This window comes from Denitrobacterium detoxificans (genome assembly GCF_015062615.1).
In the GTDB taxonomy this organism is placed as follows: Bacteria; Actinomycetota; Coriobacteriia; order Coriobacteriales; family Eggerthellaceae; genus Denitrobacterium; species Denitrobacterium detoxificans_A.
In genome coordinates this window covers 57672-288357 of record NZ_SUUH01000002.1, presented here as the reverse complement: position 1 = coordinate 288357, position 230686 = coordinate 57672, and the positions used below count along the sequence as shown (strand labels likewise).

The 230686-nt window shown below is 58.6% G+C and carries 152 protein-coding genes, 5 tRNA genes and 1 other RNA gene (2 of these 158 only partly in view); 49 read left to right on the top strand and 109 right to left on the bottom strand.

Going from position 1 to position 230686, the window contains the following annotated elements; translation table 11 throughout:
• On the top strand, nt 1–136 hold the 3' end of the coding sequence (locus tag E7002_RS03980) for an FAD-binding protein (RefSeq protein ID WP_303727585.1). It extends 1589 nt beyond the left edge of the window; the window shows 136 of its 1725 coding nt (coding positions 1590–1725); the start codon falls outside the window, past its left edge; the stop codon is at nt 134–136.
• 118 nt (nt 137–254) lie between these two features.
• Here E7002_RS03980 and E7002_RS03975 read toward each other — a convergent pair whose 3' ends face one another.
• The 4 genes from E7002_RS03975 to E7002_RS03960 form a co-directional block, all read right to left on the bottom strand.
• The gene (locus E7002_RS03975) at nt 255–914 is read right to left on the bottom strand and encodes a flavin reductase (protein ID WP_303727584.1); all 660 of its coding nucleotides are present in this window, start codon (nt 912–914) and stop codon (nt 255–257) included.
• 334 nt (nt 915–1248) lie between these two features.
• Nucleotides 1249–2121, bottom strand: coding sequence for a DmsC/YnfH family molybdoenzyme membrane anchor subunit (locus E7002_RS03970; RefSeq protein WP_303727583.1), 873 nt, complete (start codon nt 2119–2121; stop codon nt 1249–1251).
• A gap of 3 nt (nt 2122–2124) precedes the next feature.
• On the bottom strand, nt 2125–2787 hold the full coding sequence (locus E7002_RS03965) for a 4Fe-4S dicluster domain-containing protein (RefSeq protein WP_066663032.1): 663 nt from the start codon (nt 2785–2787) through the stop codon (nt 2125–2127).
• Nucleotides 2788–6357, bottom strand: a complete 3570-nt coding sequence (locus tag E7002_RS03960; RefSeq protein ID WP_303727582.1) for a molybdopterin dinucleotide binding domain-containing protein — start codon at nt 6355–6357, stop codon at nt 2788–2790.
• A gap of 372 nt (nt 6358–6729) precedes the next feature.
• On the opposite strand from E7002_RS03960, the gene E7002_RS03955 reads away from it, so the two are divergent.
• A complete protein-coding gene (locus E7002_RS03955; protein ID WP_303727581.1) occupies nt 6730–8394 on the top strand; it encodes a response regulator transcription factor in 1665 nt (554 codons plus the stop codon).
• 489 nt (nt 8395–8883) lie between these two features.
• Here the strand turns inward: E7002_RS03955 and E7002_RS03950 are convergent, their stop codons facing one another.
• Nucleotides 8884–9282, bottom strand: coding sequence for a DUF3592 domain-containing protein (locus E7002_RS03950; protein WP_066663041.1), 399 nt, complete (start codon nt 9280–9282; stop codon nt 8884–8886).
• Nucleotides 9283–9856: 574 nt separating this feature from the next.
• Entirely contained in the window at nt 9857–11047 is a 1191-nt protein-coding gene (locus tag E7002_RS03945) for a 4Fe-4S binding protein (protein WP_303727580.1), read from the bottom strand.
• 210 nt (nt 11048–11257) lie between these two features.
• On the opposite strand from E7002_RS03945, the gene E7002_RS03940 reads away from it, so the two are divergent.
• From E7002_RS03940 to E7002_RS03900, 9 genes are all read left to right on the top strand, one after another.
• Nucleotides 11258–12106, top strand: coding sequence for a hypothetical protein (locus tag E7002_RS03940; RefSeq protein ID WP_303727579.1), 849 nt, complete (start codon nt 11258–11260; stop codon nt 12104–12106).
• 9 nt (nt 12107–12115) lie between these two features.
• The gene (locus E7002_RS03935) at nt 12116–12712 is read left to right on the top strand and encodes a hypothetical protein (RefSeq protein WP_303727578.1); all 597 of its coding nucleotides are present in this window, start codon (nt 12116–12118) and stop codon (nt 12710–12712) included.
• Between the two features lie 21 nt (nt 12713–12733).
• Entirely contained in the window at nt 12734–13657 is a 924-nt protein-coding gene (locus tag E7002_RS03930; protein WP_303727577.1) for a hypothetical protein, read from the top strand.
• A 15-nt stretch (nt 13658–13672) separates the two neighbouring features.
• Nucleotides 13673–14365 (top strand): molecular chaperone, encoded by a 693-nt coding sequence (locus tag E7002_RS03925; protein ID WP_303727576.1) that lies wholly within the window; start codon nt 13673–13675, stop codon nt 14363–14365.
• Between the two features lie 38 nt (nt 14366–14403).
• Complete coding sequence (locus E7002_RS03920; protein ID WP_303727575.1) at nt 14404–15048, top strand: 4Fe-4S dicluster domain-containing protein; 645 nt, start codon at nt 14404–14406, stop codon at nt 15046–15048.
• 10 nt (nt 15049–15058) lie between these two features.
• Nucleotides 15059–15991: a 4Fe-4S binding protein gene (locus tag E7002_RS03915; protein ID WP_303727574.1), complete on the top strand. Its 933-nt coding sequence runs from the start codon at nt 15059–15061 to the stop codon at nt 15989–15991.
• Nucleotides 15992–16207: 216 nt separating this feature from the next.
• A complete protein-coding gene (locus E7002_RS03910; RefSeq protein ID WP_303727573.1) occupies nt 16208–17932 on the top strand; it encodes a hypothetical protein in 1725 nt (574 codons plus the stop codon).
• Between the two features lie 139 nt (nt 17933–18071).
• Nucleotides 18072–22853 carry a hypothetical protein gene (locus E7002_RS03905; RefSeq protein WP_303727572.1) on the top strand — a complete coding sequence of 1594 codons (4782 nt, stop codon included), beginning with the start codon at nt 18072–18074 and terminating at the stop codon, nt 22851–22853.
• 1563 nt (nt 22854–24416) lie between these two features.
• Nucleotides 24417–27857 carry a hypothetical protein gene (locus E7002_RS03900; protein WP_303727571.1) on the top strand — a complete coding sequence of 1147 codons (3441 nt, stop codon included), beginning with the start codon at nt 24417–24419 and terminating at the stop codon, nt 27855–27857.
• Between the two features lie 944 nt (nt 27858–28801).
• On the opposite strand, the gene rpmE is transcribed toward E7002_RS03900, so the two are convergent.
• The gene (gene rpmE / locus E7002_RS03895) at nt 28802–29236 is read right to left on the bottom strand and encodes a 50S ribosomal protein L31 (protein WP_066663066.1); all 435 of its coding nucleotides are present in this window, start codon (nt 29234–29236) and stop codon (nt 28802–28804) included.
• A 610-nt stretch (nt 29237–29846) separates the two neighbouring features.
• Here rpmE and E7002_RS03890 point away from each other — a divergent pair.
• Nucleotides 29847–31325, top strand: a complete 1479-nt coding sequence (locus E7002_RS03890; protein WP_303727570.1) for an FAD-dependent oxidoreductase — start codon at nt 29847–29849, stop codon at nt 31323–31325.
• Nucleotides 31326–31530: 205 nt separating this feature from the next.
• Here E7002_RS03890 and E7002_RS03885 read toward each other — a convergent pair whose 3' ends face one another.
• From E7002_RS03885 to E7002_RS03845, 9 genes are all read right to left on the bottom strand, one after another.
• A complete protein-coding gene (locus E7002_RS03885) occupies nt 31531–33072 on the bottom strand; it encodes a LuxR family transcriptional regulator (protein WP_303727569.1) in 1542 nt (513 codons plus the stop codon).
• A 26-nt stretch (nt 33073–33098) separates the two neighbouring features.
• On the bottom strand, nt 33099–35120 hold the full coding sequence (locus tag E7002_RS03880) for a class I tRNA ligase family protein (RefSeq protein ID WP_303727568.1): 2022 nt from the start codon (nt 35118–35120) through the stop codon (nt 33099–33101).
• Nucleotides 35101–36141 carry a signal peptide peptidase SppA gene (gene sppA, locus E7002_RS03875; RefSeq protein WP_303727567.1) on the bottom strand — a complete coding sequence of 347 codons (1041 nt, stop codon included), beginning with the start codon at nt 36139–36141 and terminating at the stop codon, nt 35101–35103. The genes E7002_RS03880 and sppA overlap by 20 nt, the downstream gene beginning before the upstream one ends.
• A 54-nt stretch (nt 36142–36195) precedes the next feature.
• Nucleotides 36196–37917, bottom strand: coding sequence for a transcription termination factor Rho (rho, locus tag E7002_RS03870; RefSeq protein WP_303727566.1), 1722 nt, complete (start codon nt 37915–37917; stop codon nt 36196–36198).
• Nucleotides 37914–38594 carry a fructose-6-phosphate aldolase gene (fsa, locus tag E7002_RS03865; RefSeq protein ID WP_066665088.1) on the bottom strand — a complete coding sequence of 227 codons (681 nt, stop codon included), beginning with the start codon at nt 38592–38594 and terminating at the stop codon, nt 37914–37916. Before fsa ends, rho begins: the two co-directional genes overlap by 4 nt.
• A gap of 315 nt (nt 38595–38909) precedes the next feature.
• Nucleotides 38910–40493 carry an FAD-dependent oxidoreductase gene (locus E7002_RS03860; RefSeq protein ID WP_303727565.1) on the bottom strand — a complete coding sequence of 528 codons (1584 nt, stop codon included), beginning with the start codon at nt 40491–40493 and terminating at the stop codon, nt 38910–38912.
• A gap of 144 nt (nt 40494–40637) precedes the next feature.
• Complete coding sequence (locus tag E7002_RS03855) at nt 40638–41582, bottom strand: MarR family winged helix-turn-helix transcriptional regulator (RefSeq protein WP_303727564.1); 945 nt, start codon at nt 41580–41582, stop codon at nt 40638–40640.
• 12 nt (nt 41583–41594) lie between these two features.
• Entirely contained in the window at nt 41595–41957 is a 363-nt protein-coding gene (locus E7002_RS03850) for an arsenate reductase family protein (RefSeq protein ID WP_303727563.1), read from the bottom strand.
• A gap of 23 nt (nt 41958–41980) precedes the next feature.
• Nucleotides 41981–42802, bottom strand: a complete 822-nt coding sequence (locus E7002_RS03845; protein WP_303727782.1) for an SDR family oxidoreductase — start codon at nt 42800–42802, stop codon at nt 41981–41983.
• Nucleotides 42803–42991: 189 nt separating this feature from the next.
• Between E7002_RS03845 and E7002_RS03840 the strand changes: the two genes are divergently transcribed.
• Nucleotides 42992–44563, top strand: coding sequence for a response regulator transcription factor (locus tag E7002_RS03840; protein WP_303727562.1), 1572 nt, complete (start codon nt 42992–42994; stop codon nt 44561–44563).
• A gap of 218 nt (nt 44564–44781) precedes the next feature.
• The gene (locus tag E7002_RS03835) at nt 44782–46470 is read left to right on the top strand and encodes an FAD-binding protein (protein ID WP_303727561.1); all 1689 of its coding nucleotides are present in this window, start codon (nt 44782–44784) and stop codon (nt 46468–46470) included.
• Nucleotides 46471–47052: 582 nt separating this feature from the next.
• On the opposite strand, the gene E7002_RS03830 is transcribed toward E7002_RS03835, so the two are convergent.
• On the bottom strand, nt 47053–49845 hold the full coding sequence (locus E7002_RS03830; RefSeq protein WP_303727560.1) for a DNA methyltransferase: 2793 nt from the start codon (nt 49843–49845) through the stop codon (nt 47053–47055).
• Nucleotides 49846–50032: 187 nt separating this feature from the next.
• Between E7002_RS03830 and E7002_RS03825 the strand changes: the two genes are divergently transcribed.
• Nucleotides 50033–51664 (top strand): amidohydrolase, encoded by a 1632-nt coding sequence (locus E7002_RS03825; RefSeq protein ID WP_303727559.1) that lies wholly within the window; start codon nt 50033–50035, stop codon nt 51662–51664.
• A 173-nt stretch (nt 51665–51837) separates the two neighbouring features.
• Here the strand turns inward: E7002_RS03825 and E7002_RS03820 are convergent, their stop codons facing one another.
• The 3 genes from E7002_RS03820 to rnpB all read right to left on the bottom strand — a co-directional run bounded on the left by E7002_RS03820 (nt 51838) and on the right by rnpB (nt 54860).
• Nucleotides 51838–53472, bottom strand: coding sequence for a class I adenylate-forming enzyme family protein (locus E7002_RS03820; RefSeq protein WP_303727558.1), 1635 nt, complete (start codon nt 53470–53472; stop codon nt 51838–51840).
• 103 nt (nt 53473–53575) lie between these two features.
• Nucleotides 53576–54370 (bottom strand): bifunctional hydroxymethylpyrimidine kinase/phosphomethylpyrimidine kinase, encoded by a 795-nt coding sequence (thiD, locus tag E7002_RS03815; RefSeq protein WP_369692493.1) that lies wholly within the window; start codon nt 54368–54370, stop codon nt 53576–53578.
• Nucleotides 54371–54517: 147 nt separating this feature from the next.
• Nucleotides 54518–54860, bottom strand: an RNA gene (gene rnpB / locus E7002_RS03810) — RNase P RNA component class A.
• Nucleotides 54861–54921: 61 nt separating this feature from the next.
• Between rnpB and E7002_RS03805 the strand changes: the two genes are divergently transcribed.
• The gene (locus tag E7002_RS03805) at nt 54922–55593 is read left to right on the top strand and encodes a thiamine diphosphokinase (RefSeq protein ID WP_303727556.1); all 672 of its coding nucleotides are present in this window, start codon (nt 54922–54924) and stop codon (nt 55591–55593) included.
• A 185-nt stretch (nt 55594–55778) separates the two neighbouring features.
• Here E7002_RS03805 and E7002_RS03800 read toward each other — a convergent pair whose 3' ends face one another.
• From E7002_RS03800 to murJ, 24 genes are all read right to left on the bottom strand, one after another.
• Nucleotides 55779–56585, bottom strand: coding sequence for a DivIVA domain-containing protein (locus E7002_RS03800; RefSeq protein WP_066663112.1), 807 nt, complete (start codon nt 56583–56585; stop codon nt 55779–55781).
• A gap of 36 nt (nt 56586–56621) precedes the next feature.
• Entirely contained in the window at nt 56622–56879 is a 258-nt protein-coding gene (locus E7002_RS03795; RefSeq protein ID WP_303727555.1) for a YggT family protein, read from the bottom strand.
• Nucleotides 56879–57835: a cell division protein SepF gene (locus tag E7002_RS03790; protein ID WP_303727554.1), complete on the bottom strand. Its 957-nt coding sequence runs from the start codon at nt 57833–57835 to the stop codon at nt 56879–56881. The genes E7002_RS03795 and E7002_RS03790 overlap by 1 nt, the downstream gene beginning before the upstream one ends.
• Before the next feature lie 79 nt (nt 57836–57914).
• Nucleotides 57915–58604 (bottom strand): YggS family pyridoxal phosphate-dependent enzyme, encoded by a 690-nt coding sequence (locus tag E7002_RS03785; RefSeq protein WP_303727553.1) that lies wholly within the window; start codon nt 58602–58604, stop codon nt 57915–57917.
• Between the two features lie 57 nt (nt 58605–58661).
• The gene (locus E7002_RS03780) at nt 58662–59504 is read right to left on the bottom strand and encodes a polyphenol oxidase family protein (protein WP_303727552.1); all 843 of its coding nucleotides are present in this window, start codon (nt 59502–59504) and stop codon (nt 58662–58664) included.
• Nucleotides 59505–59519: 15 nt separating this feature from the next.
• Nucleotides 59520–60641 carry a cell division protein FtsZ gene (ftsZ, locus tag E7002_RS03775; protein ID WP_066665098.1) on the bottom strand — a complete coding sequence of 374 codons (1122 nt, stop codon included), beginning with the start codon at nt 60639–60641 and terminating at the stop codon, nt 59520–59522.
• 247 nt (nt 60642–60888) lie between these two features.
• A complete protein-coding gene (locus E7002_RS03770) occupies nt 60889–61737 on the bottom strand; it encodes a cell division protein FtsQ/DivIB (RefSeq protein ID WP_303727781.1) in 849 nt (282 codons plus the stop codon).
• Nucleotides 61738–61888: 151 nt separating this feature from the next.
• On the bottom strand, nt 61889–62806 hold the full coding sequence (murB, locus tag E7002_RS03765; protein WP_303727551.1) for a UDP-N-acetylmuramate dehydrogenase: 918 nt from the start codon (nt 62804–62806) through the stop codon (nt 61889–61891).
• 4 nt (nt 62807–62810) lie between these two features.
• Nucleotides 62811–64223, bottom strand: coding sequence for a UDP-N-acetylmuramate--L-alanine ligase (gene murC / locus E7002_RS03760; RefSeq protein WP_303727550.1), 1413 nt, complete (start codon nt 64221–64223; stop codon nt 62811–62813).
• Nucleotides 64224–64284: 61 nt separating this feature from the next.
• A complete protein-coding gene (gene murG, locus E7002_RS03755; RefSeq protein WP_303727549.1) occupies nt 64285–65379 on the bottom strand; it encodes an undecaprenyldiphospho-muramoylpentapeptide beta-N-acetylglucosaminyltransferase in 1095 nt (364 codons plus the stop codon).
• 3 nt (nt 65380–65382) lie between these two features.
• Nucleotides 65383–66741, bottom strand: a complete 1359-nt coding sequence (locus tag E7002_RS03750; RefSeq protein ID WP_303727548.1) for an FtsW/RodA/SpoVE family cell cycle protein — start codon at nt 66739–66741, stop codon at nt 65383–65385.
• Nucleotides 66742–66775: 34 nt separating this feature from the next.
• Complete coding sequence (murD, locus tag E7002_RS03745; RefSeq protein WP_303727547.1) at nt 66776–68242, bottom strand: UDP-N-acetylmuramoyl-L-alanine--D-glutamate ligase; 1467 nt, start codon at nt 68240–68242, stop codon at nt 66776–66778.
• Nucleotides 68243–68246: 4 nt separating this feature from the next.
• Nucleotides 68247–69296: a phospho-N-acetylmuramoyl-pentapeptide-transferase gene (gene mraY, locus E7002_RS03740; protein ID WP_303727546.1), complete on the bottom strand. Its 1050-nt coding sequence runs from the start codon at nt 69294–69296 to the stop codon at nt 68247–68249.
• Between the two features lies 1 nt (nt 69297).
• Nucleotides 69298–70740 carry a UDP-N-acetylmuramoyl-tripeptide--D-alanyl-D-alanine ligase gene (gene murF, locus E7002_RS03735; protein WP_303727545.1) on the bottom strand — a complete coding sequence of 481 codons (1443 nt, stop codon included), beginning with the start codon at nt 70738–70740 and terminating at the stop codon, nt 69298–69300.
• A gap of 6 nt (nt 70741–70746) precedes the next feature.
• Entirely contained in the window at nt 70747–72231 is a 1485-nt protein-coding gene (locus E7002_RS03730) for a UDP-N-acetylmuramoyl-L-alanyl-D-glutamate--2,6-diaminopimelate ligase (protein WP_303727544.1), read from the bottom strand.
• Between the two features lie 13 nt (nt 72232–72244).
• The gene (locus E7002_RS03725; RefSeq protein ID WP_303727543.1) at nt 72245–73873 is read right to left on the bottom strand and encodes a penicillin-binding protein 2; all 1629 of its coding nucleotides are present in this window, start codon (nt 73871–73873) and stop codon (nt 72245–72247) included.
• Nucleotides 73874–73987: 114 nt separating this feature from the next.
• Nucleotides 73988–74443 (bottom strand): hypothetical protein, encoded by a 456-nt coding sequence (locus E7002_RS03720; protein ID WP_303727542.1) that lies wholly within the window; start codon nt 74441–74443, stop codon nt 73988–73990.
• 51 nt (nt 74444–74494) lie between these two features.
• The gene (gene rsmH, locus E7002_RS03715; RefSeq protein WP_303727780.1) at nt 74495–75460 is read right to left on the bottom strand and encodes a 16S rRNA (cytosine(1402)-N(4))-methyltransferase RsmH; all 966 of its coding nucleotides are present in this window, start codon (nt 75458–75460) and stop codon (nt 74495–74497) included.
• Between the two features lie 18 nt (nt 75461–75478).
• Nucleotides 75479–75907 carry a division/cell wall cluster transcriptional repressor MraZ gene (locus E7002_RS03710; protein WP_303727541.1) on the bottom strand — a complete coding sequence of 143 codons (429 nt, stop codon included), beginning with the start codon at nt 75905–75907 and terminating at the stop codon, nt 75479–75481.
• A gap of 383 nt (nt 75908–76290) precedes the next feature.
• On the bottom strand, nt 76291–77205 hold the full coding sequence (locus E7002_RS03705) for a site-specific tyrosine recombinase (protein WP_303727540.1): 915 nt from the start codon (nt 77203–77205) through the stop codon (nt 76291–76293).
• Between the two features lie 132 nt (nt 77206–77337).
• A complete protein-coding gene (locus E7002_RS03700) occupies nt 77338–78942 on the bottom strand; it encodes a CTP synthase (RefSeq protein ID WP_303727539.1) in 1605 nt (534 codons plus the stop codon).
• Between the two features lie 206 nt (nt 78943–79148).
• Complete coding sequence (locus tag E7002_RS03695; protein ID WP_303727538.1) at nt 79149–79445, bottom strand: hypothetical protein; 297 nt, start codon at nt 79443–79445, stop codon at nt 79149–79151.
• A 132-nt stretch (nt 79446–79577) separates the two neighbouring features.
• Nucleotides 79578–80753 (bottom strand): hypothetical protein, encoded by a 1176-nt coding sequence (locus tag E7002_RS03690; RefSeq protein ID WP_303727537.1) that lies wholly within the window; start codon nt 80751–80753, stop codon nt 79578–79580.
• 107 nt (nt 80754–80860) lie between these two features.
• On the bottom strand, nt 80861–82468 hold the full coding sequence (gene murJ, locus E7002_RS03685) for a murein biosynthesis integral membrane protein MurJ (protein ID WP_303727536.1): 1608 nt from the start codon (nt 82466–82468) through the stop codon (nt 80861–80863).
• Between the two features lie 61 nt (nt 82469–82529).
• Here murJ and E7002_RS03680 point away from each other — a divergent pair, with 61 nt between their 5' ends.
• Nucleotides 82530–83396, top strand: a complete 867-nt coding sequence (locus E7002_RS03680) for an NAD(+)/NADH kinase (protein WP_303727535.1) — start codon at nt 82530–82532, stop codon at nt 83394–83396.
• Nucleotides 83397–83449: 53 nt separating this feature from the next.
• Nucleotides 83450–84583, top strand: coding sequence for an aldo/keto reductase (locus E7002_RS03675; protein ID WP_303727534.1), 1134 nt, complete (start codon nt 83450–83452; stop codon nt 84581–84583).
• Here E7002_RS03675 and map read toward each other — a convergent pair.
• Nucleotides 84580–85362 carry a type I methionyl aminopeptidase gene (gene map / locus E7002_RS03670; RefSeq protein WP_303727533.1) on the bottom strand — a complete coding sequence of 261 codons (783 nt, stop codon included), beginning with the start codon at nt 85360–85362 and terminating at the stop codon, nt 84580–84582. The two genes, E7002_RS03675 and map, sit on opposite strands and share 4 nt — an antisense overlap.
• Nucleotides 85363–85398: 36 nt before the next feature.
• Nucleotides 85399–85881, bottom strand: a complete 483-nt coding sequence (ybaK, locus tag E7002_RS03665; protein ID WP_205630816.1) for a Cys-tRNA(Pro) deacylase — start codon at nt 85879–85881, stop codon at nt 85399–85401.
• 175 nt (nt 85882–86056) lie between these two features.
• Here ybaK and E7002_RS03660 point away from each other — a divergent pair.
• The 6 genes from E7002_RS03660 to E7002_RS03635 all read left to right on the top strand — a co-directional run bounded on the left by E7002_RS03660 (nt 86057) and on the right by E7002_RS03635 (nt 92139).
• Nucleotides 86057–86130, top strand: a tRNA-Gln gene (locus E7002_RS03660).
• Between the two features lie 134 nt (nt 86131–86264).
• Nucleotides 86265–87908 (top strand): hypothetical protein, encoded by a 1644-nt coding sequence (locus E7002_RS03655; RefSeq protein WP_303727532.1) that lies wholly within the window; start codon nt 86265–86267, stop codon nt 87906–87908.
• 207 nt (nt 87909–88115) lie between these two features.
• The gene (locus E7002_RS03650) at nt 88116–89207 is read left to right on the top strand and encodes a methionine ABC transporter ATP-binding protein (protein WP_303727531.1); all 1092 of its coding nucleotides are present in this window, start codon (nt 88116–88118) and stop codon (nt 89205–89207) included.
• Nucleotides 89179–89874, top strand: coding sequence for a methionine ABC transporter permease (locus E7002_RS03645; RefSeq protein WP_066663174.1), 696 nt, complete (start codon nt 89179–89181; stop codon nt 89872–89874). The genes E7002_RS03650 and E7002_RS03645 overlap by 29 nt, the downstream gene beginning before the upstream one ends.
• 69 nt (nt 89875–89943) lie before the next feature.
• Entirely contained in the window at nt 89944–90870 is a 927-nt protein-coding gene (locus tag E7002_RS03640) for a MetQ/NlpA family ABC transporter substrate-binding protein (RefSeq protein ID WP_303727530.1), read from the top strand.
• A 72-nt stretch (nt 90871–90942) separates the two neighbouring features.
• Nucleotides 90943–92139 carry a M20 family metallopeptidase gene (locus tag E7002_RS03635; RefSeq protein ID WP_303727529.1) on the top strand — a complete coding sequence of 399 codons (1197 nt, stop codon included), beginning with the start codon at nt 90943–90945 and terminating at the stop codon, nt 92137–92139.
• Here E7002_RS03635 and uvrB read toward each other — a convergent pair.
• The 4 genes from uvrB to E7002_RS03615 form a co-directional block, all read right to left on the bottom strand.
• The gene (uvrB, locus tag E7002_RS03630) at nt 92136–94259 is read right to left on the bottom strand and encodes an excinuclease ABC subunit UvrB (RefSeq protein ID WP_303727528.1); all 2124 of its coding nucleotides are present in this window, start codon (nt 94257–94259) and stop codon (nt 92136–92138) included. The two genes, E7002_RS03635 and uvrB, sit on opposite strands and share 4 nt — an antisense overlap.
• Nucleotides 94260–94263: 4 nt before the next feature.
• Nucleotides 94264–94869 carry a dephospho-CoA kinase gene (gene coaE / locus E7002_RS03625; RefSeq protein WP_303727527.1) on the bottom strand — a complete coding sequence of 202 codons (606 nt, stop codon included), beginning with the start codon at nt 94867–94869 and terminating at the stop codon, nt 94264–94266.
• A 170-nt stretch (nt 94870–95039) separates the two neighbouring features.
• Nucleotides 95040–96263: a 30S ribosomal protein S1 gene (gene rpsA, locus E7002_RS03620; RefSeq protein WP_303727526.1), complete on the bottom strand. Its 1224-nt coding sequence runs from the start codon at nt 96261–96263 to the stop codon at nt 95040–95042.
• 252 nt (nt 96264–96515) lie between these two features.
• Nucleotides 96516–97718, bottom strand: coding sequence for a nucleoid-associated protein (locus E7002_RS03615; protein WP_303727525.1), 1203 nt, complete (start codon nt 97716–97718; stop codon nt 96516–96518).
• A gap of 206 nt (nt 97719–97924) precedes the next feature.
• Here E7002_RS03615 and E7002_RS03610 point away from each other — a divergent pair, with 206 nt between their 5' ends.
• The gene (locus tag E7002_RS03610; RefSeq protein ID WP_303727524.1) at nt 97925–99304 is read left to right on the top strand and encodes a sodium:proton antiporter; all 1380 of its coding nucleotides are present in this window, start codon (nt 97925–97927) and stop codon (nt 99302–99304) included.
• A gap of 167 nt (nt 99305–99471) precedes the next feature.
• On the opposite strand, the gene E7002_RS03605 is transcribed toward E7002_RS03610, so the two are convergent.
• Both E7002_RS03605 and E7002_RS03600 read right to left on the bottom strand, forming a co-directional pair.
• Nucleotides 99472–99810: a P-II family nitrogen regulator gene (locus E7002_RS03605; protein ID WP_066663192.1), complete on the bottom strand. Its 339-nt coding sequence runs from the start codon at nt 99808–99810 to the stop codon at nt 99472–99474.
• An 18-nt stretch (nt 99811–99828) separates the two neighbouring features.
• Nucleotides 99829–101148: an ammonium transporter gene (locus E7002_RS03600; RefSeq protein WP_303727523.1), complete on the bottom strand. Its 1320-nt coding sequence runs from the start codon at nt 101146–101148 to the stop codon at nt 99829–99831.
• 171 nt (nt 101149–101319) lie between these two features.
• On the opposite strand from E7002_RS03600, the gene E7002_RS03595 reads away from it, so the two are divergent.
• Entirely contained in the window at nt 101320–101895 is a 576-nt protein-coding gene (locus tag E7002_RS03595) for a GNAT family N-acetyltransferase (RefSeq protein ID WP_303727522.1), read from the top strand.
• A gap of 126 nt (nt 101896–102021) precedes the next feature.
• On the opposite strand, the gene rplA is transcribed toward E7002_RS03595, so the two are convergent.
• The 10 genes from rplA to E7002_RS03545 form a co-directional block, all read right to left on the bottom strand.
• Nucleotides 102022–102732: a 50S ribosomal protein L1 gene (rplA, locus tag E7002_RS03590; RefSeq protein WP_303727521.1), complete on the bottom strand. Its 711-nt coding sequence runs from the start codon at nt 102730–102732 to the stop codon at nt 102022–102024.
• An 89-nt stretch (nt 102733–102821) separates the two neighbouring features.
• The gene (gene rplK / locus E7002_RS03585; protein WP_303727520.1) at nt 102822–103313 is read right to left on the bottom strand and encodes a 50S ribosomal protein L11; all 492 of its coding nucleotides are present in this window, start codon (nt 103311–103313) and stop codon (nt 102822–102824) included.
• A gap of 146 nt (nt 103314–103459) precedes the next feature.
• A complete protein-coding gene (nusG, locus tag E7002_RS03580) occupies nt 103460–103990 on the bottom strand; it encodes a transcription termination/antitermination protein NusG (RefSeq protein ID WP_066663207.1) in 531 nt (176 codons plus the stop codon).
• 3 nt (nt 103991–103993) lie between these two features.
• Nucleotides 103994–104416, bottom strand: a complete 423-nt coding sequence (secE, locus tag E7002_RS03575; RefSeq protein WP_066663209.1) for a preprotein translocase subunit SecE — start codon at nt 104414–104416, stop codon at nt 103994–103996.
• A gap of 91 nt (nt 104417–104507) precedes the next feature.
• A tRNA-Trp gene (locus E7002_RS03570) sits at nt 104508–104583 on the bottom strand.
• Between the two features lie 14 nt (nt 104584–104597).
• Complete coding sequence (gene rpmG / locus E7002_RS03565; RefSeq protein ID WP_066663211.1) at nt 104598–104747, bottom strand: 50S ribosomal protein L33; 150 nt, start codon at nt 104745–104747, stop codon at nt 104598–104600.
• 109 nt (nt 104748–104856) lie between these two features.
• Nucleotides 104857–106059, bottom strand: coding sequence for an elongation factor Tu (gene tuf / locus E7002_RS03560; RefSeq protein ID WP_303727519.1), 1203 nt, complete (start codon nt 106057–106059; stop codon nt 104857–104859).
• 83 nt (nt 106060–106142) lie between these two features.
• A tRNA-Met gene (locus E7002_RS03555) sits at nt 106143–106219 on the bottom strand.
• Nucleotides 106220–106258: 39 nt separating this feature from the next.
• Nucleotides 106259–106334 (bottom strand) — tRNA-Thr (locus E7002_RS03550).
• 5 nt (nt 106335–106339) lie between these two features.
• A tRNA-Tyr gene (locus tag E7002_RS03545) sits at nt 106340–106424 on the bottom strand.
• A 271-nt stretch (nt 106425–106695) separates the two neighbouring features.
• Here E7002_RS03545 and E7002_RS03540 point away from each other — a divergent pair.
• Nucleotides 106696–108324, top strand: coding sequence for a sodium/proline symporter (locus E7002_RS03540; protein ID WP_303727518.1), 1629 nt, complete (start codon nt 106696–106698; stop codon nt 108322–108324).
• A gap of 77 nt (nt 108325–108401) precedes the next feature.
• On the top strand, nt 108402–109673 hold the full coding sequence (locus E7002_RS03535) for an aminotransferase class I/II-fold pyridoxal phosphate-dependent enzyme (protein WP_303727517.1): 1272 nt from the start codon (nt 108402–108404) through the stop codon (nt 109671–109673).
• Nucleotides 109674–110260: 587 nt separating this feature from the next.
• Here E7002_RS03535 and nifJ read toward each other — a convergent pair.
• From nifJ to rplB, 21 genes are all read right to left on the bottom strand, one after another.
• A complete protein-coding gene (gene nifJ / locus E7002_RS03530; protein ID WP_303727516.1) occupies nt 110261–113791 on the bottom strand; it encodes a pyruvate:ferredoxin (flavodoxin) oxidoreductase in 3531 nt (1176 codons plus the stop codon).
• A 144-nt stretch (nt 113792–113935) separates the two neighbouring features.
• On the bottom strand, nt 113936–116116 hold the full coding sequence (locus E7002_RS03525; RefSeq protein WP_303727515.1) for a cytochrome C oxidase Cbb3: 2181 nt from the start codon (nt 116114–116116) through the stop codon (nt 113936–113938).
• Between the two features lie 155 nt (nt 116117–116271).
• A complete protein-coding gene (locus E7002_RS03520; RefSeq protein ID WP_303727514.1) occupies nt 116272–116901 on the bottom strand; it encodes an adenylate kinase in 630 nt (209 codons plus the stop codon).
• 15 nt (nt 116902–116916) lie between these two features.
• Entirely contained in the window at nt 116917–118200 is a 1284-nt protein-coding gene (gene secY, locus E7002_RS03515) for a preprotein translocase subunit SecY (RefSeq protein ID WP_303727513.1), read from the bottom strand.
• Complete coding sequence (gene rplO, locus E7002_RS03510; protein ID WP_066663231.1) at nt 118194–118643, bottom strand: 50S ribosomal protein L15; 450 nt, start codon at nt 118641–118643, stop codon at nt 118194–118196. The genes secY and rplO overlap by 7 nt, the downstream gene beginning before the upstream one ends.
• Before the next feature lie 137 nt (nt 118644–118780).
• Complete coding sequence (gene rpmD / locus E7002_RS03505; RefSeq protein WP_066663232.1) at nt 118781–118972, bottom strand: 50S ribosomal protein L30; 192 nt, start codon at nt 118970–118972, stop codon at nt 118781–118783.
• 3 nt (nt 118973–118975) lie between these two features.
• Nucleotides 118976–119503: a 30S ribosomal protein S5 gene (gene rpsE, locus E7002_RS03500; RefSeq protein WP_303727512.1), complete on the bottom strand. Its 528-nt coding sequence runs from the start codon at nt 119501–119503 to the stop codon at nt 118976–118978.
• Between the two features lie 12 nt (nt 119504–119515).
• Nucleotides 119516–119884, bottom strand: a complete 369-nt coding sequence (rplR, locus tag E7002_RS03495) for a 50S ribosomal protein L18 (protein WP_303727511.1) — start codon at nt 119882–119884, stop codon at nt 119516–119518.
• Nucleotides 119885–119901: 17 nt separating this feature from the next.
• On the bottom strand, nt 119902–120444 hold the full coding sequence (rplF, locus tag E7002_RS03490) for a 50S ribosomal protein L6 (protein ID WP_303727510.1): 543 nt from the start codon (nt 120442–120444) through the stop codon (nt 119902–119904).
• A 17-nt stretch (nt 120445–120461) separates the two neighbouring features.
• On the bottom strand, nt 120462–120860 hold the full coding sequence (rpsH, locus tag E7002_RS03485) for a 30S ribosomal protein S8 (protein ID WP_303727509.1): 399 nt from the start codon (nt 120858–120860) through the stop codon (nt 120462–120464).
• A gap of 105 nt (nt 120861–120965) precedes the next feature.
• The gene (locus E7002_RS03480) at nt 120966–121151 is read right to left on the bottom strand and encodes a type Z 30S ribosomal protein S14 (RefSeq protein ID WP_066663243.1); all 186 of its coding nucleotides are present in this window, start codon (nt 121149–121151) and stop codon (nt 120966–120968) included.
• A gap of 47 nt (nt 121152–121198) precedes the next feature.
• Nucleotides 121199–121744 carry a 50S ribosomal protein L5 gene (rplE, locus tag E7002_RS03475; RefSeq protein WP_066663246.1) on the bottom strand — a complete coding sequence of 182 codons (546 nt, stop codon included), beginning with the start codon at nt 121742–121744 and terminating at the stop codon, nt 121199–121201.
• Between the two features lie 117 nt (nt 121745–121861).
• Entirely contained in the window at nt 121862–122170 is a 309-nt protein-coding gene (rplX, locus tag E7002_RS03470) for a 50S ribosomal protein L24 (RefSeq protein WP_066665115.1), read from the bottom strand.
• A gap of 22 nt (nt 122171–122192) precedes the next feature.
• Nucleotides 122193–122561: a 50S ribosomal protein L14 gene (gene rplN / locus E7002_RS03465; protein ID WP_066663250.1), complete on the bottom strand. Its 369-nt coding sequence runs from the start codon at nt 122559–122561 to the stop codon at nt 122193–122195.
• 39 nt (nt 122562–122600) lie between these two features.
• Entirely contained in the window at nt 122601–122861 is a 261-nt protein-coding gene (gene rpsQ / locus E7002_RS03460) for a 30S ribosomal protein S17 (protein WP_066663253.1), read from the bottom strand.
• A gap of 31 nt (nt 122862–122892) precedes the next feature.
• Nucleotides 122893–123087: a 50S ribosomal protein L29 gene (gene rpmC, locus E7002_RS03455; protein ID WP_066663264.1), complete on the bottom strand. Its 195-nt coding sequence runs from the start codon at nt 123085–123087 to the stop codon at nt 122893–122895.
• Nucleotides 123087–123509: a 50S ribosomal protein L16 gene (gene rplP, locus E7002_RS03450; protein ID WP_066663267.1), complete on the bottom strand. Its 423-nt coding sequence runs from the start codon at nt 123507–123509 to the stop codon at nt 123087–123089. Before rplP ends, rpmC begins: the two co-directional genes overlap by 1 nt.
• Nucleotides 123509–124216 carry a 30S ribosomal protein S3 gene (gene rpsC, locus E7002_RS03445; RefSeq protein ID WP_066663271.1) on the bottom strand — a complete coding sequence of 236 codons (708 nt, stop codon included), beginning with the start codon at nt 124214–124216 and terminating at the stop codon, nt 123509–123511. Before rpsC ends, rplP begins: the two co-directional genes overlap by 1 nt.
• Before the next feature lie 5 nt (nt 124217–124221).
• The gene (gene rplV / locus E7002_RS03440; RefSeq protein WP_066663275.1) at nt 124222–124563 is read right to left on the bottom strand and encodes a 50S ribosomal protein L22; all 342 of its coding nucleotides are present in this window, start codon (nt 124561–124563) and stop codon (nt 124222–124224) included.
• A gap of 17 nt (nt 124564–124580) precedes the next feature.
• On the bottom strand, nt 124581–124838 hold the full coding sequence (gene rpsS, locus E7002_RS03435) for a 30S ribosomal protein S19 (protein WP_303727508.1): 258 nt from the start codon (nt 124836–124838) through the stop codon (nt 124581–124583).
• Nucleotides 124839–124860: 22 nt separating this feature from the next.
• Nucleotides 124861–125691, bottom strand: coding sequence for a 50S ribosomal protein L2 (gene rplB / locus E7002_RS03430; RefSeq protein WP_303727507.1), 831 nt, complete (start codon nt 125689–125691; stop codon nt 124861–124863).
• A 462-nt stretch (nt 125692–126153) separates the two neighbouring features.
• Between rplB and E7002_RS03425 the strand changes: the two genes are divergently transcribed.
• Entirely contained in the window at nt 126154–127176 is a 1023-nt protein-coding gene (locus tag E7002_RS03425) for a glycosyltransferase family 2 protein (protein ID WP_303727506.1), read from the top strand.
• Nucleotides 127177–127226: 50 nt separating this feature from the next.
• Nucleotides 127227–128303, top strand: a complete 1077-nt coding sequence (locus E7002_RS03420) for a lysylphosphatidylglycerol synthase transmembrane domain-containing protein (protein WP_303727505.1) — start codon at nt 127227–127229, stop codon at nt 128301–128303.
• Nucleotides 128304–129410: 1107 nt separating this feature from the next.
• On the opposite strand, the gene rplW is transcribed toward E7002_RS03420, so the two are convergent.
• From rplW to rpsL, 7 genes are read right to left on the bottom strand one after another with little or no spacing between them, the layout of a single operon-like run.
• A complete protein-coding gene (rplW, locus tag E7002_RS03415) occupies nt 129411–129695 on the bottom strand; it encodes a 50S ribosomal protein L23 (protein WP_066663288.1) in 285 nt (94 codons plus the stop codon).
• On the bottom strand, nt 129695–130318 hold the full coding sequence (gene rplD / locus E7002_RS03410) for a 50S ribosomal protein L4 (protein ID WP_303727504.1): 624 nt from the start codon (nt 130316–130318) through the stop codon (nt 129695–129697). The genes rplW and rplD overlap by 1 nt, the downstream gene beginning before the upstream one ends.
• 20 nt (nt 130319–130338) lie before the next feature.
• A complete protein-coding gene (gene rplC / locus E7002_RS03405) occupies nt 130339–130959 on the bottom strand; it encodes a 50S ribosomal protein L3 (protein WP_066663294.1) in 621 nt (206 codons plus the stop codon).
• A gap of 14 nt (nt 130960–130973) precedes the next feature.
• A complete protein-coding gene (rpsJ, locus tag E7002_RS03400) occupies nt 130974–131282 on the bottom strand; it encodes a 30S ribosomal protein S10 (protein WP_066663296.1) in 309 nt (102 codons plus the stop codon).
• Nucleotides 131283–131325: 43 nt separating this feature from the next.
• Nucleotides 131326–133428 carry an elongation factor G gene (fusA, locus tag E7002_RS03395; protein WP_303727503.1) on the bottom strand — a complete coding sequence of 701 codons (2103 nt, stop codon included), beginning with the start codon at nt 133426–133428 and terminating at the stop codon, nt 131326–131328.
• An 11-nt stretch (nt 133429–133439) separates the two neighbouring features.
• Nucleotides 133440–133910, bottom strand: coding sequence for a 30S ribosomal protein S7 (gene rpsG / locus E7002_RS03390; protein ID WP_066663301.1), 471 nt, complete (start codon nt 133908–133910; stop codon nt 133440–133442).
• Nucleotides 133911–133952: 42 nt separating this feature from the next.
• Nucleotides 133953–134327 (bottom strand): 30S ribosomal protein S12, encoded by a 375-nt coding sequence (rpsL, locus tag E7002_RS03385; RefSeq protein WP_066663304.1) that lies wholly within the window; start codon nt 134325–134327, stop codon nt 133953–133955.
• 483 nt (nt 134328–134810) lie between these two features.
• On the opposite strand from rpsL, the gene E7002_RS03380 reads away from it, so the two are divergent.
• Nucleotides 134811–135248, top strand: a complete 438-nt coding sequence (locus E7002_RS03380) for a universal stress protein (RefSeq protein ID WP_303727502.1) — start codon at nt 134811–134813, stop codon at nt 135246–135248.
• A gap of 95 nt (nt 135249–135343) precedes the next feature.
• Here the strand turns inward: E7002_RS03380 and E7002_RS03375 are convergent, their stop codons facing one another.
• The 5 genes from E7002_RS03375 to E7002_RS03355 form a co-directional block, all read right to left on the bottom strand.
• Nucleotides 135344–136795: a DHA2 family efflux MFS transporter permease subunit gene (locus tag E7002_RS03375; protein WP_303727501.1), complete on the bottom strand. Its 1452-nt coding sequence runs from the start codon at nt 136793–136795 to the stop codon at nt 135344–135346.
• Between the two features lie 252 nt (nt 136796–137047).
• A complete protein-coding gene (locus E7002_RS03370; protein WP_303727500.1) occupies nt 137048–138721 on the bottom strand; it encodes an AMP-binding protein in 1674 nt (557 codons plus the stop codon).
• A 24-nt stretch (nt 138722–138745) separates the two neighbouring features.
• A complete protein-coding gene (locus E7002_RS03365; protein ID WP_303727499.1) occupies nt 138746–139297 on the bottom strand; it encodes a helix-turn-helix domain-containing protein in 552 nt (183 codons plus the stop codon).
• A gap of 230 nt (nt 139298–139527) precedes the next feature.
• Nucleotides 139528–140463 carry a manganese-dependent inorganic pyrophosphatase gene (locus E7002_RS03360; protein WP_303727498.1) on the bottom strand — a complete coding sequence of 312 codons (936 nt, stop codon included), beginning with the start codon at nt 140461–140463 and terminating at the stop codon, nt 139528–139530.
• A gap of 37 nt (nt 140464–140500) precedes the next feature.
• Nucleotides 140501–142837, bottom strand: a complete 2337-nt coding sequence (locus E7002_RS03355) for an ATP-dependent helicase (protein ID WP_303727497.1) — start codon at nt 142835–142837, stop codon at nt 140501–140503.
• A gap of 305 nt (nt 142838–143142) precedes the next feature.
• On the opposite strand from E7002_RS03355, the gene E7002_RS03350 reads away from it, so the two are divergent.
• The 9 genes from E7002_RS03350 (at nt 143143) to E7002_RS03310 (ending at nt 150464) form a co-directional block, all read left to right on the top strand.
• The gene (locus E7002_RS03350) at nt 143143–144270 is read left to right on the top strand and encodes a 5-methyltetrahydropteroyltriglutamate--homocysteine S-methyltransferase (protein ID WP_303727496.1); all 1128 of its coding nucleotides are present in this window, start codon (nt 143143–143145) and stop codon (nt 144268–144270) included.
• A gap of 229 nt (nt 144271–144499) precedes the next feature.
• Nucleotides 144500–144805: a helix-turn-helix domain-containing protein gene (locus E7002_RS03345; protein WP_303727495.1), complete on the top strand. Its 306-nt coding sequence runs from the start codon at nt 144500–144502 to the stop codon at nt 144803–144805.
• A 9-nt stretch (nt 144806–144814) separates the two neighbouring features.
• The gene (locus tag E7002_RS03340; protein ID WP_303727494.1) at nt 144815–145378 is read left to right on the top strand and encodes an ImmA/IrrE family metallo-endopeptidase; all 564 of its coding nucleotides are present in this window, start codon (nt 144815–144817) and stop codon (nt 145376–145378) included.
• Nucleotides 145379–145549: 171 nt separating this feature from the next.
• Nucleotides 145550–146206, top strand: coding sequence for a DUF4417 domain-containing protein (locus tag E7002_RS03335; protein WP_303727493.1), 657 nt, complete (start codon nt 145550–145552; stop codon nt 146204–146206).
• A complete protein-coding gene (locus E7002_RS03330; RefSeq protein ID WP_303727492.1) occupies nt 146206–146631 on the top strand; it encodes a hypothetical protein in 426 nt (141 codons plus the stop codon). The genes E7002_RS03335 and E7002_RS03330 overlap by 1 nt, the downstream gene beginning before the upstream one ends.
• Nucleotides 146628–146813 (top strand): hypothetical protein, encoded by a 186-nt coding sequence (locus tag E7002_RS03325; protein ID WP_303727491.1) that lies wholly within the window; start codon nt 146628–146630, stop codon nt 146811–146813. Before E7002_RS03330 ends, E7002_RS03325 begins: the two co-directional genes overlap by 4 nt.
• A 486-nt stretch (nt 146814–147299) precedes the next feature.
• Nucleotides 147300–147902, top strand: a complete 603-nt coding sequence (locus E7002_RS03320; RefSeq protein ID WP_303727490.1) for a tryptophan transporter — start codon at nt 147300–147302, stop codon at nt 147900–147902.
• Nucleotides 147903–147939: 37 nt separating this feature from the next.
• Entirely contained in the window at nt 147940–149697 is a 1758-nt protein-coding gene (locus E7002_RS03315; protein ID WP_303727489.1) for an ABC transporter ATP-binding protein, read from the top strand.
• Complete coding sequence (locus E7002_RS03310; protein WP_303727488.1) at nt 149694–150464, top strand: energy-coupling factor transporter transmembrane protein EcfT; 771 nt, start codon at nt 149694–149696, stop codon at nt 150462–150464. Before E7002_RS03315 ends, E7002_RS03310 begins: the two co-directional genes overlap by 4 nt.
• Before the next feature lie 83 nt (nt 150465–150547).
• Here the strand turns inward: E7002_RS03310 and E7002_RS03305 are convergent, their stop codons facing one another.
• The 4 genes from E7002_RS03305 to E7002_RS03290 all read right to left on the bottom strand — a co-directional run bounded on the left by E7002_RS03305 (nt 150548) and on the right by E7002_RS03290 (nt 157943).
• Nucleotides 150548–153019 carry a S8 family serine peptidase gene (locus E7002_RS03305; protein WP_303727487.1) on the bottom strand — a complete coding sequence of 824 codons (2472 nt, stop codon included), beginning with the start codon at nt 153017–153019 and terminating at the stop codon, nt 150548–150550.
• 38 nt (nt 153020–153057) lie between these two features.
• The gene (locus tag E7002_RS03300; RefSeq protein WP_303727486.1) at nt 153058–153648 is read right to left on the bottom strand and encodes a nucleoside-triphosphatase; all 591 of its coding nucleotides are present in this window, start codon (nt 153646–153648) and stop codon (nt 153058–153060) included.
• A 130-nt stretch (nt 153649–153778) separates the two neighbouring features.
• On the bottom strand, nt 153779–156346 hold the full coding sequence (locus E7002_RS03295; RefSeq protein WP_303727485.1) for a hypothetical protein: 2568 nt from the start codon (nt 156344–156346) through the stop codon (nt 153779–153781).
• A 421-nt stretch (nt 156347–156767) separates the two neighbouring features.
• Nucleotides 156768–157943 carry a MalY/PatB family protein gene (locus tag E7002_RS03290; RefSeq protein WP_303727484.1) on the bottom strand — a complete coding sequence of 392 codons (1176 nt, stop codon included), beginning with the start codon at nt 157941–157943 and terminating at the stop codon, nt 156768–156770.
• Between the two features lie 222 nt (nt 157944–158165).
• On the opposite strand from E7002_RS03290, the gene E7002_RS03285 reads away from it, so the two are divergent.
• From E7002_RS03285 to E7002_RS03270, 4 genes are all read left to right on the top strand, one after another.
• A complete protein-coding gene (locus E7002_RS03285) occupies nt 158166–160295 on the top strand; it encodes a hypothetical protein (protein WP_303727483.1) in 2130 nt (709 codons plus the stop codon).
• Nucleotides 160296–160365: 70 nt separating this feature from the next.
• Nucleotides 160366–161241, top strand: a complete 876-nt coding sequence (locus E7002_RS03280) for a LysR family transcriptional regulator (RefSeq protein ID WP_303727482.1) — start codon at nt 160366–160368, stop codon at nt 161239–161241.
• A gap of 141 nt (nt 161242–161382) precedes the next feature.
• The gene (locus tag E7002_RS03275; protein ID WP_303727481.1) at nt 161383–163608 is read left to right on the top strand and encodes an FAD-dependent oxidoreductase; all 2226 of its coding nucleotides are present in this window, start codon (nt 161383–161385) and stop codon (nt 163606–163608) included.
• A 170-nt stretch (nt 163609–163778) separates the two neighbouring features.
• Nucleotides 163779–165491, top strand: coding sequence for a diguanylate cyclase (locus E7002_RS03270; RefSeq protein ID WP_303727480.1), 1713 nt, complete (start codon nt 163779–163781; stop codon nt 165489–165491).
• Between the two features lie 89 nt (nt 165492–165580).
• On the opposite strand, the gene E7002_RS03265 is transcribed toward E7002_RS03270, so the two are convergent.
• From E7002_RS03265 to E7002_RS03245, 5 genes are all read right to left on the bottom strand, one after another.
• The gene (locus E7002_RS03265) at nt 165581–167281 is read right to left on the bottom strand and encodes an acyl-CoA dehydratase activase (protein ID WP_303727479.1); all 1701 of its coding nucleotides are present in this window, start codon (nt 167279–167281) and stop codon (nt 165581–165583) included.
• Nucleotides 167278–168549 (bottom strand): 2-hydroxyacyl-CoA dehydratase subunit D, encoded by a 1272-nt coding sequence (locus E7002_RS03260; protein WP_303727478.1) that lies wholly within the window; start codon nt 168547–168549, stop codon nt 167278–167280. Before E7002_RS03260 ends, E7002_RS03265 begins: the two co-directional genes overlap by 4 nt.
• Before the next feature lie 111 nt (nt 168550–168660).
• Nucleotides 168661–168873, bottom strand: a complete 213-nt coding sequence (locus E7002_RS03255; RefSeq protein ID WP_303727477.1) for a hypothetical protein — start codon at nt 168871–168873, stop codon at nt 168661–168663.
• Complete coding sequence (locus E7002_RS03250; RefSeq protein WP_303727476.1) at nt 168870–170396, bottom strand: DNA repair protein; 1527 nt, start codon at nt 170394–170396, stop codon at nt 168870–168872. Before E7002_RS03250 ends, E7002_RS03255 begins: the two co-directional genes overlap by 4 nt.
• A 15-nt stretch (nt 170397–170411) precedes the next feature.
• Entirely contained in the window at nt 170412–171551 is a 1140-nt protein-coding gene (locus tag E7002_RS03245; RefSeq protein ID WP_303727475.1) for a cation diffusion facilitator family transporter, read from the bottom strand.
• Between the two features lie 177 nt (nt 171552–171728).
• Between E7002_RS03245 and E7002_RS03240 the strand changes: the two genes are divergently transcribed.
• The 4 genes from E7002_RS03240 to E7002_RS03220 all read left to right on the top strand — a co-directional run bounded on the left by E7002_RS03240 (nt 171729) and on the right by E7002_RS03220 (nt 176847).
• Nucleotides 171729–172955 (top strand): cation diffusion facilitator family transporter, encoded by a 1227-nt coding sequence (locus tag E7002_RS03240; protein WP_303727474.1) that lies wholly within the window; start codon nt 171729–171731, stop codon nt 172953–172955.
• Between the two features lie 407 nt (nt 172956–173362).
• A complete protein-coding gene (gene nadE, locus E7002_RS03235; RefSeq protein ID WP_303727473.1) occupies nt 173363–174127 on the top strand; it encodes an NAD(+) synthase in 765 nt (254 codons plus the stop codon).
• A gap of 761 nt (nt 174128–174888) precedes the next feature.
• Entirely contained in the window at nt 174889–176103 is a 1215-nt protein-coding gene (locus E7002_RS03225; RefSeq protein WP_303727779.1) for an aminotransferase class I/II-fold pyridoxal phosphate-dependent enzyme, read from the top strand.
• 96 nt (nt 176104–176199) lie between these two features.
• On the top strand, nt 176200–176847 hold the full coding sequence (locus tag E7002_RS03220) for a class I SAM-dependent methyltransferase (protein ID WP_303727472.1): 648 nt from the start codon (nt 176200–176202) through the stop codon (nt 176845–176847).
• Nucleotides 176848–177056: 209 nt separating this feature from the next.
• Here E7002_RS03220 and dtd read toward each other — a convergent pair whose 3' ends face one another.
• From dtd to E7002_RS03205, 3 genes are all read right to left on the bottom strand, one after another.
• A complete protein-coding gene (gene dtd / locus E7002_RS03215; RefSeq protein WP_303727471.1) occupies nt 177057–177539 on the bottom strand; it encodes a D-aminoacyl-tRNA deacylase in 483 nt (160 codons plus the stop codon).
• A gap of 2 nt (nt 177540–177541) precedes the next feature.
• Nucleotides 177542–178762 (bottom strand): CDP-glycerol glycerophosphotransferase family protein, encoded by a 1221-nt coding sequence (locus tag E7002_RS03210; RefSeq protein WP_303727470.1) that lies wholly within the window; start codon nt 178760–178762, stop codon nt 177542–177544.
• 225 nt (nt 178763–178987) lie between these two features.
• Nucleotides 178988–180067 (bottom strand): acyltransferase family protein, encoded by a 1080-nt coding sequence (locus E7002_RS03205; protein WP_303727469.1) that lies wholly within the window; start codon nt 180065–180067, stop codon nt 178988–178990.
• 698 nt (nt 180068–180765) lie between these two features.
• On the opposite strand from E7002_RS03205, the gene E7002_RS03200 reads away from it, so the two are divergent.
• Nucleotides 180766–181680 (top strand): hypothetical protein, encoded by a 915-nt coding sequence (locus E7002_RS03200; RefSeq protein ID WP_303727468.1) that lies wholly within the window; start codon nt 180766–180768, stop codon nt 181678–181680.
• A 715-nt stretch (nt 181681–182395) separates the two neighbouring features.
• Here E7002_RS03200 and E7002_RS03195 read toward each other — a convergent pair.
• Together E7002_RS03195 and E7002_RS03190 are read right to left on the bottom strand one after the other, a co-directional pair.
• Complete coding sequence (locus E7002_RS03195; protein WP_303727467.1) at nt 182396–214963, bottom strand: BspA family leucine-rich repeat surface protein; 32568 nt, start codon at nt 214961–214963, stop codon at nt 182396–182398.
• A 935-nt stretch (nt 214964–215898) separates the two neighbouring features.
• On the bottom strand, nt 215899–230686 hold the 3' portion of the coding sequence (locus tag E7002_RS03190; RefSeq protein ID WP_303727466.1) for an LPXTG cell wall anchor domain-containing protein. The gene runs 6746 nt beyond the window's last position; 14788 of the gene's 21534 nt are visible here — the last part of the coding sequence; its start codon lies off the right edge, out of view — the gene reads right to left on this strand; the stop codon is at nt 215899–215901.

The following is a 230686-nucleotide window of genomic DNA, read 5'->3' as shown; positions in this document are numbered from 1 at the left end:
GTACGTAAGCGGCAACGACTGCGGCAAGCGCTTCGGCTACGAATACATCACGCCCATCCCCGGCTGCAGCCTGGGCATGGCCATCGTGCTGGGCCGCGAAGCCGGTAAGAGCGTGGGCAAGTTCCTGAAGGCATAGCCCACACCCTCGCATCTTCCGCAAGCGCAGGACCATTCCCTCCCAAGGTCCTGATGCAAGAAATCCCGCCGGATCATCTATCCGGCGGGATTCGTCATTCCAGGGATATAGGCATGCGCTACAGCTCGATGCGTTCGAACATTTCCTTGCCAGCACCGCAGATGGGACATGTGAAATCATCGGGAAGCTCGTCAACGTACTCGATATGGCCGCAGAGCATGCACTTCCACCCCACCTTGGGAGCAGCATCTGCAGGGGCCGGCGCAGGTTCCTCGGCAATGTAGGAGGAGGCCTTCGGAGGCGTCTTGCCGCCCTTCACCTGATGATAATAGGCATAGGTCATGGGAGGCTGTGGCGAGAGCGTTTCTGCTTGCTCGACCAGGCCGATGAAGAGCATATGAGAGCCCAAGTCGAGCGTATGCTGCACCTTCACGGAAAAGCGAGCGCACGCATGTTCCGCAACGTAGGGCATATCCGCCGCATCGAAGCAGGTCTGCGCCTGGGCGAATTTGTCGGTATCGGCAGATGAGTGGAAGCCGAAGGTGCCAATGAGCTCGAGCGGAGCGGTCTCGTCGAGCACGCTCACCGCGAAGCGGCCTGCTTCCAGCACTGCCCCACACGTGGCATTTCCCTTGTTGATAGCCACGCTACACTGTTCGGGTTTGGAAGTTACCTGGGAAAACGTATTCACGACGCACCCAGCGTTCCCCTTCGCCCCCTTCGTGGAGACGATGTAGAGCCCATAGGATAGAGTACGTAGCGCCTTCGCGTCCAACATGACAAACCACCCTTCGCCAGATGACTACATGGTGGCATTGTAACGCCACGGAACACGCCGTGCGCAAACGGTTACCAAGCGAGCGCAGGTGCGTTTTCCATCCTACACGCGCATCAACGCACACCCCCGCATATAGCATGCTGACGCCGCAACGGGAGGGTGCTGCGGCGTCGAAAGGAGGTGGGTTGTGGCGGCTTGGCGCTTGAGGGAGGAGAGGTTGCGCTGCTACCACAACCCAGGGATATGTCGGAGACATGCGCCCAGAGGGGAAGGCGCTTCGCCCCGTGCGGGGCACCGGCTGGAGCACGATAAGCGCGCTCCAGCCGGAAACGTCCTAGTACAGCGGGAACACCGAGGCACCCATCTGGTAGAACACGACACGCAGGCAGAGGGCTGCGACGAATGCGGCAACTACGCCGATTGCGCCCCAGGTCTTCCACTCGCCCTGCTTCTTGCCCATGTAGGCGGCAACCAGGCCAACCAAGGCAGCGATGATGGCGCATGCCGTGAAGGGCAGCACATCGCCGGCGAAGGGAGAAAGACTCGCCGAGCTGGTGACGTCACGCGTAGGAGACGTGGGATCGAACCAGTTCGCCACCGAGAAGAACGCGCTGGTGGAGGCACCCATGACGATCACGTAGATAACCGTGAGCGCGGCATTGAGGCCATGACCGATGAGGTTCACCTTGCCACTGTACTCGGCAGCTTCGCCCTTCAGCTGGGCCAGAAGCGCCATGGTGGATGCACCAAGCGCACAGCCAGCACCCAGGATCGAGACAATCTGCACGATGTTGTTCCAGGCCGGACGCGAAGCCATCATGTAGCTATGTGCGCACACGATGAGCAGCGCAACGGCAACCACGATCGCCAGAATGGCCAGCCAGGAAGGCAGCGCGCCTTCTTCTCCGGCACGGCGCAGGTACACGAAGAACAGCACCATAACAACCACCATCACGACGATTGCGATGAGCTCCTGCGTGATACCCGAGGTGATGTGACCGAAGCCATTGAAGATGCGCTCCCAGTGCTGCAGGTGCATGAATACGGCGATGCCGCCCACGACCAGCAAGACGAACGAAGTGATGAGGGCACTCATCTGAGCCTTCGCTCCCTCACCGCGCAGCGCATACAGCCCCTGCGCGCCGAACAGGCCGGCGGACCATGCCATGAACGTGGTGAAGAGGATAAGAGGCCATTGCAATTCCATGGGTTACTCCTTTCCCTGCCACGTGCGATTGCGCAGGATGTAGGCAATCTGGGGTCCATTACCAACGTCGGTGAGGTGATAGACGTCGCTATCGCTCCACTCTTCCAGCCATTCCTTGGCCGTGGTGCGCGATTCCTGCATGTCCTCGTACGAGGTGGACAGATCGTGCGTAGGTGCGGGTGCCTCGAAGGTGGCGATGCCCTTTTCCACGTCGCCGAAGAAGCGGGCACGCGAACCGCACTGCATGACGCACTGGGGCAGCTCGCCCTGGGAAATACGCTGCTCGCACAGCGTGCACTTCTCGACCACGCGCTCCTCGTCGTTCAGGTAGCGAACGCCGTAGGGGCAGGCCATGACGCAGAACTGGCAGCCAATGCACTTGGACTTGTCGATCTGCACGGTGCCGTCCTCCAACTTGTGGGAGGCCTGCGTGGGGCATACTTTCACGCATTCGGGGTTCTCGCAGTGCTGGCACTGAATGGGAAGGAAGTACATTTCCACATCCGGCCACTGGCCGCTGCCACCCGCCTTGGGCGTGGGGCCAATGCGCAGCGTCTTGATCCAGAAATCGCCCGGACGGACGCCGTTGACCGTCTTGCAAGCCGTCGAGCAGGCCAAACAGCCTACGCAGCGGTTGAGGTCGGTCACGATACCATACTGAGTCATTTACATCACGCTCCCATCCCACTCGGGCTCGCCCTGCACGCGGGAACGAATGCCGGTGCCGGTGGGCAGCCACTGGCGCAGGCGCGGGTCGGATGCATCGTGAATGCACTCGGTGCCGTTGGGATCGCATGGTACGGGGTTGCCGAACGGAGAGTTTTCCGCCGTCGCCTTGTACACAACCGTTGGGGTGGAGCGCATCGTCGCGCAACCGCCAACGCAGCACTGGCCATACGGGTCGTTAACGACGTTGATGCCAACCAGTTCGAAGCCATGGGAGGCGTTATCGAACTCGGGGAACCACCACTGATGGTTCGCGTTGACCACGCCTTCCGAAATGCCGTAATACAGGTCGAGCACTTCGCGAATCTTGCCCCAAGGCGTTTCGATCCATACCCAATCGCCCTGCTTCAGGCCAAGCCTCTCGGCATCCTTCGGATTCATCTCGATACGCGGCGAAGGCCACAGCTCGCGGCACCAGGGCAGCTGCCTGTGCTCGGAGTGGAAGTACACCGGCTGACGGGAACCCGTGGTCATGAGGAAGCTATTGTCGGGATACTTCTTCAGCGTATCGGCATAGCTGTGATTCATGAAGTACGTATCGTCTGCCTGATCGACCTTCGTGGCATCGTAGAGCTCCGGCTTCAAGACCGGCGAGTCGGTAGGCTCGCGATAGAGCGGGAAGCGGTCATCGTCGCCCTGGAAGTACTCCAGGTCGCCCTTCGCCCAGCGCGCATCACTACTGTAGTCGCTCACGAACTGGTCGTTGTCCAGAATGGGCAGCTTCTGTCCCATGTTGCAGATGTAGGCTTCGCAGGTAAGGGACCAGATTTCCACCAGACCCGAAGGCGTCATGAAGCCAGGGTGCGTGTCGACGAGCGGGAACAGGTTGAAGCCACCCTGCTGACGACGCCAGCCCATCTCGTGACGGCGGAAGGTGCCCCAGCGCTCGGGATGCCACTTGCGGCAATCCATCCAGCCATGTTCGGTGAACCATTCCTTGGCCTGGGCCCACGTGGGACCATCGGGGTACATCTCGGTCTTCCACTGGTCGACGTTATCCTTCAGGATGCGGTCGTGGTCGGGCCACAGGTAGCTGACCTTGCCATTGATGGCCTCGGTGTACACATCGCCCAGCTTCTCGGTCCACTTGGCAACGTTGGTGCTGCTTGCGGGCTTCGCGTTCACGATATAGTCCTCGGAGCTACCCGTGGCAGAGGTGTCGCGGGTATTCCAGGGCACGCCCATGGCGCGGTACATGCCGCAGTTCCAGTCGGGGTCGTAAATCGTCTCTCCCGGAGGCTCGATGGCCTGGCAGCCGCAGCCAAACATGCCGCCAGCGCCCTGAGACACACGAGTGGTGTCGATTTCCATCCAGTGGTGGCAGGGGAACACAACGTCGGCATTGCCGTTCGTGGGGCAGAACCACAGGTTGATGTCCACGAAGAAGTCGAGCTGGGTCATGGCGTCCCATGCGCGGGCGATGTTAGCCATGTTCATGATGTCGCCAGACTGGCACACGCCACCATGCAGAGCATACGGCGTGGACTTCACGTTGTAGCCGACTTCCTTGTTCTCGTTCTTCATGCAAAGCGACCAGTCGGGATCCTGCAGGCCGCCATCCCATACGCAGTTGGCGTCGACCCAGCGAGCCCAGTAGCGGTTCAGCGGGAAGCGCTCGGCGTCGATCTCGCCCGCGTTGCGCGTGAAGATCGTCTTGGGGTTCGGCCACACCTGGGAAGACCTCATGGCGCCGCCCATGCGCTTGGCGATGATGATGGCCTCGTCGTAGCTGGGCACCTTGTTACCATAGCGCTCGGCCAGAGGCGACTTCTCATCGATGAGATACTGCACGAAATCCTGCATGTAGGCGGCCATCTCGTCCAGGCTCTTGTCGCGGCCCGTCCACGTCTTGGCGGAATCACCATACGGATCAGAGGCCAGCATGTTGGAACGACCGGGATTGCCGTCGAACTGGCTCTTGCAGGAACCGCGGTTGCCGGCGGGCTCGTCGGCGTTGCCGGTAACGCAGCTCATCATCTGCAGGATGCGGCAGTTCTGAATGGAGTTGCCATTCTGGTCGGTGGCCAGCTGGAAGTGGATGCCGCCATTGCCGTGACGCGCGTCAATACGCGTGGTCCACAGCTTCACGGCCTTCTCGTTCAGTTCACCGGAAACACCCGTAATCTCCTCGACCGTATCCCAGTCGTACTGGCTGGTAAGGTCATGGAAGCCATCCCAAACGGTGCGGCACTTGTAGGTATTGCCGTCACGCAGGGTCACTTCGACCACGCCGGGGAACAGCGCGGGCTTCTTGGGCAGGCCAGCGGGGTTGGTGGTTGCACCCTTCTCGTTGCCAGCATCCCAGTAGGAATCGAACTGGCTGTCGGCAGGGTCGCACCACACGCTGGGATCGGGCAGCCAGCCATCGGCTACCAGGCCCGTAAGAGGATGCGAGATGAAGGAACCCGTGGTTGGAACCTTGTGCGTCTCGCCTTCCCACTTGCCCTCTTCGGCATCCCAGTAGGTAAGGCGATTGTTGTTCTCGTCCCACACCATGAAGCGGGAGTACTTGCCGCCTTCCTTGATGTCGGCTTCGGTGATGAGCTTCGTGCGCATGTCGATGCCGCCGTTGCCTTCCACCAGCCAGCCGTCGGTAAGCCAGGGCTTGTCATCGCAGTACAGGAACGGGGCGTTGCTCCAACGACGCACCATGGTGTCGTCGTATGCCTCGTTTTCGATGATCCAGTTGAACCAGCCCAGGGCCAGTGCGCCGTCGGTGCCGGGACGCAGGGGCAGCCACACATCGGCTTCCTTGCCCAGCGGCGTGACGCGGGGGTCGACGTCGATATGGTACTTCGCGTGAGGCGCGACGTCGGAAATGGTACGGTTCGTAGTGTCGTAGTTGGAGTACTCGACTGCGGTGCCCCACTGCAGGTACACCTTCGGCTCGGCCTCCACTTCCATCCAGGGCGAACCCATTTCGTCGGTCATGATGCCGCCCCAGTGGCGCGGGCCCTTGCACACCTGATATGCCAGATGCGCGTTCGGGGTGCCAAAGAGCTGCTTCATGCCCTGGTAAGGGCCAAGCGACCACACGCGCGACGTGCCGCACATCACGAAGATGCTCTGACCGCCGTACTTGTCGACGCATTCACCCAGACCCGCACCGGCCAGCTCGAACGCTTCGTCGAGCGTGATGCGCACCCAACCGGGATCGTCGGAACCCTTGGGGTTGGTACGCTTGACCGGGTAGCGGAGTCGATCGGGGTGATACGCCGCTTGCATGGAAGACTGCGACTTTGCGCAACAATGACCGCGGCTTTGCGGTGCACTCTCGTCTCCCTCGACCTTTATGGCTTTGCCATCCTGCACGGTAACCCACACACCGCACTCGACCTTACCGCACGCACGGCAGCATGTACGTACATGCTTCAGTTCGCCGGTAGAGGTGTTGGTAGTCTCGGCAAGAGCCTGCATGGGCTCCACAGCCGAAGAACTAAGCGCGGCAGCGGCACCAGTGATTGCCAGCGTCTTCATGAACCCACGACGCGACATGGTGAGCTGTGCCATTAGATCCCCACCTTTCTCTCTCTTCGCTTTCCGTCTGCTTGCTTCCTAAAACGAAGACCGCGCCCGCGTCCAACCACTCCCCTAGTCGGCTTCCCCGAAGGCATGGGCGTTCCCTTTAGGCTGATTCAAACTGTACGAAGATGAGATGGGTGGGCATCGTAGCACCCCCATGATTTAGACCGTTGACGGTATCATATTAGTCATATGATTTATGCGTTTACCCAGGTAAAGACTATATTAGCCATCTGCTGCACCACCTAGACTAATGCTAGAATATCCCAAGGGCGTTTGGGGGCCCATGGCGCAGGGGACGAGGTGCGCCAGCACGCGCAAGGACAACAAGGGGACGCGCGTAGGGAGGAGATGGCAGCTGTGAAGCTACCGAACATTACGGTGGAATTCCGCGAAGAGGAGAGCTGCGCCCTGGGGCGCATTTCCATTACACTCATCTTGGGCATGGCCGCCCACATAGCGTGGATGTACCTCTTCATCTTCAATGGGCCGCGCTTCTTCTTCCCCAATCTGGAAGAACCCGGTCGGCTGTTCTTCATAAGCTCGCTCGTTACGTTTGCGATAGCGCTGCTAAGCTACGGAATCTTCCTGAAGCAAGCGCGCACCCTGTTCGACTCGCTCGAAAAGCGCAGTCGCAATCGCGGAGTCGCTGCTTTCCTGGTGTTCGTATCCATGGTGATCATGCTATTCGCCAACTTCACGGGCATTGCGCCGCACACGTGCTCGCTCGTAGCGGGCGTGACTTCCGGAATTGGATCGGCGGCTCTGCTCATGAGCTATGGCGTATCGTCGTCCGTCTGTGATTTGCCCACCATAACCATCAGCATTTCAGTGGCCCTATTCATTGCCATGGTGGCCTTCGTGCTCGTAACGAAGATAGGCAATACGTATCCAGTAGTATGTATCCTGTTCACGCTTCTACTACCCCTTGCGGAAGTAACATGCCTCAAACGATGCTCGCACAATCTGGTAGATCGGTTGGAATTCAACGGCCTCACCACACCCGTGCACACCATACCCTTTGCAACGCACGTTTGCCTGCCCAGCATCGCATTCGGCATCATTCTGGGAATCACCCGCGCACGCGTGGCGCACGTGCCCCACGACCCCGCCGAATACAACGACATCATCATGTTTGCCCTCATGGCAGCCATATTCGCGCTTGCCATCATGCTGGGGTCCATGCTGTTCCAGCGCAAGAACAACAACTTCTCGTTCCGCACCATGCTGCCCGTAAGCGCCCTTCTGCTGGCGCTGCTGGTCATCCCCGCATGCAACCAGATGCCGTACGCCACGTTCTTCCTGCTCGGGGCATATATCATGATGGAGGGTTGCATGTGGATCTTCTATTCCGACATATCGCAGACCTACCGCGTTAGCGCATTCACCGTTTTCGGGTTTGGACGTGGAAGCCTTGCGCTCGGCGCGCTCACGTCGTACCTGCTCGAGATAAACAACGTGCCCGTATACGATTCCACGAACAACGTAGCCGCATTCATCGCATTCGCATTCATCCTGTTCTCGTTTGGGCGCTCGCTACTGCCCACCAACGCGGAACTACGCGATACGTTGAAGCGCGGGCGCATGTGCCCCGCTCTCATTTCCAACGACGAACTCGCCCTGCGCGATGTAGTGAGCATGAGCAAACAAGCGATGCGCACCATTGACGATGCGCAGGCGAACGTGCTCAAAGCAGGCAAGGCCGAAAGCGGAGAAGAGCATCCGGAGGACAAGACCGGCGCAACCCCGAAACCCTCTACCGCAACCGCGCACGATGGCACCCACAAGCAGGGCATCTTCAAGCGCAAGTGCTCGCTCGTCGCCGAAACGTACCTGCTCTCGCGCAAGGAGACCGAAGTGCTCTTCCTACTGGCCAAGGGACACAATAGCGCAGCCATCCAGGAACGCCTGTACATCAGCGCTGGCACGGCCAACACGCACATGCGCCACATCTACCGCAAGCTCAACGTGCATAGCCAGCAAGAACTCATGACGCTCGTGGAGTCGACCTGGGTGGAGGAATAAACCCGCACCCTGGGCTCTTTCCGCCCTTCCACTTGGGAGTCTTTCCGGGGCGGAGCGGGCACCCCCTCGCGGGACATCGCTTTCGGGTTCTACGTTGCGTAAAGCCCACTGGGCTTTACGCTAACTTGAACCCTTCGCTGCTTCATGTTTTCACTTGGATTTTTCGCATACGGCGAAAAATCTGGCCCAGCTGAGCTGGGCCTTGGTGAATGCTTTCAGAATGTCCCGCGAGGGGGTGCCCGCTCCGCCTTGGCAGGCGGTCGCCGTTGCGGGCTGGGGCTCGCCTGCCCAGGGTGCGTGTTGGAGGGAGCAAGCCATAGGACCGGTCGAAGGGTTTATAGAATCCCGTAGTGGGTGCCCGCTCCGCCTTGGTAGGCGGTCGCCATTGCGGGCTGGGGCTCGCCTGCCCAGGCTGCGGGTTGGGAAAGACAAGCCGTTTGGCCGATTGGGAACGATTGGCGCCTTCGGCGGGACGACAATAGTGATCTATTACATGGTGGCGGAGCCAATGACGAAGAGGACGAAGCCCAGAAGAATCATGGCGATACCGATAATGAGGACGATCGTGTAGGGCTTGTTCGAGCCGTAATGAAATGGCTGAGCATCCTTGGGCTTTTTGGGGTTGTACCAGATGGTGCACGTATCCCCCACGTTATGCGCTTCCTTGCTGATGATCGTCGAGGTAATACGATACTCAACGTCTTGCACCGCATACGAGTAAACATACGAATGGCTCACGTTGCCCTGGGAATTGCGATGCCTACGAATGTCCACCAGCGTACCCTGCACCTGCTCTGAACAGCGCTTATTCTTCCGCTTGTTAATGGGATAGCAAATAACGAAGATGATGCCCAAGAGAAATAGGGCGAACCCAGCCACAAACATCATGTACCCCCCCAAGCCGCAGCCCTGCACTTGCGATTCTATTATACGGCTCGCAACCCAATCAGAACCACACTGCGAAAAGCGCAGCGAATTCGCCCGAAGAGCCACGACCAGTCCCCCAGCCCCGGCCGTAACGGCCGAAGAGCGAAGCGATTTCGGCGCAGGAACTCACGACCCGAACCCAACAAAGGCAGCCCGGCCAGATAGCGAAGCGCATCTGGCCGCCAGGTCGCCCACGGCACCAACTCGCAACAATCGCGCGCACGCACCCAAGGGTCCCGGCCGGTTAGCTATCAGGAGCACTGACCTCCCCGAACGATAGCCAATCGGGGTCGTGGGTCGCGACTTCGGGCCCGCAGGGTGTCCCCTGCGGGGGCATTCTGAAAGCAATCCCCTAGCCCAGCTTAGCTGGGCGCCGATTTTTTCGCCGTAGCGAAAAAATCCAAGTATTCGCATGAAGCAGCGAAGGGTTGGAGCCCCCGACAGCCCAGTGGGCTGTCGGGGGCTCCAACCCGAAATCGATGCCCCGCAGGAGACACCCCGCGGGACCCCAGTAACCTCACATCAGACCAAGCGGTTATCGTTCGTACACCTGGTCGGTGTTCGTGAAGAGCTCGGCCTTATGCCAGATGGTATGCGCCGTCCCCTCCTTCACGGCGCGCGGCGTCATGGTATAGCGATCGGTCATGCCCGCAAGCATGTCACGCGCGAAGACCTCCTCGGAAATGGAAAGCGCGCCCGTGGGACAAATCGCCGAACAGGTACGACACTTCACGCAGTCGCCCGGGTAATGTTCCACGCCGAAGGTGCCATCCTCCTCAACGAAGCGCGCGAGCGCACCCGTAGGGCAAAACGTCGAGCACATCTGGCACGATGAACACGTATCGGTATCGATAATCACATGCCCCCACAAACGCGTATCGATCATCACGTCTTCGGGCTCGCCCAACGTAGCGAGGGAGTTCAGCAAGGACTCACGCCGGTCGGGCAGGAAATGCGGCAACGTGCCATCGTCCATGACCTTCGTGTAGCGCGGCTCTTCCGGCTTAGGCGCATCGTTTTCTCCCAACGCATCACGCACCGCATGATCCACGGCAATCGCGCCCATACGCGCACCCTCGCGCTTCGACGACTCGAAGAACGCGCGCTTGCCCTTGTCGTAGCCATCATCCTTGGCGCGCGTGCATTTCGGCAGCTTATCGGCTAGGCGAATGTCCGCCGACGCACCCCAAGCCTCCAACAGCTGGCGTTCGGTATCGCACACGCGCTGGACCATCTCATACCCCGTGGCATGCGCGCATGACTCGCACGCACCGCGCACAAGCACGATGCTCTTCGCCCCCTGGACAACCAGCTCGGTTAGCGCCGATTCCTCGACGCGCCCCAGGCATTCCACGCGAACGACCGCATCGCGATCGACCAAATCGCCCACGCGATCAAGCAGCGTGCCACACGCCACCGTAACGATGCCCTCGCACGCGCCTGCAACCGCAAGACACTGATTCATGAACTCCGCGTCGTTGGGATGATGCGCCTCCAGCGCGCACGTGGGGCAGATGGTCGCGCACGTGCCGCATCCAATGCAGCGCTCGGGCGAAACCGTAAGCTCTTCCCCATCGAAGTGAATGCACCCCGTGGTGCAAACGCTCGCGCACCGCAAGCAGTCGGCATTGCAATTGCGAACCTGAACGCAACGCTCGCGATGAACGGTAATGTAGGAGCTTTCCAGCTCTTCGATCAGGTTGACCATAGAAGCGATCTTCGGCATATTCCCCACCTGCCATATTCGTGTCACCTTGCAGAATCACTCACGTTTGACCTGCAATTTCTCGTCTAAATGCATTCTATTTCGCTTTTCATATGCCAAATCATAGAGGCCATATTATTTGCCATATGAAAGGGATTCCTATACTTGCCCCCGATGGACGGGCGCAGCGACGAGAGAGCGCCGCGCCATTGGGGAATCAAAGGAGGAGTCATGGTCATGATCCGACCATCCTTGACCCTTGTGCTCGATTTGGACGAGCGAGCAGCGGGCGAGGAAACCATTCTCGAAATCAAGCGGAACTACGCATATGTGTGTACGCCCGTGATTCGAACCCATGCGGCGGAAAGCGAAGAGGAGCCCGTGCGCAACACTGCACGCTTCATCATCAACATGGGCACGTACAAGTACCTGCTTTCCTCCGACGAGGGAGCCGATGACCGCTGGGCCGAAATCGTCGAGCCCTGGATTGGAAACATGCTTCACAAGGTGGGCAATACCATGAAGGTCTTCAACGACCGCCAGCGCAAGATCAAGCTGCCCGAAATCATCTTCGAGCGCATCAACCTGGAAATGCAGGGCGGCGCCTTCAACGTAAGCTTGCACACCGACCCTATCAGCTTCATCAACCCCGAGCTCAACGCCCAGGTGGGATTGGCCCGCACGCTGCTCAATGACGGCACGCTCGCGGGCGCCGTACGCGTTGAGGCTCCATCCGACGCATCCTGGCTCACCCAGAACGAAAGCGCCTGGAACGCATGGGTTGAAGAGCATCCCGAAGCGCTCGAACCCGCGCCCGAGCCGGAACCAGAAATCGAAAGCGAACCGGAAGAGCAGCTCACGCGCGAAGAATGGCTCGAGCGCGACAAGGAAGCGAAAAGCTACGAGAACACCGCCGTTCCCGTAACGGATTCCGACACGCTTCCGCCCATCCCCCACGAGGAGGAAGAGGAAGAGCCCGAGCAATTCGACTTCGACGTGGACTATCACATCTGGAACGTGACGTTCGAAGACGGTACCACGCGCATCTTCGACGCCAACGAGCGATCCTTCGTCGCATAGCAGGGCATCATGTTGGAATCAGCGCAAAGCCAGGTAGCAAACGCACCTGAAATCACCTACGTGAAATGGCGCACTCCAGGCGAGGAGCTCTCGAGCACCGCGCTCATCGTGGCGCACCTTACGCGCGAACGCATCTGCCGCCCCCGGCGCATTTGCGTGGCCGTGCCAAACCGCACGTGGGCAATACGCATGCGCGAAGTGCTCGACGACATGGATCGCAACACGGTGGGACTGCACACCAAGCACGTGAAGATTGCGTACTACGACGCCCTCGAAGACGACTATGACTGGCTGTTCCTCATGGGCTGCGTAGACGGGTTCATCCCACCTGCTCAGGCATCGGAAACAGCCCCATCCAGCGATGAGGCGCGCGCCGCGTGGAGCAACGCCTTCCACCACGCCACCAAGCGCGTCATCGCATCGAGTTTCGTGAAGGCCGACGCCGCATTCGCGAAGGCAGCGGGCATTCAGAGCAACCGCCGAAAGATGGAACATGGCCGCGTCATGGCCATGTGCAAGCCGACGCCCTTCCTTCGCGACAAGGGACAGGCACGCCCCTCCACCGTAGGCGGGCAGGCCCTGCTGCGCAGCTTCAACTTGAACTAGACGCGTAACAAGGAGAGAGACATGAAAGACTTCAGGGATTTCGGGGAGTTCGACTTCACGTTCGACCCCGAACTCGAGGGAATGATGGAAGAGCCAACCAGCATGGACGAGATAGCGGGCGACTTGGGCGTTTTCCTGCCCAACACCGAAGGCCGCACGGAGTTCCTGCCGCCCGACCCCGACAAGGTTCCCAAGATCGAAAACGCCATCGACCAGGCATCGGAAGCCTACGCGCAGCGCTCGCCCGAAGACCGCACGCGCGAGCTCTTCGCCCAGATGCGCCCCCAGCGCGCCATCCTGCGCGCCATCATGAACGCAGCTGGCGAACCCGTTTCCGAAAGCAACCTGGAGGACATCGTCAACGAAGTGCGCACGCGCAAATTCTCGGTGTACTCCACCGCAACCATCTGCCACATGATGGAAACTGCCGGCGCCATCCAGCGCGTTACGGAAGCGGGCGCACCCTACGACTCGGTCGAAGCAGTTCCCGACATCGTGGAAATCGACGGCGTCGAGTACTACGAACCCACTACCCCGCCCGAAGTGCATTGGCTTGCCACGGAGGCAGGCCTGGCCATCATGGCCGAAAACAAGCCCCTGGAGCGCATCGAGGAGCTGTTCGAAAAGGAAGCCGACTACCTGAAGATCTACAAGCGCGTGCTCACCCTGGCTGCGGAGGAAGGTGGCACCACCATGCCGAAGCTCTCCGCCGCCGTAGACAGCGATCCGCTCATCGCCGAACCCACGCGCGTGTACTTCGTGCAGCACTTCACCGACCTGCTGGAAAACCGCGACGCCATCGAATGGCAAGGCTCCGCGTGGGCCACAACCGAAGTAGGACGCGCCGCGCTCGAGAAGCTCGCCGAGGTCGAAGACGACTTCGCAGGCGAAGAACAGGAGCAATCCTTCGCGGTGGCAGCCGAAACCGACGGCATCAAGTGGTAGCAGGAAGTGATGAACATGACGAACGCAACGATGGAAGAAACCCAGGAAACCCGCGAGCAGCTGGCCGAAGCGTGCAGGCAGCGCGCTGCGCAGTACGGCTTCATCTCGCGCCTGTTCCGCAAGGAGATCACGCCCGAACTGCTCGACGAGCTGCATGGGCTGCACTACCGCGTGCACACGGGCAACGACAACATCGACGAAGGCTATCGCCTGATCGCAACGTACCTTTCCGGCATCTGGGACAACACGATCACCGAGCTTGCCGCAGACTACATGCGCACTTTCTTCGGGCACGGCTATAGCGGCCATGCAGCCGCCTATCCGTTCGAGAGCATCTACACCAACGAAAAGAGACTGCTCATGCAAGGGGCACGCGACGAAGTGCTTGCCCTGTATCGCGCAGCGGGCCTCGACAAAAAGGCCGACTGGAAAGAGGGCGAGGACCACATCGCACTCGAGCTGGAATACATGCAGGTGCTTGCGCTGCGCACCGCCAACGCCCTTGAAGCGGGCAACGAGCGCCAGGCCACAACCCTGCTGAAGAGCCAACTGAACTTCCTGAACGACCACCTGTACGCATGGGCGCCGCTTCTGGCAATCGACATGAAGCGTTTCTCGCAGACCGGCTTCTACACCGGACTCGCCTTCCTCATGGAAGGCTTCCTGGAGGAAGACGTGGAGCTTTTGGAGGACATCCTCGAGGAATAACGAGGTTTCCATATACAGACGAGCAAGGAGAGAGGCGTATGGAAGAAACGAAGGAGAAGCAGGCACATGCCGGCATGTCCCGGCGCGCGTTCGCCATTGGCGGAGGCGGCGCAGCGGTGCTGCTCGCCATGGGCGGATTGAAAGCCGTACCAGCGCAAGCCAAGACGCGGCCGCCGGGAGGCCAGGATGAGGACCGCCTGATTTCCGCATGCATCCGCTGCGAGCGTTGCGTTGAGATTTGCCCGCGCAATGCCCTAGCACCCATGCACATCGAAGATGGCATTTTGGGCGTGCGCACGCCGGTGACCAACTTCGACAATGGATACTGCGACTTCTGCCAGGAAGCAAACGGCGGAGACCCGCTGTGCGTCAAATGCTGCCCCACGCAGGCACTCCAGCTAAGCGCATCCGCTACGGCGGAAAGCACCATCATCGGCAAGGCGGTCATCAACGAGAATTGGTGCCTCGCCTGGTCGAAGGCAAACGGATGCCGCTTCTGCTACGACGCCTGCCCCTACGAGGCCATCGAGCTCACCGAAAAGGACAACCGCCCCGTGGTCATTGCCGACCGCTGCAACGGGTGTGGCGCCTGCCAGAGCGTATGCGTCAGCCTGCAGGAGGGCTCCATCACCCTGGGCGCAACCGCGCGCGCTATCGTCGTCGTACCCGAATCGGAACTGTAAGGAGGCCAGAATGAATACGAACAAGCTACGCATCATAATCCCCCTGGCCATCCTGGCCATCGCGGGCATCGCCTTCGCGGCGCACCAGAGCCTCGGCACCCTTTCCGCCCTGGGCTGGCAGGACATCTCGGTCCTGTGCCCCATCGGCGCGCTGGGAACCCTTCTTGCCAGCAGGACCCTCGTTCCGCATGTGCTCATCTCACTCGTGCTTGCCGTCATCGGCATCATAGTGCTCGGCCGCGCCTTCTGCGGATGGGTTTGCCCCGTTCCCGTATGGCGCAAGCTGCGCTACCTGTTCCACAAGCAGGACCCCAGCCTGAAGGGCAAGGCGAAGATCGATCCTGACTCTCCCCTCACGGAAAAGGAGCAGAAGGCCCTCCATGCATCCTGCGGAAACATCTGCCACGCACGCAAGCCTTCCGATTCCCGCCACATCGTGCTGGGAGCTGGATTGCTCTCCGCGGCAATCTTCGGATTCCCGGTATTCTGCCTCATCTGCCCCATCGGCCTTTCCTTCGCGCTGGTATTCACGGTCATCCTGCTGTTCGGCGGAGGCGACGTAACCTGGTCGGTCGTACTCATCCCGGTGCTCCTGCTCGTGGAAGTGGTGTTCTTCCGCAAATGGTGCAGTCACGTCTGCCCCGTAGGAGCGCTCATGAGCCTGGTTTCTCGCGCGAACCGCACCCTGCGAGTGAAAGTGGATCATGCAAAGTGCATCGAGGACACGCGCGGCGTGAAATGCGGACGCTGCTCGCAGGTGTGCAACGTGGGAATCAACCCGCGGCACCCCGAGTTGGGGGCAGGCATGCACGAATGCACGAAGTGCCACGCCTGCGTGGAAAGCTGCCCAGGCAACGCCATTACCATGCCGTTCCTGCCCAAGGGCAATGGGGAATCCCCTGCTGCGGAACCTGTCGTAATCACCGACAACATCGAGAAGTAGCCCTTCCCCGCCGCGCATCAACCCGCGGCGGGGCTCCTCCCAAGATAGCTCTTGCGGGTAATGAGAGCCATCTTGGGAGGAGGGCGGGTCATTCGATTCCCCAATTGTCCTCGAGTGGCCCGCTCCTTCCACATTGCGCATCGTGGTTGGTCGTCGACGCATCCCCTAGCGATACGATGGCCCACCATGATGCGACGACTTCGAAAGGACGCGCGCATGACCCCATGCGAAAATACACAGCCTCACATTACGCTCTTCCTAGGCGGCCCCGCATGCGGGAAAACGACGGCATTGCTCGAGGAATCGCAACGGGCTATCATGGTCAACCATACGCGCGTTCTCTTCGTAACCGCATGCGATAGCGAGGGCCAAACAATTGAAAAGCACATGGGAACCATGGGCAGTTCCCTACAAGTGACGAGCATTCAGAATCTTGCCCGAAACATCCTCAACGAACCAGAAGCTCACGAGATAATAGGTCGGAGCGCACGCACGCTCGATTCTGTAGAAGAAGGCATCCTCTTCGAGGACATGCGATCGCTGGGAATCAAGCAACGACGTTTGCGCGGCCTTTGCGGCTTCATCCAGCGCGGCTGGAGCGACTTGGCAGACGAAGATGAGCGCTGGCTCCAAACGCTCGAAGAAGAGCTCGTAGCGCAGCGCATGCAGGAGAACCTACAACTCATTGACAGCATACTTCCCTGCGAACTCGAAGCATGTGCCCTACGCGTAGTGAACCAATGCGAGCGCATTCGCAATATCTACCAAGCCCCCACGGTACTTGCTGACGACTTCACTTGCATGGGACGCGCTTCGCAGCAACTTATTCGAACGCTTGCCACGCAGGAACTATACGTGGCCGCAAGCGATACACCTAGCATGCCCGTTGCAGACCCCTACCCCTACGAACGAGGAGTGAAGGAACTGCTTGAAGCATGCCCCGACACGCAAACGCATGTGCTGCATACGTGCCACCGACCCGCCACGAGCGTGAACATCATCAACAAACTGCGCACGGAAGCCGGACGAGCACCCCTTACCGCAAACGACGAGTGCAAGGGGACCATCGAGACGCATTACATTGGGGGATTCGCAGAAGAGCAGGAGGCGATCCTCCAGACCGTCAACGTCGCCCATGCGCAGGGAACACCCTTATCGCGCATCGCGATCGTAGGCACAAACGGAATCTGGAGAGCAACAATCGCACGAGTACTGAGAAGCAACGACATCATCGTCACCATTCCGAAATCGACTAAGAGACGTATTCGTGATTATCGCGATAAAGAGGCAAATACATCCATAGAATGCGCGGCCCTCGAACAGCTATCGCGCGACCCCGAAAACGCCCTCGCATGGCGTACCTGGTGTGCACTGGGCGACTATCTAGCCAACAGCGTGGGCATTGACGCCCTGCGCAAGCCAGCCCTAAGGGCAAGACTCACGCTCCCCCAAGCGCTCAACGCCCTTCTCGCAGACAGGCTAGATGGCATCCGCAAAGACGACCCCATGATCGAAGGGCTCCTCGCCCGCTATCGAGCAGGACTGGACGAGCTACACGCTCGAGACGCGGAGGCAGCATGCGACCCCGCAAACCCACCCGCAGAGCGCGAAGGTGTCTTGCTCTGCAATCCCAGTGAGCTGCAGGGGCAGACATTCGACCTGATTATCTTCGGAGGCTTCGTAAACGGCTTCTTCCCTTCGCGCGCCTGGTGCGACAACGAGGTAATCGGCACCGCCCGCACAAGGGAAGCCCAGCTCTACCGAACTCAACTCGCCTCCGTTGCCGCAAGCGCAACGAACCACCTAGTCTTTACCGGATTCACCGCATGTTCCCTGGAAACGGCAGAACGCCTTGATCTCTGCGTGGAACGCATTCGACTCACACGCGGCATTCGCATGGCAACCATATCCCCAAGCAGGTTTCTCTCACTTGTCCATTAGGGACATCCCTGCTATCTCAGCTTGGTAACGGGACGCAAACGCACGTGGTGCCCGCGCGCAATATCACATATATGTTAGTAGAATTGTTCCATATATGTGGGGTCGCAGTATGCCCATTCGGGCAAGGGGGTCGAACGCCATGGGAAAGAACGTCTTTGCGAAGCAGGTGGGAATGCAGCTTGCCGTTATCGCGGCAAGTTTGACATTGGCAATCACCGCGTTCCTCTGCATGGGAGCGCAGCAAGCATGGGCCGATGACAGCATCTCGCTAGGAAAGCCAACGTGGAACGCGAACAACACCGCGTATACGCTGCCTAACCTAACGGTGACCACGAACAACGCCTACACAACGGCCATCGTTTCCGTTGACGCGGGCTACATGACCACCGACAACGTGGATCAGAGCATCGTAGCATCCAAGTTCGAGGACCTTTCGAAGACCACGTACACCATGGTCTTCAATGAAGGAACCACCATTGCCCAAATCCAGGAGGCTCTGCGCAAATTCGAATTCCACCTGCCCTCGAGCGGCGCAGTATCGCAGAAGCCGCAAATAAAGCTCTCCACACGCGACACCGTCCTACCCGACGGTGCAACCGTCACCGCTGGAACGGGCGACCTCGCCGGTCACTATTATATGTATGTACGCGGAAGCCTCAGTTGGACCGACGCATACAAGGCCGCAAAGACGTGGCAGTACATGGGCATGAAGGGCTACCTAGTTACCATCACCAGTTCGGCCGAGGATAAAATCCTAGACAACATCACCGGCGCTGCGGCATGGTCGGGCGGCACGCGCGCGCTCTTCAATGGCAGCAAGGCAAAAGACCAGGATTCGCTTGACGCATACGACTTCAGCTACCCCAGCGACTACTCCAACAACGCCTACTACTGGGCTTGCGGCCCCGAAGCTGGCATCAATTACACCACGATCGGCTATTACAATTGGAATAGCAGCGAACCCAACAACTCCAATGGAGAAGGCTGCATGCAGGTGCATGCAGATGGACGCTGGAATGACCTCTCGATCGGATCGACAGAGACCGCCGGCTACTTCGTGGAATTCGGCGGCTACGGCGAAGAAGACCCGGGGTACGGAACCACGACGTATTCGGAAATCACCTCCGACACGGGCATCGTAGTCGTAACGCCCGTGGCGGTAACGGACCTTACGCCAAGCGAAGGTCACCCGTATTTCGGTGAAGGCGCAAACGAAGTCACGGCTACCGTTGCCCCCAGCAATGCCACGTTCGTAACCTACCAGTGGTATCGCAGCACCACGGCAGGAGCGACTTCGGGCGGCACTGCCATCGAGGGCGCAACCGAGGCAACGTATACGCCGACCTCCGCTGACGAAGGCTATTACCTGTACTGCGTGGCATTGGGCGAGCTCGACTCCTCGGCCACTGCGGCAATCGAAGGCAAGGTACTTCCGCTTACCGCAACCGTTTCGTATGCATGGAACGGCATTGATGCAGTAACCGTGAGCAACGGCACCGCAGCAGCGGGCAGCACATGGGCCGTACCCGCCAAGCAGGGCGCGAACTTTGCAGGCTGGTACCTCGAGGAGAGCCACGAAACGCTCTTCGCTGCCGCCAACGGCAACTACGCGCTCTCGGGTGCCGTAAGCGGCATCGTTGCAACCGACGGAACCTGGGAAGTCCCCTCCGCTGGTATCACCATCTATCCTGCATGGACGCCCATCGGCGGAGCCGAGGCCGTAGCTCAAATGTTCGTAGCCGAACCCACCAATGGATCGGGCGACGATGAGGGCTTCGACAGCGACGAAGTCTCCGTCACCTGGAATGGCGACGAGGGCATTTGGAACGTAACGCTGAAGGAAGACATCGAGAACGCTTCCATCAAGCTTTCCGAGCTCAACGCGGGTTCTGGCATCGATATCGCGCTCGACCTGGGTGGACACGCCATCTACGGCGCATCATCCACCACGGACGCCGGCACGCCGGGCCTGACCCTGAATAACGGCGTCTCCCTTACGGTCACGAATGGCCTCATCCAGGGCGGCGCCGGCACCACGGGCGCCGACGGCATTTCCATCGACGGAACCAATGCTTCGGTATCCGTTGGCACGAACGCAACGATTCGCGGCGGCAAAGCCGTTACGGCCGGAGGCGATTCGGGCGCGGGCATTGGCACCACGAGCGGCGGCTCGGGCACCGTTAGCGTGACGGGCGGAAGCGTCGAAGGCGGCAGCTCTACCGCTCCCGGCACCAACGGTGGCGACGGCATTTCCGGTGACGTAACCGTAAACGTTTCGGGCGGCAGCATTGCCGGCGGCGATGGCGTCGCGGGAGAGAACGGCGCGAGCGGCGGCAATGGTGGCAATGGCATCGCCACCACCTCCACCGACAGTCCTGCCGTACAGGTTGCGGGTGGTAGCATCGCCGGCGGAGATGGCGCTGCAGGCGGTAACGCCACGGGTGACGATAACGGTGGCAACGGAGGCAATGGCGGAAGCGGCATCTCCGCACCGGGCGGCATCGACGTGCAGGGCGGCGAAGTCTCGGGCGGCTCTGGCGGCAACGGCGGCGGAGCCGAGAACGGCGCTGGTGGCGCTGGTGGCGCTGGCGGCTCGTCCATTACCGGCACGGGTGGCGAAGGCGGCGACGGCGGCAGCTCCTCCACCGGCAATGGTGGGGACGGCGGCAACGGCGGCGCTTCCGAATCTGGCGACGGCGGCGCTGGTGGCGCTGGTGGCGCCTCCACCGACGGCAACGGCGGCGCTGGTGGCTCCGGCGGCGCTTCGGCCAAGGGCAATGGCGGCTCGGGCGGCGCCGGCGGCAACTCCACCAACGGCACGGCCGGCTCCGGCGGCGCTGGCGGCACCTCCACAGGCGGCAAAGGCGGCGCAGGCGGTGCAGGCGGCAGTTCCGTAAATGGCACGGCAGGCGCTGGTGGCGAAGGAAGCCCCGCGGGTAATTCGGGCGCCATCGACTACACCCCCGCCCAGGAATTCGTTACCACATACCTCACGGGAAGCGGCTCCATCTTCTCGAATGTCGATGGCACCAACTACACTCAGATCATAGCTGCGTCTGACGCCTGGAATGCACTTTCCGACGTACAGAAGGAGCACGTGAACCAGACGCTCGCGAACAACGGCAACGCAGAAGATGCCAATACGTATCCCGAGCTGTTGGCAACAGCTACGGCAGGAACCAACTTTGTAAGCCTATATCTCACCGACAACGAAGAGATCTACTCCTCCGCGACGGCGGCGAACCACACGAAGATCATCATGGGCTCCGAACCCTGGGATGCGCTTTCCGATGCCTCGAAGGCAGTGGTGAACGCACAGCTCACCGCAAACGGCAACACTGACGACAACAACACCTATCCCGAGCTGCTCGCGCAAGCAAAGGCGCTGCAGAATGAAGCTAATGGCTTCATCGAAGCCTACCTCACAGGAGCAAACGGCATCTACAAAACGCCGACTGCTGCAAACAACGCGCAGGTTATCGAGGGAGCCGTTGCTTGGAACGCGCTTTCCGATGACGTAAAGGTCATCATCAACGAAACGCTAGCCGACAATGGCAATGCTGAGGCATATGACACATACCCCGAGCTGCTCGCTGCAGCGCAAGAGCAAGCCGCACACGCAGACGATTTCATCGATGCCTACTTGGATAATGAGGGCTCGATAATCACCGCACCAAGTGCAGATACCGCTGCCCAGGTCATTGCAGGCGAACCCGCATGGAACGAACTCACCACCGAAGAGCAATTCCTCGTTAACGCGGCGCTCGCGAAGAATGGCAATGCTCAACCCTTCGATACGTACGAGGGACTGTACACCCATTCGCGCGCTATCCTATTCGCCCAGAATTTCCTGACTGACGGCGAAGGTGCGCTCTTCAAGAAGGCGTCCTCAGCAAACGCACTGCAAATCGCAAGTGGCGAGGAAACGTGGAATACGTTCTCGCAACGCGAAAAGGACCTGGTAAACGGCATGCTGTCCAACAACGGCAATCCCGCCGACGCCGACACGTACGAAGAGCTGCTCGAGGCGGCTAGTACCATGTCCGTTCCGGCGCAGGGCTTCATCGATCGCTTCCTTACCGACGTTGAGGGCGTTATCCATTCCGCGGTGAATGCCGATAACTACGAGCAGATCATCTCGGGTGAGGCACAATGGACCGACCTAGGCGAACAGCCCCAGGAGATCGTGAACGGCGTGCTTGCCAACAGTGGCAACGCAGCAGCCAACGACACCTACCCCGAACTGCTGGCGCAGGCCAAGCAGCTGAGCGAAGCGGTGAAGGGATTCCTGGCGGAATTTGCGAGCGACGCAGCTGGCAACCTGTTCAATAAGGCAACCGAAGACAATTATGAGCAAATCCTCTCGGGACAGAACGTATGGGACACGCTCACCGATGACGAACGCGCCGCCATCAACGCGCGCATCGCCCAGAATGCCGAAGAGCATGGTGGCGCCACCTCGTTCACCGAGCTGCTGGCACAGGCCAACGACGTGAAGGACTCGCTTTCCGGCATCGAGGTCTACCGCCTGTACAACCCGGGCTCGGGCGACCACCTGTACACCACGAGCGCCGAGGAGCGCCAGATCGTCATCGAGGCCGGATGGCGCGACGAGGGCGTGGCGTTCGTGGCCCCCTCGCAGAAGGGCGACCCCGTCTACCGCGTGTACAACCCGGTAGTGGGCGGGCACCACTACACCACGAGCGCAGCCGAGCGCGACGCGCTCGTGAAGGGCGGCTGGAACGACGAGGGCGTGGCCTTCCTCTCCGCCGACCCGGCCAACGGCTCGCCGGTGCGCCGCCTGTACAATCCGAACCCGGGCACGGTGTGCCACCTGTTCACGACCAGCCTGACCGAGGCGAGCAACGTCGAGGCTGCAGGCTGGAATGCCGAGGGCATCGCCTTCTACGCCCTTTCCTAAGTTGGAGCTCTCCGGGGGCGGCGCGCCCGCTCCCCTCCGGGGCACCCGCTCCGCTGCTCGCATGGCGCATATAACTGGACGCATGGGGGCACGCACGGTTACGCCGCGCGTGCCCCCTTCCATTCGCAAGGGGAAGCGCCATGCTCGTGCGCTCGCTGGTTCATGCTTTCACTTGCGCTGCTTGGGGTTTGCTCAATGATTAGTCGAAAGCTTCGCTTCCTCCCCCATTGAGCAAACCCCAAGTTCAGCGCTTCTTTTTGCTTTCACAGTGCCCCCTACGGGGAGCGGGCGCGCCGCCCTCGCGAGTCCATACGAGCAGGGGTAGAACGCGCTGCCAGACTCGGAGGTGGACCTTCTTGCGGGCGGCATCGCGTTGCTCGCCGCCCCAGGCTAATCGCAGATGGTGCTCCACGCCCACCCCACGTCTTCGCAGGCTGCGAACCGAGCAACCCGATCGTGCATCGGAGAGGGAGGGCACGCAGGACCTCTGTAAACCGGGGAATCCGATTGAGAACGCAATCCATCCCGATGCAGTATCGGGGCGTTACTTTACGTGTGCATTTCAGCTGGTGATATGGAGTTGCGCCATTTAAGTGAATGCTAGTAAGCTTGTGGCATATGTCTGGGGTCGTTAGGTTGCCCGGGTATCCGGTCGAGGGGGTATTCGCCATGGAAAGGTACACCTGCCGCAAGAATCCTGCGTTCTATCTCATCGCGCTATTTTGCGCATCGTTGCTTGCTGCGGCATGCATGTTCGTGGGAACACAAAGCGCATGGGCCGACGATGGCATCAAGCTAGGAGAGCCATATCGACTTGACAATGGCCAAAGCTATAAGCTGCCTAATCTGACCGTACAGGCCCCCGATAACACCTCATTCAGAACAATTATCATATCGCTAGATAAGGGCAGCCTTGATCTTGGAGATGGATGGAATAGCAATATCGTTCAGGAAATCAACTATGACTCATCGCTCAGAACGATAATAGCCACATTTAAAGAAGGAACGAGCAGCAATCAAATTCAAGCATCTCTTCGGGGGGTCAAATTCGTATTGCCATCTGCAAACGCAACGCAAAAGCCACGCATCACCTTATCGACTCGAAACACATCTTTACCCAGCGGAACCATAATTCAGGCCGTAGGAACGGGTGCTTTCTATGAGCACTTCTACATAAGCATTAACGGCCAAACGGCTAACTGGTTCAATGCATACAACATGGCAAGGAACTATAGCATCATGGGCCGCACGGGCTACCTTGCAACCATAACCAGTGCAGATGAAGATAAAATGATTTTGGACCAAGGTGGGTATGGCCTTGCATGGTTGGGCTGCACAAGAGCCTTGTTTAACGGCACGCGAGCAAACGACAATGTCACCCTAAGCTCAAGCACCGCCTCGCTACCAAATGACCACTCCAACACCGCATACTACTGGGCATGTGGGCCAGAAGCAGGGAAGCCCTGTTCCGAAATCGGTTTCGAAAACTGGAAATCAGGGGAGCCCAGCTACAGTGAAAGCAGTCCATGGGGCTACATATTCACCTACTTTGACAGAACATGGATGGTAACCGAGCCCTGGGACGCGAATAACATATTTATAGAATTCGGCGGATACGGAAACGACGACCCCGGATACGTAGGCGAAGCGGAGGGGCAAGTCGAATTCTCAAACGACCCAAGCGAAATCATCAAGGCACCGGTTCCCGTTACGGGGCTAACACTCAGCAGTGACCAGCCGTATTACGGCTACGGTGCTACGGCCATTACAGCCACAGTCGCCCCGGCGAATGCCAGTTACGTTACTTACCAGTGGTATCGCACGGAAATGGCGGGCGACATCACGAATGGCACGGCCATCGACGGAGCCACCACTTCTAGCTACACTCCCACTGCCGACGACGCTGGGTATTACCTGTATTGCAAGGCCACGGGCGAATCGAGCTCATCGGCCACGGCCATCACGGGTAACGTAGCGCACCCGCATGAGGTGGCGATTACCTACGCCACGCAGGGCATCGGCGACGAAACCATCACCAATGGCGAGGATTCCGCTGGCAGCACGTTCGCCGTGCCCACAGCAAGCGGCGCCACGTTCCAAGGCTGGTACCTCGAAGAGACGTGCGACACGCTCTTCGCAAATGCCGACGGCACGCTAGCCCTAGCCACGCCCACGACGGGATACATCGCCAACGATGGTACGTGGTCCATTTCCACGGCCGCTCTTACGCTCTACCCCAAGTGGGCACGCATCGGAGACGCCGAAAGCGTCGCGCGCATGTTCGTTGCCAATCCGCAGAACGGCACGGGCGATGACGCAGCTTGGGAAAGCAACGAGATCGCCGTCACATGGGACGGCACGGCGGGCACGTGGAGCGTCACGCTCAAGCAGGACATCAATGCAGCCGACATCACGCTCGCCGAGCTGCAGAGCAATGCGGGCATCACCGTTAACGTTGACCTGGACGGCCATTCCATCCTGGGCGCCTCCTCCACCACGGAAAGCGGCACGGCTGGCCTGACCATAGGCGATCGCGTCCTGCTCTCGCTTGAAAATGGCCTGGTTCAAGGCGGCAACGGCACCACGGGCGGCAACGGCATCACCATCGAAGGCACAGGCACGCGCGTAACCGTTGGCGCGGACGCCACGGTACGCGGCGGCAAGTCGATTACGGCTGGCGGAGCGTCGGGCGATGGCATCGCCACCGCCAGTGGTGGCTCGGGCACGGTTAACGTGACGAGCGGATCCGTCGAGGGCGGAACGTCGGAAGTAGCAAGCACCGATGGCGGAGATGGCATCTCCGGCGATACGGTCGTGAACGTAACCGGCGGCTCGGTTGCGGGCGGTGACGGAACCGACGGCGAAAATGGCTCCGACGGTGGCGATGGCGGCGACGGCATCGCGACCACGTCGACCGTAGCCGTCTCCGATGGCGAGATCTCGGGCGGCGCGGGCGGCAATGGCGGCGACGCCACAGGCAGCACCGACGGCGGCGACGGTGGCAACGGTGGCACGGGCATTTCCTCCCTTTGCGACGTTGAAGTCACCGGCGGCGAGGTATCCGGAGGATCCGGCGGCGACGGCGGCTCGGCCGAAAGCGGAGCTGGTGGCGCAGGCGGTGCGGGCGGTAGTTCGCTCACAGCCGCAGGCGGCACGGGTGGCGATGGCGGTAATTCCATTTCTGGCAACGGTGGCGATGGCGGCAATGGCGGCTCGTCCGACACCGGCGATGGTGGCGCGGGCGGCGCTGGCGGCTCCTCAACCGATGGTGATGGCGGCGCAGGCGGTACGGGCGGCACCTCTAACGAGGGCGCCGGCGGCGCCGGTGGCACGGGTGGCAATTCCACTAATGGCTCCGCAGGCGCAGGTGGCGCGGGTGGTCTCTCCACCAAGGGCGACACGGGCGCAGGTGGTGCGGGTGGCTCCTCCGTGAACGGCACCGCAGGCGCAGGTGGCGCGGGAAGCCCTGCGGGCGATTCCGGCACCATCGACTACTCCCCCGCCGATACCTTCGTGAGCACGTATCTGAAGGACGGCGCAAATATCTTCTCCGACGTCAATGGCACCAACTACGAGCAAATCATCTCGGGTTCCGACGCATGGGATGCTCTCTCTGACGTTCAGCAAGAGCACGTGAATCAGATGCTTACCAAGAACGGCAACGCGGAGGGTGCCGACACGTACCCCGAGCTGCTGGCAACGGCAACCGCGGGTACGCTCTTCACGAGCCTGTTCCTCACCGATGACGAGGTTATCTATACATCAGCCACAGCAGCTAACTGCTCGAAGATCATCATGGGCTCCGAACCCTGGGATGCGCTCTCCGACGCCTCGAAGGCAGTGGTGAACGCGCAGCTGACCGCAAACGGAAACAACGCGTACAACGACACCTATCCTGAGCTGCTTACAGCAGCCACCGCAATTCGCGAACCCGCGAACGCCTTCATCGATACCTACCTTACGGGCGACAATGGCATCTTCAAGACGCCTACCGCAGAGAACAACGCGCAAATTGTTTCTGGCGCCGATGCTTGGGACGGCCTGTCCGCTGACACGCAGACCGTCGTGAATGACGCGCTGGCTGCGAACGGCAACTCCGAGGCATACGACACCTACCCCGAGCTGCTGGCAGCAGCACAAGAGCAGGTCGCAAACGCACAGGACTTCGTGGACACGTACCTCGCCAAGAACGACGAGGTCATCTCCGAGCCCAGCGCCGACACGGCCGCGAAGGTAATCAGCGGCAATGCAGCCTGGAACGACCTGACCACCGAAGAGCAGAACCTCGTAAACGCAACCCTTGCCGTCAATGGCAACCAGGACCCGTTCGACACATACGAGGGCCTGTACACGTACTCGCGCGCCATCCTGTTCGCGCAGACGTATCTTACCGAAGACGGCAGCCTGGTCACGGGCGTAACCGACTCCAACAAGCCGAACATTCTGGCAGGCGAAGAAGAATGGACACGCATGTCGCAGGACGAGCGCAACCTGGTAAACGGCATGCTTGCCGAGAATGGCAACAACGCCGCTAACGACACGTACGAGGAATTGCTGGCCCAGGCGAAGGGCGAAGACGAGCCCGAAATTACGGCGGTGAGCGTATGGCGCCTGTACAACCCGGGCTCGGGCGACCACCTATACACCACGAGCGCCGAGGAACGCCAGATCGTCATCGAGGCCGGATGGCGCGACGAGGGCGTGGCGTTCGTGGCCCCCTCGCAGAAGGGCGACCCCGTCTACCGCGTGTACAACCCGGTAGTGGGCGGGCACCACTACACCACGAGCGCAGCCGAGCGCGACGCGCTCGTGAAGGGCGGCTGGAACGACGAGGGCGTGGCCTTCCTCTCCGCCGACCCGGCCAACGGCTCGCCGGTGCGCCGCCTGTACAATCCGAACCCGGGCACGGTGTGCCACCTGTTCACGACCAGCCTGACCGAGGCGAGCAACGTCGAGGCTGCAGGCTGGAATGCCGAGGGCATCGCCTTCTACGCCCTTTCCTAAGTTGGAGCTCTCCGGGGGCGGCGCGCCCGCTCCCCTCCGGGGCACCCGCTCCGCTGCTCGCATGGCGCATATAACTGGACGCATGGGGGCACGCACGGTTACGCCGCGCGTGCCCCCTTCCATTCGCAAGGGGAAGCGCCATGCTCGTGCGCTCGCTGGTTCATGCTTTCACTTGCGCTGCTTGGGGTTTGCTCAATGATTAGTCGAAAGCTTCGCTTCCTCCCCCATTGAGCAAACCCCAAGTTCAGCGCTTCTTTTTGCTTTCACAGTGCCCCCTACGGGGAGCGGGCGCGCCGCCCTCGCGAGTCCATACGAGCAGGGGTAGAACGCGCTGCCAGACTCGGAGGTGGACCTTCTTGCGGGCGGCATCGCGTTGCTCGCCGCCCCAGGCTAATCGCAGATGGTGCTCCACGCCCACCCCACGTCTTCGCAGGCTGCGAACCGAGCAACCCGATCGTGCATCGGAGAGGGAGGGCACGCAGGACCTCTGTAAACCGTTATTTAGGTTGGTGCAGTATTCCATATGAAACCGATCCCCAATCGGAACAACGGTTTATTAGAGGAAGAAGCTTCCCGCTCTTGCGGCTGGTAGGGCGAAGGGTTTCCATCAGCCATCTTATTGAGCGGGAGAAAGCCGGCCCGGGGTTTCCTATCGGGGGCACTGTGAAAGCATTCTCTATACGCGCTACGTTTGGGATGCGGCGTAGGGGGCGGGAAGCGCAGCTTCACGCATATCTACGCCGCATCCCAAACAGCGCAAGTAAAAGCATGAGCCAGCGCAGCGCACGAGCGTAGGCTTAGGCCCGTGCGGGGCCTAAGCCACGCGAGCAGCGGAGCGGTGCCCCCGATAGGAAACCCCGGGCCGGCCTCAACGAGCACCAACAACAAAAAGAGAGCGAAGGATAAACCCTTCGCCCTCGTACAGGTAGATATAAGCGAGAAGCTTATTCAGCGGCTTCTTCAGCGACAGCCTCTTCAGCAGGAGCAGCAGCGGCAGCAGCTTCAGCTTCCTTGGCAGCCTTAGCCTCGGCCTCAGCAGCCTTCTTGGCGAATTCAGCAGCACGCTCGGCCTTCTTGGCAGCCTTTGCCTCGCGCTCGGCCTTCTTGGCGGCCTCGGCAGCGGCGACTTCCTCGGCACGCTTGGCCTTCTTGGCGGCTTCGCGAGCAGCAACGGTTTCGCGAGCGGAACCGAACTTGTCGGTGAAGCGCTGGACGCGACCACCGGTGTCGATCAGCTTCTGCTGACCGGTGAAGAACGGATGGCAAGCGTTGCAGATGTCGATTTTCAGCTCGGGCTTGGTGGAGCGGGTCTGGAACGTGTTACCGCAGGTGCAGGTGACCGTGCAGTCCACGTACTCGGGATGGATACCCTTTTTCATGTTTCTCTCCTTCATGCGCCTTGGTTTCCATACAAGGCTTATGACAACCTGGCCACTATAGCACGATATGCGCAACCATGGGTGAAAAACGCGGCTCCTTCACATGTAGCTTCGCACTGTGCCCCACTCCAGGATGAACAAACCCCGTCCCTTGCCCCCGCACCCCCGACTCGCATTTTCACCCGCAGGGCTCATGCCACCAGGTTGCCATGCTGGCAAGGGGAGGCCCTCTGCGGCACTGTGAAAGCATTCTCTATACGCGCTACATTTGGGATGCGGCGTAGGGGGCGGGAAGCGCAGCTTCACGCATCTCCAGCCCCAACCACAAACGGAGCGAGTAAAAGCATGAGCCAGCGCAGCGCACGAGCGTAGGCTTAGGCCCGTGCGGGGCCTAAGCCACGCGAGCAGCGGAGCGGTGCCGCAGAGGGCCTCCCCTTGCCAGCCCAGTCAACCCAGGCATAAGCCCTGATAAAACCTCCCCACCCGAAAAACCACCCGCCCTATTTCCCCATTCCACCCGCCAACGTGTCTGCATGCCCCACGCGCAAGCGCATAGCGTAAGAGCCACAGAAGGGACACCGCGCACAGCGGGTCAGTGGGAAGGAACAACATGGACAACATTACCTCGCGTCATATTTCGCGACGCTCGTTCGCGGGCCTCATGGGCATGAGCGTTATCTCCGCCGCAGCATTCGCAACGCTTTCGGGCTTTCGCGATGCTGAAAAGATTGCCGCCACGCACGACTATGATGTCGTAATCATCGGCAGCGGTGGCGCCGGCACGTCGGCCGCAGCCTTCGCCGCACAGACGGGCGCCAAGACCATCTGCCTGGAGAAGCTTGCATGGCAGGGCGGCTCGAGCTCGCTGGCGCTGGGTACGTTCTACGGTTCCGGCACGGTACAGCAGAAGGAGCTGGGCATCGAGGACACCCCCGAAGACCTGTACAACTACTTCATGAAGAGCGGCGGCCAGTACGTAAGCGCCGAAATGAATCGCTTCATGGCCGACCACGCCGGCGAGACCATCGACTGGCTACGCGAGGACCTGAAGGTACCGTTCAAGGACACCATCAAGGGCAACGGCACCGACAAGGTGCAGCGTGGCCACATGTGCGCCAACGCCGCAATCGACGCGCTGACCGCCGTCCGCGCACTTGCCGACGGCAATGGCGCCGAATTCCGCTTCAACTGCGCCGCCGAAGCACTCATCAAGGATGAATCCGGCCGCATCGTAAGCGTAAAGACGCGCACCGACAAGGGCGTCGAGATTTACAACGCCAAGACCGTCATCGTGGCCAGCGGCGGCTTCGCGCGCAACGAGCAGATGATCGAGCAATACTGCCCCGACTTCGAGGGCGTCTACACCGAGGTGGGCGTGGGCCTTACCGGCGACGGCGTACGCATGGGCATGGACGCTGGCGCTGCCTACTACGGCAACGGCGGCGTGAACGGTATCCTGGCATGCCAGGTCGACCCGGGCCAGTCCTCCCTCATCAACAAGAACACGCTGTGGGTGAACTCCCAGGGCGAGCGCTTCGCCAACGAAGCCGGCGAATCCCATTTCATCTTCTACACGGTCGCCAAGTACCCCGACCAGCACTTCTATGCCATCTACGACCAGGACATGGTCGACGCGCTGAAGGACGCCCAAAAGGGCAGCTTCCAGCATGGCCTGGAAATGGGCATCTTCGCCCAGGGCGATACCGTTGAGGAAGCGGCCGCCAAGCTGGGCATCGACGCTTCTGCTACGCAGCAGGCGTGGGACGCCTACAACGCCATGGCGGAAGCCGGCGAAGACACCCTGTTCCACAAGAAGGCAGAAATGCTCAGCCCGCACACCAAGGCCCCCTACTACGTGCTCACCATGGGCGTTTGCACGCACGGAACGTTTGGCGGCCTGCAGACCAACACCGACTTCCAGGTGCTCGACAACGACGGCAACGTCATTCCCGGCCTGTACTCCGCGGGCGAAGTGTGCTGCGGCACCTTCATCTACCAGAATTACCAGGCTGGTGGCTGCGGTCTGAACTTCAGCTACACCTCAGGTCGCTTCGCTGGCGCCAACGCCGCAAACGAGGCGCTCGCCTAGAAACGGCATCACGCCGCATCCCCTCCTCTGCGGATTATGCACAACGGCCACGTTCCCCTGCAGCGGAACGTGGCCGTATTTCGTTTTAGATTCTTCGTGCCGCCCGCGGACAAAGCCCGTTTCAAAATCCGACAACGCGTTCTGCCTCTTCCCCGTTAAGGATCGCAACAGCGGCGCGCCATACCCCGTTGGGGGAACCTAGAGACTACGAGCGATAATACTTCTCGCGCAGCTGCTCCTTATTGTGCACATCCATCTTGCTGTAGGCATTCTTCACGTACCCACGCACGGTGTTTTCCGAGATAAAGAGCTCGCGCCCCACCTGGGCCTTGCTCTTGCCCTGCATGAGGCAATCGATTACCTCGGCCTCGCGTTTGGTAAGGCCATATACCTGCACCAAATCGACGCGCTGGGGACCATCGGATACCGAAACCGCAGGGAGCGCGTCGAAAGCAAGAACGAGCTTGCCAGCATCGAAGCGCAAACCCTCGAACATCTCGCGCTTCACGGGGATGCGATCAGTGAACATGACGGCGATGCTCATGGTAAGCGCCAGAATCATGAGCACATCTACAAACGTGACGAAGTCGTCGTGTGGCGGCACCATCATGACGAAAATGCGGCCCGCTTCGCGCGCGAGCAGGAACACCGACCAAACCACGCCCAGAAACACGTACGGAATGACGCTGGCATGACGCGCTATGTCGTAGCAGGTGAACCACAGAACGGAAAGCATGACAGTATTCACGATGGCAATGCTCGTGGAGCCAAGCGAAAGCCCATACCAATTCAACGACGTAAGCAAGATGATGCCCACCGCAACCAGTACAAGCATGAATCGCCACAGGGTGCTATAGCGCATGAAGCGATTGCGCACGAGCACGATATAGAGCCCCGCAAACGAAATGCCAATGACGCCTACCTGGTGCAGCGTTTGGAACACAGGCGCAAGCTCGAATGACGAGCCATGCGGAAAGCCGCGGGCAATGCCCATGGCGAATTCGATGAAGGCCAAACCCAAAAGCAAGCGCACCCACGTAGTCGCGGGTTCGTCATCGTAGCGCGTATCCTTCGGCGCGGGATCGAGCCGACCCGATTCCAAGCGCCCCTGCGTCAGGCGCAACGACCACGCGAGCATGGCAAAGGAAACCGTAGGCATGACAACGCTCACCATGGCTCCCACGCGTTCGGGGAGATAACCCAGCAGCATGCCACCGAGCGAACCCAACGCAAGCGACACCAGCGCATAGAAGAACGATTCGTCGGGCGAAAGTCGCAGATAGAACTCCATCCACTGTCCGCCACCCCACACCAAGCCACAGCCAGCCAGAATGCAGGCAAGCGCATCGAATGTTCCCGGATGCAGCTGGGCATCCACCAGGAACAACACGCTGCCAAGCGTCATCGCGGAAACGGAGAACCACGAAAGGATGCGTCGCGCGTTGCGCGGAAAGCCGCACTTCAAGATGACGGCGACGACAATCGCCGTCAGAATGACGCGCGATGCGTTGATGACGACGCTCGTAAGGCCGGCGTCGGTGAAGGCATAGCGATCGTAGATGGTGCACTGTATCCAAATGCGAACGGCGGCAAGGCCCAAAAACGCCCAGGAGAAATCGCGCAATATGGCGCGTATGCGCGGAGCAGAGCCAAACGAAGCCCCCGCCTTGCCCGCAGGCAACGCACCAGAATCAGCCGAAGAGGCGGAAGCGCGTACGTCTTCCGCCTCGTTAGCCGCAAAACTCATGTCCCCGCGCTCCCCCACAGCAGAAACTACTTCTTGATTTGAGAGGGATGCGGCGCAAAGAAGTCGGTACGGGGAGGAAGCTCGCGCACAAGATGGCGCTTCTCTTCCAGTTCGGCCGTACCGCACAGCTCTTCCATGCTGTCGAAATCGTAGTTCCAGCTGAAGAACTCATCGAAGTCGAAGTTCAGGTAATCGCAGATCTTTTCCGTGCCACGCGGGACCACGGGATGCATAAGCAGCGTGGCAATGCGCAGCAGGTAGAAGCAGTCGATGAGCAGCTGGCGGCGCGCTTCGTCGTCGGCGTTTGCCTCCACCACGCGGATGCCATCGCTCCAGTACTTGTTCGCATAGCGAATGAAATCGTCCATTTGCGAGAGGATGGAATGCAGTTCCACCTTCTTCATGGTTGCGTCGTAGAGCGAAAGCGCCTCGAGCGCACGGTCGCGCACCTCGGGCGTAACCGCACCCAGGGGCATGTAGCACTCGAAGTGGTTCTTCGCCTCGTAGAGGCAGCTGCGCGCCAATCGGTTGAACACGCGCGTAAGCAGAGCGCCTTCCTTCAGCACGGGGTCGGACACGCGCGGGTCGGTGCGCTTGTCGGCATCGGGCTCGAACGCCTTGGGCTTGAAGCCCACGGAACGCTGGTCGAGGCCCAGGGCAAGCCAATGCGCGCGAAGCTGCTCCACCGTGTAATGCTCAAGCAGCTGGTCGGCCGTAGGAGGCTTCACCTTGCTGGAAGAGGAAGCCTTCTTGTCGCCAAGCAGCATGTGGTAGTTAGCGATGAGCTGCGTCTGACGCAGGTCGTCATCTTCGGCGTTCAGCAGTCGCTTGTTCTCCTTCTGAAGGGCCGCGAACAGCGCAGGCTGCGCAACGCCGTAGAAGTAGATGTTGTCCTGGCCGATGAACTGGTACACCTTGGCATCGTCGTCGCACCAGAAGCTGCGCCATTCGTCACGCGGCAAGCCCATCTTGTCGTTCGCCGCAATGGTGAACGAAATGGGAGCCCACAGACTTTCGGGCCAGCACCAAACGGTAAGTCCGTCGGTACCTTCCAGTTCGGGGGCCTTTACACCCCACTCGATGTTACCGGTAATGCGGAACGGCACGAGCGCCTTGCCCGTGCGGAAGCGGATGGACGCGCCAGCCAGCACGTCGCGTGCAGCGTCGCGCGCTTCGATGTCGGCAAATTCCAGCTCGAAGCTCTGCTTGCCGCCCTGGGCCGGACGATACGTATGCGCGGGCAGCTGCGACTGCACTTCCAGATACGCCTCGTAGGCCTCGTTCTTCACGAAGATGATGGGCGGAACCAGGAACTCGCGCACGGTTTCGGTGACAACCGAACGAACGTCGGGGTCGAGCTCTTCCTGATGCACCAGCTCGCGCAGATAATCGGCAAAGCCGGGCAGGTCGAAATACCAGTTGACCACGGGACGCATTTCGGGCACGGCACCCGTGATGGAGGAACGTGGCGCAATGAGGTCGACCGGGGCGTACTGATGGCCCAGATCGCACTCGTCGGCATAGGCGTTTTCGCTCTTACAGCCCTGCACGGGGCAGCGGCCATGCACCTGACGGCCGTTCAGGAACGTACCGGCTTCGGCATCGTAGAACTGCAGCGTTTCCTGCTTGCGCAGGTAGCCGTTCTGGTACAGGCGGTTAATGACGTCATTCGACATTTCCTGGTGCACTTCGCCCGCATGGTCGAGTCCACTGCCCTCGAAGATGTCGAGGCTGATGTCGTAGGCGTCGAGCGTTGCCTTCTGGGCATCGTGATTGCGACGCACGTAGTCGGCGATGGAGCCTTCGAACTCCCCCGCTTCCACGAGTTTGCGATAGCCCTCGTTGATGGGCGAACCGAAGCAGTCGGTGCCCGAGACAAAGCGCACGTTTTCGGCGCCAATGCGATCGCGCAGGAAACGGGCGAAGCAGTCGGCGGGAACGAACACGCCTCCCACATGCCCGAAGTGCAGCGGCTTGTTGCCATAGGGCATGCCCGCGGTAACTACCGCGCGCCGGGGCCACTCCACGCTACTGGGCGATTCCGTCATTATCGTTCAGCTCCTTCAACGCCGCGGCAAGATCCGCAGCGGTAATTGACGTATTACTGCTTGACGATGATAGCAGGTCAAGCAGGCCGGAAAGGCTATCCTGTGAAATCTGCAGGTTCTTAGTGGAATACGAGTCATCCTGAATGCCCGCGAGCATGGCGGCGTAGGCAATGGCGTCTTCGCGTGTGCCCACTTCGTCGGCTAGGCCATTCGAAATAGCCTGCGTGCCCGTGAAGGGCAAACCCGTGGCCAATGCGCGCACCTCTGTTTCGGTCATGCCGCGGCCGTCGACCACGTTCTGCACGAACACGTCGTTGATTTGATTGACCATGTCCTGGTAGTACGCGATTTCCTCGTCGGTAAGCGGACGCGTGCCATACGAGGAATCCTTGCTGTCGGCGCTGGCGATGTTCGTAACGTCCACGCCCAGCAGCTCGAGCAGCTGCGAGTAGTCGATGGACTGCATGATGGTGCCAATGCTGCCGATTTCGGTGGTCTGCGCCACGTAGATGTAGTCCGCCTGCGACGAGATCTCGTAGGCGGCCGAGCAGTTAATCGATGCGCTGGAAATCACCACGGGCTTGCTGAATTCGCGCACGTAGGTGGCCATTTCCTCGCCCGCCGTAGCCGTGCCACCACCCGAATTCACGCGCAGGACGACCGCAACGATGTTTGGGTCGGATTCAGCCTGGTCGAGTAGGTACTTCAGCCCTTCGGGACTGCACGACGTGCCATCGTACTGAATGGTGCCGGACAATTCGATAACGGCAACCGTGTTCGGCTGAGACGACTCGACGGCACCGCCGCCCACCAGGGCATTCGTGCACGATGCGATGGAAAAGACGATAACGGCCACAAGCGCCAGGATAACGACGGGCGCCACCCACCTGCGCTTACGTGGCGGTTCGGCATACGCTACCAAAGGCGGCTCGGGCGCACCCGCAGGCTCGGATATTGGGGGTTCGGGCGAAGCGAATGCCGACGAGGGCGCGACCGGCTTCGCGTGGAATTGATCGGTCACAATGCACTCCTCACACGTATCCCCGCGCCCAGAGAGCGCGGGGATGCCGGTTTGCTACAGTTCGAACTTGTCGTCGGAACGGCGACCTTGCGCCTTCTTGGCGGTGCGCAGCAGGAATTCCTGGTTGGTTTCCGTTTGCTTCAGGGACTTGATGAGCATGTCCATGGCGCGTTCCGTGTTGTTCATGTTCGCAAGGATGCGGCGAACGGCCCAGATGAGCGGCGCCTCCTGCGGATCGAGCAGCAGGTCTTCCTTGCGCGTGCCGCTGGCCACCGGGTCGATAGCCGGGTAAATGCGACGATCGGCCAAGTTGCGGTCGAGCTTGAGCTCCATATTGCCCGTGCCCTTGAACTCCTCGAAGATGACTTCGTCCATCTTCGAACCCGTGTCGATGAGGGCGGAAGCCAGAATGGTAAGGCTGCCACCGTGTTCGATGTTACGGGCAGCACCCAGGAAGCGCTTGGGCGGATACAGAGCCGTGGAGTCGACGCCACCGGAAAGGATGCGACCACTGGCGGGCTGCGCCAGGTTGTAGGCACGCGCCAGACGCGTGATGCTGTCAAGCAGGATGACGACGTCTTCTCCCATTTCCACCAGGCGCTTCGCACGCTCGATGACCATTTCCGCAACCGCGATGTGGTTGTCGGAGGGCATGTCGAACGTGGAGGCAATAACCTCGCCCTTGATGGAGCGCTGCATGTCGGTAACTTCTTCGGGGCGCTCGTCGACCAGCAGGCACATAAGGTGCACTTCGGGGTTGTTCGCCGAAATGGCAGCGGCAATCTGCTTCAGCACGGTAGTCTTGCCAGCCTTCGGAGGCGACACGATCAGGCCACGCTGACCCTTGCCGATGGGAGCGACCAGGTCGATGACGCGCGACGTGATGGTAGTGCGGCCATGTTCCATGTTCAGACGATCGTCGGGATACACGGGCGTAAGGTCCTTGAAATGAGGACGACGGCCCATTTCCTCCAGCGGCACGCCATTCACGGCATGGATATGCTGAATGGCGGCGAACTTCTCGTTCTCACGCGCAGGACGCACCTGGCCACGGACGTAATCGCCCTTGCGCAGATGGTTGCGGCGAATGAGCGAGGTGGCCACGTAGCAATCGTGCTCGCCAGGCAGGTAGCCCTCGGTGCGCAGGAAGCCATAGCCATCGGAGAGGATGTCGAGAACACCTTCGACCTCGACGAAGCCCTCCTTCTTCACGCTGGCATCGTACACGGCCTGAACCAGATCGGCCTTCAGTAAGCCCTTCGGATCGATCTCGAGCTCGACGGCCTTCTCGCGCAGCTCGGCCACCTTCAGCTTCGAAAGTTCCTCGAGGCTGGTCTTGGGCGCGACTTCGCGGCGTTCGTTGCGGTTATTGCGGCCACGACGCTGATGACGGTTGTTGTTCTTGCCGCCATTGTTCTGACCATTGCCGTTGTTCTGGCCATTGCCCTTCTTGCCGTTCTGCTGCTTCTGGGAACGAGAGCCCGTCTGCACGCGAGAATGACGGCGCGGCGTGCGCTCACCCGCGGAAGAGGAATCGCCCTCTGCGGACTTCGCGGCGTCGGAAGACTGCGCGGGGGCATCGTCCTGCTTCTGGGCCTTATCGGCCTTTTCCGCCTTGGCGGCCTTTGCGGTCTTCTTCGGCTTTTCGACCTGGCTCGATGCCTCAGCGCCTTCGGGCGCGGGAGTATCAACCTGCTTGGAAGCACGACGAGCGCGAGGCTTGCGCTTCGGCGCTTCGGCGGCTTCCGCTACCGGCTGCTGTTCGGTTTCACTCATGCGTTCTGCACTTTCTCCCAGTCCTTCATGAAGGAATCGAGGCCACGGTCGGTGAGCGGATGCTGAACCATCTTCTTCAGCACGCCGAACGGAACGGTAGCGATGTCGGCACCCATGAGCGCGCACTGGGTTACGTGATTGGCGCTACGCACGGAAGCGGCGATGATCTCGACCTGCTCGCCGTTGACGGTGCTCGAGGTGAAATCGTAGTTGTTGATGGCCGTTACGATGTTGGCCACCTGCTCCAGGCCATCTTCGGAGATGTCATCGAAGCGGCCGATGAAGGGGCTGATGTAACGAGCGCCAGCGCGAGCGGCCAGAACGGCCTGCGGCACGCTGAAGCACAGCGTCATGTTCACGGGCACGCCATGCTTGGCGAGCTCCTTGGTGGCGGCCAGGCCTTCCACCATGGTGGGAACCTTCACGACCACGTTGTCGGCGATTTCGGCCAGCTGCAGGCCGTCGCGCACGATCTCGTCGCGCGTCATGGCAACGCTCTCGGCCGAAACAGGGCCGTCAACGATGTCGCAGATGCGCTTGATGTGATTGTGGAAGTCGCTCAGCTTGCCGCCGATGCGCGAATACAGCGTAGGATTGGTGGTAACGCCAGCAATGGCACCCCAGCTCGCTGCTTCCTCGATTTCATTCAGGTCGGCAGTGTCCAAGAAAAACTTCACTTGGATTTCCTCCTTAACGTGGGAATAGCTGCGCGAAACGCGCTGATACATCGGAGTGATGTATGTGGAAATGGGAACTGCTCGCGACACATGCGCTGCGCGAACGCTTCAATAGTACCAAACGTAGATGCGGATGCAAGGAAAAACCCACGGAGCCCATATTCGAGACACGCATGAAAAAACGATTGGCGCCCCTACTGGACGCCAATCGCTCGATGCCGGAGGGTGACATCTTATTCCGAAGCCCCTGCATGCAATGCATGCGTCTGCAGAGCGGGGCCTAACGACTCAGTTTCCAACGTGCCGAGTGAACACCTACAGGGAAGCAATGTAGTCACGCGCCGCGTTTGCCGCATTGCGTCCCGTGTTCACCTGATTGCCCACGGCCGTACCGGGCATGTTCTGCGTATACACGTTGCGCCAAAGCATGGCCCCATCCAGCCCCACGGCATACAGGCCGGGAATGGGATTGAGATCCTCGTCAAGCGCCTCGCAGCGAATGTTGGTCGTGATGCCGCCATCTACGACGACAATGTTGTTCACGATCTTGGCAATGTAGAACGGAGGCGTCTGTATGGGGGCCAAGAACGAGGCGTCCTTCCCCAAGTCGGCATCAAACCCTGCGCTGGCCAGCTCGTTATAGCGAGCTACCGATTGCGCAAGCTGCGCTGTATCGAGCCCGAAATGACTGCCAAGCTCTTCGATGCTGTTCGCGCTAAAGACGCTTTCGGGATAGTCTCCCGCCGTAGCCTTGTCCAAGATGGCCTGGTCGTGCTCGTCCAAGCCAAGGCCGTTAACAAACGCCTGGTCGAAGATTGCATAGTTTTCCTTGTTACCCAGGCAAGCGCAAGCGTTGGCCGCCATGTTGTAGACCACTGCAATGGATTCATCGCAAAAGCGATTGGCGTCCTGGTCAACCCACAGCGCAGGCCCCAGGGCAACCAGGCCATTACCACCATTCAACGGGCTGTTGTAGGGAACCGTCTCGTCGCTCCCGAACGCCGTTACGCCTTGGAACGATTGAATGGCAGCATCGGAAAGGAAGCTCTTCGCGCCCATTTCGCTTGCCATGCGATACCCATCGCCCGCTACATTGGGCGAGCAAACGATCATCATCTCATCGACTTTTTCCTGCGTCCAACCCGTTTCCTTCAGGTACTCCGGATTCGCGCCAATACCACCCGAAGCGAGGATGACGGCCTTTGCCTGAATCTGGTACTCGCCATCCTTTCCATCGACCACGACGCCGACGATTTTGCCATCCTCCTCGATGAGCTGCGTCGCAGGGGAATTGAAGCGAAACTCGACGCCATTCGCTTCGGCAGCGGCCTGCATAGGCGGCACGTATCCAACCGCGCCCGCATTGTCTTTCCACCAATGCATGGTGTTATAGAGGCCCACATGATAATTATCGACCACGCCGCTAAACTGCACGCCCTGCTTCTGCAACCATTCGAAGTTGTCAGCCGACTTACTTACCAGGTCGTACCAGAGGGCACCGCTGCTGCGCCATTGCGATTCGCTCAGCTCGGTATGCACGATTTCGCTCGCGGAAATCTCGATTCCCTGCTCTTTCTGAAGCGTGGAACCCACCGCGAAGATTCCCTCGGTTCCCATGCCGTTGCCACCAGCAGCTCCGCCCTTTTCGAGAACGATGACCGATTGGCCGTTTTCGGCCGCCTGCACGCACGCAGCCAAGCCCGATATGCCCGCGCCAACCACGACCACATCCACCGATTCAGCCTGCGGGTCGAGCGAGACGCGTTGCACCTCGGCGCTCGCCTCCTTGGTTTTCGCGCTCTTTGCAGAAGGCGCGCACGAAGCCAAGCCCACGGCAGACACCGCCGCCATTGCGGACCCCGCAAGAAACGCCCTACGATCCATCTTCACCTGCGTCATATGAAACCCTCTCTTGTGTATGCCACCAATGACGCACATGGTAGAAACGAAAAATCGTTATATCAATTTGGATATGTGGCTATAAAGTGCCTGGTAAAAGGGTTGTATAGAAATTGGAGGGCGCAAATAGTTACAGACGTATGCCTATTTTCGGGAAGACAGGCGCAGATTACTGTGCATGCGGGTATACCACGCAGCCAACACGACTTCGCCCGACTCGCTTAACCCACAATGGGCCTTCTGCGTAACGGCATCGAGTTCATCACGCGCGCTCGAAGCCACACGCACCCCCTTCGGCGTACAGCGAAGAACCATACGACGCGCATCGAAGGGGTCAACGCGCTGCATAACGAGACCCAGACGAATAAGATTGTCCTTATACAGGGAAAGGCCGCTCTTCTGCAGACAGAGGTACGCGGCAACATCGCTCAGCATCATGCTTCCCCGACCCGATAGGACATCGAGAATGCGATACTCATCGAAAGACAGCCCGCAACCATCACGCAGAATGCGCTTCCACTGGTCAACGAGAACGCGCCATTCCACGAAGTACCCCGAAGAGAAGAACTCCCTCTCCTCATTCCGGCCAGCCCCATTACGCGCATCCATTCCAAAGCCCGGTACGTCATGCCCTCTCAAATTGACGAGCCCTCTGTCAATCATGGAGAAGAGCTCGAATTCGCTGGCTGGCAAAGCAGACAGAAATGTCTCTTGGAGCATAGTAGAAACGCCACGGCACGCTTCACATACGAAGGCTTCGCCCGAATCGCTAAGAGAACACATCATGTAGCGCGCGTCGGTCTCATCATCCGCTTTAGATACGAAGCCCCGATCTTCAGCGTCCAAAAGCAGCGGCAGAACGGTATTGCGACTCAGCATGAGGTAGTCCACGAGCTCAGCAACAGAAACAGGTCGACCGACTTCCGACATACTCAAGAGCAGGGAGAATGCATTGTAGCGAAGGGAGTACTCGCGCTTAAGAAAACGCGAGATGCGCTTGACGTGCTCGTAGATAACCGTGGATGCTTGCATGCTAAACGGTATGGAAGACCCAGCCGGCACGTTGCCCTTTTCTTGCTTTAGGCTCATGGGCAAGACGCACTACCCCAGCAGGGTGCTTTCCCACTCGGACTCGCGGAAGCCAAGCAGCACGAAATCGGGCCCCACCACGACGGGTCGCTTCACGAGCATGCCATCTTCAGCAAGCAGCTTATAGCATCCTTCGGCATCAAGGCCATCGTCGAGCAGCGCCTTGATATTGCGCTGCCGATAGAGCATGCCGCTCGTATTGAAGAAACGCCTGATGGGAAGACCACTAAGAACATGCCACGCACGAAGTTCGTCGGCCGTGGGATTCTGCTCGACAATATGGCGAGCTTCGAACGCGACGCCATGCTGCTCGAGCCATGCTCGCGCCTTGCGGCACGTGCTGCATTTCGGGTATTCCAAAAATAAGACAGCCATGTTCAGCCCTTTCACGCAGGGGATTACAGTCGACGCAAACCCTCCCAAGCCCACATCTCAAGCGGTGCCGGCAGGATTTTGCCAGCAATACGCATGATAAACCCACTTACGCAACACGTGGCAACGGGATAGTTCACGCGATTCACGAACAGCGACCAGCGCACGACGCGCTCGGGAGAAATGCTGGGAGCAGGGTTCTTCACGGTTGCGCCATTGGCCGTCTGACGTGCTACGTCGATGAATTCGGTACGCACCCAGATGGGGCAAACAGCCGTAACGCGAATGCCGCGCCCACGTAGCTCGAAGCGAAGCGCGCGCGTATACGAAAGCACAAACGCCTTCGTTGCCGCATACACGTCCAAACCTGGTAGCGGCTGAAACGCCGCGCTCGAGGCGATTTGCAGAATGCGACTTCCACGCGTCATGAACGGCAGCACCGCCTGAGTAAGGCAGACAAGCGCGTTGCAGTTCACGGTGATCATACTCGACACTTCGGCAGCGGTGAGGTCGGCGTACGTGCCGAACTTTCCGAAGCCAGCGGCGTTTACGAGCAGGCCCACCGTGGGGCTTTCTCTTTCCAGTAGGGAGGAAAGCTCATCGATGGCGCTCGCTTGGGCCAGGTCGAGCGAAATGGCGCGAACGGGCGTAACGCACGCTTTCGCCAGCTCTTCCAAACGCTCGACACGCCGCGCAATTACCCAGAGTTCGTCGTAGTGGCCGCTTTCGTCGGCGACACGCGCGTACTCGCGGCCAAGGCCGCTGGATGCTCCTGTAATGATTGCAATATTCATGGGGGCAATGGTAGCGCGACGCCCCATGAAGCTCAATGCGAAATCCGAGCACATCACCAATCCGTTTCCTTTTCCGAAAAAGGCACGTCAGCACACACGAAGATTCTCTGCGACCTGGGAAAACGTGCGCGGACCAAATCGAAAGCCGCTCTATCGTTTCCTTTTTCGAAAAAGGAAAGAGCACTATACATTCCCATCGAATACGTGAGAGAATACCCAAATCGCAATGCGAAGGAGGGTCGCATGTCGCACATCGAACGCAAAGGAAACATGCCCTGGTACTGCTACACCGGGTTCAACCTGCTTGTGCTTTGGAACTTCGTTACGTTCTCGCTCGACAGCACCCAAGTTTTCTCTCGCGGCGTCTCGCTCGACGTCACGAGCATCGCCTGGATCGCCTTTGCCATCGCGCAGGCCTTTGGCATGATTGCCCTTGCTGCCCTGTCGCGCATAGCGCGTATGCGAAGCGCCTTCGCCTCTTCGCACGCATCCATTGCCGCCGCCGCATTCCTTACATCTCTGGGAACCATCCTTATGACGTGGAACATCACTGCAGTTGGCATATGCGGCGCCATCGTCTCGGGGCTGAGCGTATCGTGGCTCTGGGCATCGTGGGCCCAGTTCTACGCAGCGCTCGAAACGGGCGAGGCGGAGCGCGCCATCATGCGCTCAATGTTCGTTTCGGTAGCAGGAGCAGCGGTGCTCCTTGCCTTGCCCGCAACACCCCGCTTTCTGTGCGCCCAGGCAATCCCGATGCTATCGGCCGCTTGTTCCATCACTGCCGCAGGCTGGTCGGCGAAGCGCAATGCGTGCCACCCCGAACCACCCGCCGAAGAGAAGCCAAGCAAAGACACGCTTGCCCATTCCGTGCTCAGCCTCATGTATGGGCCCGCTGACCGACCCGAAAGCACGATTCGCATCGCCAAAATGGCGATGGGGCTCACCGCCCCGGCCTTCTGCGCGTTCCTCATCACGCCCTTCGTTGCAAATCCGCTCTCCGAGCTGGGAACGCAGCTCTACCCTCTCGTCGTTCTGTCATCGTTTCTGCTTGCCGCGTTGCTCACTTGGCTTTTCCTGCGCGTTTCGCCAAGCGTTACGCTCGCGTTCATCTTTCGATGGCAGATGCCCCTCATCGCACTTGCATGCTCGCTCATCATCATTGGGGCGCCCATGGCGCTCTCTTCGCTCGCACTCAACGCAGCGCTCATCGTCATTTCCGAATTCACGTGGATTTGCCTCTGCCGCGCTATGCGCGCAAACGCAGCGCAAGCACTTACGGTATTCCTGGGCGGATACGCCTTGTTTGACATAGGATCGGCCCTAGGCTCGCTTGCAGCCGCAGGGTACACACACGCCTTCGGCATCGCCCCCATCCCCACGATTCACATCTCCGGTGCCGCGCTGCTCCTCATCGTCGTCGCACTTGTGGTCATGCTACCGGGCCTTGCAAGCAACAGACAGGCAAAGGGAGCCACAACGACCACGCCCGTGCCGACTCCCACAACAGCCGTCAATTCCACGCCCGAAGCCTCGGTACAACTCGATGCATCCATACCGAACGAGAAAGCCACCCCAGCCGAAAAATCCGACGAGCCCATTGAACCCGACGAGGAGTTCTATCGCTTCTACGGCATCACGCCACGCGAACGCGAAATCATCGCTTACCTCATGCGCGGGCGTTCGGTTCCCTACATTCGCGACGAATTGTTCATTTCGCAAAACACCGTGAAGACGCACATCAAGCACATCTACGCAAAGACGAACGTGGGCAGTCGCCAAGAGCTGCTCGACCTTATCGAGAGCATGCGCCCCTAGCGCGTAAAGCAGCCAACCCACGCTCCATGGCGGCCGTTCCAGGTAACGCCTCGCCATGCCGTAATCACCCACCTACCGTAAATAGCGCATCTCACCTGGGATAACAAATATCACCCTTTTAGCGGTATACGCTCCCCCGCCGAAATTCCTACACTCGCCCCGAAGGCATTCGCCTCGGAAACCCCTGGGCGAATGCGAGGTATCGAATGGAGGAGAATATGAATCATTCCGTATCACGTAGGTCGTTTCTAACGGGAGCCGCAATCGCGGGAGGGTCGCTCGTCACCACGGCTCTCGCGGGATGCGCATCGCCCAAGGCGGCTTCCACGCGCACAGCCGAAGCAAGCACGACTACGACGTCCGAAAACTGGTGGGGCGAACCCGCCGACGAATCGTCATTTACCATCTCGCAGGAAATCGAGACCGAGATCCTCGTTTGCGGCTGCGGTCATGCCGGCATGACAGCGGCACTCGTTGCCTCCGAGCAGGGAGCCGATGTTCTGGTCATCGAAAAGACGGGCACCTATGGCCTCTTCCGCACCTTCCCCGGTGCCGTCGATTCGCAGGTGCAGAAGGACGCAGGCGTGACAATCGACAAGCAAGCACTTGCCAACGACATCATGCGCTACGCAAGCGGTCGCGCCAATCAGTCGCTCATCAACCTGTGGATCAACGAAAGCGGCGAATGGTTCGACTGGTTCTGCGGCGTCATCGAGCCCGAAGGCGTACGCATGACGGCCGAACCCGACGTGGGAAGCGGCTGGCATGGCTGCTATCGTGCATGGCCCACTTCGATGGTCGAGCATATCCCCGAAGAGAAGGCCGACAATTCGGCGGCCACGCCCAGCATGGGCCCCATTCTGGTGGAAATCGCCCAGAAGCAAGGCGCGCAGTTCATGTACAACACCGAGCTCGTGCAGTTCGTAAAGGAAGGCAGCAAGGTCGTAGGCTGCATCGCCAAGACGAAGGATGGCTACGCGCGCATCACCGCCAGCAAGGGCGTGCTGCTCTGCACGGGTGGCTACGAGGGCAGTGCCGAGCTCATGGAAACGCTGAACCCGGCCGCCTCCGCCACTGTTGCCTGCGCGCAGTATATGATGCAGAACGACGGCGCCGGCATGAAAGCGGGCATTTGGGCTGGCGGCGTAAAGGACCCCGACCCCACCGCCATGCTCTTCGACCGTGGCGGCCTGGCACCTGGCGCCGAAACGGGCTTCCCCGTTCAGGGCCAACTCTTTTGGATGGGAAGCCAACCGTTCCTGAAGGTAAACACGCAGGGCAGGCGCATCGGTAACGAAGACGTTCCCTATGACAGCATGATTGCATCGGCGAGCATCCAGAAGGATCACGTATGGTGTTCTATCTGGGACGCCAACTGGAAGGACCATGTAAAGCAATTCCACACGCTGTGCTGCTCGCGCATCGAGCCAAGCCCCACGCCCGACGCCTGGTCGTTCACCTACGAGGCCATCGAGGGCATGAACATGGGCCTGAAGCAGCAGGGCATCATCTTCGAGTGCGATACGCTCGAGGAGCTGGCCCAGAAGCTCGAGATCCCCGTCGATGAGTTCGTGAACACCGTGAACGAGTACAACGCGATGTGCGCAGCAGGCGAAGATACGCAGTTCGGCAAGGACGCGAAGGACATGCTTGCCCTTACCACTCCGCCCTACTGCGGATGCCGCGTGGGCAGCGCGCTGCTCTGCACGCTCGACGGCCTGCGCATCGACACCGACTGCCACCTGCTTACCGAAAACGGCGAGGTCATCGAGGGTCTCTGGGCCGCAGGCAACTGCACGGGCGGCTTCTTCAGCGACAACTACCCCGAGCTCATCCCCGGCATCGCCAGCGGCCGCACCGCCACCGAGGCACGTCACGCAATCCTAAACATGCTCGGTATGAAGTAGCCAATCCCTTTGCACCCCGCTGGTCTCCCCCTACGCCAGCGGGGGTTGCAACAATAGAATGCACGGACAACCCCCTCACCGTGTTTCTCGCGACCCGGCATCGTTTCCCTCCCACGCGATTGCCGGGTCGCACGCTTTGCGCGCGAGGAGTTCCTTTCGTCCCATGGGATTTCCGGATTTCCGACCCTTTTCGAGCCCAGCAAATTTCGCGAACTGGGGAAACGTCTGCGCTAAGAGTTATCCAGGTCGCAAGCCGATGGGATTTCCGGAAATCCCATCGGCGCGAGAACAGTCGCAGCGAGCACAGCCGAACAGCCGCTTGTCTTTTTCCGGAAAAATGTATTGCACTTGGAGTATCTTGCGACATAAGCCCAGGTCGGAAAATTTTCGAGCGCGGAACCAGCTCAAAAACGAGCCCAAAACGTACCTTTTCCGGAAAAATGTAATCGAGGTAGATGGCGTAGCACATGCGGATGATAGTTCCTAGAGATTCTCCAGCTAACTATTCCGAAAAGAAATCGCCCGAACGGCTCATGATGGACCATCCGGGCGCGTCAGCGCTATCGAAGGCAAAGAAAGACACTAATCGCCCTTCGTCTTCTCAGCATACAACTTGAACAGATGTGCAACGATCTTTTCTTCATCGCCGTTAAAGTCAACGCCATACGCAGCCTCGACCGCTCTATCGAGTGCAAGGTGGGCCTCGCGAAGGTCATCGGGCATTTTGTCGGGGTCGTAAAGCTTTGCAAGCGCCACATCCGGATACAAAGCACGCACGTCAAGTACGCTCTGCGCACATCGTTCGATTGCGGCAAGCTGAGACTCATCCGGTCGAGGCCAGACAAAATTGTTATACACTACGCCGCCGGAATACCTATACCGACTTTCCAGCCGTCCCGCCACAACGCGCATCCAGGCATTGTGAAACTGAGAATGAAGCACGCCGAAGTGATAGAGGGTCGCGTCGGGAGCAAGGAACACAAGGTCGGAGCAAAATGTTTCCGGGCCGATAAAGCCAAGGGGGACATAACGACGCCGTTCCGAAGAAACCTTCGGAATGAGGATAGACGTGCCATTTGCTATAATCTCAGTCCCATAGTGCTGAGGAACACTTGCAGCCTTTTTCGTCTGAACCCTATTCGAGCTCTCTCTAAACACACGAACCTTTTCGATTCTCTCTCGACATAAAGGCAAGTCTATAAGGTCCCGCTGCGTCGCCTCCCCAAGCCAAAGCGTATAGCGAGGTTTACCATTAAGAAACTCCGCCGACCCAAGCCATCGATGAAAGTACTTCGAAGCCGCAGGTTCCTTAGAAAGAAACTCTTGCATTTCTTCCTCTTTGAAAAGGTAATTCCCTCCATCGATAGGCTGAGACCCGATGCCAATTTTCGGAACATCGCATAGTGGCTTGCTGCGATTCCACACAAACACGTCAGGAGCGCTCGAGAGGTAAGCGTTGATGTTTTCGGGATGCGAAACGACCGCCTCCGCATCAGGCCCTTCGTGGCTGAAAAGCGTCTTCTCTCCGCCCAGCTTCGAGAAACCAACGATTACGACAAACACGTGCGCTTGACCAGCTGCTTCGTTGCGCCAACGAAAGGTGTTATAGGCAAAGTCGATACGTACGCCCATGTCGTAGATAGGCTTCCATACATTAGCGACCTGCTCACCCTGGCAAATCGAATTGGTCGAAACAAAAGCACATCGAATTGAATATTCTTCAACGAACTCCGATGCCTTCATATACCAACCGGCAACGTAATCGACGTTGCCGCAATTCTTTGCCCCATGGAAAACCGCTTGGATGTCGGCCTTCTGCTCCTTGCTTTGCATACGGGCCCCATAGAACGGCGGGTTGCCAACTATGTAATCGCACTCTTCAGCAGGAAGAACGTCGTTCCAGTCGATGCGCAGGGCATTCCCGCAGGCAATATTGTCGTTGCTCTTCAGGGGTAGCGGATCGATCCAAACGCCCAGGATGTCGCGCGTCTGGTCGAGCATTTGCAAGTCGGCAATCCAGAGCGCCGTCTTGGCTACCTCAACTGCGAAGTCGTTAATCTCGATGCCATAGAACTGGCGGATGCTCACCTGGATCGGATCCAGGTCGCCGCCTAACGCCAGCTGGTCACCATACAAGCCCTCGAGAACGCGATTCTCGAGCTTTCGCAAAGAAAGGTAGCTTTCTGTAAGAAAGTTCCCCGAGCCACATGCCGGATCCAGAATCTTCAAACTGGCCAGCTTCTGGCGAAACGCCTTCAGCTTGAACTTCCGCTCCTTTTCGGTGGCAGAGCCCTCGATGCGCGTAAGCTCCTCTTTCAGGTCGTCCAGGAACAACGGCCCAATGAGCTTGTGAATGTTCTCGATGCTCGTATAGTGCATACCACCCGACCTGCGGGTTTCCGGGTTCAACGTGCTTTCGAACACGGCGCCGAAAATCGTGGGGCTAATGTTGCGCCAATCGAATTCGGCACTCGCCTCTTGCAGCAACAGGAAGCGCGTATCCTCATTGAACTGCGGAATGATGATATCCTCCGCAAACAGGCCGCCATTCACGTACGGGAACGCAGCCAGGTCCGGGTCGAGATATGGGTCGCGCTCCTCCTTCGGCGTCTTCAACACGCCAAACAGGTCGATAAGCGCCTGGCGCATATGGTTCACCTGGAAGTTCTTCAGGTACTTGTAGAACGCATTGCGCTCATGCAGCAAGTCGGCATCTTCCGCATACAGCAGGAACACGATACGTGTGATGAGCATATTCAAGCTGCGCTGCTCGCGCTTATCGTTTTCGATATCCAGATACGCCTTGGAGAACGCATCGTACAAGCGCCCGACCACTTCGCCGGCAGCAACGCTCAGCTCTTTCTCGCGCTCCAGGCGGCTGTTCTCCAACTTGGTGAAAAACTCGAAGCGATGCAGTTGATTCGGCAGGTCTTCCAAGGCGATAGCCTCGTAGTTTGTCTCGGCATTTTCGTCATCCAAATCGTAGATGCGAATCTCGTCGAAGTTGCACGTAAGGATCCATTGCGGCATGACGCTGCGAGGCGTGATGTTATCGGCATACCATTTCGCCTGCTCGAACGGCGTAACCATGCGCGGATTACCACGACGGTCCTTGCCACGTTGCTCGGGTTCATCCAAGCTGACACCACGTGATTTGTTCTCGATGAGAATCGAACGGTCCTCGTAGAACACGTCAATGCGACGGCCCTTTACCTTGCGTTCGAAATCAAGCACGTGCGTCGCGTTGGAAATGCCCAGCACTTCTTGGCATAGCTCAATCCAGAAGCTGTTTGCCTCGCGCTGTTCGTTTCCTTCCGCGGCCAGCCACCGCTCCACGAACTGCGTTGCCGCTTTCTTACGCTCGGTTGGGGTCATACGGTTCCTCCGTTGAATCTAGTGTGCTGGGATATTTTCCCACCGAAGCCCAGCTGGGGCAACGTTAATTCGCCCAGTAAAGGCACGCCCCTCTCGGAAATCCGGGAATCCCACTCGCCAGGAGGAAGGTGAGCGCGAAGACCCTACGAGTGCTACACTCACCCCGTGAGAGTAGAAAGGGCAATACATGTTCGCTGACGCTATCGTTATCTCGAAAAACCTGTTCACGGGCCTGGACGACACGACCCAACCCGGAGCCTTCGCCATTCAGGGCGAACATATCATGGCCGTGGGCAGCGAAGCGGACATGATGACCTACGCGCAATGCTCCACGCGCATCATCGACGCAGGCGAAGCATTCGTCTGCCCTGGGCTACACGATTCGCACCTGCACTTCTTCCATTCCGCGCTCTACGCATCGCCCCTGGCCATGCGCTACTGCGGAACAAGCGAGCAGGATTGCGTCGCCGCGCTTGCGCCCCTGGCCGCACGACGTCCCGAGGGCAGCTGGCTACTCTGCCAAGGCTGGCGCAACGCCCACTGGAACCCCTCGACGCTTCCTACCAAGCACTCGCTCGACGCCGTCTACCCTAACCAGCCCGTTGCCATGTACTCGGGCGATGCCCACACGCTCTGGCTGAACAGCTACGCCTTGCAGCAGCTGGACATCCGTAACGACTCGCCCGACCCCGAAGGCGGCAGCTACGAACGCGACGAAAATGGCGAGCTCACGGGCCTTGTCCACGAAGCAGCCGCCATGGCGCTCATGCCCCGCATCGTGGAATCATTCACGCCCGACGAACTGGCAAGCGCATACCGCGCGCTCATCAATCGCTGCGTGGCGCATGGCATCACAAGCATCTGCGATATGTCGCTCATGGCACTGCCCGGCCTCGACTTCGTACGCGACGACATCTTTGCAGAGCTCGAACGACGCAACGATCTGAACATCCGTGTGCACATGTTCCCCACGCTCCTGGAAGACACGAGCCGCCTTACGCGCATGCAGGAATCCTATACGGAAGGCAAGATGCGCGCCTGCGGGTTCAAGCAGTTCTTCGACGGCGTTTCGAGCCAGCATACCGCCTGGGTGAAGGAGCCCTACACGAACGCGCTCAGCGAGCACGACTGCGGCCGACCCACCATCGACCCCAACAAGATGCGCGAACTGGTAATGAAAGCCCAGCGTATGGGCCAGCCTGTTCGCGTGCATGCAATTGGAGACGAAGCGATTCACGTCATCCTCGACATCTTCGAAGATGCACGCGAGGCAGCAGGGCCACTTCCCCAGGGAAAGCACCACTGCATCGAGCACCTGGAAAACTTCCAGCCCGCCGATATCGCACGGCTAGCGCAGCTCGATGTCGTAGCCGCCGTGCAGCCCATGCACATCACGCTCGACCCCGGCGCCCCCGAAGCCGACTTGGGTCCCAAACGCGTGCCGTACATGTGGCCCTTCCGCACGCTGCTCGACACGGGCGCAACGCTCGCCTTTGGCACCGACAGCCCCGTCGTGGACATCGATCCGCGCCCTGGCCTGTTCACCGCCGTAACGCGCCAGTTCTTGCCCGCGCAGCAACCCGAAGAAGGCTGGCTGCCCACCGAGCGCATTACGCAAGCAGAAGCCCTGCGCGCCTACACGCTTGGCAGCGCACGCGCCTGCAGCCGCGAAAGCGAACTGGGAACCATCGAACCTGGCAAGCTTGCCGACTTCGTCATCTGGGACACGAACCTGGTGTCATGCAATCCCGTCGATATCCTTTCCGCCCAAGTTCAACTAACCTACCTGGGCGGGAAAGAAGTGTTCCAGGCAAATTAACAAAACCCGCAAACCCGCTAAAAGGTGACAGCAGGTACGTCCCCCTGTCACCCGAAAGCGAGCGGGATCGAAAAGCGTGCAGCTGGCGAGCGCAGTAGGCCCGACAAGCGAAGGAGTTGGCTAAGGCCAACGACTAGAGCTTGGAGCGCCTAATGCGCCGCCAGATGTGCGCGCTAGGCTTGGTTCTCCTCTTCAACAAGGTTCTCCACGCCATACATCTGGCGCAAACGCGGCTTTTCGATCTTGCCCGTAGCATTGCGGGGCACGTCGGCGAAGATGACCTTGCGCGGACGCTTGTAGCGCGGCAGCGATAGGCAGAAGTCGTTGAACGCGTCCTCGCTCAGCTGCTCGCCCGGCTTCAGCTCCACCACGGCGCACGTGATCTCGCCTAGGCGTTCGTCGGGCAGGCCAATAACCGCCACGTCCTTGATAGCCGGATGCGCGGAAAGGAAATCCTCGATCTGAACGGGATAGATGTTCTCACCGCCACTGATGACCACGTCCTTCTTGCGGTCAACCAGCCACAGGAAGCCATCGTCGTCCAGACGCGCCATATCGCCCGTGAACAGCCATCCATCGCGGATGGTCTTCGCCGTTTCCTCGGGATCGCCATAATAGCAGCGCATGATGCCCGGGCCCTTCACGGCAAGCTCGCCCACCTGGCCCTGCGGCACCTCGTTGCCCGACTCGTCGACCACGCGCGCTTCCCAGCCATAGCCAGGCACGCCAATGGCGCCCACATGATCGATGTTCTCCACGCCCAAATGCACGCAGCCAGGACCCGTCGATTCGGAAAGACCGTAGTTCGTATCATACTGATGATGCGGGAAAATGCGCTCCCAGCGGCTGATGAGGCTCTTCGGCACCGGCTGCGCGCCAATATGCATAAGGCGCCACTGGTCGAGCTCGAAATCCTCCAGCTTCAGCTGGCCCGACTCTATCGCCACCAAAATATCCTGCGCCCAGGGAACGAGCAACCAGACGATCGTGCAATGCTCTTCGCTGATGGCGTCGAAGATGATATGGGGCTTGATGCCGCGCAAGATGACCGCGGGGCTTCCCGCCACCAGACTGCCAAACCAGTGCATCTTCGCGCCCGTGTGGTACAGCGGAGGAATAAGCAGGAACGTGTCATCGTGCGTCTGGCCATGGTGCTTCTGCTCCATCACAGCAGACTGAGACAGGCTGCGATGCGCATGCAAGATGGCCTTCGGAAAGCCCGTGGTGCCACTGCTGAAGTAGATGGCCGCGTCGTCATCTTCCGTAATGGGAATCATGGGGTCGGAGCTGGGGCAGTTATTGGCCAGCACGCCGTAGTTTTCCGCGAACGTGGGGCAATCGTCGCCCACGTAGAACAGCAGGCGATGCGCAGCGTGACGCGGAACGATCTCTTCCACGCGACCCGTAAACTCGGGCCCGAAGACGAGCACGTCGACGTTCGCCTTGTCCATGCAATAGGCAATCTCGTCGGAGGTGTAGCGGAAGTTGAGCGGAACCACCGTAGCACCGCATTTCAGGACGCCGAAGTAGATGGGAAGCCATTCCAGGCAGTTCATGAGCAAGATGGCCACCTTGTCGCCCTTACCCACGCCACGGGAAAGGAGCAGATTGGCGAAGCGATTCGCCTTCTCGTCGAACACGCCCCACGTAATGGTGCGACGATACGGCTGCGTTTCCGTGGACTGGATGAGGTCGTAATCGCGCCAAGTCACGCGAATGGGTTCCTGAATGGCGGGATTGCGCTCGATGAGGGCAATCTCGTCACGGTACTGCACTGCATTGCGTCGCAGAAGGTCGGTAATGGGCATGTGGGCTTCCTCTCGCTTTATCGCTATGCAGCATAGTAGCGCACGCGGGGCGAAAACGCCCCGCGATATCGATGAACTGCTGGTTTACACAAGGATACGAAGACTAGCGCGTCTCCCACATGTGGTCGATGGGGCCACTTCCCCGCCCCAAACCCGGATCGTGCTCGAGTGCACCCGTGATGTAGGTCTTCGCCTTCGAAACGGCGGACTGCATGTCGAAGTCGCGCGCCAGGCCGCAGGCAATGGCACTGGAAAGCGTGCAACCTGCACCATGCGTATTCGGCGTGTCGATATGCTTGTGGCGCAGCCAGACCTCACGACCATGCTCAGTAAGCAGCAGGTCGTCTGCAGCGTTTTCCAGATGCCCGCCCTTCATGAGCACCCACTTGCCTTCCCCGCCCATGGCCTCCTGAATCTTGCGAGCAGCCGTAGCCATATCCTCCTCGTTGGAAATGGCATGCTGGGCAAGCACGACCGCTTCGGGGATGTTGGGCGTAACGATGTCGGCCAGGGGAAGCAGCTTCTCAACGAGCGCATCGACTGCTTCGTCGGCCATGAGCACCGAACCACTGGAGGCAACCATCACCGGATCGAGCACGATGTTCGTAGCTTGCGCTTCCACGAGCGATTCGGCAATGGCATTCACGATGCCACTCGAGCCCACCATGCCAACCTTCACCGCATTGGGGCGAATGTCGTCGAAGACCGTTTTCACCTGCAACGAAACGAACTTCGGATCGCATTCCACCACGCCGAAGACACCCTGGGTGTTCTGGGCCGTAACGGCGGTAATGGCCGTTTCGGCGTAAAGGCCATGGGCGATAATGGTCTTTATATCGGCCTGGATGCCTGCGCCGCCACTAGAATCGGAACCTGCGATGGATAGCACTGCCGGAATCATGCGCATCCCCTCTTTCCCCCGATGATGCGGCCAATTGCCGCGTTCCTTTGTTCTAGTGTAGCCCATTTTCGAACACAAAACGTCCACATATTCGAGAGCGGCGTTAATTGGAAAAAACGCAGAGCAGGAAACGCGAAAGAAGGAGAATGAAGCGGGTCTATAAGCCGGGTTCTGTCGTTTAAGACAACTATTTATCTAGGACGCACCTTGCGATGCGCCTCGAGCACGCAACCCGAGTGCACGGCGGGCCACCGCATAGCACTCCTATTTGCGCTTGCTTCGGATGGGGTTTACCAAGCTACGCCGTTGCCGACGCACTGGTGCGCTCTTACCGCACCGTTTCAGCTTTTCCAGCCCGAAAGCTGGAGTCTTCTTTTCTGTGGCACTTTCCATCGGGTCGCCCCGCCCAGCCGTTAGCTGGCATCCTGCCCTGTGAAGCCCGGACTTTCCTCATGCCTAAAAGGCCCGCAGTTGTCCGACCCGCTTCAGGTACGGTATTCTAGCAAACATACCAAGGCCATATCCCGAAGTACAGACAAGGAGCACGTATGCGCAGGGCCGCACTGGTGGGTACCGTAGATTTCAACGCCGAACACTACGCCAAGCAGGACATCCACTGCACGATTGCCGTCGATGGCGGATATGCGCAACTTGAACGTGCGGGCATCAAGCCCGATATCGCCCTGGGCGATTTCGACTCGCTGGGATACGTGCCCACGCTTGGCAGCACGCGTGTCTTTCCCCCTATCAAAGACGAAACTGACATGGAGCTCGCCTGCCGCGCCGCGCGCGAGGAAGGCTGCGACGAGCTGCTGCTCTACGGATGCCTGTCGCGACGACTCGATCACACCATCGCGAACCTGCAGCTGCTCGCTGGCCTGGCCAGCTTCGGCGTACGTGCCTTTGGCATTGGCGACGCCTTCGCCATCACGGCGCTATCCGCGCAAGGGGTGCAGCGCATCGACTTCGAGGCATTCGACCCTACCCCGCTCGACGGAGGCAGCTACGGGCGCTGCATTTCCGTCTTTGCCTGCGGCGGACCAGCCGACTGCGTTACCGAACGGGGCCTTGCCTACGCACTCGATCACGAAACGCTTCGCAACGATATCTCACGTGGGGTTTCCAACGAGTTCACCGGCACCAAGGCAAGCGTACTAGTGGAAAGCGGTTCGCTCCTCGTATGCTTCCCCCTGGGCGCCTGGGAGCACATCCAGCGTTAGCTTGCTCCGCATCGAGCCCTAAAGACAACCGCGCAGACGACATGTGCCAATAGGCGCTATTACGCATGCGCGCAAAAGCGAACGGAAGCGCACTGCCCACCCAAACATGCCATAACGCCCGCATGTGGGCACAAAAAAAGCGGGGCTGGTTTCCCAACCCCGCATGCTAGGCAATTGGATTGCGCTTAGTCGACGTCGTCGAATTCGAAGCCGTCGTCGGTATCACCGAAGCCGCTGAAGTCCTTTTCCACGTTCGTGGCCTTGGGCGTAGCGGGCGTAACCACGGCAGCGGAGGAAACCGTAGGCGTGGTGTACGCAGCGGCGGTAGATTCGCCAGCGTAACCGTAGGCATCGGCACCCGAGGAAACCGGCGGCGTAAGGGTGCGGCTGGAAGAGATGATGTGGCTACCGCGAGCGGCGCCAGCCTTGCCAGCCTGCAGGTCGGACAGAATGTCCTGAGAGCTGCCGATGAAATCGGAAAGCATATCGGTGAAGCGGTCGCGCGCGGCCTCGCGGTCGTCTTCGAGCTTCTTGATCTGCTCGAGCACGCGCTGCTTTTCCTCGTTCGCCTTATCCAGAATGCGCTGGGCTTCGTTCTGGGCGTCTTGACGGGTGGTTTCCGCGGCGCCATTGGCATTTGCCAGGATTTCGTCGGCAGAACGCTGAGCGATGATGAGCGCCTGGGCGATGGCGGAGTCTTCGGCCTTGTGGTCGGCGACCTGAGCTTCCAGCTCGCGGATGCGGGCATCGCGCTCGGCAATGTCGGCGCTGGTGGCGCCACCGCCAACGATTTCGGCCTTCACGGGCTCGGCAGCCTTGGCGCTTGCGCGCTTGGCGTCTTCGAGCTCTACCAAAAGCTGTTCGATGCGATGGGCCTGGTCGTCGAGTTCGGCAGCGATGCGCTCCAGGAAGACATCGACCTCGTCGACGTTGTAACCCTTGCGGTCGATGGAGAAGCTCACATTGTTCACGTCAGCAGAAGTGAGTGCCATGGGAAACCCTTTCATTTCTTATGCTGTTCAGAGCGCCTAGAACAGACGAACCAGCAAACCTACGAGTAATTGTAATACAACCAGCGCAATTATGGGCGAGACATCGATTGCGCCGCCAATGGGCGGGATGATCTTCCGGAAGAGATTGAGATACGGATCGCAAATCTTCTGGAAGAACCTGAAGATGTCGGCCATAACGCCATCGCGCCTAATGGGGAACCACGTAAGCACGCAATACACCAAGATGAGAAGCGAATAGACCTGGCCTACCTGGTAGATGACATAGGCGACCACTACATCACGCCCTTCGAACGGAGGTCGCGAATCTCATCTTCCGTAAGCGCGTTGCCGCGCGTGATGGCGAATACCTTCTCGGCGATGGCATCGACGCCCGCATCGAGCGCGGAAGCCACGCCAAACGAGAAGTCGAGGATGCGCTTGGAAAGCTGGTTGGGCGTATCGTGCAGGCTAAGCACCACAGCGTCGCCCGCCTTCAGGTTACGCGCTACGCTTTCTACCTCGGCGTACTCGTGCGGAGCGATGACGATGACCTTGCGCGAGGGAGCATGGGAGGAAACGCCCGTACCCTCGTAGGCCTTGTAGGGATCGTACGAACCGGTAGGACGGTTGTAACGCGCGGTATGCGTGCCCTGCCCCACGGCAGATCCGGGAGCGCTCTTCTCCTTACTGGTGGGCTGAAGGGCCGCACGCGTGGGAGAAGAATCGAAAAGCGAATTGTAACCACCAGAACGCGCCGTGCGCGTGGTGGATGCAATGGGATCTTCCTCGGGGCGCTCCTGCGCGGGAATGCCGTCGATTTCAGCACCCGAAGGGGTGAAGTCGCTGGCACGACCAACGCTTGCACGACCCAAGCTGGAAGAACGACGCGACGTATCGCGCGAAAGAGAACGCGGACGCGGCGTGTTCGCACGCACGTCGTCGATGCTTACCAATGCGGGGTGAGAGGCCGTGGTACGGCGCTCGGTTACATCGCCCGTGGAAGTGCTGCCGTAGGTGCTACGGCGCCGCGAGCCAGCGGAACGCGTGGTAACGGGCTGATACGAATCGTACGCGGAACCCGCAGGGGCATCCTCGTAATCGTCCTCGTACTCCTCGTACTCGTCATATTCATCGTATTCGTCGGCGTACCCATCGTCGTAGGCGCCATTACCGCCCAGGCCGAGCTTGTTCTTGATGCCGTCAAACATGCCCGAGCCCTGCCCCGAACGTCCGAATCCTGACAATGCCATGGCTGCTCCATCCTATCCGAATGCGCGATATGCGCGATTCTCCAACAAATTCCGCCGTGGCGGACTAACTTACCCCTTCTCAGGCGAAATCCTCACTGAAGATAGCGCGTCCAATACGTACTATAGTAGACCCCTCTGAAATGGCACAACGCCAGTCTTCACTCATGCCCATAGAAAGTTCAGACAAGGGCAAACCCTGCGCACCGCGCCATTCGCGGTTGATCTTCTGTTCCAATTCCCGCAGATGAGCGAACGTTTCGCGGGCGATTTCCATGTCGCCGCGGGGCGCCATGGTCATAAGGCCACGCACGCGCACATGTGCCAGACCCTCGGCCACGGAAAGCAATTCGTTAATCTGCGTGGGGGCAATGCCACCCTTGCTCTCCTCACCCGAGACGTTCACTTCAAGCAGGATATCCTGAACCTTTCCCACCTGCTGCGCAGCGGCATCGATCTTGGGGAGATGAGAGGCCTTGTATACCGAATGCATGAGCGTGGCGCAGGGAACGATGTCATGAATGCGCCTCGACTGCAGGTTCCCAATGAAATGCCATTGCTGGTTGGGATACGCGGCATGCTTTTCCATAAGCTGCTCGGGGCGATTCTCGCCGAAGGCGCATGCCCCGGCATCGATGGCCTCCTGCACACGCGGAGCCTGCACCGTCTTGGAAACTGCCAAGAGCGTGACCTGGAAAGGATCGCGTCCGCAATCACGGCACGCCTGGGCCACTTCAGCGGCAACGCGCGTATACTGCTGGGAAATTGTCATTACTCGGTAAGCCTTCTTTCTCGTTTGTAGTTCGTTTCGGCTTAAAGCGTACTTACGCTATTGTCTCACAGCAAGGGCCCCATGTCTTCCGCAAATGCCCTGCTGGGCGCGATACGAATAGAACTTGCTGGTGTTACAGGCAGTGCAAATGTCCACGTCGGCGATGCGCTCGGGAACAATGCCAGCATGCTGCAAGTCAGTGCAAACCACGCGACCCAAGTCGACATGACGCGCATCGGGCGCGCAATCCTCGCCGAAGGCAATGGAAAAACGCTGCATGAGGTCGTTGCTTACCTCGAAGCATTCGGCATGAATGTAAGGGCCAATATAGGCATTGCATTCGCCAGGCTGGCAACAGGAATACTCGCAAAGCGCAAGCAACGCACGCACGGCCACATGCCCATACGCGCCGCGCCACCCTGCATGGGCCACGGCAAACGCGCCATTGGGCGCAACGAGGATAACGGGCATGCAATCGGCGAAGACGAGCAGGGCCGCACATTGGGCGTCCTCCACCACCAGGGCGTCGGCCCCCTGCTGAGCGGTCTGACGAACAAGGTTTGTCTCGTTCATGTAGCGCCAAATAGCCACATCGGTGCCATGCACCTGCTTGGGCGAAATGATCTGCGCGTTCGGGAAGCCAAGCGCCGAGAGCAGTTTTCTGCGGTTCCCCTGCACCACCGCCGGATCGTCGTCGACATATTCGCCCAGGTTGAGCGAATCGAACGGCGAGACGCTAAAGCCACCGGCACGCTCGGTGAAGGCGATGCGCACACCGGAAGCTTCGAAGAGCGCTTCGTCGGTATACGCATAGATTGCCTCTTCGGAGGCAGAGGCATCGGAACGCAGAAAACGGCCCCGGGACAAGCTTGGAAGCGGAAGTCCTTGGGCCGTTTTCATGAGTGCTTCTTTACGTTAGCGCTGACGTTTCAGGAAATCGGGGATGTAATCCTCGTCGGAGAAACGACCGTTGCCGTTACCCGAAGGAGACGAGTACGCCGGCTGGCTGGGCGCCGCTTCTGCAACGGCATTCGCGGTGCTGGCGAACAGGTCGCGCTGGTAGTTCATGGCCGCCTGAGCAGCTTCCATCTTGAAGCCCGTGGCGATGACCGTAATGCGAACCTGATCTTCCAGGGAATCGTCGACGATCTGGCCGTAGATGATGTTGGCGCTTTCGTCGGCGCAACCTTCCACCACGCGAGCGGCTTCGTCGACCTCGGAAAGCGTGAGGTCGGGACCACCGGCGATAGAGAACAGCACGCGGGAAGCACCGGCGATGCCGGCTTCCAGGAGCTTGGAGTTCGTGGCCTGCTGGGCGGCGTCGAGCGCGCGATTTTCACCAGAGCAGATGCCAATGCCCATCATGGCGGTGCCAGCGTCCTTCATGACCGTGCGGATATCGGCGAAGTCGAGGTTGATAAGACCAGGAATGGTGATGAGGTCGGTTACGCCCTGGATGCCCTGACGCAGGGTATCGTCGGCGATGCGGAACGCCTCGAGCATGCTGGTCTTCTTGTCGACCACCTCGAGAAGACGGTCGTTCGGGATGACGATGAGGGTGTCGACCTTCTGAGAGAGCAAATCGATGCCCTGCTCGGCCTGATTGCGACGAAGGCGACCTTCGAAGCTGAACGGCTTGGTGACAATGCCAACGGTAAGAGCGCCGATTTCCTCGCGGGCAATTTCGGCAACTACGGGAGCAGCACCCGTACCGGTGCCACCACCTTCGCCAGCGGTAACGAAGACCATGTCGGCTTCAGCCAGTGCATCGCGGATTTCAGTGCGGCTTTCCTCGGCCGCCTGAGCACCGACTTCCGGGTTCGCACCCGCGCCGAGCCCACGAGTGAGCTCTTCGCCGATGTGAATCGTCTTGTCGGCATCCGACATGAGAAGAGCCTGATGGTCGGTATTGATTGCAATGAATTCAACACCCTTGATTCCGGCTTCCACCATACGGTTTACGGCGTTCGTGCCGCCACCGCCGACACCTACGACTTTAATGACCGCCAGGTTGTCAGGTCCTTTGATATTCGGCATATTTTCCTCCACAGTGCTGCGTTTGCTCTGCTGCGTTTTTCAAATCCTTGGGTGTATCTGCGTGCAAAAACATGCACACTACGGGAATTGTACACGATGAATAGTCGTTTGCAAATGCTTAGGGGCTGCTCACGCTATTAATTGCGTTCGCCGTCCACAATTATGGAGAAAGCGGACCGCGCTTGAAGCAATTCCGGGCCCCGCAACGCCCCGCGAAAGCAGCACAATGCCTACCTGCGCGAAGGCCCTACGAGGAAAGCGCTCGGTACGTGGGGCTGGTAACGACGCGCACGTTGATGTACGAGATAGCATCGGGATGCTGCTCCATGAGCTCCAGGCACACGCGTTCCTTGTCGCGGATGTTCTCGGCCTCGCCAAAGGCAATCTGCACGCCATTGCTGAGCGTGAGCACGGTATTAGCCGAGTCGGTGGCCGACACCGTGGTCACGGAATCGGCGAGCTCGGTGGAAAGCGACGACACGATGGTAAGGGCGTTGAGCACGCTCTCATCGGTGCACACGGAGCCTACCTGCGGGTTTACGCCATACGGCACGTCGGTGATATGCAGCACGCTTTCGGCGTCCTCGTAGATCTGCTGGCTGATGTTGGCCGCTTCGGCACTCCCCTGCTCGGGAATCTTCATGAGCCACGTGCCATCGGACGCGATAGCCCAATCTTCAGATTGCTGATCGGAAACGGAGGTGATCGTGACGACCGCGGCAATGCTGCGTTCAGTGATGACGAGCTCGAGCGTATCGGGGAAGATGCGATTCACAGCGGCATCTTCCACCCATGCGTCGGATTCCAGGCGCTTCTCGATGGCGCCCGCATCGACGCGCAAGAGCGTGGTGCCCGAGGGAACCTGCGCCAACTCGGTCATTTCGCTTGCCGTAAGGTGAGTGCAACCGGAAACGGTCACCTGCGAAACGGTGAACAGGCTCGACCAGTACACGACCGTGCCCGCAATGGCCAATAGAACCAACAGCACGAACACGATGACGATGCGACGAATGCCGCCCGAGGAAACGACAGGAGAAGAGCCCCTGCGCCCCGCCGAGGAGGCTCGGTTCAATTCGCCAATGGAAACCGACGACACGCGCTGCAAAGGGCGACGCGTGGAAGTACGTGAAATGTTCGAAGGACGGTACGCGGCACGCGAACCCGCACTGCGCTGAGGGGCGCGCGTTCGGCTGGAAGCGGAACGCGCAGTAGGGCGGGAACCCGAAGCCGAGGAGCGACGGCGCGCCCTAGAATCCGAGGAACCGTACCTCCGGTTTGAGTTCGATGCCATGTTCCTGCTTCACCTTATGCTGTGCCAACTGGATAAGTTCAATTACGTCATGCGCGGAAGCCTCGCCGGTGTTCACGATGAAGTTGGCGTGCTTACCCGAAATCTGCGCCCCGCCGATGCGCGTGCCCGACAGACCGCAGCCCTCGATGAGGGCGCCAGCATGCTGGCCGCTGGGGTTGCGGAACACGCTACCACACGAAGGGAAATCGAGCGGCTGCGTGCGCTTGCGACGCGCGAGCGACCCTTCCATTTTCGCACGGATGAACGCTTCCTGCCCGGGCTTCACGGACAGAACGCATTCGAGGATAACCTCGTGCGGCGAAAACGAGGTGCTGCGATAGCCCCACCGAATGTCGCTCGCCGCATAGCGCTTCAGCCCGCGGTCGGGATCGTACGTGGTAACCGAGACGACGCGCGTGCTCATGCCCCGCTCGCTCGTGCCCGCGTTCATACGAATGGCGCCGCCCACCGTGCCCGGCGTACCCACGGCGAATTCCATGCCGGAAAGGCCACGACGAAATGCCTCCTGCACGATGCGCGAAAGCGAAACGGCCGCGCCCACCGTGAAGTGAAGCGACTCCTCGTCGTAATTCCACGTGCGAAATTCGCCGCACAAATGCACGACCACACCAGGAAAGCCCTGGTCGGAAACGAGCAGATTGCTTCCACCGCCAATAACCGTCCAGGGAATGCCCGCTTCCGAACACACCCCAAGCACGCGCTTCAAATCGCCGAACGTAGCCACCTGGGCCCAGCATGCGGCAGGGCCGCCCACGCGCAACGTGGTACGGCGCGCCAGGCGCTCGTCGAAACGGAGCTCGCTTTTGGGGGTCAGGCTAAGCTGGCGCAACGCGCCTATCTGCGAGGGCGTCATAAACCTATGCGTTCGCCTTGTCCTGCAGGGCCGCAAGCAAGCTGGGGCCCATAGCAGTAACATCGCCCGCACCCATGGTGATAACCAGGTCGCCGGGCTTCACGCGTTCAACGAGCGAAGGAACGACATCGAGGCGATGGTGAATGTACGTAAGCGAAGGATGGTCGCTGGAATCTTCCAGCACGTCCATGAACGTCTTGCCGTTCACGCCAGGCACGGGCACCTCGCCCGCAGCGTACACGTCCATGAACGTGACGGAATCGGCCTGATCGAAGGCATGCGCGAAATCGGAACGCAGCACTTCGGTGAACAGGGGAAGACGGGAATAGCGATGCGGCTGGAACAGCACGTGCACCGCATTGAAATCGAGCTTGCGAGCCGCCGAGATGGTGGCAGCGATTTCCGTGGGATGATGCGCGTAGTCGTCGACGATGGTAACGCCATTTGCCTCGCCTACCAAGTCGAAGCGACGACGCACGCCCGCGAACTCGGCCAGGGCGTCGGCCGCAGCCTGCACGTCCTCGCCCACGCCCCACAGAAGGGACAAAGCACCCGCGGCATTCAACACGTTATGACGGCCAGGATTCTGCTTCACGCGGCCCTGCACGGTGGTGCCGTCGGGCATCTGCAGCACGAAGATGCTGCCCACGCCCGAAGCGCCCCACGAGAGGATCTTCACGTCGGCGGACTTCGTCTGGCCGTAGGTGATTACGCGACGCCCCGTGCCACGGGCCAGCTCTACGAGCTTGTGCTCCTCATCGCACACCACGACAACGCCCTCTTCGGGAACGGATGCCATAAACTCGGCAAACTTCGCGTAGATCTCGTTCAGGTCGGAATAGTGATCCAGATGGTCGGCTTCCACGTTCGTCACGAGCACGCCCAGCGGATCGAGATACGTGAAGCTCTTGTCGCTTTCGTCGGCCTCTACCACGTAGTACTTACCCGAGCCGGAATGGGCGTTGGTCTGGTAGGCGCGCACGATGCCGCCAATGAGGAACGTGGGGTCGGCGCCCATGCCATCGAGGATGGAAGCGACCATGGAAGACGTAGTGGTCTTGCCATGCGTGCCGGCAACGGCAAGCGTCTTCTTGCCCATGCCCAGCGCAGCGAGCATGCGAGCACGATGCACGACGGGAATGCCCAGGCGCTTGGCTTCAACCAGTTCGGGATTGTTCTCCATGATAGCCGTGGAAACCACGACGACATCGGGCAGCGGATCGGTGGGAATGTTTTCGGCCGCCTGGCCCACGAACACCGTGATACCGGCTTCCTCGAGCTGCTTGGTATAGCGGCTTTCCTTCAGATCGGAACCCGTAACAACCATGCCCTGGTCATGGGCTACGCGAGCGATGCCGCTCATGCCCACGCCACCGACGCCAATGAAATGAACTCTCTCGATTTGATTCTGCGTCATGACGACCCAATGTACCTTTCGCGCTTCTGCTTTTGGAAACACCTATTCTAGACCGCTGCGTCTAGCGTGTAGCGCCTATCACAACATCTGCCAATTTGCCTGCCGCCTCAGTCGTCTGAAACGCAGCAGCCGCCGCATGCATGCCCTCGCGCACCGACGCGTCGTCGACGAGTTTCGCCAGCAACACGGCAAATTCAGAAGACTCCACCTGGTCGTCGGCGATCATATACGCCGCACCAGCGTCGACGTACTCGCGCGCGTTAGTGGTCTGGTGGTCGGCCGTGGCATAAGGGAACGGAACGAGCAGCGCGGGAATGCCCAACGCGGAAATCTCGGCCAGCGACGTAGCACCCGAACGGGAGACCACGCAGTCGCATGCAGCAAGCACGTCGCCCATGTGATCCTCGTAGCCCACAACCGTCCAGCGCGACTTCAGCTCTTCGGGAATATCGAGCTGTTCGCACACGGTGTCGTATTCCTTCGGACCCGTAATGTGACGCACGTAGAGATTGGGGCGCTTCAGCAGTTCGCGAGCCTGCTGACAGAGCGCCGTATTGATATGGCGCGCACCCAGGCTTCCGCCGAATACCACGAGCATAAGGGCGTCCTCGGGCACGCCCGCATACGCACGACCCGCTTCGCGCGTGGCTTCGAACACCGACGAGCGCACAGGATTGCCCGTAACCACGAGCTTGGAAGCGTCCCCTACCGCATTGCCGGCAACGCGGTACGTAAGCGCCACGGCTGCGGCCTTCTTCGACAGGTACTTATTCGCCAGGCCCATGATGGAGTTCTGCTCGTGCACTACCACGGGAATGCCTAGCTGCTCTGCAGCACGGCCCACGGGAATGCACACGTAGCCGCCAAAGCACACCACGCAATCGGGCTTCACCTCGGTAAACCAAGCGCGAGCCTTCTTCGTGGAGGAATTCATGAGGCGCAGGGCCTTCACGATGGTGGCAGGATGGTTGCGGTTGAACCCCGTGGCGGGAAACGCCGTGAACGGAATACCAGCCTGGGGAACCAAGCGGGACTCCACGCCTTGGGGCGTACCCGCGAAATACACGGTATGGCCACGACGCTGCAGCTCGTCGGCGAGGGCAAGCGCGGGATTGATATGGCCGGCGGTACCACCGCCGGAAACGACGATGTTCATTGTCTATCTCCTTCTACGGGACCGCTGCGTTGAACGTGAGGAGCGCGAGCTACTCGTATTGCGCGGCCTTGTCGATGAGGAACGCGGACGTTCGGAAGAACGGCGGGGACGCTGCGAGGAGCGGGAAGACGTGCCACGCGACGAAGACGTCGGGGATTCCGCGCGCACAACGCGCAGGTTCTCGCGACGCTTCTGGTACAGCCCCGATTCGCTGCCCGACGCGAACGATACGGAAAGAATCATGCCCACAAGCAGATACGAGCCAATCATGGACGAGCCACCCGAGGAAATGAACGGCAACGGCTTGCCCGTAGTGGGCAGAAGGCCGATGACGCAGCCAATATTCAGGAACGCCTGGAATACGAGCATGATGGTACAACCGCCGGCAATCATGGTGCCGAACAAATCGGGGGCATTACGTGCAATGCGCAGGCCCGCCCACAGCACGCAAATGAACAGCGCCACGATGACCACGGCACCCACCAAGCCAAACTCCTCGCCAATGATGGCGAAAATGAAGTCGGTCTCGGCTTCAGGCAAATACAGGTACTTTTCCGCGGAATTGCCCAAGCCCACGCCGAACAAGCCGCCTTCGCCAAACGCATAGAACGCGCGAATGAGCTGGTAGCCAGATCCGTACGGGTCGGCCCACGGGTCCAGGAACGCAAAGCGGCTGGAGCGATAGGCCGCCGAGGCGATGCCGAAAATGGCAACGAGCGCAATGAGGATGAGGAAAACCACGAAGTAGCGAATCGGCACCTCGCCCAGCCACAAAACGGCGACGATACCGACCAAGCAGATCATGGTGGTACCAAGGTCGGACTGCGTAACGAACAGAAGCCCCAAGGGCAGGACCACGAGCAAGCCAGCGCGAATGAGCGCCTGGCCCAGGTCTATTTCACCCTCAACGAGTTCGGCGTACACGCGAGCCGCCATGGCCAGGAAGGCAACCTTGGCGAATTCCGACGGCTGGAAGCTGATGGGGCCAAGGGAAAGCCAACGCTGTGCACCCAGCCCCACCGTGCCAATGAGGGCCGTGAGCAAGAGCAAGATGATGGTGCCAAGCATGAAGGCATCGAGCAGGCGTCCGCGCCAGCGGTAATACGGAATGAAAATCGACATAGCCGCGCACATCACCAAGCTGAACAGAACGATGCCCAGTTGCTTGAACAGATAGCTGGTGACGCTGGCGTCCTCGTTTATGGCTTCAATCGTGGAAGACGAGAAGACCATGATCAGGCCGAATACCGTCAGCACGATGACCGAGGCAACCAGGACCACGCGCGGAATGACAACATCACGCGAACCGCCGAACAGCACCGACGAAGAACGTCGTGCACTGCCGGCCTGGGATGCAGGCAAAGAAGAGTTTTTCCTATCGCGCGCCATCTGCTACCTATGCTTGGGCCCGCTGGGCAACCATCGCCTTGAACACGCGACCGCGCTCCTCGAAACCCGAGAACTCGTCGAATGATGCGCACGCAGGGGAAAGCAGCACGATGTCGCCTTCCTGGGCGTGGCTCAGGGCCTCGTCGAGGGCATCTTCCAGATGGTCGGCCAGATAGACCGGAATGGTGGCCGCCCGGAACGCTTCGGCGAAACGATCGCGCGAAGCGCCAAACAGAACCACGGAGGCACAATGCTCGTTCGATTGTGCTACCAGCTCGTCGAGCGCGGTAAGCTTGTCGGTGCCGCCCAGCAGAACGATGGGACGACGCGGGTCGAAGGCGGCAAGTGCCTTGAGCGTGGCATCCACGTTCGTAGCCTTCGAATCGTTGTAGCAGGATACGCCATGAATCTGCCCACAGCCCTCGAGTCGGTGCTCGAGCGAGGAAAACGTGACGAGTCCCTCGGCAACCGCTGCGGGAGACGCACCTGCGGCAAGCGCGGCAGAAGCGGCGGCAAGCGCGTTAGACACGTTGTGCTCGCCAGGAATAAGCAGGTCGGAGGCCTTGCAAAGCGCATGCTCCTCCCCACCCAGGGCAACCACGAGCATACCGTCGTCACGCAGGAACGCGGCATTATCGCTGCCGCACGCAGAGCGCATGTCGCCCGCAATGCCGCTGGCAGCTCCCACGGGAACGTAGGCAAAACCGCGCTCCTGGGCAGACTGTGCCTTCAGCGAGCGAACCGTGGCACGCACGGTGTCATTCACGGCGTCGAGCACCGCGGTGGCATTCGGGGTGGCAGAAAGGTTGGCCAGCACCTTCAGCTTCGCATCGACGTAGTTCTGATGCGTTCGATGCCAGGTAACGTGATCGGGCGTGATGTTCAGCAGAACGGCAACATTGGGCGCAAAGCGCACGGTGGAAGCCAGCTGATACGAGCTAACCTCGGCAACGTAGACATCAGTCTCGCCCAGACGCACAGCATCCAGGCACGTATCGCCAATGTTGCCCACGGCATTCGCCTTCATGCCAGCATGTTTCAGCAGGTGGGCAATGAGCGAAGTCGTGGTGGTCTTGCCATTGGTGCCCGTAATGGCCACCCACACGGAGCTTTCGGCGCTTTCGCGCCACGCAAATTCAACTTCGCTGATGATCTCGGTGGAAGCCGCCTTCGCGGACAAATAGAACTCGCTGAACTCGGAAATACCAGGCGAGGCAATGCACAGATCGTACGATCCGCTAATAACCTGCGTATCGAATTCGACGGTTGCACCCGCTTCCTGGCACGTGCGTGCAAAGGCGATGGCGTCCTCGTTCGAGGTGCCGCCCGCAATGTGCAGCGACTCGACGCGCGTGCCAATAAGACTCGCGCAATACGAGGCTGCGGCCTTGCCGCTCTTGCCAAGACCCAAAATGAGAACGCGCCCCAGATGTGCCGGGGCGCTCTTACGACCGGAGATGAAACTTGAACCCATGCGTTTACACTCCCATTTCCACGAGGGATTCCGCAAAATAGATGATGAAGCCAATGGCTGCCAGCGTGCCCGAGACGATCCAGAAGCGGATGACCACCTTCACTTCGCTCCAGCCCTTCTTCTCGAAATGATGATGAAGAGGAGCCATGAGGAAGATGCGCTTCTTGGTGCGCTTGTAGTAGAACACCTGGATCATGACGGAAAGGGCCTCGGCCACGAACAGGCCGCCCATGACCAGGGAAAGCACTTCGGTCTTCGTGAGTACGGCCAGACAGGCAAGCGCCGTGCCCAGAGCCAGCGAACCGGTGTCGCCCATGAAGATGTCGGCGGGATACGCGTTGAACCACAAAAAGCCAATGCAGGCGCCGCACAGAGCGCCGGCAAAAATGGACACGTCGAGCATGTCGGAACGATACGCGATGATGGCCATGAACAGCATGACGACCATGACCGTGCCGCTGGCCAGGCCATCCAGACCATCGGTGAGGTTCGTGGCATTGCTCATGCCGGCGATGAGCACCGTCACGAACAGCACGTAGAGCCACGGGATGGAGATGCCATCGCCAATGGGCAGCACCGTGGTAAGCACGCCCATGTCGATGTCGACCACAAACGGAATGCTCACCGTGGGAGCAACGCCTACCCAGTTCACTGCAGCGATAACGAACACGATGGCAATGAGGAACTGAACGGCCAGCTTTCCCTTCGGAGAAACGCCCTCGGTGTTCTGGAAGCGAACCTTGGAATAGTCGTCGATGAGCCCCAAAAAGCCCGTAAGCAGCGTGGCTGCAAGCAGCAGTATCGTAGCCGGAGTGAAGTCGTTGATGAGAACGACAGCAACGAGCAAGCCCACGAGCATGACAAGGCCGCCCATGGTAGGCGTACCCTGCTTGATGAGATGCGTCTGGGGGCCATCGTCGCGCACCTGCTGGCCAATGTGGTCGCGCTTCATAAGGCGAATGAACGCGGGCATGGCCACCAGGACGACCACAGCTGCCACCACGGTTGCCAGGAACAGCTGGAACGACGGATAGGGAGCGTAAAGATTCAGCATACTAGGACACCAGTCCTTCAACGACAACTTCAAGGCCCACGGAGTGCGAGGCCTTCACGAGCACGGCATCGCCCGCATGGAGCGAGCCTTCAAGCTGGGCAAGCGCGGAAGCAGCATCGTCAACGCACGAGATGGCGCTTTCCGCTAGACCCTCTTCGGCAGCCGACTGCGCTATGATGCGCGCCAGCGGCCCCACGCAAATGAGGCGGTCGAGACCCGCCTGGGCAGCAAGCTTGCCCACGCGACGATGACCGTCTTCGGCAAACGAGCCAAGCTCGCCCATATCGCCCAATACGGCAACGCGACTACCCCGCGTGCGCATGGCGGCAAACGACGTAAGCGACGCGCGCATGGAATCGGGATTCGCATTGTACGCATCGTCGATGACGATAACGCCCGAGGGCGCGGTAATGACATTCTGCCTGCCCGTCTGCGCCCGCGCTTCACCAAGCACGCGCGCAATGAGAGCAGGATCCATACCCGCACTTACGCCGCACGCGGCAGCCGCACAGGCATTGTGTACGTTATGCACTCCCGGCACTGCCAAAGAGCACGGCGCACTGCCCGCGGGCGTGTGCAGCACGAAGGAAGCGCAGCCATTGTCGGCAACCTGAATGTCGGACGCCCACACCGAAGGACGCAGCGACTCGGGGCGCTCTTCAGGTGCGCAACCCGAGCCGTCAAAGTGAACGAGCGTTGCACCATGCTCGTTCACCTGGCCATATTCGGCAAGCTGCACAGCGAAATCGTCGCTGGAATTCACGAAGGCCAAGCCGCCTTCGGGTACCGCGAATAGGGCCTCGGCCTTCGCATGAGCAATGCCATCGCGGCTGCCAAGCAGCTCGATATGGCTTTCCCCCACGTTGGTGACGAGCGCCCAATGCGGCTTCACGAACGTGCAAAGCTCCTGCAGTTCGCCCAGGCCACGCATGCCCATTTCCACGACAACGAACTTCGTGTCCACGTCGGCACGAAGCACGGTAGCGGGAACACCCAGCTCGTTATTCTGGTTACCCTGGGTAGCCACGGTAGAACCATGCGCCGAAAGGACGTCACGCACCAGGTTCTTCGTGGTCGTCTTGCCCGAGGAGCCCGTTACGGCGATAACCGTGCCCTGCAGCTTTTCGCGCCACGCAGCAGCAAGCTGCGTAAACGCAGCTTGCACGTTGGGAACGAGCACAAGCGCAGCGCCAGCCTGAGCGATCTGGGCTTCCTCAGCTTCGGGAAGTCGATGCTCCACCAAGCACGCAACGGCACCAGCCTGCGCGGCTGAAAGGCAGAACGTATGGCCGTCGACGCGCTGACCGCTAATGGCAATGTAGAGCGTCCCTGCTTCGACGTGGCGGGAATCCCACGTAAACGAGGTGCAGGTCGCCTGATCCTGCACCCCATTGCAAATGCTTCCGCCCGTAACGGCGGCTATTTCTTCGGGGGTAAAACGCATGAAAACCTACTTCTGGCCAAAAGCCCTCTCAAGCTCTTCCGCCACGACTTCCGCGTCGGAGAAATGAAGCGTCTTGCCGCCAATGAGCTGGTAATCTTCATGGCCCTTACCTGCGACCAAAATGCTGTCGCCGCTATTCGCTTCCGCGATAGCACGCGCAATGGCGCTGCGACGGTCGGGCTCCACGCAGAAGCGGCCTTCGCCCTCGCCCATGCCGGCCACGATGGCGTCGATGATGGCGTTGGGGTCTTCGGTACGGGGGTTGTCCGACGTGACGACGACGTAATCGGCGGCAAGCGACGTGCGACCCATAATGGGGCGCTTCGTGGCATCGCGATCGCCACCGCAGCCAAACACCACGATGGTGCGACCCGAAGAAAGGTTCTTCACGGCCGAAATGGCCTTTTCAAGGGCGTCGGGCGTATGTGCATAGTCGACGAATACCGACACGCCCCCGTCGTGCTGCGCGGAAATGCGCTGCAGGCGACCGGGCACCTGCGGAGCGGACTTCAGGGCATCGACGATGGTGTTCGCGGGGATGCCCAGCTCGAGGCCAATGCCAAACGCAAGCATGACGTTCGAAACGTTGAAGCGACCAACAAGCGGATAGGTAAACGCATAGCGATTGCCACGCACGTCGAGCTCGATGTCGGTATGCGTGGTGGCATACGTAACGCTCACGGGGTGAATGAGTGCCTTCTCGTCGAAGCCGGTGGAGATTACCTCGTCACCCGCAGCGGCGCAACGACGCAGCAATTCCTGGCCCCAGGCGTCATCGATGCAGATGACGCGCTTGGCAGGATAGTCGGAAGAAAAGAGCAGCGCCTTCGCCTCGAAGTAGGCCTCAAACGTCTTGTGGTAGTCGAGGTGATCCTGCGTAAGGTTCGAAAACGCGGTAACCGCGAAACGGGTACCCCACACGCGCTTCAGGTCGAGCGCGTGCGAGCTAACCTCCATGGCAACGGTGTCGCACTTCGCATCGCGCATCTTGGCGAACAGCGCCTGAAGATCACACGATTCGGGCGTGGTGCGCTCGGCGTGTTCGAACTGCTTGTCGATGCGCACGCCCACCGTGCCAATGACGCCCGTGCGCGCAAGCGCGGTGTGGGCGATATGCTCCACCAGGTAGGTGGTAGTGGTCTTGCCATTCGTGCCGGTAATGCCCACCAGGTCGAATGCGTTGGCGGGATGGCCATAGAAGTTGGCCGCGGCCTGCGCCATGGCCTTGCGTGAATCGGAGACGATGACCTCGACGACATCGGTTGCGTCGGCAAGATACACCTTGCGCTCGGCCACGATAACGCGTGCGCCATGGTTGATGGCGTCCTGCGCAAACGAATGACCGTCTACACGCAAACCGACGATGCAAAAGAATGCATCGCCGGAAGAAACGGTATTGCTGCTATAGGAAAGCCCTTCGACGACTTCGGAATCGTTGCCGATGATGGTGCAATCGATTCCCTCGAACAGCTCCCTGCATGTCATTCCCATAAAAGCCTGTCCTTTACTGAGCGGCGATTTTGTAGTGGTTTATAGCAAACGTCATTATATCCTTAAAGGCAGTGGCAGTAGACCGGTCGCCGGGAACCTCCGTTACCCCTACAAAACAGACCAAATCGGAATCGGTGTCGGGCAAATAGCCGATGAAGCTGATGTCGTACGACCCTTCCACATACGTACCCGAATCGTCGGCATACTGGGCCGTGCCCGTCTTACCCGCTACGCTGTAGCCATCGATTGCCGCCTTCGTACCCGTACCTTCAGTAACAACTGCCTCCAACATGCCCGTAAGGCTGTCGACCGTGCTGCTGGTGATGAGCTTCGTGCCCTCGTACGTTGACTCCTCGCCCGTTTGCGGGTAGCTCAACAGGAAATGCGGCTGATAGGCCACGCCATCGTTCGCCAAAGCGCCATAGAAGCGTGCCATCTGCAACGGCGTCACGGAAATACCCTGGCCGAAGCTCACGTTGTACGAGCGAACAAGCGACCAGGTGCTCTGCTCGGTGCAGGAACCCGCCGATTCACCTGGGAAGTCCACGCCCGTCTTCTGAGCGAAGCCGTACTCCAAAATCTTGTCGTAGAGCGGCCCGAACCCGAGTTCAGCGGCGGCGAGTGACGTACCAACGTTGGACGATTCCGCCAAGATCTGCGTGAGCGTGAACGTCTGCGACGCGCGGGTATGGGCATCCGACACGGTGTACTCGTCGGCTTCCAAGTACGCGGGGCAGTAAATCTCGCTTTCAGGCGTGAGCACACCAGCCTCGAGCACAGCAGCCATGGTCACGCTCTTGAAGATGGAGCCTGGTTCATACATCGTGTTAATGGGCATGAGCGTCGTGGCGCCCTCCTCCACCGTGGAACGGTCGGAGGGATTCAGGTAGGGCGTGGAGGCGATGGCCAAGATCTCGCCCGTGGCACCATCGTAGATAATCGAATCGCCACGATTGCCTTCGATATCCGACACTGCCTGGGTCAGGCGCTCTTCGAGATACTCCTGCATCTCGATGTCAATGGAGACAACGATGTCCTGGCCATCGGTAGCGGCAACCGTCTGCTGCTGGCCGCCAGCAATCGGGTAGCCACCCTTGCCGTACTCGGCAACGATTTCGCCATCTTCGCCCGAAAGGACGTCATCGTAATACAGCTCCAAGCCGGCAATGCCGTTGCCATCGGTATCGCACAGGCCAATGACCTGCCCCGCCGTTTGGCCATACGGATAGACTCGCTTCGAATCGCTTAGGAAGTACACGCCGTCGTAGCCCATGTCCTTCAAGGTGCTCGCCACATCCACGTCGGCCTTCTTGTACAGGTACACGAACGTGGAAGTCGATGCAAGCTTCTTCGTATAGTCGGACTTCACGCCACCAAACAGCTGAACGAGCGTATCGGCCAGCCCACTCGGGTCGGTCACTTCGGAGGGATTGCAGTAGATGGTGGTTGCATCCACGCTCGTGGCAAGCACGTTGCCGTTTCGATCGTAGATAGTGCCGCGCTTGGCCTCCACGGTGATGGTCTCCGTACGACCCGAAATGGCGGTCTCAGCGTTTTCAGGCCCCACGATGAGCGTAAGGTAGGACAGACGCCCCACAAAGAAAAGCACGACAAGCAGAAACAGTCCAAACACGACTGCCATACGCATAGACGGGTTACCCGCCACCACATAGGGCGCGCGTTGGCGCGACGACGAGGCGCGATCGCGCGAGCGATTGCGTTGGGAGGTTCTACGGGAAGACGCCATGGGATACGGCTAGATTCCTGCCGCGGCCGAAAGGCTAGCCGAAAGCGAGAGATTGCCCTGGCCATCGTAGGTAACGACATCGGTATCAAGCGTAACGCTCTCAACGGAGGAAGCCTCCACCAGACCCAGCTGGGACGCACGCTCCTTCACGTGACTGGGGGAAGCCAGCACGCTCTTCTGCACCTGCAGCGATTCGCTGCTCGAACGAATCTGATCGACCTGCGAAGAGGTGACCTGGGATTCCAGCAACGTATTCACCGTGGCGGCCGTGAACCATACGCGCACGCATGCCACAACGGCGAACACCATGAGCACCGCGAAAGCGGCCTTTACCACGGTAACGAAAAGAGGAGAAACGGCATCGGCCTGTCGCGTGCCGGGAACGACGCGAACCTGCGTATTGCGTTCGCGACGCGGTTGAGCCGAAGCGGCGTCGTACCTATATGCTCGAGCGGCGGTTGCCAATGGTATCCCCTCCTTCCGAGGTTGATTCGTTTCGGCCCGCGCTCGCTAGCATCACGAGACGGGCAGCTTCTGGGCAACGCGAAGTTTCGCGCTGCGCGCACGGGCGTTCCGTGCGACTTCTTCGTCCGACGGCAAGATGGGCTTGCGCGTAAGGACCTTGACTATCGGCACATTGCCGCACACGCACACCGGAAAATCCGGAGGGCATGTGCAACCCTTCGCGTATTCGGCGAAGGTGTCCTTCACAATGCGATCTTCCAGCGAGTGATAGCTGATGACCGCAATGCGACCCCCTGGGGCAAGCCAACGAATCGCAGCTTCCAAGCCGCTGCGCAGAACATCGAGCTCGGAATTGACCTCGATGCGCAACGCCTGGAAGGTCCGCTTGGCGGGATGACCGCCGCTGCGGCGCGCCGACGCGGGGATGGCCGCTTTGATGATTTCCACCAGCTGATCGCTCGTGGTGATCCTCTCGCGCTCCCGAGCCGCCACGATGAATTCCGCAATGCGACTCGCCCACTTCTCGTCGGAATACGTACGGATGATCCGAGTGAGATCTGCTGCGTTATAGGTGTTGATGATCTCTTCTGCGGTTAAGGTTTGTTTACCCGGATCCATCCGCATATCAAGTGGCGCCGTCTCCTTGAAGGAGAAGCCACGAGATGGCGTATCAATCTGCACGCTCGAAACACCCAGGTCGAACAAGAAGGCATCGACCTCGGGAACTTCGGCTTGCAGGAGAAGGTTGTCCATCTCCCCGAAGTTACCGCGCAGTAGGTGCAGCTCGGGGCGCTGCTCGTCGGGAAGGGCCTGGAGCCGAGTTCGAGCAGCCGCAAGGGCTACTTCATCCTGGTCGATTCCGATAAGCGTTCCCTGCGCACCTATGCGCTTTGCCACTTCAAGGGAATGCCCTGCCCCGCCGAGTGTTGCGTCCACGAATGTGTGCTGTGGTTTGGGGTCCGTGTATTCGAGGCACTCGGCGAGGAGGACGGGGGTATGCCGATATTCGCTTGTCATATTGCTCACGTCTTGGTCCTAATCGCTGAACAGATCGGAGAAATCGATGCTGTCCATGAACTCGTCCCAACGCTTTGCATCCCAAATCTCCAGGTGGTCGTCGTTACCCGTAAGCACGACTTCCTTTTCCAGGTCAACGGCTTCGCGCAGGTCGGCGGAAAGGCCGATGCGACCCGAGCCATCCACTTCCACGTCGCGAGCGCGTGCATTCAAAGCACGACGCAGGTTAACGTGACGGGAACTCGTAGCCTTGTAGCCACCCTCGCTCTCGAAGAACGAAGCAACCCACGCGCTGAAAGCCTGGGGCTCGAACACGTAGAGGCATTCCTTCTTCGGGGACAGGGTTACCTTGAGATTCTTCGGAAGCACCTTCCTAAAGTCGGAGGGCATGGACACACGGCCTTTGGCGTCGAGCTTGTGATGATGCTCGCCAACCAGCTCGGTCATGCTGCCTCCTTCCTGGAACCGCTTCAGTGATTGACATTCTATCCCACTTCGCCCCACTTTTCAACACAACCATGCCCCACGACCACATAACCATTGGGTTGATATGGGGTTATGTATTCCCCATTTTTCAGCTCAAAACAACATGCAGGGCCAGCAAAAGACCTGGAACTAGATATAGTGGGGCCTTGTGTAGAACTAAAGTGGGATGAAGTGGGATGAATTTGAAGACCGTATGGTGCACGGTGGCATAAGGTTACGAAAATGAACTAATGCATGCGATTTCAGGGGGATTTCGCGTCTCGTAGGGCACTCTTCGACAAAGGGGAATCCTCCCCAAAGCGTCAGCCGTGGCCAAGGCCCGACCGAAGTATGGGATGCGTGACCTAATGCGCGCGAGGATGCGCGTGCAGATATTCCTCGACCAAATGCGCGCGCTGCACGTGCGTGTAGATTTGCGTGGTGGAGATATCGGCATGCCCCAGCATGTCCTGGATAACGCGCAAGTCGGCACCACCCTCCAGCATATGCGTGGCACAGGAATGACGCAGCGTATGCGGGTGCAGGTTGTCCACGCCTATCGCCTGCCCCGCCTTGCGCACCAACGCGTGCACCGCTTGGCGGGTAAGCCTACCGCCGCGGGCATTCAGGAACACGGCGCTCGTTGGCTGAGTAGCGCGCGCAAGGAGCGGCCTACCCTCGGAAAGATAGGCTCCCAGCGCGCGCTCCGCCGCACCCGAAATGGGAACCACGCGCTCCTTGCTGCCCTTCCCCATTACCAGCAGGAAACCGTCGTTCAAGTGAACACGGTCGACATCCAGGCCACACAGTTCGCTCACGCGCAGCCCGCAGCCGTACAGCACCTCGAGAATGGCACGGTCGCGCAGCTCGCGCGGCGTATCACCGCAGAAGAGATCGATCATGCGACAGGCCTGCTGCACGCTGAGCACGTCCGGCAGATGCTGCGGCTTGCGCGGCAAGCCCACCGTCTCGGTTGGGTTGACCGTGGAGTACCCCTCGCGGACCAGGAACTTATGAAACGTCTTCAACGCGGAAAGAATGCGCGCCATGGTGGAGGGCGCGTAATGGAGCCCATCCTTCAGATAGCGCTCGAAGTCTACGACCACCGTACGCGTAACCTGGGAAAAGCTCTGTGCGGGGGCAATAGGGCACCCAAATGCAGGGTTCGTAAGATAGCGCAGATAGATAGCTAAATCATGCTCGTATGCCTCGACCGTGAGCTCGGCGGAGGCGCGTTCCACACGCAAGTATGAGATGAATTCGGCAATGATGTCTTCCATGCGCCCAGTGTACTACGCTCGACGCATGGCACGGGAAACGCCCCAGTAAAAAAGATCGGGCTGGAGAGGAGTAGCTCCAGCCCGACATAACGGCATGCTATGAACGTCGCATGCGCATACCCAAAGGAAACCTTACGCCCCGGCGTTTTCCTTCGACGCCGAAACGAAACCAACGAACAGAGGATGAGGCCTGGTGGGACGGCTCTTGAACTCGGGGTGACCCTGGCTGCCCACGTACCACGGATGGTCGGGAACCTCGATCATCTCGACCAGGCGCCCATCGGGCGACTGACCGGAAATGACCAGGCCAGCTTCAACAAGCGCAGGACGGAAGGCATTGTTGACTTCGAAGCGATGACGATGGCGCTCGTAGATGACGTTCTCGCCATAGGCTTCGAACGCACGCGTATCGGGAGCAACCGTGCAGGGGTACGCGCCCAAGCGCATGGTACCGCCCTTGTCCTCCACGTCTTCCTGCTCGGGCATGAGGTCGATAACGGGATATGCCGCTTCCTCATCGAACTCGGAAGAAGTGGCACCTGGCATACCGGCAACGTGGCGTGCGAACTCGCACACGGCCGCCTGCATGCCCAGGCAGATGCCCAGGAACGGAATGTTGTTCTCGCGTGCGAAATGGGCGGCGCAGATCTTGCCCTCGAAGGCGCGCTGGCCGAAGCCACCAGGAATGAGGATGCCGTGGGCATCGCCCAAAATGTCACGCACGTTCTGCTCGTTCACCGTCTCGCCATCGACGAGCTGAACGTCGACGTTCACGCCATTGGCCACGCCGGCGTGACCCAGCGCCTCGATGACGGACAGGTATGCGTCGGGCAGGCTGACATACTTACCCACCACGGCGATCTTCACCGTGGAAGAGCAGCTGTTCTTGGCGTCGAGGAATGCCTGCAGCGGAGCCAGGTTGATGGGCTTCGCCTCCAGGTTCAAGCGCGCGAGCACGGCCTCATCGAAATGCTGCGCATGCAGGCCCATGGGCACGTCGTAGATGCTGGGGGCGTCGGAGCACTCCAAAACGTCTTCAGGAGCAACGTCGCAGAACAGAGCGATCTTCGCGCGGACCTTCTCGGAGACTTCATGGTCGCTGCGGCACACGATGAAATCGGGCTGCACGCCCATGGAACGCAGCTCCTTCACGGAATGCTGCGTAGGCTTCGTCTTCACTTCGTGAGCTGCAGAAATGTAAGGCACAAGCGTACAATGCACGAACACGGAATTACCCAGACCCAGTTCCTTGCGGAACTGACGCGCCGCCTCGATGAACGGCTGGCCCTCGATGTCGCCGATGGTACCGCCGATTTCCACGATGACGATATCGGCCTGCGTCTGCTCGCCCACGCGACGCAGACGTTCCTTAATGGCCTCGGTAACGTGAGGAATGACCTGCACGGTGCCACCCAGGAAATCGCCGCGACGCTCGCGTGCGATGAGGGTCTTGTAAATGGAGCCCTGCGTGAAGTTGGAAGCGCGGGTAAGGCTCTCGTCGATGAAGCGCTCGTAATGGCCAAGGTCGAGATCGCCCTCATGGCCATCGTCGGTAACGAACACCTCGCCATGCTGAAAGGGGCTCATGGTGCCCGGGTCCACGTTCAGGTAGGGATCCATCTTCTGCATGGTTACGCTGTAACCGCGAGCCTTCAGCAAGTGGCCCAAGGACGCAGCGGTGATTCCCTTGCCCAACGAGGAAACGACGCCGCCGGTAACGAAGATATATTTGGACATGATGCTCCTCACGATAGAATTCAGCAGGAGCGTATCGCGTCCGCGATACGCATGCGGCGCACGCGGACAGCACTAAACCACGCGGCACACACGTCTTTCTATTGTAGCGAGCGCGAAAGCGTCGGGCGATAGAGAAGGGCACGTGTTAACACATGCGTAACAAAGTGCTAAAACTAACGGGTGCAATAGTCAGCAAAACACCCGATTTAATCAGATTCATCACGCAGCAAGCTAGTACCAGAATATCCGCCAGACTCCATTTCAATCGGGAAGTAGCCAACAACCACTTTCGATCCAGCAACAAGGCCATCGTCTAGCTGAACAGGATATATCCCCTTTCGAGAACTATAATCGAGAAGCAAAACAGTATCAGGATAGGAGCTATGAGTTCCCTCCACCGTTTTTATCCAAACAAGACTCCGGTCTTGGTCAACATCAAGAACGATGCCCGTATCGGAACACATTCGACTCAAGTCGCCGCCCGTAGAGTCAAAAGAGCTCATTCCTGCCCTCCCTGAATCACTTTGCGTATAGCCGATATCGCAGCCGATAAGACAAGTCAAAAAAACGACTGCAATGAGCAAGACGCCTCGAATGGCAACGAAACGCCTGTGGCTGAAGAAACTGATTAACATTTATCTACGCGTAAAAAAGGTTCCGCGGAAGTTAACGTAGTTCTTAAAGTCATAATTAATATAGCGAACGTTATCCTCCCATCCGTCAAATACCTGGAGGATGCACAGCCCCCGAGACGGATTTGACTTCTCAGCAGCAGTCACAAAGCCCTCGACAAACATAGTATGCCCCTCCACTTCACCGTTTTTCGGATTAATCAACCAGCCATGCATCACGCAGGGGTTTCCCGAATTAATTGAGGTCTTATACTTATTAAAATCGGGCTTTCCTGAAGTGGTAGTCTGAGACACTTTGACACCCTTGGACGAAAGGTAACGCACAAAACCGGCAGCTCCATCATCTATGGGAGTCTCCCCATACGTTACCCCCTTCTCCTCCTTCTTTGTATACGTCTTCGTCCAGATCCAAATATTCGTATACTCGGGAAAATCGTTCCAAAGATTCAAAACACCATAATAACCAGCTATTGCATAATACGCAGAAACAGAACAGGCATACCTTTTGGTCCGCTTTTCGATTTCGGTTTCGTTAATGCTATAAAACTCATCGAGATTACCACGCGAAGTAATCGTATAGTTTCGATAAAGCGACGCAATTGGAATCGTTGCGTCATCCCATTTTGCGGGATCCTTTGCGCGCGCGGATGATAAGGCATCGTCCGTCACTTCTTCTAAGGACCCCTCAACGCCCTCATTTGTGACAACCGATTCATCATCGGCATCAATCACGCCATACTCTATTGGGCTCAGTTTGATAACGGCAGGAGCATCATCTTCCGCAGACAAGTCAGTAGCATTTCCAAGCGCGGCGTCCGCAGGGCTAACTGCAGAATCGCCAATCGAATACTCCGCAATGAGCGAATCGACCGACGTATCGACAATAACGTAACCATAAGGGCGATCATCGTAACTGAAATTAACAATGTACCCAATTTCAGTACCAGACGAATCGCAGAACGGAATTGCACGAGACGCCTCAATGTCGATATCAGGATAAACACCCTCAATAAACGACTCGGCAATAGAGCACGAAGCGTTTTCATCAAGAATAACTACATCCGATTCATTGAGAGAATCGGGTGAGCTTTCCCGCGCCAAAGCATCAGAAGACGCCGGGAAAAGAAGAAAGAGACCTAGAAAGGCCGACAGAATAATACGAATTCCGCGTTTAGCCATTGTTACCCCCATTTTGCAAATCAAGATCTACATAATCGAGAAAACAAAACCACCCTCGCGGAATGATTTTAGACCCAGAAAGTATTAAATTCCACTACAAGATATAGTTATCGGCGCTTCAGGCGGCGCATGAAACGCTCGACGATGCTGAACTCCTCCACGCGGAACAGGCGACACGCACCGAAGACAACCGCCAGGCCGACGATGCCGCAGATGGCAAGCTGGATGATGGCATTCGCCATGGCGCCGATGCCGGGAATGGTGGGGATGAAGGCCAGCAGCAGCGCCGTAGGCACGCACCCCACCACGGTGGCGAGCACCGTACGGACGGTGGTCTGCGCCGTCTTATTCTGCGGGTCCTTCCCCACGTAATGATTGAGCAAGACCACCGAAGCGACCGCGCGCACCGTGAAGTAGATGAAGTCGGCCACGGGCACGCCCATAAGGCCCAGCACGCCACGCTGGCACAACACGGCATACAGAATGAGCTGCAGCACAACGATGGCGCAGTTCATGAGCGCGAACGCCATAAGCTTGCGCAACGACGCGAACGCCTTGTACAAGTACATGCCCACCGAGTACAGGGGCAGGCTAAGGATCCACACCTGCAGAATCTCGCTTACCTGGTACACGTCATCGCCCGTGAAGGCGCCCGCATGGAACAGCGAGATAAGTGGCTGAGCAAGCACGAACAGCAGGCCCGTAAGCGGGATAATCATGAAGAGCGTACCGCGCAGGCCCTGCCCCACCTGCGAGCGGAAGCGCGAAATATCGCCACGCGCCACCGAATCGCTCATTTCGGTAAACATGGTGCTGGAAAGCGACACCGCGACCACGCCATAGGGCAGCTGGTACCACATCCAGGCATACGAAAGCGTAGAGGGGCCGTTGTCTGCGCCCACCAAGCTGAAGGCATTGCGGAAACTCACTGCCACGACGTTCGCCACAATGTAAATGAGCGAAGGCACGGCAATCTTGATAGTCTCGGCGATAGCCGGGTCCTTCAAATTAATGTAGGGGCGCCAACGATATCCCGTCTTCAAGAGCGCGGGGATCTGAATAACAAACTGCACGGCAACGCCCAGCGTGGCGCCTACGCCTAGCACGATCAGTGCAACCGTGGAGTTCGCCTGGGAAAGCGGCACGTACGCAAAGAACGTGATGATGACCACGACGTTGTTGAGCGCCGGCGCCACGGACGTAAGCAAGAACGAGCGCTTGGCGTTCAGCACGCCGGTAATAACGCCGCCCAAGCCATAGAACACCAGCTGAAACGCGAAGATGCGGAAGAACATGACCGTCTGCTGGTACACGTCGGAATCGGCACTTTGAGTGAACGTCTGCGTGGCAACCACCTGTTCGGCGAAGATGCTGCAAAGCACGGAAAGCGCACCCAACAGGATGAGCGTGATGTTCAGGATGTTCGAGGTGTACTTGCTTTCGCCTTCCTTGCCAAAGCGTTCGCGCTCCAACAGGAGCACGGGAAGGAACGCCGTGGAAAGGAAGCCACCAGCCACCAGCTCGAACACCACATTGGGCAAATTGTTGGCAACCTGGTAGGCGCTCGTAAGCATGGAATTGCCCAGGGCGAACGCCATGGCCCACGTGCGAATGAGGCCCGAAGCACGCGATAACAGCGTACCGAGCGTCATGAGGCCGGTATTCTTGATAACGGAGTTGCGCGCGTCGTCGCGCGATGAGCTTTGCGTATCCATAACGGGGAAATGGTAGCATATAGGGGCATTTATTGATTACGAACGCAGACGAGGTCTCTATATGCACATCTTGGTAGTACGCAACGACGAAAGCGCAAAGGCAATCGATGCGTCGCTGATGATTTCCGCCTACCTTACTAGCCAGGGAATCACCTGTTCCATCACGAATTCGATCGACGTGACGCCCGATTACATCGAAGGCGCCGATATGGCCGTTGCCCTGGGCGGCGACGGCACCATCCTACGCACGGCGCACATCGTGGGCTATACGGGCATTCCCATCCTGGGCATCAACTTTGGCCACCTGGGCTTTCTGGCAAACGACCCCACCGACAGCGTCATTGCCATGGTGGCAAGCGCGCTCGCCGGCGAATGCACGAAGGAAGAGCGTACCAACCTGCGCATTAGCGTACTGTGCGAAGGTGACGACGAGGACGCCTTCGACCACCTGAGCACGGGCCCCTTCGACCGCTCCAACGACCGCAGCTTCTTCGCGCTCAACGAAATCTGCGTCTCGCGCGGGGCTTCGGGCCGCATCATCGGGTTCGATGTGGCGTTCAACGGAGATCGCCTGGCAAGCATGCGCGGCGACGGCATGGTAGTGGCAAGCGCCACGGGGTCCACCGCCTATGCGCTTTCCGCTGGCGGCCCGCTCATCGCCCCTGGGTTCCAGGGCCTGGTCGTGGTGCCACTGGCGCCGCATTCCATCTCGGCGCGCGCCGTTGTCACCGACCCGAACGACATCGTCGACGTCACCCTCTTCGACACGCCGTCAGAAAAGGACGCAACGCTTTTCGTAGATGGCTGGCACGACGAACTGCCCGCTCCCATTCGCGCCGTGCGCGTCCAACGCGGCAGCACGCCAACTACGCTCCTGCGCTGCAACTACAAGGGATTCTACGAGCAGTCGAAGAAGGCGTTCTTCTAGGCGCAAGATCGCAAGAACGAAACGGGCATGGACCACGCGGACAAGGAGAGGCAATGGGCACATGGATGGATGCAACGCTGGGAAAGCTGGGATTTGGCTGCATGCGCTTACCCAAAACCGATGACGAGCTGGACATGCCCGCCATCTGCACCATGTTCGACGCGTTTCTAGAGGCTGGGTTCAATTACTTCGACACCGCCCACGTGTACCTGGGAGGACAAAGCGAGGTGGCGCTGCGCGAATGCCTCGTAAAGCGCCACCCGCGCGATGCGTTCTTCCTTGCCGACAAGCTATCGAATCAGAACTTCGAGGTCGAAGAAGACATCGACCCCCTTCTCGACCTCGAGCTGGAAACGCTGGGCGTGGACCACATAGACATGCTGCTCCTGCATGCCCAGAATGCAACCATCTACGAGAAGTACACCACAACGCACGCCTACGAGCACGCCTTTGCCTTCAAGGCAGCAGGTAAAACCCAATACGTGGGAATGTCGTTCCACGATTCGCCCGACGTACTCGAGCGCATCCTGAACGACCATCCCGACCTTGACGCCGTGCAACTACAGGTGAACTGGGCTGACTGGGAAAGCGCATCCGTCCAGAGCCGCGCGTGCGTAGAGCTGTGCGCGCAGCGAAACATCCCCGTCATCGTGATGGAGCCGCTCAAGGGCGGCAACCTCGTGAACGTTCCCGAGCCCGTTCAGCAGATCATCGACGGCATGGACAACCCAGAAGGGCTTTCCAACGCGGGGCTCGCGCTGCGATTCGCCGCAACGCACCCCAGCGTAGCCATGGTGCTTTCGGGAATGCGCACCATCGAAGACGTACGCGACAACGTACGAGCGATGCGCACCCCAACGCCTCTCTCGAAAGCGCAAGCCGAATCGCTGCAACAAGCTGCCGAGAAAATCGCTTCGATGGGCATGATTGCCTGCACGGCGTGCCACTATTGCACCGACGGGTGCCCCATGGGCATACGCATCCCCGAAATGCTCGACTGCCTGAATACGAAACGCGTATTCGGCGGATGGAATCCCAGCTGGTACTACAACAATTCGCTCGTATCGGAGGGTCACGCAAAGGCAAGCGAATGTCTGCAATGCGGCATCTGCGAAGACGCATGCCCGCAGTTTCTCCCCATTCGCGATTTGCTCGAAGAAGTAGCCTCCGAGCTGGAAGGCAACTAGTTCTTCTTCATTACCGGGCGGCGGTACTCGGGCTCCACGGTAAGCAGGATGGGACCACCCTCGGTGATAGCCACCGTCTTCTCGAAATGGGCTGCCGGCTTGCCATCGCGCGTAAGCACCAGCCAGCCATCGTTGCCCGCGCGCGTTTTGCGCGTTCCCATGCAGATCATGGGCTCAATGGCGATAACCATGCCCTCCTCCAAGCGCAGGCCCATATGGCGATGCCCATAGTTGGGAACATTGGGGTCTTCGTGCATGTCGCGACCCACGCCATGGCCCACGTATTCACGCACGACGCCATACCCATGGGCTTCCGCATGTTCCTGGCATGCATGGCCCACGTCGCCCAGGCGATTACCGGGGCGGGCTGCCGAAATGGCGCGCCACATGCACTCCTCCGTTACGTCGAGCAGCTTCTGCACCTCGGGCTTAATACGCCCCACGGGGTACGTCCAGGCGTTGTCGCCCACCCAGCCGTCGACGATGGCACCCGTGTCAATGGAGATGATATCGCCCTCGCGCAGGATGACGTCCTTGCTGGGAATGCCGTGAACGATCTGGTCGTTCACGGAAGAGCAAATGGTTCCGGGGAAGCCGCCGTAGCCCTTGAACGCGGGAATGCCACCTTCGGCGCGAATGATTTTCTCGGCATGCCTATCTAGTTCAAGCGTGGAGATGCCTGGTTCGATGATTCGACCTACTTCGCGCAGAGCCTTCGCCGATAGCCTGCCCGCCTCTTTCATCGCTTCGATTTCGGCAGGCGTTTTCCTGATAATCATTCCAATCCCCACATTTCCTCGTAAACGCGCCGGTCGCTACATGCACAAATCGGCAAAGGTTGCCCCCACTACGCGCGCCAGGTCCTCGCCATTGACGATAATCTGCTCGCCACGTTCGCCGGCGCTGATATAGATTTCATCGAATAGGACCGCGGTCTCGTCGATGAACGTGGGGAACTGCTTCTTCATGCCCAAAGGCGAACATCCGCCACGCACATACCCCGTAAGGGGCGTAAGCTTCTTGAGAGGCAGCATTTCCACGCGCTTGTCGCCCGCAGCGCGCGCGACCTTCTTCAAATCGAGTTCGCAATTCGTGGGAATGCAGCATACGACATGCCCCATGCGCTCGCCCACCAAAACGAGCGTTTTGAAAAGCTGTTCGGGGTCTTGCCCCAGCGAAGCAGCTACGTGCATGCCGGAAAGGTCGTTTTCATCGACTTCGTACGTAGCCGTACGATACGCCACGCCCTCGGAATCGAGAATGCGCATCGCATTTGTCTTGTGCAACTTCTTACCCATGGCTCAATTCTAGCACTCGCCCGCTCGCAAACGGCATCTTCCCAAAGCCCACATGCCCGCAGGCAAGGGGCCCACGACAAGGAGCGGTGTGCATATGGTGATGCCGCCCCAGGTATTTGACGGAACGACCCCGACAAAGTAGACTTACGTACCGCGCATACGCGCTTCTATTCGCTGGGCCATCGTCCAATGGCAGGACTCTGGTTTTTGGTACCAGCTATGTAGGTTCGAATCCTGCTGGCCCAGCCAATCTTCCTTTTCGATTCGCTTGCTTACAATCTCATAGCCATGGCGGCTACTTCATATGGAGTAGTTTGACGTTTTCATATCATCATTAAGCGAATAGTCGCACGTCAACCTGCAATGCAATTACTATTGCAGGTATGAAGAACACAATTGAACGCATCATCTCCTCCCCCGCATTCCACGCGCTCGTACTACTCATTGGCGCGGCATTCCTGCTCACAGGCGCGTTTCACGAAAACCTCTGGTTCGACGAAAGCTACTCGGTAGCCATCGCCGACCATTCCTTCAGTGAGATCTGGCGCATTGGCTCGGGCGACGTGCATCCCGTACTATTCTACTGGGCGTTGCACATCATCCACTTGCTCGGCGGTTACGTCACCGAATATCGCATCTTCACCGTGCTAGGCGCCGTGGCGCTTGCGGCCATAGGCCTTACGCACCTGCGTCGTGACTTCGGCTGGCGCGTTGGCCTCATCTACACGACGCTTGCGCTCTTCACGCCCTACGTCTCATACATAGCTATCGAAATCCGCATGTATTCGTGGGCAGCATGCATGGTCATGCTCTCTTTCGTATACGCGTTCCGCATCATGCGTCTGAACCGCACGAGCATACCCGCCGACGGCCTGCCTCATGCACCATGGGTGCGCTTCATGATCTGCTCTATCACGGCAGCCTACCTGCACTACTTTGCCGTTATCTCGGTGTTCCTGGTCAATCTCGCGCTTTTGTGCTTCCTCATCGCGCACCGACGCACGCGCAAAGGCGACCTGAAGACATTCTGGATACAAGCCGCCCTGCAAGTAGCCCTCTTCGCACCCTGGCTCAGCGTGCTCGCCAGCCAGGTAGGCGTGGTATCCAACACGTACTGGGCGCAATTCACCTTCCCCGATACGCTTATCGCTCTGGCGCGGTACCCCCTCATCACCATGCAGATCGACTTCGCATGGAAGGGCGACTACGGCCTAGTTCCCCGCATCGTGGTCTGGGTCGTCATCATCGCGCTCGCCATCCTCATCGCGCTCATCATACGGGAGTGCATCAAGCGCAAGCGGCGCCCCTCGCTTCGCAAGCGTTTGAAATACGCTTACCCGAAACGCGATGCAAGCTGGTGGCGTCGCGTATGGCGCACGCTCACCTCCCCCTCGTGGTTCCCGGCGTTCCTGGGCATTGCCATATACGTTGGCCTGGGAGTCATCGCCGGGCTGGCATCCATTCTCATGCATTCGTTCATGGTGTACTTCCGCTATATGTTCTGCGCTATTGGGCCGCTCATCTTCGGCATCGCCTGGATACTCTTCCGCCTGCACCGCAAGCGCATCACCATCATGTTCTGCCTGCTATTCATTGCCATCTCATCGCTCAACCAGCTGCTCATCGTGCAGGACGACTACAGCGACAAGAACAACGAATTCTTCGACTACATGGCCGAGCAGATACAGGAAGGCGACCTAGTCGTTTCTAGCGACATCGGAATCATGGGCGTAACGGCCGTCTACTTCCCCGACCTGGAACAGCACTACCTTAATTGGCAGAAGGGAAACTGGGCGCTTGCATACTCCTGCTACGGCGACAACCTGATAATCGACTCAAGCTGGGAAACGATGCTGGCCGACTACCATGGCCAATTCTGGGTACTTGGCCAATCAACCGACGCCGTGCCCCCACGCGACGTAACCGACCTGGAGCAGAAGGACGGCATCACGCTGCTGTGGAGCCAGCAAGTGTATAGGCCCTACGAACGCGGGTACTACACCATCGCGCTCATGTACAAAGAGTAGATGGACAGACATACCCTCGCATACACCATCCAAAGGCAGCCTAACGCACCTCGTTAGCCATCGCCTTTGCAGATATCCCAGGTTAGATACTGTTATCCGTATTTCAGATAACAGGACATCGATATTAGGCCCCTACCGCCCACCCTGAACATCGGAAATAATCCCGTGTTATGGATTAAACGAAACACAGGAAGGGGAACCTGGGGAATGCTAAAGACAACGGGACTGACAAAGACGTTCAGTTCAAACGGGGGTGATTTCACTGCCGTCGATAACGTATCGCTCACCATCGAGCAGGGCGATATCTACGGCGTTATCGGCTACTCAGGAGCAGGCAAATCCACCCTCGTTCGCTGCCTCAACTTCCTTGAGACTCCCACCGCAGGCACCATCGAAATCGACGGATTTGGTACACTCCGTTGCGAAAACGGAAGCGTATTTCACTCGGACGAGAGCAATCCGCAGGAAGAGCCCGTCTCCCCCGCCAAGCTACGCAAGCTTCGCTCTTCCATCGGAATGATTTTCCAACACTTCAACCTGCTCGACCGCTCCACCGTATTCGAGAACGTAGCCTACCCCCTGCGCCATACGGGTAAATCGCCCCAGGACATCGAAGCGAAGGTAACCGAGCTCCTAGAGCTGGTAGACCTGAAGGACAAGGCCAAGTCGTTCCCCGCTGAGCTCTCGGGCGGTCAGAAGCAGCGCGTTGCCATCGCGCGCGCCCTAGCCAACGACCCGAAGATCCTGCTCTCCGACGAAGCCACTTCGGCACTCGACCCCGAGGCAACCGCTTCGGTTCTGGCGCTACTGAAAGACATCAACGCACGCTTGGGCCTTACGATCGTCATCATCACGCACGAAATGTCGGTCATCAAGACCATCTGCAACAAGGTCACCGTCATGGAAGGCGGCAAGGCCGTAGAGAGCGGAACGGTTTACGAGATTTTCTCGAACCCGCGCGAAGAAATCACCCGCAAGTTCGTCTCGAAGGGCGAAAACCTCGAAAGCCTCGACGTACTACGCGAAAAGTACGGCACCGAAGGCATTCTGGCGAAGCTCACCTTCGACGATACGTCGGTGAATGACGAACTCATCGCCGATACCGCCAAGCAGTTCGACGTGCATATCAATATTCTGCTCGCCAACATCGAATGGCTGCAGGGCAAGCCGCTGGGCCACATGGTGGTTCAGCTGAAGGGCACCCAGGAAATCACCCAGAACGTCATCGAGTATTGGCGCTCGCGCAACGTCCGAACGGAGGTAATCGGTCATGGACCTTCTGCAAACGCTCTTTCCTAATGTCGTAAGCTACAACGACATCTTCGTCGATAGCATCATCGCCACGTTCCAGATGTTCGCGATCTCGGGCATCCTCACGTTCGTCATTGGCCTTGCCTTCGGCATCGCCCTTACCGTAACCAGGCCCGACGGCATTGCACCCAACAAGGTCATCTTCGGAATCGATACGCTCATCACGAATTTCTTCCGTTCGATCCCCTTCGTGATTCTGCTCATCTTCCTGATTCCGCTCACCAGGCTCATCACGGGCACCGCCATTGGCGTGGCTGGCGCTATCGTACCGTTGGTATTCGGCGCCGTGCCCTTCTACACGCGCCAGGTGGAAACCGCGCTCGTGAGCGTAGACAAGGGCAAGATCGAAGCAGCCCGTGCATTCGGGTCGGGCACCATGGGCATCATCTTCCGCGTATACCTGCCGGAAGCCCTGCCCGAACTCATCCGAGCCACCACCATCACGGCTATTTCGCTCATCGGCCTCACTACGATGGCAGGCGCCGTAGGCGCAGGCGGCATTGGCAGCTTCGCCATCAACTACGGCCAGAACCTTCATCACCAGGACGTCGTAAACGCATGCGTCATCCTTCTGATGGTCATCATCAGCATCATCCAGGGCGTGGGCAACCTGCTGGCACGCCGCACTACCAATAGGCACCTCTTCGGAAGATAAGTGCGTTCGCTCTAATCCGCACACGCGCGCAAACCACTTCTGAATGAGAAAGATACAAGGGAGGTAATTATGAAAAAGACAACGCTCAAGAAGCTGGCACTCGCGGCCTTTGCCGCGGTAACGGTAATCGCGCTCGCTGGCTGCGGCGCTTCCGCTTCCAGCAGTACCGTAAAGATCGGCATTCCCGATGATTCCACCAATGGCGGTCGTGCCATTAAGCTGTTGGAAGAAGCAGGGCTTATCGAGGTAGACCCCAACGCCGGTTACACGCCCGAAGTGAAGGACATTACGAAGTACCTGTACAACGTGGAAATCGTCCCTTCGGCCGCCAACACGCTCCCCTCTACGCTCGATGACTTCGGTGCTGCCGCGGTCAACGGCACCTACGCAATTCCCGCAGGCCTCACTCCCTCGAAGGACGCACTGATCACCGAATCGCAGGACTCCGACTCGGGTGAAAACCCCTACGTGAACGTCGTCGTCGCGCGCAGCAGCGAGGTCAACAATGCCACCTACAAGACGATTGTAAACGCGCTCCAGACGCAGACCGTGGCCAAGTACATCGTGGGCAAGTACCAGGAAGCCTTTATCCCGGCATTCGACTACGACGCATCCGATGTGGCCGACGACGCATTCATCAAGGAAATCGACTCGTACTCCTCCAGCAGTGACGGCAAGACGGTCGTGAAGGTGGGCGTCTGCGGCTCCTCCAATGACTACTGGAAGGCCGTGCAGAAGGTCCTCGACGAGCAGAACGCTGGCATCTACATCGAACTCGTCACTTTCGATGCGTACACCCTGCCCAACGAGGCTCTGAACTCGGGCGAAATCGATCTGAACTCCTTCCAGCACAAGGCATACCTGGCCAATGAAGTAAGCTCGATTGGCTATGACATCACCGCAATCGGCGACAGCATCATGGCACCCCTTTCGCTCTACTCCCACGCGTACGACTCCATCGACGCCATCAAGGAAGCAGCTGGCCAGGCGGCTTAGCAATCAACAGCATCGAACAACGAATTGACAAGGGGCGGCTCTGCGAGCTGCCCCTTCTTGAAAGAAGACACTATGAGCACAGTTGAAACGATTCTCCAGGCAGTAGCGGAAGACCACGCGTATGTCGTTGGCCTCCGCAGGCATTTTCACCAGCACCCCGAGCTCTCGCGGCATGAAGACGCCACGAACGAGCGCATCATCGAAGAGCTCTCATCGTTGGGCCTGGAAGTTCATCGCATCCCCGAACATTCGCTCTATGCGGACATCACGGGCGAACTACCCGGGAATAACGCCATCGTACTTCGCGCGGACATTGACGCGCTCCCCGTACAAGAAGCCGACGACCGCCCCTACGCATCGCAGGTACCTGGCGTCATGCATGCCTGCGGTCATGATGCCCATATCGCAGGGCTCATTGGGGCGGCACGCGTGCTCGTACGCAACCGCCATCTATTTGGCGGCACGGTGCGCCTGGTGTTCCAGGAAGGCGAAGAGGTAGGCTACGGCGGACACAAGGTCGTGGAAAGCGGCGCCTTGGACATCGCCTCGCGTACGTTCGGCATCCACATGGCCTCGAACGTTCCCGTGGGCTCGGTCGTCATCACGCCTGGCCCCAATAACGCTTCCGTCGATTACTTCAACATTGCCATCTCCGGCAAGGGTGCGCACGTCTCCACGCCCGAAGCCGGCATCGATGCCCTCTACATTGCCTCGCAGATCGTCGTGGCAGCCCAGGCCCTTGTAACGCGCCGCGTGAACCCCACTAACAGCGTGCTGATAGGCATTGGGAAATTGACCGCCGGAACGGCATACAACGTCGTAGCCGAATCCGCCGTCATTGAGGGGACCATCCGCGCGCTCACGCCCAAAACGAGGGAGCAGGTAAAACGCGAACTAGAGGAATTGGCCTGCAGCACCGCGCGCATCTACGGCGGCACGGCATCCATTCGCTTCGAAGACTACACGTCGCCCCTCATCAACGAAGAAACGTCAAGCCACGAAGCGCAGCGCACTGCCGCTTCCCTTTTCGGCGAAGAGAAGGTCATCACCAACCGACCCGCTTCCCTCCAGGGCGACGACATGGCAGAGCTGATCAATCGCGTACCCGGAGCGTATGCCTTCGTGGGGTCTGCAAACGCAGAGCGCCCCAACACGCAGGTCTCTCATCACAACAAGAGCTTTGACATAGACGAAGACGCGCTTACCGTATCCACGGCACTCTACGCGCAATACGCTATCGACTACCTTCAGACGTACGCAGGCGCCTAGCGCTTCCGTCTTCCAAAATCGCTGCCCTTGCGGGCAGTCTTACGCAGCTTTTCGAGGGCGGCCTCTTCCGATTCGCCCTCGAAGCGGCTTCGCAGCTGCACGACCTGGTCGCGCAGACGAGCAGCTTCCTCGAAATCCATGGCCTGGGACGCACGCTGCATATCGTCTTCCATGGAGGTAATGACGCGCAGCACTTCTTCGCGGGACAGCTCGGCAAGCTCCTTGTTTACCTGCTCGGCCGTGGTATTCCCCACTTCTTCTTCCACGTAATCCATGATGTCGTTGATGGCCTTGTTCACCGTCTTGGGCGTAATGCCATGTTCCTTGTTGAACTTCATCTGCAAGCCACGACGACGCTCCGTTTCGGTAATGGCAAGGTCCATGGAATCGGTGCGCTTATCGGCATACATGATTACCTGACCCGACGCATTACGAGCCGCACGACCAATGGTCTGAATGAGCGAACGGTGATTGCGCAGGAAGCCTTCCTTGTCGGCATCGAGAATAGCCACGAGGGATACCTCGGGCAAGTCGAGGCCCTCACGCAGCAGATTGATGCCCACGAGCACATCGAACGTGCCCTGGCGCAGCTCGCGCAGGATCTCGACGCGCTCGAGCGTGCCGATGTCGGAATGCATATAGCGCGCGCGAATGCCCTCATCAAGCAGGTGGTCGGTAAGATCTTCGGCCATCTTCTTCGTGAGCGTGGTAATAAGCACGCGCTCATTGCGCTCGGCACGAATGCGCGCTTCGTCGATGATGTCGTCGATTTGCGAGAGCGTGGGACGCACGATGATTTCGGGGTCGAGCAGGCCCGTAGGACGAATGATCTGCTCTACGTTCTTCTGGCTTACGCGCAACTCGTAATCGCCCGGCGTGGCTGATACGTAAATGAACTGGGGAACGCGCGCCTCGAACTCGTCAAAACGGAGCGGACGGTTATCCAGGCAACTCGGCAGGCGGAACCCATGCTCGGTAAGGGTGACCTTGCGAGAGCGGTCGCCTTCGTGCATGCCGCGAATCTGCGGCACCGTAACATGGCTCTCGTCGATAATGCACAGGAAGTCGTCGGGGAAATAGTCGATGAGCGTATACGGCGGCTCGCCTGGCTTGCGTCCATCCAGGTGACGCGAATAATTCTCGATGCCGCTGCAGAAGCCCATCGATTCCATCATTTCCAAGTCATAGCTCACGCGCATTTCCAGGCGCTGAGCCTCGAGAAGCTTGCCCTCGGCCTTGAATTGCTCCAGGCGCTCGCGCAGCTCCTCGCGAATCGTCTTGATGGCATGATCCATCTTCGGCTGAGCCGTCACGTAATGCGACGCCGGCCAGATGGGCAGCGCCTCGTAATGGTTGAGCACTTCCCCGGTCACGTTGTCGATTTCGGCAATTTCCTCGATTTCGTCGCCCCAGAATTCGATGCGCACGGGATTGTCGGCGTACGGCGGAAAGACGTCGATGGAATCGCCACGCACACGGAAGGTGCCTCGGGAAAGCTCGTAGTCGTTGCGATCGTATTGGATGTCGATGAGCTCATGAATGACATCGTCGCGCTCGGCAGGCTTTTGCTTGTCCACGAACACGGCCATGCCTGCATAGTCCATAGGCGAGCCAATGCCGTAAATGCAGCTCACCGACGCAACAACGATGCAGTCGCGACGCGAGAGCAGCGAAGAGGTGGCCGCATGGCGCAGCTTCTCGACCTCTTCGTTGATGGAGGCATCTTTCTCGATGAACGTATCGGTGGAAGGCACGTAGGCTTCGGGCTGATAGTAATCGTAGTACGAGACGAAGTAGACCACCGCGTTATTGGGAAAGAACTCGCGCAGCTCGGCCGCCTCCTGCGCCGCAAGCGTCTTGTTGGGCGCCAGGACGAGCGTGGGCTTCTGCACGGCCTCGATGGTCTTGGCCATAGTGAACGTCTTGCCGCTGCCCGTCACGCCCAAAAGCGTCTGGTAGCGCAAGCCATCACGCACGCCCTGCGCTAGGGCCTCGATTGCCTGAGGCTGATCGCCTGCCGGCTCGAACGGAGAAACGATTTCAAACGGCTGATTGGCAAGGCGCACCGATGGCAGCTTGCCTGCCATTTCCACGCCCTGCAAGTTCGAAAGATGAGCCATGACGCTACTTGCCCGCTATATCCTGCCAGACAAGTTCGACCTGGTCTTCCAGCTGGTCAATCGTCCCCTTGTTGCTAATGACGTAGTCGGCCCACAGGGCACGCTGCGCATCGCTCACCTGCCTGGCGATGCGGCGACGCACATCGTCTTCAGCAAAGCCCTTCGCCACAGCACGCTGCACGCGTACGCGCGTAGGCGACGTAACGGCGATAACACCCACGCTATTGCGAACAAGCGGGGCGAACGTGCCTTCGGGGCCATCGTAGGCGGAAATCTCGATAACTGCGAGTTCGCAGCCCTCTTGCTCCAGACGGTCCAACTGGGCCTGAGCCACCTTGAGCAAACGAGGCTGAGTGATGGCGTTCAACTGAATGGTCTTGGCCTGCGTAACGAAAGCGCGGGCTGCCAGTTCGGAACGTACGATGGCGCCATTCTCGTCGAGAATCTCAGGACCGAACGTATCGGCAAGCTGACTGATTACTTCGGGATCGAGAAGCGTTTCATGGCCGCATTCGTCGAGGTCAACACGCTTAGCACCACGTTCAAGTAGCATATGGGATACGGTTGATTTGCCCGAACCGATGCCGCCGATGAGAATGCATGTTTTCATCTTCTCGCCCCTTTCGCCTTCTTCTGTCTTCAGCATCATGGTACCACCGAACCTCGTTGCCAATCCATTGAAATGACCAGGAAAAAGGCCGTGTTTCAATGCATACGCGCATGCAAAAAGAAACCCCCGCGTATGAACGCGGGGGTTTCGAAGCTTATGCTAGCTTGTTGCTATTCAGCAGCCTGCTCGGAAGCCTCTTCGCGGGCGGCACGCTCAGCAGCGCGCTTCGCCTGGCGAGCAGCCTTCTCTTCCAGGGCAGCCGGATCGGGCTCGGCAACTTCGATTTCGATGCCCAGCTCTTCGGCAGCGGCCTTCATGGAGAGGCTGATACGACGACGGTCGGTGTTCACTTCCAGAACCTTGACCTTTACCTCGTCGCCCGCATGCACAACCTGCGTGGGGGTCTCGATGTGCTTGTTGGACATCTCGGAGATGTGAACCAGACCCTCGACGTTGGGGCCAAGCTCGACGAATGCGCCGAACGGAACCGTCTTGGTGACCTTACCGTCGATGATGCTGCCAGCGGGGTAGTTCTCAACCAGCTTGATCCAGGGATCTTCCTTCGTCTGCTTGAGACCCAGGGAGATGCGCTCACGCTGCAGATCGACGTCGAGAACCTCGACCTCGACCTCTTCGCCAACCTTGACGACTTCGCTGGGATGGTTGACATGGCTCCAAGAAAGCTCGGAGATGTGAACCAGACCGTCGATACCACCGAGGTCGACGAATGCGCCGAAGTCGACGATGGAGGAAACGGTGCCCTTCAGGCGCATGCCCTTGGACAGACGGGACAGAATCTCAGCACGCTCGTTCTTGCGGCCCTCTTCAAGCAGCACGCGACGGGACAGAACAACGTTGTTGCGGTTGCGGTCCATTTCGATGACGCGAGCTTCCAGGCTGGTGCCCAGGTACATGTCGAGATCCTTCACGCGGCGAAGGTCGACCAGGGAAGCGGGCAGGAAGCCACGCAGGCCGATGTCGAGGATGAGACCACCCTTGACGACTTCGATAACCTCGCCGGTAACCGTCTCGCCAGCCTTGAACTTCTCTTCGACGGAGATCCAAGCGCGCTCGTACTCGGCACGCTTCTTGGAAAGGATCAGGCGACCGTCCTTGTCTTCCTTCTGGAGAACGAGGGCTTCGATCTTGTCGCCCATGTTCACGATGTCGGAAGGATCGGCGTCCTTGCGGATGGACAGCTCGCGGGAGGGAATGACGCCCTCGCTCTTGAATCCGATGTCGACCAGCACTTCGTCATGCTCGATCTTGACCACGGTGCCGTCGACCAGATCGCCTTCGTCAAAGTCGGTCAACGTGCCATCGATCATCGCGTTCATCTGCTCGTCGGAGATGTCCTCGAAATCGATAACGGTCGGGTTCTTGATTTCGGTCAAAATGGACCCCTTTCATAATTACGGGGACCCTTCGTCATGATTGCGTGCTCTGTACCATGTTCACGGCACCGCTCTGCGGCGACAGGCAAAACATGTCTCGGGGGCCAATATTACCTGCTTGATGACTACTGTCACCTAAGCCGTGCTATTGTAGCACAGCGAACGCGGGGCGTACCCGCGAATTATTCAAGTGGAAACGTTCCACACGCGCCCTACACCACTAACAGGAAATGCCAGTTCGCAACGGCGCAATTAGCGGTTCTCGATATGCAGAATATTCTTCAGGCCAATCGAAATCGTTCCGTCCGATTCGCTCGTGAACGTAATGTACTCGGGGTTCTGGCCGTATTCGGCGGGGAACGTCACCTCAATACCCGTATCGGTGCGAATCTTGTGCCGACGCACCACGCGCTGAGCGGCCTCGCGCTCGATGGGCACGTGCTCGGGTATCTCCTGCGCAGCCGCCGCCTGCTCGAATCGCGTACGCGCCGGCGAGTCCTCGAACACTGCCTCGGCCATCTGGTCCAAGTCGATCTCGTCCTCGTCGGATACGTTTTCCGAAACGTATGCCTTCGCACGAGACAGGGCGACGGTGGGGTTCTCGCCATATTCGTCTGCCACTGCCTCGACGATCTCGGTCACCGCGGCAATGGTCTCCCTGCTCGAGGCCTGCTGCGTGCATTGCAGCAGCTTATCGGGGATGAGCAGGCAGTCCTCCCCCGCAATGTTGCGCTTCTTGTCCACGAACTGCACCGCAAGCGAACGCAGGTCCACGAGCGCATACGAAGCGAGCTTCTGCGACGGGTTGGGGAGCACCGCGTGATGTCGGGCGATGCTGTTGAACTCGCCCTCGTCGTCGTAGCGCGTCTCATGCACGTATGCTTGCTTGCTGTCGAGCAAGATGATGGCAAAGTAGCGAGGCAGCGGGCCCGAAAAGCCCGTGGCATGGTCGAACGCCCGCTGGGCGACGGTATCCGCAACAGGGTCGGGGTCAAACGGGCACTCCTCCGCTTCGGAGGCATTGGCTTCCTGGCCCGGCTCTTCCCCTTCGTCCGTCTCGTTTTCCATCTCCTGCAGCTCGGCCTCCGCGGCTGCCTCGCGAGCGGCCTTCGCGGCGCGCTTCAGCTCGGTATCGTCTTCGAAGTCCACGATGAGAATGTCGGTGGAGATAGGCTTTTCGGAATGGCCCAGTTCGGCGGAGATGAATTCGGCGATCTCCGTGGAAAGGCTCACGAATGTGGAGGTATCGCTGAAATAATTGCGCAATTCGGTGGCAAAGCCGCTGCCCTCCACGAACGAGCCGCGCTTGTTGTCCAGATTGCCCAACGCCTTGCGTACGTGACGCATCACGTAGTTCTTCGCGGTCTTGTCAGACAAGTCGATCTCGCGCGGGGAAAAGATGCTCTCGCACGCAGTGAAATCGCAGATATGCAAAATGGCGTGATTGATTCTCATGCTTACACCTGAAGTATTCGGCGTGCCAGCGGGGCACGGTAATTGCAACCCGCCTAGAATATCAGAGCGGCAGCACGCACGTACGCCCCAAACTAACAAAGCACAGAGTTAGTGCGGTTGCGCGATATCGGCATCATTCCTAAAATAGAAAAGATAAACACGTGTGCAATACGGCACGTCAGACGCGAAAAGAATAGGTTGGTTATATGGATATCGGAGCGTCTTTGCCCTTGTGGAGCATCATCCCGTTCGTGGGAATGCTTCTCTCTATCGCCATCTTCCCCCTGGTTAAACCCGAATGGTGGGAAAAGAACGAGCTCACTGTAGCACTGTTCTGGTCGGCGATTTTTCTCGTCCCCTTTATTGCGGTATACGGCTTCGGCGTAGCAGCCGAATCCCTCTCGGAAACAATTCTGGGAGACTACGTGCCGTTCATCGTGCTGCTCTTGGGACTCTTCACGGTTGCCGGCGGCATCCACGTAAAGGGCACCATCGTGGGCACCACGAAGAACAACGTCATCATGCTGGCACTCGGCACGCTCATCGCAAGCTGGGTGGGCACCACGGGCGCGGCCATGCTGCTCATTCGTCCCGTCCTGCGCGCCAACCTATGGCGTCGCCACAAGGCTCACATCGTCGTGTTCTTCATCTTCCTGGTGGCGAACATTGGCGGCTGCCTTACGCCCCTGGGCGATCCCCCGCTGTTCCTGGGCTACCTGCGCGGCATTCCCTTCTTCTGGACGTTCCAGCACATCTGGGTCGTCCTGCTGTTCAACACGGTCATCATGCTCGTGGCGTTTGCCCTCATCGATCGCCACTTCATCAAGAAGGAAGGCAAGGAAGGCCTGGAAGCCCTGAAACTCGAGGACGAAGCCGACGAGCGCACTCCCATCCACATCGAGGGCTGGCATAACTTCTTCTTCCTGGCGCTCATCATTCTTGCGGTCATTTTGAACGGCACCATCCCCCAGATGGAAATGTTCATCGACCCTGCTACGGGCGCAACGTACGGCATCGACGTCGAAGGCGTGCATATCGGCGTCGACTACGTCGTGCAGATCGTGCTCATCCTGGCTGCCATGGCCGGCTCCTGGTTCACCACCAGCCACCAGCTTCGCGCCGACAACAAGTTCGAGTGGGCTCCCATCGCCGAAGTTGCCAAGCTGTTCATCGGCATCTTCATCACGATGATTCCCGCACTCGCCCTGCTGCGCACCAATGGCAGCTCCCTGGGCATCGACAGCCCACTGGCGTTCTTCTGGTCCACGGGCATGCTCTCGTCGTTCCTGGACAACTCGCCCACCTACGTGGTGTTCCTTACCACGGCAGGTGCCATTGGCTCCAACGCCGCAAACGCCGTAGCCACGACGGTCGGCTCCGTCGACCCGCGCATCCTGCTCGCCATTTCCGCTGGTGCCGTATTCATGGGTGCCAACACCTACATTGGCAATGCACCCAACTTCATGGTGAAGAACATCGCCGAGAAAGCTGGCGTAAAGATGCCCAGCTTCTTCCATTACATGGGATGGTCGGCAGCAATCCTCATACCGCTGTTCATCCTCGATAGCATCGTGTTCTTCCTCTAGGCGCAACGACAGAAAAGAACAATCGAACCCCCTGCGATTCACATGAGTCGCAGGGGGTTCGTACGTACGGCCTCTTTTCAGTGCAGCTGGGAGCGGGAACAATCCCTCCTGCCCACCTAGCCAACCGCGCCTGAAGGGCCATGGGATGGAAACGAGTCCAGGGAGGACTACAGGGCGCTGCTCCCCCGCTCCCCCGTGCGAATGCGCACAACCTCTTCGCAGGGGAACACGAATATCTTGCCATCGCCCACCTTGCCGGTATGTGCCACGTCGAGAATGATTTCGATGATGCCATCCACCTCATCATCGACGCAGATGATTTCGAACTTCACCTTCGGAACCATATTCAGCAGCACTTCCGTGCCGCGATAGTATTCCTTCCAGCCATGCTGATTGCCACAGCCCTGCACCTGGCTAATGGTCATTCCGCTGACCTTCGCATCGAACAGCGCTTCCTTTACCGCTTCCAGTCGTTCGGGACGGACGACCGCCGTGATCTTCTTCATATTCCTCACGCCTTTCCGCTAGTCAAGACCAACAAATGCCGGGTAGGCAGATTCGCCATGCTGGATAACGTCCATGCCCAGCCCTTCATCATGCTCGCTCACGCGCAGAGAGCCGCCAAACAGTGCCTTCACGACAAGGGCGATGACAAGGCTTCCAACCGCCACGAAGGCAACGGTTACGAGGATGCCCAGCACCTGCGCGAACAGGAGGCTTGGATCACCCGTGTAGAGCAGGCCGCCGTTCTCGGTCCAGGAGAGCTCGGGTACGCAGAAGATGCCGGTAAGCACGCCACCCACGATGCCGCCTACGGTGTGGCAGCCAAACGCATCTAGGGCGTCGTCGTAGCCAAGCTTTGCTTTCATGCGTGAGATGGCCAGATAGCAAATGGGCGAAACTATGAGGCCCATGAACACGGCTGCGAGGGGCTCCACGAAGCCCGCTGCGGGCGTAATGACGACCAAACCGGCAACTAGTCCCGTCGCACCACCCGTGAGCGTGCACTTCCCCGTAAGGATGCGCTCGAAGCCAATCCAGGACAACGAAGCCGCCGCAGAAGCCGCCACCGTGTTCAGCAGCGCCAGCCCCGCAGTGCCGTTATCGGCGAAGGCAGAGCCCGCGTTGAAGCCGAACCAGCCAAACCACAGCAGCGTGGCACCCAGGAACACGAACGGAACGTTGTGAGGGCGGTAGCTCAGCATGCCAAACCCGCGGCGCTTACCCAGAAGAATGCAGAGCACCAGGCCCGTAAGACCCGAGGAGATGTGCACGACATCGCCGCCCGCGAAGTCGAGTGCACCGATCATGTCGCCGATGAAGCTACCATCCCCGCCCCACACCATATGGGCAAGCGGAGCGTAAATAAGCACGACCCAGATGGTACAGAACGCCATGACGGCGCCCACCTTCATGCGCCCCGCCACGGCACCGGTGATGATAGCCGTGGTGATCATGGCGAAGGCCATCTGAAACACGATATTGATAATCGCGGGATACGAGGCAGACGCCGTTGCATCGACCGTAGCTTCGCCGGTGAGAGCCGAGAATGCCGTAGCCGTCCCGCTTGCCTCCGCAAGCATATCCTGCACCGCGGTTACACAGCCGAGCTGGTCGAAGCCACCGAAGAACGGAATAGAACCATCGCCGCCGTAGGCGAACGACCAGCCGCAGATCACCCAAACGACACCCACGATGCCAATGGCAGCCAACGACATGAACATGGTGTTGATGACATTCTTGCGACGTGACAATCCACCGTAGAAAAAGGCAAGACCCGGGGTCATGAGCAAGACGAGCATGGCGCTCACCAGCATGAACCCAGAAGAACCTGTATCAAGCATATTTACTCCTTCCACTTTTCTCTAACGTCTGTCATAATCCCATCCGTTAGAAGTGAAGAAGGCGAGCAAACGGTTTATTAACCTGCGAGTTCGCATCTGGTAACACGATGGAAGCATCGTCGTTACGCACTGGAAACAAGCACGCAGACGCACGAAGGAGATGATTACCACATGGCATTGGAGTTTCGCGCTGTAACCGAAAACGACATCGAGGAATTGGCTCGCGTAGCACATGAAATCTGGCATGACTACTGGCCTCCCATCATCGGCCAAGCACAGACCGATTATATGGTTAATACGCTGCAGAGCGTTCCGGCGCTGAAAAAGGCGATTCTCGAAGATGGCTACCAGTATTGGCTTCTGGTAGACGAAGATGGCATTGCTGGTTACACGGGTTGCGACATCGAGCGGATGACAGGCGACGAGACTCACGACAAGCCGTTCCATCATAGCCCCGTCGTAGACGCCACATGGAAGCACCGTCTGTTCATCAGCAAGATCTACCTGTACCCGCGTGCACGTGGCAAGCACTACGCCAGTCGCGTAATCGAGTTCTATGAGCAGCTCTGCCAAGACGAGAATCTGCCCGTCATGTACCTCATGGTCAACCGACGCAACGAGCTTGGGCTGCGCGCCTACAAGGGTCGCGGCTTCCAGATCATGGAAGAAACCGATGCGGATATTGGCGAGGGCTTCTACATGATTGACTACATCATGGCGAAGGAAGTCGCCCAGGCTTCCGTCTAGAGCGAATACAACACGCTTACGCATGTAGGGGCGCCGATATTGTCGGCGCCCCTTTTGTATACCCAGACAACAAAAAGGGCCGAGGCAAAAGCCCCGACCCTAATGCGGTTTATGCTGAAAGTAATGTTATTCAGCCGCAGTGTAATCACGCTGAACGGCGGAATCGACGGGAACCGCAGAACCCATCGTGGACACAACCGTGATGGACTTCACGTACTTGCCCTTGGCGGCAGCAGGCTTCATGCGCAGGATCTCGTCGTACACAACGCCGTAGTTCTCTGCGAGCTGCTCAGCGGAGAAGCTTGCCTTACCGATGATGACATGGCAGATGCCGAAGCGGTCGGCGCGATACTCAACGCGGCCACCCTTGAGTTCCTTAACGGCCTTGGCAACGTCGTTGGTAACCGTGCCCAGCTTGGGGTTCGGCATAAGACCACGCGTACCAAGGATACGGCCCAGACGACCTACCTTGGGCATCTGGTCGGGGGTAGCAACGGTGGCGTCGAAGTTGATGTTGCCAGCCTGGATGTCGGCAACCAGGTCGTCGGAACCAACGATGTCGGCACCGGCTTCCTCGGCAGCACGGGCAGCTTCGCCCTCGGCGAATACGGCAACGCGAACCGTCTTGCCGCTGCCGTTGGGCAGGCTTACGGTGCCGCGGAGCTGCTGATCGGCCTGACGGGTGTCGATGCTCAGACGGAAGTGAGCCTCAACGGTCTCGTCAAAGTTCGCGGTAGCGATTTCCTTCACGAGGTTCATAGCCGCCAGAGGAGCGTACAGCTTACCCTCTTCGATCTTCTCGGCAGCAGCCTTCTGCTTCTTGGTGAGTTTAGCCATTTCTAAATCCTTCCGTGGTATTGTCGAGCGCCTGGGCTCTCCCACTGTTTACAACCGCTTACGCGGATAACAACCTAAATCTCAGAGTGTTAGTTCTGAGCGTCGAGAAGAGCCTGAAGCTTACGCGTAGCAACGTAGCTCTTCTTCGGAGCGCGACCCTCGATGGTAACGCCCATGGAACGAGCGGTGCCAGCCACGATCTCCATAGCGGCATCGATGTCGTTGGCGTTCAGGTCGGGCAGCTTGATCTCGGCGATTTCGCGCAGCTGATCGAGAGAGAGCTCGCCGACCTTCTTGAGCTGCGGAATGCCGGAACCGCTCTTGAGGCCCAGCTTTTCCTTGATGAGCACAGCTGCCGGAGGCGTCTTGCACACGAAGGTGAAGGACTTGTCCTCGTAGACCGTGATCTCAACGGGGATGATGGTACCGGACTGTTCCTGCGTCTGAGCGTTGAACGCCTGGCAGAACTGCATGATGTTAACGCCCTGGGCACCCAGTGCCGGGCCTACCGGAGGCGCAGGATTGGCAGCGCCAGCCGGGATTTGCAGCTTTACAAAGCCCGTAACTTTCTTATCAGCCATTGTAAAAGCTTCCTTTCAGCTGAAGTCTTTACCTAATAGTTCATATCAACAAACGCTCGAACATGAGAAGCCCCTGTCCACGAGGGCACGCTCTAGCGTATTGTCTTTTCCCTGTTCAACCGCCCTGAACAAAGGCGGCCATACGCCTAAATGCGGGAAACCTGGTTGAAGGTGAGTTCCACCGGGGTCTCGCGACCAAAGATGGAAACCAGAACCTTGACCTTGTTGGATTCAGGCGATACTTCAGAAACGACACCGTCGAACTCGGCCAGAGGACCGTCGACGACCTTCACGGTCTGCCCCACTTCCAGATCGGTGGAAGTCTTGCGGGGAGCCTCGTGAGAAGTGCGCTTCATGATCTTGTTGTACTCTTCGCGCGTAAGCGGAGCGGGCGTCTGCTGACTACCCACGAAACCCGTTACGCCAGGAGTGTTGCGGACTGCAGCCCAGCTGCGGTCGTCGAGCTCCATGCGAACAAGCACATAACCCGGGAAGACCTTCTTCTCGGATTCAACGCGGCGTCCACCTTCTTTGATTTCGGTGACCGTCTCCATGGGAATCTCGATGGCGAAGACATTGTTCTCCAGGCCCATCGTCTCGATGCGAAGCTCGAGATTCTGCTTGACCTTGTTCTCATACCCAGAATAGGTATGAAGAACGTACCACTTCTTAGCCATGTTCTACGCTCCCAGAGACGAAATTGCCACAAGCAGGGGCGTTACGATCCAGTTGTCGAGAATGAAAACGTACACGCCAAAAAAGACCAGCGCACCCACGACAACCCCGCTCCAGCGGAGTACGTCCTGGCGCGTAGGCCACGTAACGCGCTTCATTTCAGCGCGAACGCCAGCGAAGAACCCATCTTTTTTGGGAGCCTTCGCGGGCTTCTTTTCGGAAGACTTCGAAGCAGCTTCAGAAGCCTGCTTCGTGCTCTTCTCTTCTGAGGAACGAGATGAACGCTTGAAAAGACCCTTCTTCTCTTCAGAAGAGGCTTCCTGCGTCGAATCTTCGGCCGCAACTTGCGCGTTCTGCTCGACATCCGCCTTGCGCGCTGCACGACGGGCAGAAGCTTTAGCGCGTTGCGTCTTTGATTTCTTAGCCATCTTTACCCTTCAAAGTCTGTAATTTTGCAGACCATATTCAACTTCTTATAACGCCAAACAAGCAGCCTGTTAAAGCTGCTCGTAAACAAGCTGGCAGGCCAGGAAGGACTCGAACCCTCAACTTTCGGTTTTGGAGACCGACGCTCTACCAATTGAACTACTGGCCTATTATGCACATCCTCTAACGAGTTTCCTTATGCAACGTGTGATGTCCACACCACTTGCAATATTTCTTCAACTCGATGCGATCGGGAGTGGTCTGCTTGTTCTTCTTGGTCGTATAGTTACGGCGCTTGCACTCGGTGCAGGCCAGGGTGACCAACGTACGCATCTACTTTACTCCTTATGTTCACATTGCTATGACTTGAAACTGCACAGATAAGTTAAGCGTGGAAGAGAGGGCCCACAAGCGTGAGCCCTCTCCATTAACCTCATTGAAGTTATTTGATGATTTCGGTTACGCGACCGGAACCAACCGTGCGGCCACCTTCGCGGATAGCGAACTTGAGGCCCTCTTCCATGGCGACCGGGTGAATGAGCTCGCCCTTGATCTCCACGTTATCGCCCGGCATAACCATTTCGGTGCCCTCGGGCAGGTGAGCAACACCAGTGATGTCGGTGGTGCGGAAGTAGAACTGCGGACGATAGCCATCGAAGAACGGGGTGTGACGGCCGCCCTCTTCCTTGGTCAGAACGTAAATCTGGCCCTTGAACTCGGTGTGCGGGGTAACGCTACCGGGCTTGCAGAGAACCTGGCCACGGACAACGTCTTCACGCTTCACGCCACGGAGCAGAGCGCCGATGTTGTCGCCAGCCTCAGCCTCGTCGAGCAGCTTGCGGAACATCTCAACACCCGTGCAGGTGGTCTTGGCGGTGTCGCGGATGCCGACGATTTCCAGTTCGTCGCCAACCTTCAGCTGACCGCGCTCAACACGACCGGTAACAACCGTGCCACGACCGGTGATGGTCATAACGTCTTCGATAGCCATCAGGAAGGGCTTGTCGGTATCGCGTTCGGGCGTCGGGATGTAGGAGTCGACAGCGTCCATGAGCTCCCAGATCTTCTCCTGGTAGGCAGGGTCGCCTTCCAGAGCCTTGAGAGCAGAACCACGAATGATCGGGGTGTCGTCTCCGGGGAACTCATAGGAGTTCAGCAGTTCGCGAACTTCCATCTCAACGAGCTCGAGCAGCTCTTCGTCGTCGACCATGTCGCACTTGTTCAGGAAGACCACGATGTAGGGCACGCCTACCTGACGGGCGAGCAGGATGTGCTCGCGGGTCTGGGCCATGGGGCCGTCGGTAGCAGCGATAACCAGGATAGCGCCGTCCATCTGGGCAGCACCGGTGATCATGTTCTTGACGTAGTCGGCGTGGCCGGGGCAGTCAACGTGAGCGTAGTGACGCTTGTCCGTCTCGTACTCGATGTGAGCAATGGAGATGGTAATGCCGCGCTCGCGCTCTTCAGGAGCCTTGTCGATGTCTTCGAAGGCCGTGAAGTCAGCATGAGCGGTGCCGTGAGACCCGTCGTTCATGGACAGGGTCTTGGAGATGGCAGCGGTGAGCGTGGTCTTGCCATGGTCAACGTGACCGATGGTGCCGATGTTTACATGCGGCTTAGTACGCTCGAACTTTTCCTTAGCCATGAAATCCTCCTTCAATGAGAACGCCCCTACTGGGGCGTTTTATGAGCTAAAAATAAAGACTGCGTAAGCAGTAGAAGTATCTATGGTAGCGGTGACTGGATTCGAACCAGTGACGCCACGGGTATGAACCGTGTGCTCTAACCAACTGAGCTACACCGCCAGATGCAAAAGAGAACGATGTTCTCGATAAAGCAATAGATGGAGCCCGCGACCGGATTTGAACCGGTGACCTCTTCGTTACCAACGAAGTGCTCTACCTACTGAGCTACACGGGCAAAGATGGTGGGCGCGCTAGGATTCGAACCTAGGTAGGCAGAGCCAACGGGTTTACAGCCCGTCCCCATTAACCACTCGGGCACACGCCCATCTTTCGCTTAACTTGTGCAATTTTCAAGCTGCGGCTCGTTTTTCGGTTTCACCCGAAGCGCGAGCAGATGGAATAATACGCTAGCTCCGAAGTCGTGTCAACAGCTTACACGCCCCCGGGTGTATCTCCACGATTCCTCCGTTTACCCGCAACATGTGCCCACGTCATCATATATATGTAAGGCATTTTTACGTTGCTCTATAATGTAATGCCATGTGTTGGGAAGTGAAATTCGTAAACGATTTCATACATATATATAAGTAAGGGGAATGATGGAAAACTCGGACAGCCTTGTTGTCGTAGCGATACTTATTTATTTTATCGCCGTACTCACCATTGGCTTCATTTACGCCAAGCGATCGAATTCTTCGGCATCGGAATACTTCCTGGGCGGCAGGAAAGTCGGCCCCTGGTTCACCGCCCTCTCCGCCGAGGCAAGCGATATGTCGGGCTATCTGCTCATGGGTCTCCCCGGTCTGGCCTTCTTTACGGGCGCGGGCGAAGCTGGCTGGACGGCAGTGGGTCTTGCCATCGGAACGTATCTCAATTGGCGATTCGTAGCCAAGCGCCTACGCCGTTATTCTGTTGTGGCCAATGATTCCATCACGCTCCCCGGCTTCTATTCGAACCGCTTCCATGACTCCAAGAACATCGTGGGCACTATCGCTGCCGTTATCATCCTTTTGTTCTTCTGCGTGTACACGGGTAGCTGCTTCGTAACGTGCGGCAAGCTCTTCCACACCCTCTTCGGTTGGGATTATTCCGTCATGATGGTATTTGGCGCGCTCATCGTGTTCTTGTACACCATGGTGGGTGGTTACCTCTCCGTTGTAGCCACCGACTTCGTACAGGGCTGCCTCATGTTCTTCGCGCTCCTGGTCGTCGTCATTGGCTCCATCGCCATGGCCGGCGGCGTGCAAGCAACCGCAGCCTTCCTTTCCGATATCCCCGGATTCCTTTCCGCCACCTCGGTGGCCACTCCCCTGCTCGACGAGTCGGGCGCGCAGATGGCCATGGACGGCACTCCCCTCTTCGACGATCCCACACCCTTTGGCGTCCTCACCATCATCTCCACGCTCTCCTGGGGCCTGGGCTACTTCGGCATGCCGCAGGTGCTCGTGCGCTTCCTGGGCATCCGCAGCGAAGAAGAGGTAAAGCAATCGCGCATCATCGCCGTTGTATGGGTGGTCATCAGCATGCTGGCCGCCGTGCTCATTGGCCTTATCGGCCGAAAGGCACTCCCCATGCTTCTGGGCGGCGCCGTTACCAGTTCCTCGGCCGAAAGCATCTTCATCATGCTCTCGCAGGTCATGCTGCCGGCATTCATGTGCGGCATCGTGGTTTCGGGCATTCTGGCGGCATCCATGTCGTCGGCCTCTTCCTACCTGCTCATTACGGGCTCTTCGGTTGCCGAGAACATCTTCCGCGGTATCTTCAAGAAGAACGCCACCGACGAGCAGGTGCTCATCGTCTCGCGCATCACGCTTACCGTCGTGCTGCTCTTCGGCATCCTGGTAGCTTGGAACGAAGACTCGGTCATCTTCACGGTCGTGTCCTATGCATGGGCTGGCCTGGGCGCTTCGTTTGGCCCGCTCACGCTGTTCTCTCTGTACTGGAAGCGCACTACCAAGCAGGGAGCCATCGCCGGCATGCTCACGGGCGCTGCCACGGTGCTCATCTGGCACAACTTCGTCAAGCCACTTGGCGGCGTTTTCGGCATCTACGAGCTGCTACCCGCGTTCCTGCTTAGCTGCCTGGCCATCTACGTAGTGTCGAAACTCACCCCCACTCCCAGCCAGGGGATTCTCGCCGACTTCGACCGCTACGAGAATCACGACGTCAGCAAAGAACGGAATATGGAAGTCGTGCTAGAAGACGGCATGACGCTGAACGATTAAAACCACGCGGTATATCATCTTGGGGACGTCAAAGGGCGTCCCCTTTTTATAAGGCAACACGGAAGAAGGAACCGACCATGTCATACGCCGACCTCAGCTCAGCAGAATGCAGCACGTTGCTCGACGAACAGAAGCGCGCATACGCCGCGTGGAAAGCAAAGGATCTCTCGCTGAACATGGCGCGTGGTAAGCCCTCTTCCGCCCAGCTCGACCTGAGCGCCCCCATGCTCGACGTACTCAACGCCGAATCTGATCTGAAGGCCGCCGACGGCACCGATTGTCGCAACTACGGCGTAGGCGTGGGCATTCGCGAAGCGCGCGAACTCATGGCAACCATGCTCGACGACGAGGCCGACCGCGTTATCGTGGGCGGCGAATCGAGCCTGAACCTCATGTACGATGCCATTGCCCGCAACTGGGCATTTGGCACGCAAGGCTGCACCCCTTGGGGCAAGCTTGATACCGTGAAGTGGATTTGCCCCGTTCCTGGCTACGATCGCCATTTCTCGATTACCGAGCTCTTCGGCATCGAAATGATCAACGTGCCGCTGAACGAAGACGGTCCCGACATGGATGCCGTCGAACAGCTCGCCGCCGACGAAAGCGTCAAGGGCATTTGGTGCGTGCCCACCTACTCCAACCCCTCGGGCTGCACGTACTCCGACGAAGTTGTCGAGCGCTTGGCCAATATGAAGGCAGCCGATGACTTCCGCATCTTCTGGGATAACGCCTACTGCGTACATCATCTTTCTTCCAACCCGGCAGAGCAGGAACACGTTGCCGACATCGCACGCGCATGTGCTGCCGCTGGCAACCCCAACCGTGCTTACAAGTTTGCCAGCACCAGCAAGATTACCTTCCCGGGTGCGGGCATTGCGGCAATGGCATCAAGCGAAGCGAACATCGCCGAGATCACCAAGCTCATGAACGTGCAAATCATCGGCCACGACAAGCTAAACCAGCTTCGTCACGTGCGCTTCCTGCGCGACGCCGAAGGCATTGCCGAGCATATGGCAAAGCATGCCGCATTGCTGCGCCCGAAGTTCGACCTGGTAGAAGAAACGCTCAGCCGCGAACTGGAAGGCACGGGCTGCACGTGGACGCATCCGCGCGGTGGCTACTTCGTAACGTTCACCGGGCCGCAGGGTACCGCTAAGCGCATCGTTGAACTCGCACGCGAAGCGGGCGTCACCCTCACGGGAGCTGGCGCACCCTTCCCCTATCACAAGGATCCCTCGGATGCGGTGATTCGCATTGCGCCTTCCCTACCCCCTGTTGAAGAACTTGCACAGGCGCTTGAAGTGTTCTGCTGCTGCGTCAAGATTGCTGCGCTTGAGAAGCTAGTGTAATCCGCTAATCCACTAATCCGCTAATCCGCTCGCGGGCTGGGCGGAATGCCCCGTGGGGCACGCCCCGCTCCGCTGCTCGCACGGTGCGCTGCTGTGAGTGATTGGGAACGCTCGGGTATTCCGGGCGTTCCTTTTTGCGTCCAGAAGCCGTGCTCGTGCGCTCGCTGGTTCATGCTTTTACTGCGCGCTGTTCGGGGTCCCCGCGGATTCGCGCGAGGCTTTGCCTCCCGCTCTCCGCGGGGACCCCGAACGTAGCGCGTTTTGTTTGCTTTCACAGGGTGCCCCACGGGGCATTCCGCCCAGCCCAAATCTTACCCAGAGAAATCGCATGCTCATATAAACCTGGGGTATCTACGGGCAGGGTTCGCTTCGCTCCCCTGCCCTTGGGTGGCAACTGGGCCTGGAGGTTGGTTGGGCGAGATTCGCTGCGCTCTCTCGCACGAAAGGTTTATTGGCCTGAGGAACAATTCGCTACGATCTCGACCGGTGCTGCGAAGCAAAATTCGTTGCACCCTCTCACCTTAAGGACAAAAAGAGGGGACGCGGCTGAAGCGCATCCCCTCTATATGACAGGCTTTTACGATTGCCTAGGCTTCGGAATACATTTCCTTGAGCTTGACCAGGTGATCGTAGCGATCCATGGCGCACTGCTCGTTTTCGGCGAAGAGCTCGTCGGCGCGCTCGGGGAATTCGCGCGTGAGGCGGGAATAACGCGCCTCGTTCATAAGGAACTCGCGATAACCGCCCGAGGGCTCCTTCGAATCGAGCGTAAACTTCTTGCCGGCTTCGGCTTCGGGGTTGAAGCGGAAGAGGTTCCAGTAACCGCACTCGACGGCACGTTTCATTTCGGACTGGCAATTCTTCATGCCGCCCTTGATGGAGTGCATCTCGCAGGGGCTGTAGGCGATGATGAGCGAGGGGCCGTCGTAGGCTTCGGCTTCGCAGATGGCCTTCATGGTCTGCGCAGGCTTTGCACCCATGGCAATCTGGGCAACGTAGACGTAGCCGTACGACATGGCCAGCTCGGCAAGACTCTTCTTCTGAACATCCTTACCAGCTGCTGCAAACTGGGCAACCTGACCGATGTTCGAAGCCTTGGAAGCCTGACCACCCGTGTTGGAATACACTTCCGTGTCGAATACGAGCACATTAACGTTCTGGCCGCTGGCAAGAACATGGTCGAGGCCGCCATAGCCAATGTCATATGCCCAACCGTCGCCACCGAAGATCCAGTAGCTCTTCTTGGTCAGGAATTCGCTGCGGTCGAGGATCTTGCGAGCCGCATCGGTGTCGAGCGTCTTCAGCTGTTCGACATAGGCCTTCGCAGCTTCCTGGTTCGCCTGCGCATCGTTGCGCGTATCGAGCCACTGCTGAGCTGCGGCCTTTACAGCCTCGGGAGCGTCAGACTCGATGAGAGCCGTAGATTCAAGAGCGAGTTCGTTGCGAACTGCCTCGTGACCCACGCGCATGCCCAGGCCGAATTCCGCATTGTCTTCGAACAGACTGTTGCACCATGCGGGGCCATGGCCTTCGGCAGTGGTGGTATACGGCGAGGTAGCTGCAGGATTACCCCAGATGGAAGAGCAACCAGTAGCGTTGGCGATGAACATGCGATCGCCGAAGAGCTGCGCAACCAGACGCGCGTAGCTCGTCTCGGCGCAGCCAGCGCACGAACCGGAGAACTCAAGCAGCGGCTTCTTGAACTGGCTATCCTTTACGCTCGTACCGCACGCCTCGGGCTTTTCGGCAACCTGGCTAACGCAGTAGTCGAAGACCTCCTGCTTGGGCAGTTCGCCTTCGGTGGGAAGCATGGAAAGCGAATTGGTGGGGCAAGCGCCAATGCACACGCCGCAGCCCATGCAGTCGAGCGGAGACACGGCAAGCGTGTACTTCATGCCCTTGACCTTCGGACCCTTTGCATCGATGAGCTGCGTCGATGCCGGAGCAGCCGCAGCCTCTTCCTCGGTGAGCACATAGGGGCGGATGGTGGCATGCGGGCACACGAACGAGCACTGGTTGCACTGGATGCACTTTTCGGGATTCCACGAAGCAACGGTAACGGAAAGGCCGCGCTTCTCGTAGGCCGAAGCGCCCAGAGGCCACTGGCCGTCGACATGATCCATGAATGCGCTTACGGGCAGGCGGTCGCCATCCATGCGGCCCACAGGCTGCATGATCTCGGAAACCATCTTCACCAGCTCGGGATCGCCGGAAAGCTGCTCGGGCTGAGCATCGTCTTCGGCATTGGCCCAGGCAGCGGGCACGTCAATCTTCACGAACGCAGTAGCGCCCGCGTCGATTGCCTTGTGGTTCATATCCACGACATCCTGGCCCTTCTTCAGGTAGGACTTCGTGGCGGCATCCTTCATGAGCTGGATGGCCTCTTCCTGCGGCATGATCTTCGCCAACGCGAAGAACGCGCTCTGCAGGATGGTGTTGGTACGCTTGCCCATGCCGATCTCGATGGCCAAGTCGATGGCGTTGATCGTGTAAAGCTGGATGTCGTTCTGAGCAATGTAGCGCTTCGTTTCGGCATTCAGATGCTGGTCGAGCTCTTCGGGCGACCACTGACAGTTGATCATGAACACGCCACCAGGCTTCACGTCCTGCACCATGCGGAAGCCCTTGATCAAGTAGCTGGGGTTATGGCAGGCAACGAAGTCGGCCTTGTTGATGTAGTAAGCGCTGCGGATGGGGCTATCGCCGAAACGCAGATGACTGATGGTTACGCCGCCCGTCTTCTTGCTGTCGTACTGGAAGTACGCCTGCACGTACTTGTCGGTGTGGTCGCCAATGATCTTGACGCTGTTCTTGTTTGCGCCAACGGTACCGTCGCCGCCCAGGCCCCAGAACTTGCACTCGATCGTGCCAGGCGCTGCCGTATTCGGGCAATCGGCGCTCTCGGAAAGGCTGAGATGGGTAACGTCGTCGACGATGCCAATGGTGAACTCACGCTTCGGCTCGTCCTTCGCCAGCTCTTCAAAGATGGCGAAAGCGCTGGCCGGAGGCGTGTCCTTGCTGCCCAGACCATAGCGACCGCCCGTAACCACGATATCATCGCGGCCAGCTTCGCGCAGAGCGCTCACGACGTCTAGGTACAGAGGCTCACCGATGCTGCCAGGCTCCTTCGTGCGATCCATAACAGCGATCTTGCGCACCGTTTCAGGCAGCGCATTCACGAAATGCTTGATGCTGAACGGACGGTACAGGCGAACCTTCACCAGGCCAACCTTCTCGCCATGAGCGTTCAGGTAATCGATGGTCTCTTCGAGCACGTCGCAGAACGAACCCATGCACACGACCACGCGATCGGCATCGGGCGCGCCATAGTAGTTGAACAGCTGATAATTGGTGCCGATCTTCTCGTTCACCTGCTGCATGCAACCCTCGACCACCGCAGGCAGCGCGTCGTACACGCCATTGCAGGCCTCGCGATTCTGGAAGAAGATGTCGCCATTCTGATGGCTACCACGCATTGCAGGATGCTCGGGATTGAGCGCATGGGCGCGGAACGCAGCTACGGCGTCGAAGTCGCACATATCGGCCAGATCGTCGTAATCCCATACGGCGATCTTCTGATACTCGTGGGACGTGCGGAAACCGTCAAAGAAGTTCAGGAACGGCATATGACCCTTGATGGCAGCCAGATGCGCAACGGCGGAAAGGTCCATGACCTCCTGTACGTTGCCCTCGGCGAGCATGGCGAAGCCCGTCTGGCGGCAAGCCATGACATCGGAATGATCGCCGAAGATGTTCAAGCTCTGCGTGGCTACGGTACGAGCAGACACGTGAAAAACGCACGGCAGCTGCTCGGCTGCGATCTTGTACATGTTCGGGATCATGAGCAGCAAACCCTGAGAAGCAGTGTAGGTGGTGGTAAGCGCACCTGCGGTAAGCGAGCCATGAACCGTGCCGCTCGCACCGCCCTCGCTCTGCATTTCCACGACATTCACCGTGGAACCGAAAATATTCTTACGGCCATTAGCCGACCACTGGTCCACAAAGTCGGCCATGGGGCTCGACGGGGTGATGGGATAAATACCGGCAACCTCGGTAAACGCATACGAAACATGCGCCGCAGCGGTATTGCCGTCCATAGACTTTAATTCTCTGGTCATATACCTCTCCTTCGAAGGGACCTCTGCTGAAACCAATCGTATCAGTGGCTTTCGAAGGACGGACGTAATGCACTTTAAGGTGCAATGACGTTCGGTAAGTGGGGTTTCGCGTGGTGGAGTTGTGAAGAAACGAAGATTGTGGGGCTATGTCCAGAATTGGAACATGTGGATGATGCTCTGGTACGCCCACGGATACGCCTCGGAATACCAGCCCGTTTCCGCAACCAGGCACAACAGGAAACTGTATGCCAAGCTAACGCCCACAAGGGCTGGCAAGATCTTCATGGCGATGTCGAAGCCCATAGATTCATGCGAGATATTCTCGTTCAAGATGAAGACCGTAAGCACGACCACCAGCAAGAACATGATGCTGAAGTCGGCGAAGTAACGCTGCAGAATGCCCGCCATTTCCGCATCGGCAAGTGCGATGAGCACACCCGCAACCAACAGCACGATGATGACGCCCGCCGTGGTATGCGTGCTACGCGAGCGAACGCGCATGCGCACTCCCCGAATGGCCAGCGGAAGGATCCACAAGACGGGAAGACAGGCAAAGATGCCGCCGAAGGTGACTTCCTTGATGGTCTGCCCCATGTAGGTGGTATCGAACGTAGCCGCCTGGATATACGGGAACACACCCGTAGTGGTAGGCGTCTGGAAGAAGAAGGCGAACAGCGCCGGCGCCAAGCGTCCCAGGTCCATACCGCGCTTCGTCATGTCATTCGTCGTAAGGTTGTAGTTGCTGCCGAAATCGGTAAAGCTGCCGAATCGCGCGTAGTTGTAAAGCATGATGCCCACGCCCACCACCACGAACGGGGCGATGAGGCATAGGAATTCGATGGCCCCGCGCTTCGTGAGGATGCGGCGCTCGGAAATGTACCTACGCCAGAACAGCGGAATGGCCACCAGCGCAAGCAGAATAAACTGCGGACGACAGCCCATGACCAAGGCCATGCACAACGACCCGCCCAGATAGCAGCCCAGCGGATGCTTCGCCGAGCGACCACGCATCCACAAATAGAGCGCCCACATGGAAAACGCAAGCGCCATCATAATGGGAAGCGAATAGAAAGTGGGGAATTTAACCAGGTAGAGAATGCCACAGCAGAAAACGAGGGGCATTTGCAGCAATAGGTAGAGACCAAGGCTCACATGCTTGAAATGATGACGGGCGAAGCGATGGAGCAACGCCGTGCAGCCGAGGATGAACGCAACTGCGGCAATCCACACCCCCACTGCCGTAGGGAACGAGCCGCCCGTGAGCAACAAATACGGCAAATAGAATACGATGACGGGAACCACGCCAAAGTAGACGTAGTAATGCCCCTGGTAATAGGCAACATCCCACAGGTACGATTCGCCCGTCGCCTTCTGCAATTCGTCACGCGCGCCCTTATCGTAGGGGTTGTCCATTTCCTGCAGCCATTCAGGCGGCTCTTCGTCGAGATAGAGCTGCCCATGCGACATGGCTTCAGCCAAACGCGCATACTGCTGCGAGTTTTCGCCACCCACCTCGAACGTGGTAATGACACTCGTGGGATCCCACGAACCAGAATTGTATGCCTGCGTGGCAACGCCCACGAGATTCGAACCGGTGAACAGCAAGACAGACACCAGGTATATCTCCAGGATGTTCGCCGCAAAGATGCACGCCTTAGAAAACCTAGTCGATTCCACCACCGAGATACGGTAGATAGACGACTTGGGGCGGAACAAATAGATGAACGTGATTACGGCGAGTGCGATCAGAAAGCGCGTTCCCAGGAAGTAGAACGGGTACGTATTGTTGATATACACGGCCTTGATCTTGATGGGATACGTAACATCCTCACCCGTGATCTCGATGCGCAAGTTGTTCGTAAGGCCCGTGGTGTTGAGCTTCAAATATTCCGTGCCGTCATCATTCGTGGCCACCGTTCGCACGGGCACGCCCGAGGAGTACTCGGTGGAGTCGAAGTACGTCTCGTGACCTTCATCGGTGAACTCGATTTTCACCTGAACGTTTTGGGCCGACTGGTTGCCATCGAAGTCGATGCGAACGTTTTTGACCTCTTTGTTCAGGTTCGAGAACTCGATGACGTTATCGGCTTCGGTAATGCGATACGTTTCGTCGGTCTCGTTCTGCTGGAGCGTGAGCTTGCTGGAAAGGTTCACGCAGTCATACCCGAGCGTGGCCCAGTGATTGAAGTTGAAGACGAATATCTCCAGGAAGAGAGCGATGGCAATAAGGACCGCCGCACAGCGAATATAGTGATTCACTTCCCCCGCATGAGCGCGCAGGAAGGAGCCGACCAGGTCGCGTATTCTTTCGAAAGACGTTTGCATACTGCGCTCATTATAAATAAGGATGGGCGCAACGCATACCGTATGCGAAGGAATCACGCCTATCTTCGCAATGGATGCCCAGATGAACGGCTCGCAAGGCAGAAAAAGGGGCAGGGATACTTCCCTGCCCCACACGCGCGTGATGCAATCCTGTTTTACAGGTTGAGCTTCGCAACGATGTCTTCGAGAACGACGTTCGGGTCGCGATCGCCATCGACAGCAACCAGAAGATCGCTACCGCGATAGTAGTCGATCAGCGGAGCCGTGGACTTCTCGTAAACGTCGAGACGATTACGCACCGTGGCCTCGTTGTCGTCGTCGCGCTGGTACATCTCGCCAGAGCACTTCGGGCACGAAGCACCATCGGCTTCGGAGCCGATAAAGCCACACTCACGGCACATACGGCGGCTGGTGAGGCGCTTGACGATAACTTCGAAGTCGACGTCGATGAGCAGAGCGGCGTCGAGCGGACGCTCGAGCTGGCTGAGCATACCATCGAGAGCAACGGCCTGCGTGGTGGTACGCGGAAAACCGTCGAACAAAACGCCAGCCTGCGTATCGGGCTGCTGGATGCGCTCCTTCATGAGGTCGATGATGAGCTCGTCGGGAACAAGTTCGCCGGCATCCATGAAGCCCTTGGCCTTCACGCCAAGTTCCGTCTGGTCACGCACGGCAGCGCGCAGGATGTCGCCCGTGGAGATGTGGCACATGCCAAACTTCTCGACCAGCTTCGCAGCCTGCGTGCCCTTACCGGCACCGGGTGCTCCGAGGAGTACGATATTCATTACGCAACACTTCCTTTACTTGAAGAAGCCATCGTAGTTGTACATCTTCAACTGGGACTCGACCTTATTCATGGTGTCGAGGGCAACGCCAATCATGATGAGGATGGACGTACCACCAAACGCCTGAATAAGATAGTTGTTCGTAAACGAGAACAGGATGGAAGGCACAACTGCAACAGCGGCAATGAACATGGCACCGGGAAGCGTGACATGCTTGATCACGCTCTTGATGTAGTTCACGGTAGCCGTGCCAGGACGAATGCCAGGCACGAAGCCACCCTGCTTCTGCAGGTTACTGGAAAGCTCTTCGGGATTGAACACCATCGACGTGTAGAAATACGCAAAGAAGATGATGAGCACGAAGGTAAGCACCCAGTTGACCCATCCGCTCGAAATAGCGTTCGCGAACGAATTCAGCCAATCTACGTTGAACAGCGCGGCAATCTGCGCCGGGAAGTAGATAAGGCAGCTCGCGAAGATGATGGGGATAACGCCCGCGGCATTCACCTTCAGGGGGATGTAGGTGGACTGGCCACCCATCATCTTGCGACCCTGCACGCGCTTGGCGTAGCTGACGGGAATGCGACGCTGAGCGCGCTCCATGAAAATGATCGCGGGAATGGCAATGATTACCACAGCAAGGATGAGCAGCGTGATAGCCAGGCCCATGCCTGCATCGGACTGGCTCGTGGCACTCTCGAAGATAGCCGAGGGCACACGCGAGACGATGCTCGTGAAGATGATGAGCGACATGCCGTTGCCGATGCCACGCTGCGTGATGAGCTCGCCCATCCACATGATGAAGCCGGTACCGGCAACGAGCGTGAACACCACGAGGAAGCACGTAAGGCCATAGGGCACTTCAGAAGAGAACGTCACGCCGTACGTGCTGGACTGAAAGAGCAGCAGGTAACCAACGGCGTTGATGAGACCAAGCGCAAGCGTGAGCCAACGCGTCGCCTGCGTAATCTTCTTGCGGCCGGCTTCGCCTTCCTTGGCCCAGCGGCCCACGGCGGGAATAACGCCCTGCATCAGCTGCATGATGATAGATGCAGTGATGTAGGGCATGATGCCCAGCGCGAACACGCTGAAGTGGGAAAGCGCACCACCAGAAAAGATGTCGATCATCGTCATAGCGGCGCCGCCGGCTTCCTGATACGCCTGCGCGAACGCGGCGAACGGGATGCCGGGCACCGGAATGTACGAACCCAGGCGATACAGGGCAAGGATGGCCAGCGTAAACAGAATCTTGTTACGCAGCTCCTTAACCTTGAATGCTTCTACCAGGGAACTTAGCAAGGCTGCTCAACCTTTCCTCCAGCTGCCTCGATCTTCGCGGCAGCGCTTGCGGATACCTTGTCCACCTTGACAGTCAGGGCCTTGGTGATTTCGCCATCGCCCAGAACCTTTACGGGAGCATCAGCATGCTTGATGATGCCCTTGGCCTTCAGGCTATCGCCGTCGACCACTTCGCCAGCCTCGAACTTTTCCTCGAGACGGCTAACGTTAACAGGCAGATACTCCACGCGGTTGATGTTGCGGAAGCCGGGGAGCTTCGGCAGACGACGTGCCAGAGGAGTCTGGCCACCCTCGAAGCCGGCACCCTTGCCGCCACCAGCGCGGGACTTCTGACCGTTCAGACCGCGACCGGCGGTTTTACCCGTACCAGAAGCAGCACCGCGACCAACGCGCTTGCGGTTCTTACGAGAGCCCTCTGCCGGCTTAAGATCCTTGAGTTCCATTACTGCATTCTCCTTTCGCTTACCCGCTATTCGCGGGTACGCTGGCAGCTCGCCGCCAGCTAACTTCCTGTGCCAGATGCACAATCTGGCATATTACCAAATATGGCCCCGGAGGCAAACCCCGGGGCCTTGTGCACTTATTTGTTCTCGGTGACTTCGATGAGGTGCTTGACCTTGAAGATCTGACCGCGAACGGATTCGTTGTCGACCAGGTCGCGTTCCTTGCCGATGCGGCCAAGACCCAGTGCCTTCAGGGTCTTACCCTGCGTGGCGGGACGGCCGATGGCGCTACGAACCTGCTTTACATGCAGCGTCTTCTTCTCTGCCATGGGTTATTCACTGTCCTTCCAGCCGTAGATCTTGGCGACCGAAATGCCGCGGCGCTCGGCCACTTCTTCGGGGCTCTGCATGGACTGCAGGCCAGCAGCGGTAGCCTTGACCACGTTCATAACGTTGTCGGTGCCCAGGGACTTCGCGAAGACGTCCTTGACGCCAGCGAGCTCCATGACGGCACGAGCAGCGCCACCGGCGATAACGCCGGTACCAGGCGTAGCCGGCTTGATGAGCACACGGCCTGCGCCGTACTCGCCGATAACTTCGTGAGGAAGCGTACCATCGGCAGTGAGCGGCACGGAGAACATGTTCTTCTTGGCGTCTTCGACACCCTTGCGGATGGCGATGGGCACTTCCTGGGACTTACCCATGCCGATGCCCACGTTGCCGTTACCGTCGCCTACGACGACCAGGGCGGTGAGACCGAAGCGACGGCCACCCTTGACAACCTTGGAAACGCGATTGATGTATACCACGCGCTCCTGAAGCTCAGGAACGTCAGACTGATGTTCTTGCTTACGAGCCATACTAACCCTCTCTTAGAATTTCAGGCCTGCTTCGCGGGCACCTTCGGCAACAGCCTTGATGCGCCCGTGATACAGGTTTCCGCCACGGTCGAAAACGACTTCGGTAATACCGGCGGCAATAGCCTTCTTGCCGATAATCTCGCCAAGCGCGGCGGCACCTTCGACGGTAGCGCCCTTCTTGTCGGTAGCCTTGAACTCAGGGCCGAGCGTGGACACGCCGCAGAGCGTCTTGCCAGCTACATCGTCGATAACCTGAGCGTACATGTTGGAGTTGCTGCGCGTGATGCACAGACGGGGACGGGCGGCCGTGCCCGAAACCTTGCCGCGCACGCGGGTATGACGGCGACGCAGCCCAGCTTGCTTTTTCTGAAGCTTCTTCATATCGTATCCCTTCGCGCTTATTCGGACTTGGCGGCTTTGCCGAGCTTACGACGGACATGCTCGCCCTCGTAGCGGATACCCTTGCCCTTGTAGGGTTCAGGCTTGCGCCAGGCGCGAACGTTAGCGGCAACCTGACCGACGGCTTCCTTGCTGGCGCCCTTCACGAAGATTTCCGTGGGGCTGGGAACCTCGAACGTGATGCCGGCCGGAGGCTCGACAACAACGGGATGCGAGAAACCGAGGGACAGCTCAAGGTTGGAACCCTTGAGAGCGGCACGGTAGCCAACGCCGACGAGCTCGAGCTTCTTGGAGTAGCCTTCCGACACGCCGATGACCATGTTCTGGATCAGCGTACGCGTGAGGCCATGGAGGCTCTTGGCTTCGCGGGAATCATCAGGACGCTCCACCACGATGGTGTTCTCGACCTGAGAAATTTTCAGAATGGACTGGAAGGTGCGGGTGAGCTCACCCAGCTTGCCCTTCACAGTGACGGTGGAACCGTCGATGGTAACGTCGACACCTTCGGGGATGACGACAGGCATCTTACCAATACGAGACATACTATCGCTCCCTTCCTTTACCAGATGTAGGCGATGACTTCGCCGCCGATGCCCTTCTTGCGAGCATCGCGGTCGGCCATAACGCCCTGAGACGTGGAAATGATTGCAGTGCCAAGACCACCCAGAACGCGGGGCAGCTCGTCCTTGCCAGCGTAGATGCGCAGGCCAGGCTTGCTGATGCGCTTGATGCCGCGGATCGTGCGGTTCTTCTTGGCGCCGTACCTCAGCGTAATCTCGAGGATGTCGCGGGGGCTAGAGGGTTCAATCTCGTAGCCGGCGATATAGCCCTCTTCGTGCATGATGCGGGCGATTTCCACCAGCTTCTTGCTGGAGGGCATCGAAACCGTATCGTGGCCCGCAGAATTTGCGTTACGCACACGCGTAAGCATATCTGCGATGGGGTCGTTCATGCTCATTGTTTCTCCTTTGGTTCGTGATGAGCTGAAAGCGCGGTTCGCGAGCACCCATGATGCGCGCGCCTTCGCTAGCAGCACACCTAACGTGACGATTGAATCCGGTTCTTACCAGGAAGACTTCGTAACGCCAGGAAGTTCGCCTTTGTTAGCCAGTTCGCGCAGGCACACGCGGCACAGGCCAAACTTGCGGTAATACGCGCGGGGGCGACCGCAACGGCTGCAGCGATTGTGCTGACGGGTCGAGAATTTCGGCTCGCGCTTCGCTTTGGCGATCATCGATTTCTTAGCCATTCATATCCTTCTTTCTTTAACTCACTCGTTTTGCGGAGTGTAGTTGCTTAATCCTTAAACGGGAAGCCGAGGGCATCGAGAAGAGCCTTGGCCGCCACGTCATCTTCAGCAGTGGTGACGAAGGTGATGTCCATACCACGAGTACGATCGATCTTGTCGTAGTCGATTTCGGGGAAGATGAGCTGCTCGGTGATGCCCATGGTGTAGTTACCACGGCCATCGAAGCTCTTCGGGGAGATACCGCGGAAGTCGCGCACGCGAGGAAGGGCGATAGCCAGCAGGCGATCGAGGAATTCCCACATGCGGTCGCCACGCAGCGTAACCTTGCAGCCAATAGCCTGGCCCTCGCGTACGTGGAAGCCAGCGATGGACTTCTTGGCGCGGGTAACCATGGGCTGCTGACCGGTGATGGTGCGCATGTCGGCGATAGCGGCGTCGAGAAGCTTGGAATCGCTGGCAGCGGCGCCAACGCCCATGTTCACGACGATCTTCTCAAGACGCGGGGTCTTGTTGACGTTGTCGATACCCAGATCCTTGATGAGCTGGGGAGCGACAACCTTCTGGTACTGTTCCTTCAGACGAGGAGTAGCCATTGTGTTCTTCCCTTTCCGATGATTTGAACGCGGGATTACCGACCCCGCGTCCCCCGCACTTTACGGGGGTCATGGCAAAACCAGCCCATACGAGCTGGTTTTGCAAACTAGATTAATTTAATCGATATCGGCGCCGCATTTCTTGCAAACGCGAATCTTCTTGCCATCTACACGCTTTACGCTCACGCGCGTGGCCTTGTTGCACTTGGGGCAAACCAAAGCCACGTTGGAAACGTGGATGGGAGCCTCGACGTGAGTAAGACCACCCTGCGGATTGGCCTGCGTAGGATGCATGGCCTTCGTGACCATGTTCACCTTTTCGACCACAACGCGCTGCTTAGCGGGGAGCGAACGGATGACGGTGCCTTCGGCTCCCTTGTCCTTGCCGGCGAGAACCTTGACCTTGTCATTCTTCTTGATGTTCATCTTCATGTACTTCTACCCTCCCCTACAGCGTCTCGGGTGCCAGGGACACGATCTTCATGTACTTCTTGTCGCGCAGTTCGCGGGCAACAGGCCCGAAGATACGCGTGCCACGGGGCGAGCCATCGGCGTTGATCAGAACAGCAGCGTTCTGATCGAACTTGATGTAGCTGCCATCCTTGCGGCGCACTTCCTTCTTCTGGCGCACGACAACGCAACGGACGACTTCGCCCTTCTTCACGTTGCCGTTGGGCAGTGCCTCTTTAACGCTGCAGATGATAACGTCACCCAGGCCAGCGTAACGGCGCTTGGAGCCGCCGAGGACCTTGATGCACTGCACCTTGCGAGCGCCGGAGTTGTCGGCCACCGCGAGCATGGTTTGCATCTGAATCATTGCTAAAACCTTCCTTACGATTAGTTCGCACGGGGCAAACTATTTGGCCTTCTCGACGATTTCGATGAGGCGCCAGCGCTTCATCTTGGACAGCGGACGGGTCTCCATGATGCGAACGGTGTCGCCCACGCCCGTCTCGTTGTTCTCATCGTGCGCATGGAACTTCTTCGTGGTCGTCATCATCTTGCCGTAGATCGGATGGGGCTTGCGCTCCTTGACCTCGACAACGCACGTCTTGTCGCCAGCGGTGCTCACCACGATGCCCTGGCGAACTTTGCGAGAGTTGCGTTCTTCACTCATACTCTTTAAGTCCTTTCAGTTCGCTCTTGACTTATGCGGAGAGCTCACGGGCGCGCATTTCGGTCTGGATGCGCGCAATGTCCTTCTTTACCTGCTTGACGCGAGCCGTGTTGTCCAGCTGGCTGGTGGCCATCTGGAAACGAAGATTGAACAGCTCGGCACGCGCCTCCTTCAGCTTCGCCTGCAGGTCGTCGGCGGAAAGTTCACGGATTTCGCTAGCCTTCATTATTCCTGGCCCTCCGTTTCGCGAGAGACAATCTTGCACTTGATGGGCAGCTTGTTGATGGCCAGACGAAGTGCTTCCTTGGCGGTTTCCTCGTCAACGTCAGCAACCTCGAACATGATGCGGCCGGGCTTCACGACGGCAACCCAAGCCTCGGGGTTACCCTTACCGGAACCCATGCGGGTTTCAGCCGGCTTCTGGGTAATGGGCTTGTCAGGGAAGATCGTGATCCAAACCTTACCGCCACGCTTCATCTGACGCGTGATGGCGATACGAGCAGCCTCGATCTGACGGTTGGTGATCCAATGAGCTTCGAGAGCCTGGATGCCCCACTGGCCATGGTTCAGACGCGTACCGCCCTTGGCCTTGCCCTTCATGGAGCCACGCTGCACCTTACGATGCTTTACACGCTTGGGTACTAGCATTATTTGTTCCCCCTATCGTTGTTACGACGACGGTTAGGACGGGAGCTAGAGCCCTCCAGAGCGGGTTCCGGAGCCTTCTGGCCCGGCATGACCTCGCCGTGGTACACCCACACCTGAACGCCAATGGCGCCCATCTGAGTGTTAGCGGTGTAGAAACCGTAGTCGATCTTCGCACGCAGGGTATGCAGGGGCACGCGACCCTCGCGATACCACTCGCGGCGGCTCATCTCAGCGCCACCCAGACGGCCGGCGCACTGGATACGGATGCCCTTGGCACCGCTCTTGCGAGCGGACTGAACAGCCTTGCGCATGGCGCGACGGAAGGCAACGCGGCCTTCCAGCTGCTCGGCCACAGACTGGGCAATAAGGGTAGCGTCGAGTTCGGGACGCTTGATTTCGACAACTTCGACGCTGACGGGGCCGTTGGCCACCTTCGAGAGCTTCTTGCGAAGCGCATCGATTTCAGCGCCCTTCTTGCCAATCACAACACCCGGGCGAGCCGTGGTGATGATGATTTTGATCTTGTCGCCGGCGCGCTCGATTTCAACCTTGGAAACGGCTGCACGAGCGAGCTGCTTGTCGAGGTATTCGCGAATAGCGAGGTCGTTTTCCAGCGTAGACGCGTAATCCTTATCGGCATACCAGCGGCTGCGCCAGTTTTCGATGACGCCGAGGCGGAAGCCGGTGGGGCTGACTTTCTGTCCCATGTGTTTTATGCCTCCTCTCGGGTGCCAACGATAATGGTGATGTGGCTCGTGCGCTTGCGGATGCGCGACGCGGAGCCCTTTGCACGAGGACGAATGCGCTTCAGCGTGGGGCCTTCGTCGACGTAGGCGGCCTTGACCACGAGCTGATTGGCGTTTACATGATCCTTGTGCTCTGCGTTGGCAACGGCCGAGTTGAGCGTCTTCTCGACGGTTTCGGCGATAGCGCGTTCGGTGTAAGCCAGGATCTCACGAGCCTGGATTACGGACTTGCCGCGCACCTGGTCTACGACGATGCGAGCCTTGCGGGGCGAGACGCGCACGTAGCGAGCGATTGCTTTAGCTTCCATGTTCTATCCCTCCCTACTTATTTCGCATGGCCGCGGAACGTACGCGTGGGAGCGAACTCTCCCAGCTTGTGGCCAACCATGGATTCGGTGATGTATACCGGCACGTGCTTGCGACCATCATGAACGGCGATGGTGTGACCCACCATTTCCGGGAAGATGGTGCTAGAACGGGACCAGGTCTTGACGACGTCCTTCGTGCCCGCAGCGTTCATCGCATCGATGCGATTGAGAAGGCGCGGTTCCACAAAGGGACCTTTTTTCAAACTTCTGCTCACATTAACTCCTAGCTAATTCGCGCTACTTCTTGCGACGACGGATGATCAGGCGGCTCGAAGCCTTCTTCGGGTTGCGGGTGCGATGGCCCTTGGTGGGAACGCCCCACGGAGAAACAGGATGACGACCGGCGGTCTTGTTCTTGCCCTCGCCACCACCATGGGGATGGTCGACGGGGTTCATGACGGTACCGCGAACGGTGGGACGGACGCCCATCCAGCGCTTGCGGCCAGCCTTGCCGATCTTGATGTTGCCATGCTCGGCATTGCCAACCTCGCCGATGGTGGCGCGGCAGGTTACGAGCACGCGGCGCATTTCGGAAGAGGGCATACGCAGGATAGCGTAGTCGCCTTCCTTACCCATGAGCTGGATGCTGGTGCCAGCGGAACGAGCCAGGGCAGCACCCTTGCCGGGCTGCAGCTCGACGGCATGCACGAGCGTACCAACGGGGATAGCCGAAAGAGGCATGGCGTTGCCGGGCTTGATGTCGGCACCTTCGCCGGAAAGCACCGTATCACCCACGCACAGACCCTTCGGATGCAGAATGTAGCGCTTCTCGCCGTCCACGTAGTGGAGCAGAGCGATGCGAGCGCTGCGATTCGGGTCGTATTCGATGGTGGCAACCTTGGCGGGCACGCCGTCCTTGTTGCGCTTGAAATCGATAAGACGATAACGACGCTTCACGCCGCCGCCCTGATGGCGGGTGGTGATGCGACCGTAGTTGTTGCGACCTGCCTTCTTCGGCAGAGGACGCAGCAGCGACTTTTCCGGCTTATCCGTCGTGATCTCCGCGAAGTCGGAGACCGTCTGGAAGCGTCGGCCGGGGCTAGTCGGCTTGAATTGCTTGACTCCCATTCAAATTTCCTTTCTGTCTCTGTGGCACACGATCGCCGCTTAGCCCAAACCTGGGATAGTTTGAACTTACGACCCCGTTTGTTACCACGCGCCCGGGTGTATCCATACACACAGTGACGCAAAGATGTATTGTAGATAGGAAAGGGAGCACTCGCAAGGGACCCACTAAATAGTCACAATCACGCTTGCGATAGATAGAGCGTACGCGCAAAGCGGGGCGCATACGGCAAAGAAGCTTCGAGGACGCAACCAGCGATACGGGCAAACCCCGAGCGACATACATACTATATAGGGCAGATCGACGCATGAGAGCCCCCAAACCGATTCTCCACCATTCCCGCTTCCCCACCCCATAAAGTGACCCCGTATATATGTAGGCTTACCATGATTATCACGCCCCATATTGGGGCCTACTGATAAAATAGGCGCGTTGTGCCCGAATGCCCAAGGAGGATCAGAGGTTTGAACCCCACGCTTACCATAGCGATGCCGTGTTACAACACCGCGGAGTACCTCGACCAGTGCTTCGACTCCCTGCTCGACAAGGTTTCGGGCATCGAAATCGTTGCCATCGACGATGGATCCACCGATGAAACGCTTTCCATCCTGGAAGGCTATCAGCAGCGCTATCCCGAAAGCGTACGCGTCTTCCATCAGGAAAATGCCGGCTGGGGCGGCGCAATCAACCACGCCCTCCGCGAGGCACAGGGCACGTTCATGCTGGTGCTCGATTCCGACGATCATCTCGACGCCGAAGCGCTCGAACGCGTTGTTCGCAAGATCGAGGAACTTGAAGCCGAAAATGCGCAGGTCGATTTGTTCGTAACGAACTTCGTGTACGACCACGTGGCCGACAAGTCCACCAAGCAAATCAGCTACCGCAACATGATGCCGCGTGACCGCGTTTTCACGTGGGCCGATACGAAGAACCCCTCCATTTCGGAGTACTTCATGATGCACGCCATGACGTATCGCGTGCAGACCTTGCGCGAAAGCGACCTGAAGCTTCCCGAGCATGCTGCCTACATGGACAGCATCTACGCTCTACATCCACTTCCCCACGTGCGCAACCTGTACTATATGGATGTCGATCTGTACTTCTACCTCATCGGCCGCGAGGGCCAATCCATCGAGATCGAGGTTTTGAAGAAGCACATCAGCGAGCAGCTGCAGGCAACGCGTCACGTCATCGACGACTTCAATTACGAAGAGCTTCGTGCGAAGAGCCCGCAAATGGCCGACAGCATCGCGCGATACCTGTCCACCATGATGACGGTATCGACCATTTACCTGTTTAAAATCAACACTGCGGCATCAATCGCCGAAGTTCGCTCCATCTGGAAGTACCTTGAGGAGAACGATTCCGCCATGTATCGCTTCGTAAAGCATTCCATGGCCGGATGGACGTATCGTCACACCCCCATCGGCCGTGCCCTGGCTCGTGGCGTATATTCATTTGTGAACAGGATTTTCAAGTTCGCGTAATCCCGCTTCGAAGGGGGATACGCACGAGGGACTTGCAGGGAAAGGCACCCATGCGGGACACGGAAAAGCCGATAGTCGACGAAGAAGAAGTTATCGAAGAACCCCATATCAAGGGGAAGATTCTTAACATCGTCCTGCTCATTCTGGCATTTGGCCTTCTGTGCGTGTATCTTTTCATCGGCGGCGAAGCCAGCGAACTGGCCGAAGCAGTAAGCGACATTCGCTGGACGTGGCTCACGCTTGCCCTGTTCATGGTGGTGCTCTACTGGGTGCTCGAAAGCGTATGCATTCAGATTTTCGCTAACAAGATGCACCCTGGCTTCAAGTTCTACAAGACAAATATCGTTACCGTCATCGGGCAGTACTTCAACTGCGTCACGCCGCTTTCCAGTGGCGGCCAGCCCTTCCAAGCGTACTACTATCGCCGTTTCGGCATGCCGTACTCGAAGTCAATCCCCATGCTGCTATGCAGGTTCATCTCGTACCAGCTCTCCACCACCACGTTCTGCGCTATCGTGCTGCTTCTGCGCTTTACGTACTTCACCAACGAAAACCCCGCCCTCATGGCACTCGTTATCGTTGGCTTCATCGGTGGCCTGGGCCTTATGACCATGCTCCTTCTACTGGCCTTCTGGCGCTCCGGTACGCAGCATGTCGTGCACGTCGTTTTGCGCTTGGGCGCGAAGATTCACCTTGTCAAGGATTTGGATGGCTCCATCGCCTGGGCAGACAAGCAGATCAGCGACGCCTACAACGAGATTCAGTTCCTCCTGAAGGAGCCCAAGCTGCTGGCGAAGTCGTCTGCCGTTACATTCGTGCAGCTGGCTGAATACTTCTCCATCTCGTACGTCATCTATCGAGGATTTGGTTACGTAGATGCCGACTTCCTTTCAATCATTTCCTGCCAGGCGTTCGTGTACATGATCTCGTCGTTCGTTCCCACCCCCGGTGCCGTGGGCGCCGCCGAGAGCTCGTACGCACTCTTCTTCAGCACCATCTACCCCAATGCAGCCGTAGTGGCCCTTTCCACCTTCATCTGGAGGTTGCTCACCTTCTACTTCCCCATCGTCGTTGGAATGCTGCTTACGCTGGTCGTGAACCATTCCAAGACGCTTACGCGGCAGTAAGCTTTTTCGGGTTGTCCGGTCGGGCGGCCGCATGGCCCCTTTGGGACACCCGCTCCGCTGCTCGCGTGGTTTCGGCCCCGCACGGGCCGAAACCTACGCTCGTGCGCTCGCTGGTTCATGCTTTCACTTCGCGCTGCTCGGGGTTGCGGCGTAGATTTGCGTGAAGCTTTGCTTCCCGCTCTCTACGCCGCAACCCCGAGCATAGCGCTTTATTTTTTTGCTTTCACAGTGTCCCTACGGGGCCATGTGGCCGCCCGACCTACCCGGTTCAACTTACTACCGTGCGCAGGTCGGATGCTTAACGACCTGGTAAGACTTCCCCACGATGGGCAAATAGCAGCCTCGCTTAAATCGGTTTTCGACCTGCTCGAACCCAACCAAGGACGGCATCCATCCCGCTCGCTGCGGGCCGTAGGCCCGCAGCATCGCCAGTACGTTACGAGCCGAACCAATGGTGCGCACAACGAAAGTCAGTGACTATTCGGCAATCCAACAGCCGAACAGGCAATAACCCACCCCATACCCCAAGCTGGGCGAAGGCGCCGATTCGCGCAGCGAATCCAGCCCTGACAACAAGCACGGCTAATCCAAATAGCCCCAACGAAAGCAATTAAGGGGAGAAGCATCGGCAACAGCTACAGTTGCCGAACGTTTTAAGCGATCCCAGTTAGCGAACTGGCCACCGCCCGGGAATAGGCAAACCCATCAGCAAGAAGAGCGAGCGCAGCGATGCTCCCCACAGGGTGCGACGATTAGACGCCTTTGTTGTAGCTCAATCCGACCTGCGGCAAGGGGCGTGCCCCGCAACCCCTCTGGCACACTCTGAAAGCCATACAAAAGGCGCTGAACTCGGGGGTTGCCGACGGAGGAGGAAGCGAAGCTTCCGACAAACGTCGGCAACCCCCGAGCAGCGCCAAGTAAATGCATGAAGCAGCGAGCGCACGAGCGTAGGTTTTGGCCCGTGTGGGGCCAAAACCACGCGAGCAGCGGAGCGGGTGTGCCAGAGGGGTTGCGGGGCACGCCCCTCCCCCAGGTCGAACACCCCAGCAACGAAAAGAGCACCCAGCATAAGCCAGGTGCTCTTCAAAACTAGCGAATAAGCTAGATTTAGGCGGTGAACAGCTCGATGCTGTCGCCCTCGGCCAGGGTAACCATGGCCTTCTTCCAAGTGCGGGTGCGGCCCATGGTGTAGCGGACACGCTTCGGCTTGGACTTCACGTTGAGCGTGTTGACCTTCTTGACCTTGACGTCAAAGATTTCCTCGACAGCCTTGGCGATTTCGATCTTGTTAGCGCTCTTGGCAACTTCGAACGTGTAAACGTTGTTCTCCATCATGTCGTAGCTATGCTCAGAAATGACGGGGCGGATGATCACTTCGCGGGGATCCTTCATTATGCAAGCACCTCCTCGATGCGATTCAGAGCCTCGGCGCTGATAACGAGCGCCTTGTTGTTCACCAGGTCGTAGGTGTTCATCTCGCTGACGGGGATAACCTCGACGAGGGGAAGGTTGCGGAAGCTGAGGTAGGCGTTCACGTCTTCGTCGCCAACCACGATCGTGGTGCGACCGGAAACGTTCAGAGCCTCGAGGCAAGCCTTCGCATCCTTGGTCTTGGGAGCTTCGAAGCCGAAAGCGTCGACAACGTACAGCTCTTCGTCGGCCAGCTTAGCGGACAGCGCGGAGCGCAGAGCAAGCTTGACTTCCTTGTTGTTCACGCGGAAAGCGTAGGAACGGGGATGCGGACCGAAGACCGTACCGCCGCCAGCCCATTGGGGAGCACGAATCGTACCCTGACGAGCACGGCCGGTGCCCTTCTGACGCCACGGCTTCTTGCCGCCGCCGCGCACCTGGCCACGGGTTTTGGTGTCATGCGTACCCTGGCGCCAGGAAGCACGCTGGGCGCGCACGACCTGATGCATCACGGGGATGTTCGGCTCGATGCCGAACACCGCAGCGTTCAGGTCGCGTACTTCGACCTTCTTGCCGCTCGTGTTCTTAACTTCAATGTTTGCCATAATGTGTTAACTCCTTGGGTTTAGGCCAGGCGAACGCGGACCATGGCGTTCTTGCCGCCGGGCACCGCACCCTTGACCAGAATCAGGTTCTGCTCTTCGTTGACGGAAACGACCTCGAGGTTCTTCACGGTAACCGTGTCGCAGCCCATGTGACCAGGCAGACGCAGGCCCTTCAGAACGCGGGAAGGCGTAGCGCACATGCCCACAGAACCGGGAGCACGATGGAAGTGAGCACCGTGTCCACCAGGACCACCAGCGAAGCCGTAGCGCTTCATGACGCCAGCGAAGCCCTTACCCTTGGAGGTGCCGGTGACGTCGACGAGCTTAGCCTCGGAGAAGTTGGCAACCGTTACCGTGTCGCCCACCTTGTACTCGGAAGCGTTTTCAACGCGAACCTCGCGAAGGTGACGGACAGGCTCTGCGCCCTGCTTGGCGAAATGGCCAGCCATGGGCTTGTTGACCTTCTTTTCCTTAATGGTGCCGAAGCCCAGCTGCACAGCCTCGTAACCGTCGGTCTCGGCGGTCTTGACCTGGCAGATGGTGTTCGGGGCAGCCTGGATGACCGTTACGGGAACAACCGTGTCATCCTCGGCGAAAACCTGGGTCATGCCCAGCTTAGTACCGTAGATAGCGTTAATCATGCTCTGCAAACCTCCTACAGCTTGATCTCGATGTCAACGCCAGCAGGAAGATCGAGGCGCATCAGGGAGTCGACCGTGTTGGCCGTGGGCTCCAGGATGTCGATCAGACGCTTGTGCGTGCGCATTTCGAACTGTTCGCGAGAGTCCTTGTTCACGTGCGGGCCCTTCACGACGCAATACATATTGCGCTCGGTGGGCAGCGGAATAGGACCGGATACCTTAGCACCAGTCTTCTGGGCGGTGTCGACGATGAGCTTGGTGGACTGATCCACGATCTCATGGTCGTAGCCCTTCAGGCGGATGCGAATCTTTTGATTAGCCACTTTGTATAACCTCCGTTATGAAGCGAAACGTAAGCCTTCGGGCTTAAGCGTTACCGCCAGCCTTGCTGATGATTTCTTCTGCCACGTTCTTCGGCACCTGGTCGTAGCTATCGAACTGCATGGTGTACGAAGCGCGGCCCTGCGTACCACTGCGCAGGTCGGTTGCATAGCCGAACATCTCGCTCAGAGGCACCTTGGCGTTGATGACCTTGGCGTTGCCGCGGTCGCCCATGCCCTGAATCTGGCCACGACGGCTGGACAGGTTGCCCATAACGTCGCCCATGTACTCTTCCGGCGTTTCGACTTCGACGCTCATCATAGGCTCGAGGATGACCGGGTTGGCCTTCTTCAGAGCGTTCTTGATGGCCATGGAGCCGGCAACCTTGAAGGCGGCTTCGGAGGAGTCGACCTCGTGGTAAGAACCGTCGACCAGCTCGACCTTGACGTCGACGACCGGGTAGCCAGCCAGAACGCCGTTGTTGAGTGCTTCCTGGATGCCCTTGTCGACCGAGGGGATGTATTCCTTGGGAATGGCACCGCCCACAATGTTGTTGACGAACTCGTAGCCTGCACCCTGCTCCTGCGGAATGAGGTTGATGACGGCATCGCCGTACTGACCACGACCACCGGACTGGCGGACGAACTTGCCCTGCACGTTGTCGGCGCGGGTGGTAGCCGTCTCGCGGTAGGCAACCTGGGGCTTACCCACGTTAGCCTCGACCTTGAACTCGCGGAGCAGACGGTCGACGATGATTTCCAGATGCAGCTCGCCCATGCCGGCGATGATGGTCTGGCCGGTTTCCTCGTTGGTGGAAACGCGGAACGTCGGATCTTCCTCGGCGAGCTTCTGCAGAGCAACGCTCATCTTGTCCTGCTCGGCCTTGGTCTTCGGCTCGACCGCAACGTCGATAACGGGGTCGGGGAATTCCATGGACTCGAGCACGATGGGAGCGTTCTCGTCACACAGCGTGTCGCCCGTGGTGGTGTTCTTCAGACCAACAACGGCAACGATGTCGCCGGCGGCGCAGTTGTCGAGGTCGATACGCTGGTTGGAGTTCATCTGCAGCAGACGGCCGATGCGCTCCTTCTTGTCCTTCGTGGCATTGACCACGTAGGAGCCAGCCTCGAGCTTACCGGAGTAAACACGCAGGTAGGTGAGCTTACCAACGAACGGGTCGGTCATGATCTTGAATGCCAGAGCGGAGAAGGGAGCCTTCATATCGCTGGGGCGCTCGTCTTCCTCGCCGGTCTCGGGGTTCGTACCCTTGATGGCGGGAACGTCGACGGGGCTGGGCAGGTAGTCGACAACAGCGTCGAGCAGTTCCTGAACACCCTTGTTCTTGTAAGCGGAGCCCACGAACACGGGGTTGATCATGTTGCCGATGACGCCCTTGCGCAGAGCAGCCTTCAGTTCCTCGACCGTGATCTCTTCCTCCATGAGGACCTTCTCCATGAGGGCGTCGTCGCAGTCGGCGGCAGCCTCAACGAGTTCCTGGCGGTAGAGCTCGGCCTGCTCCTGGAATTCAGCAGGAATGGCATCCATGGCCTCGGGGTAGGTCATGCCCTTTTCGTCGGCCTTGAAGTCCCAAGCGGTCATGGTAACCAGGTCGATGACACCCCAGAAGTTGTCTTCGGCACCCATGGGAACCTGAGCGGCAACAGCCTTGGCGCCCAGACGATCGCGCATGGTGTCGATAGCATGGAAGAAGTCGGCGCCAACGCGGTCATACTTGTTGATGAAGGCGATGCGGGGTACGCCGTAGCGCACGGCCTGACGCCAAACGGTTTCAGACTGGGGCTGAACGCCAGCAACGGCGTCAAACACAGCGACGGCACCGTCGAGGACGCGCAGGGAGCGCTCAACCTCGGCCGTGAAGTCTACGTGGCCTGGGGTGTCGATGATCTGAATACGGTAATCCTTACCGTCCTTCTTCCAGAAGCACGTGGTAGCAGCGGAGGTAATGGTTACGCCGCGCTCCTGCTCCTGAACCATCCAGTCCATCGTCGCGGCGCCATCATGCACCTCGCCGATCTTGTGGGTCTTGCCCGTGTAGTACAGGATACGTTCCGTCGTGGTGGTCTTACCGGCATCGATGTGAGCCATGATACCGATATTACGAGTATCCTGAAGCGTATTCTTAGCCATGCTAGATCCCCCTAGAAGCGATAGTGCGAGAAGGCGCGGTTGGATTCAGCCATCTTGTAGAGGTCTTCACGACGCTTAACGGAAGCGCCCTGGTTTTCGGCGGCATCCATGATTTCAGCGGCGAGACGCTGCTTCATCGTGTGTTCCTTGCGCTTGCGGCTGAAGTCGACGATCCAGCGGATAGCGAGCGTGGTGGCACGACGGGAGTTGACCTCCATGGGCACCTGGTAGGTGGCGCCGCCGACACGCTTCGGCTTGACTTCCAGCGTAGGACGAACGTTGTCCATGGCCTTCTTGAACACGGACAGGGCGTCTTCGCCCGTCTTTTCCGCAACGATGTCGAATGCACCGTAGACGATACCCTCGGCGGTGGACTTCTTACCGTCGAGAAGAACCTTGTTGATCAGCTGAGTGACCAGCCGATTGTTATAAACTGCATCCGCCTTGACTTCGCGGCGGGATGCTGCTGCACGACGCGGCATAAAGCTTCCTTTCGTTACTTACTACTAGTAGTGTTGCTTCGCTTATTTCTTCGGCTTCTTGGCGCCGTAGCGGCTGCGAGCCTGCTTGCGATCGGAAACCGCAGCGCAGTCGAGAGCAGCGCGGATGATCTTGTAGCGAACACCGGGGAGGTCCTTAACACGACCGCCGCGGATGAGCACCATGGAGTGCTCCTGCAGGTTGTGGCCTTCGCCGGGGATGTAAGCGGTAACTTCCATGCCGTTTACGAGGCGCACACGGGCGACCTTACGCAGAGCCGAGTTCGGCTTCTTCGGCGTGGTGGTGTACACGCGCGTGCACACACCGCGCTTCTGGGGGTTGCCCTTCAGCGCAGGGGTCTTCTTCTTGACGACCTGGTCGTGGCGGCCCTTGCGGACCAGCTGGTTAATAGTAGGCAAAGCGATTACTCCTTCTGTATCCTGGTCACCCGAAGCAAACCACCCCGGGCACCTTGCCCTTCTTCTTCACTAACGGGTGCGTTCAGCTGTTACGCACACGAAAGTAAGCGCCCCAGCGGGACGCGAAGTGGTACTTTACTATCCCCCATAGTACCTGTCAAACGCCACGCGCCCGGGCGTATCCATACCTGTGAATTAGAATTACCCCAGGTAAAAGGATATATAAAGACTCAATCGACGACTCCCCCACCCTGTTGTTCGCAGAATCTTCAAGAAATGTGTTGACATTGCCGTAAAAGACGGAATTCCCACTACGCAAGGGACGCGAATACGCCCGTGCGGCAACACTATATATGTAAGAAGCCCCTTCGCCTCTCGGGGGCGAAAAGTATCACTATGGCGTATAAAACTCCCATCGTTATCCACCCACGTTGAAAAGCGGTACAATAAGCAGGCAATTACACAACGAGGAAAGGGATTACCATGCCAGCTGGATATCAGCGCATCTTCTGCGCACTTGATGGATCTTCCGCCCAGGCCGCGGTTGCTCGCAAGGCTGTTGCCATGGCTTCCGACAACAAGGCCGCCCTTCGATTTGGCCACGTGGTCGATGCCGTGCCGAGCGAAGCGAGCGCCATCAATTTCCAAGACCTGTGCGAACAGGCCAGGCAGGAAGCCGAGCGTCAGATCGCCGACATCCTGGAAGAGGCGAAAGCCGACGAGAACATTCCCAGCGTGGAAGTCGTCGTCGAGGCCGGTTCCATCAACGACACGCTCGACAACCTGCTCATCGCCCCGTTCGATCCCGATCTGGTCATCTGCGGCGCGCGTGGCCTCTCCAGCATCAAGTATGCGTTCGTGGGCAGCGTAAGCACGCATCTCATTCGCACGCAAGAGTGCGATGTCCTGGTAGTGAAGTAACGCCAGAAGACACCATCATCTACACAAAGGCGCCCCGGATTCCTCCAGGGCGCCTTCTTTATGCCCGTACGAAGACGGGCGTATATCATCGAGCGCTACGCAGCCTGCGGCGCCGTAGAGGATTCGACCTCACGCACGGTTTTGCGCGGATCGGACAGGCGGAGGGACAGGATGAGCCCCACCACGGCAAGCGCGAACACCAGCAGGAACACCCAGTGCGATCCATTCGAGAATGCAAGCGACGCGTCCGCCGCCCCCGAAGCGCCCTGCCCCGCCATGAGCAGACTCGTGGCAACGGCCGTGCAAATTGCGCCACCGACCTGCTGAAGCGTATTCTGCACCGTCGTACCATCCGTGGAAAGACGAGCGGGAAGCGCGGCAAGACCGTGCGTCTGCACGGGCGACATGGCCAGAGGCACGCCCACCATCATCACTGCATGCGCGGCAATAACGAACGCAAGCGGCGTTGCGGGCGTAACGGTAAGGAACATGCCCGCAGCCACAACCGAAAGCGCAAAGCCCGCGAGGGAGAGCATGCGTGCGCCCATCTTGTCATACAGGCGACCAGCAACCATGCTCACCAGGGCATTCACGATGCCACCGGGAAGCAGCAGCATGCCCGTGACGGCAACGGGAACCAGCATGGCATTCTGGTAAAACTGGGGCAGAATGTACATCGCCGAAAGAGTAATGCCGAAATTCACGATCATGAGCAAGGTGCCAATGCGGAAGCCACGCACCTTGAAGACGTCCATATTGATAACGGGAGTGCTCATGCCCATCTGACGACGGCCATACGCAACCAAGCACAACGCACCCACGATAAGGGACGCAAGCACCGGCACCGAAAGCCAGCCGAAGCTCGAGGCGCTACCAGCGCCAAACACCACCAGGCCAAAACCGGCGCACGAGAGCAGTACGGAGAGAACGTCTACATGGGGACGCGTTACCTCAAAGGCGTTCACTTCGAACTTCACGGCGAACACCATGCCAACGGCAAGCACGATCACGAAGCTGAAGAAGATCCAGCGCCAGGATAGCGCACCCATGATAATGCCAGCCAGCGTGGGGCCTACGGCAGGTGCGAACATGATGACGAGCGCGGTGATGCCCATGGCGGCACCCAGCTTATGGGGAGGAATAACCTGCATGACCATGCTAAACATAAGCGGAAGCACGATACCCGTTCCTACGCCCTGAATGCAACGGCCAACGAGCGCAACGGCAAAATCGTTGGCAAATCCGCTGATGAGCGAACCCACGATAAACGCACCCAGTGCGAAGATGGTAAGCTTGCGCGCGCTTGCCCACTTCAGGAGCAAGCTCGAAAACGGCATGCACAAGCCAATGACGAGCATGTAGCCCACTACCATCCACTGCGTAAGCGAGCTATCCACGCCGAATGCAGCAGAGAGCTGCGGAAGTGCGATGTTGAGCGCGGTCTCGCTATACATGCCGGTAAAGCCAGCCAGATACAAACCCATGAGCGCGAGATACGGGTGCGCAACCTGCACGCGCGCCTTGGGCATTTCGTTCATCTGATTCATGAAGAGCAAGTACCTCCTTCTGCTTGCAGCAGGACAACGAAAAAGGCGGATGCCGTAACCTAGCTCGTTACGACATCCGCCTTCGCGAATTCAGTGCCCTCACTGCGCTATCTCTATAACAGGTGGGTACTTTACGACAAATGGCTCATCGCTCGTAAGCGTCGTCATACAAGCTCCATCTTTGCTTTACGCCTCCATGAAAAGGGCCCTTGCCATAGCAAGGGCCCTCCCAAAGCATGCTACGCAGGTGCGCTAATCGGCAATGCCGTCATTCGTGCGAATGAGCTTGCGCTTGATCTTCCCACCCACCGTCTTCGGGAGCTCGTCGACGTATTCCACGATGCGCGGATACTTATAGGGAGCCGTGGTCTTCTTCACGTGATTCTGCAGCTCCTTGGTGAGCTCGGGCGTGCCCACGTACCCACGTGCCAGCACGACCGTCGCCTTCACGACCTTGCCGCGAATGGGATCGGGCGCAGCGGTAACGGCGCATTCCACGACCGCGGGATGCGCAACCAGCGCGCTTTCCACTTCGAAGGGGCCAATGCGATAGCCCGAGCACTTGATGACGTCGTCGTTACGCCCCACGAACGACAGATAGCCATCGGGGTCGCGCCATGCCATGTCATGCAGGTTGTAGTATTCCCCACCCAGGGCTTCCTTCGTGCGCTCCGGGTCGCCAAAGTAGCCCACGAACAGGCCCGGCGGATACGCATCCTTCAAGTGGGTAACGCAAATGGCGCCCTCTTCGCCGTCGGGGACGAAGTTGCCATCGTCGTCGAGCAAGCGAATGTTCAGAAGCGGGCTGGGCTTGCCCATGGAACCGGGACGCGGTTCGAGCCACGGAAACGTTGCCACGAGCACGGGGCCTTCCGACTGGCCAAAGCCCTCGCGAATCTTCTTGCCGGTAAGGCGTTCCCACGCAACGGTGACCTCGGCATTCAGAGGCTCACCCGCCGTAGCAAAGTTCTGAATGGAGGACAGATCGTAACTTGCAACGTCTTCCTGCAGCATGAAGCGGTACATGGTGGGAGGCGCACAGAATGTGGTGAGCTTGTAGTCCTGCATGACCTGCAGAAGCTTCGCCGGAACGAACTTCATCATGTCGTAGCAGAACACACAGGCGCCCGCCATCCACTGTCCATACAGCTTGCCCCAGCCAAACTTGGCCCAACCGCTGTCGGTAACGCTCATGTGCAGCTTGTTCTCCTGAACCTGCTGCCAGTACTTCGCGGTGATGATGTGGCCAAAGGGGTGCTTGAACGAATGTTCCACGGCCTTGGCGTTGCCCGTAGTGCCACTGGTGAAGTACATGAGCATGATGTCGTCGATTTGCGTGGCCGCATCGCCTTCGGGGCGCTGCCACTCGGGGCTGGCACCGGCAATGAGCTCGCTGAACGACAGCCAACCCTCGCGCTCGCCACCGCACACGATCTTGCCCTGCACCGAGGGGGCGTCCTGAAGCGCAAGCTCCGTCTGCTCGCAAACGTAATCATCGTTCACGCAGACCATCATCTTCACGCCTGCCAGATTGCAACGGTAGGCAATGTCCTTGCGCGTAAGCTGAATGGTTGCGGGAACCACCGTTGCGCCAATCTTGCACAGCGCCATGGCGCACACCCAGTATTCCCAGCGGCGACGCAGAATCATGAGCACGACATCGCCCTTGCGAATGCCCTGCTCCCAGAAGACGTTGGCCATCTGGTTGGACATGCGCGAAATATCGGAGAACGTGAACTCCTTGCGATCGTCGTTATCATCCACCCAAACCAGAGCCTTCTTTTCGGGCTCCACGCGCGCCCACTCGTCCACGACGTCGTAGGCGAAATTAAAGTTCTGGGGAATGTTGATCGTGAAGTTCTCGAAGAAATCCTCGTACGAATCGAACTCGATGCGAGGACAGTATTTACTCAAAATGTAATCCACAATGACTCCTGGCTACACGTTCGGCTACTCGGCAATGAAGGTGAGGAACTTGGCGGGTTCGCCGCCTCCGCACCGCTGGCCATGAGGGTGCATGGGGTCGAAATAAGCCGAATCACCTTCGTTGAGCTGGTACTCTCGCCCATCGTAGGAAAGAATGACGGAGCCTTGAACTACGTAATTGAACTCCTGGCCACCGTGGGTAACCAGTTCCGCAGGGTCGTCGGAGGGGTCGAGCGTAACCATGAGCGGCTGCATGATCTTATGCGAGAAACGCCAGGCCAGATCTTCAAAATGATAACCTGGAAGGCGGTTCACCTCACGACCGGCACCAGCCTTGACCACCTGGATGTTGGTCAGGCGCGTTTCACCACCCGTAAGGATTTCGGTGAACTCGACGCCGAACTTGTTCGCCATGTGATAGATGGCGGAAATGGGTACGTCGGCACCCGTCTCTTCCCATTCAGTGTACGTATCGACATCTACGCCAAGCTCGGCTGCCATGGAATGACGCGATACCTCGCAGGCCTCACGGAGACCCTTGATGCGTTCGCCCAGCTCGCGAAAATCGTCTTGCATAGTCTTACCCCCTTGGGAAGTGTCGGGACCAGTGGCAATCAGTGTAGCGCACTTTAGTATGCGAAAGTGCCAAGGGCGCAAATCGTCACATGAGCGACGCATTGGGGCTGAAGAACGGCACGAACGGCCCTGCGAATTGGCGAAAGCATTAATTCAGGCACGAAAAAAGCTCGCCCCGCGACATGGCGAAGCGAGCTTGCGGTTGCTATGCGGCGGAAACCGCGCGAAGGCTAGTTGGCAGCCAGGATGGGAGCGGCAACCTGCTTCTTGCGGGACAGGATGCCATCAATCCAAACCGTCTTGGAGCTATCGATTCCGAAGACGCTATCCACGACGGCATGGTTACCCTCTACCAGGAAGTTGCTGCCCTCGGCCAGAATGTCGGTAACGAGCACGAGCACGAAGTCGTAGCCCTTTTCCTCCTGCAGCTTGCGCATGTAGGCACGAGCTTCCTCTTCGCGCTTCATAGCGCCTTCCAGGTCGACCGTTTCGTGCTGGGCGATAAGCACCGTAGTGGATCCCACTTCGAATTCCTTGGCGTCGGCGCCCACGTACTTCTCGATGGGCAGATCGGCTTCGCCGCCACGGCACTTGAAGAGCTGTTGGCCAAACTCAACGTACTTCTTGCCCGTGATGCCTTCCAGGTAGGCAATCTGCTCTTCGTCGACCTTGGTAGCCGTGGGGGACTTCAGGATGACCGTGTCGGTGAGGATAGCGGACAGCAGCACATTTGCAATCTCGACCGGAATCTCGATGCCATGCTGACGGCACATGGAAGTAATGACCGTGCACGTGGAGCCCCAGGGGCGAACCGTCATGTAGATGGGGGCAGCGGTGGCAACGTCGCCAATGCGATGATGGTCCACGATGCCCACGACCTCGGCATCAGCCAGCCCATCGACGGCCTGCTTCAGCTCGTTGTGATCGACGAGCATGACCTTCTGGCCGGCTTCCACATGGTCGATCAGACGAGGAGCGTCGATGCCATTCTGCTCGAGGTTCCAAGCCGTCTCGGGCGGAAGGGGGCCGAGGCAGACAGCCTCGTACACATCATCGCGGCCCTGGCGACGAGCCAACTCGTTCTCGAAGAACGCCAGGCCGACAGCGGCCGAGATAGCGTCGTTGTCCGGATTCTTGTGTCCCACAATGATGATGGGTTCTGCCATGGGATTTCCTTCCTTTGCAGCTTTCAGGCTAAATGGATTACTTTCCGATTTTGACAATTGGAGCGTAGTCTTTCAACAATTTTTTGGTGGAACCGCTCTTCGAGAAGCGAATAGAGAGAGTATCTCCATCTACCTTCACAACGCGACCACGGCCAAACACCTTATGATCCACGATGTCGCCGATGGCAAACGTAACACCTGCGGCGGCCTTCTTCTGGGGAGCCTTCGGGGCCGTATGCACGCGCTTCGACGTGCCACGCGCGCTGGACGTACCGAACACGCGCCCCTGCCCCGCTTCCGCGCCACTGCCGGAAATGCCGCGGCGACTGCCTCGCTTTTCCCAGCCCGTGCCCGAAAAGCCCGACGAGCCAAGACCCGTGGTGGAGAGCAACTCGGAGGGAATCTCGGCCAGGAAGCGCGAGCGGGGATTAGCCTGCGTCTGGCCAAACAGCTTACGCTGGCCCGCGCAGGTAAGATACAGACGCTTACGAGCGCGCGTAATGGCAACGTAGGCCAAGCGACGCTCCTCTTCTATGCCCGCACCGTCGTTCATGCTGCTCATATGCGGGAAGATGGTTTCCTCCATGCCCGCGGTAAACACGTAGTCGAACTCCAGACCCTTAGCGGCGTGCACCGTCATAAGCGTAACGGCCGTGCCGTCGTCACTCATGGTATCCAGGTCGGTACGCAGCGTAACCCACTCGATGAAGTCGGAAAGCGAGTTGCCGGAAAGCACGCGAACGGGTTCTTCGCCCAACTGTTCCGCACCTTCCCCACCGGCAACAGGCGCGGCGAACTGAGCATCGGAATCGTCGTGCGTAGCGGCGAATTCGTCGACTACGCCCAGGAATTCCTTGATGTTCTCGGCTCGGCCACGCGACTCGTCGGTATTCTCCTCTTCCAGGGCACGCACCAGGCGGCTCTTGTCAATGACCATCTCCACGAGCTTGCGCAGTTCGCCTTCCCAGAACGACGTCTCCATGATGAGCTGGGTAAATTCACCCAGCGCACGACGCGTGGCGGGGCGGAAGGACTCGTCGGCGCAAGCCAGCTGACAGGCCTCCAGGAACGTGCACGCGTTTTCGATCGCCATCATGTCGATGCGCTCGACGGTGCTCTTGCCGATGCCGCGTCGCGGCACGTTGATGATGCGCTTAGCCGCCATGTCATCGGCAGGGTTCACGGCAAGCGTGAGGTACGCCATGACATCGCGAATCTCGGCACGATCGAAGAATCGCGTGCCGCCCACGATGCGATACGGAACGCCCGCACGCAGCAACATATCTTCAAGTGTACGACTCTGCGCATTCGTGCGGTAGAACAGGGCGAACTGGTTGTAGCTCGCACCCTTGCCATGCTGGCGTTCAATCTCGCCGGCAATCCAACGCCCTTCGTCGCGCTCGTCGCTGGCCAGGTAGACCTGCACCTTTTCGCCCTCTTCGCCCGTGGAGATGAGCTTCTTGCTCTTACGATGCACGTTGTTGGCGATAACGGCGTTGGCGGCGTTCAGAATGGTGGCCGTAGAACGGTAATTGCGCTCCAGCTTCACCGTGTGAGCGTTCGGGTAATCCTTCTCGAAATCCAGGATGTTGCGAATGTCTGCGCCACGCCAGCTATAAATGGACTGGTCGTCATCGCCTACGACCATAAGGTTGCGACGCTTGGCAGCCAGCAGCTGACAGATGGCGTACTGGGCACGGTTGGTGTCCTGATACTCGTCGACCATGATGTAGCGGAAACGATCCTGGTACGCCTCGAGCACCTGGGGATGATTCTTGAACAGCAACCACGTAAAAACAAGCAAGTCGTCGAAGTCGAATGCGTTCGCCTGGCGCAGGCGCTTCTGCAGCTCGTCGTACACGCGGGCCGCCACCTTGGCAATAGGGTCGGCAGCCTGAGCTTCGAACTCGCCAGGGAGCACGAGTTCATTCTTCGCCGAGGAAATGCGATTGCGGATGGCGTTCACCGGGAAGCGCTTCGGATCGATGTTCTGCTGCGCCATGATGTCCTTCACCAGGCGCTTGCTGTCGTCGTCGGCATAGATGGTGAAGCTATTCGAAAAGCCCAGCACCTCGGCATTCGCACGCAGAACGCGCACGCACATGCTGTGGAACGTGGAAACCCACATGCCACGGACGGCCGGCCCCACGATGCCATCCAGACGCTCGCGCATTTCGTTGGCCGCCTTGTTGGTAAATGTAATGGCCAGAATCTGCCAGGGCGGCACGGAAAGGTCTTCCACCATATGGGCAATGCGGTACGTAAGCACGCGCGTCTTGCCGCTTCCGGCGCCAGCGAGAACGAGCAGCGGACCTTCGGTGCATTCCACCGCTTCGCGCTGCTCGGGATTGAGCGAATTCAGGTCGATTGCCATGTGCTCCCCATCGATAACGTGATTTCATCTGTGTCGTAGGCCATTTACTTTACTTCATAACGAAGCACGCCCCGCGGGATGGCACAAAGTAAGCAGAGCCGCCAAAGATAATGGGTACGCATGGGATTTCCGGAAATCCCACGATATGGGGGTGCAAATGAGGCATCGAAACGAGATGGACAAGCGGCCACCTGGGCATATACAGGCAAAGCCGATTACGGGTTATAGGATTTCCGGAAATCCCAAGCGGCCCCTTCGCGCGTATACTAGCAGGCAACGCTTTCACACTCAGGAAAGGACGCCCCATGGCCATTGCCTACGATAAGAAGACCCCGCATCGTTTCGACGTCGTTGGAAGCTTCCTGCGCCCCGCCGCGCTGCGCGAAGCGCGCGCCCAATTCGCAGAGGGAGCAATCTCCCGCGAGGAGCTTACAGCCGTAGAAGATGACGCCATCCGCGACCTAGTGGCAAAGCAGCAGGCAGCTGGCCTTTCCACGATCACCGACGGCGAGTTTCGCCGTGCTACCTGGCACCTCGACTTCATGTGGGGTTTCACAGGCATAGGCCATGCGCCCACCGAAACGGGTCTCCCCTTCCACGACGAAGCGGCTATGCTCGACGACACCTTCGTAACGGGCAAGATTCGCCTGGAAGGCGAGCATCCTTTCGTGGCTCACTATCGCTTCGTACGCGACCTGGAAGACGAGAATACGGTCGCGAAGCTCACCATCCCCGCACCGGCACAGTTCCTAGAGCAGCTCATCATGCCGTTCAACGCCGAGCGTACCCGCGCATTCTACGCGACCGACGAAGAGGTCGCCGACGACCTGGTGGCTGCCTATGGCGCATTCATCAGCCAACTCTACGAGGCAGGCTGTCGCAACCTACAGTTCGACGACTGCTCGTGGGGCATGCTCTGCGACAAGCGCGCACCCCTGTTCTTCGGCACCGACGAAGCGGGCATCGAAGACGTGAAGGAGCAGCTGCTCGCCGTGAACAATCGCGTGCTCGACGCACGCCCCGAGGGTCTTACCATCAACACGCACGTCTGCCGCGGAAACTTCCACTCCACCTACGCCAACGAAGGCGGTTACGAAGCCGTGGCAAAAACGCTATTCGCACGTGAGCACGTTGACGCGTTCTTCCTGGAATTCGACGACGAACGCTCGGGCGGCTTCGAACCGCTGGCAAGCGTTGCAGAAGGCAAGCAAGTCGTGCTAGGCCTCATTACTTCGAAGCGCCCCGAGCTTGAAGACAAAGACCAGGTCATCGCACGCATCCGCGAAGCATCGAAATACGTTCCGCTCGACCGCCTATGCCTCTCGCCCCAATGCGGTTTCGCCAGCTGCGAAATTGGCAACAAGCTCACCGAGGACGAGCAATGGGCCAAGATCGCCCTGGTCCGCGAAATCGCCGAGGAGGTATGGGGCTAAGCGGATCACGTAATTGCAAAACGCTTGAAAACGAGCGACGCATCCTGAAACACTCAGGGTGCGTCGCTCGCATTTGTACGTAACGATTTTGGAAATCACATCCCCTTATAGTCGAAACGGAGCTTTTCGAGCATGACGCGATTATTGTGACTTGACCCCGAGATTCCCTGTCATTACAATTACCAATAGATGGTAATTATTACCATCTAATAGGAGGAAAGGAATCGCCATGCCTTCATTTGTCGGGAAGCGAATTGAGCTCCTGCTCAGGGAAAAAGGAATGAGTCAAAAAGAACTAGCCGAAAAGACAAACCTCACCCCAGCCGCCGTGAGCCGTTACATCAGCGGGGCACGCGAGCCACGCCCGATTACCATAGCGGCAATAGCCAAAGTTCTCGACGTCACAACGGACGAAATCATTGGCACAAAGATAGAGCAGGAAACTGACGAGGCAATTCGGCTGATTGCGCGTAACGCCAATAATTTAACTGAAGCTCAACGCGAAGAGCTCATCGCCGCATTGGCAAAACGATAGGGGAAGCATTTGCTTAAACGCGCTCGACAAATTGAAATCGAAACCGCAGTGGTGGAATTGCTCGAGGACTACGATATCAAGACGTACCCGATAAGCATTTCAAAAACAGCCAAAGCGCTAAGAATCAATCTCATACCCTATTCGGCTTTACCCGAAAGGGAAAGAAACGCAGCACTATCAGCATCCAACGACGCGTTTACCTACAGAAATGCAGACTTCAGCATAATCGGCATTGCCGTAAACGACGAAATTGGCTCTAATTTCTGCAGGGCTCGCTTCTCCGGTGGCCACGAGATAGGGCACGCATTTCTTGGTCACGAACCAAATACCCCTCATTGCGAAGAAGAAGCAGACTATTTTTCCGGTTACCTTCTCGCTCCGCACCCCCTAATCCTAGTCAAACCATCTAATGCCTCCATCGAAGATCGCTTCGGGGTCAGCAAGAAATGCGCTGATTTCGCCGCGGATCAGGCAGTACGCCGAGATAACGAAAACGCCCCTTGGAGGCATCACGAACGGTGGCTTCTCGAAAATGCAACTTGGAAAGGAGGCGGTCTCTTTGGACGCGCATAAATAAAGGGCCGTTTCTGTTGGCGCAGAAACGGCCCGTCGGGTCATCGAGGACCCACAAGACACCAAGCAGTATACAGCCTTTTAGGCAGCCTGCCCACCCCTCGATGGCCCGAACGGACAAAACCAATCGGTATACATCTCAACGTCGCACCGCGACAGAAAGAAGGGGCTATGGGCTCACTATCCAATTACGACATCTTCCACACACGCTACTACTCGGGAGCGACCTATGCGGGAGACTATGAAATGCCCATCATCAAGGGCACGAATCAAATACCGGAGCGACTCATTCGCTTTTCCGATTCTAAAAACAAAAAGAGAGACGACCCATCGGCCTGGGTAGTTCCGTACGAACACGACAAGCAGCTTCGGCCCTTCTGGCGAAACGCGTTCAAATACATGGATAAACTGCTTGAGCATCCAGGTATCGTTTCCTGGGATTTCAGCATGTATCGAAACATGCCATTTGCAATGCAATATTGGAATTGCTTCAGAAGTCGTTTACTTGGAAGCCTCTATGAACGCTACGGGGGAGTATGCATTCCGAACATCAGACCAAGCGACCGACGGAGTTTCGCTTATTGCTTCGACGGCTTGCCCACCGAAGCAACAGTTGCAATGGGCACGTTGGGAGCCTTGAAAACATACGAAGACCACATCGCTTTTACCGCATGCGTTGACGAAATCGTCAAGCGGCTGAGGCCCAAAAATATCATTGTGTATGGATCGGCACCAGAGAGAATCTTCTACTCGGCGCTAGAATCGGGAGTAAACGTTGTTAGCTTTCCAACGCAAACGTCCCTCGCCCATGCGAAAGGAGGGAACTAATGGGTGGCGGAGGAGGATACGGGCTGGACTTTGGAGCCACCTGGGGATCCGGAAGACTGCCGCTGTCAATAGTTGAACCCAGCGCCATACCGCAAGAAGATATCCAGATTGGACGCAGCTTAGGATGCAGGGCCTTAAACTACGACGTAAAAGACCCGCGCACAGGAAAGGTTTACAAATTCCTGGAGGGCTCAAAAATATCCAATGTAGAAGTCTTCGCGGGCAAAGGAACGCGAAACAAGCTCAAGCCACAAGTCGCCGAAGGCCTAAGCAAGCAAATTGGTGGGAAACCACGCGACTGGAAGCACGTCAAAGGAGTCGGAACTCTCGAATACAAGGGCAGGACGAGAAAAGCCGAAGTACATTGGTTCGAGGCAAGCGGACAACCTAAAGTGAAATTCAAAGTAAAGGAGTGGTTATCGTGAAAGTAAGGTTCCTCGGTGAAACGACTTTTCTCGAACTAACACAGGGTAAAGAATATGAGGTACTTTCGATTGAAAAAGAATGGTTCCGCTTGGTAGACGATAGCGGTGAAGACTACCTTTATCCCCCTGACGAATTCGAAATCGTTGAGCCGAATGACGGGACAACACCTGTATCCCTATAGAAATCGCCGAAGAAGTGTGGGGCTAGGCACTACCACTTGGCGCTATCGCCTACCCCTTTTGAAAAAAACTTGTTGACAGCGGCAAATCAATGCCCTTACACTTCGTTTCAATCGAATAGCTCGAAACCGTTGAGGCGAAGATCAAGCCAATCGGGCACTCACAGAGAGCGAGGGATGCTGGAATCCTCGCAGAACGCCAATTGGTAAATGGATCGCCGAGGGAAAGGGGAAAGGCCAACCCATAGGAAGGCCGAGTATCCGGACCGTGAGCCCGCGTTAGAGGCAGAGCATGTGATGGCATGTTCACGAGTGGGTTTCCGCAAGGAAACCAAGCAAAGGTGGCACCGCAGGTTGAATGGCCTGCCCTTTGAAGCTCCAAGCCGGAGTTTTGAAGGGCGGGCCATTTTTTATTTGCGCGAAAACGACTTCGAGGCATTCGAACCTAGCAACCGGTCGCATAAGCGACCACAACCGAAAGGAACAGCAATGTCCGAAGTAACCGCTACCCCCGCAGGCCAGAAGCGCACCGTAAACGCCGTCGCCCAGAAAAAGGACGGCCTGAGCACGCAGGACCTCATCCTCATCGCCGTTTTGCTGGCAGCCGGCGCCGTGCTGAAGCTCACCGTGGGCTCCATGCTTGCCTCGTTTGGCATGAAGCCCAACTTCATCATTGCCATGTACTGCCTGGCCATCATCCTCACGCGCCCCAAGGTGGGCCAGGCCGCTATCATCGGACTCATCGCTGGCCTCATCTGCCAGCTGCCCATGCTCAACGCCACGCCGGGCCTGAACATCATCTCGGAAGTGCTGGGTGCCCTCGTATGCGGCCTGCTTGTAAAGGTCCCCATGCGCATTGGCGGTAAGGCCGACATCAATCCCATCGTCAACACGTTCATTTCCACGGTGGTCTCCGGCGGAACCTTCGCCCTCATGGCCATCTACATCAACGTGGTAAGCAACGCCAACAGCCAGACCACCTTCGCGGCAGCCGTAGGCGCATACGCTCTCATCGTACTGGGCACCGCCACGTTCAACGCCATTCTGAACCAGGTGCTCGTGCCCATCATGCGCAAGGTGCTGAAGAAATAGGCTGGCATCACGAGTTTCACCTCACAGGAGGATTGGCATGATTACTATTAGGGACTTCTCGTTCGTATACCGAGAAGGCGATGCGCCCACCGTAAGCGGCGTGAACCTGGACATTCCCAAAGGAGCCTTCGTGGGCATCACCGGCCCTGCGGGCTGCGGCAAGAGTACGCTCACCTACGCGCTCAATGGCATCATCCCCCACTGCTATCCCGGCGACTTCTACGGTTCCGTGCAAGTAGACGGCCTGGACACCTGCGAAGCGTCGCTCACCGACATATCGCGCGTCGTCGGCAGCGTTTGCCAGGACATCGATTCGCAGATGGTTTCCTCCATCGTGGAAGACGAGATTCTCTACGGCCTGGAAAACTTCGGCGTGCCACACAGCGAAATCGAGAAGCGCGTTAGCGAGGCCCTGAACGACATGGGCATTGCCGAATTGCGTGATCGCAGCATCGCAAGCCTTTCCGGCGGACAGAAGCAGAAGGTCGCCATTGCCTCCATCTTGGCACTGCGACCACGCGTGCTCGTACTCGACGAACCAACTGCCGAGCTCGACCCCGCCAGCTCGCTTCAGGTATTCGAACTGCTGGAACGTTACGCGCGCGAGCACGAAACCACGGTTGTAGTAGTCGAACAGAAAATCGCGCTGCTCGCACGCTTCGCCAGCCAACTGGTCATCATGAACGAAGGACGCATCGTTTTCGCCGACAAGCCACGTTGCGTGCTTGCCCACGCCGATGAACTCGCCAACCTAGGCGTAAATTGTCCACGTGCAACCACGCTCATGAATCGCTTGGGCTACGGCGTATGTCGCAACGTGGAAGAAGCGCGCGATATACTGGCCGAAGCACTACCCACGCCCACACACGCCGCAACCATGCAGGTGGAACACCTGAGTTCGCCCACGCACACGCAACCCACCGTTCTGGAATTCCGCAACGTACACGCCTCGTACGATGAGGGCACCCCCATCCTTCGCGGCGTGTCCTTCACCATACGGGAAGGCGAGTTCGTGGCATTCGCCGGCACCAACGGAGCAGGAAAGTCGACCACCATGCGCTTGGCAAATGGCCTCCTGAAACCCGATTCCGGCACCGTGCTCGTAAGTGGAAAGCCCACCACGCACTTGCAGACGAGCGAACTGGCTCAGCGCGTGGGGTTCCTATTCCAAAACCCCGATCGGCAGATATGCTGCCCCACCGTACGCGAAGAGCTCCTGTTCGGCTTCCGCGCGTTGAAGAAGAACGGATCGGAAGCCGCGAAACGCGTTGACGCCATCATTGAAGAGTTTGGGTTCAACCCCGACGACGATCCATTCCTGTTGAACCGCGGCACGCGGCAGTTACTGGCGCTCGCTTCCATCGTAGTGTTGGAGCCGCGCATCATCATCCTGGACGAACCCACCACGGGCCTCGACTACCGCGAATGCGAGAAGGTCATGGGCATCATTCGCCGCCTACACGCTTCGGGCACCACGGTAATCATGGTGTGCCACGACATGGAAGTGGTAGCCGACTTCGCCGAGCGCGTTATCGTAATGAACGAAGGCTGTGTCATTGGAGATGGCCCCACATTCGCCATGCTTCGCTCCGAGGAAACGCTCCAAAACGCCCACATGACGCCACCGCAGATCGTAGAGCTTTCGCTGACTCTGCCCCTCGCTCGCCCCGATTTGGCGAACACGGCCATCGCACGCGCAAATACGCTCGACGACATGGCAAACGCCATTGACAACATTCGCGTCAACCAATCCACCCCAAAGCACGAACCTGCAACTGAAAGGAGCCCACGATGAGGGGATTCCTGGAATACGTTCCCGGCAACTCGCTACTGCATCGTTTGAACCCCATCACGAAGCTGTTGGGCGCCATCATCTTTGCCGCGGCCTGCTTCTGCACGTCGAACCTGCCCTTCCTGCTGGTCATGCTCATGGCTGGCGTGGCCATGGCTGCTAGCTGCGGCATGATGCAGCAAACATCAAAGCTCATGAAAGCCGTGCTCGTATTTTCGGCCATCCTGGCTCTCATCCAGCTACTTACTATCCCCAGCGGCACCATGCTCATTCCCCTACCCTGGGGCTATGTGGGATCCGACGGCGCCGGAGCGGCCGCAACCACCATCTTGCGCTTGGAAGCCGCAGCCATCCCCCTGTTCTTGACGTTCTACGTTACGAAGATCACCGACATGACGAACGCTGCCGTGAAAGTGCTGCACGTGCCCTATCGCTACGCGTTCACGTTTTCCTCGACCGTGCATTTCATCCCCGTATTCCTGAATGACATGCACGGCATCATGGAAGCCCAGACCGCGCGCGGTGTTGAATTCGATGCAGGCGGTATCGCGAACAAGGTGCGCTTCATGGTTCCCCTCTGCGTTCCCCTACTGGTAAGTTCCGTGCGCAAAACGAACAGCGCGGCCATTGCCGCAGAAGTGCGTGGGTTCAATCTACGCACCCGTACCTCGGGCTTCCGCGAATACCCCATGACGGCAACCGACTACGCAGCATTCGCGCTGGTTGCCGGCCTGCTAGCTGCTTCCATCTGCCTTACCGTGCTGCTGTAGCACACCCCACCATACACACGAGGCTCTGCGCAAACCCACCCGTTCGCGCAGAGCCTCAATCACGCACATGAACGGAAGGCTTGCTACCCCTCTGCCAAGGCGTACCAGGCGACTCCTTCGGCGCGCCACCCCTCGCGTACGAGCATGTCGTTTTCAGACGCGCTCGTAGTGAAGTTATGCGCACCCGACGTTGCATTGGGATTGTACTGGCGATACACGGGAACATCGTCTTCGTCGGCGCTGTACCAGCCAACGCCCTCGTACCTCCAGCCGAGCCCTCGCAGCCAATCGCGCTCTTCGGCGCTCATCGTGTAATGATGATCGCCTCCATTCGGGTTATACAGACGATACACCGGCGTAGGCGAAGCGGCAGCGGCAATCCATCCCACGCCTTCATATGTCCAGCCAGCCCGCACCACGTCATCGCGCTCGGAAATGACCGCCGTATAGAAATGCTCACCGGAATTGGGGTTGTACAGGCGATACATTACCGAGGGCGCGTAAGAGACGGTAACTTCAATCGATTGCGCAGGCGCCACGTAGTCGCAGTCATCGGCATAGGAAACGGTGAGCGTCGCCTCGCCAAGGGCGCTCGGCGTCACGTACCCTTCCGCACTCACCGTAGCCACCGACTCATCCGAGGAGGCATACGTAAACGTTGCATCGGAAGCGGCGCCCTGCAGAAACAAAGGCGTTGCAGCGTCGCCATAATGCAGCTGGGTAGACGCCAGGGAAACCGAGAAGGGACGTTCGGCTTTCTCAATAGTGAACTCGAACGATTGGGTGCCCACGTAATCTCCCGCACCCGAAACAATTACCGACGCCGTTCCGGCATGCACGTTGTCGATGTACGACACCGTATAGTCCACGCCCTCTTGCAGCACCGAGCCATCAGAGGAAACAACAGTCACCGCCGGCTCGCACGCCTCACCCGTATACACGATGCTTTCGTATTCAAGTGAGATGGTCGTATTCGCAAAGAGCTTCTGGAGCGCCGCATATGCGTCGACCATGCCATACGCATATTCGCAATCCCAACCCGATTCGCCCAAATCACGTGCGGAACTCTGCAGGATATCCTGCACGTCATCGGGAGTAAGCGAAGGATCTTCGGCAAAAAGAAGAGCGGCTATACCCGCCACCAGCGGAGACGCCTGGGACGTGCCATTGAGGTAGCCGTACGAATCGCCCTTGACCGTACTGTAGATTCTCGTACCCGGCGCACAGATATCCTTCGTTTGGTTCTCCGACGCCTGCGTAACGCCGCTCACATTGTAGTTAGTGGTATTCGAGCGAGGATACGTCTGCTCGGTAGTATCGGTGGTGTAATAGCCCGCGCATATCGGCAATGTGGCATTCGCAACGTTTATCACGCTCAAGCAATCATCGTAGTCCCCTGGGTATTCGGCGCAGGGAACAGACTTGAGGCCGCTTCCCTGATTTCCCGCGGCACATACCGTAAGAATCCCCGCATCGCGCGCAGCGGTAATAGCCTGGCAAATCAGATCATTGGACCAGTCATAATCGCTGCTCCCAGCGCCTCCCACGCTAAAGTTAATGACCCTAATATTCAAATCATCGCGATGATTTTTTACGTACTCAAATGCACGCACCACTACCTCGGTCGTGGTTTCCCCTCTGTCGTCGAAAATGCGAATGGGAACCAGATTTGCATTGTAGGACGCACCGGCAATACCTGTTGCGTTATTCGCAACCGCCGATACGATACCCGCCACATGGGTACCGTGACTAAAACTGCTCGATTCGACGGCCTGGTCCTCTACGTCGGCCGAAGCATCGTAACGTTTAATGATGTTGCCCTCAAGGTCCTCATGACCGCTTGCGATACCCGAATCGAGAATGGCAACGCTCACATTAGCATCGGCGACGCTATCGTTGCTGTTATCGCAGCGAGCCATATCCCAAGCCTCGGGAAGGTTGACGGCATCAAGCGCCCATTGATACGACAGCCGAGCATCGTTCACCTGGGTCGCCTGCGCCTCCAATTCCGCAGCGGCATCGGACTGGGCAGTAAGCCCCAGCAATTCGGCAGCGCTTTCGTCGTCGGATGTATCGGCCACCTCGTCGTCGGGCAGCTCGAAAATCCAGTTAGGTTGCGCGGAAAGCACGCGCGGGTCGCTCTCCAACTCGGCAATAGCCTGCGCAACCGTCACGCCATCGGCCACGGGGAGCACAACGACCGCACCCGAGACGTAATCGCACGCAAGCGAGCCGTCTTCAATTGAGCCCATGACCACGTCGCTGTCAGCTATATCAGCATCCTCCACCGACGCAGCTACATCGGCAACCGCCTCGGCATCGCCTTCCGAAATATCATTCTTAAATTGCACGAGCACTTCGCCCGCAACATAGGCATCGCCTTCTGCTTCGGCGCTTACCCCCGTAACGTCCTCGGCGGCTTGCACCGAAAGAACGCTCCCCAAAGACGATTCGTCCGCAGATGCAGAAGAATCGCCCAGAACCCCAAACGCGGAAGCGGGAACGCATGCCAAGGTTAGCAATACGGCGCATAACGCCGACATAACAACCCTCATGACAAATCCTCACATCCGTATTTTCAAAGAAACAAAAGCTAGTGTAGCAAATGAGCATGCAGCAAATTGCCACTCGCATCATCTGGCTGTAGCATTACGGGCTCGCCCCATGCGGGGGCAAAGCGTTCGCAAGCGCATTCGACTAGAGCAGGACGCACGATAATAAGGGCGTGGGGATATGCCTGACTTGGCCCCATATCGAGCAACGACAAAGCCTGCGTGAGCCCCGCGCCACGCACAAGCTCGAGCGGACCCAACTCGTCAACCACGAGCAACGATGGAAGCGCCACCGCCTCTTCACGCTTCGCGATAAGCACACGAAACAGGTCGTTGACCTGGTTCACGGCATCCTCTTCAATGCGCCACTTGAAGCACGTCTCGTTCGCATGTGCGGCCTCAACCACACCTTCGCTCGACAAGTCGCGCCGCAAGGCAAAGCGAATGCGCCTACCCTCGGGCAGCAGCACGTTATCGATGCCCCGCTTGTCGAACCCATCGGGCGTACGTTCCCATATACCCGGAGCAATGACGCCCGCAGCAGGCACCCCATTCGCACGCAGGTATGCCAGCTCGGCTTCGAGCCAGCGAGTTTTCCCGATTTCGAATTCGCCCGTGAGAATGAAAAGCATGACTCGATCCTATAGTCGCATCAGAAGATGCTTGCCAACCAACAATGATGCAGGCAATTATACTCCGCTAAACATAGTACAGAGAGGACGCCCGAAGACGTCCTCTAAAAGGCCTTATGCTTCTAATTTCCTAGAGCTGAGCCCTGCGACGGACAGACACGCAAATCGCGATTGCGGCAATCAACTCAGACAGAGCAACGAGCGCGATGACCAAAGCGCTCATGGAGTCGCCCGTTGCGGGCATTGAGGAGGCGATGGCGGCAGAAGCAGACTTGGCTTCACCATGCGCATTATGGGCCTGGGCGGACTCATTGACACCCGATGCGGCCGCATCAGAGGTCTGTGCGTACGCCGCGTCGACATCCGCCAAGGAATCTACCGCGGGAGCACCAGAAGGCTCTTCACCGGAGCCAGCTTCGCCCTGGCTGCCACCCTCACCCGGTGTACCACCACTTTCGCCAGAGTCGCCTTCGCCCGTTGTGCTGCCACCCTCGGGATCGGCAGAACCACCTTCCGTACCTTCGCCGCCCGTAGCGGTGTCATCCATCATGAAGACGAACGTGGAGAGCTTGCCATTCAATTCGATCTCGACTTCGCCGTTCACGACGGTCGCCTTGTGCTCGATGATTTCCTCGGCGCTCGACTCGTCCTTCTGGTGAATCTGCAGAATCTTCAGCTTGTCGCCATCTTTGGCGTTGATACCGGCCTCTTCCATGTTGAACTTGAGCTTCATGCCCTCCAGGCCCTCATGCTCGGTAACATTGGTCGTAGTGTACTCGGGATCGTCGTTGTACTGCGTCAGGTCGACCTTCACCATGCCAAGCACTGTTTCCTCGGACATCATGCTCGAGTGAGACGCGATAACGTTGCTCGCTTCAGACGCGGTAAGCGGAGACGAAGTCAACTCGTAGGAAAGCACGCCCGTCGGCAGCGCATCCCAGCTGAAAAGTCCACCCGTCGCATACACGATCCGCTGACCCGCATTGTTCTTCAGGGGAATCGTACGGAACACGGCGATGTACTTCGTATCGCCCGTTACCGGATACACGTAGTCGTAGCTCCACCCAGACGTATCGATGGCCCCTTCGCCAGCAGGCACGGCTTTCCATTCCTTGAATACGTACTTGGCGGCATCGGTATCAGCCTTCGTGGGATGGTCGGGCCTCCGGACATACTCGGCAACCGTTCCTTCGTTGTACGTCCAGGAATCACGCGTGACATATGTGCCGGTCTCGTCAGTACCGCTTACAGGGATGACCGTAACGCCATCTTCCTGATAGAACGTGACCGAATACTGAACCGACGGCACATGCGCTACAAGGTTGATGTGCCTGGAGAAAGCGCCACTCGAAATCAGCGCTTCGTCAAGCAAGAAGCACTCGGTGTACTGCTCGTACAGGTTAGTAACATGGGTCACGGTCAACCTGTACATGCCCGGCGTGGTAACCGGATACGTATCGCCCGACATCGAGCAATGCGAATAGCGCAGCCACTCGTAGCTTCCGCTCATCGGATCGACTGCCTCATATTCATTGAGGTAGTCCTTCTCCAGTTCGACAATGAATTCGCCGTTGTTGATATCAATTGTGTCGCCCGTACTAGCATCATGGGCAACGACGGTCATGGCAGCGGGCATTACCGCAGACTCAGCAACGCCAATGTGGAACACAACAGGATTCGATGCGTAAAGCACAAGCCCAACATATTCGTTTTCGGTATTCTTCGAACGATAATCCTGCATATACGTGAACTGCGCGACGACGGTGCGCTCGCCCGGAGACTCAAAGAAGAGCGGAGAACGCACGTAACGATCCGAATTACCAGCGCCTATCATGCTGTACGACAACAGCTCGACGGACCCGTCAAACGAATCAGAGTACGCATACGGCACATCCTTGTAAAACACAATCGGCGAGCCGCCCATGAACATCGATGAGTCAACTCCCCACAAGGTAGTCTTATCGCTCATAAAGTCTTCGAGGGCAACATCGGTATATTTCGTTAGATCCGAGCCAGCCGTGGCTGTACTCCCACCCAAAGCGGGGTTAGTAGCGGGGTCCGAATAATAGGTACCCTGACCCAGGGGCGTTCCATTGGCGTACCAGGTGAACATCAGGCCCTCTTTGAAGTACGTCGTGGTATATGCATCCGTCTCACTGGACGGCAATTGGACCGTAACGAAACCACTGGTTCGAGCGTCGTACACGGTATCGCCTATGCGAATGTATTCGATAGCAACCTGGAGGTCGACGCCCATGCCGACTTGGCTATTCAGGTACACGTGTACCGCATGAGTGATAGGGTCGATAGTGGCGCTATCAACGCTATACGAAACACTCGGCGCGGGGGCAAGCCCGATATACACATCCGCAGTGCCATCGTCCCCCGGATACACCGGGTCATCAGTCGGACCCAAGATGGCATCACCAGCAGATTCATCTGAATTACCCTGTGCAATTGCAGGAGCAGGAGCAACCGGAGCATCCCCTCCTGCGTCGGGTGCAGTTACTTCTTCGGAGGACGGTGCGATGTCGGTGTCTACTGTAGGCATAGAGACATCCTCGGAAGACGCGATGGGAGCTGCAGACACATCAGACACAGCCTGCTTATCCTGGCTGGCACCAACTGCAACCTCGGAAGCATTATCGCTTGTCACACCAGGGTTTTCAGCGTCCGCATATGCGGGGGTAGTACCCATGGCAAATGCCAAGCAGAACGTGAATGAAAGAATTGCGAGAAACGAGAGTGCCCGCTTCGTAGGGGCCATGCCTTGCGCAGTCATGGAGGTCATCGCACACCACCCTCCTCGAAAAACGTGCAGAGACGGCACCACTGTACCCTCGTTCATCACCAATCTCTTGCACGGTCGCAAAGCTAAACGGAGCGATTACCCATCCGTAATAGAAATGTTATCAATTCAGTATCACTTGTTATATCACCGCTGGGTACCCTACCCACATATAAGCAATAGAAGCAACGGCCACTCCCCTTGCAAACAAAGCTCGCATGAGAAACGACCGTTATAAACGACTTTTCAAGCGAGGCTCTACGACTCGGCAGCCGACAACTTATTCTGGCGGACGAACGAGACTACAGACCCCAGGGAGGGGATCCCCCACCTACATGCGAGCAATCGCATCCGTAAGTTGGGTAAGCGCGCGTTGCACCGTTGCGCGTTGCGTAGCCAAATTCAGGCGGATGAAGCCATCGCCCTCGGGCCCGAACATATCGCCCAGATCAAGCCACAGCCCCGCCTCGTCCTCGATGAGCGCGCGTAGGTCTTCCCCGTACAAGCCAAGCTCGCGACAATCGACCCACGCAAGGTACGTGCTCTGCGCGGGAACCAGATGCAGCTGGGGCGCATGCTCGCGCAAGTGCGATTCCACGAGCGCCCAATTTCCCTCGAGATACTCCTTCAGCTGGGCAAGCCATTCAGCGCCCTGTCGATAGCACGCCTCGGTAGCCACGAGCCCCAAGACGTTCGGCCTATTCGTGCCGGTAGCATGCATGGCGTCCTTAAATGCGCGGCGAAGCTCACCATTGGGGATGATAATGTTCGACGTTTCCAGCCCCGCCAAGTTGAACGTCTTGCTTGCCGCCGTGCACACAACGCAACGCTGAGCGATCCGATCGTCGAGCGTGGCAAACACCGTATGCTCGTAACCCGGGCGGACAAAGTCCATGTGAATCTCGTCCGACACTACAATGACGTCGTTGCGCAGGGCGATTTCCGCAATGCGCGCCAATTCGTCGCGCGTCCAGAGGCGCCCACTGGGATTGTGGGGATTGCACAGCAGGAACAGCTTCGCTCCGCTTTCCTGAATCGTCTGTTCAAGCGCATCGAAATCAATGCGATAGGCACCTTCTTGATACACGAGCGGCGCATTGGCCACGCGACGCCCGTTCCGCTCGATAACATTAGTGAACGGATAGTATACGGGGCGCTGAATGACCACCGCATCGCCCGGCTCGGTAAACGCACGTACGGCCATAGCCAGGGCGAACACCACACCAGGCGTAGGAACGATCCAATTCGGGCTTACCTGCCAACCATAGCGTGCCATCCAGGAAACCACCGCATCCCGATAGCCATCCCACGGATTCGTGTAGCCGAAGACCGCATGGTCAACACGCTGGTGCAGGGCTTCCACCACGGCAGGAGGCACGGTGAAATCCATGTCGGCAACCCACATGGACAGCAAACCCTCGCGCTTGCCCATTGCCGCAGCCGCATCGAACTTCATCGAATGGGATCCTCGCCTATCGACGGGCGCATCAAAATCGTATCGTTCCATGAGCACCTCCGCTGTTGTCGTTTTACTGTCGTTGTACCAGAGTTGGCAGTCGATAACGCGCAGTTCGAACTTCCACGCCGAATCGGCATGAACACCCGGACATAGCATGCAAAGAAAGCGGAACGCTCGATGGGATTTCCGGAAATCCCAAAGTCTTTGCAATAGAGTTCGGCTTGCCTTACTATTGGGCAGAAACATCGATCGGAATCGAGGGGACAACCCATGAAACAGCACATCATCAGCATACGGAATGCGACGGGAACCCGTCTGGGATACGCCTTGGCGGCAGGGGCCATCTGCGGCCTGACCATCGCTCCCCTAACGCAGGCATTCGGAGATAACGAAACAGCCAACCAAAACGCATCCGACGTAACAAACGACAACGCGAAAGAGCAGACGCAAGAATCGGTTGCCAGTACGAAGAAGGAAATCGTATACACCTACGCCGACGCAAATGGCAATACGACACGAACGCAGGTAAACGACACCCTCACCAACCCTTCGGGGGCATCATTGCTCGATGACGCGTCCACACTCACCGATATCGAAGGAAGCGACAGCGACCAAACCTACAGCCAAAACGAAACGAACCTGGTGTGGTCGGCCGACGGCGAAGAGGTAAGCTACAAGGGGTCGCCCACCGAAAGCACGCCCATCACCATGAAGGTTTCCTACACGCTGGATGGAAACGCCATTTCCGCAGAACAACTAGCAGGCAAGAGCGGACACGTCACTATTCGCTTCGATTACGAAAACACCTCGTGGAACATGTGCGACGTAAACGGCACGCAGGAAAAGATCTACACCCCATTCGCCTGCATTTCCACGCTGCTCCTTTCAAACGACCACTTCGCAAATATCGAAACCGAAAACGGCAAGGTCATCGACGACGGGTCGAACAGCATCGCCATTGGTTTTGCTCTACCTGGCCTGCAGGAATCACTAGGCGTAAGCGAAGACGACTACGAGATTCCCTCCTATTTCGAAATCACCGCCGACGTAACCGACTTCCAACTCGACGGAAGCTACACGATAGCCACGACCGAACTCTTCAGCGACATCAGCACCGACAGCCTGAACATGGACGACATCGACAGCGCCCAGAGCGGACTACAACAGGGCATGGACGCGCTCCTTTCGGGAACCGATGCGCTTTCCGCAGGTCTGCTTCAACTTGCTTCGGGCGCGCAGGCGCTCGATAGCGGCGTGCAGAGCCTACACACCGGCGCAAGCGCACTACAGGAAGGCGCCGCAGCACTGCCCAGCGGTACGCAGCAACTTGCCGAGGGCGCAAGCAGCCTGGCGGAAGGAGCGAGCGCCCTTGAAGGAGCCACGGACCAGCTGAGCGGCGGCACGCAGCAGCTTGCAAGCGGAACCGCCAGCCTTGCCGATGGCATCCAGGCGCTTCAGGGCAACGACACCACGGGCTTGCAGCAAACCAGCATCGCCGCAGCCGCACTCCAGAGCGGCCTGGGCAAGCTAGCAAGCGGCACGCAAGCGCTCATCGACGAGCTCGAGGCAAACACCTCGCTCCTTGCCAGTGCAAGCAGCAAAGCAAGCACGGCAGCCTCAAGCGCAAAGGACGCTGCCGACGAAACGCAAGACGCACTCACCACGCTCAAGGCGCTCAAGGCCGCGGGCACGCTTTCGGAAGGCGAAGAAGCGCAGGTAGACAGCGCCATCGATGCCCTTACCTCGGCAAGCTCGAGCGCAAGCAGCGCGCAGGAAGCCGCGGCGGAAGCGCAGGAAGACGCCGACTCCGCCAAGGAGAGCCTAGCATCCACAGGCACCCTGGGATCGGGCCTGAACGACATGCACGACGACCTGGCTACAGCAGCGAGCAGTGCGTCGAGCCTGGCAGACAACGTCGCAAGCGCAAACGAGACGGCGGGAACCCTCGCCCAAAGCGCGGACCAGGTATCCACTGGGTCAAGCGAACTCGCCGAAAGCGCGAGTTCCATGACGAACGGTATTTCCCGCCTGTCGAACGGGGCATCCTCGGTTTCCAGCGCTTCGTCCCAGCTTGCCGCCTCGGCGGTGCCGCTCTACGAAGCGTTGTGCCAGCTCAGCGGTGGAACGGAAACGCTCGCATCCGCAACGCCCCTGCTCGCAAGCGGCCTTCAATCCGCCTACAGCGGTTCGGTTGCGCTCTCGAGCGGACTTTCCACCTTCCAGAGCGAAGGCATTCAAAAGATCGTCGACGCTCTGGGAGACGCAGATACCGCCAAAGCGCGCCTGAACGCAATCTCGGAAGAGGCCGATGTATACGACAACTTCAGCGGCAAGGCCGCAGGCACGCAGGGCACCGTGCGTTTCGTGTTCAAAACGGCAGCCATCGAAGCTGGTAACTAGCCGATAAAAGCACCAAGACCTGGCATAACGCACTACATGATACAATCTCCCCGAAGAGAGGGAGACAATCATGAATTGCAACCAGTTGCGATGGTTCTGCAGCGCATGCGAAACGCGTTCGTTCGCCAAGGCAGCCGAAGCCACGTTCGTATCACGCCAGGCATTCGGCAAAGCGATCAAAAGCATGGAAGACGAACTGGGATGCCCCCTGTTCCACCGTACGGAGCAGGGGGTCACCCCTACCGAAGCGGCAATGCTCATCTACCCCATCGCCCAGCGTTGCGTGAACGATATCGCGCACATGCGCGCCATTTGCGACGAGCACGCGCTTTGCACGCGCACGCCCATCCGCATCGCCATCGCCGACGGCGTAGTGGAGTCCATGGACGATAGCTTCTTTGACGAGCTAGAGCGCAAGAACCCCACCTGCGATATCGCCATCGAAAAGCACTTCTACACGCGCTGCCTAGATTACCTGCACGATGGCAAGGTCGACTTCGCCATCGCACCTGGCCCCCTTCGCGAACAGCAGCTGGAATCCATTCCGCTGGCACGCGAACAGGTCTACGTAGCAGCCGCGCCGGGAACCATTCACTTCCCCACCAACCAGGTGACGCTGGAAAACCTGGCCACGCTCTCCTTCTTTTCGGTAGGAAGCGGCGAGCGCGCCATGCTCGGACTCGATCGGATCTTCGAAGAACACGGACTTGCCATCAACCGTATCGACCAGTACACCGAATTCGGCATCGTTATGCAGAAGGCCCATACGGGCACGGCAGCAGCTCTCGTACCGGAAAGCATGCTCCCCCGTTTGGCCGCCGACATGGTCACCCTGCCCATCCCGCCAAGCATCACGACGTGGGAGCTGCACTGCTTCTGGCTGCCGCACGAGCCCTCAAACGCAGAAGCAAGCATCATCCGTTTCATGCAAGAACGAATGGTATAGCTTTTCCCAAATCAAACGCTTGTGTAAACCTACGGTTTCACCCCTGCGCTTAATCGATTCTTCTCCACTCGCCCGCCCATTTGCTTGAATAGGCGCATCGGGCCCCAATGGGAGGTGGGCCCCATTCGCAAGGAGGAGAATATGGGAACTTGGGATGTGTCGCGTCGCGGCTTTCTGAAGGGCGCCATGCTGGGTGCCGTAGGCGCAGGCGTAGCCGGCACGGGCCTGGTGGGCTGCAGCAGCCCGAAGCAGGGCGCTTCCACCACGAACGCCACGACCGCAACCTCGGGCGCGCAGGGCGACGTCATCGCCGCCGCGCAGCTGAACCCGCAGGACTATGACTATCGCGACAACACCACCGACTTCAAGACGCTCTTCAGCAGCTGGAACCTGGGCAGTGTGGAAATTGGCAACCGCATGTGCAAGTCGGCTGCCGGTTCGGCCACCTACCTGGCAGGCTACACCGAGGAGCTGTATCAGTACTACCTGAACTTCGCCAAGGGCGGCGTGGAGATGATCTGGGTAGAAGGCGAAGCCATCACCATGCCCATGGATGGCAGCCCCCTGCCTGGCGAAGTGACCGACTTCTTCAAGAAGCTCTGCGCCGAATGCGCAACGTACGGCTCTCACCTGGGCTTCCAGTGGGCTCCCTTCGGCTTGGACATCGCCGACATGACGGTTGAGACCATCAAGGGCATCGAAGCCGCTGGCGCAGCGCTGGCCGTGGCCCTGAAGGACATGGGCTTCGTTGCCATCGAGATCAACACTGCTGGCTTCAACCAAGGCCATCGCTTCCTCTCGCGCTTCTACAACACGCGCACCGATGAGTACGGCGCGGGCAGCATCGAGAATCGTGCCCGTTTCGACGCCGAATGCATTCAGGCCATCCATGCAGCTGCCGGCAACGATTTCGCCGTGCAGATCCTCATGGAGTGCGTGGAGGAAAACGACAACCTCACCAACGACTGCACGCTCATGACGCTCGACAACGCCGTGACCGAGCCGCACAACTCCGCCACCACCATCCAGGAGGGCATCGCCCTGGCCAAGGCACTGGAAGCCGCTGGCGCCGACTCGTTCCACCTGCGCCTGGGACCGCTGGGCAATCATCCCTGCCAGTTTGGCAGCGACCTGTACTTCCTGCTGAACGGCGTGGAAGGCGCCACGGGCTATGGCACCCAGTGGGACTTCAGCAAGCACTGGGGCGGCAAGCTCATTGGCAACCACAGCGGTGCGGGCATGCTGCTGGACATCGCGGCCATGTACAAGAAGGAGCTGAAGGTTCCCGTAGGCTGCGTTACCTACATGGATCCCGCCCATGCGCCGAACTTCTTCGAAGAAGCCCTGGCCGACGGCAAGGTCGACTTCTATATGATGAATCGCCCGCTCACCGTTGACACCGAATACGTGAACAAGCTGCGCGAGGGCCGCATCGACGAAATCGCTCCCTGCACCCGTTGCCTGCACTGCCACGCTGGCAGCAACGAAATGAACGCTATGATGAGCTACTGCCGCGTGAACGCCCTGACCCAGCGCGTCATGCGCGCAAACGGACCGGCAACCTACGAGCTGCCCGAAGCCGCTTCCAAGAAGAAGGTCATGGTCGTGGGCGCTGGCCCCGCTGGCATGGAAGCCGCGCGCATTGCCGCCCTGCGCGGTCACGATGTAACGCTGTTCGAGAAGAAGAGCTCCGTAGGCGGTTCGCTCCAGTTTGCGCACAACGTCAAGGGCGAGCACGAGAACCTGGAGGACCTCATCGCCTACCTGAAGCGCCAGTGCGAGCTGGCCGGCGTTACCGTGAAGACGAACACCGAAGTCACCGCCGACACCATCGGTCAGGAAGCCCCCGATGCGCTGGTCATCGCCACGGGTGGCGTACGACCCGAGCTGAACGTGAGCGGTGCCACCGTTATCGACCTTGAAGACTTCCTTTCCGCCGATATGGGCGAAAACGTGGTCGTATACGGATCGAGCGCGCAGGCGTTTGACACCGCCCTGTGGCTCACGGTCCACAAGAAGAAGGTCAACATCGTCACGCCGAACGGCAACGACGCGCTCGATATGCAGCAGAGCCAGCATGCTCATCGCTTCATGACCACCGCCTTGTACAGCCTGGGCGTGAAGGCATGGCCCGAAAGCACCATCAAGAGCGCATCCGACGGCAAGCTCGTCATCTCTTCGGCCGTGGCCGGCGTTGACGTGGAACTCGACTGCGATGCCATCGTAAACGTAGGCGATATGCAACCCAACGAGGATATTTCCGCAGGCACGGGCGTTTCCGAGGTCTACACCGTGGGTGACGCCGCCGCACCGTTCAACATCGCGAAGGCCATCCAGGCCGGCAACGACGCTGGACGCGCAATCTAGCCCTCTCCTTCATCCCGCGGTGGGCATCCCCCCCCTGTAGACATCCGCCCATCGCACCTCTATGCTGCCCTGCCAATTCGGCCTTACGAAATTGGCAGGGCAGCGCTTATAATTGAGTAGATGCGCTTCGACGCATACGCACCATCGGCTCCGGAAGGACGCGTTCCGCAGTGAAGCTTTACCAAATCATCTACCACGACGACGAATCGCTCAAAGACGAACTGTCGAAAATCGCCGCACAGCGAGATGCCATCCCCGATTCCACGGCATTCTTCAACATCTGCTCGTGCTCAACCGATTTCTCGATGCTCACGCATGCTGCGAGCATCATCGAGGACATCTTTCCGGGCGCCCCATACATTGGCGCATCCACCTACAACAACATCGTCAACGCCGAAAACGTCCCCGAGAGCATGACAATCTGCTGCTGGCTTTTCGAAGACACCCGCTCATACGTGCATGTCGGGCAACTGCCCCTTGCCGAAACCAATGAACAAGGAATCAACGCGGGGAGCATCATCACAAAGGAAGTCAATGGCCTAAGCTACGTACGTGCCGTGCAGCTCTTCACCACGCTCGAGCTTTCCTCCATGACGGAACTCTGCGACCAGCTTGGGGCGCTGAACCCATCGATTCACCTGGCAGGCGGCGCAGCCTTCTTCCCCGTGATCAACAAACCCGACGCGCGCGTCATCTCCTCGGCAGGAACCTGCGCAGACAAGTCCATCGTGTACGCCGCGCTTTGCGGCCCACGCCTACACGTGACTTCGCTCTTCATTTCGGGATGGAAGCCCTTGGGACGCGAACTGCAAGTAACGAAATCCGAAGGCAACATCGTTCACGAGTTCGACGGAAAGCCCGCATTCGAGGCATATCGCCATTACCTGCACGCTGAAAACGATGAGTCCTTCGCAAATACCATTCGCGCGTTCCCGCTGGCATTCCAGCAGGACGGCGTGAGCATCACGCGTGAACCCATCTTCTGCACGCCCGAGGGCTCGCTCGTGCTTACAAGCGACATCAGCAATGCACGCACCATGCGTATTGCCTATGGCGACCCCGATGCCATCCTGCGCGATGCACGCGAAGCCGCAACGATCATTCGTCGCTTCAAGCCCGAAGGCATTCTGGCGGTATCATGCGCTTCGCGTCATGTGTTCTGGGGCGATCAAATCGCACAGGAGACCCGCCCCTTCCAAGAAGTCGCTCCCACGTACGGCATGTATTCAGCCTCGGAATTCATCCGCACGGGGTCATCGGTGTACCAGAACAACGTATCGCTCGTGATTCTGGCCCTACGCGAAGGCAAGGCCGCAGACCATATTCCCTACGCAAACCAGGTGGGAAACGACCAGATTCACATGGGAAGCACGCCCACGCTGCGCCTGGCCACCTTTATTCAAGCCGTCACGGACGAGCTGGAGGAAGCAAACCGAAAGCTCGACATTATGGCGCGCATGGATACCCTCACCGGACTCTACAACCGCGGCGAAATCGAACGCCGCATCGAAGTTGCCGTAGGCGGACAACCAGCCGTCGGAGGATTTTCGCCCCTGGACAGCGGCGAAACATCGCTCATCATGCTCGATATCGACAACTTCAAGGCGATTAACGATACCTACGGCCACAAAGCGGGCGACACGGTGCTTCAGCACCTAGGTGGCACGCTTCGCCGATTCTCGCGCACATACCCCCTCGAAGGCGTAGCAGGACGCTGGGGTGGCGAAGAGTTCATGGTGCTTCTGGGAAACTGCAACGCCGATGCCGCAGCTCGCGTAGCGGAAAGCATTCGTCAGCACTTTGCCGGCATTGAAGAACCCGGCATGGAAACCCAGACCGTCAGCCTGGGCGTAACGCAAGTACGGCGCGGGGAATCCGCCTGACGTGCTTCGACGCGTAGATGACGCGTTGTATGCCGCCAAGGCGAAGGGCAAGAACTGCGTCGTGGTGTTCTAACAGTTCTCCCCTTTCGCTATTCCTGCTCAAGCGCAAAAAGCGCTGCTCCCAACGCGCCGCATAGCTGCGCCTTGTCGGATATGTAGAGCTTCGTTTGGAGCTTACGCTCAATTGCATCGACAACGCCGGCATTTTGCGCCACGCCACCCGTCATCATGAACGACTCTTCCGCGCCAACACGTCGTACGAGCGACGAGATTTTCGAAGCGACGGAATTATTGAGCCCATGGACGATATCGGGAACGGCCTTGCTTTGAGCCACCAGGCTCACAACCTCGGATTCCGCAAACACCGAGCACATGCTCGAGATGGTGATGTCCTCATTCCACTCCAAGCCCATAACGCTCATGTCATCGAGGGAAATCTGAAGGGCGCGTGCCATCATCTCCAGAAAGCGACCCGTTCCAGCTGCGCATTTATCATTCATGGCGAAATTTACGACATTGCCCGCATCGTCGATGCGAATGGCCTTGTTATCCTGGCCTCCGATGTCAATGATGGTGCGTACACGTGGGTTCAGGTAATGCGCCCCCTTCGCATGGCAGGTGATTTCCGTTACCGAGTCATCGCCCTCGGTGATGTACGCACGACCATACCCCGTGGTAACCACATTGAACACGTCCTCGCGCCTCATGCCCGCTTGTTCCAATGCCGCCGCCAGACACGCCTCTGCGCTCTTCTTTGCGCCTCCTCCTGTGGGTATGATTTGCGTCGCAACGATATCGCCCGCATCGTTCAGAATAACGACATCGGTACTCGTGGAGCCGCTATCAATGCCCGCCACGTATATCGGACGTCCGCTTTTGGCCATTTCGCCCTTCGTCATAGATGTATCCCCCTGAATATGCTTGGTCGTATGCGTCCGGCTCGAGTGCAGCGTTTCGGCAAACGCCTCAATGCGCGTGCGCAGCTGTTCAGCGCTTTGCAACGAGAAATCTGATTCGATGCGCAACATAGGCACGTGCAGTTCTTTGGCCGCGAGCGCATATTCCGGCCCGTAGAAATCGCAAAACTTCATGCAGTGATATACGACCCCCTTCAAGTTGGGGTCCTCGAACAGCGCTCGTCGCGCATGAGGGTCGTTCATGCGACGACAGGGAATCTGCGCCAGCAGAGCCTGTGCGTATGCGCGGAAGAACGTCTCCTCGTCGCTCGTGGCAAGCGCTTCGGCGGGCATATCCAACATGCGATTGCCCGTGCATGTAAGGTTGCGGATGGGGAGCTGAAACGCATCTTCTATCATGGCCCGAAGCTCGGCGCCCACGCGCACGCCAAGCACGCCTACGTATGCGCCCTCCCATGGCTTTGGTCGTTGAAATGCAGCCTGGCACGCCGACAAGCTGAAAGCACATCCCATCTGCTTTGCGTAGGAGTCCTTCAACTTAATCAGCTCACGCGCAAGAGCATCCACCTGGCATGGGCCACACGAATGAGGCAAGTCCATGAGGTACGTAAACGAGTTCCCATCTTCCTCTCTGCAATCACGAACGACCTCGTAAACGCGACGCATCGTATCGCAGCAGTTCACCAGAACCAATTGATTGGCATCTCCGGCAAGGGCATTCTGAATAACCGTCTTACCGAAGCCACACAAGTTAACGTGTGCAACGCTATCGGACAAATCGAAATCGTTGGCCATATGTTCCAGGGTCTGGCACGACTGGCCAAAACCCGCAAAGAGCTCAGTAGGCGTGTACTTGCATACCGTGCATATCATGCGCGCCTCCCCTCCAGCAGCTCCAAGAATGCATCAAAGCGCGTTGACGTCTGGCCGTCGCTGCGATTCGCGACATCGATGCCGTCGCCATCAAGCAGCAGACATGGCACGCCCTCTTCTTCCAAGCGGCGCTTGATGAGATGCGATACGCCCAACGTTGCCTTGCAGCCCCAGTGATTGTAAAGGACAACGCCATCTGCCTGCGTTATACGCGCCAGCTCAAGCGCACGCTGCACGCGATTTTCGCCCTCGCCGTTGAAGCACGAATACACCAGCCGACGAGCCATGGCTTCGTAGGGCTGCGATGGGTCGATATCCACCAACATGGGATCAGATGACATATCGCTAGCGCAGATGAAGCATTCATCGTTGAAGTTCACGCGATCGATCAGCGGCTGCTGAGAAAACGGCATCGTATGCATCCACACCAGGCGCAGCCCCTTGCTTGCCGACGCGCCCCTCATATCGGATTCCAGCATATGGCAAAAGCGTTCGGTCTCGGGAGAGCCGCTTACCAAGTGATTCATGAGCACCGCGTACATCTCGGTCGTCATATCGCCCGGCAGCCGCTTCCCAGGCGAAGCTTGCAGAAATCGCCGATACGCCAAAGCCGAGCGCCACGAACGCGCCATCGTTTCGCACAAAGCCTCGTGCGTAATAGAGCGGTGCGTGCAATCCTGCACGAACTCGACCATCTGACGCAGCTGCCGTGCCACGCTGGCCACGGCATCCTCACTCCTATCAAATGGCACGTCTATGCAAAACCCCGGGATGTCAAAATGTCGCTGGATTGCGGGAAACGTAATGAGATTGCCGTCACACGCCAACGTGGTATACACGACGAATGCGGGCTTCGGAAGCATGCCGGCTGCCGCAGCGCCCAAATACACGCGATGGTAGCTGCACATGGTTTCCGAAAACCCCGCATCGCCCGCCTTGTCGAGAAACGCGCGTTCCGCCTGAGAGCCGCCGATAAAACTCGAAAGCTGCTCGACGGAATACGGCAGCACCCCCGCCACCTGCAAAGGCTCGTACGGCGTAAACAAGCTTGTAGCCGCGGCGTTTTCCGGATGCCTCAGCGCCCGGGTGATCTTGCTCATAGCCACGCGAGAGGCATAGCGACGCGAAGGCGGTAAGCGACGTTCGCCCATCAGGGTAAGGTTGGCCAATTGGGCTCGCCACCCTGCATACATAATGCGACCCGCCCGTCGCGGATGCTCGTCCACCTGGCTCATAATGAGCTGGCCGAACGTATGCACGACATCCATTCGGTACTTCCTATTCTTTGATATGCAAATAATTTGATTATCTAAGTAAGTATAGGGGTTATCGCCGAAAATGTCTGGGCGAATTACCACGCAGATAACGAAACACGCAGGCTAATGACCGCGCGCCGTATCTTCGATGATATCGGTAAAGCCAGATAGGGCCGCAAATGGGGCGAACTGAGCACCCCGATCTTCGCGCGGCATGGGGGCATGCGTGCGCGATACGGGCCGCGGAACGTCTACGATGTCGCCATACGCCGCCATGACCGCCATTTCGTCGAGGATCGCCTGGGCCTGTTCGGTATCGAACGCTTCCTCACTCATGCGCGATGACCCCCAATCTGAGAATTGCGCTGGATGGTGGTAGCGCCCTCTTTCAAATCCATGCCCTTGAGCACGGCATTCTTGCCAAAGCGATGCCGTGCGGCAAGAATGGCCTGCTGCATGCGATGCTCCTGCGCAAGACGAGCCTTTTCGCGCGCCTCACGTTCCTGCTGCTCGGCAGGGTCTTCCAGCAGGGAAAGCTGCTCGCCCACACCGTCAACGGAATGTGCGGCAGCGGCAAACCCACGCTGCGTAACGCCACATGCCACGACGTTCAAGCGCCGCACCAACAGGTGCCGGCTGACGATTTCGTCGAACAGATTCATGACCGCATCCACGATAAGGCGCGAAGACGACGTGCTGCACGGAAGCGTTGCCGTGCCATGGGCATGACGCGGCACGCTGCGGCCATACCAATCGGTTGACGCATCCACCGTTTCGCCCATGCTTGCCGCAGATGAGCAGTTGAAAATATCGTAACCCACGGTGATGACGACCTGGTTGCATTCCAAGCCGGCGTCAACGAGGTCGAACGAAAGCTGATCGGCCATTTCGCGCATTACCAGGCGCGCTTCTTCCCATTCATACGGGCACATGAGCACCTGACCCGAGCCAAGACTGTTGGACTTCGGACGATAGGATTTCACATCGGCCATGGTGCAGGGCTCGTAGCCCCAGGCATGATCGATGAGCAGCTCTGCGTTCTTACCGAACAACCGATAGAGCAAATCCTCGTTTCGACGCTCGTGCGGACCACCCAGCGAACAACGAGCGATATCGCCCATGGTATGCATGCCATGGGCCGCCAGCTTGCGCGCATACCCCGGCCCCACACGCCAGAAATCGGTAATGGGCGTATGAGCCCACAGCCTGCGACGGTAGCTGCTTTCGGTAAGTTGCGCAATGCGTGCGCCGTGCTCGTTCGGTTGCGCGTGCTTGGCCACGATGTCCATGGCGACCTTCGCCAAGTACAGATTCGAGCCAATGCCGCACGTAGCGGTAATACCCGTTTCCTGAAGCACTTCGGCCAACAGCTTTTCGGCGAAGGCGCGTGGCGTGATATGGCCCGTGCGCAGATAGCCCGTAACGTCGATGAACACTTCGTCGATGGAGTACACGTGCACATCTTCGGGCGAAACGTGACGCAGGTAAATGTCATAGATTTCCGCAGACCGCTTCAGGTAGACCGCCATCTGCGGGCGGGCAGCCACGAAATCGACCTCGAGCGACGGATCGCGTTCCAATTCGGGGGCGTAGATGGACTTCCCCCGCAAGGTACCCCCTGCAGCATGACGCCGCATGGCGTTGACCTGCGCTAATCGCTGCTTCACTTCGAACAGGCGGGCGCGACCCGAAATGCCAAGCGCCTTCAGCGAAGGAGATACCGCCAAGCAAATGGTCTTGTCGGTGCGTTCCACATCGGCCACTACCAAGTTCGCGGTAAGTGGGTCGAGCCCCCGTTGCGCACATTCCACGCTGGCATAGAACGACTTGAGGTCGATGGCTAAATAGGTACGCTCCATAGGCAAACCAACAGGCTAATCGCTGATATCGGAATCGAGAGTGGCAACGAATTCGTATGCAGGGAACTGACGATGCAGTTCCTGGCAAACGCCCTCCACCACGGCAGAACGATCGGGAGCGTCGAAGCCCACCACCATGTCGAACTGAACGCGCTTCGTTTCCTCGTTCACGTAGAAGCCATGTGTCTGCAGAATGTTGCGGTCGTTGTTCGCCAAACGCACGAGCGCCAGGAAGATATCGGCCTGTTCGCCCGTACGCTGCGTATTCGTGGAGTAAATGCCCACGGTATGCACCATGACATCGCAATTCTTCATGACGGCATCCTGCACCTTGCGCGTGAGGGAGTCGATTTCCGCAGCGGTAAGCGTGTCGTCGACCTCCACGTGAACGCTACCGAAATAGCGATTCGGGCCGTAGTCGTTCAGTACCAGGTCGTATGCGCCATGCACCCCAGGCACCGTCATGACCGCAGCGCGCACTTTCTGAGCCAGGCTGGCATCGATGCGACCACCCAGGATCTTCGCAATGGCCTCGCGCAGAATGTCGATGCCAGCCTTGATGATGAAGCCGGAGATGACAAGGCCCAGCCATGCTTCCAGCGAAACGCCCGACACGATGAAGATCACCGCCGCCACCAGCGTAGAGGCAGAAATGATGGCGTCCATAAGGGCGTCGGTACCACTGGCGCGCAAGGAGCCGGAATTGAGCGCCTTGCCACGGGAAAGGGCATAACGGCCCAAAGCGATCTTTGCCACCACGGCAACGCCCACCACGATGAGCGTGACCGCTTCGTACGTAGCCTCTTCGGGATTGATGATGCGCCAAATAGATTCGCGCGCGGCTTCCACGCCAGCGAAGGCAACCACGATGCCAATGGCGATGGTAGTGAGGTATTCCGCACGGCCATGCCCGAACGGATGCGAGGCGTCGGCGGGACGCGACGCAAGCTTCGTGCCCACGATGGTGACTACGGAAGAGAAGGCGTCGGAGAGGTTGTTCACGGCGTCGAGCGTAATGGCGATGGAGTTCGACAGCGCGCCCACGGCAGCCTTGAACGCCGCAAGCAAGATGTTCGCAACGATGCCCACGATGCTGGCCCTTACGATGCCTGCGTCGCGTTCCTGCATGCTGAGCGCCTGAGCGTCTTCGGACATTGCCCCTCCTTTCCGTGTACACCCTTGCAGTATACACGAACAGATGTACGATGTTAAGCAAGCCGCCCCGCACATCACAAATAGTTTGTTAAACCTAATTGAACAGGCGGTTTACGCATAAACAGCGCCTGCATCCACATCTGATATTCTAAGGCAAACACAGAAATGGAGATACACATGAGCACAAACAAAGCCGCCGACGAAGATCGAATACATACCGCCAGCGCTCTAGGCACGAAGCCAAGCACGTGGGTGCGCGTTTCGCACGATGCGCAAAGCGCCGCCAGCACGGGCGATTCCCCAGAAGAAGAACAGGTCTACATTCACGGCGACCTCGATGAAGAAGACGACAGCATCGACGACAACGTAGCCGACACCGACTCCATCGCCATGCGCCGCCATCGCGCTCGCAAGCGCGCGAAGCCCCTCTCCCCCGCCGAGCAGCTGAAGCGCAACCGCACGGTCATCTCGGCCGTAGCGGCAGGGGTCATCGTTTCCGTGATCAAATTCATCACCGCCGCCTTCACCGGCTCGGTGGCCATGCTTTCCGAAGGCGTACATTCGCTGGTAGACGCCGCAAACGATTCGCTCATGCTCGTGGGCGCGCGCGGCTCGAAGCGCCAGCCCGACTTGGAGCACCCCTTCGGATACGGGCGCATGGTGTACTTCTATACGTTCATCGTATCCGTGGTCATCTTGCTCTTTGGCGGCGGGTTCACCATCATGCAGGGCATCTCCGCATTGCAATCGCCCGAAACGGGCGTGGAGAACCCCGTCGTGGCCATCGTAGTGCTGCTCGTGGGCACTGCCATAGAAAGCGTGTCCCTCTCCATCGCGTTTCGCGAGGTAAACCAAGCGCGCGGCGACGATACGCTCATGGAGTACATCCGCACGAGCAAGGCGCCCACCAGCTTTACCGTGCTATTGGAAGACACCGCCGCCGTGCTGGGCATGCTGTTCGCGCTAGCGGGCATCGTGGCCACGGCCCTTACGGGCAATGGCACCTACGACGCCATCGCGTCAATCGCCATTGGCGCGCTCATGGCCATCTTCGCCGTGGTACTCGTACGAGAAACATCAAGCCTGCTCATTGGCGAAGGACTCGACCGCGACGAAATCGAGGACATCGTGTTCATCGTGGAGGAGGATCCCGCTGTCATCAAATGCGGCCGCGTGCTCTCCATGTACATGGGCCCGAAAGACATGGTCCTGAACTTGGACGTAACCTTCGACGACGAGCTCGACGAGGGGGACATCCTGCAGGCCATCGACCGCGTTGAAGCCGAAATCATCGATGACTATCCACAGTGCTCCGCCATCTTCATCGAAGTGGAATCGCTGAACCAGGTATACCGCCAACGTGCCGACCGCGCCCTGGCCTTCCAAGAGGCGGAAGAGGATTAATCCGCCGACGGCCGCAGCGCGCACCCCTTCGGGACCCCGCTCCGCTGTTCGCTCGGTTTTTGCCCCTCAACGGGGCAAAAACCATTGCTCATGCGCTGCGCTGATTCATGCTTTTACTTGCGCTGCCCAGGATGTCCCACGGATTTGCGTGAAGCTTCGCTTCCCGCTCTCCGTGGGGCATCCTGGGCTTAGCGCATTTTCGTTTGCTTTCACAGGGTCCCGAAGGGATGCGCGCTGCGGCCGTACCGACGGGTAGGTGGAGCAACCTTTTGTTGGCGCGAGTCGGCACCGTCTCCCGTTCACGCAGCCTCTACCACGTACAGGCAATTCGCGTTTCAAATGGATGAACAATCGGCGGTTTAGCTGGCTCGCGGGTATACTGGGTCGTACGAAAGAAAGGACACCGCATGCTAGCCAACCCCGACGCAACGCTCGAAGCCCTTACCACCTGGATCCGCGATTACTTCGCCGAGAACGGCCCCACGGCACATGCCGTCGTGGGCATTTCGGGCGGCAAGGATTCCAGCATAGTCGCCGCGCTCTGCGTACGCGCACTGGGTGCCGGCCGCGTAGTGGGCGTGCTCATGCCCAACGGCGAGCAAGCCGACATCGAAGACGCACGTGAGATCGTGACGCATTTGGGCATTCGCTCCATCTGCGTGGACATATCGGGCGCAACCGCAGCGCTTTCAAGCGCGCTCATTGGCGCCGAGGGATTCGCCGAGGCAACGGGCGACAACGCGGGGCTTTCTCGTGACACGCGCATCAATCTTCCCGCACGCATTCGCATGACCACGCTGTACGCCGTAGCGCAAAGCCTGCCAAACGGCGCACGCGTGGCGAACACCTGCAATCGCAGCGAAGACTACGTGGGCTACTCTACGAAGTACGGCGATGCCGCGGGTGATTTCAGCCCACTCGCGAACATTCTGGTAGAGGAAGTACGTCAATTGGGCAGCGCGCTCGGCCTTCCCGAGCACTTGGTGCAAAAGACGCCAAGCGACGGTCTTTCGGGCCAGAGCGATGAAGACAAGCTTGGATTCACGTACGCCACGCTCGACCACTACATCGCCACGGGCGAATGCGATAACGCCGCCACGCGCGATCGCATCGATGCGCTACACGCCATGAACCTGCACAAGCTGAAGCCCATGCCGGCATTCCAGCTGTAAGATTCACGCCATATGCCACTGCCGAACGCGAGGGTCCCAGGGGCTCTCGCGTTCGCTTATTTCACGTCATCTTGCGTTCCTCGCAAATTGCGAGAAGCCATGCGCGCAACGCCGCGAGTGCCCTACCGCACGTCGTACAACGCCTACCATCTGCACCTTCATATTGAACTATTTTGAACTCCTTGCTTTCATGAGAATAGACGCGGTGGTAAGCTTGGGATATTGAACTTCCGGAGCAAGGAGGCACCATGGCAAAGCAAACGTTCGCAGATCGGCTGGTACTGGCGATGGACCAGCGCGGCCTCAAGCAGATCGATTTGGTTCATATTGCCGCACAAAATGGAGTTAAACTTGGAAAAAGCCAGGTGAGTCAGTATATTAGCGGGAAAACGATCCCACGAGCAGGCGTCATGGAGTTCCTTGCCGACACACTTGGCGTCTCAAAGGAATGGCTTGCCGATGGAACCCCCATCCCTGTAGCCAAACCCATTGAACCCGCTCCTTCCACAGCTGCCGCAAAAGTTGAACCAACACCTGCCAGCCCTCATTTCCAGAACGCGGCATCGCAGCCCGCGGCAAGCGCTGCAACCACGGCAAGTTCAACGACTACACAACCCGCTGCGGCACCCGTTCGTCCAACCACAACCACTGCCGCTGCACAAACCGGCTTCGCCGCCGCAGCAACCGCTGCCGCCGCTCGCGTCGCCGCACCCCACCCTGCTCCGCAACCCACCCCGAACGCTCCCCTGGAGGCCCGACACATGCGTACCTTCGCCAAATCTTCCAAGCTCGATAACGTCCTCTACGACGTGCGCGGCCCCGTGGTCGACGAAGCCAACCGCATGGAGGACGCGGGCACCCAGGTGCTGAAGCTCAACATCGGCAACCCCGCCACATTTGGGTTCCGCACGCCCGACGAAGTCATCTACGATATGCGCCGCCAGCTAACCGACTGCGAAGGCTACTCGGCAAGCCGCGGCCTCTTCAGCGCGCGCAAGGCCATCATGCAGTACTCGCAAATCAAGGGCCTGCCCAACGTGACCATGGACGACATCTACACGGGTAATGGCGTAAGCGAGCTCATCAACATCTGCATGTCCGCGCTGCTCGACTCCGGAGACGAAATCCTCATCCCCTCGCCCGATTACCCGCTGTGGACGGCATGCGCCACGCTTGCCGGCGGCACGCCCGTGCATTACATCTGCGACGAGCAGGCGGAATGGTATCCCGACATGGACGACATCCGCTCGAAGATCACCAGCCGCACGAAGGCCATAGTCATCATCAACCCGAACAACCCCACCGGCGCGCTCTACCCGCGCGAGGTGCTGCAGGAAATCGTGGACATCGCCCGCGAACACCAGCTCATCATCTTCAGCGACGAGATCTACGATCGCCTGGTCATGGATGGAGAAGAACACGTCTCCATCGCCAGCATGGCGCCCGATTTGTTCTGCGTCACGTTCAGCGGCCTTTCGAAGTCGCACATGATCGCGGGCTTCCGCATTGGCTGGATGGTCCTTTCGGGCAACAAGCGCATCGCCCGCGACTACATTCTGGGCTTGAACATGCTTTCCAACATGCGCCTCTGCAGCAACGTGCCCGCGCAATCCATCGTGCAAACGGCGCTCTGGGGGCATCAGAGCGTGCAGGACTACATTGTGCCCGGCGGACGCATCTACGAGCAGCGCGAATTCGTGTACAACGCCCTGAAGGACATTCCGGGCATTTCCGTAGTGAAGCCGAAGGCCGCGTTCTACATCTTCCCGAAGATCGACACCGCACGCTTCAACATCACCGACGACGTGCAGTTCGCCTTGGACCTGCTGCGCGAGAAGCGCATCCTCATCGTGCAGGGCACGGGCTTCAATTGGTCGCAGCCCGACCACTTCCGCGTGGTATATCTGCCGCGCGTTGAGGTTTTGGGCACCGCCATGGAACAACTCGCCGACTTCCTGATGTACTATCGTCAGTAACTCACAACGCAGCCGCCACGCCTCGCGAGAACCACCTAGCGCGGCGGCTGAAGCAGGCTGCATGCCCGCTTGCTACCTCGCGAAAGGATGCCATACATGAACAGAAGCGCATCGAACGTACCTGCAGACGCCCTAGCGGGCAATCCCGGCAACCCCACGGGCGAAGCTGGGCGCGCCATGCTGGAGCGCATGAACGAAAGCCATGGCGAGCTTACCGAATGGGCGCTGGGCTTCGTAGAATTCCAGAACGGGTATGAGGCGCTCGACGTAGGCTGCGGAGGCGGCGCCACCATGCAGCGCATCGCACGACGCTACGCGGGCGGCCACGTACACGGCATCGACCATTCCAAGGAAGCCGTCGCCCTTGCACGGGAAACGAACCAGAAGACCATCGAAGCGGGCCGCATGACGGTACGCCGCGCTTCCGTGGAACGCCTGCCCTTCGAGAACGGCACGATCGACATGGCGGTAAGCGTGGAGAGCCTGTACTTCTGGCCGCGCCCCGATGCCGGCCTGGGCGAAATCTGCCGCGTGCTGCGGCACGGCGGACAGCTGGTCATTGCGCTCGAGGCATACGAGAACGGCAATCTGCCGGAAAGCGTGCAGGCGAATGCGCAGCAGTTCGGGCTGTTCATGCCCACCATGGGCGAGCTTCGCTGCCTCCTGCGCGAAGCGGGCTTCGACAGCGTGGACATCTGCACGCAGCCCAACACGCTCTGGCTGGCGGCTATCGCCACGAAATAGCCGGTTTCCATAGGGCTACAAGGCCGTCTCGCAGCAATGCGGGATGGCCTTTTTCGTTGGATGAGCATGGAGCCATGCGCAGGAAAACGATGCCGCAGACGACGGCTCATGGCGTCGCGGGGTTTAGCCGCAAACTAGCAGCGTGGTAATGCGCGCGTTCGCGAAGCCGCTCGCGCCACGCGAAATGAAGGGCGCGGGAGAAGCGCAGGCTAGAGCTCGTTGGTGTCGAGCCAGATGGTGAACGGACCGCTGTTCTCGATGGACACGTGCATGTCGGCGCCGAATTCGCCCACGGCAATACTGCCCAGATCGTTTTGGGCCAACTGGCAGAAATGGCGATACAGCTCGCGCGCCTTCTGCGGGTTGCCCGCCTCAGTAAAGCTGGGGCGGTTGCCGCGGCGGCAATTCGCGAACAGCGTGAACTGAGAGACCACGAGCACTTCCCCATCCACATCGGCAAGCGAAAGGTTGGTTTTTCCGTTCTCGTCATCGAAGATGCGCAAGCGCGAAATCTTGCGCCACAAACGCTCGGCTTCGGCCTCCGAATCGTCTTCGCCAACGCCCAGAAACACCACCAGACCGCGCTTGATCGCTCGACGCGGCTCACCCTCGATGATGCCCGAAAAGGTGCCTTCCGTGCCGTCCTGAATGGCTACAGAGGCACTCGTGACGCGTTGAAGCAAAGCCCGCATGGCTATTCCTCCTCCGAAGGTAGGTTGGTGGCGATTGCAGGGCCAAACACGGCCCGCACGATACGCTCGGTGGCATGCCCATCGCAGGCCGACATGAACTTCTCGCGGAACGCATCGATCTGCGTGGCGTCGAAATCGCGCTCGGAGGCGGCAAGCCACGCGACGAGCTCTTCCGTGGTCGTGCATACGGGGCCCGGAGTGAGCTCGTCGTAATCGTAGTAGAAGCCGCGCCAATCGTCGTAATCGCTGCGATCGTAGGCAAAGAAGGCCAGCGGACGACGCAGGAGCGAGTATTCGAACACGAGCGACGAGTAGTCGGAAACGCAGGCGGAGCTTGCGGCCATAAGCTCGTCGATGGCCAGGTCGCCATGCGTGACGTCGAACGCGAAGTCGCGGCAGCTGTCGGGAATTGCAGGCGGCTGCTTCACGAAAGGATGGTGCTTGATAACGAGCGCCCAACGATCGCCAAACTCCTGCTTCATGCGTTCGATATCCAGCTGGTCGGGGCCTTCCGCGCTGGCCACGCGGCCACGGAAGGTGGGCGCATACAGCAGAATCTTGCGACCAGCGATGCCGGGAAGCGCCCGCTCCACGCGGGCAAGCGAGCGCTGCAGGAAATCGGGACGGAAGAAGATATCGGTACGGCTGACGCCCAGGGCCTGCACGATTTCGGGCGTGCGTTCCAGATGCATGGCCTCGATGTATGCCCAGTTTACTTCCGGGCTGCTGGTAGTTACCAGCGAAAGGTTGCTGTAGAACGGATGGCGCAGCTTCTGCTTACGCGAACCGCCGAACTTCAGGTCGGCCGTGCTCATGCCCCATTTCTTGAAGGCGCCGCAACCATGCCACAGCTGTACCACCTGCGAGCCTTCGCGCAGCGGCACGCAGCTGACCACGTTCGACGCATCGTTCAGGAACACGTAGGGCGCCGTGGCGATCTCGCGCAGCATGGCCAGGCAGTTGCGATGGTACTGCGCGTAGCGCACGCGCGATTCGCCCAGGAAGAGCACGCTGAGGGAAAGCTGGGGTTCGCGCTGCAGGCGTTCGTGCATGAGCTTGAAGCTGTCGGAAAGCTTGGGCTCGCGCACTTCCACGAACACGACCTTGCCCGGAACGAGCGGCTGTCGCGCTGCCCTACGGTACACACGCGGGTACCACACCGAGAGGCAGAATTCGCGCATCAGACGCTTCGGGATGCGCAAGAGCGGCTTGAGGATGGACATGGGTCTCCTGTTCGAGCAATGCTAAGTAACTGGGATAGGATACACCACCCGAGCACACGGAGCGGAAAACGGCGAGCGAGGGCGAGGGCAAGGGCACGGCTTGAAGACTGCGCGCACGGGGCCGCACGGACGCATTGCCAGCGCACGACGAGAAACGGTCCCATAAGCGAAATAGGCCACACGGAAACACTCCGCCCACACGCGTCCGGGGTCGCACGAACGCCGCTAAGCCGCCGTTGTTCGCACGCCGGCACTCGCATGGGCCACGCCACGCAACTGGGCCCCCAGCCAGCTGAAGGGCTTGCTGAACACAGGAAGAGACAGCACCACGGTGATGATGACGCCCAGCCCGATGCACACGAAGGGCCACGAGATGCCGTGCGCCATCAGGAAGCCATAGGCATCGCAAGCGTGCAAAGCGCAAAGGACGGGAAAATGCAGCATGTAGACAGCCAACGTTCTCGTTCCAAATTCCGAAACAAGCGCAATGCGGCGGCGCGGCACAACCGCCAACACGCTCGCGCACATAGTGGCAGAAATGACGTACGCCACTCCGCGATGCATCCACGAGCAGCCTACCAAGCCAGCTTTGATAGCGTTCTCGAATGAATTCCGCCCTGTGAACAGCGGACGGAAATGGTAAGCGTCACCAACGCGCACAAGGCACAAAACGGCGAAAGCCACGATGACCACGACCCCCACTACGCGCAGCCACGGGTACGCCAACGCACGCTCGACCCGGGCGGGATTCAACATATGACCCAGCCAGAAGAATGGCAGGAACACCACGATACGCGAGAGGTAGAGATAGTCGGAGATGCTGGAGTCGTACCCCACCAGCATGCCCACAACGAGCGACCCGGCCAGGACGATCCAAACGTTTGCTCGATGCAAGACCCACGAGAGCGTGTAAAACGCAGCGAGCGCAAAGAGATACCAGGGGATGCTTCCATCGCCGAGCAGGGTAAACTTCACCGCACTCGTATCGCCACCCTGAATAACGGCAATCGCGTAATACGTCGCAAACAGAAGAACCTTCAGCAGAAAGCCGAGAGCGACCATCTGCACAACGCGCTCGAGCGTCTTCTGACCCGTAAGTCGCTCGCGACTCAGGAACAAGCCGGAGATGAAGAGAAACAGCGGCATGTGGAATGAATAGATGAAGACGAACAGGCTTTTCGCGCCCGGATGGGAAATGGCGCACAAGTCGATAATATGGCCAATGACCACCAAGACGATCAGCACGAACTTCACGTTGTCGTAATACGCAATGCGCTCGTGCGATTGCGCGACCACATCCCCCACTTACGCCCCCATTCTTCCTGCATCCCTCATGCTTCACCAGGCCAGAATACATTTACCCATTGTAGCCATATGCGTGAACGAAAAGCAAAAGGGACCAGCGAAACATCAGCGAGAAGGAATCATGACACCGCCCCATTTTCCGGAAAAACTGGGTTTCAGACTGATTATCGCGGGCGAAATGGCGCCCAAAGAAAAATCGACCTGGGGGTTTCAAAGCAACCCACCACAGGCAGGTCCATTTCTCCGGAAAAACTGAAAAGCTCATGTGCACATCCGTGGACGCAACGCATCAGCGGTGGGTTCCGCTCCAACCACCACAACAGATATCACGCAGTTAGCAAGAGTCGCACAACAGTCGCGCAATGGTCGCGTTTCGATAGCGCGCCAGGTCAAAGTTAAAGCCCGTTTATCTGGGGAAATATATAGTAGATTTAGCGATTACAGTCCGCTAAACTCGATGGCAAATCGCCTCGACGAAACGCCTTTCCAATCGCATTTTCGGTAGCCATCAAGCATCTGCGGGGCGAACCCCAAGACATACATTTCAACGGCACAAGGTTCTATCAGGCCCATGCATACGGGATTGGGAGGAATCGTTGACAACGTTCATTCTTGGTTACCGCACGGCACTTGCATATTGGAGCGCGCGCAAGTCGAGCGCACTCCACCGGCCCCTCTCTCCATCCGAGGAAATGTGCGTGCTGGCAGAAGCCGCTACGCCCAGCAAAGAACAAGTGATGCGGATCATCGAGGCGCAGCTCTTTTCGGGAATCGAAGCGCCATTAGACCTGATCTCGACAAAGAGAAGCGCATCCCTACGGACTTCGTACATGCGCGTCCATGGACAACTCTCGCCGTTACCTCCCGGTTCCATCACCTTCGCGGGAAGCATTTCGGGAGATGAAGACGAATTGAGCGTATTTGTCTCCACCCCAGAACTCTGCCTCGTTCAGATGGGATGCTTCGCGGAACGACACGAGCTCGCAGAGCTCGCCTTCGAGTTATGCGGCGACTACGCGCTTCGCCCTGATGGGATGGGCGGAACCCATATTATCAAGCGACAGCATGCAACAACCGCCGATAGCCTACGTGCGTACATCGCAAGAGCAGCAGATGTGCACGGCGTAAAACGCGCACGGTTTGCAGCCGAGTGCGTCGTAGATAGCTCAAGATCGCCACGCGAATCGCAGATTGCACTCGAAATGACGCTTTCGTATAGGCTGGGAGGCTACGGGCTACCGCGACCGAAGCTAAACGAAAAGATCACCCTAGAAGGGGCAGCTCGCAGAGCGGCAGGCGTACGAGAAATCTACCCCGATTTCTATTGGCCCAACGAAGGACTTGTCCTCGAGTACGACAGCGACGCATTTCACTCGGACAGCGCCAAACGCGAGCGGGACATCCGCAAACGCAATGCCTACGAGATGCTCGGACTCCACGCGTTGTCCTTAACGCATCGGCAATTCACCGACCAGCTTCAATTCGCCTGCATCATGGAAGAGGTCGGCAGAATGCTGGGCTACAAGACACATGCATTAACAGCAATTCAGCAACGCAAACGTGCTCAACTACACGGCTTTCTTACGCACGGAAGCAGGCTACCCCGCTTATAGCGCCCCCATTGAAGCAACCACCGCGTCAGTTTTTCCGGAGAAATGGACCTGTCAGAGGGACGTTCGGACGGAATCGCATTCGGGGGCCATCGCGAGCTGGGACTTCGCGATGGCGCCCATCCGGAGAGGTCGGTTTCTCCGGAAAAACGAGTCGAGGCTGAGGGGCAAAGCGGCGGAGGCGGAGATGCGAAAGCGCAGGCGATAGACGATCGGGGCCCTCGAGCGGAGAAAGCTTGCCTCGGCGGCTTTCCATAGCCGCCCGTGCGGTGCGGTCCCAGACCAAACCGCACGCGCGGGCGGGTGTGGAAAGGCGACGCCGGTGACACTCGAGTGAGCACGAGAGGACAACGCCGACGACAGACGACCAAAGCGGAAGCAACGACTTGCGCAATCGGGCAGGTGTGGGAAGGCGACGCCGGTGACACTCGAGTGTGTACGAGAGGATAGCGCCGATGACTACGAGGTCTCAAGATGGGGCGCGGGAATCGCATGGGCCGAGTTCCACTCAAGCGGGCCCTGGCGCTCGGATTACGAGTAGTCCGGACACGCATTCTTGCCGCTAACCCGAAAAAATGCCTGCGCTGGTGGGCGGAGGTATCGCCCACCAGCGCAGATAGGTGTAAACGGAGGAGCCCAATCTGGGCCTTGATCGCGCTCCCCCGCTCTATCCATGACCCGCGCCCCACATGAGGAGCGCGCGCCTTAGATAACGAAGTTACGCAACCAGGCCCTGGGCAGCGTCAGCTGAAGACGCCGCCTGGAGAGCATCCTGGTTGATGACAGCTGCGAGGGGGCTTGCGCCCGTCTCGAGCTGACAAATCGCTGCTGCAAGCACATCAGAGCCTACCGCAGATAACATGGCATCATCCTCCGCTTGGGGTGGGTATCCCCCAGCGGAATCCGGATCGCTACTCATGGCAACGAGGCCAAAACCCGAAGCGTCGCCGATAGCGTTTTCGGTCGAAACAACATTGCCCGCATTGGAACCCAAAAGATCCATCTCGCCGGCATCGTCAGCCGCGCCAGCAACAGCAGCGGCATCGGAGGCCACGTCCAGCAGGGCGGCGGAAGCATCATCGCCAGCCGCAACCATCTGGCCAATCGCAGACGCGGAAACGCCCGCAGTGGCATCGACGCCCATCGAAGAATCAGTCGTGGCTTCGCTAAGCAATGCGAGCATGGCAACCGTTTCGTCCTGCGCCGGCTCGGACGCGAGGGTTAGGGGCTCAACCGCAACCGCCGCAACATCCTGCTCGGATAGCGCAGCGAGCGCGGTACCCCCTCCCCCGCCATCGTCGGATAGAGTCGCCAGGGCAGTGGCACCCGAGCCCGCACTCAACGCGGCCAAAGACGTTGCCGAGCCGGAGCTTGTCGGGTTAAGAGCGGTGCCTGGCGTGGTAGTACCCTGAACAACCCAATAGCCATAGATCTTGTACTTATAACCAGCCGTCTGATTATCCGCCGTTGCAATCTCAGAAAGCTTCGTAGTAGACGTAACTTGCATACCGGCGCCATTAGGCTTCGTAAAGTAGCCAACAAACGTATACCTAACGCCACTGACGGTCTTCGTGGAATTCGTACCAGGATTAATTGCGTTCGTCCAATACACAGACTTAGTCTGCGAGGTTGTCCTGCCATTCTGGACGTACTTGTAAATTATGACCGAATACTGATGCTTCTTCCATTGTGCATAAATTGTTACATCTGTGACAGTATCGTCATAGGAACCCGTTTGGAGATAAACAATCTCACCAACATTTATTGTCGACGTCACTACGGAACCACCAGTCGGTTTGGTCTTCCATTGACCAGTTGAATACAACTCGTATCCCTTTAACTTCGCATTAGTCTTGCCGCTTGTCAGGCTAACGTCAAACCACTTTTTCGTCTGCGTGTTGTACTGAGTTGCATCATTGTTCTGAGTATCCCAGTGGAATGTAACCGACACTTCATCCCACGTTGCAAATACGCGCTTGTTGCCCGTAGAGGGATTCGTGCTCGTAAACGCCGAATAGAGGGTAGTGGCCGTCATATAGCTTCCGGAATTGTAATTGAAACGCCACTTAGCGAACTTCCAACCAATAATATTGCAATTGATCGGCGCAAGCTCGGGATCCCTAATATCAACCGGAGTTCCACTACTCGTATCCGTATACAAGATATCCCAATCCGTAGCGTTAAACGCCGCCGTCTTCGTCCAGATTAGAGTCGGAGCATAGCCGAGATTCGCAAGCACATCAGGGTCCATCGCCATGGCCTTAATCTTCGAATTGCGATGCAGCTGAGCATCCGTCCAACGGGCCACCGCCGCGGCCGTATAGCCATAGCGCGTCGGATTAACCACGATATCCGCCTCAACGGCATCCAGAATATCCTGCGTGATGGACCAATACTCCAGCGTAACGTTGGCCGGCTTCCAGATGGCGTACAGGTAGTTCGCCTCGGGGTCGGTATCCGTCTCCTTCAGCTTCCACTTCTCCCACGGGATGTTATCCGGGTCGTCAGGATCGCGATACGGGAACTGCACGTCAGCCGGATCGCACAGCGGATTGTGGTCCCAACCCACGAAGATGTAATTCTCCCTCGTGAACTTGTTATCGCTCACGGCAACTTCCTCGTCGGTCACGCCCCAGGTGTCGGGCGTCGTGCCGTAATCAGTCATGTCGCCATTGCCACCCGGGAACACGAAGTTCGGGTTGATGTCCGGGTAGATATTCGCGAAGTACGTAATCTTCTGCGGCAGAGGCTGCCAGATCGCGTACAGACGCAAGCTGCTCGGCGGCATCGTAAACGTCGCGAACGTGTATTCGGGGCTTGTGTAGCTGCTCTTCGCGGGGTTATTCAGGTCGGTAGACCAACCCATCAGCTGATAGCCATAGCGGATGATATCGGCCGTGTTGTACGGCGTCACCGTGTCATCTACGCGGATCGCACCGGGGTTACCCTGGGTCGGCGTGACGATCGGGTCGACAAACGTAGGCGCCGCTTCCGCAATGCCGCTATCCCAGGTGCCCTTCACGGGCTCCCAGATGATCTGCACGTAATTCGCGGAATAGTACAGGTACAGCACCAACGTGCTGGCGAAGGTGTTGTTATCCACGGCGTCCAGCTTGCCTTCGGATACGTGGCCATTTGCCGCGTTCTCGGTAGCCGTGAGCGTGGGATTGTACGAATAGCCGCTATCGATAATATCCTGACGCAGGTAATTCGCGCCGTCGTAGTACACGCCAGCCTCGCCCGTCTCGATGGTCACGATGTACTCGAAGCCATTCGGGTTGGCCGTATTCTCCTTCCAGTGGTGCACCTCGAACTCGATGCCGGTACGTGCCTGGGCGAACAGGAACAGCTCCAGGCCGCCATCAGCGGTAATCACGCCGCTGCGCACTTCCTTGTACTTCGGAGTAGTCTCGCCCTCCTCGGTGTACGTGTAGCTGGGATAGTAGAAGTACCCCGGCAGGTTGATGTACGTGGTGCCGTCAATCGTGACCGTGTCATCCACGTCGCCCGTGAGCACGTCGGTACGCAGGATCATCGGGTCGCCACCCGTAGGCGTGCCATCGGCACCCGGGCCACCGTTGTGCACCAGGCCATCGGCGCCCACGCGATACGTGTACACCGTGTAGTTCACCACGTTGGCCTGGTAGTACAGGTACAGCACCGTGGAACCATCAGCTTCGATATTGGCCTGCCAATTGGTTCCGAACTTCGCATTGAAGGCGTACGCGGAATCGAACGTGTAGCCATTGAACGTCTTGGCAACGGCCGTGGCCAAGGTATCGCTCGTGCCCTGCAGGTTCTCGGTAGCCATATAGCGCACCGGAGAATCCAGCTCGCCATTGCTCTTCACGCGCACGTGGTACACCACGTACTTCGTGTCGTCGCGCGGAATCCACACGGCATAGACCACGTTGTCGTTGTTGTCTAGCAGCAGCGTCCAATCGCTACCCACGGCAACATCGCTTGTGCCCGCATCGGCCAAGGCCTTGGTAGTTGCCCAGCCGCCGAAGTTGTAGCCCACACGCGAAAGTAGGCCCGTGGGGTCGGCAACCTTCACGGTACCACCGTACACGCCATACGTATCGGGTACGCTGCCCTGGGCCTTCTTGGAATTGTTGTCGTACGCCAAGCGACGCACCGAAGGCGTCCAATGCGCGTACAGAACGGTGTTGCCCGCCGGCATGTTCCACGTGGTAAGCGTGGGAAGCAGCTCGATGGCGCCCGTCGGATCGTTCACCGACCAGCCCAGGAAATCGTAGCCAATGAGCGTGGGAGTGGGAATGCTCACCACATCGCCCGTGGCGTACGAGGTAGGACCAACCACCGTGGTGCCATCGGAGAACGCGCCGCCATTGGCGTCGATGGTCAGGTCGTACGCAAGCACCATGTAGTAGATCTTCAGCACCATAGAACCATCGGCTGCAATAACAGCGTCAGTAGCGCCATAACGCGCCAGCGTCTCGGACGGGCTGTAGACGAAACCGTCGAAGGTAACCAGCTCGTTGGCGGCATATACCGTGCTGTTCGTCTCGCCATAGCGCTCAACGGAAAGCGCCATGTACGGCGAGGAGCCATCGGTATGCAGCTGCCAATGCTGCACCGTGTACGGCGTGGTGCTCTTGGCCACGTAGTAGATGTAGAACACGTCGCTAGAGGCACCCATGCCCGTAATGGCCTGCGAGGACAGATAGGCATTATAGGTAGTACCACCCACCGTGGCACCCGAGAAGCTCGGGTCGAGTTCGTAGCCCACCAGACGCGAATCGCTGGGCCTATGCAGGCCAGCATCCACAACGTCGATGGTCAGGCCAACCTGGCCGTCGTGATACTCGGTGGAATCGATGAGCTCGATATCGGTATATGCCGCGTTGGTGCGGTAGATCTTCACTGTGTAGTCGATGCCCATGAGGGCCTTGTAGTACAGCAGCATAACCGACGTGCCATCGCCGGCAACCTCGATGCGGATGACGCTATCGCCAAAGCCGTCATCGGCGGTCTTGTAGCTCCACGTGCTGTCCCAAATGTAGCCCGTAAGCGTCTGGGCCACGTCGACGCCGTGAATGACCTTGCCCGCCTCGGCCGTGCGCGTCTCGTCGGTCTCGCTGATGAACATGGTACCCACGTTGTTCAGGAAGACATGACGCACCGTGTAGGAAACGGTATCGGGCTTGTAGTAGATATGCAGGATGGTGGTTCCGTCGCCATTCAGGTTCGCGGTAGTCACGTTGCCCGCGTTAGCGCTGTCAAACGTCCAGCCCACCGGCGGGTTGATCAGACCCAGCGCCGAAGCGTCGAGAGTGGTATCAGTCGTGCCAGTACGCTTAACCTTGCTCACCGTCTCGCCATCGGAATTCACGTAATGGTACGCCACCGTATACATGGTGTCGCTGCGCGCACGCCACGTGGCCGTCATGGTGCCCACACGCGATGCCATGCCCGGCATGGGAATGGAGGCGCCCGGAGCGCATACCGTGCCATCCTGATCGAACGTCCAGCTCACCAGCACGTAACCGGGGCGGTACACCTGGCCTTCCTCGTCGCCCTGCGTAGGCAACGTAATGCCAACGCCCGCCTCGTACTGGTCGACGCGCGTCACGCCGGAATACGACCAGCCAGCATCGGAAGCCACCAGGTCGTAGATGATCGTCATGGGCTGCGCCACGTAATACATGACGAGCGCCGTGGTGCCGTTGCGATCGACGATGGCCGAAGGCGCCGCATCGGAAGCATAACCAGGCGTGTAGACATAGCCCGTATACTGCGAAGACAGGTCGTCGGCGTATACGCGCGTGCCCGTGGTGGCAGTGTGCTCTTCCTCCACTTCGAAGAGCAGCTTGCCCTTGGAGGTTACGCGACGCTGATACACCACGTACTTCGTATTCGTGTTGGGCTGCCAAATGGCATACAGCGTAGTGTCGCTAAACGGCATCGTGTATGCAGAACCAGGAGCATATACCCACGTCAGGTCTCCCTCGGCCGGCTGTACGTCAGTCCAGCCAATAAGCGTGTAGCCAGCGTAGGTAACCTCTGCCGCGGAAGGCAGCGTGGTGGCATGACCCGAGGTAACCGAACGCGGATTAGCGCCACCGTACGAAGGCATCTGGGCCGCCGTCATGCCCGGAGGCAGGTTGCCCGCCAGGTCGAACGTGAGCTGCGCATCGTATTCCATGTAGTACAGGCGAAGCACCGTGGTGCCCATAGCGCTGACTTCGTCCTCAATCTTCACGAGCTCGATGCCGCTCGGCTGGAACGTGGTGAGCATGTAGTAGCCGTCGAACGTACGCGTCCAACCCTTGGATACGGCATTCACCGTGGCACCCGTGGTCTGGTACGGATGCGTGTCAGTAGCAGCCAACGTAATAGTGCCCGCCGCATCGACCAGGTAGTGCTCCACCATGACGCTAATGTTGTCGCTCGGCTGGAACACGTAATAGTACGTAGCCGACTTATAGGCTCCATCCACGCGCTCGGGAACGAGCGACATGCCAGCAAGCTGGCGATGGCTTACGCCACCCACCGTGTAGGTCATAGTGACCTTGTTGCCATCCTCGTCTACCCAGTACCCATACGTGTAACCCGTATTGGGCGTCACGGTGGCGCCCAACGGCGTACCGGAGACGGGATACAGGCTTTCGGCCGACATGGTGCCCGGCGAACCGCCACCATTCAACTGCACAGTGCCGCGCGCCGGATCGGCCACGATGTACGTAATGGTGATCTGCGGCGCCTCCTGGAAGACCGCGTAGTAGATGGAGGGGTTGGGCCACGCATTGGGAAGTGCAGGCGTAGGCGGCACGAATTTGTAGCCCTGGTACGTGTAGGTAACCGTACCCACCGTACGAGTGAACGTAGTGGCAGTGGAGTCGCTGCTCAGGGTATTACCCGCAGCATCGACCCATTTCACGAATACGTAGCCATTATTGGGAACGGCATACGAGCCCTTGGCTGCGCCACCCACGCCGGTAACGACTTCGCTCTCGCGATACACGAAACCACCTGCGGAAACGCCGCCATACGTTCCACCATCAACCGCATACTCAATCGTGGAGGGATACGCGGGAACCCAGTGGATGTAGATGACCTTGTCCAGGCCGCCCACCGTATAGGGCGAACCGGGAAGGTACACCACGTCGCCATTGGGCGTATCGGAATAGCCATCCATAACCCAGCCGTCAGGGCTACGCGTTGCGTAGTTGAACATCGGCAGGCGCTTGCAATACCCCGGTGCGTAACTACCCGTCTGATCGAAGTAGCCAGTCGCCGTATTGTACGTTGCCGTATCAAGCGTGATGGTGATGGTCGTTGGGTCGGGGTTGTTCTCATTGATGGTGAACACGTGGCGAATGGGCGTCCACAGCGCCACAAACTCGTAGTTCGCATCCACCGTCGTGGGGAATGCCTCATCCAAAATCAAATCGGTTCCCAAAGCAAACGTGGTGGCATCCACACCCGCATCGAAGAGCATAGTATTGCTATAGAAGCTCGGCGTGTAGTCGTAGGCCAAAATGAGCTGGTTGTACGTCGCCAGGTTCACGTTCGTATGCATGATCGGGTCGGGCGTAACCGTGGCATAGCCGCCACTCACCGTCACGATGTGCTTACGCCACGCCCAACCGGCAAATTCGTAGCCCTCGTAGCCCTGCGGGGCAAACGTGGAAATGGGCGGGTAGCCCGCTACGCTGTTGTCAACAGCGCCATTGTAGTAACCACGCGTGGTAATGGGCGTGTTCACGGGGATGTCCTGAATGAGCGTCTGATCGTCGACGCCCTGCACGAAGTTACCGCCAGAGCCCGTCATGTAAGCCATGACGCGCGGCTCTACGAAGACGGCCGTGAACGTGGTATCGCCCATGATCTGGATGGTGGAAGGCGACATGGTGTAACCAGTCTCGATGGAACCGTCATCCTTCGTCATCGTGTAGTTCCAGCCCATGTTAATCCAGTTGTTGTGATCGAGCAGGCGAATCTGGATATCCTTCACGCGCGGCGTGTACGTACCCATCTCAACGCCATTACGATACGCATAGCTTCCCGAAGGCACCAACGTGGGATACGTGGTGGCATCATCGTACAGGTCGCCCTTCGCGGCATCCGCGGTGTCGATGTTGAAGCGCACCGTATAGCCCTTGGCCTCCCAGAAGCCAATGATGATCACGTTGTCGTCGGGCATCCAGAAGTCGTACGGATACGCCACCGTAGTGTTGAAAGCGCCCAATTCTAGGTTGTTAGCCCAAATGGGAATCGGGTTGCCTGCGCCGTTGCGCACCAGGTAGCCACCCGTCGTGCCGTCGGTATTCAGATACTCAAGGCCCGTCATCCAGTTAGTCGGCTGGCCGCGATCAACCTTCACCGTGTTGCTGAAGTTGTAATTCTTCCACAGCTCGGCGTAATCCACGCCAATCAGGTCGGTTGCCTTGTACGCCACCCAACCGCTGAACTTATAGCCATTCACGCCAACGGTATCCGCGGTATCGTCGAAGATGACCGAGCTGTTGCGATACAGGCCGCGCGGCTGATTGGTAGGCGCAATGGGCGAATCGGCGGGCACGATGCCCTGGCCATTCAGCACATAGCGATACGTAAGCGTGAAGCAGCCAATGTCGTAGTACAGCTTGATCTTCGACAGGCCATCCGCCGTCACCGTGATGGTGGTGGTGGAAATATCGGGGCGATACAGGTGATGCGAGACCTCGGCCAGGTCGATGCGCGTCACGCCGTCGGTATCGAAGGGCTTGATCAGGTCGCTGTCATCCGCAACGGTGATCACATCGCCCGTCTTGGCATCGTAGCTGGCCGTGTAGGCCTCGTTGATGAAGTACTCGCCCGAGCCATCCTGCAGCCAATATTCCACCACGTAATGCGTGGCAGATTCGCTGAACCTGGCAATGTAGACGATGTCATGGTAAATGCCATCGGAAGCGCGGCCAGGTACGAACTCGTAGTAGCCATACTCCGTATTGAGCGTGCCCATACCGTAGTAGTTGCCCTCGCCATCGTAGAAGCCCAGGAAGTCATATCCATCGCGGATATAGAGGTACGTGCCCATGGCCGTGCCCGTAGCGGGTGCGACCTTCTCGTACGTACGCGTGAGCCAGCCAGCATCGGCAACGTCGACCGAGTACGTGATGGTGATGTCATCATCTTCCGTGAAGACGGCGATGTACGTTGCGTCATGATATGCGCCATCGGCACCGCGAGGCGGAATGAACGTGCGCTCGGTGCTCACGATGTTGCCCGATTCGTCGGCCCAGTGCAGGAAGTGATATCCCAGCTGCGAGTACGCGGTAATGGCGCGCGGGCCAGGCTCATTCACGGGCGTGAGCGGGTTGCCCTCGTCGTCATACAGAACGTTGCCGTCCTTGTCGATCAGGTAGCCGTCTTCGTTCACATTCTGCTTCAGCGGGTCGACCATGTAGCCCGTGCCAGCCCAGACCGTCTGATAGGCATAGCCATCGCCCCAGTTCAGGCCCTGGTCATCTTCGTCGTCGGCCAGGGTGCCATCGGAGTTGTCCCAATCGACCCACCAGTTCGACGTGGTGTATTTGATAGTGGCCTGCTGCTGTTCCCACATGGCATACAGCGTGGTAATGGCCGCCGGAATCGGGTACACAGCATTAGGCTCGTATGTCGTGCCCAGGCCATCGGGGTCGGTATTCCACGCCTTCAGAACGTAACCAGGACGCAGCACATCGGTCTTGGAAGGCGTCACGAACGGCGAGTACGCCACGCCCCTCACGGGAGCCAGCTTCTCTTCGCGCGTGCCATTGCTGTTGTGGATGATCACGCCCGCACCCTCGTTCGGATCGAAGTACACCGTGTAGCTGCCGCGAATCCACAGCGCCGTAACGGTAATGTCGTACGAAGGAATCGTGCCGTTGGTAACGGGATTGGTGGTGTAAACGCCGCCGAAGAACTCCTCGAGCTTCTTACCGTCGATCTTCGAAACGTACGGATAGTAGCGGTAGACCGTAGAGCCATAACCGCCATCGACTTCCCAGCCAGCAAACACGTAGCCTTCGTCGCCAATGGGCAGGTAGCGGTTCAGATTGCTCGTGCCATCGGAGAGGAACTCGTTCCAGTCGTACAGATTCGGGTACGACAGCAGATAGCGTGCACGGTTCTCGCCCGCTACCGTGGGTTCCTCATTGTCCGGATCAACATCATGTTCGCAAATGATGTCGTAGTCGGGCATGCCGTAGCCCAATTCGGGAATCTGCGTACCCGCGCGCAGGTTGTCGAAGTACGTGCCCGCCTGGCCCTCGAACTGGCCATGCTCGCCATTCTTGAAGGTGACGGAGTACAGGCGCTCCCACTTCGGGCGCACGAAGCCATTGCCCAACACGCGAATGTCGGTAAGGTCGCACGGCGTGCCGTTGTACACGGGGCCGGAAAGCAGATGTCCCTCTAGGTCGTAGAACTTGCTTCCCACGACGTTCACCGCGCCAGTACCCGTAACCTCGGTACCGTCATCGAGCGTGAACACCCACTCCCAGTTGTACAGGCCGTAATTGTCCTTGGCGTAGCCATAGCCAGGAGTCGTGGTGATCTTGCCGTCGCGATAAGAAAGCTTGTCATAGTAGGAAAGCGTGCCATCCCAGGTAAGGTAGCTTGGGTCGTCGGCGTTCACCGAACCACCCGTGTAGGGGTTGTCGACAGTGACAGTGTAGGTACGCGCAACCCAATGCACGTACAGGTTCATCGTCCATACGTCGTCGCCGTTATCGTCCTGCGAAAGCACCAGCGAGCCATTGGCGCGCAGCTTCGCGATTTCCGCGCTGGAAAGCTGGAAGACTTCCCCGTCGGCCCACAAACGATCGCTCTGCGTCGTGCCGGCAATGTACGACCACGCATCGAAGCGATAGCCATTCAGCGTGAACAGGTTCGGATCAAGCTGCGTAGGCGTATCGAAGCTCGTCACCTGCGTGTACGTGCCACTCGCGTACCAGCTTGCCGTCGTGTCGGTCTCGTTGTACACGGCACCGGGAACCGGGTTCCAGTGGAATACGATGGTCGCATTGGCGGGCGCCCACGTGGCAATGAGCGTAATCACGCCATCGCCATTGGCGTCGGGCAGGTCGGCCACGGCAATGCCCGACAGGTCCCAACCGTACACCTTATGCTGCGAGCCATTTACGGTAGTCTCGGAGGTCACGATAACCTGGCCATCTTCGTTCTTCCAACCCGCAAAGACCATGCCCTTCTTGCCCTTCGGAGCGCCGCTGCCGGAAGTATCGCCCGCAAACTTGGGGGTCTTCGTGCCAGCGTCCATGGAAACATGCGGGAAGTACGTCTGGCCATTTACGGCAGCCTTCTTCTGCGCGTCGGTCGTGCCAGGCGCGGTAGCGGTATCCACGAAGAAGTTCGTGCCATCTTCGTAACCAGGATCGTTCGCCAGGTAGTTCACTACGTGAGCCGGCGCCCATACGGCAGTGAAGAACACGGGGCCCGTAATGACGAAATCGTAGATGCCATTCGGGGTGAGCGTGCCAGACTCGTAGTCCAAGCCCACCTTCAGAGCCTCGTCGGTGACCATGCGATATTCCCAATGATCCAGGCAATAGCCGTCGATGGGGTTGGTCTGCACCTCTCCCCAGTCAAGCGTATCGCCATGGAAGACGTAGCTCTTGCCGGATACGGTACCCAGACCGGTATTGCTGCTCTCGTACACGATGGGCACGTTGCTGCCAATCCAGTGCAGGTACACGTCCACGGTATGGGGCGAGCCATCTTCCTCCATGGTGGTCCACAGATTGCTGAACGTGCCGCCATTGTCGATAAAGCAGAAGTAATCGTTCCAACCAGGACTGTTCACGTAGCGCTCGGGGTCGCTGGTATGGTGCCAGAGTCGATCGGTAAGGGCATGCCAGTCGCCGAAGTCATAGCCCGTGTGGATGTATTCGTTCCAGGGCATGGTGTAGAGCTGATCGTAGCGCAGGCCGGTAAGTTCGACCATGTCGCGCAGATTGCCCGTTGCGGTATCGCGCACGAAGCCGGCATTGTCCTCGTCTCCGTAACCATAGCCATGGAAACGCACGTTGTAGGTGATGGGGCTCCAATGCGCGTAGAACACTACGTCATCATTGCCCATAACAAAGGTGCTCTGGAAATCGTAATCGGGGTTATCACCCTGCTTGTTGGGCGTGGCATCCCAGCCTACCAGGAGGTAGCCCAAGCGATAGAAGCCCGTGGACTGGTCGTCGCGCGCACGCGTGACGGTAACGCCCTCCTCGTAGTACTTGGTTTCAGGCGTAACGGTAGGATTGCCACTGCTATCCGTAGATACGATGGTGCCACCGTTCACGTCGTAGCTCACGGTATGGCCCACGTACTTCCATACAACGTAGAGAATGTACGTCTCGCCCTCTCCCACCAGGTCGGTGACCTTCACGCGGTCGGTCAGGGGCACGCCATTCACCACCTGCACCACGCCTGCTTCCGCTTGCGTGGAGTCATGGTTCCAACCAGCGAACGTGTAGCCATCGCGCGTATAACGACCGTAGGCCGTCTTCAGCGGCGTAGCCACGCCCACTTCAATCTTCTGGTCGGTTAGGCCGATGGAACTAGGATCGGAAAGCGTGCCGCGATCGAAGCGCACCGTCCAGTAGCGCTCGGGCACCACTTCGCGCCAGACCGCGTACAGCGTCACCGTATCGCCATCGAGCAGCGACAGGTTGCGCACGCGCTGGTTGTCCTGGAACTGCACGTTGCCGGCCTTGGCCAAATCGTAATCGGTGTTCCATCCGATGAACACGTAGCCCTCGCGGCGGAAGTTGATGCCCACCGGAGTAATGCGCTGGTATACGCCAATGGTGAATTCCTGGTCTTGGATGCCAGCGGAGTCCAGGTCGTAGTCGTAGCCACCGTCGAATTTCACGGTGTAGTGACCAGCATCTTCGCCGTCGCCACCACCACTCGGCTCATCGGGAAGCTCAATTTCCTCCCAAACGGCGTACAGCGTGATGGCATCGTCGCCGGAAGCGCCCGTAAGAATGTTTTTCACGAGCTGGTAGTCGTCGTACTCAACCAGGCCGTCGGCAGCGCGGCTCGCATCGGAATTCCAACCCAGGAAGCGATAGCCATACGCGGTGAAGCGACCGCCGTTAGCGGTAAGGCGCTGCGCAACGTCATAGGTAAATTCCTGCGTCACAGTATGCGTGGCGCCGTAGCAGTCGAAGTCGACAAGCGTAGCGCCATTGAACGTGACGGTGTACGTATTGGGCGCAAAGCGCGCATACCACGTCGTGCCGTCCTCCCAATAGTCGGTCGCGGCCTTGGTGGGGGCCCACGCGGAATCGGTAGACAGGCAACCGCCCTGCTGCGCCACGTTGCCATTGCGATCGAGCGTATTGGCCTGGTACCAACCCAGGAAGTGGTATCCCACGTCGGCTACGGCCACGGAGCCCTTGGGGACGCCCGTGCCATAGTTCAGGACCTCGCTCGCGGTACCCACGGTACCGCCCACGGTGGTCACGTTGCCATCGGCATCGGCTACCTTGTAGTACACGGTCACGAAGTTATCAAGCCAGTGCGCGGTGAGCGTGATCACGCGCGGCGTATCGTCGCCTTCGGCGGCCGTGGCGATATCGCTCGTTTCGTCAATGAGCGTGCCTGCGCTGGTGTACCAGCCATCGAAGCGATAGCCGTCGCGCCTGGGGGCCACCGAGGGAATGAAATTCGTGCTATCCCAGTACAGACCGCCACGCGGTGCCACATAAGCGCCGCCATCGGAGTCGAACTGCACTGCATACACGTACTGCAGGTAAATGGCGTACAGCGTAGTATGCTCGGCGGGCATAGTGTACGTGCCGCCCGGTGCATACAGGGCAAAGCCCGTGGGCGACGTACCCCAGCCCGTGAAGCGATACCCAGGACGCGACACGGCATCATAGCCGGGCAGCGTAATCTGGGAGTCGCCCACCTGATTGGTCAGCACGTAATCATTCGTACCCGAAGCGCCCGAGGGAGCCGACGTCGTCCAGCTAGCCGACTGATCCACGGTATTCAGATTGAAGGTAAGGTTCTTCACCGACGTCCATTCAGCGACGTAGATGGTCGTGCCGTCCTCCACGAACGGAAGCACGGTACCCCAGGCGTAGAACGTACCCGAATTGGTGCCGCTAGCGCAACGCCAACCCGCGAATACGAAGCCGTCCTTGCCCGTGGGCCTATACGACGATGAGCCGTCATCCTCCTTCACCATCTCGGTAACGCCACTGTATTCGGGCGCGGCCTGGCCAACGGTCAGGGCCTCGAACTGCGTACCCCACTTCTTACCCGTGTTGAAGGCGCCATGATCGCCCGCCATATAAACCACGGCCGGCTCGTAGGACCACAGTGCGTAGAACTCGGTGGGACCAAGGATATTCACGCCCTTGTAGGTAATGCCATTGATGGTGGTATCCACCGGCGAAAGCACCGTACCGGTGATGGTGGTGCCCCATTCGGTGGTAGTCACGTAACGCCAACCCACGAACTTGAAGCCGTCACGCGCCTTCCAGGAGACGACACTGATGTCGGGCTGCGAACCCGTATACACCGTCATTGCCGGGTTGGGGCCAACCACGCTACCCCGCGTGTAATCGTCGGAGAACCAGGTGACCTCGTTCGCTTTGGGCGTCCACAGGGCATACATGCGGATAACCGTACCAGCGATGCTCGTCAGGTCGCGCACGACCTCCATGTCCTCGAAGACGTAGCCACCGGGATAGCCATTCACCTTGATGGAAGTATTAGCGTTATCCACCGAAAGCGCCCAGCCGGCGAAGTCGTAGCCCTCGCGCTCGAACTGGTTCGGATTGAGCGACTGGTCGTAGCTGAAGGTCATGGGCTGACGATCCATGGAGCCGCGGAAGACGGGAGTGCCAGCCTCATACTCGATGACGTACGTGCTGGCCGTCCAATGGGCATACAGCGTGAACACGCGAATGGTGCCCGTAAGCGGAACCGTGGGAACCACGTACGTAGCGCCCGGATAGTACTTGGTGCCCTGGCCGTATTCGTCATCGGTCCAGTAGTCGAGCACCCAACCAGGACGCGTGAACACATTGGCGCTAGCCACGTATGCGGAATCGCCCATGCTATGGTACTCCACGTAGGAACCGGCGATGCCCGTGCTAGTGAGCACGGCATCGGTTGCGTTGCCTTCGTAGGTTACGTACACCTCGCTCGCCTTCCACACAGCATACAGCGTTACCACCGCGCCGTCGTCAAGCGAGAGGTTCTTCAACACATCGCCGTTGTGGAACATGGTGCCCAGACCATCGGAACGCGTATTCCAACCCAGGAACTCGTAGGCGACGCGCGTCGGCGTGGTCACGTCGAGCGTGAGGGACTTGCCCACTTTCATGGCGATTGGGTCAATGCTACCGCCGCCACCATTCATGTTGAACTTGATGGTGTAGCTATGCGGCGATACCACCACGTACCACGTGCTGTTCGACTCATCCCAGATGTCATAGATACCCAAGTACGGGTTATACGTACGCTTGCGCGGCGTGATCGTCTCCTCGAACTTCTTCTGCGTTACGCCATCGGGCTCGTACACCGGGTCGGTGTCCTCGGACACCGTAGTGGTGCGACCAGCGGAGTCAGTGTACTGATACACGATCTGGTAATCGGCGTCATACCAATACAGGAAGTCATATCCTGCATTCGGCGTAAACGACGTGCCAGTGGGAACGCCATACACGGAACGCACCGTCTCGGAATCGAGCGTGAGCGTGCCGCCCTCGGGCGCATCCTGCAAGTCGGGCGTGATGATGTAGTAATTGATCTGCGTGTAGGATTCCACCCACTTGGCGTAAAGCGTTACCACCGTACCGTCGGTATCGATGGGCTCGCCCGTCATCAGGTCGATGGGAGCAATGGCCTCGAACAGCATGGAGTTGGAAATCTTGGCCGACGTGGAACCGCCGTCCAGGTTGGTATACCAACCCGCGAACGTGTAGCCCGTCTTCTCGGGATCGGGCACGCCGTCCAGCAGCTCATTGCTATTCCAATTCAGGCCATCCTTGCGACCCGTGAAGGTGTACGAGCCGTTGGCCGGCCACGCGCCACCCATGTTGTCGAACACCACGGAATACGTACGCGGTACCCAGTGAGCATAGAGCGTGGCGTTGTAGCCAAACATCTTGATGGTGGATCCGGGAGCATAGAGCACCTCGACCGTGGGGTCTTCCATCCAGCCATCCAAATCGTAGCCATACTTGCGCACGTCGGAAGCCGTGGGCAACGTCACGTCGTCATCGCTCGCATACGCGCGGGTAATGAGCGCCGTATCGTTCGTGGCCCAGCCGCCCATCTCGTCGAAGGAAAGCGTTTGCATACGCGCGCGATACACGGCGTAGAACGTCAGATTCTGATTGATGGTGCCAATGTTCGACCAGATCTCGCCCATATTGCGCAGCTGGTAGGTCGTGCCACCGGAAAGCGTAATCTGCCAGTACTGGAACTCCCAGCCCGGCTTCGCACGCGGATTGCCATAGTTCTTGATGTTGGTTTCCGTCGTATCGTAGCCATCGACGTTCGTCTTGTCATTGTCGTAGAAGTAGTACAGCGTCGTTGCCGATCCGCCCGGCACGCTCAGCCAATACGTCTTGCCCTCGGCAACCACGAACTGACCATGATCGCCCGGGTCGTAGATGACCGTGTAGGAATCATGCGCCCAGTGCACGTAGAACTTCGTGTCACCCAGGATGGTAAGAGTGGTCGGATCGGCCAGGTAGCCGGTATACACCGTGCCATCGGCCAGCGTCATCTCGTACGTGTAATACGCAAACGACATGGTCACGATGTTGCCATTGGCATCGGTCATAACCGTGGGCGTAGCCGTAACAGGCTGCGTCATCTTGGTGTTGTACGTCCAATCGCTTTCGATGATGGCCGCATACACCGGATCGTTGTTGTAGTCACGCACGGGCAGGCCCCCGTACATAACCTGCACCTTGTCGGACGAAGCCACCGCACCCGGCTGTGAAAGCGAACCGGCAAGCTTGCCCCAGTCGGCATGGTTCAGCGAGCCATTGCGCACAGGATACAGATAATGCATCTCGTCACTAATGAGCTGCACCTTGTACGTGGCAACGGTCCACTGCGCGTACAGATGAATTTCGTCACCCGGGGTGCTCGTCAGGTTGAAGGTAATCGTATCGGCATCGGCGAACGACAAGGTGCCCGTTCCGTCGGGCTTGTCGTTCCAACCAGCGAAGTCGTAGCCAACGCGCTTGAACGTATTCGGCGTAAGCGTCTGCGTGAAGTCGTCGTAGGCAATGGGCTGGTTTTCCATGACGCCCGCGTAGATGCCTTCCGGAGCGGAATTGTCATGGTAGACGATGTAGTAGACCGCCGGGCTCCAACGGGCTTCCAGGTACACGGTGTCGCCCTCGTCGGTAGCCAGATTCCATACGTACTGAGCGTTCACCAGCAAGCCATCGCGATACACGGGAACGCCGAGCACCATGCGATAAGCCTTCCAACCCAGGAAGATGTAACCACTCTTCTTGGTACCCTCGGAAACAGCAGGCGTCGTACTGTCGTCATCGATGGTGGTCAGGCGCTCCTGAATGCCGTACTTGAACGTCTGGTTGGTCATGTTGAAGTAGTCTTCAGTCATGGCGCCACCAGTACTTTCGCCCTCGTACATGTAATGCACCGTGTAGGTATTCGGGGCGAAGCGCGCCACGTACACGCGGCCGTATTCCCACATCTTGTCGCTGTCCTTCGTGAGCAGCAGCGTGGGGTTGGTGGTCATGATGTCACCAGTCTGCTCGTCGATCCAGCTCACGAAGTGATAGCCGTCATGCGCCACCGCCGTAACCGGGTCAAACGTGCCCGTCACAACACCCGTGGTGAAGTCATGTTCAGACGCCTCATGTGTACCCGCGCCATCGGTCCAGGTAATGTGGCCATTGCTGTTTTCAGATTTGAAGGTGTAGGTGACAACGCTTTGCTCCCACTGAGCGTACAGCGTGACTACGCCGCCATCCACCGTAGTCAGGTTGCGGAACCAGTCGCCTTCGCCGATGCGCACCTCGCTGGCTGCACCCGTGGGATTCAGCGCCGTATTCCATTCCTTGAACACGAAACCAGGCTTGCTCATACTACCCGCGGCAACCGGAGCCAGCGTCCATACGTCATACACGCACAGCAGGTCGTCCATGACGCCCGTGCCGGTACCAGGATGGAACTGCACGCGGTAGACGTTCGGTGCAAACACGGCCGTGAACGTCACCGAACGATACAGCCCATCGGGACCAAGAGATATGGCCGCGATGTCCGCCGCGGAAAGCGTAGGCGTATAGAAGCGCGTGGTATTCAGCGAGTTAATCCAGTACACCAGGTGATAGCCCGTGGAAACGGCACCCGAAACAGAAGACACCGAACCGCTCACGCACGGCACGAGCGTACGAATGAGCTGCTGATTGATCTGATCGGGATCGGTGGACCCGTCTACCGAAATAAGGCCCTTGCCTGCGGCTACAAAGTTGATAGACGCATCACGTTCAATCCAGTTGATCCACAGAACGATGGTATCGGACGTGCTGTCGCTGCCGTTGAAGCGCGCAAGGTCGCCCAGGCGCGTAGTAGTGGTAACCACATGGTCAACGTTCATATTATCGGTGAACATCACCTTGTAGTCATTGCGATAGCCATGCTTGGTCGGCCACACGCCGTCCCAGCCAAACAGGTTGGTGTCGTTCCAGGCAACGTTGGTGCGGCTGGCCTTCGCAGGCGTTCCGCCCTTCACATCGTACGTAACCGTATAACCCGTCTTCTGCTTCCACGTGGCCACGAGCTTGTAGTACCTGCCGGTAACGCCCGTAAGACCATACGCGGAAAGGTCTATGATCTGGCGACCCGCCTGGTTCGCCATGCGGAACAGGCCACTGTCGGGCGAAATGACGCCCACCAGGTTGCCATCCGCATCTTCCAGCTGCCAACCCGCGAAGGTGTATCCCAGACGCGTCCAGGGAATGGCGGGCACGGTAACATCGGCACCCGACATGTACGGAGCGTACGAGATGTAATAGCTGGCAACTTCACTACCGCTCATAACGGCCGTCGTGCCCGCAGGCGATGCGGCAATGGGATCCACCGGATCGTCGGTGGAATCGCCGGGGAAGAATTCCACGACGCTATCCATGGCCTCGATCCAAATGGCGTACAGCGTTTCCAGACCAGGCTCGCTCTTCAGCACCTTCGGATACGTCTGCCCCACACGGTATTCGCCCGTGGGCTGATTATTCGGATCCTGCGCATCGGGAATGTACGTGGGGTCGGTTACCCACCAACGCAGCACGTAGCCGTTGCGATAGAAATAGTTCGACGCACCCGTACGCGAAGCATAGTCGGAAGAAGGCGACGTAAGGGAACCATACGTACCATCACCCGGCAGAATGAGCGATTCGCCCGCCGGCAGGTACACGTCGTCCATGGCGCCCGTAACGCCCGGGGTGCCTGCCAACGTCTCGAAGTGCACGACCCACACGCCCACGCGCTCCCACTGGCCCGACATGTCGGCGCCCACGGAAACGGCCGCGGAGCCATCGTAGGTACGCATAAAGCTGTCGATGTTGCGCGCCCACTTCTGGTCACTCTTGCGACGCCACATGTACAGACCGGCTTCGGCCAGCGCGGCGCTGGCAACCGTGCCCATAGACGTCTTGTAGCTCACGAACACCTGGAAGCCATTGCCGATGCTGGCATCCTCGTTGCTGTACAAACGCATGATCACCTGCGTGGCGCCAGCGAACTCAAGCGACAGGATGGAGTTATCGTCTAAGCCGGAAAGCGGCTGATTGCGATACGTGGTCACCGCAGGGTTGACGCCGTCATCGTAGATGTAGCGATCGCTGTAGAAGGTATACTTCTCGCCGTTGTTGCCCTCTACCTCCAGATAGTCGCCCGTACCCAGCGTGCTGCCACCGGTGAAGGTGCCACTGGTCATCTGCTCGACCTGCTTGTTGAAGTCCAGAACGATGCCCGTAGCGCCCACGGGAGCGTTAATCGTCCACTTGCTAATACCCTCCACGGTGCCATCCAGGGCACGTGCGTAACCGCCGTTTTTCCTTCCCCAGAAGGTCGTATGCACGGAATTGGGCGTGGCCGTATTGTTCTGCGGATTGAAGCGCACGTTGGGACCCATATCCATGAGCTCCAGGCTGTCGGTATAGCGCAGCATGTTGTTCGTGGAAGGCGTGCTGGTAAGCATATCCCACGTACTCATGTTCAAACGCGTAAGGCTACGGCAGCCATCGAACATGCTGTCCATATTGGTGATCCTGCTGGTATCCCAACCCGCGCAGCCCACGACGCTCGAAGACGTCACGGAATCGGGATCCAGGTACTTGTCCACCGCCTCGTCGTCGTAATCGGGGTCATAGCCCGTACCCAGCAGCGTGACCATGCTCTTGTCGTTGCGGAACATGTTCGCCGCGCTGGTCGCCTTGCTCGTATCGATGTTCGCAACATCGGCGATGACCATGGAGCCCATGTCATCGAACCAACCATCCAGATTCAGCGGCTGAATCTTGTTGCCCGCCGAGTCGGTCTGCACCTTGATGGCGGTTACATGACCGGCAATGTTATTGCTGATGGTACGCCACGGCACCGTCCAGGTGAGCTTGTCGGCGTCGGAGTCACCCGTATTGTGCTCGGTTACCTCGAACGTGGAAGCTCCATCATTCAGCCAAATGGTGAGCACGCCATCGGCATCCAGCTGCCACCACGCATAGCTGTTGCTGGGGAACGAACCACTGGTGATGCCAGGCGTCCAGACCCACTGCCCTGCATCGATGGCGCTCTTGCCCACATAGCGCGCAAAGTCGCCCGAGGAATACGCGCGGCCGGTAGTCTGGTTCACCCACTGGCCCGTATCGTGCAGATACGTGTCATGGTTGGGAATCCACGCCCAATCGTACTCGGCGTTATCGAACGTCACATTGCCAATGAAGCCACGCGGAATGCCATGGCCCCACGTGCTGTACAGACTCAGGTACACCTCGTCGGTCGCGTAGGTACGCGTCGCGCCCGAAATGTAGCCACCCCAGATTACATCCAGTATCGTCTGACGCGTCTTATCCCACACCACAATGGCGTCGCCGCCATCCATAAGGCTCTGGATATCAAATCGCAGCGTAACCCTCTGCGCGTTCTGCTTGCGGAAGTGCCACCAGGAAATGCCGCGCATGCTCGTGGTCCACGTGGGAGCATAGTACGTCCCGGCCATAAGCGTACCGGAATACAGGTTGTACTTGCTCGCATCGGAATTCATATACGAGTCGTAGCCGCCCGCATGGCCATCCTTGTTGATCATCGAGCCAGACTCCCAATAGTGGCTGATGATGTTCATGTCGCTATTCGACCAGTCATCGACGGTGCCCTTGTCGAACACGGTATGCTCGCCAACCCACATGGTCTTCAGGCTCGTGTCGCCAGCGAACATCTGGCCCATCTTCAGCACAGAACGGGTGTCCCAGCTGCTCATATCCAGATTGTCCAGCTTTTCGTCGTAGAAGAACATCTGCGTGGTGTCTTCCAGACTATTGGTGTGCCAGCCGCACTTGCCGTCGCCTTCCCAGTCGGTGCTCGTGGTACCCATAGTGGTATCGAGCGTGTAGGCGGTGCTGTTGGTGGCCGTACTGCTGGAAACCACCGTCGTCACGGTGTTCTGCTCGCCCGTACCCGTAATGCTGGTAAGCGTAAGGTCGTCCGCAAACATACGACGGGTGCTCTGCGTGTCGGACAGGTCGAAGCCCGTACCATCCGCCCACAGCAGACCGCGCGTATGCCACACGACGCCATAGTTGCCGCGATGGCGATATTCCACGTTATCCTGGCGACAGCTGGAGAACCAATCCTCCAGGCGCAGCGCCTTCAGGCCGTTGTATGCCGTAATAGTGATGATCTTGCTGCGCACCGAATTATTTTCGCTGGTAGCAGAATCGTTCGGGCGGCCCTTGTCCCAGTAGTCAACGCGGAAGCGACCATCCCAGCCCGAACCATCGGATGCATAGTGGTTGGCGGTGCTCACGTTGTACGAACCATTCCAGGGAACGTCGGTGCCATATTCGGTAACCACCTTGTTAGTGGCCCACGGCGTGGCACCCACGGTGAAGTTGCCACCGTGAAGCGTTGCATAATGATGGTCGTTCCAAAACTCGTTCGGCGCATACTGGAAGGTATACGTACGGTTATCGTCGAGAGCCCACCATGCCTCGTCATTGGAAACGAAGCGGAAGCCCACGCGATCCGTCCATACGTACTTACCCACCATAGCGCTGTTCGCGGGATTGTAGTAGTACGCCAGCTGCTCGCCGGTGTATGGAACGTGATTATCTTCGACCCAGGTGTTGGTGCTGGAGTCGAGCACATAATGCACCCAGCTGCCATAGCCGTAACCGCGCACCTTCGCCCAGTCGGGCGTCATATAGGAGCTCGTGCTGTTGTCGAATACAGTCAGCTTGAAGCCAGAGCCGTAACGCGAATTATCCGTGCACAGGCGCACGTAAATGGTGTCGCCGGAAACGATAAGCGGAGCAGTGGAGGTATAGGCGCGCATTGACGTGCCGCTCAGAGCAGCCTGCAGCACCCAGTTCTTGTCGTAAATGTAGACCGTATCGTTTTCCAAGCTGCTGTTCTGGTCGAACACGATGGCCAACTGCGTGGCACCCGTAATGCCCGTATACCAGTAGCTCTTGCCAGGCAGCCAGCCATCCAGATACGTACCATAGGTGCCGTTGTCGGTATTGCCATCATTCCACTCGGCCGTCTGGATAACGCGCTGCGTAGCGTAGCCGCTATCGCCCACGAACTTGAAGCCATCACCCAGAATGATGGTGGTCAGGTTCCATGCGCGATGCAGCATGTCCGACATGGTCGTGCAACCGGTGGTGTTCCACCACGTGAAGTCCAGATACGACAACGCAGACGCATTCTCGAACATGCTTGCCATGTTCGCTACCTGGCTGGACCCAGAACCCAGTACGGGCCAGCACACGAACGTATCCAGATAGCTCTGATTCTGGAACATGCCGCTCACGTCGGTGCAACCAAGCACGGTCATGGCCGGCGAGGAAAGCGTGATAGTACGATTCACGTAATCCAAGTCGGTGGTAGGAGGCGTGGTCGTGGTACCGCCCTTGGTGTTGGTGCCATACGTGCCATTCGCGTACACGCCATAGAACTTGGCCATGTGCGGAGCGTACTTGAACAACTGCGAAAAGTTGGCAGCGTCGGTAACCGTCATACCCGAGCCCACGAACTTCACCAGGCCATACGTGAGCTTGTCGGCACTCGTACCAAACATGCCCTCGATGGTGCTATACGGCACATTCATGGTGTTGCCCCAGAAGGTGAGCGAACCCTTCTGCGTGGTGGAGCCGTTGCTCGTGTAGTTGCCGCAGTTGTTGAACATGCCCGCCAAGCTGGCACCCGAATCGATGATGATGCCCGTGGCATCGAAGTCCAGATTCGAATAGCAGTTGGTGAACATCTCGGACATATCGGCATCGGCGCAGATGCGCATGCCCTCGGCGCGGTACACGAAGCTACCTGCGCAGCCGCCGAACATGTTCTGCACGGTATCCCAACCCGTAGCGCTCGTCTCACTTACCGTGAAGCCCTTGGCGTTGAAGGTTTCCAGGCCGTAGCAATCCTCGAACATGTAGCCCAAGTCGATGGTATGCGATGCCAGGAATCCATCCCAGTTGAAGATGAACTGCCCGCCGCAGTTGCGGAACCAGTCTTTCAAGCTGGCACGCGCGTTAATGTAGAAGCCCTTGGCGTTGAACACCGTGAGGCCCGCGCAATGCTGGCTATTGGTGGCAGGATCCCAGAACATGTCGGCCAGATGCGCCGAATTCTCGATGCGCATGCCGTCACCGTTGAACACGAATCCGCCCTTGGTCAGGTCAATGCCCGAGAACATACCGATGAACGTAGCGGCAGGCGCCACGATATCCATGCCCGAGCCATTGAATTCCTCCAGACCATGGCAACGCGCGAACATGTAATTCAAGTTCGTGGCCACCGGCAGGTACCAGTTGGTAAAGTCGGGCAAATGCAGCTTCGGGCAGTCGGCAAACATGTACGCCAACGTGGTAGCGCTGTCGAACTCCCAGCTGGAACCCGTTACGCTACCCGGATGGGCGGCGCCAGCTGTCAGGCCGTCCACGTACACCAGCTCGGGGCAGTTCTGGAACATGTAGGAAAGGTCCACGACCTTGTCGGTCTGCCATCCGTGCATATCCACGGTGGGAAGCACCAGGCAGTTCTGGAACATGTACGACACGTCGGTGAGCTTGGAAACATCCCAGTTGTAGATGTTGGTAATCGTGGTAAGCGTGTAGCAGTTCTGGAACATCTCCTTCATGGACGTCACATTACCCGTGTCCATGTTCGCGCCGTCCATTGCCTTCAGGCCGCGTGCGTTCTGGAACATGCTATCCATGCTCGTGACGTCAGCGATGTCGAAGTTGATGCCATGGAATTCCTGCAGGCCCTGGGTGTAATCCAGACCATCCATGTCGTAGGAGTTCTGGAACATCTCCACCAGCGTGCAACCGTTGTCGAGCACCATGTCCTCGCCCTCGAACACCCAGCCAGTGCCCGAATAGGCAATGTCGCCGCCACCGTTGTACAGGCCCGAGCAGTTCTGGAACATGTTCGAAGTGGTAACGCCCGTGCCGTCCAGCAGCATGCCCTTACCCACAAAGTAATCCAGGCCGGTAGCGTCATTGAACATGTTCTCAAGACGCGTGGAGCCCTTGATGATCATGTCCTTGCCTACGAACGTGCGCATGGAATCGGTGGCGTTGAACATGTACGCCACCGTGGCCACGGCCGAGGTGTCGCCATTCTGGCCATTGATGGTCACGCCCTGACCCAGGAAGCGAGGCAATGCACGAGCGCCGCTGAACATGTAATTCATGTTCTGGATCTTGTCGAAGTTGAGCACCGTGACCACCGTGGGATCGGTGAATGCATCGATGTAGGAAAGCACCGTGGTATCGCGGAACATGTTTTCCGCGTTCAGCAGCTCGGTCACGTTCCAGTTGTAGATCTGGTCCACCGTGGCAAGCGCGTGAGCGCGATAGAACATGCTGTTCATGTACTTGATCGCGGTGTCATAATCCACCATGCCACGGCCATTGAAGGAAACGATGCCCTGCGTGCAATAGTACTTGCCGCTTGCGAATTCGATCTCGGAATCGGAACCCATGAACATGCCGATCATGCTGTCAACGCCCGTGGTGATGTCCATGGTGTTTTCCGCATCGAACGTCCATGCACCCTTCACGTCACGGAACATGTAGTCGAGCGGCGTGTTCTTCACCGTGAAGCCCGCACCATGGAACGTGAAGGCCGCCGAATTATTGCGGAACCAGTTGGCGGTAACCACCGTATCGGCAGGAACGGTTTCCGTGCCCATGGGCGAAAGCGCCATGCTCGTGGTAACGGTCATGGTGCCGCCATCGATGAGCATGCCGTTGCCATACACATCCACCAGATTGCTTGCATCGTTGAACATATCGGCCAGCGTAATGTAGCCCTTGATGGTAAGGCCATCGCCATAGAACGTCTGAATGCCGCTATGGTTGAACATGTAACGCGTCATGGCGCGCGTGGTGGTGTCGTAGTAGTTACCCGTGATGGTAACGCCCCAGCCCTTCCACTCGGGAAGCGCCCAGGTATCCTGGAACATCGAGCGCATGTCCTTCACGGAATCCAGGTTCCACGTAGTGGCGGGCGTAGTAGCCGTAAAGGCGTCAATGTACGTTAGGCTGCGCGCGTCGTTGAACATGCCGTACAGATACTCGGCAGCCGTCATATCCCACTGGTCAATGCCCTCCACGCGCAGCAGGTCGCGCGCATGGTTGAACATAAAGGCCATGTTGGTGACCTTCGAAACGTCCATGCCCAGACCATTGAAGTACACAAGACCCTGCGTGGCGCCGATGCTGTCCAGAATCTGAGTGCCATAGTAGCCACCCATATGCCACGAACGCGTAACGCCATCTTCGCGACCGGTGTAGTAGTACCCGCCAATGTTATGGCCCGTGCCACCACCTTCGATGCTGTAAATGCCGTTGAACATGCCATACAAGCTGGTTACGCCATTCAAGTTCATGGTGCCTTCGGCGTCGAAGCTATAGGCGCCCTTGCAACCCTGGAACATGAATTCCATCGTATTGTTGCGGATCTCCATGCCGCCACCATGGAAGTAGAACGGAGCGGTGTTGTTGAAGAACATATCGTACGTGAGAACGCTATTGCCCGGCGTGGTAGACCCCGTGTCGGGGTCGGTGTACAGGCCGCCATCAATGAGCATTTCGTCGCCCCAGAAGTTCTGCAAGCTGGGCGTGTCGGTGAACATGTAGATCAGGTCGATGTCGCCATCGATGATCATTTCCTTGCCATAGAAATCGGTCATGCCGCTGTTGTTGAACATGTACTTCACGCTGGCGCGGCGCCCGTTACGCGCGGTGCCCGTAATGTGCATGCCCTTGCCGCGGAAGGTCGTCATAGCCGTAGTGCCCTGGAACATGTAGTCCATATTATTGATGACGGGCAAGTTCCAGCTGCTGAAGTCCTGCGTCAGCAGGCTCGTGCAACCATTGAACATCGATTCGGTGGTGTACAGGCTATCCAGCTGCCACGTGCCAATGCCCGTCACCTCTTCCAGCGACGTGCAGCCATTGAACATGGCATGCATGTTCTCGATGTTGCTCGTGCCGCCCGTATACGTGTAGGGATTGCCACCCGCATCAAACCCGCTGCCAATGCCCCAATCAGTAAGATCGAAGCTGACCAAGCTCGTGCAATTCTGGAACATGTACTCGGTGGTCTCCAGGCTGGAAAGGTCCCACTGCTTCACGTCGTAGACGTTCAGAAGAGACGTGCAGCCATTGAACATGCCCTCCATGCTGGTTACCAGCGAGGTGTTCAGGTTGGTGCCGTAGAAATCACGCAGGCGCGTGCAACGATTGAACATGTAGCGCATGTTCACCACGCCGGGGCTAGTAATGCTTGCCGTGCTGTAGTACACCAGGCCGTCGCAATCCTGGAACCAGTAGCTGAAATCGGTGGGGCCGTTCAAGCGCACGATCATGCCCACGCCGTCGAAACGGGCAAGCTTGTGGCAGTTCGCAAACATGTTCGCCACCGTGGTGCCCTCGGGGCTGTCGATGGTAATGCCGTCGCCCTCGAAGCGCTCGAGCTCGTAGCAATTCATGAACATCTCGTCCATGACGTTAATGGCATTCAAGTTCCAGATCGTCGTCTGATAGCCAAAGCCAGCGCGATTGGCAGGCATTACCGTAAACGCATCGATGGTCTTCAGCTTGTAGTCGTTCTTGAACATGCGATACGTGGTGGTTACCTTTTCCACGTTCCAACGCGCCAGGCCATCCGCCAACGTCATAACCGGGCAGTTGTAGAACATGCCCTCGAAGGTGAGCACGTTCTCGGTATCGAACGCCTCGCCATGGAACTCGGTAAGACCCGCGCAGTCGTTGAACATGTAGCTCATGTCGTACACGCCCGTGGTCACGATGTCATCGGCATTGAAAATCGTAAGACCCGGGCAGCCATTGAACATGTACGCCGCCGAAATCTGCGGCACGTCGGTGGCCATACCCGTAGTCGACGTACCCACGGGCAAGCCCGTGCCCACCGAACCGGTCAGTCGCAGATCGCCCGCATTGAACGTGAAGGGGCCATCGCATCCGCGGAACATATTGGCCAGGTTCGCCTTGCCGGAAATGACCATGCCCTCGCCCTCGAAGCTCACCAAGCTGCTGCACCCGCTGAACATGTCGGCGACGTTATCCAGGCTACCCGAGCCATCCACCACGCCCGTGGTAATGGTCAGGCCCTTGCCGTAGAAGTTCGTGATGCTCGAGCAGCCGTAGAACATGCCCTCCATGGTGGTGATGTACTCGAGCGTCATGTTCGCGGAAAGCGTGGGATCGGTGAACGCATCGATGTACGTGAGCAGCGAGCAGTTGCGGAACATGAAGCTCATGTCGCGGCAGCTATCGGCACTCCAATCGACAATGCCCTGCACCGAAACCAGCTTCGGGCACAGGTCGAACATGCGACTCATGCTGAGTACCTGGTTCACGATGAGGTTACCGCCATTGAACGTCCTGAATTCGGGGCAGTTGTAGAACATGCCCTCCATGTTGGTGCAGCCCGCGCTGTTCACGCCCGCGCTATTGAACGTCTGCAGTCCCAGCGCGCCGCTGAACATGTAGGACAGGTCGCTCGTGGTAAGCGTGAAGCCGGCACCCGAGGCAAAGAAGCCAATGTAGTTGGTGGTGTTCTTGAACATGTACTGCATGCGGGAACCCGTTACCGTGAAGCCGTTGCAGCTGAAGTTGTACAAGCCCGTCTTCCCCGCCGCCGTTGCCGCAAACATGTAATCCATGTTGCTGTCGTTGATAGTGATGTTGTTGCCATCGAACTGCCAAGCGGCCGTGCAACCATTGAACATGTACGTCATGCTCTTGGCGCCGTCGACCTGCATGCCATAGCCCTTGAACATGATCATCGACGTGCAGTCACTGAACATGTAATCCATGGCGGCATCGTAGAAATGCACATCCTGCATGTCGAAGGTGGTAATGCCCGTGCAGTGGCTGAACATGTAGCGCGCATCGGCATTGGCCTTCATGTCCCACGTGCTGAAACTGGGGAACGAGGTGAGGCCCGTGCAGCCATAGAACATACGATACGTGCTAATCACATAGTTCACGTCCCATGCCAAGTTGGTAAGGCTCGTAAGGCCCGTGCATGCCTCGAACATGCGCGTCATGCTGGTAACGCTGCTGGTATTCCACGTGCTGCCATCGAAGGAAGGCAGGTTCGGGCAGTTGAAGAACATGTAATCCATGGTGTCCTGCACGCCCGACACATCCCATGCGTTGCTCGTGAACGAGGTGAGGAAGTAATCATTCGCGAACATGTAGCGCGTATCGCTTACCCCATTCCAGTCGGTCTGCGCATCGGCATCCACCTTGAACGTGGTAAGGCCGCTATGACCGCTCCAATGCACGTGGTCATAGCTCGTGCGGTTCCAGAACGTGTAGTACAGGCAGTGATACAGCGAACTGCTCCACTTTCCATTGGTATGCGTAATGCTCACGTTGTTGTCCTCGTACCACGTACCAGAACCGGTCGCCTGGCTGTACGAATAGAACATATACGCAGCGGGACCCTCGAAGTGCATGCCCGTACCATCGAAAGTGAAGCTACCCGTAGTGCCGTCGTTCGTGCCGCAGAACATCTCGGCCACGTCATTGCCGATCATGGTAAGACCCTTGCCATTGAAGAGCCAATTCACGCTCGTGGTGCGCCAGAACATATGCGCCAGGGAGCGGTTCTTGATGGTCATGCCATTGCCAATGAATTCCTGGAAGTTGGTCAGCACGCCGAACATGCCGTCTACGCCATAGTTGCCACTGGGGCGCGTGGTGGAACGCGAGGCGCTGCCATCGATGACCATGCCATCGCCGTAGAACTTCTGCAAGCCACTGCTGCGGAAGAACCACGCCAGCGTGGCATCGCCGTACAACTTCAGACCATAGCCATGGAATTCGGTGAGTGCATACGTCAGGGCGAACATCTCGTCGAGCGTATGGCAGGATTTCAGATCCCAGTTATCGAAGGCCAAGCCCGTGGTATAGGTGAGGCTCTGGCAGTTGTAGAACATGCGCTCCAAGCTCTGCACCTTGCTCATGTCCCACGTCTTGATACCCGTAACAGTGGCGAGCGCCGTGCAGTTCATGAACATCATCTTCGCGTCGCGCACCTGATAGTAATGCGGATAGTTCCAATACCAACCACCATCGGGCACGTCATAATAACGCGCGTCGTTCATCACGAAGGTACCGTTCTTGCCCATGTAGAAGCCCAGGCCGTTGAACGATGCAAGCGACGTGCAATCCTTGAACATGCAGTACGTGGTGGAAGCCCACAGCTCCATGCCATAGGAGTTGAAGCCGCCCAAGCTGGTGCAGCCACGGAACATGGAGGCCATGGATGCGGGAGCCGCCTCGGTACCGATCTTCAAGCCGGGGGCCACAAAGTTGCTCAGGCTGGAATTCGAAACGAACATCTGAGATACGTCAGTTACCTTGCTGGCGTTCCAGTTACTCATGTTCACGTTCACCAAGCGCGAGCAATCGCGGAACATACGCGTCATGTTCGTAACGGAAACGGCCTGCATGCCGCTGCCGTCGAAGTCGGTCATGTTGTATGCGTTGCGGAACATCTCGAACATGTTCGTAACGCCTGCGGTATCGCTGGAGGTAAGGATGAACTTGCGCAGGCCCGTGGAGTTGCCGAACATGCGGATGAGGCTACCGGAAAGCGTGACGCCCGAACCCTGGAAGATCAGGCTGCCGCCGTCGTTGTTGAACATGCCATAGCGGTTATAGTCTACATGCTCGTACGTCTCGCCCGTGGTGCAGTTCGCGATGGTCATACCCGTCGCATCGAACGTCCAGTTAGCGTTGATGCCCGTGAACATGTTACGCAGGTCCACGCCAGAAAGCACCATGCCATTCGCAGTAAACAGATTCATCGCCGGGCAATTCTGGAATGCGTACTGCATACTGCCGCCCGTCACCATCAGGCCATCGCCATCGAAGTTGGCGAGTGCCGTGCAACCCGTGAACATGTAGTTCATGTTGCAGTTGTAGAAGCGCATACCCGTAACCGCAATAGTGGCCAGGCTAGTGCAACCAGCGAACATGCGCTGCGCGTTGGTGAGCTTGCGCAGATCCCAACTGGTAAGCGCGCCCATGCTCGTAAGGCTCGTGCAGCCCTCGAACATGGAGTACGCACTCGTCACGTTGCTCACGTCCCAAGCGGAAATGCCCGAAACCGTGGTGAGGTTCGTGGCGTCCTTGAACATGTTGTCCATATTGGTAAGCGCCGCCGTGGAAATACCGGAACCGTTGAACGCGGTGATGCCCGTAGCGCCATTGAACATGCCGTTCATATTGTTCGGATACCACTTGAAGGTGGACGTATCCAGCGCATCGAGCGTACTGTTCTCGAACATGCGCGACATGTTCACCGTGCAATCGGGAGCGCCCAGCGTGAAGTTCGTACCCGTAAGACTGAACGGCGTAGCAGGCGCGCTTTCCGCAAACATATAACGCGCGTCGGAAACGCTGCTGCCATTGAAGTTGTCCATGATCACGGTGGCGAGCGAATCGCAGTCGTAGAACATGGCGTACGTGGTGGTTACGCCCGTGGCGTCGAACGCGCTGAAGTCAGCCGACACAAGGCCGCTGCTGCGGAACATGCCCTGCAGCGAGGTAACGCCGCTAGTATTCATAGCGCCGTTGGCAACAAACGTGGTAAGTCCGTTGGCGTTGTAGAACATGCGGTAGAGCGAACCCGAAGCCGTAATGCCATTGAAGTTGGCCGTAACGGCGCCGCCGCAATTGGCGAACATGCTATCGGTGCTATTGTTCGTGAACGTAAGCCCATTGCCCTGCCAGAGGAACGTCGCGTTCGTGCCATTGAACATGTTCGCCAGGTTGGCGTCGGAAATGGTCATGCCATTGCCATTCCACACCAGCAAACGCGGGCAGTTAGTGAACATGTACGCAGCCGTGCCGCCCTGGAACACGCCGCCATCGCAAGCGTAGTTCAGCAGGCCCGTGCAGTTAGCGTACATATAGTTCTTATTGCAGTTATACAGCTTCAAATCGGGCATGGAAACCGATTCGAGTGCATAGCAATCGGCGAACATATAGCTAGCATTCACGACGTTCGTGGTATCCCACTTAGTAAACGCAGTGGTAAGGCCCGTGTCGGTGATCATCTCGCAGTGCTCGAACATATGCGAGATATTCGTAACGTTGCTCGTATTCCAACCCGGATACGTGCCGCCATCGATGTAGCCCGAGCCATTCACCAGCACCAGCGCCGAGCAGAAGTAGAACATGTAGCTCATATCCTGCACCAGCGACGTGTCGATGCCACTCATGCCAGCGTTGGAAAGTGCCATGTCCATGTCGAACATGTGGGTCATGTTATTGGCCACCCAAGAGCACTTCGCAGAGGCGAACGTAATCAGATTGCTCTTGTAGAACATGTATGACATATTGGCGCCGCCCGTGGACGTGCTACCGAGCTTCATGCCTCCGGCAAACTCGTCCAGCGAACTATTCCAATAGGTAAGCGCAGTGGTTTCGGCAAACATGTAGCTGGCATCGGTAACGTTCGAGGCATCCCAGTTCTTGAAGTTATCCACCTTCAGCAACGTGGTGGCGCGGAACATCTCCTTCATGGAGGTTACCTGCGATACATCCCAATACTGGATGCCCTCGACGGTATCAAGGCGCGTGGAGTTCTTGAAGAAGCCCTCGAAGCTCGTGGCTGCCGACATGTCGAAGCCCACGCCGTCGAAATACGTGAGCTCCTCGTAGTTGGCGAACCAGTACGCGCACGCATCGCCCAACGGCTTGATGGCGCCCGTAACGTAGATCTTCGTAATGCCCGCCCAATCATCGGCGGCATTGGCGTTGCGATACGCATACCACGGCAGCGCAGAATACGTAGCGCTCACCGTGTCGATGCCATCGATGGAAAGCGTGCCGAACACGCCATCAGTTTGCAGCGTCCACGTAAGCGCGTTGTTGTCGCCAAACGTACCACTCTTATAAATGGTATCGACCATCGGCTTGAGGCTCGTGGCCTGCGCCGCATTGGCCGCGCTCGCAGCAGTCTGCGCCGCTTCGAGCACATCAAGAGCAGCATCTTCGCTGCTGGCGTACGTGTCACCTGCAGATTTATCTCCTTGCGAAGGCGTGGCAGATGCAGCGCCTTCACCAGCCGACTTCGCGGAATACACCGCATAGTACGTTACGTCGGCATGTACCGTAATGGTATCGCCTGGCTTCACGGACGCCTTCGTGGCACCCTTTTCCGTAGCCCAGCCTTCGAAGGTCTGGCCTTCGAACGTGGCTACGGGAGCCGTGATCGTTGCGCCCGCAGCAACCTGCTGCGTGGCGCTTCCGGAGAGCGCGCCCGCGCCGGCGTCGAACGTCACCGTAAAGGTAGCGGCGTCGGCAGCGGATGCGCTTTCCCGGGCCTTGCTTTCAGACGCACCCGCAGCGGAGGTATCGCTTGCAGCCGCGCTGGAAGTCGAGGAGGAAGAGGCCGCGGCTTGGGCAGCAGCGGCAGAATCGTTGGAAGAAGAGGCGCTCGCGGCGGAGGTATCGCTCGCGGAGGCGGAAGGCGCAGAAGACGCAGAAACCTCAGCCACCGCTACCGTGGTGGTTGAGGGAGAAGTTTCGCCTTTGTCTTCTGCGTTGTCGGCGTAGGCTGAAACCGGCAACGCCAATGCAATCGCGGCAAGCGCTCCGGCTGCTACCGCCGCCCACCGCACGCTACGTTGCGGGGCTGTTCGCGCATGAGCGCAAGGCACCCCATACAATTTGTTCGTGCCCATAATCGATACCTCCGATATACGAGCTGACCCCATAACGGTCCCCAATATGACTCCGCAATCGCAGGCGCCCAAACCCGCAACCGCAGTCGCGTACGCGACCTCGACATCGCCGCCCTAAAGCGATGCCGTGGATATTCCGTGGTTCATTTAAATTGATAGTGGAATAGAACCATTTTATATAATATGACACCTTCACGCTACCCTTTAAACCGCCGCTGATACATTAGCGGTTTAAAAACCTACCCAATTCCACGGACATGCCAGGCACCCAAAAGCGCCCGACACAACGCATTGCGCAGGTTAGGCTCGCCGACGCATCGGCGGTCCTGGCCTAGGCAATGTGTGCGGGAAACGGCCCCACAACGGAAAGAGGCAAAACGGCTACGCCACTTCCCCAGCCCCACGCGGACACCCCATCCGCACCTTTGCAACGAGCAGTAACGCACGTCGCAGAAACTGGGCAGACAGGCGGGGAAAAGGGGGCTGCACGTCTCCCCGCCTGTCGAATGCCCTATGCTCCAAGGCCAGCCAAAACCGCAAAGCCAGCCTCCAGCATCGTCACCGTGCGGGGCCGATACGTAAGACACGCATGCGTCTCTTACGGCTCCCGCCCCGCCGGGCAAATGAGCCCGGCGGGTGGTTTCGGCCCCGGTGTAAACCTTCATGCGCCATACGCCGCCACGCGATGGGCGCCTCTGCCTCGGCGCGACGCGCACAAGCGTACGCGCCACGCCGCTTTACCTCATTCGCTACCGCATGCTCTTCATGCCGTAGTGATGCACGCGCGGCTTCGCGGCCACCGTGCCCGCGGACGCACATGCCGCTTCGCCCGCAAGATCGGCAAACGAGTCAGTCTCACATGCCGCCATATGCGGCGCCACGGGGGCATCGGCCTCGTAGCCCGCGCTGAGCATGGCGCGGAAGCGATCGGTCTCGTCGGCAGCGCGCTTGCCGCCAGCAGCCGCAGCGCTCATGCGATCAGCTATGCGTTCCGCAGCCGCGCTGATGCGATCGGCCAAACCCGCAGCGGGATTGGCTACGCCAACGGGACGCGCCACGGAATCGGCCGTCATCCGCTTCGCCTGAGCCTTGCGCTCAGCCGCGCGCTCGCGCGCATCACGCAGGGAATCCCTACGCTCACGCACGGCTTCCGCCATGCGGGCAGCGCGCTCCTTCGCGCCCTGGACGACTTCGCCCATGGCCTCCGACGCGCCATCCAGCGGATTGGGCATCGTCTGAGGCTTGGCTACCGCTGCGCCCGCTGCGGCCGTGGGGGTAGGGGTACCCCCACCAACGGCGAATATAGCGCCCGGCCCCTTCGGGCTGGCCCCGTTACCAGAGCCGCCCGGAGTAGTGGGGTCGTCATCATCCTCGCGACGACGCTTGGCCGCTGCCAGCGCCATGAGGCCCATGGCCGCCAGCATTGCGATGATGAACGGATACGTGGTTTCCTCGTCACCCGTCTTCGGCAGGTGGTTGCCGCGACCACCGTAGGTAGTTACGACCGTCGTCGTGGTGGTAGTGGTTTCCTCGCCGCCCTTCGTACCGGTGTACTTGAAGATCGGGGTCAGAGTGGTCTCACCCCAAATCGGGATCTTCGTGTAATCCGGATCGTAGGTGGTATAGGTATGCTTCTCGCCCGTTTCGGGATCGATCCATTCCACAACCCAGCCCGTGGGCTCGTAGCCGCCTTCCGGCGTAACCGTGATCCAGCCTTCAGGGATGTACGTGCCGTACGGCAGCGGATCGTCGCCGCCAATCACCGTGCCACCCGTGGGCGGGTTCTCAGTGCCAACCGAATACTTCTTGGGAGCCCAGTGCGCATACAGGGTGGTTTCGCCCTGCGGCATCGTGACGCCCTCTTCCAGCCAGTAATCCGGCGTGGACGGGTAATCGGCATCGCTCGGGTCATGAGGCTCCTTATCCCAGCCGATGATCTCGAAGCCAGCGGTGGTCAGGATAGAGCCCTTCTCGCCCGTGCCATCCGACAGGTTCACGCTGGAACCCCACGGGGCTACGGTATCGGGCACCGGGCCGTTGTAGACCTTCTGCTTCTCGGTGGTACCCGGCTTCAGCGGCGGATTCTCATCGTAGTGGATGATGCCGTCGTCGTTCTTCTCGAAGTTAGCCGTGTACACAGCCGTGATATACAGGCTGGAGTTCGTGCCAACACCAGGCAGGATAGCCGTCTCGGTAGAGTACTCCGCACCATTGGCAATGGTGGTTGCCTGGGTGGTCATGCCACCGCTCTGGGTAATCATGCCATCGGGCACCGTGCCGCCATTTGCTTCCATGGTCGGGCTCAGCTCCAGCTGCTCGCTGCCCACTGGACGCTGCGGCTGCACGAACTGCACATCATCGGCAGCATCGTCGGCGAGCGCATCGGAGATCTCGTAGTTGACGGTCCAGTTCACGAAATGCCAGCCAGGCAGGGCCACGGCCTGCGCGCCCTCCATGCTATTACCGGTATACGTGAGAGCGCTCTGCGTGTTGTCGTACTCTTCGCCATCCACCGCAGTGATGAACTCTTCGCGCTGCAGGACGCTGGCATCGCTGGCAGTTTCGCTCTTGTTGAAGCGGATCATGCCACCGTAGGAGCCAGCACCCGTGCCATCGCTATCGCCGTTTACGCGGTAAATGATGTGCGAGCGCTTCTGAGCCCACTGAGCGTACAGGGTGGTGTAACCGCGGTACTCGCCGTTGTTGTCCAGCTTCACCGTAGTCGAGCTGGAAAGCGGGTCTACCTTCACCCAATTGCCATCGGCGTCCTGCTCATACGTCAGATCGCCATACTGGTTGGTATCGTCGGCGTTGCTCACGGTCAAGCCATTAACGGTGCCGGTGCCGTCTGCAGCGGTATTCCAACCGATGAAGTCGAAGCCGTCGCGTTCGGGCGTGACGTAGGTGTCCACCCAGCTATCAACGTGATCGACACTCGTCCAACTCTGTACCGTCTGGTCGGGAACGGTAGTGGCGCCATTGGTGCCCGGCGTGTAACCAGGGTTCACGCTCGAGGGAACCACCGCAGAGCCCTTGGCCAGGTTCACCGGGTCGTCGGCATTGCCGTTGTATTCGACGATGTAGTTCGTGTTCTCCTTCCAGTAGCGCACGAAGTGCGGCTCGGCGGCAGTGCTGGAAAGCGTTACGCCATCATTGATTCCCAGCGTGCCGTAGCTGCTCGTGGGCGTAATGCCCGTCTTGTAGCCGCTCTCGTCGAACGTATCGCCTGCGTAGGTGTAGCCCGCGAAGCTCGGCAGCGTGGTGGCATATGCCGTGGTGCCTTCCACCATGCGGCGGGTCACCAGGTAGCCGTCGGCTTCAGCCGTAGCGGCATTGTAGCTGTCCACATACGTGGTGCCGTTGTAGTTGAGCAGATGATACTCGTCGTAAACGGGGATCAGCTTCAGCCACTTGGCGTATACGTGCACTTCGTTGTTCGCGTCGTCAACCGCCAGGTCACCATAGGTTGCGGTGGTGGCCACGTTGGTGGTCATGGTTCCCGCATTGGTATCCGTCAGGTTGGACGGATTGAAGTCGTAGCGGTCGAACTGACGCGTGGTTCCGTCGGTCGGCGTGTAGGTAGCGTACACCGGCGTATCCCAGTTGACCGTTTCCGTATGAGTGGCCACAGGCGTGGGAGTGTCGGCATCCACGTCGTAGTACACCAGTGTGTAGGTCTTAGGCGTCCAGTGCGCAACCAGGGTGATGCTGCTCGGGTCGGCGTTCGGGTTGTCCGGGTAGGCAATGCCAACCAGGTCCTCATAGGTCATGCCAATGGTGGCATAGACCGGGTCGCCGTTCGCGTCGACCGAAAGCGTGCCATCGCCCAGCTTCACCTGCCAGCCATCGAACGTATAGCCAGCCTTGGTGGGAACATCCACCGCGCAGGCATTCTTGCCATCGGCGAACTTGTCGTTCGTCCAGGCCACGTTGCTGATGGTCTGGCTGGGCTGGTCATACGTCCAGCCGTAGTTCATCACATACGCGGGCAGGTCGGCACCGTCGGTATCGCCGTCATCGTAAATGACCTGGTAGTCGTTACGCTCCTGCCAACGCGCGTGCAGCGTAAGGACGTTGGGCGTGCTATCCGGCAGGTTCATCTTCTGGAAGGTATAGGTGTTCAGCGCCTCTTCCCAGAACGTCGGATCATCGTATACTTCGTCATCAGTCATGGTGCTCGGCGTAAGCTGCGTCTGGTAATCCCAGCGCATGAACGTGTAGCCGGGACGCACCGTGCTCGCGCTCGGCAGCAGATTCGTGTCCGTAAGGGCCAGAACTGCCTTGCGGTTCAGCGGCGTGCCGCCATGCGTGTTGTATTCCACGAAGTACGTGCCATAGGCATCCCACTGTGCCGTGAAGGTAGTGGGGCCAAGAATGGCCAGGTCATCGACCTCGTATACCCAGCCGGTAACCGGCGTGGTGGCAATGGAGCCATCAGCCTGAACCGGGTACATCTCGTAGCTCCACGGATACGGAGACTTGGGAACGATTTCCGCCGGGTTGTTGGAAACGGCGTTCACGATGGTCTTGTCGGCCGTGTCGTTGTACTTCACGGTCTGAACGTTCACGTACGGATTGCTCGTATCGATGTAGCCGCCCGTAGCGCTCACGAAGTTGACCTGGTACTCGTTGGGCTCGAAGTTGGCCACGTAGGTCACGCCATCCACGAACACACCGTCAGCGTTATGCGTAGGCGTGATCTTGTTGGTGTTTGCATCCACGGTACCCAGCAGCGTGCCGCCATCCTTCATGGTCCAATTCACGAAGTGGTAACCCGTATTGGCCGTGGGGGTAGACCCCAGCACGTTTGTATCCGTGGAGATGACCGTCTCACTCGTGGGCAGGACCGAACCGAACAGCGGATCGTTGGGCTCGTACTTGATGGTTACGGGTACGGGCTCCCACACTGCGATGAGCTTGGCGTTATGGCCGGGCATCGTAAACGTGCCACCCGACGGGTAGATACTGCCACTCTCGTCGCCATCGAGCTTCCAGCCTGCCAGCTGGTAGCCATCCTTCTCGGCCGTGGCAGTAGCATTATTGGGAATGCCCACATGCGTGCCCGTAGTGTACTCGCCCGACGGGTCGGTGGAACCCGTAGTCCAGCTGCCGCCATTGGTATCGAAGACAAGCGTCTGCTTGGTGGGCGTCCACTGCGCCGTGAACGTGACGCTGCTATTGGTGAACGGCGTGCTCACGTTCGTCTTGGACGTGCCGGTAATGGTGCCGGTGTCGCCCGTATCCAGGTTCTCCCATACCCATCCGGTGAACAGGTAGCCCTCGATGTGCGCAGGCACGTACATGCCGATGTCACTCTGCCATACCGTCTCAGCGCCGTACTGGTAGTCGGTGCCGTTTACGCTGAAGGGCGAAGGCACGGCCACGTAGCGCGTAGCACCGGAAAGCGTGGAGCTATCGGTAGCGCTATAGGCCTTCGAGACGTCGGTCCAATCGCCAACCGTCTCGCCATTCACACCCGTGCCGCGCAGATAGGAGATGATCTGCTTCTGTACCAGCACTGCGGTGAAGGTAATCGGGCCGGTTACCTGGATGCTCTCGGGATCCATAGTGGTGCCCGTGATGCCCGCATCGGGAGCGCCAATGTCAGCGCCAGTGTACTCGTACTCCCACATGACCACATAGCGCGTGGGATCGGGATTCACCACGGTAATCGGGTCATTGGCGGTGCCGTCGTAGTTGGCGTCGCTCAGGCTCGGATACAGGTCGGTGGGCACGTACTGCGTGTAGGTCGTGCCGGTCATGGAGGCGCCATTTACCTGCACCTCGGGCGTGGGGCTAATGGGCCCCGACACCGAAGGATCGATCTTGACGTCCTTGTTGTAGGTGACGGGCTGCTTTTCGCGCGTCCACTTGCCCGTTACCACCACATTGCCCTTGGGCATGGTGAACGAGGTGTGGGAAGCGTTCCACGCGTCGTTGGGCAGGGTGAGCGCCGAGCTCGTGCCCGCCGGGGTGTAATCCACGGTCACGTGAGTGTAATCCCAGCCGTCGAACGTCCAGCCAAACACCGTTGCCGGAGTATCGGTGCGCAGGGTATGCGTACCACCCGGAGCCACGGACTGGATGGGGTTCGTAATGGTGGGCGCAGGGCTCGGGCATTCGTCCGGGTCGCTGCTGAACTGATAGGTAACGGTGAACGGGCTGGTCTCGTAGTAGAGCTTCAGAACCGTCGTGCCGTCGCCCGCCACGGTTGCACTGGCAATGGTGCCGGTAACGCCCGTGTTCAGCATATAGCCGTCGGCGAGGTAGCGATTCACGTCATCGGGGCTGCTGGTGGAATAGGTCACCGTGCTACCCGTGGTGGCGGTACGCGTTTCGGTCTCGTCGGGCACGGCCGCATAGGTGCCATCGGGCAGCTGCTTGTAGAACTGCACCGTGTAGTTCACGTCAGCCGCCTCGGTGAGGGCCGTGTAGGTGGCGCTTACCCACCCGCCATTCAGATTGCCAACGCTGGCCATCTTCGACAGGTCAATCGTCCAACTACCGTCAGCGTTCTCGGTAAGAATGCCAGACGGGTTGTTGTCGCTGCTGGTGCCAACCGTGTAGGTTTCCTCGCTGGCAGCACCCACGACCGTGGCCTTCCAGCCAACGATCTTGTAGCCGGTAAGAGGCATTGCGGTTACGGGGGACAGACCCGCGCCGGTGGCCCCGCCAACCAGCTGGGTAACGCCGCTCACGGCCGTGCCGCTTGCCGTAGCCCCATCGTAGAGCTGGGCATGCGAGGTATCGTCCACCGCGTAGTTGATAGGCGTGGTGACTTCCTTCCACTTCGCGTAGATGGTCACCGTACCGCCATCGGCGATGGCGGCAGCACCGGAGCCGGCATCGACGGCCTTCAGGGCTTCGGCAAGATCGCCATAGCTCATCGTGGCGCCACTCGTAAGCTGGCTACCCGTCTGGTAGTCGCTCGTGAGCCACCAGCCATCGAAGGTGTAGCCGCTGCGTTCGACGTCGTAGTCGCCCGGAACCAGCGTGTAGCCAGCTGCAGTGGCGTTGTCGGTCCACTTCAGGGGCGTTTCATCGGTACCCAGGAACTGGTTGCCAGCCACCGCGGCGATGGAGCCACCCTTCAGGTCGTACTTCACCGTGTAGTTGCTGTTCTCAATCCACTTGGCGTACAGATCGTAGCTCGTGGTGGTGTACTTGCCGGTGCCGGAGCCCTTCAGGGCAGCCTGCAGGTCGGCCAGCTGCTTTACCGTCCACGTGCTCTTGTTGGCGTTGTAGCCATAGATTGCCGGGTAGTTGAAGGCAACGGAGCCATTGCCCGCGAACCAGCCGTCGAACGTGTAACCGTCACGCGTGGGGCCAACATCGTAGGAGGCGCCAATGTACGTATCGGTATTCCAGTCCAGGCCGGTCTTCTGCGTCACGTCGCCCACGGGCGTGCTCACGGTGTTCTGCGGGTAGCTGTAGCGGCCCGCAGGATCGCTGCCGGTGTTCAGGTTGTAATTGACGGTGTATTCCATCTCCTTGTACACCACGCGAGCTTCCAACGTGCGCGTGCCGCTGTAGAGCGTGCTTGCCAGAGCGCTCTGGATGGCCGAATCGTTGTACGCCACCACGCCACTGCTGGGCACGTACGTATCGGTGCCAGCGTAGGTGCCGGAGCCATCGAACGTAAAGTCGAAGCTGCCATCAGCATCGGTGTCGATGACCCAGCCGTCAGGCGTAAAGCCATCGTAGGTGACGAAGCTGGTGCTCGGCGAGGTAATGTCCACATTGGATGCAGCCGAGATCTTCTTTTCGGCACGATTCGCGTCGCCCACGGGCTTCGGGTCGGTACCCGGAGCCACCTGGTAGTTCACGCTCCAGCCGGTCTTCGTCCACTTCGCGTACAGGTACACGTAGCTCTTGTCAGACTGCGCATTGTAGGCAGCGTAGTTGTCATCGCTCGCGGCAATTTCCTGGATGGTCTTGTCCCACTTGCCGCTGGTGTCAGCGTCTTCGATCTTCACGCCGTTGCCGTCCTTGGCGGTGTACCAACCCTCGAAGGTATACGTGCTGGTATCGGTACCCACCGTCTTGCTCGGAATCGTGGTATTAGCCGAAGGATTCTCGGTCCACTTGAAGTACTGATCGGTGGCATGGACCACGTCGCTCGCACCCGTCGTATCGGCCGGGTCGTAGTCGGCAATGTAGCGGACCTTGTAATTGTCCACTTCGCTCCACACGGCATACAAGGTAACCTCAGCCGGGCCGTTGTAGTTCGTCAGTTCGCCATGCGTACCCGTGTTGTAGCTCACCAGGCCGCCCGTGGCCGCCAGATTCGCATCGGGCGCGCTCGCAAGCGGGTTCTTCGACCAGCCCAGGAACGTGTAACCATTCACACTGTAAGTATTCGTATTCAGGTCTTCGGGGGTACCCCATGCGAAGTCCTGATCGGGGCAGCTACCCGAGTAGATGCTCGTGCCCGTAGGCAGGTTCGGGTCGAACTTCACCGTGTAATCGGCAAGTTCGTAGACCTCGATAAGCCTAAACGGACGCGCAGGAATGGTATACGCATTACCATCAGATCCGGCGACGCTCGTAAGCGCACTCGTAACGGTCGTATTCAGCGTCTCACCCGCAGTATTCACCGCAACCTGCAGGGTAGTATTACCCGGCGCGACGAGAATCGGCTTTCCGGAAGAATCGCATACGGCGCCCTGCGCATTTGCGTTCGGATCGGTCGGATTGTATTCCGCCCAGCCCTTAAACTTGTACGTATGCCCAGAAAGCGTCTTGTCGGCACGACTACGATAGATATTCTGATCGCTTGCATAAGGCCCATAATTGGTGGGCGTGGCGTACACTTCAGCGCCCGTGCCCGTGGAATCCAGCAGGTTCGCGCCATCCTCGTTGTAGTACACAACATAGTAGCCTTCGCCTGGCGTCGTGTTGTAGCTCCAGTTCACGTACAGGGTAACGTCTTCCTTGGCAACCGACTCGTCCACCCCAGGCGTAGCAGCGGAATCCTGAACGCTCTTAAACACGGGGTCGGAGCCAACGGTTACGGTGATGCCGTTGTTCCACAGACCCTTATACGAGCCCGTAGCGCCCGATCCACTGGCGGAGTCGCTCCACTGCAGGAAGTCATAGTTATACGAGATAGGGGTAGTTAAGGGATTGTCGGGATTCCTTCCGGGGGGATTCCAGAAATCGAACAAATTCCTACCATTGCTATCGGTCTCGACGTTTCCAAAACTATCGTAGTCGTAAATATACGGCAAGGTCAACGTATCGCCATACTCATACGTGGGCAGCGGCGTCTCGTACTGCCACACGCCCGTCGTGCTATACGTAGCCGTGGTAGTAGTGCATGCACCCTTGTCGCCCATGTTGCGATCGAGCGTCAGCGTGTACTGGCGGTTCTTATAGATGGCGTACAGCGTGGTGTCCTCCGTGGGAAGCGTAAAGGAGCTGCTGGCGCCCACCTGAATGGTGCCGGTGCCATTGGCGTTGCTCGCCCACTTGTCGAACTCACGCGCGTACGGGGGTACCACACCATGGGTGTTCGTACCAGGGCTCGGCGTGAACGTGTCATCGTCCATGGAGGTGCCGGAGCCGCTGCCATACGTGTACGTCTGCGTATACGACGTCTGGCCGGCAGGCGTCTCGCCGTTGTTGGCATTGCCCGAGCCGCCATTGCACACGTACGTGATGGTAATGGCCTTGCCCACCCACTTGGCCTTCAGCGTAGCGTCGCTGCCCGGCATGGTGAACGTATCGTTCGTGGTGTCAGTGTCGTTGGTGCTGTAGACGGTTACCGTGCCCGTGCTCGGGTCGGTGTATTCCCAGCCACCAAACGTGTAGCCATCGGGAATGTCGGTCGACAGGATGGTAGGCACCGTATCAACCGCACCAGTGGCCACGTTATTCTTCACCACGTCGGGCGTGGTGGAAATATCGTAATCATACGTGAGCGTATGCTCGCTCGCCTTGATTACGGGGCGGAACGTGGTATTGCCGCGGATGGCAATGGTGCTCGGGTCGGTGGTTTCGCCCGTGATGGTCTTGGTGTCGGCATGCCACGTCTCGGCAGCAGTGGCCAAGCCGCTCTGGCTCGCGTCGCCCACCTGAATGGTGTAGCTCCACTTGCCGCCATCCTGCTCGTAGCCTGCGGCAACGCTCGTCACCTCGTAGTTTGCGGTGCTACCCGTCATGGCCACGGGGTATCCGTTGTAGGCAACGGTCTGCGTGGTGGCAGCGCCACCCACGGTGGCATAGCCAGCCACATCGGGCAGGAATTCGACGGTATAGTTCTTCGGCACGAAGTGAGCACTCAGCGTATCGGTCTTGTAAGCCTGGACGGTCGCACCCGTAGCCGGATCGGTGGTAACCGTTACCTTCTGCGGGATAACGCTCTGGGCGCCCGTAACCAAGCCGGAAGCGGTAGACCAGCCATCGGCCTCAAGGTCCTTGGAAGGCTCGTTCGCGCTCGTCCACTTCTCGAACTCGTAACCATAGTTCGGCAGTGCGTAGGCACCCGTGGGGCTGGTGGGGGCTACCCCATCGTTGTGCACCGTTTCGGGGTTGCTCACGCTCGCCAGATTCATGGCAACCGTGCCGCGGCCAGAGCTTGCGGAATCCACGATGTACGTGTACGTAGCATCAGCGGGCTCCCATACGGCCTTCAGCTTCATGCCGCCATACAGCATGGTGATGACCTCGGTAGTGGTGTAGGTCTTCGCGGCCGCAGGAGCCGCGCCATTCTCCTCAACCAGCTCCCAACCGGCCAGCTTGAAGCCAGAACGCGTGGCGACAGGCTGAGCGCTCAGACTATTGCCCACGCCATCGTTCCAGGTGACCTTCGTATCACCCGTACCGCGCGTAAGCGTGGCGGAGGAGGAAACGGCCGTGCCGTCACTGGTGATGGTGCCGCCATTGGCATCGAATTCGGCATCGAACTTCTCGGCCTCGTACACGGAATCAAGCGTGAAGTTGCCAAGTACGTTCATGCTGTACAGATCAGACATGGTGATGATCTCGTACTTCTTGGTACCCGCAGCAACCTCGGCAGCCGTACCGCCATCGGGGTCAAGGGCCCATGTGGTGTAGTAGTACGGATCGGGGGTAACCGGGGCATAGTTGGAATCCACGCGATCGGTGTTGGTCACATGCCAGCCAACGAACGTGTAGCCAGTCAGGTGCTTCGGCGTGGTTTCGGTAGACGAAGCACTGCCCGTTACGCTCGTGCCCGGATACGGGATGGTATCGGAAACACGCAGGTTCTGGTACACCTTCGCAGGCGTGAAGTCATCGCCCGGGTTGTCGTTGTTGTACGTTACGGTGAAGATCTCGTTGAAGTTCGCCGTGAACAGGGTGTCTTGCAGAATCACCGCATCAGCACTGGTGGTCGGGTCGGTGGAGTACTTGCTGCCACCATCGTAGCCCGTCCACGTCCACGTGGTGAACGCGAAGTTGCTCACACCCGTGTCGCCCGTAGCAGACACCGTCTGGCCGCCCACGTTCACGCCACCAATGGTGGAGCCAGCGTCCAGCACCAGCGTGGGCTTATCGAACGCACGCACGGTTTCCTGGTATACCACGGTGCCAGACGACGCATTTGCCGTACCAGCCGTCAGATAGCCGTTCGTACCAGCAACGTAGGTCACCACGAACGGATGGCGCACCAGCTCCAGACGCAGGGTTACGTCGCGGTCGGGCATCGTGAAGGTGCTCAGGCCGGCTACGTTACCCAACGTGGTGGCACCGGTATCGGTGTCAACCCACACCAGAGCGGTGCCCGTGGGCAGGTCGTAATACGGATCGATGTCAGCCTCGGCAGGCATATCAAGCGCCGTTACGGTCTGACCCGCGCGATAGGTATTAGTACCGGAAATGCCGCCCGCATCCACCGGGGCAACCGGATTGGTAATGCCCGCAAGCGTACCCAAGTTGCCGTACTCGTAGGTAACCGTATGGGTATTGCGCTTGTAGTACACCTTGAACGTGGTGCCGGAACCAGCCAGCGTCTTCGTCCAGTCGGCATTCTGGGCCGTATCGAGCGCATACTCACTCGTAACGAATGCCGATTTCGTATACTCGGTGGTATTGCTCGCCACGGGCGCAACCGTGTAGCTCGTAGCCGTCTTCAGGGACGTAGAGCCATCGCTCTCGTACGCAATAGCAACCGTGTTCGTGGGCGAGCTCTGATACGTGCCATCGGCCTGCATCAGGTATTCCTCTACCACCACACCCGTGGCGGCTGCAGGCTCCCAAATGGCGTACAGGTCGGTATTGGCAGTAATCGTACGCGCCGTGTTGATATACGCCGTATCGGCCACGCCAGACGCACTGTACGTGGGATTCGTAGCGCTTGCATTCGTATCCCAGCCCTTGAAGACATAGCCAGGACGCGTCATGGTAATGCCAACGGCAGTGCCAGTGCTCTCGTCGTACAGACCATACGTAGTGTTGTTGCTACCGTTGTGCACGTCCATGGTGTACGAGCCAGAGCTTTCGTTCTTCGTGATGTTCTCGCTGAATACCACGTCGGTTCCGCCACCGGCAATGATGTCGGAAACGGTCTGCGCCGTGGCCGTGCCCACCTGAATCTTGGCGTCATTGGCATTCGCGTGGTAGTTCACGGCAAGCTCGTCGCTCCAGATAGCCGTCAGCGTAAACGTGGTGCCGTCGGTAATACGCCACGTGGGGCTGGCCGCCTGGATGATAGAGGCAAGCGTAGCGCCCGTGATGGTCTGGGTAGCCCCACCCACCTGTACGTTCGCGGTGGTGCCAGCCGTGCCCAGCGACACGTTCCAACCAGCAAAGCTCTTGCCGGCGGCAGCACCCGCTGCGGTCAGCGGAGCAGGAATCGTATCCAGGGTAATACCCGTGGTGTAACCGATGTCGGTAATGCTGTCGATGTTGTAAGTCTCGGTGCCAGGCGTATTCGTGGCATTGTAGATTTCATTGCCCACTGCCGGCGTGTACGCAATAGCGCCCGAGGAGAACTGGATGTTGTACTCAACGGGTTTCCACACCGCATAGAACGTATTGCCCGAGCTGGTGCTGTCATCGGAAGGATCGGGCTGGATGGTGTACACATCGTTCACCGCGTAGTCCATGACCTCGCCCGAAGCGCTCACGTGGCTAGGATCGCCAAATGCGGCGATATACGCGTCGGTCAGATCGCCAATGTTCGTCTTCGTCCAGCCAACGAACACGCGGCCCGCATGGGTGCTGTCGGTCTCCCAAGTTGCCGCACCCGTGGTTGCCTTGTCGAGCACATTGTAGCTTGCGCCCGTCACAATGGCTGAGCCGTTGTCGGTATACGTGTTCGCCGTATTCAGCGAGTCGATATACGTGATGTCGAGCGTCTTGGGGGTGTACTTAGCGTACAGCTTGATAGCACCGCCCGTGCTGCCCACGCCCGTGGTACCCAGATTGATGATGTCTTCAACCGTAGTCGTAGCATGCGGCTTCGAGGCATCGGTGATCTTGGTCGTCGTGTAATCAGCAGAGTTATACCAGCCATCGAACGTGTAGCCAGGCTTGGAAACGCCGTTGGTGTACACGGTGCTCGTGATGGAGTTAGCGAAGATCTTATCGGTATACGTAAGGTCGCGGTCGAAGCCAGAACCCTGCGTCACGCCTTCCGCGGTGCCCAGCTGCGTCCACGTAGTGGAGCTGCTGTTGGGGGAATCCGGGACGCGGTACTCAACGCTGAACTTCAGCTGCTTGGTAACCGTGGTGAACGTGATGTCAGCCGACTGATTACCCGTTCCACGTCCAAACGTAATCTTGGCAAGCACCGCGGCCCACTGCGAGGTGGCAGAAGCGCTCGAGGGATCGTACGCAGCCTTCGCGGTAGAGGCGCCCATCAGGTTGATGAAGTTCTGCTCTGCCGTGCTGGTGGTCGTGTCGTCGCCGTCGCTGGTGGCATACGTCGTGCCATCGGAGGTCGTCCACGTCCAACCAACGAACTGGTAGCCCGAACCGGCCTTGGGCACGGCATTCGTCATGCCGGCGCCCGTAGTAGTGGTGCTCCAGTCGGGAATCTGGGCGGTACCCAGCGTAGTGCCGCTGGAAATGCCCGTATACTCGGCGGTTTCGCTTGCCGTAAACGGCGCGCCACCCGAAGACCACGAATACGCGCTCGTATTGTCGATGGCGTACGTGACCTTGTACTCCTTCAGCTTCCACGTAGCGTAGAACGTGGTATCGCCATTGATGGTCACATCGGTGGGGCTCTTGCCGTTCATGGAAGTAGCCGAAGTCGCCGTGGTCGGCGTGCTGTCGCCGGGGAACGTCACCGAACCCACGAACGTCCAGCTGTCGATTTCGTAGTCGTTCGTAAGGTCCTGACTGGTATCGCCATACGAGGCCATAGTGGGGGTACCACCCTGCGAAACCTTTTCGGTATCGCTATAGGGGCTCGTGGTCTTCACGGTAACGCCCGTAGTATCGGCCGGATCAGCCGTGTACGTAATGGTGTACTGCTGGAAGGCCCATTCACCCGTCAGGTTTACCGCACGCGCAGGCATGAGCTGGATGTAGTTATCGGTGGTAACGGTTACCTTATCGGTGGTAGCCGTATCGCTCCAGCCACTGAAGTAGTATGCGCCAGAGTTGTAGCCCGAGCTCAGGGGCAAGCCACCCGTGCCCGGAGGCGTAGACGTGCCGCTGTAGTTCACGTTACCGCCATTGGCAGTACCCGCGGCAAACTGAGCGCCCCAACGCGCCTTGTCGGTGTAGCCATTCACCGTAGGCATCGGGTCGGCCGCAACGCCAGTAGCCAACGTAGTCGTAAACGTGATGTCGAACGTGGGACGCGTATACGGCACGCAGATGACAGAGGTGCCATCACCCGTGATGCCGCCTACCGTAGCACCGCCATCCACCACAGAGGGCGTGCCCATGGTCCACAGGCTCGTAGGAGCCACGCTGCCAGCCGCCGTCTTGTCGTCGGCCGTAATGTTCGCAGCCTTCGTCCAGGAGGACGCCGCAGAAGCCGTGGCAGCCGACGCGTCGGAAGAATCCTTGGCCTGGGCCTTCGCGCCCGTCAGGCTCACCGGCTGGAAGGCATAGCCATCGGCGTAGTACTTGCTTGCGCCATTGGTAGCATACGCGCTTGCGCCATCGGTGGTATCTACGACACCCGCATCGGCCGTGCCGTCATTAGCGCCGGGGTTAGCAACATCCATGGGAGCCGCCGTGCCGTCGGCGCTCTGGTAGTAACGCACGATCTGGTACTGCACGGGAACCAGGTCGAACCAGACCTCCACGACGTTCGTGGACGTAGTCGCGGTAATCACGGGCGTCACGAACGAGGTGGGATGCGAACCATCCGGGAACGTAATCTTGTTGTTGGTACGCGGATCCGCATAGCCATCAGGCATCGAAGGAGTCGTGCTCGTAAAGTCCGCATCACTCAGCGTGTTGTCGAAATACGAGCTAGTGTTCCAGCCGCTCGTGCCGAACTCGGCGTTCTGAATGGCGCGTGCCTGAGCAAACGCCTCGTCGCCAATCTTCATCTGCGTACCCACGGTACCGTTGTTGTACGTCTGCGAGCTGTCCTTGTAGGTAAGGTTG

Excerpts from the sequence above, each read along its gene's own strand:
- E7002_RS03975 (WP_303727584.1), bottom strand. The coding sequence starts at position 914 with ATGTTGGACGCGAAGGCGCTACGTACTCTATCCTATGGGCTCTACATC.
- E7002_RS03970 (WP_303727583.1), bottom strand. The coding sequence starts at position 2,121 with ATGGAATTGCAATGGCCTCTTATCCTCTTCACCACGTTCATGGCATGG.
- E7002_RS03965 (WP_066663032.1), bottom strand. The coding sequence starts at position 2,787 with ATGACTCAGTATGGTATCGTGACCGACCTCAACCGCTGCGTAGGCTGT.
- E7002_RS03960 (WP_303727582.1), bottom strand. The coding sequence starts at position 6,357 with ATGGCACAGCTCACCATGTCGCGTCGTGGGTTCATGAAGACGCTGGCA.
- E7002_RS03950 (WP_066663041.1), bottom strand. The coding sequence starts at position 9,282 with ATGATGTTTGTGGCTGGGTTCGCCCTATTTCTCTTGGGCATCATCTTC.
- E7002_RS03945 (WP_303727580.1), bottom strand. The coding sequence starts at position 11,047 with ATGCCGAAGATCGCTTCTATGGTCAACCTGATCGAAGAGCTGGAAAGC.
- E7002_RS03940 (WP_303727579.1), top strand. The coding sequence starts at position 11,258 with ATGGTCATGATCCGACCATCCTTGACCCTTGTGCTCGATTTGGACGAG.
- E7002_RS03935 (WP_303727578.1), top strand. The coding sequence starts at position 12,116 with ATGTTGGAATCAGCGCAAAGCCAGGTAGCAAACGCACCTGAAATCACC.
- E7002_RS03930 (WP_303727577.1), top strand. The coding sequence starts at position 12,734 with ATGAAAGACTTCAGGGATTTCGGGGAGTTCGACTTCACGTTCGACCCC.
- E7002_RS03925 (WP_303727576.1), top strand. The coding sequence starts at position 13,673 with ATGACGAACGCAACGATGGAAGAAACCCAGGAAACCCGCGAGCAGCTG.
- E7002_RS03920 (WP_303727575.1), top strand. The coding sequence starts at position 14,404 with ATGGAAGAAACGAAGGAGAAGCAGGCACATGCCGGCATGTCCCGGCGC.
- E7002_RS03915 (WP_303727574.1), top strand. The coding sequence starts at position 15,059 with ATGAATACGAACAAGCTACGCATCATAATCCCCCTGGCCATCCTGGCC.
- E7002_RS03910 (WP_303727573.1), top strand. The coding sequence starts at position 16,208 with ATGACCCCATGCGAAAATACACAGCCTCACATTACGCTCTTCCTAGGC.
- E7002_RS03905 (WP_303727572.1), top strand. The coding sequence starts at position 18,072 with ATGGGAAAGAACGTCTTTGCGAAGCAGGTGGGAATGCAGCTTGCCGTT.
- E7002_RS03900 (WP_303727571.1), top strand. The coding sequence starts at position 24,417 with ATGGTAACCGAGCCCTGGGACGCGAATAACATATTTATAGAATTCGGC.
- rpmE (WP_066663066.1), bottom strand. The coding sequence starts at position 29,236 with ATGAAAAAGGGTATCCATCCCGAGTACGTGGACTGCACGGTCACCTGC.
- E7002_RS03890 (WP_303727570.1), top strand. The coding sequence starts at position 29,847 with ATGGACAACATTACCTCGCGTCATATTTCGCGACGCTCGTTCGCGGGC.
- E7002_RS03885 (WP_303727569.1), bottom strand. The coding sequence starts at position 33,072 with ATGAGTTTTGCGGCTAACGAGGCGGAAGACGTACGCGCTTCCGCCTCT.
- E7002_RS03880 (WP_303727568.1), bottom strand. The coding sequence starts at position 35,120 with ATGACGGAATCGCCCAGTAGCGTGGAGTGGCCCCGGCGCGCGGTAGTT.
- rho (WP_303727566.1), bottom strand. The coding sequence starts at position 37,917 with ATGAGTGAAACCGAACAGCAGCCGGTAGCGGAAGCCGCCGAAGCGCCG.
- E7002_RS03860 (WP_303727565.1), bottom strand. The coding sequence starts at position 40,493 with ATGACGCAGGTGAAGATGGATCGTAGGGCGTTTCTTGCGGGGTCCGCA.
- E7002_RS03855 (WP_303727564.1), bottom strand. The coding sequence starts at position 41,582 with ATGAGCCTAAAGCAAGAAAAGGGCAACGTGCCGGCTGGGTCTTCCATA.
- E7002_RS03850 (WP_303727563.1), bottom strand. The coding sequence starts at position 41,957 with ATGGCTGTCTTATTTTTGGAATACCCGAAATGCAGCACGTGCCGCAAG.
- E7002_RS03845 (WP_303727782.1), bottom strand. The coding sequence starts at position 42,802 with ATGTGCTCGGATTTCGCATTGAGCTTCATGGGGCGTCGCGCTACCATT.
- E7002_RS03840 (WP_303727562.1), top strand. The coding sequence starts at position 42,992 with ATGTCGCACATCGAACGCAAAGGAAACATGCCCTGGTACTGCTACACC.
- E7002_RS03835 (WP_303727561.1), top strand. The coding sequence starts at position 44,782 with ATGAATCATTCCGTATCACGTAGGTCGTTTCTAACGGGAGCCGCAATC.
- E7002_RS03830 (WP_303727560.1), bottom strand. The coding sequence starts at position 49,845 with ATGACCCCAACCGAGCGTAAGAAAGCGGCAACGCAGTTCGTGGAGCGG.
- E7002_RS03825 (WP_303727559.1), top strand. The coding sequence starts at position 50,033 with ATGTTCGCTGACGCTATCGTTATCTCGAAAAACCTGTTCACGGGCCTG.
- E7002_RS03820 (WP_303727558.1), bottom strand. The coding sequence starts at position 53,472 with ATGCCCATTACCGACCTTCTGCGACGCAATGCAGTGCAGTACCGTGAC.
- E7002_RS03805 (WP_303727556.1), top strand. The coding sequence starts at position 54,922 with ATGCGCAGGGCCGCACTGGTGGGTACCGTAGATTTCAACGCCGAACAC.
- E7002_RS03800 (WP_066663112.1), bottom strand. The coding sequence starts at position 56,585 with ATGGCACTCACTTCTGCTGACGTGAACAATGTGAGCTTCTCCATCGAC.
- E7002_RS03790 (WP_303727554.1), bottom strand. The coding sequence starts at position 57,835 with ATGGCATTGTCAGGATTCGGACGTTCGGGGCAGGGCTCGGGCATGTTT.
- E7002_RS03785 (WP_303727553.1), bottom strand. The coding sequence starts at position 58,604 with ATGACAATTTCCCAGCAGTATACGCGCGTTGCCGCTGAAGTGGCCCAG.
- E7002_RS03780 (WP_303727552.1), bottom strand. The coding sequence starts at position 59,504 with ATGAAAACGGCCCAAGGACTTCCGCTTCCAAGCTTGTCCCGGGGCCGT.
- ftsZ (WP_066665098.1), bottom strand. The coding sequence starts at position 60,641 with ATGCCGAATATCAAAGGACCTGACAACCTGGCGGTCATTAAAGTCGTA.
- murB (WP_303727551.1), bottom strand. The coding sequence starts at position 62,806 with ATGACGCCCTCGCAGATAGGCGCGTTGCGCCAGCTTAGCCTGACCCCC.
- murC (WP_303727550.1), bottom strand. The coding sequence starts at position 64,223 with ATGACGCAGAATCAAATCGAGAGAGTTCATTTCATTGGCGTCGGTGGC.
- murG (WP_303727549.1), bottom strand. The coding sequence starts at position 65,379 with ATGAACATCGTCGTTTCCGGCGGTGGTACCGCCGGCCATATCAATCCC.
- murD (WP_303727547.1), bottom strand. The coding sequence starts at position 68,242 with ATGGGTTCAAGTTTCATCTCCGGTCGTAAGAGCGCCCCGGCACATCTG.
- mraY (WP_303727546.1), bottom strand. The coding sequence starts at position 69,296 with ATGCTGAATCTTTACGCTCCCTATCCGTCGTTCCAGCTGTTCCTGGCA.
- murF (WP_303727545.1), bottom strand. The coding sequence starts at position 70,740 with ATGCGTTTTACCCCCGAAGAAATAGCCGCCGTTACGGGCGGAAGCATT.
- E7002_RS03730 (WP_303727544.1), bottom strand. The coding sequence starts at position 72,231 with ATGGGAATGACATGCAGGGAGCTGTTCGAGGGAATCGATTGCACCATC.
- E7002_RS03725 (WP_303727543.1), bottom strand. The coding sequence starts at position 73,873 with ATGGCAGTCGTGTTTGGACTGTTTCTGCTTGTCGTGCTTTTCTTTGTG.
- rsmH (WP_303727780.1), bottom strand. The coding sequence starts at position 75,460 with ATGACAAGCGAATATCGGCATACCCCCGTCCTCCTCGCCGAGTGCCTC.
- E7002_RS03710 (WP_303727541.1), bottom strand. The coding sequence starts at position 75,907 with ATGACCGAGCTGGTTGGCGAGCATCATCACAAGCTCGACGCCAAAGGC.
- E7002_RS03705 (WP_303727540.1), bottom strand. The coding sequence starts at position 77,205 with ATGGAAGACATCATTGCCGAATTCATCTCATACTTGCGTGTGGAACGC.
- E7002_RS03700 (WP_303727539.1), bottom strand. The coding sequence starts at position 78,942 with ATGTCCAAATATATCTTCGTTACCGGCGGCGTCGTTTCCTCGTTGGGC.
- E7002_RS03695 (WP_303727538.1), bottom strand. The coding sequence starts at position 79,445 with ATGAGCTCTTTTGACTCTACGGGCGGCGACTTGAGTCGAATGTGTTCC.
- E7002_RS03690 (WP_303727537.1), bottom strand. The coding sequence starts at position 80,753 with ATGGCTAAACGCGGAATTCGTATTATTCTGTCGGCCTTTCTAGGTCTC.
- murJ (WP_303727536.1), bottom strand. The coding sequence starts at position 82,468 with ATGGATACGCAAAGCTCATCGCGCGACGACGCGCGCAACTCCGTTATC.
- E7002_RS03680 (WP_303727535.1), top strand. The coding sequence starts at position 82,530 with ATGCACATCTTGGTAGTACGCAACGACGAAAGCGCAAAGGCAATCGAT.
- E7002_RS03675 (WP_303727534.1), top strand. The coding sequence starts at position 83,450 with ATGGGCACATGGATGGATGCAACGCTGGGAAAGCTGGGATTTGGCTGC.
- map (WP_303727533.1), bottom strand. The coding sequence starts at position 85,362 with ATGATTATCAGGAAAACGCCTGCCGAAATCGAAGCGATGAAAGAGGCG.
- ybaK (WP_205630816.1), bottom strand. The coding sequence starts at position 85,881 with ATGGGTAAGAAGTTGCACAAGACAAATGCGATGCGCATTCTCGATTCC.
- E7002_RS03655 (WP_303727532.1), top strand. The coding sequence starts at position 86,265 with ATGAAGAACACAATTGAACGCATCATCTCCTCCCCCGCATTCCACGCG.
- E7002_RS03650 (WP_303727531.1), top strand. The coding sequence starts at position 88,116 with ATGCTAAAGACAACGGGACTGACAAAGACGTTCAGTTCAAACGGGGGT.
- E7002_RS03645 (WP_066663174.1), top strand. The coding sequence starts at position 89,179 with ATGGACCTTCTGCAAACGCTCTTTCCTAATGTCGTAAGCTACAACGAC.
- E7002_RS03640 (WP_303727530.1), top strand. The coding sequence starts at position 89,944 with ATGAAAAAGACAACGCTCAAGAAGCTGGCACTCGCGGCCTTTGCCGCG.
- E7002_RS03635 (WP_303727529.1), top strand. The coding sequence starts at position 90,943 with ATGAGCACAGTTGAAACGATTCTCCAGGCAGTAGCGGAAGACCACGCG.
- uvrB (WP_303727528.1), bottom strand. The coding sequence starts at position 94,259 with ATGGCTCATCTTTCGAACTTGCAGGGCGTGGAAATGGCAGGCAAGCTG.
- coaE (WP_303727527.1), bottom strand. The coding sequence starts at position 94,869 with ATGAAAACATGCATTCTCATCGGCGGCATCGGTTCGGGCAAATCAACC.
- E7002_RS03615 (WP_303727525.1), bottom strand. The coding sequence starts at position 97,718 with ATGAGAATCAATCACGCCATTTTGCATATCTGCGATTTCACTGCGTGC.
- E7002_RS03610 (WP_303727524.1), top strand. The coding sequence starts at position 97,925 with ATGGATATCGGAGCGTCTTTGCCCTTGTGGAGCATCATCCCGTTCGTG.
- E7002_RS03605 (WP_066663192.1), bottom strand. The coding sequence starts at position 99,810 with ATGAAGAAGATCACGGCGGTCGTCCGTCCCGAACGACTGGAAGCGGTA.
- E7002_RS03600 (WP_303727523.1), bottom strand. The coding sequence starts at position 101,148 with ATGCTTGATACAGGTTCTTCTGGGTTCATGCTGGTGAGCGCCATGCTC.
- E7002_RS03595 (WP_303727522.1), top strand. The coding sequence starts at position 101,320 with ATGGCATTGGAGTTTCGCGCTGTAACCGAAAACGACATCGAGGAATTG.
- rplA (WP_303727521.1), bottom strand. The coding sequence starts at position 102,732 with ATGGCTAAACTCACCAAGAAGCAGAAGGCTGCTGCCGAGAAGATCGAA.
- rplK (WP_303727520.1), bottom strand. The coding sequence starts at position 103,313 with ATGGCTGATAAGAAAGTTACGGGCTTTGTAAAGCTGCAAATCCCGGCT.
- nusG (WP_066663207.1), bottom strand. The coding sequence starts at position 103,990 with ATGGCTAAGAAGTGGTACGTTCTTCATACCTATTCTGGGTATGAGAAC.
- secE (WP_066663209.1), bottom strand. The coding sequence starts at position 104,416 with ATGGCTAAGAAATCAAAGACGCAACGCGCTAAAGCTTCTGCCCGTCGT.
- rpmG (WP_066663211.1), bottom strand. The coding sequence starts at position 104,747 with ATGCGTACGTTGGTCACCCTGGCCTGCACCGAGTGCAAGCGCCGTAAC.
- tuf (WP_303727519.1), bottom strand. The coding sequence starts at position 106,059 with ATGGCTAAGGAAAAGTTCGAGCGTACTAAGCCGCATGTAAACATCGGC.
- E7002_RS03540 (WP_303727518.1), top strand. The coding sequence starts at position 106,696 with ATGATGGAAAACTCGGACAGCCTTGTTGTCGTAGCGATACTTATTTAT.
- E7002_RS03535 (WP_303727517.1), top strand. The coding sequence starts at position 108,402 with ATGTCATACGCCGACCTCAGCTCAGCAGAATGCAGCACGTTGCTCGAC.
- nifJ (WP_303727516.1), bottom strand. The coding sequence starts at position 113,791 with ATGACCAGAGAATTAAAGTCTATGGACGGCAATACCGCTGCGGCGCAT.
- E7002_RS03525 (WP_303727515.1), bottom strand. The coding sequence starts at position 116,116 with ATGCAAACGTCTTTCGAAAGAATACGCGACCTGGTCGGCTCCTTCCTG.
- E7002_RS03520 (WP_303727514.1), bottom strand. The coding sequence starts at position 116,901 with ATGAATATCGTACTCCTCGGAGCACCCGGTGCCGGTAAGGGCACGCAG.
- rplO (WP_066663231.1), bottom strand. The coding sequence starts at position 118,643 with ATGGAACTCAAGGATCTTAAGCCGGCAGAGGGCTCTCGTAAGAACCGC.
- rpmD (WP_066663232.1), bottom strand. The coding sequence starts at position 118,972 with ATGGCAGAGAAGAAGACGCTGCATGTAAAGCAGGTTCGTAGCGCCATC.
- rpsE (WP_303727512.1), bottom strand. The coding sequence starts at position 119,503 with ATGGCTCGTAAGCAAGAACATCAGTCTGACGTTCCTGAGCTTCAGGAG.
- rplR (WP_303727511.1), bottom strand. The coding sequence starts at position 119,884 with ATGAAGAAGCTTCAGAAAAAGCAAGCTGGGCTGCGTCGCCGTCATACC.
- rplF (WP_303727510.1), bottom strand. The coding sequence starts at position 120,444 with ATGTCTCGTATTGGTAAGATGCCTGTCGTCATCCCCGAAGGTGTCGAC.
- rpsH (WP_303727509.1), bottom strand. The coding sequence starts at position 120,860 with ATGAGCATGAACGACCCCATCGCAGATATGCTTACGCGTGTGCGTAAC.
- E7002_RS03480 (WP_066663243.1), bottom strand. The coding sequence starts at position 121,151 with ATGGCTAAGAAATCGATGATCGCCAAAGCGAAGCGCGAGCCGAAATTC.
- rplE (WP_066663246.1), bottom strand. The coding sequence starts at position 121,744 with ATGGCTACTCCTCGTCTGAAGGAACAGTACCAGAAGGTTGTCGCTCCC.
- rplX (WP_066665115.1), bottom strand. The coding sequence starts at position 122,170 with ATGAACATCAAGAAGAATGACAAGGTCAAGGTTCTCGCCGGCAAGGAC.
- rplN (WP_066663250.1), bottom strand. The coding sequence starts at position 122,561 with ATGATTCAGATGCAAACCATGCTCGCGGTGGCCGACAACTCCGGCGCT.
- rpsQ (WP_066663253.1), bottom strand. The coding sequence starts at position 122,861 with ATGAGTGAAGAACGCAACTCTCGCAAAGTTCGCCAGGGCATCGTGGTG.
- rpmC (WP_066663264.1), bottom strand. The coding sequence starts at position 123,087 with ATGAAGGCTAGCGAAATCCGTGAACTTTCCGCCGACGACCTGCAGGCG.
- rplP (WP_066663267.1), bottom strand. The coding sequence starts at position 123,509 with ATGCTAGTACCCAAGCGTGTAAAGCATCGTAAGGTGCAGCGTGGCTCC.
- rpsC (WP_066663271.1), bottom strand. The coding sequence starts at position 124,216 with ATGGGACAGAAAGTCAGCCCCACCGGCTTCCGCCTCGGCGTCATCGAA.
- rplV (WP_066663275.1), bottom strand. The coding sequence starts at position 124,563 with ATGGAAGCTAAAGCAATCGCTCGCTACGTGCGCGTCTCGCCCCGCAAG.
- rplB (WP_303727507.1), bottom strand. The coding sequence starts at position 125,691 with ATGGGAGTCAAGCAATTCAAGCCGACTAGCCCCGGCCGACGCTTCCAG.
- E7002_RS03420 (WP_303727505.1), top strand. The coding sequence starts at position 127,227 with ATGCGGGACACGGAAAAGCCGATAGTCGACGAAGAAGAAGTTATCGAA.
- rplW (WP_066663288.1), bottom strand. The coding sequence starts at position 129,695 with ATGAAGGATCCCCGCGAAGTGATCATCCGCCCCGTCATTTCTGAGCAT.
- rplD (WP_303727504.1), bottom strand. The coding sequence starts at position 130,318 with ATGGCAAACATTGAAGTTAAGAACACGAGCGGCAAGAAGGTCGAAGTA.
- rplC (WP_066663294.1), bottom strand. The coding sequence starts at position 130,959 with ATGATTAACGCTATCTACGGTACTAAGCTGGGCATGACCCAGGTTTTC.
- fusA (WP_303727503.1), bottom strand. The coding sequence starts at position 133,428 with ATGGCTAAGAATACGCTTCAGGATACTCGTAATATCGGTATCATGGCT.
- rpsG (WP_066663301.1), bottom strand. The coding sequence starts at position 133,910 with ATGCCGCGTCGTGCAGCAGCATCCCGCCGCGAAGTCAAGGCGGATGCA.
- E7002_RS03380 (WP_303727502.1), top strand. The coding sequence starts at position 134,811 with ATGCCAGCTGGATATCAGCGCATCTTCTGCGCACTTGATGGATCTTCC.
- E7002_RS03375 (WP_303727501.1), bottom strand. The coding sequence starts at position 136,795 with ATGAATCAGATGAACGAAATGCCCAAGGCGCGCGTGCAGGTTGCGCAC.
- E7002_RS03365 (WP_303727499.1), bottom strand. The coding sequence starts at position 139,297 with ATGCAAGACGATTTTCGCGAGCTGGGCGAACGCATCAAGGGTCTCCGT.
- E7002_RS03360 (WP_303727498.1), bottom strand. The coding sequence starts at position 140,463 with ATGGCAGAACCCATCATCATTGTGGGACACAAGAATCCGGACAACGAC.
- E7002_RS03355 (WP_303727497.1), bottom strand. The coding sequence starts at position 142,837 with ATGGCAATCGACCTGAATTCGCTCAATCCCGAGCAGCGCGAAGCGGTG.
- E7002_RS03350 (WP_303727496.1), top strand. The coding sequence starts at position 143,143 with ATGGCCATTGCCTACGATAAGAAGACCCCGCATCGTTTCGACGTCGTT.
- E7002_RS03345 (WP_303727495.1), top strand. The coding sequence starts at position 144,500 with ATGCCTTCATTTGTCGGGAAGCGAATTGAGCTCCTGCTCAGGGAAAAA.
- E7002_RS03335 (WP_303727493.1), top strand. The coding sequence starts at position 145,550 with ATGGGCTCACTATCCAATTACGACATCTTCCACACACGCTACTACTCG.
- E7002_RS03330 (WP_303727492.1), top strand. The coding sequence starts at position 146,206 with ATGGGTGGCGGAGGAGGATACGGGCTGGACTTTGGAGCCACCTGGGGA.
- E7002_RS03320 (WP_303727490.1), top strand. The coding sequence starts at position 147,300 with ATGTCCGAAGTAACCGCTACCCCCGCAGGCCAGAAGCGCACCGTAAAC.
- E7002_RS03315 (WP_303727489.1), top strand. The coding sequence starts at position 147,940 with ATGATTACTATTAGGGACTTCTCGTTCGTATACCGAGAAGGCGATGCG.
- E7002_RS03310 (WP_303727488.1), top strand. The coding sequence starts at position 149,694 with ATGAGGGGATTCCTGGAATACGTTCCCGGCAACTCGCTACTGCATCGT.
- E7002_RS03305 (WP_303727487.1), bottom strand. The coding sequence starts at position 153,019 with ATGAGGGTTGTTATGTCGGCGTTATGCGCCGTATTGCTAACCTTGGCA.
- E7002_RS03300 (WP_303727486.1), bottom strand. The coding sequence starts at position 153,648 with ATGCTTTTCATTCTCACGGGCGAATTCGAAATCGGGAAAACTCGCTGG.
- E7002_RS03295 (WP_303727485.1), bottom strand. The coding sequence starts at position 156,346 with ATGGGTACTACCCCCGCATATGCGGACGCTGAAAACCCTGGTGTGACA.
- E7002_RS03290 (WP_303727484.1), bottom strand. The coding sequence starts at position 157,943 with ATGGAACGATACGATTTTGATGCGCCCGTCGATAGGCGAGGATCCCAT.
- E7002_RS03285 (WP_303727483.1), top strand. The coding sequence starts at position 158,166 with ATGAAACAGCACATCATCAGCATACGGAATGCGACGGGAACCCGTCTG.
- E7002_RS03280 (WP_303727482.1), top strand. The coding sequence starts at position 160,366 with ATGAATTGCAACCAGTTGCGATGGTTCTGCAGCGCATGCGAAACGCGT.
- E7002_RS03275 (WP_303727481.1), top strand. The coding sequence starts at position 161,383 with ATGGGAACTTGGGATGTGTCGCGTCGCGGCTTTCTGAAGGGCGCCATG.
- E7002_RS03265 (WP_303727479.1), bottom strand. The coding sequence starts at position 167,281 with ATGATATGCACGGTATGCAAGTACACGCCTACTGAGCTCTTTGCGGGT.
- E7002_RS03260 (WP_303727478.1), bottom strand. The coding sequence starts at position 168,549 with ATGGATGTCGTGCATACGTTCGGCCAGCTCATTATGAGCCAGGTGGAC.
- E7002_RS03255 (WP_303727477.1), bottom strand. The coding sequence starts at position 168,873 with ATGAGTGAGGAAGCGTTCGATACCGAACAGGCCCAGGCGATCCTCGAC.
- E7002_RS03250 (WP_303727476.1), bottom strand. The coding sequence starts at position 170,396 with ATGGAGCGTACCTATTTAGCCATCGACCTCAAGTCGTTCTATGCCAGC.
- E7002_RS03245 (WP_303727475.1), bottom strand. The coding sequence starts at position 171,551 with ATGTCCGAAGACGCTCAGGCGCTCAGCATGCAGGAACGCGACGCAGGC.
- E7002_RS03240 (WP_303727474.1), top strand. The coding sequence starts at position 171,729 with ATGAGCACAAACAAAGCCGCCGACGAAGATCGAATACATACCGCCAGC.
- nadE (WP_303727473.1), top strand. The coding sequence starts at position 173,363 with ATGCTAGCCAACCCCGACGCAACGCTCGAAGCCCTTACCACCTGGATC.
- E7002_RS03225 (WP_303727779.1), top strand. The coding sequence starts at position 174,889 with ATGCGTACCTTCGCCAAATCTTCCAAGCTCGATAACGTCCTCTACGAC.
- E7002_RS03220 (WP_303727472.1), top strand. The coding sequence starts at position 176,200 with ATGAACAGAAGCGCATCGAACGTACCTGCAGACGCCCTAGCGGGCAAT.
- dtd (WP_303727471.1), bottom strand. The coding sequence starts at position 177,539 with ATGCGGGCTTTGCTTCAACGCGTCACGAGTGCCTCTGTAGCCATTCAG.
- E7002_RS03210 (WP_303727470.1), bottom strand. The coding sequence starts at position 178,762 with ATGTCCATCCTCAAGCCGCTCTTGCGCATCCCGAAGCGTCTGATGCGC.